Here is a 224,770-nt window from a genome sequence, read left to right on the forward strand (position 1 = left end):
ATAGCTCTCCCTCTCGTGAGGGGCGCAGAGGTAAGGCGGAGCCTTACGATAGGCCGGTTCGGCTTTGCATTGCTCAAAAGCCGTTCCGTCATCGACCAACTGCAATCTGTACATGCCGCTGCCCAATTTCATCTGCGCTGTAGATAAGCCGGTAAAACTGCTGTAGGCTGTTCTGGTTTTCCACATCAGGCCGGGAATGTAATTCTGCGTATTCGTTCTGCTCCAGCTTCCGCTAGGACCGTGGAAAATGCGCAGTCCATTGCTCGCAGCTATTTAATAGCTGTCGCGATCTTCAGTCTTTTCGTAAACATTCTATATCTGGCGTCCCCGATCTATATGCTTCAGGTATATGATCGCGTCGTACCCAGTCGCAGCACGAGTACCCTGCTGTTCCTGACGCTGATGGTTGTTGTTGCGCTGGCGGCGCTTTCTTCGCTCGATCTGGTTCGCGCGCAGATAATGTCCAGGCTTTCCGGACGTCTTGACCAGGTTCTGTCGAGTGCTGTCCTGGCGCTTTCCTTCCAGAGGGCGGACGATGCTGCAAAGCCGACGCTATTGCGCGATCTGGACGCGCTTCGGCAGTTCATCGCCAGCCCGCCACTTCTGGCGCTGTTCGATCTGCCGTTCGTTCCGATCTACTTGCTCGTCGCTTTCCTGCTTCATCCATGGCTTGGCTTTTTTACCCTGGGCTGCTGCCTGTTGCTGGCGCTTCTGGCGCTGGTCAACGAGTTGAGGCTTGCGCAGCCGCTTCGTGATTCGCGTGCCGCCGCCGTTCGCAGTCAAGCGTTCGCCGACATGGCAACCCGCAATGTCGAGGCCGTCATAGCGATGGGCATGCTCGACGGCGTGCTGCGTCGATGGTCCGAGGATCGTCTTGTCCATCGCGTTACACAGTCGACGGCCAGTGAGCGCTTGCTGGGGGCGGCAGGGCTTGCCAAATATCTGAGGCTGGTCATGCAATCCCTGGTGCTCGGCCTGGGCGCCTATCTGGCGGTGATGCAGCAGGTCAACGCGGGTGCCATTTTCGCGGGCAGCTTCCTTCTCGGCAGGGCGTTGCAGCCGCTCGAACAGCTTATCGGCGGCTGGCGCAACGCGATCGTCGCGCGTGCGTCCTATCTTAAATTGGTCAAGGCGTTGAACGCCGCCGACTCGGGCTCCAAAAAACTTGGCCTGCCTCGGCTGGAAGGAAATCTGGGGGTCGAAAACCTCCATGTTACGGTTCCCGGCGGTACGAAATTTCTTTTGAGAGCGGTTAGCTTCAAGCTGAAGGCGGGGGAGGTTCTTGGTGTCGTCGGCCCCTCCGGCGCTGGCAAGTCGTCGCTGGCCAAGGCGTTGGTGGGTGTATCGATGCCCGCCGCCGGTCTGGTGCGGCTGGATGGTGCCGATCTTCAAGCCCTGCCGCGTCATGAACGCGGGGCCGTTCTCGGCTACCTTCCGCAAGACGTGGAACTCTTTGCCGATACGGTGGCCGCCAATATTTCCAGGTTCCGTACGGGCGTGGACGAGGAGGTGGTCCTGGCGGCTCAACTGGCCGGCGTCCATGAGATGATCCTGCGCCTTCCCCAGGGTTACAACACGCAGATCGGTGAAGGAGGCGCGGTGCTTTCGGGTGGATACCGTCAACGGATCGCCTTGGCGCGTGCGGTGTTCGGTAATCCGAGCTTCGTTGTGCTGGATGAGCCGAGCTCCAATCTGGATGGTGATGGCGATATCGCGCTGGCGCGCTGTCTGGCTCAACTGCGCCAGCGCAGATGTACGGTCGTGTTGGTGTCGCACCGCCCGACGACCCTGTCCTCTGCAGATCACATTCTGCTCCTGAGGGAGGGAAAGGTGGAGGCTTTCGGTCCGAGGGACGAAATAGCTGCCAAGTTGATCGAACACAGGGAGCGCTCTCCCCGTATGATCGGTGATGCCAATGGCTGATACGATGCCGGCTGTTGGTGGGGGAAGGACCATAACGGTTGCCGAGGAGCCGATATCGCCGCGCGGCCCGATTACTGCCGGCATTCTGATTGTTGTCCTGTTCTTTGGGCTGTTCGGCGGCTGGGCGGTCTTCGCCCCCCTTAATGGCGCCATCATCGGAGACGGTACGGTTACCGTGGAAGGGAACCGGCGAAAGGTCGATCACTACGAGGGCGGTGTGGTTGAGCAGGTTAAGGTGCGCGACGGATCTTTCGTCACGGCGGGCCAGGTTCTTATCGCACTTGATGACACCAAGCTGCTGGCACAAACCGAAATCTACGGCCAGCAGCTTGCGGTTGCCCGCGCAACCGAAGCCCGCTTGATCGCCGAGGCGACCGGTGCGGCGGCAATCGAGTTCCCGGCTGTGCTGCGCGACGGGCTTCTCCCTTACGCTGCGGAAGCCATTGCCAGCCAACGCGAGGAGTTCAACGTCCGCCGCGAGGCCCTGGAAGGAGAACGAGGGGTTCTGCGCTCGCAGATCGAGGATTTGGAAAAGCAGATGGCGGGGCGCGAGCTCCAGATTACGTTGCTGCGGCTCCAGATCGAGTCGTTTGCAAGTGAGCTCGAAGGGTTGGACCAGCTTCTGTCGCAGGGACTGGCTACCCGCGAGCGGACACTGGCGCTGCAGCGAAACAAGACCGCTCTCGAAGCCCAGATCGCCGGCCATGAGGCGGACATGGCGTCTCTCAATACAAAGATAGCCCAGTCTCGCCAGAGGGTTTCACAAATTTCGCTGGATCGCCGCAGCGAGGTCACGCGGGAACTGGCCGATGTTCGACAGAAAATCCTGGACATCGTTCCCGTGCTTGATGTCGCCAAGCAGGGGTTGGCGCGGTCGTTAATCGTTGCCCCGATTGAAGGCCGAATCGTCAATCTCGCCACGTTCTCGCCGGGAGAAGTCATCGCCCCCGGCGAAACGGTTCTCGAAATTGTCCCGGATCAGGCTCCGTTGGTCGTCTCCGCCAAATTCAAGCTGGAGGATATTTCCGAACTGGAAGTCGGCAGCGCGGCTGAAGTGCGCTTCTCAACGCTGACGGAACTCTATGCTCCATCTGTCAAAGGCAGAATAACCACTGTATCTGCCGATCAGGTCGTCGATGATCGAAGCGGCTCGCGATATTATATCGCCCAGGTCGCCGTAAATTCGGAAGATATCTCCAGGGTTGGAAAAATTGAGATGTATCCGGGGATGCCGGCTACGGTTCTCGTTACAACGAGAAATAGAACGGCTCTGGAGTATTTGCTATCACCGCTCTTGTCGACGCTGGATATGTCCTTCAGGCAGGGTTAGTATTATTTTTGAATTTCCCTGTTTATTTTGAAGTTTAATTCTCGATGTTGGTTGTTATGCCTTGGATTTTCAAGTGAGAATGAAAATCTTGCCGAGAATTTTCTTGAATTTCTAAAATACTCCTGTTCTGTATGTCTGACTGTCAGGATGGTGAAGCTGTCATTGTGGCTTGATCGTGAATAGCCGAAGTTGACCTCGTCCGGACACACTTGATTTTTGTTTGGGCGCCCCGGCTCTTGGGGTGTTGGGAGGGATGACATGGCGACACTCGATATCTTTCAAGGCAAGCCCGACCACGATCTCCTGGCTTTGTTCGCTGCCGCTCTTGAATTCGGGAGCTTGAGCGGCGACGGCAGCTCGATGACCCTTACCGATGGCGATATTACCGTAACCCTGACAGGCATGGGGCTGGCGGGCGCTGGACGGACTATATCTGGCGGGCAGATTGGCAAGATACTAATCAGCCAGGCTGGTGTTCAGGTCGCCGAGTTGGATTATCAGAGCCTTGTGGGCACGGCCGCCCTCCAAAATGCGATGGACGTCTTCGAGAGTTCTTCTGACCTTGAGGCGCGGGAAACGGCATTGGATGGCATAACCGATGTTGTCACGCTGGTGCGGGGGTCGGACGAGATCGACGAAATTTATGGCTCCAGCCAATATTTCACGGAGATCAATGGTGGCGGCGGCGATGACCTGATCCATGGCGGGGCCATGGGTAACCGGATCAACGGCGGAGCCGGCAATGACACGATCGCAGGCGGCTCTGGTAGTGACACGATCGATGGCGGAGCCGGAACAGATATCCTGACCTACCATGATGTCGGAAGCGTGGGCGGCATCACCGTTACGATGAACACAGTAGCTGCCAGTGGAAAAGTGACTGGTGGCGGTGTTGGTACGGATACTTTCACCAATGTCGAAATCGTGCAGGGCAGCCAGTGGAACGACACGTTCAACGGCAATGCGGGGAGCGACCGCTTCGTCGGCATGGAAGGTGACGACATCTTCCGCGGTGCGGCCGGCACCGACACGATCGACTACTCTTACGAAGAGGGCAACTACAGTGTCTGGATTAATCTAGGGTCGACGCGGTTCGAAGGGCTGGAGGCTAATACGGGGCTCGACAGCTACAATAGCCTCGACGTCTTCAACCAGATCGAAAACATTGTCGGGACCGATCTGGACGACATTGTCATGGGCAGTGCGGGCAACAATTTGCTCGATGGCCGTGGAGGGTACGACGTCCTTTTCGGCGGTGCCGGTGCCGACACGCTTTTGGGTGGCGAGGACAATGACTTCCTGGTGGGCGGCGCTGGCAACGATATTCTCGATGGAGGCGCGGGGGACAGCGATGCCGTAGGTTACCTGGAGGAGACCGGCACCCGTGGCGCTGTTGTTAATCTGAACACAGGCAAGGCCACGGACACCTTCGGCAATGCCGACACATTGCGCGGCATCGAAGAGGCGGAAGGGTCCGCCCGCGGGGATACGTTCACCGGCAAGGCGGATGGCTATTCGGGGTTCCGCGGCTTCGGCGGCGCGGATACGTTCAATGGCGGTAGCGATACGTGGCTTTACTACGGCCAGGACGCGAGCGTGGGTGGTGCCCAACGCGTGGTCATCAATCTGTCCGGCAGCGCTGTCGTGAATGCCGGGAGCGATAATGGCGCTAGCGTGGGAACGCTCGCTGCGGGGCGTGCCAAGGATGGCTTTGGCGCCATCGATATCCTCAACAACATACATCAGATCCGGGGCACTGCGGGGGACGATTGGGTCAGGGGCAGTTCGGGCGACGACCGTTTTCAGATGCAGGACGGCAATGATTACATCGACGGCGGTGCAGGACGGGACCGGGTCGACTACTCCCATGATCGCGATGAGGTTAATGGCGATCCACTCAATGGCGTTATCGTAAATCTGTCCGGCGACGACCTGAACGCCGTTGACATCGACCTGGGTTCTGGTCTCGCAACGTATTCTGTCGCGGCGGGTACGGCACGGGACAGTTTTGGCGCTATCGACACGCTGCGCGATATCGAGCAGGTGCGTGGCACCGACGACAACGACTATATGGTGGGCAATGACGGGGATAACGAATTCGACGCGCGCGGCGGCGACGATTTCGTTTATGCCGGTGGCGGCGATTTCGATCACATTCTCGGCGGCTCGGGCAAGGACTTTATCGACGGCCAGGCCGGCTTCGACATGCTGGTTTTCGCCGGCACCAATCCCGACGACATCTTGACGGCAACGCTTTCAGGCGCTCAGGAGGGGGCAGGCGTCGTGACGGGCTCCAGGGACGGAGGCGTGATCGAGACCGAGTTTCACAATCTTGAATCCTTGAAGGGGACCGGCAACAACGACACGATCACGGCGCAGGCAGATTTTGTGAACACGGAGGATGCTTGGGGTTTCAATGGCGTCCGGGGTTTCGAGGTTATCGGTCTGGGCGGTGCCGATACATTCACGGACCTGACCGATCCCGCAGAGGGCTACGGGTCGCTTCTCCTGAATTACGACGAGGAGAAATACGATCACGACGGCTTCGACGGCAACTGGAATGGGAATAACGGCGAGCGCGGCGTCAAGATCAATCTGTCGAATACCACGCAGGAAGGGGTAGCGACCAACCGCGCAATCGATACTTTTGGTGATACCGACACCATCGACGGCGTCCGGCAGTTCTTCATGACCGATACGGATGACAAGTTCTGGGGGCGCGAAGACGGCAGCAATGTCTTCGTCGATGGGCGGGCCGGAAACGATGCGATCACGGCTTCCGGCGGTAACGACGTCCTCTGGGGTGGGGAAGGTAACGATACCATCGATGCCGGCGATGGAGACGACGAGATCGATGGCTGGGACGGTAATGACACAATAAATGCCGGTGCCGGCAACGACTGGATCGGTGCGGGCTTCGGCGTCGATACGATCAATGGCGGAGCCGGATTCGACGAACTCGGCTACAATGGCAGTTCCCTGACGAATACATATCAGGGCCTCGTGGTTGCGTTGAACGGTGCAGATGGCAGCGGCACGATTAGTGGCGCGGTGACATTCCTTGGCAACAACGGCGAGATCCACGCCGGCAGCGTCAACGGAACGACCTTCCAGAGCCTCGAGATGATATCCGGCAGCAACGCCAACGACCGGTTCACCGTCGATACGGCGTTCACCAACACTGCCGACGCCGCGCCCGTCTTTTTCGATTACGCCGGTGGGGATCGGGGTGCGGGCGGCGCATTCGTCGTCGTTGGCAATAAAGGCGCTGACGTCTTCACCGACAATTCCGACGCCACGCCTTCGGGTGAAAGCGGTGGCACGCTCCTCGTCAGCTATCGAGGCGAGCAATATGGCAGGGATCGCGACGGCTATTGGGGCAACGGCGACGACGAACACGGTGTTATCGTCAACCTTTCCAGTATAGCGCAGGCGACAACGGGGTTCGATTTCCGTGGGATGGCGGGCGCCCCGGCCTCTATTGCCGCGCACACGGCCCTCGATACGCACGGGGATATCGATACGCTGAACAAGATCCAGATGGTCGATCTGTCCAATGCCGACGACTGGCTTTTCGCGGACGATAGTCGCGGCACTTTCGCCAACGGCTTCGATGGTGATGACCGGTTGCTCGGTGGGGGCGGTGACGACGTGTTCACCGGAGGCCAGGGCAATGACGTCATGTCGGGCGGGGCGGGGTATGATGCGCTGGTCTACGCCTATGAAGACGGTTGGGATGGAGCGGACGCCGCCGGTGTCTATGTCAATTTGTCCAGCGCGGGCCGGACTTTTTCCACCGGGGGCGGAGACGTCACCGTAAACTCCGGCCAGGCTCGGGATCTGTTCGGTGATACCGATACGATCTCAGGCTTCGAGCTGGTCGCCGGTACCAGCGGGGCCGATTTTATCGTTGCAGACGATTCCGGCATGCATCTCGCCGGGCTGGGGGGGCGCCGACCATCTCGAAGGTGGTGCTGGCGAGGACGTGCTGCAGGGCGGCAGCGGAGATGACGTTATCGACGGAAAGGGCGGTAACGACTGGGTCGACTACGGCCGGGAATACGACACGACCATGTCTGAAGATGCCGGTGCTGCGAGGACGGGCATCGTCGTGGATCTGCAGGCCGGAACCGCCACCGATACCTACGGCGATACCGATCAACTCTCCAATATCGAGAACGTCTACGGTACGAGCGCTAACGACATCATCCGCGGCGATGCCGCAGACAATATCCTGGTCTCCGGCGGTGGCGAGGATACACTCACCGGACGTGGCGGCAATGACACATTCGGCTACACGACCGGTGCGGTTACGGTCACCGATTTTACGGCGGGTGGCGATATCGCGCACCTCGGAAACGCACCGACGGCTGTCACCGATCTGCAAGTGCTGTTGGGATATGTCGATGAGGGTAATACGACGGATGCCGTTTTTGACTTTGGAAACGGCAATGTCCTGACCCTTAAAGGCGTGGACTGGAATACACTGACGGCAGACGATTTCGTGTTTAACGAAGGTCCCGCCATCGACACGCCCACGACGTTCGTTACGGCCGAAGGCGTGACCTCAGGGGTTGCCGACATCGATGCAACCGATCCCGACGGCGACACCGTCCGCTATTCGATCAGCGGCGCGGATGCGGGATTGTTCCGTATTGACGAGGAAACTGGTGTCATCGACTTCATCACTGCACCGGACTTTGAAAAGCCCAGCGATGCGGACGGCGATAATTCTTATGAGATCGTCGTCTCCGCCTCCGACGATATCGGCGACGCCACCACGCAGAATGTAACGATCATCGTCTCCAACGTGACGGGGATCACCTATAACGGAACCGCCGCAGCCAATACGATAAGCGGGACGACGACTCCTGCCGCGACGGGTGAGGAAGACATTCTCAACGGAAATGGCGGCAACGACATTCTGTCCGGGCTTGGCGGCAACGATACTCTCGATGGCGGTGCCGGCATCGACACGCTTATTGGCGGCACGGGAGACGATATCTATATCGTCGACAATGCGAGCGATGTCGTGACGGAAGCGGCCAACCAGGGCACCGATACCATTCGCACGGGTCTGGCGACCTACTCCCTCGCCGGCGCGGCGGGCCGTCTTCACGTTGAAAACCTCAGTTTCACCAGTACCGCAGCCCATACGGGCACCGGCAACGATCGGGACAACGTCATCACCGGCAATATCGGCAACGATGTGCTGAACGGGGGAGTGGGCAACGACACCCTTATTGGGGATGCAGGCAACGACACGTTGATAGGCGGCATCGGAAACGACGTGCTCGTCGGCGGCCAGGGCAACGACATCTATGTCGTGGACGCCGGGGATACAATTGTCGAAGCTGCCGATGAAGGCATCGATACCGTCCAGTCGGCGGCGACATTCTCGCTGGAATTGATTGCCAATGTCGAAAATCTGACCCTCACGGGGAGTGCGGCGCATGCGACGGGGAACGCCCTCGACAACGTGCTCGTCGGCAACGGGGCGGCGAACACGCTGACCGGCCTAGGAGGCAACGACACGCTCAATGGCGGCGCTGGCGCTGACACGCTTGTCGGCGGCACGGGTGACGATATCTATATCGTCGACAATACGGGCGATGTCGTCACGGAACTGACCGATGAGGGGAACGACACGATTCAGACATCGCTCGCGGTCTATTCGCTGAACGTTGCCGGTCGCGAGAATGTGGAGAACCTGACTCTGACGGCGGCCGCAGCCACCATGTCGGGCACCGGCAATGCGCTGAACAACATCCTGACTGCGCTGGGCAACGGGAACGAGAGGTGGCTCGGTTTGTCTGAACAGCTTCGGGCGTTTCGCTAAGTGGATTTCCGCCTCGATTATGCCGCCACCATCATTGGTGTCAGCGCGTTGAAGTAGGCCTGATCCGGCGTCCGCCGGTCAAGGGATGAATGTGGGCGTCTGGTGTTGTAGAAGTTCAGATATCGGCCGATGCCAGCGCGTGCCTCGGACACAGTCTTGTAGGCATGGAGGTAGACTTCCTCGTATTTGATCGAACGCCAGAGCCGCTCGACGAAGACATTGTCTCGCCACGCACCCTTGCCATCCATCGAGATGGCGATCTGTGACCTCTTCAGCACGGCGGTGAAGTCGATGGAGGTGAACTGCGATCCCTGGTCGGTATTGAAGATTTCCGGCCTGCCATGACGGGCAAGTGCCTCCTCCACCGCCTCGATGCAGAAGGCTGCTTCCATCGTGATCGACAACCGCCATGACAAGACCTTCCGGCTGAACCAGTCCACGACGGCGCACAGATAGACAAATCCCCGCGCCATGGGGATGTAGGTCAGGTCCATTGCCCAGACCTGATTGGGCCGGGTGACTGCCAGCTTTCGTAGGAGGTAGGGATAAATTTTGTGCCCTGGCGCTGGTTTCGAGGTGTTCGGGCGGCGGTAGATCGCCTCGATGCCCATCTTCTTCATCAGCGTGGCGACGTGTCGCCGCCCGGTCTCCAGACCTTCTCCTCTCAAGAGCCCTTGCAACATCCGACTTCCGGCAAAGGGGTAGTCGAGATGCAATTCGTCAATCCGGCGCATAAGGGCCAGATCGCCGTCAGACACCGGACGAGGCAGATAGTAGACGCTGCCACGGCTGAAGCCGAGAAGCTTCGCCTGGCGCACGACGGATAGCTTGTGCTCGCGGTCGATCATTTCTTTCCGCCCAGCAATCCCGCCTTGCCGAGCGCACCGGATAAAAAATCGTTCTCCAGTGTCAGTTCGCCGATTTTCGCGTGCAGCGTTTTGACATCGATGGTCGGACCCGACGGCTCCGCTTTCGTTTCATCGCCGAACACACCTGTCGCCCCCTCAAGGAGCTGGTCTTTCCATTGCTTGATCTGGTTGGCGTGCACATCGAACTGCTGGGACAACTCCACCAGCGTCTGCTCACCTCGGATGGCGGCAAGTGCCACCTTCGCCTTGAAAGCCGGGCTATGGTTTCGGCGCGGTCGTCTCGTCATGGTCTCTCCTGTTCCCGGCATCTAAGCCGAAGTCAGGCAGAAACTCCACTTATCCCCGCTGTGCAGATTTCCCGAGCCAGCTCTGTATCGAGAACGTCACTCTCCTGGCGGGCGCCGGTGCGGCCAATGTTACGGGCAATGCCCGGACCAACGTCATTCTGGGTAATGCCAGCGACAACGTGATCGATGGTGGCGTCGGCGGCGATATCATGCGCGGGGGCCAGGGCAATGATACCTATCATGTGGATGATCTGAACGACATCGTCGATGAAACCGGCAATGCCGGTGGCGGTGTGGACAAGGTTATCTCCATGGTAAGCTTCAGTCTCGCCAACACTGCTCGCGCCATCGGCACGATCGAGAATCTGGAGCTGGGCGGCGTTGCAGATATCGATGCGACCGGTAATGCCGTTGCCAATGAACTGATCGGCAATGATGGCAAGAATGTTCTCGATGGTGGTGCCGGCGGTGACACCATGCGCGGGCGCGGCGGCGATGACACGTATGTCGTCGACAACCTGCTCGACAGGGTGGACGAAACTGGTGCCGATGGTGTCGACACCGTGCGTTCCAGCGTGTCTTTCGATCTGCAAGGCGTCCAGGTCGTAGGTGGGGATATCGAAAACATCACCTTGGCAGGGGCGGCCGCGATCAATGCCTCCGGCAATGGATTGGTCAACACGCTGATCGGCAATGCCGGTGCCAATACGCTCGATGGCCGGCAGGGTGCGGATACCATGATCGGCGGCGACGGAGCGGACACCTACTATGTCGATGACGCTGGCGACATGGTGGTGGAAAGCAATGCCGCGGCCGCTGGCGGTGTGGACACGGTCCGCTCCTCCACCCTGACCTATACCCTTACGGCAAATGTCGAGAACCTGATCCTGGTGAGTGGTTCTGCGGCTGTAACCGGCATAGGCAATGCCGGCAATAACACCCTTACCGGTAACGGGCTGGCAAACGTCCTCGATGGCGCGGGCGGCAACGACAGGATGACCGGCCTTGGCGGAAATGACACCTATATCGTCGACTCGGCGCTGGATGTCGTGGTCGAAGCCGCGAATGAGGGCATCGACACGGTTCGCGCTTCCGCCAATTATACGCTCAGCGCCAATGTCGAAAATCTGACGATCGTCTCGACGGCCGGTGCCATCAATGGCACAGGCAACGAACTGGGCAATGTTCTGACGGGCAACGCCCTGACGAACACCCTGCGCGGCATGGCGGGCAACGACCGTCTGGATGGCGGCGGCGGTGCCGACGTCCTTATCGGTGGCGCGGGTAATGACACCTATGTCGTGAACAATGCCGGCGTGACCATCAACGAGGTGGCTGACGGCGGGTCGGGCATCGACACCGTTCTGTCGTCCACCACGTTCGACCTTAATACCTCGGCAAACGTGATCGGCGCCGTCGAAAACATTGTCCTGACCGGTTCTGGCAGCATCAATGGTTTCGGTAACGGTCTCGATAACGTCATTACCGGCAATTCGGGTGACAATATTCTGGTGGGCGGTGCCGGTCACGACACGCTGAATGGCAGTGGTGGCTCCGACAGGATCAGCGGGGGCGTGGGCCACGACATGCTGTTCGGTGGTGCCGGGGCAGATACATTCGCGTTCAGTGCGATGGATTTCCAGGGAGCCATGGGCGACCATACCGACGACATCTTCGACTATAGCGGTTTTGGCGGAGATGGTGATGTGATCGACATTGACAGTCTGGTTGGCGATCTGGTCGCGATCCCTTCCGACACCGGCAACGTGTTGCTCGCTATCCGTTCGGGGGCAGACATTCTGATCCAGGTCAACGAGGCAGCCCTCGATACCGGAAATGCCGACGCTTCGCCGGATTGGTCGGACGCCTTCTACATTCACGACGTTGCAATGGGCCAGGAGGATACCATTCGTTTCACCATGAATGGCGATGAATGGACTTTGGACACTGCGACGCTCGCCTTCGAGCTGGCGCCGTAGTGATTGCCGGGGCGCAAGACGTATTGGGCTAGGTAAACCGGTGCTGCTGGATACAAAAGACGTGTGCGCTGCGGAGGAGGTTGTAATTCCGCGGCGCATCCGCATGTGAAACGGTTGAGTAGTCTTGCCGCACCACGACGTTTGCCGTGGCCGATATGCAACGTGGCTGGCTCTCTCCTGCGCCCTTGCCCGGCTCTTTCCGCACGCCTCTCTTCAAAACCGGGGCCCGCTCGGTTAAGCAAAGGCGAGCGGTGTGTGTCTGACGCCGGCGATAACGGAAGGCGGAGGGAAGCGGGACATGACGAACCGAGAGGTGCCGCGCGTATTGCTTCGCGTGATCGTCGCCGGGGTGCTGGTGCTTGCAGGTTGCGCCGGCCGGCCGGAAGGCGTGATGGTGCCCAGCGGTGAGGCGCCGCCCGGCGTTTCGCTCGTCAATCTTCTGGTGGCCACCACCCGCGCGCCCTCGGACCAGCCCGGCGTGCTCTTCTCCGGCGAGCGCGGCACGCAGCTCGAACTGCGCGACATCGCCATCTCCATTCCGCCGGACGCCAATCGCACGATCGGGCAGGTGCAATGGCCGGAAAAGCTGCCGGCCGATCCGATGAAGCATTTCTCGACCGTCAGCGTGAAGCCCGTCGAGAACGCCAAGGCCGGCCGGGTCTGGCTCCGGCACAATCTTCCGAAGAGCAGGCGCGTGCTCGTCTTCGTGCACGGCTTCAACAATCGCTATGAGGATGCGGTCTATCGCTTCGCGCAGATCGTCCACGATTCGAAGACCGACGCCGCGCCGGTCATCTTCACCTGGCCCTCGCGCGCCAGCATCTTCGGCTATTCCTACGACAAGGAAAGCGCCAACTACTCGCGCGATGCGCTGGAGGAACTGCTGCGGGCGGCGGTCAACACGCCGGAAGTCGGCGAAATCACCATCATGGCTCACTCCATGGGGACCTGGCTTGCGGTGGAGACGCTGCGCCAGATGGCGATCCGCGACGGGCGCGTGCCGAAGAAGATCCAGCAGGTCATCCTCGCTTCGCCCGACCTCGATGTCGACGTCTTCGGCCAGCAGCTTCTCGCCACCGGCAAGGATGCGAAGGACCGGCCGCAATTCACGCTCTTCGTCTCGCGCGACGACCGGGCGCTGACGCTGTCGCGCCGCATCTCCGGCAATGTCGACCGGCTCGGCCAGATCAATCCGGCCGAAGAGCCCTATCGCAGCATGCTGGAAAAGCAGGGCATCACCGTCCTCGACCTGACGGCCCTGAAATCCGGCGACCGCCTCAACCACGGCAAATTCGCCGAAAGCCCGGAAGTCGTCCGCCTCATCGGCAATCGCCTGATCGACGGGCAGGCGGTGACGGATTCGCAGATCGGCCTCGGCGACCGGCTCGGGGCCGTCGCCCTCGGCACGGCGCAGACGGTGGGCAGCGCGGCAAGCATCGCCGTCTCCACGCCGATTGCCGTCTTCGATCCCGTCACGCGCCGGAATTACGACGACCAGTGGCGACACCTCGGCAATTCCGTCGAGAGCACGACGGAAACGGCCGTCGGGCAATGAAATCGGAAAAAGGCGGCCGTCATCGGCCGTCTTTCTCGTTTCCGGGCCGGCATCAGCGGACCCAGATGACCTCGCGGCTGTCGCGATCCACGAGGACCGGGCGCTGGTCGACATAGATGTAGCCGTAGCTCGGGCTATCCGGCACCTCGATGATCCGGACCGTCTGCGGGACGACCACGCCGGCCTCGACCGGCCCTTCCAGCACGACAGGCTCCAGCGGATGGCGCTCGACATAGGTGATCGTCGCCTCGGGAATGTCCGCGGAGATGCTGGCGGTCGTCTGGATATCCGGCGCATAGATGACCTGGCGGCTGTCTGTGCGCACGATGACCGGGCGGTCGCCGACATAGAGATAGGCGAGATCCGGGTGATCGGGGATCGGCGTCAGCACCACGGTGTCGTCGAATCGCGTGTCACCCGTCACCTGTCCTTCCAGGATGACCGGCGGCGTCGGATTCTCCATCACATAGATGCGGGCATCCTCGGGAACCGCGGCTTCCGCGCCGATGGCGAAGCCGGCAACCCCGCCGACGACGGTGCCGACCGGCCCGCCGATCACGGCGCCGGCCGCAGCGCCTGCGGCTCCGCCGGCCGCGCCGCCGAGAGCTTCCTTGTCGCGGTCATCCGCATGGGCGGCCGCGACGCCGATGAGGGCCAGGGCGGCGCCGGCCATGAGAATCTTGCGCATGTTCTTCTCCTTCGAAAGTTGGTTTCCCACCCCTTCGGCAGAGACAACGCGGCATTGCCGTGCCGGTTCCCGCGGAATTTCGGCCCGCGCATCCCGGTCCGGGACGTTCGGCGCCCGGTCCCGTCAGGCGGTATCGGAATCGCGCCGTGCGATTTCGTAGTCCTCGTTGTGTACCTGCAGGCCCTCGTCCGTCACCACGACGATGCCGTAGGCGCCCGGCTCATCCACCGAAAGCGAGGCGTTCGGCGCGTCGAAGGGCATCGGCTGCTGATGCACGGGGCTTTTGAAGATCGAGAAGGGGATGCCGCGATGCGAGCCGCCGATCGTCCGGTGAACGTGGCCGGCGAAGATGTGGCGGACATTGCCGTGTTTCAGCACCAGATCGTAGAAGGCGTCCTCGTTGCCGAGGCGGATGGCGTCCATGCCGGTAAAGCCGGTCTTGTGCGGCGGGTGGTGCATGAAGAGAAGGACCGGCAGGCGGCCGGCCGTCGCCAGCGCCCGGTCGAGCCAGGCGAGGCGCTTCTCGCACAGATAGCCGGCATGGCTGAGCGGATAGTCGTAGGGCGGGGCGAAGAGCGTATCGAGCAACACGACCCGGCAATCGGCAAAATCCACGACCTGCTGCACGAAGCCGTCCTCGTCCGGCGTGACATGGGTGAAGGTTTCGAGAAAACGGTGGCGATAATCGTGGTTGCCGATGGTGATGGCCACCGGCGGCGCGATCAGCGACAGAAGCTCGCGCAGCCGCTCATAGGACTGCGTGTCGGCGCGGTGCGTGAGGTCGCCGGTGATGATCACCCGGTCGGCATCGGCGTGATAGCGGTTGACGTGCTCGATGCCGGCGAGCAGCCTCTGGTACGGGTCGAGGCCGATGATCGTCGCGCCCTCGGGCACCATATGCAGATCGGTGAAGACGATGAGTTTGGTCATGAAAGGGTCTCGTAAGGGAAAGAGGATGGAATACGGTCCGGTCTCTTTTCGTAGCGCGCGAACCTGTCGCATGAAAAGCAGTTGGAACGCATGGCAATCTGATATATCAGGATGAAAGAGCAGCCGGACGGCCGGCGAGAACGGAGCATATCGACATGAGATGGAAGCGCACGATCCAGTTGCTGGACGTTCATTGCGAGGGTGAGATCGGCAAGGTGGCCATCGGCGGCGTGCCGAAGATCCCCGGCAACACGATCGCCGAACAGCTCAACCACATCAACACGGTCGACGACAGCCTGCGCCGCTTCCTGTGCCTGGAGCCGCGCGCGGCCGCGACCGGCTCGGTCAACCTGCTGGTGCCGGCCAAGCGCCCGGAGGCCGATGCCGGCTTCATCATCCTCCAGGCCGACCAGGCGCATGCCTCGTCCGGCTCCAACTCGATCTGCGTCACCACGGCGCTGCTCGAATCGGGCATCGTCGAGATGAAGGAGCCGGAGACGGTCGTCGTGCTCGACACGGCCGCCGGGCTCGTCAAGGCGACGGCGACCTGCCGCGACGGGCGCTGCGAGAAGGTCAAGCTCACCATGGTGCCCTCCTTCGCGCAGGAGCTGGACGTCGAGATCGACACGCCGCACTGGGGCCGCGTGCGCTTCGACATTTCCTATGGCGGCATCTTCTATGCGCTGGTCGATGTCGACCAGATCGGCACGAAGATCGAGAAGGGCAATGCCCGCAAGCTGGTCGATGCCGGCATGGCGCTGAAGGACCTTATCAACAAGTCGATGAAGGTCGTGCATCCGGAAATCCCGGAAATCAACGGCGTCGCCTATGTCATGTTCCGCGACCGCGATCCGGACGGGCTGGTTCGCACCGCCACGACCATGTGGCCGGGCCGCGTCGACCGCTCGCCCTGCGGCACCGGCAACTCCGCCAACCTCGCGACGCTTCATGCCCGCGGTCTCGCCAAGGTCGGCGATACGTTCCGCTCGCGCTCCATCATCGGCTCGGAGTTCGAGGTCGGCCTTCAGGCCGAGACCGAGGTTGCCGGCCGCAAGGCCATCATCCCCACCATCACCGGCCGCGGCTGGACCTTCGGCCTGCACCAGATCGCGCTCGACCCGACCGATCCGCTGGCGAACGGTTTCGCCATGACGGACACTTGGGGGCCGCAGGCCGGCGAGATCGTCTGAGCGACAGGATGACGGGCGCGGGGTTTCCCGCGCCCGCCGCCATCCCTGTTTCCGTGGGAACAGAGGGATGGCCGGGAGCGGCGCATAAGGGATACAGCCGCCGGCTTCCGCCGCATTGACGCGCCGGCCCCTATCGGTTCAATTCCTCCTGCGGGGCGTTCCCGCGAAAAGGTGCGCGATGTCGATGTCCAAGGCTTTCCATCCGATCTCTCTCAGCCGCCGGCTCTTTCTGGCGGGCGGCGCGCTCGCGCTGACGGGTATCGGCGTGCGCGCCACCCAGGCCAACACCGTCATCGGCAGGGCCGTGGCGGTTTCCGGCGAGGTCAACCGCCGGCAGGAGAACCTGCTGGAGGGCCTCAAGGCCGGCGCGAACCTGATGGACCGCGATTTCGTCACCACCGGCCGGGAGAGCTTCGCCGAACTGGCGCTGGGCGAGGATACGAGTCTGCATCTCGGCAGCGAGACGGAACTCCTGATCGACAGTTTCATCGCCGGGCAGGGCGGCGTCATCGAGCTTGGCACGGGCCAGATGGTCTTCGACCGGCCGGAGGGCCTTGCCAAGATCGACCTCACCATGCGCACCGCCTTCGGCATGATCGGCGTGCGCGGCACGAAATTCTTCGCCGGCCCCAATCGCGGCGTCTTCGCCGTCTTCGTCGAGCATGGCCGTGTGGAGGTTACCGGCGGCGGCATCACGAAGGCGGTGAGCCGCGGCGAGGGCGTCGAAATCAAGGCCCCGGGCGAAGCGCCCGGCGAGGTCAAGCAATGGGGCGAGGCCCGCATCCGCGAGGCCTATGCGAGCGCCGGCATTCGCTGAGGCGCTTTCGACTGTGTCGGTTGCCGACGTGTTTGCGACCCGGTAAGACGCCCCCCGACTTGGCGGAAACGAAAAGCAAGACGACGTGTTTACGATCAGAACCTCCCGGCCGGATGACGGCGAGCGTGCAGTCGAAATCTGGCGGCGTGCGGTTGATGCCACGCATGACTTCCTGTCGCAGCAGGATCGCATCGCTATCGAAGAGATGGTGCGCAGCTTTCTGCCCCAGGCCACGCTCTGGCTTGCTGCGGACGCGAACGACTACCCGCTGGCCTTCATGCTCATCGATAACGGACACATGGAGGCACTGTTCGTCGATCCCGCCTGCCGCGGAACGGGCATTGGTGCCGCGCTCGTGCGCCACGGTCTTTCTCTTCATCCGAGAATGACGACCGACGTCAATGAGCAGAACGGCCAGGCGGTTGGCTTCTATGAAAAGATGGGCTTCCGGCACATGGGCCGTTCGCCGGTCGACGGGCAGGGAATGCCTTATCCCCTCATCCACCTGGAATATATGGGCCAAGGGTTCGGTCGCCGGCCAATCAGCTTCTAGTCCAGCGTGAAAAGCTCCATCGTGCCGAAGCCGCGGATTTCGTGGCTGCCGATGGCGCGCAGCGTGCGGCTCGTCTCGCCCGCTGCCTTTGGGCCGACGCAGATCTGCGTGCCGAGGAACTTGTTGGCGTCCTGCAGGCGCGCGGCGAGGTTCACGGCGTCGCCGTGGGCCGTGTAGTCGAGCTTGCCGCCCGCGCCCACTTCCCCCAGCACCGCCATGCCCGTCTCCACGCCGATGCGTGTGCGGCCGAATTCCTTGTCGAGGAAGGTGGGGCGGCGGCGCATCTCTTCGGTCAGCGCGCGGATTTCGTCGGCGCAGGCGAGCGCCTTGTCGACATGGCGGTCGAGATCGTCCGGCGCGTTGAAGAGTGCATGCACGGCGTCGCCCACCACCTTGTCCACCATGCCGCCGTGCCGGGCGACGAGGGCGTTCACCTCGGAGAAGTAGACGTCGAGCAACTTGACGAGGTCATGCGGGCCGATCTTCTGGGCGAGGGCGGAAAAGCCCTCGATATCGGTGAAGAGCGCCGTCACCTGCCGCTCCTCGCCGGCCACGCGGCCGAGATCGGGATTGTCGATATAGCGCGAGACGACCGATTGCGGCAGGTATTGCGCAAAGCGCTGGCGGGCCGTCGCCTCGGCGCGGCGCACGTGGGCATATTGCAGCAGCCCCGTGACGAGCGCCGCCGTCGCGACGATGAGGGAGACGCCGACGGCATCCGACAGGAGCGCCGTGCGGGCATAGAGCAGGATCGACCCACCGAAGGCGAGGCCGACAAGACCGATGCCGGCCAGGGCCGCGCCGAGCGGGCGCAGCCGCGCCGCCGCGAAGGCCGCCGCCGCGCCGGCGAGGAAGGCGAAGCCCGCCTCCGCGGGCAGGAGGCCGAGGTCGCGCGTCGGGATATGGTCCGTCAGGATGGCGTTGGCCACATCCGCATGGATCTGCACGGAGGGTTCGAGCGGCAGGGAGGCGCTCGTTCGCAGGCCGCCGAGATTGGGCAGGCTGCTGCCGACCAGCACGACCTTGCCGGCAAAGGTTTCCGCCGGCACCCGGCCCGCCGCCACGTCTCCCGCCGAGACGGTGCGCGCCGCGATCGTGGCAGGGCCGCTTGCCACGAAGCGCAGGCTGCCGTCCTCGTCGAGCCGCAGAATGCGCGAATCGTGGCGCAGCCAGACGGGATCGCCGCCGAGCACCGGCGTGCGCGCGCCGGCCGCCAGCCGCGCCGCCTCCACGCCGAGCGCCGGATAGGCCGCGTTGCCCACGATGGCATAGGCCTGCACGCGGCGCACCACCGCATCCTCGTCGCCGACGAGGAAGGATGCCGCCGCTGCCGTGGACCTGTCCTGCAGGAAGGGGCAGGAGCTTTCCGTGCCCTCGATGAACCAGAGGTCCGGCACGCTGACCGGCCGCTGCAGGGCGAGCTTGGGAACGGGATGGGGCGCGCCGTCCGGCGCTTCGCCGATCAGGAAGCCGAGAACGGTCGGCACGGCGCCGATGGCCCCGGCCAGCGCCGCATTGGCCGGCTCGTCCGCCGCACAATCCGTGCTGAAGACGAAATCGAAGGCGATGGCGGCGGGTTTCGCGGCGGCAAGGCGCTGGACCAGATCGGCCGTCTGGGCGCGCGTCCACTCCTTGTCCGGCGCGCCCTGGAAGGCCTTGCGGTCGATGTCGACGACGGCGATCTTCTCGCTGAGCGGGATGGGCACCGCCTGCGTCAGCGCGTCGAAATAGAACTCGCGCTGCTGCTCCAGTGCCGTCTCGCCGAGGCAGAAGAGCGCCAGCGCGCCGGCAAGGCTTGCGACGAGGCCGGCGGCAAGGGGCCTGTATTTCTTGGCGATCATGCGGCTGGCGGCCTATTCGTCATCCGGCTCGGCAATGCCGTAGAGCCGGCCGATATGGCAATGGATGATGCCGTCGCTGCGGCGGATGGCGCCGGCCTCTTCCAGCGTCAGGATGGAGCGGTTGATCTTCGGCCGGCTCGCGCCGAGGATGCCGGCGATTTCCGTCTGGCTCAGCGAAAGCTGGAGATTGGCGCTGTCGGGCAGTTCCTCGCCGTGGATGGTGCGCAGCGTGGCGAGGAAGAAGCGCGCGACGCGGGCGTCGAGGTCGTAGAGCGCGATGGTTTCAAGCTGCTCCGTCGTCTCGCGCAGCTTGCCGCAGAGATAATGGATGATCGCCTGCGCGGCCGTGGGGTGGCGGGTGAGAAGATCGAGGAAATCGCGCTTGGAGATGACATAGCCTTCTGTCGCCACGGCTGCGGTGGCGTCGGCCGAGCGCGGCTGGCCGTCGAGGATCGCCATTTCGCCGAGCACCGAGCCGGGTTCGAGCTGGCGCAGCGACAGTTCCTTGCCCTGCGGCGTGATGAGCGAGAGCTTGATGCGGCCGGAAACGAGCACGATGAGATAGGTGCCCTCGTCGCCGCGCTGGAAGATCACGGTGCCGGCCGGCCATTTGCGATAGGTCGCGATTGCCGCGATCTCGCCGATCGTTTCCTTGCCGAACCCTTCGAAAATCGGAAAAGAACGCCAGAACGCGGCACTCTTGTTGATCTCGTTCATATCCGGTTTCCCCCGGCCGCCGGTACAAGGGGCCGCTCGCGGGAAATCTTCGCCCAGCCGCCGGGCGCTTGCAACAGAAAAGAACGGGGTTGCCTACTGGCAGATGCGCACCCGCTTGACGACCGTCCGCCCATAGGCGTCCGTGGTGCGGATGCGCTTGGTGATGCAGTTCTGCTGGTAGTGGCCGTAATAGCCCTGCCCATAGCCGTTGCCCGCATAGCCGGCGGTGGCAAAGGCGAAGGAGGAGGCCGCAAGGGCGAGGGCGAGAAGGGTAAGGCGCATGTCGTCTCCGGGAGGGCAGGGTGGGCGTCCCGTTTCTCGCATGGCCGGCCGGGCGGGTCTGTTTCGCGGGGAACAGGGTGTCGTTCACAAAAAGAGAACGATCTGTCGCCTGATCCGCTGGCTGGCTGGAAGAAAGAAAGCTGCTATCTCCCTTGCCAACGCAAACGCCAAAGCCTCAGGAGCTTTCCATGCAGCATATCCTCGTCCTCGCCGGACGTATCCTCCTCGCCCTCATGTTCATCACGGCCGGTTATCCCAAGCTCCTGGATCCGTCGGGCACCGCCGGCATGATCTCCGGCGCCGGCCTGCCGGCCGCCACGCTGCTCGCCTATCTCGCCGGTCTCTTCGAGCTGGTCGCCGGCCTCTTCATCCTCGTCGGCTTCCGCACGAAGATCACCGCGCTGCTGCTGGCCGCCTTCTGCGTCTTCACCGCGCTCGTCTTCCACAGCGGCTCGATCAACATCCCGGACTTCCCGGAAGGCGCGAACGGCCTGCTCACCGTCTTCAACGGCCTGATGATGTGGAAGAACATCACGATTGCCGGCGGCTTCCTCGTGCTTGCCGCCTTCGGCCCGGGCGCCCTCTCGATCGACGGCCGCCGCGCCGCCGCCTGATCGCGACCGAAAGCCTGCCCGTTCAGAAACCCTCTCCGGCCTCCGGGGAGGGTTTTTCGTTGTCCGGGCGCTGGAAAACCGGCGTCCTTGCTGCTATGCGCAGGCAAAGACAGTCATGCGGGAGATGCCGATGTTTTCCAATTCCTTTCCGGACCGAGACGTGATGGCCGAGCTGATGGCTCGCATGCTCTGGGAGATCAAGGCGGTGCATTTCCGCCCGGAGCAGCCCTATACCTTCGCTTCCGGCATGGCCGCCCCGGTCTACATGGATTGCCGCAAGCTGCTGTCCTATCCGCGCATCCGCTCGGCCATCATGGATTTCGCCGCCGCGACCATCACCCGCAACGCCGGCTTCGAGTGCTTCGACGTCATCGCCGGCGGTGAGACGGCGGGCATTCCCTTCGCCGCGCTGCTCGCGGACCGTCTTGGCCTGCCGATGATCTATGTGCGCAAGAAGCCGAAGGGCCATGGCCGTGGCGCGCAGATCGAGGGCGTGATGGCGGAAGGCGCGCGCGTGCTCGTCATTGAGGACCTCGTGACGGTCGGCGGTTCCATGTTCACCTTCATCGACGCCATCCGCGCGGCCGGCGGCGTGGTCGAGCATGGCATGTCGCTCTTCTACTACGGCATCTTCAAGGAGGCCGAGGCCCGCTATGCCAATGGCGGCGTCAAGCTGCACCACATCGCCTCCTGGCGCGACGTTCTGGCCGTCGCCCGGAAGGAGAAGTTCTTCGACGATGCGACGCTCGCCTCCGTCGAGGCCTTCTTCGACGCCCCGCTCGCCTGGTCGGCCAGGCACGGCGGCGTGTCGGAACTGCCGACGTCGTAAAAGCCTCTGGCGCTTTTGGCCATGATCGTTTAAATCGATTGAAAATCGGTTGGAGGAACGTTGATGATCCTGTGTTGTGGTGAAGCGCTGATCGACATGCTGCCGCGGACGACCACCCTCGGCGAGGACGCCTATGCGCCCTATGCCGGCGGGGCGATCTTCAACACGGCGATCGCGCTCGGCCGCCTCGGCGTGCCGACGGGTTTCTTCACTGGCCTTTCCGACGACATGATGGGCGACATCCTGCGCAAGACGCTGGGCGAGAGCGGCGTGGACTACAGCTATTGCGCCACGCTCTCGCGCCCCACCACCGTCGCCTTCGTCAAGCTGGTCGACGGCCACGCGACCTACGCCTTCTACGACGAGGGCACCGCCGGCCGCATGATCACCGAGGCCGAGCTTCCGGCGCTGGGCGAGGATTGCGAAGCGATCCATTTCGGCGCGATCAGCCTCATTCCCGAGCCGTGCGGCTCCACCTACGAGGCGCTGCTCAAGCGCGAGCATGACAAGCGCGTCATCTCGCTTGACCCGAACATCCGCCCCGGCTTCATCAAGGACAAGGACGCGCATATGGGCCGCATCCGCCGCATGGCGGCGATGGCCGATATCGTCAAGTTCTCCGACGAGGACCTTGCCTGGTTCGGCCTGGAGGGCGATGAGGATGCGCTTGCCCGCCACTGGCTGCACCATGGCGCAAAGCTCGTCGTCGTCACGCGCGGGGCGGAAGGCGCGGTCGGCTATACGGCAAGCCACAAGGTCACGGTGCCGAGCGAGCGTGTGACGGTGGTCGACACGGTCGGCGCGGGCGATACGTTCGATGCGGGCGTGCTCGCCTCGCTGAAGATGCAGAATCTCCTGACCAAGCAGCAGGTGGCCAGGCTCTCGGAAGACCAGATCGCCAAGGTCCTCGCCCTCGGCGCGAAAGCCGCCGCCGTCACCGTCTCCCGCGCCGGGGCGAACCCGCCCTGGGCGAAGGAAATCGGCCTCGGCTGAGCGAGATCGCTTCCTTTCTCGCGGAAGGAACGCGGCGTTCCCTCACCCTTCCTTCTCCCCAAGGGGAGAAGGGAAGAGGCCGGAGTCATGCCTTGGATTTGTGCCGCCGCATGCAGGCGAGGGGCCATTGGCCCCTCTTTTCGTTTTATCTGGCCGCCTTCAGCAGCGCTGCGACCAGCCCGGCCGTCGAGGAATCGTGCCCGGCGGCGCTCTCCTTGCCTTCCACCACCGGCAGCAGGCCCGTCGCCAGTTCCTTGCCGAGTTCCACGCCCCACTGGTCGAAGGAATTGATGTTGAACAGCGCGCCTTCCACGAAGACGCGGTGCTCGTAGAGCGCGATCAGCCGGCCGAGCGCAAAGGGCGTCAGGCTGTCATGCACCATGGTGATCGACGGGCGGTTGCCGGTGAAGACGCGGTGCGGCGCGATCCGGTCGGCCTGCGCCTCGTCCATGCCCTTCGAGGTGAGCTGCGCCTTGGCCTCGGCCAGCGAGCGGCCCTTCATCAGCGCTTCCGACTGCGCAAGGCAATTGGCGATGAGGAGCTGGTGCTGGTGGCGCAGGGTCTTCTCGTGGCCGTTCGCCGCGATCATGAACTCGGTCGGTATGACCGAGGTGCCCTGGTGGATGAGCTGGTAGAAGGCGTGCTGGCCGTTGGTGCCCGGCTCGCCCCAGACGACCGGCCCGGTCTTGCAGGTGACGGGTGTCGAATCCACCGTCACCGACTTGCCGTTCGATTCCATGTCGAGCTGCTGCAGATAGGCCGGGAAGCGCGACAGGCGCTGGTCGTAGGGCAGGATGGCGCGCGAGGGGTAGTTCAGCACGTTGCGATGGTAGAAGCCGATGAGACCGAGCAGCATCGGAATATTCTCGCGGATCGGCGCCTCGCGGAAATGCGTGTCGATGGCATGGCCGCCGGCGAGGAACTGCGCGAAGTCGTCCTTCCCGATGGCGATCATCAGCGGCAGGCCGATGGCCGACCAGATCGAATAGCGCCCGCCGACCCAGTCCCAGAAGCCGAACACGCGGGCCGCGTCGATGCCGAAGGCCGCGACCTTGTCGAGCGCCGTCGAGACGGCGCAGAAATGGTGGCCGACCGCCGCTTCGCCCAGCTTGTCCGCGATGAAGCCGCGGGCCGTGGCGGCATTGGTCATCGTCTCGATGGTGGTGAAGGTCTTGGAGGCGACGATGAAGAGCGTCGTCTCGGCCTCCAGCAGCTTCAGCGTGTCGGCGATATGCGCGCCGTCGATATTGGAGACGAAGTGCAGGCGCGGGCCGTCATGGTAGGGGGCGAGCGCCAGCGTCGCCATGACCGGGCCGAGGTCCGAGCCGCCGATGCCGATATTGACGACGTCGGTGATCTTCCTGCCCGTCGCGCCCTTCAGCGCGCCGGAGCGGATGCCCTCGGCAAAGGCGCCCATCGCCTCGAGCACGGCATTGACGTCCGGCATGACGTCCTTGCCCTCGACGAGGACGGGCGTGTTGGCGCGGTTGCGCAGCGCCGTGTGCAGCACCGCCCGCTCTTCCGTGATGTTGATGATCTCGCCGGCGAACATGGCGTCGCGCTTCCTCTCGACGCCGGCCTCCCTGGCCAGGGCCTCCAGCGTGTCGAGAACGGCGTCGTTCACCGCGCATTTGGAATAGTCGAAGAGAAAGTTGCCGAGCGTGGTGCTGTAGCGGGAGAACCGCTCGGGGTCGGCCGCGAAGGCTGCCCTGATGTCTGTGGCGTTGGTATCGCGGACGATGGATTTCAGCTTTTCGACAAGCGCGTTCATCGGCGTCTTCCCTGGCTTTGGACGATGCCGCTAGCTAGTCGCTTTGGCGTGTCCAAATCAAGACCGCAAACGCCCCCGGGGCGAAAAAATTAAATCGGTTTAACCGGGGCTGTCTTCAGCCCCGGAGATCCTTGCGCAGGATCTTGCCGACATTGGATTTCGGCAGTTCGGCGCGGAACTCCACGAATTTCGGCCGCTTGTAATTGGTGAGGTTGGCCGCGCAATGGGCCTTTACGTCGGCCTCCGTCAGCGCGGGGTCCTTCTTCACCACGAACAGCTTCACCGCCTCGCCGGAATGCTCGTCCGGCACGCCGATGGCCGCGCATTCGAGGATGCCGGGATGCGACATGGCCACTTCCTCCACCTCGTTGGGGAAGACGTTGAAGCCGGAGACGAGGATCATGTCCTTCTTGCGGTCGACGATCTTGGTGAAACCTTCCGCCGTCATGAAGCCGATGTCGCCGGAGCGGAAGAAGCCGTCCGGGGTCATCACCTTGGCCGTCTCGTCCGGGCGCTGCCAGTAGCCGGCCATGACCTGCGGGCCACGGATGCAGATCTCGCCGACTTCGCCGACCGGCAGGGTGCGGCCCTCGTCGTCGCGGATCTCGATATCGGTGGAGGGCAGGGGAAGGCCGATCGTGCCGGTGAATTCCGGCTTGTCGAAGCGGTTGGCGGTGGCCACCGGCGACGTCTCGGAAAGGCCGTAGCCTTCGGTAATGGAGCAGCCCGTCATCTTCTGCCAGCGTTCGGCGACCGGGCGCTGCACCGCCATGCCGCCGCCGAGCGTCAGCACGAGCTCGGAGAAATCGAGCTTGGAGAAGTCCGGATTGTTCATCAGCGCGTTGAACAGCGTGTTGAGGCCCGGGAAGACGTGGGGATGGTACTTGCCCAGTTCCTTGACGAAGGCGGGAATGTCGCGCGGATTGGCGATCAGCACGTTATGGCCGCCGAGCGCGATGCCCGCCAGCCCGTTCACCGTCAGCGCGAAGATGTGGTAGAGCGGCAGGGCGCAGATGAAGGTGAGCTGCTGCGGCCGCTTCTTGATGCGGAAGACCGGCTCGATCCACAGCTTGATCTGCTCCATGTTGGAAAGCAGGTTCGCATGGGTCAGCGTCGCGCCCTTGGAAACGCCCGTCGTGCCGCCGGTATATTGCAGGAAGGCCGTGTCGCCCGGCACGATGCTGACCGGCTTCACCGCGCTGCGCGCGCCCTCCGCCATGACCTGCTTGAAGGGGATATGGCCCGGCAGCGACCATTCCGGCACGAGCTTCTTGACCTTACGCACGACGAGATTGACGATGAGGCCCTTGAGGCCGAGCATGTCGCCCATCGTGGTGACGACCACGTGCCTGACGGCCGTGCGCGAGACGACCTGCGCAACGGTGGTCGCGAAATTCTCCAGCACGAACAGCGCCTTGGCGCCCGCATCCTTCAACTGGTGCTCCAGTTCGCGCGGCGTATAGAGCGGATTGACGTTCACCACGACGAGGCCGGCCCGCAGGATGCCGAAGATGATGACGGGGTTTTGCAGGATGTTCGGCATCATCACGGCGACGCGGTCGCCCTTTTCAAGCCCGCGCGCCTGCAGCCAGGCGGCGATATTGCGCGAGGCGGCGTCGAAATCCCGGAAGGTCAGCGTCTTGCCCATGCTGGTGAAGGCCGGGCGCTCGCCATATTGAGCGCAGCAGCTTTCCACGAGCGCGCCGATGGAGCTGTGCCCGAGCGGCGCGATCTCGCCGGCAATGCCCTCCGGATAGGAGGCGAGCCAGAAGCGGCCGGACGGCTGCGTGGAAGGGTGCGTCTCAGTGGCCGGCATGGGTTCCTCCTCGTTCGTGGGGCGCAGGCATCGTCCGTTCCGCCGCAGCGGCAGGTCCTCCAACCGTCCGATGCAGACAAGATGATGCTTTTGGCGGGCGCCATCAAGAGTCATCGCTATATTACATTGACGTAAACGTCAATAATCGGAGCGGGCGCATTTCGATAGCTTTTTCGTGAGGCGGGCGATTTGTCGCCGCCCTGCGGCGAACGGACCGCGCCATTGCCCAAAAAACCGCGTATATGTTTAACATTCCTCGGGTAAAACGGAGTGAGGCGGTCCGGTCCGGACGCCGGATCACGGGAGTTGTGTCAGTTGCTGCATTCGGAACGTAGAAGTGAGCCGCGGTTTCTCGGCGCCCCCCGCCAGACCGGCGCGGCGCTCATATCCCCGATCTCGGTCGCGCGGTGGCTTCTCGTTCTCGTCGTGCTCGCCGGCATCTATTTCTTCCACGGCTTCGTCGTTCCCGTGCTGGCGGCGCTGGTCATCGCCTTTGCGAGCTGGCCGCTCTATTCCCGCCTGCTGGCGCGGGTGAACGGCAACCGCACGCTTGCAGCCTCCATCGCCATTCTTCTCATCCTCGGCTTCATCGTCGGCCCGGTCATGTTCGCCGCCACTTACGCCATTCATGAGGTGCGCGACTGGATCGGCTGGGCGGTGGAGACGAACCGCACCGGCGCGCCGACGCCGGACTGGATCCGTGTGCTGCCGGTCGTCGGCGGCTGGCTGGACATGCAGTGGACCCGCTTCCTCGATCATCCGGGCGCGATCGGCGAACTCACGCAGGTCGTCAGCGGCGCCAATATCGGCAATATCTACCGTGTGGCGCTGGCGGCCGGCGGCAAGGCTTTCAGCCTGCTGCTCGCCATGCTCTTCATGCTCATCGCGCTGTTCTTCATCTATCGCGACGGCCAGTCCTTCGCCGCGCAGGTGGACCGCCTCGGCGAGCGCATCCTGCCGACGCGCTGGGAGCGTTTCTCGCGCATCGTCCCGGCGACGATCAGCTCCACCGTCACGGGCATGACGCTGATCGCCATCGGTGAGGGCATCGTGCTCGGCGTTGCCTACTGGATCGCCGGCGTGCCGTCCGCCGTCACGCTCGGCGTGCTCACCGGCGTCATGGCACTCTTCCCCGGCGGCGCGCCGCTCTCCTTCACGCTGGTCTCGATCTATCTCGTCTCCAGCGGTTCGCCCGTGGCGGGCCTCGCCCTCTTCGCCTGGGGCGCCATCGAACTCTTCATCGTCGACAAGACGCTGCGCCCCCGCCTCGTCGGCGGCCCGATCAAGCTGCCTTTCCTGCCCACCTTCTTCGGCCTTATCGGCGGCGTGAAGACCATGGGCTTCCTCGGTCTCTTCATCGGCCCCGTCCTGATGGCCCTGCTCGTCGCCATCTGGCGCGAATGGATCCGCGACATCGAGGCGACCGAACCGGTCACCGCGATCATCCTCGATCCCCACGCGGACACGTCGCCGCGACCGGAGCAGGAGCGCAACGTCGGATAGGCGGGTCTTCGATCAGAAGCGGAAGCGGATCGACGTTCCGAGATTGACGCGCCACACGTCGTCGATCTTGTACGGGTTGATCGGCGTCACGCCGAGATTGCCGTTTCGCGTCGTCCCCGTTTCAAAGCTGCCGCTATAGCTGACCGACGTGCTGAGGCCCCAGGTGATGCTGTCCGTCAATTTGTGCTGAATGCCCGCGCCGACCTGCGCAGCCGGGCTTACCTTGGTCTTTTCGGCAAGATCGGCGAGAAACAGGCCCGTGCCCGCATCCGCTTCCACCACGCTGGACAAGGTGTTGAACGACAGCCCCAGCCCCGCTGTGGTTCTGAGCGAAGTCGCGTCGGAAAGGGCGAAATCATAGGCGAGGTTGCCCATCAGGACGTGGCTGACGGCCGTGCCCTCGAAATTCGAGGCGATGCCGAAGAGCGGATAGCGCGCATCCCAGCTCACGTCGCCCCGGACGTATTGATAGCTGACGAATGCGGACAGTGGGGAATCGAACCTGTAGCCCGCATGCCCGCCAATGCCTGCGGCCTTCCCGAGCTTCACATTCTCGACCACTCCGCCACCGGCAAAGGCCGCCCCGCCATCCGTGGTGTCGGACGATCCGAAGGCAATCCCGCCGGCTGCATCGAGGCCGGCGAAAAAGCCCGCTTCATCCGCGAATGCCGATACCGGAGCAAGCAGCAGGGTGGCTGCGGCCGAAACCAATGCCCTGTACGTCATGCGCGCCCCCGTGCCTGCCCATATCCGCGTATTCGTAAGCCCGTTATGGTTAACGGACGATCAACGGTGCCGTGCAGGGCACTTGGAAAAGTGCTGGGAAAGGAAGTGGTGCCGCTTAGGGGCATTGAATGCTTGTGCAGTGAGGTATATTTTTGCGTATTATTGCGATATATGTACTGATTTCTATGCGGATTCTTGTGATTTTGCGTCCATTGTAGTACGCCTTTGTTCACCTAAAGCGAAAAGCGAAAGGGGGATCAAAAGGGGGATCAAAATGGCGAGGGCATTGAACAAGCTTTCAGCGCTGGCTGTAAAGAATGCCGCTCCCGGAAAATTCTCGGATGGCGGAGGACTCTGGCTCTATAAGCGGGAGGACGGGCCGGGGCAGTGGGTGCTGCGTTATACGTTACACAGTCGGCGACGAGAAATGGGGCTGGGTTCTGTTCAAGACGTATCCTTGAAAGATGCCCGTGCAGTTGCTGATAAATGGCGAGCCGTAGTGGCGAAGGGACTTGATCCGATCAGCGAACGAGACCGCGAAAGACGGCAGGCGGAAAAGCGTCTCCATTTGCTGGAAGAGGTGGCGAAAGATGCTTTTGAAAGCCGGAAGGCGGAGCTAAAGAACGATGGCAAGTCCGGCCGCTGGTTCAGCCCACTGGAAATCCATGTCCTGCCGAAGCTTGGCAAGAGGCCTGTGGGTGACATCGATCAAATCGGAATTCGCGACACGCTCTCTCCCATTTGGCATTCGAAGGCGGAGACTGCACGAAAGGCTCTGAACCGGCTTGCCATCTGTATGCGCCACGCAGCCGCGTTAGGCCATGAGGTGGACCTGCAAGCGACCGAGAAGGCGAGGGCGCTTTTGGGGCAACAGAGGCACAAGGCTGAAAACATACCTGCGCTTCCATGGGCCGAAGTGCCGGCCTTTTATGCTTCTCTCTCTGACGGCACGACGACGCACCTCGCGCTACGGCTTTTGATCCTTACGGGCGTGCGCTCAACCCCATTACGGTTCCTACGCCTAGAGCAAATCGAAGGTGACGTGTGGACGATCCCCGGTGAACAGCAGAAGGGGCGCAAGGATAAGACGCCTGATTTCCGTGTTCCGCTCGTGCCTGAAGCACTGGCGCTCATTGAGCAGGCAAAAGCGTTTACGCGCGGTGGCTATCTCTTCGCCAACGTGAAAAAGGGTGTGATTTCGGATGCTACGATGTCCCGGTTGATGGAACGGCGCGGGATGGAGGCTCGTCCGCACGGCTTTCGTTCGAGCCTGCGTGACTGGATCGCGGAGACGACGAACACGTCGTATGAGGTCGCAGAGACAACCTTGGGGCATATTGTCGGCGGCAAGGTGGAGCGAGCATACCGGCGCACTGATTTCCTTGAACAGCGCCGTGCTCTCTTGGAATTGTGGGCATATTACGTGACCAAGTAAGCGAAGGAGGCGGCAGAATGCGGTCGACGCAATCTATACCGGGTCGCTTCGTTTCCTGGAATAAAGCTTGTCGCTGGTAGGAGCCCTAGACTACGCTATCGTCGTTGGCATGCCAGTGGAGGATACCTTGGGAACATCTGAAGGCAATGATGCTGTGGGCGGTTTTCCTGCCCATATGTGGGACAAGATTGGCTTCTATGTTTACCGACTGGTTGATCCCCGAAATCAACAAACCTTCTATGTAGGAAAGGGCTATGGGAATCGTGTATTCCAACATGCCCATGGCGTGGTGCCTGATGCGGATCAACCGGATTTGGGCCAAAAGCTGGACTGCATTCGTTCCATCAAAGCGGATGGGAAGTGTGTTGATTATATCGTCCATCGTCACGGTCTCACAGAAGGCGAAGCCTTTCACGTCGAAGCTGCTTTGATTGACGCTTATGAGGGGCTGACCAATTTGCAATCTGGCCATGGTATTGATGAGCACGGCCTCATGCCTGCCAGAGATATTGTGCGGCTGTATGGATTGCCGCCTTTTCCTTCCCCGCCTGCTCACAAGTTGGTGCTTATAAAAGTTCCCAAGCTCCCCCGACGGGCCACTGAGGATGAAATTTTTCGGTTGGTGCGCTTTTGCTGGCGCATCAACAAAGTACGCGCGGAAGCTTCCGACTATGTTGTCGCGGTACATCTTGGCCGGACTGTTGGCGCATTCAAGGCCACCCAATGGTTGTCGGCGACCGCCGAGAACTTCCGCGAAGATATCACAATTGCAGGAACAGTGAACAAAGGCATTCCTTACGCTGATGGTTCCGAGGCTCAACGATACGGCTTCCGAGGGTATAGAGCACCACCTGAAATCTGGGACAGGTATGTTGGAGAACACGGAATGCGGCTGGAGAATGAACGATTCCTCAAAGCCCAAAACCCAATTGGCTATCTGTCACCCTAGGCATGTCTGATGGTAGAGCAATCAGTAGATAAGAGAAGATTCTTTTCCGGGCCATCAATACCAGTCGCCATGTCGAAGAACTCGAAGTTAAGAGTTTCCTCAGTTCCGCCACGCAACGTCTTTCCAGCCCTACCCGTCGAGAATACATCCTGCTTAATCAGGTTCACATTAGACGGCTTTGACGTAGTTCGCACACTCGTCAGGTGTGAACTGGTAAAGAACGGCTGCGAGCGCATCCCATAGGGAATTGATGGTTCGGTCCGCTTTGGCGTGCAAGAGGTATTTCAGTTGCGAGAAGGCGTTTCGGAGCGGGCTTGACCTGCTACATACGGGTTCCATCATTTGGTGGATGCGCCGATGGTGAAACTACGTTCTATTCATACAAGTCACGCCGTATGGAAGGACCATAAATGAAGGCCAACATCTTTGCCGCTCGCGTTGTTCTCGCGCTCGCGCTCTCCCATAGTCCGCTGGCGGCAGAACCGGCATACGACATGGGTATTCTCCGCGCTATGGTCAATGATCTTGATCACCACGACCCTTACATGCGGCTTAACGGTGCAGTCGCTGCTTGTCTTGCCGGTGAAGGGGACCAGTATTTGACGACTTCATGGTTTGAAGACCATGGTTGGAAGCCGCGTGTCGATGCCGACATGGGCATTGTCGAGATGAGGAAACCCGGCGCGGATAACATGTTTGCTTGGGTGGCGGAGGATGGCAGCAGTTGCCGTGTCTGGTCCGAAGAGATCGGCACTGCGGCCGTCAAAACTCTTCTGAAAGACCTAATGCTGGCCGCGCGTATCCGCGCTGAGAAGTCGACCGGAGAGAACGGCTGCTCGGGTTTGACTCTCGTTGCCGGAAATGTCGGCTATTCCGTCGAGATAACCTCGTCAGGCAATGACCCGGTTTGTAATGCGGCGGACAATAGTGCCGTTCACTTCATCCGCGCGGAGGGATAGGCGGGAGAGCCGCTCTGAGAGTTTGGTTGCCTTACGCGATCTGACTGCTTTGTATAACGGGAGCCGTAAACTGCCGGGCGAGCGCGACGAGTTCCGCTTGGCGTGCGGCTCCCGTTTTTTCGAAGATGCGCAGCAGGTGCGTCCTGACCGTGCTGACGGCAACATCAAGCTTGGTCGCGGCTTCTTGAACCGTCTGGCCGTCGGCAATTTTCTCGAAAACACGCCGTTCCGCCTCTGTCAGGCCGAACAGCGCTGTTATCGCTTTCCCTGCACTTTCCGACGATAGGGCGAGCGGCGCAAAGAGGAGGGCGAAGCATTCACCCCCATCAGGCCCAAGCTTCTCCCTCTTCAATGGCAGGATATGCAGGCTCCGCAGAGCCTCGCCGCTCGCACCGAGAGGAATACCGAACGGGTCGCCGGCTGGGATGGCGCCGGATTTCTGCGCCGAGTGCAAGGCAAACTCCAAGGCGCGCTGTGTGAAGCTCGACGTGAAGGCTATTTTCCCCGCCTGAACAGTAAAAGCGGTTTGCGACTGCTTGAGCATGGTCGCTGCATCGTTCGCATGAAGGACACGCAGGTCCGTTGCGTATTCCGATGAAGCCGGCCATTGATTCCGAAACGAAGCCGGCCACCTGTTCCGATTTCATTCCGGCCAGCATTCCGATTTGAAGCCGGCCAGTCGATGGTCCCTTGGGTCGTTGGTTTGATGGCTCCTGATTGCCGCGCGGTCAAGCGTCTGCTGGTGTCTGACGCTGCTTTCGCAAGCTCTCACCGGACAGTTCGATACGGTAGGCATTATGGACGAGGCGGTCGAGGATGGCATCGGCGAGCGTCGGATTGCCGATCATGTCGTACCAGTGATCGACAGGCACTTGGCTGGTGACGATGGTGGATCGCTTCTCGTAGCGGTCCTCGATGATTTCCAGGAGGTCTCGACGCTGCTCGTCGTTGAGCTTCTCCGGACCCCAGTCGTCGAGGATGAGGAGGTCGGTTCGGGCGAGCGCCTTGAGAACTTTGGGATAACGGCCGTCGCCGCGCGCGAGCGCAAGGGTGGCGAACAGCCTGGGCAGGCGATGATAGGCGACGGAGAAGTCCTCGCGGCATGCCTTGTGTCCGAGCGCGCAGGCCAGCCAGCTCTTGCCGACGCCGGCGGGCCCGATCAGCAGGAGACTGTGATGTTGCCTGATCCAATCACAGCCGGCGAGCTTCAGGAACAGGTTGCGATCGAGGCCGCGGGCGGCGCGGAAGTCGATGTTCTCGATCTGGGCGTCATGGCGGAGCTTCGCGGCACGGGCCCTTGCCTCGAAACGCTTCTGACGGCGCGTGGTCGTTTCCCGTTCGAGCAAGATCGTGAGCCATTCACCGTGCTCGAGTTGTCTCGCCTCCGGTTGCGCCTCGAGTTCGTGATACGCGCTCGCCATGCCGGAGAGGCCGAGCTCGCGCAGCATGTCGATGGTGGGGTTGGTCAGCATTGTGAGTTGTCTCCTCAATGAAAGTAGCCGGGGCCACGCAGATTGGCGTGTTCCATGACGGCGGTAGGTTCGGTGGAATGCCTTGCGCCCTTGTGGGTGGCGATGAGCGAGGCAATGGTCTTGCAGGTCAGGCCGCCGATCTCGACGGCGCGCGACGAAACGGCCTCGGCGCGCTCATGGCCGATGTCGCGATAAAGGCGCAGGATGCCGAGGCATGTTCTGAAACCTTGTTCCGGATGCGGCCGGCTGGCGAGGATGGCGATGATCAGCCCTTCGGTCTGCGGACCGATGGACGCGCCCCAGCGCCGGAAGCGCTCCGGCGTCCATTCGGCGTAGCGGCGGTGAGAGCTCGGCATGTGAGCGGGGTCTGTTCCATAGCGCGGCCCGCCATAGCGGCGCTGATGCACAGCAACGCGTTTGCCGCGATGGAATATCTCGATCATCCGGGCGGTTGCCCGGATATCGACCTGCTGGCGGATGAGGGCATGCGGGACGGAATAGAAGAAGCTCTTGCACTCGACGTGGTAATCCGTCGAGACCCGCGCCAAGCGCCATTCGGCGAATTCGTAGTCTTCGATGGGCAGGCTTGCGAGTGCCGGGCGTTCGACCGTCTCGAAGAGGTGCCGGCGGCTGACGCCAAGCCGGCGCATGACATGATCGTTGATGCGCGCGAGCACCTCGGCGATCGCGGCATTGGCCTCGGCGAGCGAGAAGAAGGTCTGCTTGCGCAGGCGTCCGAGAATGCAGCTCTGGGCAAAGCGCACGGCGTTCTCGACCTTCGCCTTGTCCTTCGGGCGGCGTGGCCGGGCCGGTAGGACGCCGACGCCGTAGTGGGACGCCATCATGCCGTAGCTGCGGTTGATCTCGGGATCATGGAAGCTGGCGCGGTTGACGCCAGACTTCAGGTTGTCCGGCACGATCAGCCGGGGCACGCCACCGAAGAAGGCGAACATGCGCACGTGCGAGCCGATCCAATCCGGGAGCGTCTGGGTCCAGGTCGCCTCGGCGAACGTATAGCTCGACGCGCCGAGCACGCCGACGAACAGTTCCGCCTCGCGAACCTCGCCGGTCTTGCGATCGATGATCGGCACCCTCTTGCCGGAATAGTCCACGAAGGCCTTGTCGCCAGCGGCATGCTCCTGGCGCATCGTCGGCGACAGGCGCTGCTCGAAGCCGCGGAACAGTTCGCAGAAGCGGCTATAGCCGTATCCGTCGGGATGGACGCTGCGATATTCCTCCCAGAGGATCAGCAGCGTGACGCCCGGCTTCTTCAGCTCGATGGAGAGCTCAGCCCAATCAGGCTCCTGGCGTCGCCGTTGGCCCTGCTTGACCCCGGCGCGGGCGAAAAGCCGATGCTCCAGCGCATCGTCGGTCAGTTCTCCGGGCAATGGCCAGGTCAGCCCCGCCATGGCTGCTCGCTTCAGATTATCCTGCACGGTGCTGCGTGCAACGCCGAGCATCACCGCGATCTCGCGGCTACTTGTTCCACTTCCGGCAAGCCGGAGCATCTGTCGTAATTGTCTCATGGTCAGCCTTCTCTTCGCCGGCATCAAAATCTCCTCGTGTACCGGGAGGCTTGATGCCAAAGTTGCTGACCCAGAGGGGATCGTTAGTGCCGAAATCCGGCCGGTAATTGATTGGAATCGTGGCCGGCTTCAAATCGGAACGGTGGCCGGATATTGATCGGAATGCCGGCCGGCTTCACGTCGGAATCCGCAGGTCCGTCGTTACCAGCATGATCGGAACATTCAAGCTTTTCAACACGGAGCGGAAATCGGCGGCAGCGCTCATATGGCCGTCGATAACCCGCGTGATCGTGGCCGCGCGCTGCAAATGTGGAAGCAGGAGGCGCATGACCTCTATCTCACGCTTGCCGATCAGCCCGAAGTCACGATGGCGGTTGAAGCCGATGGACCCGATGGACGCCCCGTCGCGTGTCAGGCCAACGGCAATCGCATCGACGATGCCTTGCGGTTGATGGAAGGAGACGTGAAAAGGGTGAGCCGTCTCGTCGGCGATGGCAGAGGGGTTTACGTCTGAAAGCACCGCCGGTTCATCGAGCGGTAAGTTGCGGATGATTGGCTCACCACCCCAAATGTCGAGCAGCTCCTGAGAATAGAAGAATACCTTCTCAAGCCAAGGCTGCTCGAAGCCCGTGGCTGCCGCCAGCACGGGTTGCCCGTCTTCGAGCGAAATGACGCTGATGACACCCGTGCTTAGATCGAGTTCCCGGCAAATGGCCCTCATTGCCTCCGGCCAATGTGCAGGCTTGAGCGTGCATGCGTAGATGTCACCGATCAATGCGGACAATTTTGCTGGAGAAATCATTCCTCACCTTTCAAGCCGATACTACTCCGCCGCAGTGCCTGCCTCGATTCAGGCTGGCATGTGCGAAGCCTCCACCAAATGGTGGAAGCCAGATTGCCCCGAGCATGGCACCTTCCGGGAAACTCTTGAAGTTCAATCTAAAAATCACTTTGGGAAATCAACATGAAACGAGTGACCGCCGCCGCGCTTGCAATGATCGTCGCTTCCGGCTTGCTTGCCGAAACGAAAGCCTCTACCGACTTGCCCGTCGCTCTCGATTTTTTCAAGATTGCCACGCCGGAAGCGAACTCGCCCCGCATCGTCGATTATGACGAGACGTGGTTCATCACCGGCCCCGTTTCCGACGCCATAAACAAAGCGACGCAAGGTGACAATTGGGAGCTGGTGGAAGGCAAGCTCGTCTATGCCTACTATCGTTTCCAGCCCGGTGTAAGCGCCCTGCAGATCCAGCGTGAATACGAGGCCAGCCTGAAGGAGGCCGGTTATGAGATCGGCTTTTCCTGCGTGACCGATAAGGGGACTTGTTTCCTCGATGCCAAGCCTGTGTCTGGTGTGTATCTTGGTCTTCTGCTTGATACCCCGCGCGACATGCCGGCCCTTGACAAACACACGATGTCCTATGTGCGCAATTACTTCAACACGTCCAGCGCCCGGTACATCTATGCAACAAAAGGCAGCGGCGAGAACATAACTCATGTGGCCGTTTCGCTTGCCGATTCACCCGCCAAGGGCGTTGTGGCGATAACGAAGAGCATCATGACGGGCGCGTCCGCTTCGATCACGGCGGCATCCTCGCTGCGGGATGAGTTGAAACAAAACCAGACTGTGTCGCTCGATAATCTGCTTTTCGACGTTGGCAGCGATATTCTCCTGCCTCTCTCGCGGGACCAGCTTCATGAAATTGCGATGATGATGCGTGAGGACCCTTCGATGAAGCTGCAAATCGTTGGGCACACCGATTCCGATGGTGGGCGCGACTATAATCTCGACCTGTCCAAGCGGCGCGCTGCCTCCGTTGTTCGGGCGCTTGCGGAAGGGTTCGACATAGAGAGCGACCGCTTGTCTTCAGCAGGCAAAGGCCTTAGCGAACCTGTCGCCCCGAATAGCAGCGAGAGCGGAAAGGCGAAAAATCGACGGGTAGCGTCCGCGCACGTGGTGTAATTTCGGAGGCGCATTGAGGTGGAAACGGCGGTGGAGAATGAGCTGCCGAATTCGTTGAGCGCAAGGTGGGCACCGGGCCTGTCGGAGAAGGTGGAGTTGCAAAGCTTCAACCAGCCGAAAGGAACCCCGATGACCGACGACAGATTAGCTCTTTCCGAGCTTGCCGCGAAGAGTGGCGATAGCGATTTTCTGCGCACGATTGCCGAAAGCGTGCTGCAACTGATCATGGAAGCCGATGTTGATGGCCTGATCGGCGCTGGGCGCTATGAACGTGGCGACAGCCGCCAGACATGGCGCAACGGCTACCGCGACCGCTCGCTCGACACCCGGCTCGGCACGCTGAACCTGAAGATACCGAAGATGCGACAGGGAGCCTACTTTCCCGGCTTTCTGGAGCCGAGGAAGATGGTGGAGAAGGCGCTGGTGGCCGTGATCCAGGAGGCGTGGATCAACGGCGTCTCGACGCGCAAGGTCGATGAGCTGGTGCAGGCCATGGGCATGACCGGCATCTCCAAATCCTCCGTCTCCAAGCTGTGCAAGGATATCGACGAGCGGGTGAACGCCTTCCTCAAGCGCCCCCTTTCCGGTGACTGGCCATACCTCTGGCTCGACGCCACCTATCTGAAGGTGCGTGAGGGCGGTCGCATCGTGTCGGTGGCGGCGATAATCGCGGTGGCGGTCAACACGGACGGGAAGAGGGAGATTGTCGGCCTGCACATCGGCCCCTCCGAAGCCGAGCCGTTCTGGACGAGCTTCCTGCGTGATCTGGTCCGCCGAGGCCTCACCGGCGTCAAGCTGGTCATCTCCGATGCCCATGAAGGGCTGAAAGCGGCCATTACCCGTATCCTCAGCGCGACATGGCAGCGCTGCCGTGTTCATGCGACACGCAATGCGCTGGCCTACGTTCCCAAGGGCCAGCACACCATGGTCGCCGCCGCGATCCGTCAGGCTTTCATCCAGCCCGACCATGACAATGCCGTGCAGACCTGGCGGCATGTCGCCGACCAGCTCCGCGCCAGATGGCCCAAGCTCGGTACCTTCATGGACAATGCCGAAGCCGACGTGCTGGCCTACATGGCCTTCCCCGCCCAGCACCGCACGAAATTACATTCAACGAATCCACTCGAACGCCTCAACAAGGAGGTCAAGCGCCGTGCCGATGTCGTCGGCATCTTCCCCAACGAGGACAGCATCGTTCGCCTCATCGGCGCGGTTCTGCTCGAAGCCAACGACGAATGGCAGCTCCTGAGCCGATACATGCAGGTCGAGGCAATGGCCGAGCTAAACCCACCAACAATCGAAGAGGAAACTACACTTCAGATTACACCCAGAGCCGCCTGATCATGACGGCCCGGTCCTACACCCGAAATTACACCAACTTGACGGACGCTATCAATCGACGTGTTGAACTCAAGCTTCAATAATGCAAAGCCACGGCGTATGACCATCACGACGCCCGTCACAATGAGGTATGCCCTCACGTGACGGTTTCGGCGTTACGCTCGCCGCTGTCACATCTGGGTCGACGTCGGCTATTTGTGACAGGGCAGCCTTAGGCCTAAAGGTCGAGGTTACACATGCCGGCGCTCACATGGCCGCTTTGGGGCCGAGAGGGGACTGTCCGGTGACTGTATGCCGAACGGCGAAGCGGACATCCACGCATGCGATTACCCGGTCCGCGTTCGGCCCTAATCCGTCTTTGAAGGTCTATCTGTTTGGGCCCGACATTTGAAAATTCATTGTTCAGGCGGGAACTGACGGATGAGCTATGGAGATAAAGCATCAAGACGCGTACTTGTTAATCTCATCGAAATAAAGCCGTTCACTGTCGTCTTTGAAGGAGGATTTACTCTCAGAGAGCGATGATAGCTTCTGAAAAATGTGAGTGTATACGATCCTATGAACTTCGTTATGCAGATTGCTCTCGTCAGGGACATCCATTTGGACTTCCGCATCGAGAAATAAATCCAGTAGTGAAAGCAGTCCATCTTTGTCAATTTCGTCTATTTTGCGCCACTCGACCGACGTATCCACTTGAAAATATCCGCATCCATCTTCAATCTTTAAGATCTTCATAAGTCGCACTCCGTTCTTCGTAAGTTTTCATCCCGGCCTCCAGATTTCCGAGAAGTATGTCTCGGGTCGGCAGTTCGGACCCATCTGTAGAGACAAGTCTCTTGCTCGTTGGTGGGCCGGAAAAAACTCGCCACTGGATCTCCGCGCCATCTACTTTTTTCTGAGTATATAGGAGGTAATCAGGGCGAATTGAAACGCCTACAGTGTTATTGTGCGTGACTACGACGACGGGCATCTTCCTAGACATTTCTTTTATAATTTCATTGACTTCAGACTTCAGAAAATGGTTGTCAAATGACGATTCTGGCTCATCTATGAGCAGGACATCTGCGGAATTCGCCCCCTCTATCTGGTCCAGCAAGAAAAATTCCGATCGTTCTCCTCCAGATGCAACAAGTCCATCTCTGTTCAGAATTTTATACTCAACCTTGACTAGGTATCTGCTGAAGTCAGCAGCTTCAACTGGTGAGCCGATATTTCGCAGCTCTTGTAGGAATTCATAGGGCTTATCATATTTTTTGAAGGCGGCACTGAAGCCTTTTTGCGATCTGGAAAGGTCTTTTAGTTCACCACTCCCATTAAATGGGCCAACCTGCGCAACAATCTCAAAACTACCTTTCTTCTTGCGAAGCGGCATCTTCGGTTTGCGAGCAGCTTTCACCAGTTCTTCGAATTTGGCTACAGCCCTCTTGTTAGTTGCAACTCTCAGAAGATCAACGTTCGTAACACTTGTCGTAGATGACTTCCTCTGAAGCTTCGCTTTGATGTCTTGAATAGCACTGTTAACCCAGTCCCTTTTTAGGTTCGCCTGAGTCTGGGCTCCGTGAGCAATCATCAGTTCGACGTACAGCGCTCGGAGTGCGTCCACCGGGATGTGCTTATCAATTATTGATCTATACTCAACGTTGCTGACGAGGCGCTTTGTGGACTGTATTAGCGTTTCCAGGCCAGTTAGGTTTTTCTGTTGAAATGGTTCCTCGTTGTAAATGGTAGCTTTTGAGAATGCGTCGTGCCGACTTGTGTCCCGTGCATAAGTCAACAAGGAGGACACGTACTTTTCCACGGAGTCCAAGTCCGACTTTAAGTCGATTTCGAGCATGTGGCCAACCGCATCTTGCAGGTCTGCCAGATATTCCCTAGAGAAAAGGCTTGTTTTCGCACTAAGAAAATCTTTGAATTTTCTTTCATCTTCGACTTCATCGCGAGCAACAAGGTCGAACTGGCGTATATATCTAGTGTTCTCCGGTCCAAACCACTCGCAAATTTTTTGAAGTGTATAAGACTTTCCGGAAGAGCGATCCCCCAGCACCACATTCAGTCCAGTTGAAAGTTTCTGTCCGTCGGGAAATATCTGGAAGTGACTGTTCCCGCCACTGCTCGACAAAGATACCTTATCTCTGTCCTTTAAGACTTGCCGAAGGGTGCCGAACGTTATTTCCTCACAATCAACATATGTCTGTTTGGTAGGGAGATTGGAAAGACCGTCACTAATTCGGCAGTCGCTGAAAAACACTGGGACGAGCATTTCGGGGTCTTTGTGGCAAGCCATGAATTTTTTAGGGCTACTGACTTCGCCGCAATGAATATGACCTTCGAACTTCTCCAATGTTTCAGGACTTATACCCGGGTCCTTCAGATAATGTGGAATAATGATATATTGTCGGAGGTCGCCCAGAATAGACTTGAAGTCTTCATATCGCTGCGGCGATCCGGTCTCTTTCCATCTTTGCTCGACCAAATCGCATGCATGAGCGAATGCATCTAAATTCCGTCCGTCGCCCAAGACCAAGATATGACATTTTTCAACATCAATTTCTATTCCTGGAAGAACCAGAATATCCAGAATAGACGTGATTTTCTCGAATTGCGCCCTGTCGAATAGATTGTGGTTTGTGATCGCAATGCAGTCTATTTCAGCATCGCGCACATAGCGCTTGAGATTGTCTTCGCTGAAAACAAAATCTTTATCCTGAGAGCTAGTCTTTGTGTGGATGTGTAAATCTATTTTTTTCAAGCTAACACCCCTCCATCCCGCAACAATCTAATATCGGACTCGGAAGGAGGAAACCATACGAGTTAGTTGCACTTTTTTCTGCGAGGCAACCTAGTGCTCCGCTATTACGAATATCCATTTCTGTCCGTCGGTAACCTAGAACCTGTCGGTGACGAGAGGGTCCTAATTGGGCAGGACCTGTCGTAGAGTGAATGTCCGTTCGTTGCGCACACGCGCCATGACGACGCTTCATAGGTATGGCCGCTTTTGAGCATCTCACCAGCTTGCCTTTACGTCCTACTTTAAGGCGCTTTGCGGTCACGTCCGCTGACCTCGCCCCCAGTTTTGCCCAGCTTACGGTTCCCTCCACGTCGATTGGTGGGGCCTTTCCCGGAGCGTGCGGGCCGCGAGCGACCTGGAGGTGTCAGGAGGAGGCCAAATATGCCATATCAGTCATGAATTGGCAGCTCTTTGGCTGGAAACTCAAAGCTGGTTTCATCGAGTCTCGGCCCCATAACCCGCGTCGGTAAATTCCGTGCAGGTTCATGACCTCGATGATGCCCTTTGACGAGGGCGACTTTGCCACTGCGATAGTGCCTTTCATGCTCGGACACCCAGTGACGTGCGGGTCCATTCCGTGTGTCGATCACCTGTCGCTGGAATTCAAGTCGAGCGGTCCTCTCTGCCATGTGCGCAGCAGCCTGCGGGCCGATCCGGATCGTCAGATGAGACTTTTGGGCGCCAAGGATCCACGGCTTGCCGAACTTCCGGGCGGTCTTGATGTCCTTCTGGGTGAACGTCGTGGTCTCCGTTGGAATGATTCCGCCCAGATCCGGGGACACTAGCATGGCAAATAGGGCGTAAGGAATGAACAGATCGGAACCCGTTTCAACCACTTGCACGGTGCGCATCCCGGTGATCTTTTCCGGCGATGCACCCGTTCGCATGTAAAACTCGACCATGGATTGGCTCAGGTCGACTTCGATGTTGTCATAGTCCAGAGTGCCAGACGCGCTCCGCCTGACTATCAGGGCACATAGAGGATCGACGATTCCTTTCTCCAAGCGCTTGTGAAACATAGTCACGCGCACACAATCCGTATTTCGGCCGTCAAGCAGGTAACCACGTAGCCCTTTGCCTATGGGGTTGTCATCAAACCTCGCGAAAGCCGAACCGCGCTCAAAACGGGCTATACTTAGGGCCCGATCATCGAACTCCACCCAGACAACTGGAGACGGGAGCTTGACCTCCCCGAGGATGGCGAGAGCGGGTGGGTTCCCTTCGCCTGCGTTCTCGGTGACAGCCTCATGAAGCGTATCCGCATAGGCGGCAGCCAAATGATCGAGAAGGTACACCTTTGCCTGACATAACGCATCGACCGCGTACTCCCGAAAATGCTTAAGATTTTCAGACGGTGCAAAGCGCCAGACCACGTCCTCTACAGGTATTGATTTTCCCGCAATCGATGAACCGTATATGGAAATCAGTGACTTATAGAGCATTGCTTTACACCTTTAACTGTTCCGCGCTGATCGGCCCGCCACTGAGGAAACGGGTCCTGGCCAATACGCTTCGTAGCGTGTGCCGAGTGTGAAAGCGGACGTACCTTATCTGCTCCACGATCAGTACCGCCGCGGCATCCACAAGGATCGATGCCATACACGCCAGGAACCTCAATGCACGAAAACATAAATGTCCACAGCAACAATATACCGACATGGGATGCAGTGGCCCCGTCGGTAACTGCTCATTGAACCGCCCCGGCTTTACCGGAGACCGTTTGGCTTAAGTTATGCGGCCATGGCTGGTGCGTCCAGCATGGCGTAGTATCGTTCTTCGGCCTCGGCTGGCGGTATGTTGCCGATGGGCTCCAGAAGGCGGCGGTTGTTGAACCAATCGACCCATTCGAGCGTGGCGAACTCCACGGCTTCGAAGTTGCGCCATGGTCCTCGCCGATGGATGACCTCGGCCTTGTAAAGACCGTTGATCGTTTCGGCGAGAGCATTGTCGTAACTATCACCAACGCTTCCGACAGACGGCTCGATGCCTGCCTCCGCCAGCCGTTCGGAATAGCGAATGGATACGTATTGCGAGCCGCGGTCGGAATGATGAACCAGCCCACTGCGTTTGACGGGCCGCCGATCATGAAGCGCCTGGTCGAGGGCATCAAGCAAAAAGCCCGCATGGGCCGCCCGGCTTGCCCGCCAACCCACGATACGGCGAGCGAAGGCATCAATGACGAAGGCCACGTAAACGAAGCCCTGCCAAGTCGCGACATAGGTGAAATCGGATAACCACAGCATGTTCGGCGCGGGAGCGAAGAACTGTCGGTTCACCCGGTCTAGCGGGCATGGAGCGGACTTGTCCGACACGGTGGTTTTGACTGGCTTGCCGCGAATGACGCCTTGAAGCCCCATCATTCTCATAAGCCGAGCGACGGTGCAGCGGGCAACGTCGTAACCTTCTCGCTGCAACTGCCGCCAGACTTTGCGCACGCCATAGACCTGGAAGTTCTCGTTGAACACCCGGCGTATCTCGATCTTCAGGGCCATGTCGCGTCGGGTGCGGGCCGATAGGCGGTCCACGTCCGTGCGTTTGGCAACGACCTCATAGTAGGTGGACGGGGCAATCGGCAGCAGCCTGCAGATCGGCTCGACCCCGAGCACCGAGCGGTGTGCATCGATGAAGGAAATCATCGCTTCAGTGGGCGGTCGAGCTCCGCCTGGGCAAAATACGCAGAGGCCTTGCGTAAAATCTCATTCGCCTGACGAAGCTCCCGGTTCTCCCGCTCCAAAGCCTTTATCTTCTCCGCCACGTCACTCGGCAAACCTGCACGCTTGCCGCTGTCGACCTCGGCCTTCTTCACCCATTCATTGAGCGTATGCGCCGAGCAACCGATCTTGGCCGCTATGGAAGATACAGCCGCCCACCGGGAAGGATGTTCGGCTTCATGATCGGCCACCATTCGAACGGCGCGGGCGCGGACTTCAGAAGAAAATTTGTTCGTCGTCTTGCTTGTCATAGACCCTACTTCTCACGAGTTGGGGTCTCCGGCAAAGCCGGGGCGGTTCAGCAGGCAAGCCTTCCCTGTTCAAGTGAGGGGGCTCACCTGCTGCAATGTTTGTGTTTTCGATAACTGGTCAGGGCTGGGTGGTAAGGTGTGTACTACACACTCACTTGCCCGCCGAGGTAGGCTTCTTAGCGGGTTTCGGTTTTTCGAGTTTTAGGAGGCCGAAGCTCTTGAGAGCTTTCCTACCAAGGCCAGCTATTTCGAACACTGTCTTCTGCCCCGATTGAACGGTAATCTTCAGTTCCGCCTTCACATAATGCTCTCCTTCCTTCGCGAGCAATGGTTTGGAGAACCGGCTGGGCGTCAACTTGACGGTCTGTGTCGAGTTTTCACGACGCTTGTCTCTAGCCGCTGCTGCTTTGGTGTGCTTGTCTTCCTGTATACCCTTAACGTGCTCGTCGACTTTCGCCGAAACGAGCCGTTCGCTCCAGGCGCCGAGCAGCAAACCGTTAAACGTGCGGACCCAGCTTCCGCTCGCATTCGGCCCAAAGCCGACGGCGAATTTGATCGCAAACCTTAGTGGGGGGTCCCCTTTGTGCTTCCCGGGCTGCGGCTTTCGCTTTTCGCTCGCCCACTCTGGGTGTTCGCAAAACGTCTGCCATTCATCGATGTCGGATGAAAGGCGCGATACGATGCGATAGATTTTTACTGCGTACTTACGGGATTGGGGTGCCTCCAATGTGCCCACCGTGGCAAGTTTCGCCCTGATTTTGAGTAGCTTGGCGACGCAGGATCTTTCGGAACGCTGCTTCAGTGTCGATTTAGACGTCATGACCTGCCTCCGTTTCGAGGCGACGGATGAGGGCTACTATGTCTTGCTCACGCCACACCGTCGTCCTCGGCCCGAGCTTCACGGGGCGCGGGTATTCACCCGTGCCGACTTTTTTGAGCCAGCTAGAACGGCTGATTGGGATTGGGCCTTTGGGGGCGATAATTTCCTTGAGCCGCAACAAGCGGTTGATCTTATTCTCCATTTTGACCTCCGTTGAGTTTCTCTGATTGGAGGTCTCTATAAATACACTTCGCCGCCTATCGTGCCACAAGCGCCTAATTCCGTTTTAGGTGTCAAAATCGCCTTTTGATGTGAGTTTTTTTCGCCAGCGAACGGCATGCTTAAGGGCAGTATGAACCATGCTGTTTGTGATGTCTTTTTCTAATGATTTCAGTATAAACCCGACCATATAAGATTCATTTGTGCTCATTTCATTGTTATTTGAGCCTATTGTTTTTGGAAATTTAATATCAAGAAAATTTTCTATTAAAACAATACAGAATTCTGCTGCGCAATTTACTGCGAAGTTTGATCGCCTTCCACGTGGTTTTTTAATAATCATCTCGAGATGTGCTATAAATTGAAGTATCTCCATTTTCCCCTTATCCGAGAGGAAATGGTCGTCTGGGGTCTTTCGGCAATAGCTTTCGAAATGGTATATATGGTCTTCTTGTATATTAAGAGATGCCTCAAGTATAATTGACCTGCCACTGAAGTTTCATCCGGCTGCGATTAGAGCCTCGGCGGTTTTTGATACGCCACATGGCGCGGTGGTAGCAACCGGCGGAAATGCGAAGCTTCCATATTGCGTAGCGTTGGAGCCGGTTGTGGCGATGATCCCTGCATAGTCCGCTGGGGTCTGGTAGCCGAGCGATGAGTGCGGCCGGAAATTGTTGTAGTCGTCGGCCCATTCCGCAATGGCGCTACGGGCATGATCAAGACCGAAGAACAGGCTCTCGTTGAGCAACTCATCGCGCATGCGGCCGTTGAAGCTCTCGACATAGCCGTTTTGCATTGGCTTTCCCGGTGCGATGTAGTGCCACTCGACCTTGTGATCCTTCGACCAGGCGAGGATGGCATTCGAGGTCAGTTCTGTCCCGTTGTCTGAGACAATCATGCCCGGCTTGCCTCGTCGCTCGATAAGCGTCGTCAGTTCTCGCGCGACGCGGCGACCGGAGATCGATGTATCCGGGATCGCTGCCAGGCATTCGCGCGTGACGTCGTCAACCACATTGAGGATGCGGAAGCGCCTGCCGCAAGCGAATTGATCGTGGACGAAATCCAGAGACCAGCGGGCATTGGCCTTTGCTACGACGAGGATCGGCGCACGCGTGCCAACAGCACGACGCCTGGCTTTCCGCTTGCGCACGGAAAGACCTTCCTCGCGGTAGAGCCGGTAGATGCGATTGACACCGGACGGCTCTCCGTCTCGTCGAAGCAAGATGAACAATCGACGATAGCCGAACCGGCGACGCTCCTTGGCCAGATCGCGCAACTTCGCTCGCAGCTCGATCTCCGGCGGTCGTGTGGATCGATAGCGGATCGTCTTTCGGTCGGCAGATATGATCTGGCAGGCCCGCCGTTCCGAAAGCCCCATTGTGACCTTCAGATGCGCGACGGCTTCACGCTTGGCGGCAGGCCCTACCATTTTTTTCCGAGAAGCTCACGAAGAGCGGCAACATCCAACATCTGCTCGGCCAGCAGTTTCTTGAGCTTGGCATTCTCGTCCTCAAGCGCCTTCAAACGTTTGGCCTCCGACACCTCCATGCCGCCGTATTTGGCCTTCCAGTTGTAAAAGGTAGCCTCGGAAATCCCGTGCTTGCGGCAAAGATCAGCGGCCTTAACGCCCGCCTCCTGCTCCTTCAGCACCCCAATAATCTGCTCTTCCGTAAATCTCTGCTTCTTCATAAGTCCGTCCTCAATGGGCCGAACTCTAATCCATTCTGGAGGAAATTCTCAGTGGCAGGTCATAATATAAAGATTTTCTATTGTGTTCTCAAATTCCTCGTGTTCTTTTGAGCTGTTGTATTTTATCTCTTCAATTATTCCAGTCGAATATATCTCCATTACGGACCCTAAGTCCGAATAAAGTTTGTCTTTCTTCTTTTTGCTAATACGAATTATTCCGGATTTTTCTGGAAATGTACTTTTGAATTCTGAAATTATTGAATTGATAATATTGTCTGATATGGAATTTATTTCATAGGCGCCAATATTTTGCCAATTCAAGGTATTTGGGCTTTTTTGTGCAGAGAATATGGGCATTGAACACCGGTCTCCTGTAAAAATACGTGTAATTATATCTTGGCATAAGCAATTAACATTTTCAATGTATTGGGTTATGGGAATAAGGTTCGTCTATATGTGTTTGCATTTTTGGTAATTTACATGGATTTCCTTTTATTCTGTTTTCTTGGAGGGTTTGCACATTGTTGATAGGCGCTTGAAAGCGCTACGCCATGTACGCCGCATTGAAAGGGGGATGGAATGGGGGATTGCGCGAGCAGGATCTGCGCTAGGTAGTTGGTTTTACAGTGAAAATTGTAGGAAAATGGTGCCGCTTAGGTGACTCGAACACCTGACCCCATCATTACGAATGATGTGCTCTACCGACTGAGCTAAAGCGGCCCTTTTGGGCGGCCCCGAAGCGTGTCGGGGCCGGAATGGGTGCGCTGATAACCGTAATGGACGGAGATTTCAAGCGGGGAGTTCAAACTTCCGCATTTTTCCCGTGCGGTGCAGCGAATTGGGCCGGTTCAGGCGGTGATGCGGGCCTTGGCGGCGATGTATTCGCGCTCCATGCGGGCGACGAGGTCCTCCACCGGGCCGATGGATTTTACCGCGCCGATGCCCTGGCCGCAGCCCCAGATGTCCTTCCAGGCCTTGGCGCCGGTCGCGGCCTGCTCGAAATCCATCTTCGTCGGGTCGGCTTCCGGCAGGTGCTCGGGGTCCATGCCGGCGGCGGTGATGGAGGGTTTCAGATAGTTGCCGTGAATGCCGGTGAAATAGTTGGAATAGACGATGTCGGCGGCGGCGCTGTCGACGATCATCTGCTTGTAGGCCTCGCTCGCCCGCGCCTCGCTGGTGGCGATGAAGGGCGAGCCGATATAGGCCATGTCGGCACCCATCGCCTGGGCGGCGAGGATCGCTCCGCCGGTCGCGATGGCGCCGGAGAGGAGAAGGGGACCGTCGAACCATTCGCGGATCTCCTGGATCAGCGCGAAGGGCGAGAGTGTGCCGGCATGGCCGCCGGCGCCGGCGGCGACCGCGATCAGCCCGTCCGCGCCCTTGCGGATCGCCGAGCTGGCATGGCGGTTGTTGATGACGTCGTGCAGCACGATGCCGCCGTAGGAATGGATCGCGGCGTTGACTTCCGGCACGGCGCCGAGCGAGGAGATGACGACCGGCACCTTGTATTTCACGCACATCATCAGGTCGTGTTCCAGCCGCTTGTTGGAGCGATGGACGATCTGGTTGACGGCGAAGGGCGCGGCCGGGCGGTCGGGGTTCTTCGCGTCGTGCGCGGCAAGGCCCTCGGTGATTTCCGCCAGCCATTCGTCGAGCTGGCTTTCCGGGCGCGCGTTCAGCGCCGGAAAGGCCCCGATGACGCCGGCCTTGCATTGTGCGAGGGTCAGCGCGGGATGGGAGACGATGAAGAGCGGCGCGCCGACGACGGGCAGACGCAGGTTGTCCTTGAGGATCGCGGGCAGGGCCATGGCGGAAAGTCCAGTCTTTTGACGTTTACGGAAACGTCAAAACTATAGCAGCGGGATTCCCGTCTGAAAAGGGGTGCAAGGGCAGGGAATGCAGATGGCGGACGGTCTCGCTCCGGCGGTTCCTTGCCGCGCGCTCCGTGGGCGGCGGGCCACGGGTTTGCCGGCGGGCGGCTTATCCCCGGCCAAGCGCGGCCACTTTCGGCCGGAAGGCTTGCGCAAATTCCCGTCAAACGTTACGCAAAAACTAACAAAAGCCGGAAAGTAAGGCTCTTTCCACAGATGTATCTTGGCCGCGGCGTTGGGCGGCTCCCGCAGAAGGGTCGGATGTGAGCGGACTGGAAACGGCAATCAGGAACGCGCTGGCGCGCTCGGAACGCGCCAATGCCGAAGTTCGCGCGCGCATCTACCAGTCGGCGCGCAATGCGCTGGAGGCGGGCCTGCGCAAGCAGGAAATCCACGACCGCGCGACGATTATCGCGCAGCGCCAACGGCTGGAAGCCGCCATTCACCAGATCGAGGCCGAGGAGCGGGCGCAGCTTGCCGCCGCCGACCGCGCGGTTCGCGTGGAGCCGGCCGTGGATGTGCGGCCGGAGCCGGTGCTGCGCGCCGAGCGTGATGCACGCCCTGAGCCGACGCTCGATGTGGAGCCGCGCATGGAGGCCGCCCGGCCTGCCGAGGCCGGGGATATCGGCGCCATCCGGCCGGAGCGGGAGGATGGCTTTGCCGCCGGCGCTTCGACGGCATCGGCGGCGGAAAAGCCGGCTGCGGCCGAAAAGGCCGCCGATTTCCGTCCCGAACGTGTCGCCAAGGCCCGCAAGCGCCGTGGCCGCCTGTTCTCCTTCCTTCTTGTCGTTGCGACCCTGATTGCCGCTTTCGGTGCGCTCGCCTGGTGGGTGCAGACGAGCGGGCTGTTGCAGGAATTGCAGAATGCCGACGATTCGACGCCGCCCGCCCGCGTTTCCGGCGAGGATTTTTCGGGCGAGGATCCGCTGAAGAAGGCGCTGGATACCCAGAGCCGCTTTTCCGCCGACTGGCGCAAGGTCTTTTCTCCCGGCGAAACGGACAAGCTCTCTGCCGGCGCGGCGGGCCGCTTCGAATCCATCAGCACAAGCGATGGCCCGGCCGTCCGCCTGACCTCGACCAATCCGGATCGCGACGGCGCGGTGCGCATCGAGGTTTCGCCGGACATCCTCGGCGAGATGGGCGGCAAGACCTCGACGATCGCGCTCACCGTGCAGTCGGCGGGCGACAAGCCGGTGCAGGTCGCCGTGGAATGCGACTTCTCCACCATGGGCGGCTGCGGGCGTCACCGCTTCACGGTGTCGGAGCGCACCGACATCCTGTTCCAGGTGGAATTCGACCGCTCGCTCTCGCCGAGCGAGGCCGGCCACCTGCTGCTCAACAGCGATATTACCGGCGGAAACGGCGGCGTGAACCTCTTCGACGTCCGCGTCCTGCCCGGCGAGTGAGCCGCCCGCTCCCTATTTGAGGAAGCCCGGCCCCGAGCCGACGATCTTGTCGTCGACGGCGCCGATGGCCTGTTTGTCCTTGCCCTCGTAGTCGAGCGTCGTGAGGATATGGCGGATGAGGTTGATGCGTGCTCGCCGCTTGTCGTTGGCGCGGATCACCGTCCAGGGCGCGGTGTCCGTATGGGTTTCCTTGAGCATGCGGTCGCGTTTGTCGGAATAATCGCCCCATTTGTTGAGCGCCGCGATATCCATCGGCGAAAGCTTCCAGACCTTGAGCGGGTCGTGCCGGCGGTCATGGAAGCGCTTGAGCTGCATCTCGCGGCCGATATCGAGCCAGAACTTGAAGAAGTGGATGTTTTCCGAGGCGATCATCTTCTCGAAGCGCGGCGTCTCCTTCAGGAATTTCTCGTATTCCTCCGGCGTGCAGAAGCCCATGACGGGTTCCACGCCCGCGCGGTTGTACCAGGAGCGGTCGAACAGCACGAATTCGCCGGCCGTAGGGAAGGTCGCGACATAGCGCTGGAAATACCATTGGCCGCGCTCGGTCTCGGTCGGCTTGGTCAGCGCGACGATGCGGGCGGAGCGCGGGTTCATATAGGCCATGGTGGCGTGGATCGCGCCGCCCTTGCCGGCGGCGTCGCGACCCTCGAACACGGCCATGATGCGCTTGCCGGTCTTCTGCTGCCAGAACTGCACCTTCACCAGCTCGATCTGCAACTGCGTCAGGGTTTTTTCGTATTCGTCGTTGTCGAGCTTCTTGCCGTAGGGGTAGTCGCCGGATTCGAAGGCCTTCTCGTCGATCCAGTCGGGCAGGACGGGATCATCGACATCGAACACCCGCTTCTTGCCACGGATATCCAGTTCAACCGCCCGGCTTTCAGCCTTTTCCGCCATCGTCCACTCCTTGAAAACGGGCAGCGGCGTGCGCCGCCCCGGCGGAAGGTGGCCACAACCGGATTGCGAATTCAAGCGGGCCATGAAAAACATGTCACGAAACCGCGCTATCCATCCCGAATCGATGGAGGTCGCGGAGGGTAGGATGCTGGCAAGGGAATGGGTGGCGGTGGCGGATCAGCGCACGGGCTTCGGCTGGCTGGCGGCGCAACTGTGGGGCGAACGGGTTCTCATCGCGGCTGCCGTCTTCGTCGGTTTCATGATGTGGCTCGCCGGCCTGCATCTCGGCTGGGTGTCCTTCGCCGTCCTGCTTCTGGTCATCGCCGGGCTGATGCGCATGGAGCGGCGAACGGCAGGCTCCGTGCGAACCATGGCTGTCCCGGCCGCGCCGGTCCCTGAGCCCGCGCCGCCCGCTGACGATCTGGCGGCGGTTTCCGCCGTGCTCGGCGCGCTCGATGCGCCCGCGCTGCTGCTTTCGGCCCGCCAGACCGTGAAGCTGCAGAACCGTGCGGCGGAAGCGGTCTTCGGCCCGATCCCGCAGGGCAGCGATCTGGCCGGCCGGATTCGCGCGCCCGGCATTCTCGACATGGTGCGCGAGGCGATCGGTTCCGGCCAGCCGCGCGAGACCGAGCATGCCGAGCGGCTTCCTTCCGAGACGGTCTATGTCGTGCGCATCGCCCCGCTCGCCGGCCCCGCCACCGAACCGCTGTGGCTGCTGACCTTCCGCGACGTCTCGCAGGCCCATCGCATAGATCGCATGCGCTCCGACTTCATCGCCAATGCCAGCCACGAGCTGCGCACGCCGCTCGCGTCCCTGCGCGGCTTCATCGAGACGCTGCAGGGGCCGGCGCGGAACGATCCCAAGGCCCATGAGCGCTTCCTCGGCATCATGCACGAGCAGGCGACGCGCATGAGCCGCCTTGTGGACGACCTGCTCTCGCTCTCCCGCCTCGAGCTGCGCTCCAACCTCGCCCCCGACCAGAGCGTCGACCTCGTGCCGCTGCTCGGCCATGTGCGCGACAGCCTCCAGCCGCTTGCAGGCGATCTCGGCGTCGATATCGTCCTCGACCTGCCGCAGCATCCCGTCACCGTGCCCGGCGATCGTGACGAACTGGTCGAGGTCTGCGAGAACCTGATCGAGAATGCCTGCAAATACGGGCAGGAGGGCAGGCGGGTGGATGTCGTGCTGACGGGCGGCGGCGAGGCGCCGGTCGAGCTGTCCGTCACCGATTACGGTCCCGGCATCCCGCCCGAGCATGTGCCGCGCATCACCGAGCGCTTCTACCGGGTCAATGTGGAAGCGAGCCGGTCCAAGAAGGGCACGGGCCTCGGCCTTGCCATCGTCAAGCACATCCTCACCCGCCACAAGGCGCGCCTCGTGGTGAAGTCCGAGCTGGGCAAGGGGACGGTCTTTACCGTGAAATTCTGACACAAAAGCTGCCGGCTTTGTCGTGTCGTTTGAAATAGATTAGCGATTTCATGGACTTGGCGTGTCACAAATGTTTCGTCAAACCGACATAAAAGGAATGGCGATCGGGGTTTAGAGAAGGGCCGCCGGTCAACGGCAGAGAGCGCGAAAGCAGCGCTTCCCACAACGTCCTCTTCGGGAGAACCCAGATGAAATCTCTTAAGCTCACCGTCGCGGCGCTCGTTGCCTCCGCCGCATTCGCAGGCGTTGCCGTTGCGCGCGACCAGGTCCAGATCGCCGGCTCCTCCACCGTTCTTCCCTACGCCAAGATCGTCGCCGAGACGTTCGGCGAGACCTTCCCCGACTTCAAGACCCCGATCGTCGAATCCGGCGGTTCCTCCGGCGGCCTGAAGGAATTCTGCAAGGGCGTCGGCCCGAACACCATCGACATCGCCAATTCCTCGCGCCCGATCAAGGACAGCGAGATCGAGGCCTGCAAGGCCGCCGGCGTGACCGAAATCCAGGAAATCAAGATCGGCTATGACGGCATCGTCTTCGCCACCGACACCGGCAATGCCGACCTGAAGCTGGAGCCGAAGGACCTCTACCAGGCGCTGGCCGCCGAAGTCGTCGTCGATGGCAAGCTCGTCGCCAACCCCTACAAGAAGTGGTCGGAAATCAACAAGGACCTGCCGGACGCCGAGATCGCCGCCTATATCCCGGGCGAAAAGCACGGCACGCGCGAAGTCTTCGAGGAAAAGATCCTCGCCAAGGGCTGCAAGGACGTCGGCGCTCTGGATGTCATCAAGGCTGCCGTTGCCGATGAGAAGGAACAGCACGCCAAGTGCGTCGCCGTTCGCAAGGATGGCCTCGCCGTCGATATCGACGGTGACTATACCGAAACGCTGTCCCGCATCGCCGCCAACAAGTCCGGCATCGGCGTGTTCGGCCTGTCCTTCTATGAAAACAACGCCGACAAGCTGAAGGTCGCCACCGTCAGCGGCGTCGTTCCGTCGACCGAGACGATCGCTTCCGGCGAATATCCGGTTTCCCGCCCGCTGTTCTTCTACGTCAAGAAGGCGCATCTCGGCGTCATCCCGGGCCTGAAGGAATATGTCGAGTTCTTCACGGGCGACGACATGATCGGCCCGGACTCCCCGCTCGCCGAATACGGCCTCGTCGCGGCTCCCGATGCCGAGCGCGAGGAAATCCGTCAGTCCTTCGTGGACGGCAAGATCATGTAATCGGCTCGGGCCGGCGCGAAAACCGCGCCGGCCCCTTCCTTTCGGGCAGCCTTGCCTGGTCGCAAAGAATGACACCGCGGATGATCTCGCCGGGAGAATTTCCTAAATGAGTATTTCCCTTCTTCTGCTCATCGTCGCCGGGATCGGCGCGGCGGGCTACCTGCTCGGAAGCTGGCGCGCGAACGCGCTTGCCGGCGGCAAGCTGTCCAGCCTGCATTCCCGCCCGGGCTATTACGGCGCCTTCGTCGCGGTTTGGTCCATCCTCCCCGCCGCCCTGCTGCTGCTGGTCTGGGCCGTCGCAAGCCCGGCCTATATCGGCTCCGCCGTTCGCGCCGGCTTCCCTGAAGAGGTGAAGGCGACCTCGCAGGCCGAGCAGAACCTCAGCTACAACATGATCGGCGCGATTTCCCGCGGCCTTCCGACCCTGTCGCCGGAGGAGCGGGAGACCCTGTTGCGGGACGCTTCCGCCGCCCGCGGAATTCTCGGTGCCAAGGGCGTGCCGCTGGCCGCCGATCCCGCGCCCTACATGCTGAAGGCCGCCGAAGACCTCGACCGGATGACCGCGACAAGCGGCGCCGTGCTGACGATCCTTGTCGTGGCCGTCGCGCTTGCCGGCGCCTTCCTCTCCTACCGGGCCATCGCGCCGAAGTTCCGCGCCCGCAATCGCGTCGAGGGCGTGATGCTGGCCGGCCTGATCGGCGCGTCCTCCATCGCCATCCTGACGACGGTGGGCATCGTCGCCTCCATGGCGACGGAAGCCGTCCACTTCTTCAACATGGTCCCGGCCTGGGAGTTCTTCTTCGGCACGACCTGGGACCCACGCTTCGCGGCCGCCGGCGCGACGGACTCCTCCGGCCAGTTCGGCCTGATCCCGCTGCTCGCCGGCACGCTCTATATCGGCTTCGTCGCCATGCTGGTCGCCGTGCCGGTCGGCCTCTTCGCCGCCATCTACATGTCGGAATATGCCTCGCGCACCGTGCGCTCGATCGCAAAGCCCCTGCTCGAAGTGCTCGCCGGCATTCCGACCATCGTCTACGGCTTCTTCGCCCTCATCACGGTCGGCCCGTTCCTGCGCGATATCTCTGCGCAGCTCAACGGCCTCGTTACCGGCAACTATTCGAACTTCATCCAGGCGCAGAGCGTGCTGACGGCCGGTTTCGTCATGGGCATCATGCTGATCCCCTATGTCTCCTCGCTGTCGGACGACATCATCACCGCCGTGCCGAGGGCGCTGCGTGACGGCTCGCTCGGCCTCGGCGCCACCCGTTCGGAAACGATCAAGCGCGTCATCCTGCCGGCGGCCCTGCCAGGCATTGTCGGCGCGCTGCTGATGACCGCCTCGCGCGCCATCGGCGAGACCATGATCGTGGTGCTGGCCGCCGGCGTCGCCGCCCGCATGCAGCTCAATCCGTTCGAGCCGATGACCACCGTGACCGTCAAGATCGTCAACCAGCTCACGGGCGACCTCGAATTCACCTCGCCTCAGACGCTGGTGGCCTTCGCGCTCGGCATCACGCTCTTCGTCATCACGCTTTGCCTCAACATCTACGCCCTCTATATCGTGCGCAAATACCGGGAGCAGTACGAATGAGCCAGGTCTCCACCAGCCCCGCCCTCGGCATCGCCACGAAGCCCGAACGCCGCGATATCGGCCTTGGCCGCCGCTACGCCGCCGAACGCCGCTTCCGCCTCTATGGCATGGCCGCCATCGGCTTCGGTCTCCTCTTCCTGTTCCTCTTGCTGTTCTCGGTGGTCTCCAAGGGCTACACCGCCTTCCAGCAGACGATGATCACGATCCCGGTCGAGTTTTCCGAGCAGATCATCGACAAGAACAACGAGCGCGCCACGAACCCGCAGAAACTGGTCTCGGCCAACTATCCGGTCGTCGCCCGCAATGCGCTCGCCAAGGTTCTCGGCGTCGATGAAAAGGATCGCGCCGGCCTCAAGGCCGTGAACGGCATGATCTCGGACAGCGTGCGCGTCCAGTTCCGCAACCTCGTCACCGCCGATCCCGCGATCATCGGCACGACGCAGACCGTAACTTTCCTCGCCAACGGCGATCTCGACTCGGCCTTCAAGGGCCAGATCGATCTCTCCGTGCCGGAAACCAACCGTAAGGTCTCCGACAAGCAGGTCGGCTGGATGAACACGCTTGCCGAAAGCGGCGCACTCTCCAAGCACTTCAACACCGGCCTCTTCACGAACGGCGCATCGAGCCGCCCGGAAGCCGCCGGCGTCGGCGTCGCCCTCGTCGGCTCGCTCTACATGATGCTGATCGTGCTCGTGCTGTCGCTGCCCATCGGCGTCGCCGCCTCGATCTATCTGGAAGAGTTCGCCCCGAAGAACCGTTTCACGGACCTCATCGAGGTGAACATCAACAACCTCGCCGCCGTGCCGTCCATCGTCTACGGTCTGCTTGGCCTGGCCGTCTTCATCAACTTCGCCGGTTTTCCGCGCTCGGCGGCTCTCGTCGGCGGCCTGGTGCTGACGCTGATGACGCTGCCGACCATCATCATCGCGACCCGCGCGGCGCTGAAGGCCGTGCCGCCGTCGATCCGTTCGGCGGCCCTCGGCCTCGGTGCCTCGAAGATGCAGACCGTGTTCCACCACGTCCTGCCGCTCGCCATGCCCGGCATCCTCACCGGCACGATCATCGGCCTTGCCCATGCACTGGGCGAAACCGCGCCGCTGCTCCTCATCGGCATGGTCGCCTTCGTCGCCGACGTTCCGGCAACGCCGATGGACCCGGCGACGGCTCTTCCGGTGCAGATCTACATGTGGGCGAACGAGGCCGAGCGCGCCTTCGTGGAGCGCACCTCGGGAGCCATCATCGTGCTCCTCATCTTCCTCATCCTCATGAATGTTGGCGCCATCCTGTTGCGCCGCCGTTTCGAACGGCGCTGGTAGAAGGACCGATCCTATGAACATCATGTCAGAAGCAGCAGTCGAGAAAGTGCTGGACAGACAAATGAACGACATTTCCTACAAGATGATCGGCAAGGACGTTTCGGTCTATTACGGCGAGAAGCGCGCGCTCTACGACGTCAATCTCAACGTCCGCGAAAACACCGTGACCGCGCTCATCGGCCCCTCGGGCTGCGGCAAGTCCACGTTCCTGCGCACGCTGAACCGCATGAACGACACCATCGACGGCTGCCGCGTCACCGGCCGCATCACGCTCGACGGCGACGATATCTACGATCCCTCCATCGACGTGGTGGAACTGCGCGCCCGCGTCGGCATGGTCTTCCAGAAGCCGAACCCGTTCCCCAAGTCGATCTACGAGAACGTCGCCTACGGCCCGCGCATCCACGGCCTTGCGAAAGCCAAGGCTGACATGGACGCCATCGTCGAGCAGAGCCTGCAGAAGGCCGGCCTCTGGAACGAGGTGAAGGATCGCCTGCATGAAGGCGGCACGGGCCTTTCCGGCGGCCAGCAGCAGCGCCTGTGCATCGCCAGAGCCGTCGCCGTCAGCCCGGAAGTCATCCTGATGGACGAGCCCTGCTCGGCGCTCGACCCCATCGCGACCGCCAAGGTCGAGGAACTGATCCACGAGCTGCGCGCCAACTTCACCATCGTCATCGTCACGCACTCCATGCAGCAGGCGGCGCGCGTGTCGCAGCGCACCGCCATGTTCCACCTCGGCAACCTCGTCGAGGAGAACGACACCGACAAGATGTTCACCAACCCGGACGATCAGCGCACGCAGGACTACATCATGGGCCGCTTCGGCTGACGCGATCGTCGCCAGACCCTCGACCCTATCAAGGATAAAGCCATGTCATCGACCCATATCGTCTCGATCTATGACGAAGAACTGAAGTACCTCTCCCGCCGTATCTCCGAGATGGGCGGCACCGCCGAGCAGATGGTGGCCGATTCCGTCCGCGCCCTCGTCTCCACCGACGTGGCGCTGGCCCAGAAGGTCATTTCCGAGGACGTCATCCTCGACAATGCCGAGCGCCAGATCAACGAGAAGGCCATCGTCACCATCGCCAAGCGCCAGCCGATGGCGGCGGACCTGCGCGAGATCATGGGCACGATCCGCATCGCGGCCGAACTGGAGCGCGTCGGCGACCTCGGCAAGAACACCGCCAAGCGCGTCATCGCCGTGCAGAGCTCGGGCATGCCCCGCAAGCTCGCCCGCGGTCTGGAGCACCTGGCCGAACTCGCGCTGATGCAGCTGAAGGAAGTGCTCGACGTTTTCGCCACCCGCTCGGTGGACAAGGCCAAGGCGATCCGCGAGCGCGACGACGAGATCGACGCGATCTATACCTCGCTGTTCCGCGAACTCCTGACCTACATGATGGAAGACCCGCGCAACATCACGCCCTGCACCCATCTCCTGTTCTGCGCCAAGAACATCGAGCGCATCGGCGACCACGCGACCAACATCGCGGAAACCATCTACTACATGGCGACCGGCTCGCAGCCGGAAGGCGAGCGTCCGAAGGACGATACCTCGACCTCCGTCGTCGCCGCCGACGTCACCGAGTAAGGGTTCGATCCATGGTGCCCAGAATTGCCGTCGTGGAAGACGAGGAGGCGCTGAGCGTCCTCCTGCGCTACAATCTCGAGGCCGAAGGCTTCGAGGTGGACACGATCCTCTCCGGTGACGAGGCCGAGATGCGCCTTCAGGAGCGCATGCCGGACCTTCTCATCCTCGACTGGATGCTGCCCGGCGTCTCCGGCATCGAGCTTTGCCGGCGCCTGCGCCAGCGGCCGGAAACCGAGCGCCTGCCGATCATCATGCTGACGGCGCGCGGCGAGGAGAGCGAGCGCGTGCGCGGTCTTGCCACCGGCGCGGACGATTATGTGGTCAAGCCTTTCTCGACGCCGGAGCTGGTGGCGCGCGTGCGCGCCATGCTGCGCCGCGCCAAGCCGGAAGTCGTCTCGACGCTCCTGCGCTGCGGCGATATCGAACTCGACCGCGAGACGCACCGCGTCCACCGCCGCACCCGCGAAGTGCGCCTCGGCCCGACGGAATTCCGCCTGCTGGAATTCCTGATGACCTCGCCGGGCCGCGTTTTTTCGCGCTCGCAGCTTCTAGATGGTGTCTGGGGCCACGATATCTATGTCGACGAGCGCACCGTCGACGTCCATGTCGGCCGCCTGCGCAAGGCGCTCAACTTCGCCAACATGCAGGACGTCATCCGCACGGTCCGTGGCGCAGGCTACTCGCTGGAATCCTGACCGGCCGAAATTCCTCCCAAGGACGGAAATGGGCCCTTCGGGGCCTGTTTGCGTTTTGGGCACTCCAAACGAAAACGGGTCCCGAAGGACCCGCATCTCATTTCTGATTGACTGCCGCTCAGCGCATCCGGCGACGCTCGGCCGACGGCTGGTAGGCGAGGCGCTGGTGGTAGGTGCAATAGGGCGAGTTGTCCGGGGACTCGTTGCCGCAGAAGTGGAAGTCGTCGTTCAGCGGGTCGCCGATCGGCCACTTGCAGGTGCGCTCGGTAAGCTGCGTCAGCTCCAGCTTGCGCGACATCGGCACGACCACATTGTTGCCGTTGGCCGGAACCGGGAGCTGTTCGCTCTGCATGTCGAAATCGACGTCCAGCTCTTCCTTGGGCAGCGTGTTGCCGGCCGGGCGGGGCGCCGGGCGGGCGGCAGCGGCCGGACGGGCCGTGAAGTTCGACGGGCGCGGGGCGGCGGCGACGGCCGGGCGCTTGGGGCGCGAGGCGGTCTGTGTTCCGCCGGCCTTGGCGCGGCCCGGAAGGTTCAGGCGATGCACCTTGCCGATGACCGCGTTGCGGCTGACGCCGCCAAGCTGGGCGGCGATCTGGCTGGCGCTCAGGCCCTCGCTCCAGAGCTTCTTGAGTTTTTCGACCCGCTCGTCTGTCCAGTTCATGTGTTCGTCTCCGCTCGGCGCTCGTTGCGGGAATCCCTCGTCGCGCCCCGGATCGATCTGGAGCCTGAACGCCTTGACTCTTGTGGTGACTAGTTCCGCCGCATGCAGTCTAGTAATTGGTCTTTAACCTAGAGACCGGGGGACTCCGTGACAAGAGTCGCGGGAATCGGTGCGAATCGATTTCAGAGTTTTCCCCAACTTGCTGGTCGGGTGTGGTGCGATGACGACACCTTCCGCATGCGTCGTGAATCCTCACCTTGCGGCAGGTTCAGCCGCATTTCGGCCTCGCGATTTGTTGACAGGCCGGCGTGAAATGCCGATAGTGCCGCATGCCGCCGAAAGGCGGCTTTTGATTTTTCTGGCGACCGGAAAAGTCAAGCACGAGACCTGTTTTTCCGCATCTCTTTTCGGAGGATCCGCGCCATGGCCGATGCCGCGCCGCTCTATGAAACCTATATGCGTGCGCCTCTCCGGTTCACGCGAGGGGAGGGCGTGTGGCTCATCGCCGAAGATGGCGAGCGATATCTCGATTTCGCCGCGGGCGTCGCCGTCAATTCGCTGGGCCATGCCCACCCGCATCTCGTCGCCGCGCTGAAGGATCAGGCGGACAAGGTCTGGCACCTGTCGAACCTCTATGAGATTCCCGGGCAGGAGAGCCTCGGCCGCCGGCTGACGGATGCGACCTTCGCCGACAAGGTGTTCTTCACCAATTCGGGTGCCGAGGCGCTGGAATGCGCGATCAAGACCGCGCGCCGCTATCACTTCGCCAAGGGCCATCCCGGCAAGTACCATATCATCACCTTCGAGGGCGCCTTCCACGGCCGCACCATCGCCACCATCGCGGCCGGCGGTCAGGAAAAGTATATCGAGGGCTTCGGCCCCAAGGCCCCGGGCTTCCTCAAGCTTCCCTTCGGCGATATCGCCGCCGTCAAGGATGCGATCACCGAGGAGACGGCGGGCATCCTGATCGAGCCGGTGCAGGGCGAGGGCGGCATCCGCCCGGTGCCGAAGGAATTCATGCAGGAGCTGCGCCAGCTCTGCGACGAATACGGCCTGCTGCTCATCCTCGACGAGGTGCAGTCGGGCGTCGGCCGGACGGGCCGTCTCTTCGCCCATGAATGGTCGGGCGTCACGCCCGATATCATGGCGGTCGCCAAGGGCATCGGCGGCGGCTTCCCGCTCGGCGCGTGCCTTGCCACCAGCGAGGCCGCCTCCGGCATGGTCGCCGGCACGCATGGCTCCACCTATGGCGGCAATCCGCTCGCCATGGCGGTCGGCAACGCCGTGCTCGACGTCGTTCTGGAGGATGGGTTCCTCCAGCATGTGCGCGACGTCGCACTCGTCTTCCGCCAGGGCCTCGCGGCGCTGAAGGATCGTTTCCCCGATATCATCGAGGATGTGCGCGGCGAGGGCCTGATGCTCGGCATCAAGGCGAAGATTCCGGTCGCCGAATTGCTGGCCGCCGTGCGCGCGGAAAAGCTGCTCGGCGTGCCGGCCGGCGACAACGTGCTGCGCCTTCTGCCGCCGCTGACCGTCACGGCGGAGGAAGCGCGCGAGGGGCTGGCCCGCATCGAGCGGGCGGCGGAAAAGCTGACGGCGGCCGTCAAGGCCGCTTAAGGGACTGGGACAGACAGGACACATCATGGCCAAGCATTTTCTCGATCTTTCCGCCGTTTCGGAAAGCGATCTCCGCGTCATCATGGACGACGCGCACAGCCGCAAGGCCGCCAACAAGGCCGGCACGGAGAAGAAGCCGCTCGCCGGCAAGATGCTGGCGATGATCTTCGAGAAGCCCTCCACCCGCACCCGCGTCTCCTTCGACGTCGGCATGCGCCAACTCGGCGGCGAGACGCTGTTCCTGTCGGGCACGGAAATGCAGCTCGGCCGTGCCGAGACCATCGGCGATACGGCCAAGGTCCTGTCGCGCTATGTCGACGCCATCATGATCCGCACGACCGACCATTCTCGCCTGCTGGAGCTTGCCGAGCATGCCACCGTGCCGGTCATCAACGCGCTGACGGACCTCACCCATCCCTGCCAGATCATGGCCGACGTCATGACCTTCGAGGAGCATCGCGGTTCCGCCAAGGGCAAGACCTTCTCCTGGATGGGCGACGGCAACAACGTGCTGCATTCCTTCGTCGAGGGTTCTGCCCGCTTCGGCTACACGATGAAGATGGCCGTGCCGATGGGCTCCGAACCGGACGACAAGATCCTCAACTGGGCGCGCGATAATGGCGGCGACATCCTGCTCGGCCACGATCCGGACGCGATCGCCGACGGTTCCGACCTCATCGTTACCGATTGCTGGGTCTCGATGAACCAGGAGCATCGCGCCCGCGGCCACAACATCTTCCAGCCCTACCAGGTCAACAAGCAGCTCATGGCGCGCGCCGACAAGGATGCGCTCTTCATGCACTGCCTGCCCGCCCATCGCGGCGAGGAAGTGACCGACGAGGTAATCGACGGCCCGCAGTCCGTGGTCTTCGACGAGGCGGAGAACCGCCTGCACGCCCAGAAGTCGATCCTCGCCTGGTGCTTCGGCGTCGTCTGACGCGGCCTTGAAATATGTGGGTGTCGGCACGATCTAGGGGCCGACACCCGGCGCCGCAAGGCGTCGTCTCTGGCGCTTGCCCGCCCGGTATGGAATGATCGGGCGGCAGGAGCGCGAAATCACGATAGACGCTGTCGGACGTGGCGGGGCGCAAGGCCCGCGGCGGCAATGGCGTGCAAGGAGCGAACCATGATGGCTGAAAACGCCCTGAAACTCGGTGAACCAGGCTTTGCCGGCGACGACCATGTCCTGCCGTTCCAGGTGGAGGGCCTCGATGTGCGCGGCCGGGCTGTGCAGCTCGGCCCGATGCTCGACGGCATTCTCGGCCGGCACGATTACCCCGCGCCCGTCGCCCGGCTGCTCGCCGAGGCGATCACGCTGACCGTGCTGCTCGGCACCTCGCTGAAGTTCGAGGGCAAGCTGATCGTCCAGACCAAGGGCGACGGCCCCGTCGACCTGCTCGTCGCCGATTTCGCCGCGCCGGAAAACGTGCGCGCCTATGCCCGCTTCGACCAGCAGGCGCTGGACGCTGCCGTCGCTGCGGGCGCGACCGAGCCGCACGAGCTGCTCGGCAAGGGCATCCTCGCCTTCACCATCGATCAGGGCGCGCATACGCAGCGCTATCAGGGCATCGTTCCGCTCGACGGCCATACGCTGGAAGAGATCGCCGGCGTCTATTTCCGCCAGTCGGAGCAGATCCCGACCAAGGTGCGCCTCGGCGTCGCCGAACTCTACGACCGCGACGAGGCCGGCAAGGCCCGCCATCGCTGGCGTGCGGGCGGCATGGTCGCGCAGTTCCTGCCGCAGTCGCCCGAGCGCATGCGTCAGGCCGATCTTCCCGGCGGCGACGGCGATGAAGCCGGCCACAAGATCGACGACGACGACAACTGGGCGGAAGCCAAGACCATGGTCGAGACGATCGACGCCGACGAGCTGACCGACCCCAATGTCGGCACCGAGCGGCTGCTCTATCGCCTCTTCCACGAACGGGGCGTGCGCGTTTACCAGCCGCAGCAGGTCTTCGACCGCTGCTCCTGCTCGCGCGAGAAGCTGAAGGGCGTTCTGGCCGGCCTCAGCGCCGAGGAGATCGCCCATACGGCGGACGACAAGGGCGAGATCGCGGTCACCTGCGAATTCTGCTCGACGACCTACCGCTTCGAGGCGGCGGAAGTCCTGCCGCAGTAAGGGGAGGGGCGTCTGCCCCTCATCCCGCTGCCGCGACCTTCTCCCCGCAGGCGGGGGGAAGGGAAGGATGCAAGGTCTCGCCTTCTCTGGCGCTATCGATTTGGGGAAATCTGTCCAACTCGTCCCTTCGCCCCGCTTGCGGGGAGAAGGTGGCCGGCAGGCCGGATGAGGGGCGATCGCCACCCATCAATTCAGCGTGCGCACCTGTCCCGGCGTATCCAGCGAGAAGGCCGGAATCGCGACGTCGAAGGCCTCGCCCGTCTCCGCTTCCATGCGATACCGCCCGAACATGATGCCGGACGGCGTTTCCAGCGGGCAGCCGGAGGAATATTCGTAGGTGTCGCCTGGCCGCAGCACGGGCTGCTCGCCGATGACGCCCGGCCCGTTCACCTCGTCCACCTGTCCGTTCTGGTCGGTAATGTGCCAGTAGCGCGTCATCAGCCGCACGGCGACGTCGGAATGGTTGGAAATGACGACGCGGTATCCCCAGACATAGCGGCTGTCGTCGGGATCGGACTGATCGGCCAGATAATATGGCTCTACGGTCACTTCGATGTCGCGGGTCAGCGCACGATACATGGGAATGCCTTGGGCTTTGCTAATGCAGCTATTCTACAGGAATGTGGCTGCGTCAAGAACATGCAAAGAAGGCACCGGCCGCCTTGGCCGGTGCCTTCCCGTCATTTCTGAGGATGGCGCGAGTTACGCGCCGACCTTGGCAAGCGCCCGCGCGAAATCCTCGAGCAGGTCTTCGCTGTCCTCGATGCCGGCGGAGAAGCGCACGGTGCCGGCCGAGATGCCGAGTTCGGCGCGGGCCTCGTCCGTCAGGTTCTTGTGCGTGGTCGTCGCGGGATGCGTGATGAGGCTCTTGGCGTCGCCGAGATTGTTGGAAATCTTCACGACGTCGAGCGCATCCTGCAGCGCGAAGGCCGCTTCCTTGCCGCCCTTCAGCTCGAAGCAGACGAGCGTCGAGCCGCCCGACATCTGCTTGGCGATGATATCTGCCTGCGGGTGGTCCTTGCGGCCCGGATAGATCACGCGGGCGACCTGTTTCTGGTCGGCGAGGAGGTCCGCGACGCGGCTCGCATTCTCCGTCTGCTGCCTGACGCGCAGCGGCAGCGTCTCGATGCCCTTCAGCAGCGTCCAGGCGTTGAACGGCGACATGGCCGGGCCGGTATGGCGGAAATAATCCTGCAGGTGCTCGGCGATCCATTCTTTGTCGGAGAGCACGACGCCGCCGAGGCAGCGGCCCTGGCCGTCGATATGCTTGGTGGCCGAATAGACGACGATATGTGCGCCAAGCTCCAGCGGCTTCTGGAAGAGGGGGGTCGCAAACACGTTGTCGACGACGACCTTCGCGCCGATCTGGTTGGCGAGCTTCGCCACGCCGGCGATGTCGATCACTTCCAGCGTCGGGTTGGTCGGGCTTTCGAGGAAGAGCAGCCTGGTGTTCTTCTGGATCGCCTTTTCCCAGTTGGCGAGGTCGCGGCCGTCGACCAGCGTGCACTCGATGCCGTATTTCGGCGCAAGCGTCTCGACCACCCAGCGGCACGAGCCGAAGAGCGCGCGGGCGGCCACGATATGGTCGCCGGCCTTGAGCTGGCAGAGGATCGCGGCGGAAACGGCGGCCATGCCCGATGCGGTGGCGCGGGCGTCTTCCGCGCCTTCCAAGAGGCACATGCGCTTTTCGAACATGTCATTGGTGGGGCTCGCGTAGCGGGCGTAGATGAAGCCGTCCGTCTCGCCCTTGAAGCGGGCTTCGGCGGCTGCGGACGTGTCGTAGACGAAGCCTTGCGTCAGGAAGATCGCCTCGGCGGTTTCGCCGTGCTGGGAGCGGGTGGTCCCGCCGTGAACGAGTTGGGTGGCCGGGCGCCAGGACTTGCTCATGTGGTCGTGCCTTCAAACAAAAAAACCGGCCGCGTAAGCAGGCCGGTTTGTCACCCGGCCTTTTTAGCTACTTGTTTTACGTGGCTGCAAGCCGGCCGGCCAAATCACCACGGGATAATCTGCTAATACTGCGGCTCCGTGCTTGCGTCAATTGCCGCCATTTGGTTTTGTGCCAGCCCTCTGATAGGGCGGTATTGTCATGACTTCTGCGCTGCGCAGCACGGGCATTCTGGCGGACAGCGCCATTCGCGGCTTGTTCGAAAGCGGGCGGCTGAAAAGCGAGGCCGCACTCGACGCGGACCAGATTCAGCCGGCAAGTCTGGACCTGCGCCTGGGCGCGAAGGCGTTTCGCGTGCGCGCCAGCTTCCTGCCCGGTCCGGCCCACCTCGTCGCCGACAAGCTCGACAGGTTGCAACTGCACGTCATCGACCTTTCCCACGGTGCGGTGCTGGAAACCGGCTGCGTCTACATCGTCCCGCTGATGGAAAGCCTCGACCTGCCGGCGGACCTCGCCGCCTCGGCCAATCCGAAAAGCTCCACCGGCCGCCTCGACATCTTCACCCGCGTCATCACCGACCGCGCGCAGGAATTCGACAAGATCCCCGCCGGCTATTCCGGCCCGCTCTATCTCGAAATCTCGCCGCGCACCTTCCCCATCGTCGTGCGGCGCGGCTCGCGCCTGTCGCAGATCCGCTTCCGCAAGGGCAATGCCCTATTGAGCGAAGGCGAGCTGCTGGCGCTGCACGAGACGGACACGCTCGTCGCCAGCGAAACGCCCAACGTTTCCGGCGGCGGCATCGCGCTCTCCATCGATCTCAAGGGCACCGGCCCGGATGGTCTCATCGGCTATCGCGGCAAACACCATACCTCCGTCGTCGATGTCGACCGCAAGAACCAGCACGACATCTTCGATTTCTGGGAGCCGCTGTTCAGCCGCGGCCGCAATGAACTGATCCTCGACCCGGACGAATTCTACATCCTCGTCTCGCGTGAGGCCGTGCATGTTCCCCCGCTCTATGCGGCCGAGATGACGCCCTTCGACCCGCTTGTCGGCGAATTCCGCGTTCATTATGCCGGCTTCTTCGATCCGGGTTTTGGCCATGCTCCCGCCGGCGGCTCCGGCAGCCGCGCCGTCTTGGAAGTGCGCAGCCACGAGGTCCCCTTCATCCTCGAGCACGGACAGATCGTCGGTCGCCTGATCTACGAGCATATGCTGGATGCGCCCGAAGGCCTCTACGGTTCCGGCCTCGGCTCCAACTATCAGGCGCAGGGCCTCAAGCTCTCCAAGCATTTTCGCGCGAACTGACGCAGGGTTTCGCTCTTTACAATAAAATTAAACGTTTTTATCGTGCGGTAGACGTTTGATGGCCTTCGCGCGGGATCGCGCGGGAAAGACGGACAAGCAAAACGCGATGCCAAGACCGACGATCAAGACCATCGCGCAGGAAACGGGCCTTTCGATCGCCACGGTGTCGAAGGCGCTGAACGACAGCCCGCAGGTGCGCCCGGAAACGCGCGCCATCGTCGTGGCCGCCGCCGAGCGCATCGGCTACCAGCTCAACATGCATGGCGTGCAGCTTCGCACCGGCAAGACCTATCAGGTCGCCGCCATCATGACCGCGCCCGGCCCCAAGCAGAACGAGTGGGAGGGCGTCGAATACGCCCAGCTCCTCAGCGGCATCTCCTGGGCGCTGGAGGACAGTCCCTATCGCGTCTCGCTCTATGCCGTGCGCAATTTCGAGGAGAGCCTGGCGACCATCCGCCAGATCGTGTCCCTGAAGACGGCCGACGGCATCATCGTGTCCGGCACGCGGGCGGACGATCCGCGCGTGCGCATCATGCAGGAGGCGGATTTCCCCTTCGTCACCTACGGCGTCACGCTCCACAATGCCCCGCACGCCTTCGTCGATGCCGACAACGAACAGATGATCCGCCACTCGGTCGCCCGCCTTGCCGAGCGCGGCCATCGCCGCATCGCGCTCATCAATCCGATGGCCGAACTCAGCTACGCCATCGTCCGCCTGGAAGCCTACCGCCGCGCCCTCGATACCGCCGGCCTCTCCTTCGATCCCGCCCTCGTCGCCCACGGCCACCTGACCCCGGCCTTCGGCCGCGAGAACGTGCTTGCCATGTCCACTCTGGCGAACCCGCCCACCGCCTATATCTGCGCCAACGAGGCCTCGGCGCTGGGCGCCTTTTCCGGCTTCCACGAGCGCGGCCTCGTGCACGGCCACGACGCGGTGATCAACGCGACCGACGACCTCAATGTCAGCCAGTACTTCGCCCCGCCGATCACCACCTACTACCTGCCGATCCACGAGCCGAGCGAACTGCTCGGCCGCTACATCCTGCGCCGCATGGAGGGCGAGCCGCCCGAGGCGCTGCAGGCGCTCATCATGCCGAGGCTGATCGAACGCTCGGACGACCGGCTGGCTTGACACATCCCGCGAACTGTTGAATGACTGCGGCCTCGGCGCTGCCCTGCGGGTATGATGTAATGGTAGCCTGTCAGCTTCCCAAGGCTGCCCGCTATGGTTGAAAAATCTTACTGAAATCACAATTTTACAAATATATTCAGGGATTTAGAAGGCTTCCTAAGCGTTGTCTTCCTTGGATTTTTAGCTCTTAAATATCCCATAAGTTGCACCAGTTTTTGGCGGGAATGAGCCTCTTTGTAAGCCGTGATTTACGCAATGTATTGAAGTCATTCTTACGCGAACTGCGTCGTACCGCAGCGGCACCAGTAATCGCCCACTGTCAACGGCGGAGTAAAAACCGGCCACGGGGCGGAGCAAAAGTCGGCCACTGTGGCGCCGGCCTGAGACGGCCGGGAGGGCGTAGCCCGAGCGGGGGTCTCAGGCCGGCGCGGCGATTTTTTGAGAGTAGTTTTAGCCGGCCTTTCGGGCTCGACTTTGAGCGAGGCGATAGCTGTCGCCGTTCATCTCGAGGATGTTGACGTGGTGGGTAACGCGATCGAGCAGAGCGCCGGTCAATCGTTCGGACCCCAGGGTTTCCGTCCATTCGTCAAATGGAAGATTGCTGGTGATCAGGGTGGCCCCGCGCTCGTAGCGTTGCGAGATCAGCTCGAACAGCAATTCCGCGCCGGTCTTTGACAGCGGCACAAAGCCCAGCTCGTCGATGATGAGCAGCTTGTAGCCGGCCATCTGTTTCTGGAACCGAAGAAGACGCCGTTCGTCGCGGGCCTCCATCATCTCGCTGACCAGGGCGGCCGCTGTCGTGAACCCGACGGACAGGCCTTTCTGGCACGCGGCCAGGCCGAGACCGAGCGCGACATGCGTCTTACCCGTGCCGCTCGGGCCCAGCGCAATGACGTTCTCCCGGCGCTCGATCCATTCACAGCGGGCCAGTTCCAGCACCTGCATCTTGTTCAGCTTGGGGATGGCTGTGAAGTCGAAGCTGTCGAGGCTTTTGACGATCGGGAATTTAGCCGCCTTGATCCGACGTTCGACCTTGCGGCGGTCCCGTTCGATCATCTCCCGTTCGGCAAGCCGGAACAGGTATCCGACATGATCGACGCCTTCGGTGGCGCATAACCGGGCCAGCTTCTGGTGCTCGCGCTGGAAGGTCGGCAGCTTCAGGGTCTTGAGATAGTGGGCGAGCAGGATGTCGGGTGCTTCGGTGCTCATGCCGCCTCTCCCGCATCAGACGACAGGAGGCGCATATACGCTTTCGCTGAGGTCTTCTCGACCGTCGCCCGCGGCAGGTAGGGATAGATCGACAGATCCAACCGCGGTGGCCGGCGCTCGACCCGGCACAGGATCAGATGCTTGACCGCATCGAAGCCGATCGCACCGAGCTGTATCGCCTGCTTCACGGCCGCATGCAGGTCCGCAAGGTCGAAGCTCTCCAGCAGGCGCAGAACCTGCACGTATTCCCGTCGGCCATGCTTTGCCATGCGGCCTTCCATCAGGCGGCGCAGCGTCGCGAACTCGTCCGGCAGGTTCCAGCCCTGGAGTGGAGCCGCCTGATCCAGCGCATTGATCTTCTGCTCGATCAGCGGCAGATAATGAACGGGATCGAAGACGACGTCTTCCCGTTCCCAGCATCGCGGATGACGGGCAATGATCTCGCCGCGGCAGCCGATCACCACCTCATTGACATAGCCCCGGACCCAGACGTCCTGATGGCCATAGGCGACCGGTACGGAATAGTCGTTGGTCTTGTAGCGCACCAGCGACTGGGCTGTCACCCTGGCGCTGGCCTGGTCGCAGGCATCGAAGGGAGACGCCGGTAACGGACGCATGGCCGCCAGATCACGCTGTAGCCGCTCCCCGATTGTCTCACTCTCACCGCGCAGCTTGTCGCGCTGGCGTTTGCGGCACTGCTCTTCCAGAAAGGCGTTGAACGCATCCCATGTCGCAAACTGCGGGATCGGCACCATAAAATTACGTCGGGCATAACCGACGAGTCCCTCGACATTCCCTTTATCGTTGCCCTTTCCCGGACGGCCATAGCGATCCCGGATCAGGTAGTGGGACAGGAAGCCGCTGAACAACGCCGCCCGCTTGCGTGTGCCGTCGGGCAGGATCTTGGCCACCAGGCAACGGTCATTGTCATAGACGATCGACTGCGGCACGGCCCCGAAGAAGGCGAATGCATGGATGTGGCCGTCGACCCAGGCCTCGGCCACCGCCGCAGGATAGGCCCGCACGTAGCAGCCGTCGCTATGCGGCAGATCCAGCACGAAGAAACGCGCCTTTTGCTCGACGCCGCCGATCACCACCGTCGCCTCGCCAAAGTCGGCCTGCGCATGGCCGGGCGGATGCGACAACGGCACGAACACCTCCTGCCGACGCTGATCCCGCTCGCGTATGTAGTCCTTGATGATCGTGTAGCCGCCGGTGAAACCGCACTCATCACGCAGGCGGTCGAACACACGCTTGGCAGTATGGCGTTGCTTTAGCGGCATCTTCAGATCTTCGTCGAGCCAATGCTCGATCGTCGAAACAAACGCATCCAGCTTCGGACGCCGGATCGGTGATCGACGCTGATAGCCGGGTGGTGTCGAATAGGCCAACATCTTGGCCACGGTCTCTCGCGAGATGTTGAAATGCTTCGCGGCCTGACGCTGCTTCATCCCTTCCGAAACAGCCAGGCGAACCCTCAAATAAAGTTCCACGGTGTAGATCCCCTGTCCCTCCTGCGATCATTGCAGAAAGGAAATAGGTGGCCGGATTTTACTCCGCCCGCGGCTGGATTATTCCGCCGCTACCGTGGCCGACTTTTCCACCGCCGCTCTCAAACGGTCTGACAGTCTTTGCCAATAAGGCGGGGGAGAGGCGGGGGTATTCGGCAATTGCCATCCGCAAAGCCTTCCGGCGCGCCGGTCTTGATGACTGCACCATTCACACGCTTCGGCATACGCACGCCACACGCCTTGTTCAAAACGGACTATCGATCCAAGAGGTCAAGGCCGTGCTTGGTCACACCGATATACGAACGACAATGCGATATGCCCATCTTGAGCAGGCTGTCGTCACCCGTAAGGCACGCGACATCGTGAACGTCCTCAATGCCGTGAATTTCTCTGCTGAAGGTAGAGCGTAAGCATCTCAAGCTTATTGCCTAGCGTGAGATACATTGGGAAACCTTCCTGTAAGGCGCCGGCATCGTTGCCGCTGGGACAGTTTCCTTTGCATTTAACGGTTACGAACATCTTCCAGATACTCATGCCTTTCACGGCGGACTTAACAAAATGATGTGTTTTTTATCTGGTTCGATTTTCGGGTCAGCTCTGCGAGAGGCGTTCGGAAAGCTGAAACTCATGGAAAGCTCCTCGCGGTGGGTGGCTGCCTCTTCGACACAAAAGCCACCATGGCTCCGGAAATATTCTCTCCAGCGTTCTTTGAAAAAATAGATTTCAGATTTTCATATAAAAACCTGATGAAGGCTGTATAAAATTTGGATCAGCAAAAGAAAAAAACGAAGTTCATGATTGTATTTTCTCATCGCCGACTCATGATTTAACGCGTTTTTCGGCTGAATTTATCATATCATAAAAATTGAAATGCTACGGATTTTATTTTCGCTCGGAAAGCCTTGCAGAATATAGAAGAAGAATTCAAAATTTTATTTGCTTTCTGCGCGTTGAGGTGCACACTGAAGCTGTCCGGATTGCCATTGGCTCCAGGTCCGAGCGCGGGCCCTTATCGATCCCGATAATCATCGATTATAGGGAGTAAAGTCATGTCATTCAGTCTGAACATTGAAAAAGCAAAACCCTACATGGTGGGTTTCGTTCTTGGCCTCGTGGCTGCGCCGATCATCGCCTTCAATGCGGGATGGGTGTCGACCACCAGCGCGCGTACCGAGGCGGTCAAGACCGCCCGGGTAGAGACTCTTGCTGGCATATGTTCTGCCACGGCCGGTCGCATCGCCACCGCCAGCAGCACCGATCTGGCAACCTATAAGGGATACGAAAACCGCACGAAGCGGGACGAACTCGTCGCTGCCGCAATGGCCGATATCCAGGTGCCAGCGGATCTTCTCAGCAAGGTCACCTTCGATTGTGGGCGCACCTTGTCCTGACAAGCACTGAATTCACAAGATGCGAAGCCGGAGGCCTTTTCGCCTTCGGCTTTCGGTTTGACAAAATTCTGAGTATTCAAGCCGGCAGCCGCTCCTGTCGAGCATCTACGACCAGCATGCCTCCGATTACTAGTTTCGCTTCGGCAATGGCGCAGGACTGGCCATCTCTTTAATCAGGCGGAGCGCGCGCAACTTCTCGGTCTTCTTCTCGCGCGCTGTCGTCTCCTGGTCGATGATCCTCCAGGCGACCAAGTTGGTCTCCGACGCCTTTTTGTCCGCAGTGGTCTTTGTCGGCTTGAAAAACCGTTCGCTATTCGCTGTCATCCGTCAACTCCTTCACCCGCAACGACTGATCGTCATCCAGGCGTCCGCTTATCTGTCACGACTGTGATGCGACCACGAAGTCGATGGCGTCCCGAACCGTCAGGAATTCCTCGGCCGGCTCGTCAGGAATGGCGATGCCAAACTCGTCTTCAATGAGCATCACGATTTGGACCACCTCCAAGGAATCAGCGCCCAGGTCATCGACAATTGAAGCGTCATCGACGACCTTCGATTTCTCGACGGCCAACTGTCCGATGATGATGTCTTTCACACGCTCGGCAATATCGGCTCTTCCGTCTTCCATGGCGATGTGTCCTGATGAAGAATAATTACTGGGACGCTGCCGGCTGACGCGACTGGGAGGGATGAAGGCGATCATAGCGGCTCTGGTCCGGACGGTAGGACCAAACAAAACCAACCGCCAAAACCAAGACGACAAGAATCGCCGTCAGACGATTGGGCATCGTGGCCACGCGGCGGTGGAACCGCCCTCGTTTTCCCAAACCTCGACGCCGGCGCGCTGTTCTTGCGCGCGCGCTTTGCGGGATAGAGGATAGTTTCCGGCATCGATCGTCGCCGACTTGATCAATCGTGAGCGCGACGAACACCCCACCTTTCCTTTTGCGATCGCGGCCGCGAGAACAGCTCCTTCACCGATAGGAGCGGAACGGGATGGTCGAAGATCGCGCTGATGCCATGCTTGAAGCCATGGATGAAGGCATGCATGAAGCCAGGCATGAGGGAAAGTATCGTCGGATCGAGGTGATCACGGGTCGACGCCAGCGGCGGAATTGGACCGACGAGGAGAAGGCGCGGATCCTTGCCGAAAGTGCAGAACCTGACGTGAACATCTCGGCGATCGCCCGGCGCTGGGGCGTCAATCGCGGTCTGCTGAACGTCTGGCGGCGCGAAGCCGGGCTGACCTCTCGACGATCCGCGCAAGCCGGCGCACAGCAGGCCATGTTCGTGCCGGTGACGGTGGTTGGCGATAGAACGTCTTGCGAGAACTCGCCGTCGGATGTCGCCCATGACGCCGCGGGGCGTATTGAGATCGAGATTGCTGGCGCGCGTATGACCGTGATCGGCTCGGTGGCGCCCGAATTGGCGCAGGCGATCGTGGCAACGTTGCGAGCACGCCGGTGATTGGACTTTCGCCTGGTGGAGTGAAGATCATGGTGGCGACGCAGCCGGTCGACTTCCGGCGCGGCATGAATGGGCTTGTTGCGCTGGTGGCGTCAGCGCTTGCAGCTGATCCCTACTGTGGTGACGTGTTCGTGTTCCGCGCCAAGCGTCTCGATCGCCTGCGCTGCATTTATTGGGACGGATCAGGCATGATCCTGGCGACGAAATGGCTGGAGGCTGGCACGTTCGTTTGGCCACCGATCCGTGATGGCGCGATGCAGATGAGTAGCCAGGAGTTCTCCCTTTTGCTGGCCGGTATCGACTGGACGCGGGTCAGGCGAAACACCGTAAAGCGGCCAACGAAAGCAGGCTGATCCTATTGGATTTGCTTGAAGATTCAGGGTCATGTGCTAGGGTCTGCCATGCCGCTTCGACCCGACCCTTTACCTCAGGATGCCGCGCAATTGAGCCGAATCATTCTCTCGCTCGATGCAGAGAATGCCGACCTCAAGGCGCGCGTTGCCTTCCTGGAGCGGCAGCTCTTTGGGCCGAAATCGGAGAAGATGACGGCGATCGACCCGAAGCAGGCGACGCTTGAGCTTGGCGATCTCAGCGACATTCCCGCGGCGGCCAATGACGATGTTGCACCCGTGGCTGACGGCCGAAAGCAGGAGCGGCGATCGCCGGCGCGCAACATCGGCCGGTTACCCAGGCATCTCCCACGGTATGAAGAGCTCATCGAGCCGGAGAGCAAGATTTGCCCGTGCTGCTCGTTCGAGCTGCATTGCATCGGCACGGACGTCAGTGAGGCGCTCGACATCGTGCCGGCGGTTGTCCGGGTGAAGCGGACGATCCGGCCGCGCTACGCATGCCGGGCCTGCGAGAGTGCCATTGTGCAAGCGCCAGCGCCGGCGCGTGTGATGGACGGCGGCATGGTGACCACGGCGTTTGCCGCCCATGTCGCCGTTTCGAAGTTCGCCTGGCATTTGCCGCTTCATCGCCAGGCGCAGATGCTTGCCTCCTGCGGCGTGATCATCGATCGCGGCACGCTCGGGGCCTGGGTGACGCGGGTCGCCTGGTGGCTTGAGCTTCTCTATGACGCGCTGCTTGCCTTCATCCGCTCCCAGCCAAGGGTGTTCTGTGATGAGACGCCGCTCCCGCGGCTTGATCCGGGGCGTAAGCGAACCAAGGTCTGCCAACTTTGGGCGCAGGCGGTCGACGATCGGCCATGGAATGGTCCGGCGCCGCCGGCGGTGGCCTATACTTTTGCCGAAAGCCGCAGCGCGCGCGAGGTCGAGGGGCAATTGTCGTCGTTTGCCGGCGTGCTCCAGGTCGATGGGTACCAAGCCTATAAAACCTTGGCCAAGCGCCGGGGGAGGAGCAATGTCGCTCCCATGCGGCTGGCCTTCTGCCTTGCCCATGCCCGACGCAAGTTCGTCGAAATCGTCAAGATGACCGGGTCTGCTGAGGCCCTGTCGATCCTTGCCAGGATTGCCGAGCTCTATCGGATCGAAGCGAAACTGCGCGGCGAAAATGCCGATACCCGGCTCACGGTGCGGCGTCGCGAGGCAGCGCCCATCATGAGCGAACTGAAGGCCCAGCTCACCGAACTGAGCGACGAGGTGTCGTCGAAATCGGCGCTTGGCAAGGCCGTCACCTACACGCTCAACCACTGGAACGGACTGGCAGCCTTCCTGGAGGATGGCCGGATCGAAGTGGACTCCAATGTGGTCGAGCGTTCGATGAAATCGGTGGCTCTGACGAGGAAGAACTCGTTGTTCGTGGGCAGCGAACGCGGTGGCAAGACGTTCGCGGTCCTCGCATCGCTCGTCAACACGGCAAAGCTCAATAGTGTAGACCCCGAAGCTTGGCTTGCCGACGTGCTCGAGCGCATCATCTCCGGCAAGGTGACCGCGAACCAGATGGATACGCTCTTTCCATGGACCTGGAAGGCCAACCGCGAGAGCATTGCAGATCAGGAGCGACGGGCGGCATGACACAGAACAGCCAAGGGGCTACGGCACGACCGAAGCTCGATGACGAGGCGTTCGAGGCGTTTATCAGGGCACGCCGTCCAGTCTCGCCGATCTGGTCGATGAGCGGCCTCGACGGCTATCTCACGGCTCTCATCATCGGCCCGAGGTTTATCGACCCGCGTCAGTGGATCCCGGAGCTGACTGGCCCGGATGCCCTGAACCTGCCAATGGAAACAACCGAGCATCGAGCCGTCCAGACCATCGTTGCGGAATACAACCGGATATCGGCAAGCCTCGCCGAAACGCCGAAAGATCATCGGCCCAGGTTCACCAAGATCGATGATCAAACCTTTGATCCCTTCGCTTGGGACCTCTGCTTTCTATTGGGAACAAGGTACGCGCCCAAGCTTTGGCAGCCCGTCCTTGGAGGTCATGCCGTCACTGGGGATATCGTCGCGCCCATCCGCAAGCTCGGCGAGGCAAAACGGAACGCGACCCGTCAGGATGCCGTTGCCGTCGCCGAAGCGCTCGTCAAGATCCGAGCCTATTTTATGCCGAAGCGGGCAAAGCAAAAGTTCTGACCGACAGCCGGAAGCCTATTCAGTCAATCACGGAAGCCGTGGGCTCTTCGTTGCGCTCACGCAGCGTCTACTATCTGCCTCGTCCGGTGTCTGACGGCGATCTGGCCCTTATGCGCCGGATTGACGAATTGCATCTCGACTACCCCTTTGCCGGAAGTCGGATGTTGCAAGGGCTCTTGAGAGGAGAAGGTCTGGAGACCGGGCGGCGACACGTCGCCACGCTGATGAAGAAGATGGGCATCGAGGCGATCTACCGCCGCCCGAACACCTCGAAACCAGCGCCAGGGCACAAAATTTATCCCTACCTCCTACGAAAGCTGGCAGTCACCCGGCCCAATCAGGTCTGGGCAATGGACCTGACCTACATCCCCATGGCGCGGGGATTTGTCTATCTGTGCGCCGTCGTGGACTGGTTCAGCCGGAAGGTCTTGTCATGGCGGTTGTCGATCACGATGGAAGCAGCCTTCTGCATCGAGGCGGTGGAGGAGGCACTTGCCCGTCATGGCAGGCCGGAAATCTTCAATACCGACCAGGGATCGCAGTTCACCTCCATCGACTTCACCGCCGTGCTGAAGAGGTCACAGATCGCCATCTCGATGGATGGCAAGGGTGCGTGGCGAGACAATGTCTTCGTCGAGCGGCTCTGGCGTTCGATCAAATACGAGGAAGTCTACCTCCATGCCTACAAGACTGTGTCCGAGGCACGCGCTGGCATCGGCCGATATCTGAACTTCTACAACACCAGACGCCCACATTCATCCCTTGACCGGCGGACGCCGGATCAGGCCTACTTCAACGCGCTGACACCAATGATGGTGGCGGCATAATCGAGGCGGAAATCCACTTAGCGAAACGCCCGAAGCTGTTCAGACAAACCGAGCCACCTCTCGTCGAGATGACGGCGAGCTGCTCGAAACGATTTGAACAACTCACCGCTGGTAGCCGTTTCGATATCTTGGTCGCTGGCATTTGAGAGGAAGCCATCGGTTGTCACGCTGAAAACATCTACATGTTCGGCAAAGCCGTTGAGAATTTCGCCGAGGACCGCCCTTGTATATGACGTGATGAACGATGCGAAATATGGCTGTGTGATCTTGCTCGGCGGAAGCGCTTCCATTCCATCGTCTTGTAGGTTGTATACCCGCTTTTCGCGAAGGCCCTGTGCCGTCTTTCCGTAAGTGCTGTTTCCCACCTCTTTCCAGAACAGGTTGTCAAAAGTCCCCTTCGGATGCGCCATGCGCTTTTCGATGCTGGTTTTGATGAAGTCCCTGAAAGCCGGATGATGGCAATTGGTTGGGACGTGTACACCCTTACGGAATGTCAATCGTGCGCCGAGCTTCTTGGCCAGGTACAGCTCCGGCGCAGCGCATTTCGAGTTTCCTTTGCGAGGAAAGATAATCCCATTGGCCGTACGAACAGGCAGTGTCGGAAAGCGTACAGACTGCGGGAATTCAAAATCCACCGAGAAGAAGCTGAGATCGTGCGGCCCAACGTCGTCAAGGTCTATCAGATTGGTGATGTTATCCCAGTCAGGCATGCCGATTAATGACATTGCCGTCGTGTATGCCGAACTGAGGTCGTGATCCCGCCACTCACCTTCATCTGCAATGCCGAAAATGAACTGTTCGTTCCGGCCGCCGTGATAGGTCTCCGTGATGAACGCCTCGTTGAAATATGCCTCCTCCTTCAGCGGCGTCACGATCTTGGTTTTGAAATAGCCGTCCTTCTTGCTGAAGATTTTCTCTTTGACGGTCTCGCGCCCCAGGATTTGGTTGCCGTCCAAACCTTTTTGTTGCCATCCCTGAAGCAGGAGTTTTGTCCCAAAGGAGGTTAAGGTTGCCGGCATTTTGAACGATGTGAAAAGCGTCTGACTCTGCTGAATGATACGCTCGGCAAAGCGGACGCACACTTGAGCATCACGGATTGCATACTCGCGGAATTCGCTCCATCGCTCCCTACGAAAGCGCGCCATGTTCTCCTTGATTTCCTTGTCTTCCTGCGGGGTTTTGCCGAGTTGAATCTTTGGGAAGCCAAGAAGATCACCAATACCTGCCAGGGATTTCGCGTTGCTCGGTGCAAGCAGAATGGTATCGCGGACAACGACGTTGAACTCTGCAATCGCTGTATCAGCCTCGCCAAACTTTACGGAAATTGCGCTGTCGATGCTGACGAATGTGCTTCTGACGTTGGAAGTCAGCCGCGCATTGTCCTTGAAGTCGCTGAATGCGGGAAAGTCAGCCCGGATAAAATGGCCGAGAAGGTAGATGGAATTCGGCAACTTCAGATCGGGGAATTTCTCGATCAGTGAGCCGATAGCAAAGCCCACAAATTCGCTGAAGGTTAAGCGTTGATCCTCATCGGGAATAATAATCCCGTCAGCTTCAGGTGTTTCAGCCTGTGCGTCTTTGGTGATCAGCTTGATTGAAAACTGGTAGGAAAGAAGCTCGTTTTTTGCACCCGCTTCAATGGTGCTCTCCAGTTCGTTGTCAGCTACCGACTGATATTCGGTGTCGAAACCGATGAGGAGATGAGCGTTTGGCTCTTTCTTTCGCCGCTGTTTTTTGCCGGCGACAGGAGGCTCAGAAATATTCTGGCTTTGAATGGTGACGGTCTTCTTCTTGCCGCCGTGATCGTCAGGCTCGATCTTGAAGGTGAATTCTTTCGCAAGCGTGGACTTATGCATCTACTCCCTTTCTAGAGTTGACCACATCGAGGTGTGGGGAGCGACGATATAATCCTAAAGGCGTCCTCATGCAAGTTCGCGTTGTGGCGTTGAGCAATGCCCTGTGTCGGCGGGACAATCCCGTTGTTGCGAAAAGGGAGCCTATGTCACTTGTAAAGCGTGGAAATTCCAAATTCTGGTATGTGCAGTTCCAGATTGATCGTCAAACGATAGTCCGTTCGACAAAGACGACCGACCGCAAGGTTGCCGAACAGGTCGCGGCGAAGATTCGCGCTGATGTCCACGCTGAACTGCTGCTCGGCAAAAAGGAGCTTATCACGCTAGAGACGGCGCTTCGTCGGTTTGCGAACACGAAGGCTGGAACCGCGAACTACCGCAATCTGAAAAGCCAGATCAGGATCATTCTGAGAACTATCGACTGCTCGATTCCGCTGCCGAAGGTCAATTCCGACACGCTGGAACAGTTTCGGCAAAAGCGTTTGTCCCAGGGATGCGGGTCGCAGACGATCAAGCACGGAATGAACTGTTTGATGGGAGCGATCCGACTTGCTCGAAAAGACGGCTATCAATGTCCGTCAGTCGACGCCCCCTTGATTAGAACAGCAAATTCCAGAGTGCGGTATCTGAGCGTTGAGGAGGAACGACGCCTCCTGCGTGAGTTGGATCCGACGCGCGTGGCCAATGGTCTATCTGCTGAACCTGCCCGTCGAGCTGATCGCCAGAAATGGATGCAGGACAATTATGATCTGGTGATCATGCTGATCGACACCGGCGCGCGCTATAGCGAAATCGCCAATATCGCTTGGAAGGATATCGATCTGAATGGCGGTGAAATACGTCTATGGCGCTCCAAGGTTCAAAACGAAAGCGTGATCTATATGACGGACCGGGTGGAAATAATCCTTCGCCGCCGCAGAAGGGAGAGCAACGGTCTGACCGTCTTTGCCAACAAGGCGGGGGAGAGGCGGGGATACTCGGCGATTGCCATCCGCAAGGCGTTCCGTCGCGCGGGCCTTGATGATTGTACGATCCACACGCTTCGCCATACGCACGCAACGCGCCTTGTTCAAAACGGGCTGTCAATCCAAGAGGTCAAGGCCGTGCTCGGTCACACCGATATCCGAACGACAATGCGATATGCCCATCTTGAGCAGACCGTTGTTACCCGCAAAGCGCGTGACATCGTGAATGCCCTCAACGCTGCCAATTTCTCTGCTGAAGGTAGAGCGTAAGCCTCTCAAGCTTATGGCCCAGCGTAAGAAGCCCCGGGAATTTGGGTGGTTCATTGTGCGGCCAAAAGCTCTGGTACGACTTCCTGAGTTTCCCATCGTCTGGATGATAGGTATTCGCGCTTGGCATGCTTCTGTTGACGGTTTTTGCTTGAGACGTGAGGGCTTCGGTCATGATGGATACCGATGATTTCGACTGCCACTTTCGCCGTGCCGTTTCTCATGATGTGGAGCAGCTTGACCGAATTCTCCACAAGGCCGTGTTGGAGATATACGGAGGATTTGAAACTGGCCGTCCTTTTGTCGCGCAGCCTCTCTTTTCGGAAATCGCCATCGTGGGATCGGAGATAATCGGAGTTGCTGCGTTTTCGGACGAGGTGCTGACCTGTCTCTATGTCGTTGACCGTTTCAGAAATTCAGGCGTTGGAACATGCCTTTTACATAACGCGATGCTCTCTGGTGTAAGGGCTACAACGATCCCGCTTTCAAACGTGTGGGGGCAGGCGTTCTTTGAGCATAGAGGTTGGTCTACTAGAGGAGAGATCGAGGCCAAAATCTTTGGTGCAAAAACGCGGGTCGTTGCGCTGTCCTTTGGATAAGAAAATTCGTTCTGAATTGAGATTTTTAGCCGGTAGATGATGCTGGATTCCTAAATATCCAACATAGGTTCGAACTATTTACCTTACGGCTATCCTCTGCGTTTTTACTCGACTCGCTTCCAACCTCTATTCTACTTTCCGGTGGAGTTATATTCCTATGTCAAAAATAAAATATGATATAAAAATCAAACAATAATTATAGAAATGGTTATAAAATACATGAATTCCAAAGAATATAATAATTCCATCATTGATTGGATCAGTGGTATTATAAAAGAAAAGTACGTACTAAGAAAATCAGAATACGAAACGTTTGAAGCGTTTTTAACGTTAAATGCTTACTTCATCACGTTTGAGTTCGATCAAAATACGATAAATCAAAAGTACGTCCAAAGCGAAGATCGTGCACCCATAGGCTCCATCGAGATGAAGCAATTCAGCAATATATACAATATGATGTGCAGGGAGAATTTTGGAAGAAACTACAATAAGATTCCCGATGAAGCCAAGCCTTTAGCAGTAGCCTGCATCGATGCAAATGGCTCTCGTTATTGGAGGGAGCTGGGTGATGTCGAAAATGTACACATTCATTCAATATGGATAATGGATGTAGATGGAGTTGCCCCATAAAAACCGGCCAGGATCAGATTTCTGTTTGACGGTTTAAGAACTCACGCGGGGATCGATATCCCAAAGCCTTGTGCGGGTGAAGGGTGTTATAGTGCTCGAACCACAATGGCAGTTGGGCGATGACGGTTTCTGCGTCGGGAATGGGATTGACCGAGACGTAGTCGCGCTTGAATGTTTTGACAAAGGCTTCGGCCATTCCGTTGGACTGAGGGCTGCGAACCGGCGTCGTGCAAGGCTCCATTCCGATGTCCATCAGCAGCGATTTAGTGTCCTTTGCAATGAAGCACGAGCCGTTGTCGGTGAGCCATTCAATCGGCTTGGGAAGGGTGTTGATGCGACCGAAGCGGTTCTCGACTGCTGTGATGACAAGGTCCTGAACGTCTTCGCTCTTGATGCCTTGGGTGGTTGCGACATGGGCGATGGCTTCACGATCACAGCAGTCGAGAGCAAAGGCAACGCGGACCTTCTCTCTGTTGTCGCAGCCAATTTCGAAGCCGTCGGAACACCAACGCAGGTTCGAGTGCTCCACGGCAACACGGCCGTCATGGCGACGGCTATCAATGGCACCTGTGTGGCGTTGGAGAAGCATGCCGTGCACCTTCATCACCCGATAGACGCGTTTAGCGTTCGGCCATGGGCGGCTTTCGCTGCGGGCTCTACGACGTAAGATCGCGTGAACCCGGCGATATCCGTAGGTCGGCATCTCGGAGATGATCGCTTTGATTTCATCAACGAGATCATCATCCGCGAGCGGCGGCCGACCACGGGCTTTGGAAGGACGCTGTTTCACTCGCTCAGCCATGTTTGACCGGGCAACACCAAAAGTCTCGCACACAGCAGTCATCGGGAACTTCCCTTCGGCAACGACAGCGAGCGCAACAGGTGTTTTTTTGGGCCTGTGGCGATCTCAAGCGCCTCTTTGAGAATCTCGCCTTCCATCGTCTTCTTACCAAGCAGACGCTGCAACTCTTTCACCTGGTTTTGAAGGGCACGATATTCGGACGCCGGGACAACATCCTCCTCCGCAGCCGTGGCCGTCAGAGCGCCTTGAGTAGCGAGCTTACGCCAGGTGAACAACTGGTTCGGCTGAATGCCATAGCGGCGAGCAACAATGCTCACCGTAGCATCCGGCTCATATGTCTCCTGAATGATGGCAAGCTTCTCTGCCGTCGACCAGCGACGGCGGCGCTCAGGACCGGACAGGACTTCCATCTTCGGATTGTGACTAGTCATAATGGGCACATTACCTCGCACACTTACTAAGTGGGAGATCCTGTCCAGATATTTATGGGGCCATTACAGTAGAGGAAAAATCCTGTTTCGATATTTTTGTATCAAAGGCGAGAGAGAAGAGTTCTTTTGATATCAAATATGTAGATATACAGAAGTATACGGGTGACGTCGAAAAAGTAATATCTTATACATTTAAGTTCGATAAATTCGCCCGTGGAAGCGTAGATATCGGGTCCACATTCAGCATTTTTCCGAAGCGGAAATGATGTTGTATTCTTCCATATAACTCTAATTTAGATGTTTGGCTGATTTTGGTTCAGCCGCTCGTTTTCTTTCGTCCGGGTTTCAGCGGGCGTGGTTTGGCTTCAATATCAAGAGGCTGAACAAATAATTCAGAAATGTGCACTTCGAGTGCGTTGGCTAGTCGGGCGAGGATTGCAACAGTTGGGTTGCGTTTCCCTCTCTCCAGATACCCAACATATGCCCGTTCGACCTCGGCGATCAAAGCCAAATCGTCCTGAGAAATTTTGCGCTCAACACGCAATCTCCTGAGATTCCAGCCGACGAGCTCTTGCACTTCCATGTGCAACAGCAATCACTTGCGCTTGAATAAAACCACGTAATATAGGACCATAAATTGAAGGCGAGATTGCAGCTCGCTATAACGTGGAGAACGCAATGCAAGAGACCCCATCGGTGGCGACGATCGAATGCCCGTACTGCTCGGAAGTGATCAATGCGAAGTCGAGGAAGTGCCGTCACTGCGGTGAAATTCTCGACCCTCAAATGCGGGAGCTTGAGCTTCTGAAATCGCAACGGAACAGCCCGAACGTGTTTATGAATGCCGGGGGTGCAGCGGCGGCGGCATCGTCCGCATCGTCTTCCGGCGGTGAGGGGAGCCTGTTGCGCCGTTTTCCGCATTGGATTCACATCCTCATTGCCATCGTGACGGGCGGGCTTTGGTTCCCGGTATACCTGTTGATGTACCTGTTCAGGAACAAACGGTATTACTATTGAGGGTCGATATCACCCGTTGAATGGATCGCTTGCGTCGTGGATGCCGTAGTCCATGGTTCTACAAAATGGATTGCAAGAGAGCGTCAAACTTTCCCCATTACCCGATCTGATTGAGCATATTGCCGGTGAGTTTGCTCCAGCTGTCATGGCGATTTGGGGGAGGTTTGATGTTGGCGAATATGTGATGGCAACATCAACTCAACGTCACGTTTGGCATGCGGCTCTTGCTGCGGGCGACGATTTTCTGCTGACGAGTAAATGGTTGACCCGAAACAGGCTGAAGGTGATCCTCAAACGAGCTTACGGGAACTATCCATCAGGCATGGTTCGTTTGCTTTCAAGGCTCGGACCTCGTGCGGAAACGAGGGAATTCTATCGTGCCGCACATGTGGCGCTTAGTCGTGGGGATATGCTGACGAGGATTTTGCAGCATTCAAAAACGATTGATCCTCACGTTGTTTTTGCGATTGCTGAATTGCCAACTGATTTGATCAGCGTTCGGATGGCCAGCTATGCTCTGAGGCGAGGCGTTTCCTCTGATGAAATTGCTGAAATGTCATGGTTGGTAAGGCGAATTGTCGAAGTATCTGCGTCAACGGCCGTTCTGAATTTGCTGGCCAGTTCCAAAAATCCGGTGCTCACGGTGCGCAAGGCAATTACCCAACTTCCGTTTCCCGCTGCGCCATGGAAGGCGGAGGGATTGATCCCAGTACAATCGGCGGAGGAGCTTTGAACCGCCCCGGCTTTACCGGAGACCGTTTGGCTTAAGTTATGCGGCCATGGCTGGTGCGTCCAGCATGGCGTAGTATCGTTCTTCGGCCTCGGCTGGCGGTATGTTGCCGATGGGCTCCAGAAGGCGGCGGTTGTTGAACCAATCGACCCATTCGAGCGTGGCGAACTCCACGGCTTCGAAGTTGCGCCATGGTCCTCGCCGATGGATGACCTCGGCCTTGTAAAGACCGTTGATCGTTTCGGCGAGAGCATTGTCGTAACTATCACCAACGCTTCCGACAGACGGCTCGATGCCTGCCTCCGCCAGCCGTTCGGAATAGCGAATGGATACGTATTGCGAGCCGCGGTCGGAATGATGAACCAGCCCACTGCGTTTGACGGGCCGCCGATCATGAAGCGCCTGGTCGAGGGCATCAAGCAAAAAGCCCGCATGGGCCGCCCGGCTTGCCCGCCAACCCACGATACGGCGAGCGAAGGCATCAATGACGAAGGCCACGTAAACGAAGCCCTGCCAAGTCGCGACATAGGTGAAATCGGATAACCACAGCATGTTCGGCGCGGGAGCGAAGAACTGTCGGTTCACCCGGTCTAGCGGGCATGGAGCGGACTTGTCCGACACGGTGGTTTTGACTGGCTTGCCGCGAATGACGCCTTGAAGCCCCATCATTCTCATAAGCCGAGCGACGGTGCAGCGGGCAACGTCGTAACCTTCTCGCTGCAACTGCCGCCAGACTTTGCGCACGCCATAGACCTGGAAGTTCTCGTTGAACACCCGGCGTATCTCGATCTTCAGGGCCATGTCGCGTCGGGTGCGGGCCGATAGGCGGTCCACGTCCGTGCGTTTGGCAACGACCTCATAGTAGGTGGACGGGGCAATCGGCAGCAGCCTGCAGATCGGCTCGACCCCGAGCACCGAGCGGTGTGCATCGATGAAGGAAATCATCGCTTCAGTGGGCGGTCGAGCTCCGCCTGGGCAAAATACGCAGAGGCCTTGCGTAAAATCTCATTCGCCTGACGAAGCTCCCGGTTCTCCCGCTCCAAAGCCTTTATCTTCTCCGCCACGTCACTCGGCAAACCTGCACGCTTGCCGCTGTCGACCTCGGCCTTCTTCACCCATTCATTGAGCGTATGCGCCGAGCAACCGATCTTGGCCGCTATGGAAGATACAGCCGCCCACCGGGAAGGATGTTCGGCTTCATGATCGGCCACCATTCGAACGGCGCGGGCGCGGACTTCAGAAGAAAATTTGTTCGTCGTCTTGCTTGTCATAGACCCTACTTCTCACGAGTTGGGGTCTCCGGCAAAGCCGGGGCGGTTCACTTTCCCAAATGGCTCGTCGTTTAAGGAACTGCTTGAGCGACCACGATATTTTCTACTCGTCTTGTCTCGATGTTCAGGCCGGAATTGCATTCTATTTCGTTACAGCGGGATCGAAGCCGTTGCTGCTGAAGTTCACCAAGTTTGGGGGGCTTGGTTGGTATCTTGATGAATGTCGTGGGGAAGGGAACCGTCATCCGATAGCGGAAGAACTTGAGCACATCGCCGATATTCATTCGGATATCGAGGGCGTGTGGTGCCGAAGGCTGAGCTATGAAATGCGGTAAGGGAATTCGGATTCCTAGCGGGAACCTCAAAGACCGTGACAACAAGGGAAGGATATGAGGTGTTCAAGATAGCCGCCAACCTGAACCGCTGGACCCTTACTATATTAATGGCCGCAATCCCTGTTGCCGCCACGGCGTCCGATCGGGTGCCTATTGATGACGGAGCATATCTGGATAGGAAGGATTGCGATCTGGCCGAGCGCGGTGAACTCGATTTGGTGTCATTCACGATTGGAAAGGCCGGGCGGGAAGTTTCATTTGAAGAAGCTGGATGTCTCGTCGCCAACGTGAAACCCGTCCGTGCAAATCGATATGACATTGAACTGGATTGCCGGGAGTTTGAGGATGTGTACCGGCACCGGATGTTCCTTGACGTTATAGCCAAAGACCATATCCGGGTTGATGGTGACGACCGTTATCTCTGCAAAAAGGGGTTCCTCGCTGACGGGCCTTCCGCCTCCGACCCTGCTGCTTCGGTGAATGCTCTCATCGAGAAATGGGAAGGGCTAAACGAGAATTGCCGTGGTGGAAGCGGTGATGATCCCAGTACAATAAAAGAATGTAATCAAAGGACCGGAGTTTCCGAGCGCTTGGAAGCTCTCGGATATTGCTATGGCGGCGAAGCTACTGTCACATCGGAATGGAGGAGGTGTGAATAACGCGGATCATCGAGCTCACCAAATCGCAGCGGTAGGCTGATGCCGCCTCGCGTTTTCAGTTCTGCCCCCACACTTTTGTTGCCTCGATCACCTTTCGGTAGGCAGGCCAAGGCCTGCATGAGTGACCGGACGCGATCAGTTGAACAACTGGCCGCAAATCGCTTGCTTCATGTCCCCGCTTCACGCTTCATTTTGTTCTTGAGCGATGGTCTAGGCTGGCATATCGCCGGCCTCACTTCATCCGGCAAAATGCCGGATAGACCGGCACTATGCGGCTTTCTGTCGGCATATTGTCGGCAGGCAATCGGGGGCCTCGAATTGCCGATGAACGGGTGATCCGCGAGGCGAATTGCCCGAGCTGGCGGGCGCTCATCATGCCGAGGCCGGTCGAGTGCCCGGAGGACCGGCTCGGTTGACCGTATCCCGTCGGGAATCTTCCACGGCTCCAGCTTCGGTCGTATGGGTAGTAATTGATGCCAGGATGCCGGAATCTGGTGGTGCTTTTATAAAGCTCATCGAAAAATCGCCCGTCTTCTAAAATTAATACCCAATATTATTTCTCGCTAGCCCGCTGTTTCCTTGAGAAAAAACAGGATTTTCCCTGCTGGGTTGTGCGATGGAATCCGTTATTTTTCTTGCAAAATACGTGGATTTCACTATATTGCTGCTATCGAACTTTGCTTGTGACCTTTGTCTTCGCCCTAGCGGCCCGGTCGGATCTCCTCTCATCGTCGATTTATATGGGCTGCCAACCGGGCAGCCTCACCAACGGTTGAAAGGAAATCGTTATGAATTCAGGCACTGTAAAGTGGTTCAACAGCACCAAGGGCTTCGGTTTCATCGCTCCCGATGACGGCGCGACGGACGTGTTCGTCCATATTTCGGCGGTTGAGCGCGCCGGCCTTCGTTCCCTCGCCGAGGGCCAGAAGGTAAGCTTCGACATCGTGCAGGACCGCAAGTCCGGCAAGAGCTCCGCAGACAACCTGCGCGCTGCATAAGGAATTGTCGTCCCTCTTCGCTGACCACGGATGTACTGGCAGCGTCGATGGCGAGCGACGGGAAGAGGTCGGGTCAATCCCGGCCTTTTTGTTTTCAGACAAGATGCGATGTGCGGAAGGGACTGGCCATGAGCCGGGTAATCTACGCTGTCGGCGATACCGTCAGGCTTAAGCCTGACCTGTTCCGCCGGGCAGAAGGTGGCGGAATTTGCCGGATCGCGGGAATTCTGCCTTCCGATCACGGAGAGGTGCAGTATCGCGTGCGTCTCGGCAACGAAACGTTCGAGCGCCGCATCCTGGCGAGCGATATCGACGCGCCGGAGGCAATGGCGGCGCGCTCCGCTGCGGGATTGCATCCATCGGCGGGTGGCAAGGAGCCTTGGTTCAAGCCATCCACCATTCGGACCAGAAAGTAATCGAGTGATGTAGCGGCAAGGCCGCTCGGAAAGGACATGACTTGCAGGTTCTCGTACGGGACAACAATGTCGATCAGGCCCTCCGGGTCCTGAAGAAGAAAATGCAGCGCGAAGGGCTTTTTCGCGAGATGAAGGCGCGGAGCGCCTTTGAGAAGCCTTCCGAGAAGAGGGTGCGCGAGAAGGCCGAGGCCGTCAGGCGTGCCCGCAAGCTCGCCCGCAAGAAAGCACAGCGGGAGGGGCTGCTGCCGGCTCCGAAGAAGAAGCCCGTGAGCGCGCGTCGCGCCTGACGGTAGCGCGCTACGGAACAAGGGAGTGAACGAATGACGGCGACCAAGCAGCAGTTTTTCAAGCCGACGAAGGTAAGCGCGGAGGCAAAATCTGCGCAGACCAATTCCATCGCAAGAGGGATCGTTGAGCAGGAGGCGGCAGCGCGGGAAAAGAAGACTGAAAAACTTCGTGCCCTGCGCATGGCCAGGGAGGCTGCCACTCCCGCTCCCCTGCCGGTGCTGAAACGGAAATAGAAATCGGTGTCCTGGAGGGGGCCTTCTTCTATTGGCGGGGCCGTCCATGTCGGCCCGCCAAGCGGTGATCCGTTAGCTCTGTGGTTGACATGTCGGTCTTGGCAAGCCGTGGTCAATCATCGGGCGATTTCTGGGTAAGGCGGCGAGCCGCCCGAAGCGCTGCAGGCGCTCATCATGCCGAGACTGATCGAACGCTCGGACGACCGGCTGGCTTGACACATCTCGCGAACTGTTGAATGACTGCGGCCTCGGCGCTGCCCTGCGGGTATGATGTAATGGTAGCCTGTCAGCTTCCCAAGCTGAACGCGCGGGTTCGATTCCCGCTACCCGCTCCAGCCGCCTCTCTTTCCATCCATGTCTGGAATTGCTGCCTGCCGGAGACCGGCGGCGCGCTTTCCCTTGTGCATTGCGCAAAATAAAAACGTTTATATTTCGTCTTGAAAACGTTTATATTCCTTGTTACCATCGTTTCAGGATGGAGGAGGATGCTCTGTCCGTGGGATTTGTCGAGCACCTGCCGCAAGGGCGGGGCCGACGGTTGAGGAGGAAGAGATGAGGAAATTCGTTGCAACGCTTGCGCTTGCCGCTCTGGTGGCCGGTAGCGCCCATGCGGCCGATCTTGGTGGCAAGCTCCTGAAGGTCGGGTCGGACACGACCTCGCCGCCGATGGAGAGCGTCGACCCGGCGACGGGCCAGATCGTCGGCTTCGACGTCGACGTGGTCAACGCCGTCTGCGCCAAGATCAATTGCCAGGCCGAATTCGTCACGACCGGCTGGGACGGCATCTTCGCCGCGCTCGACCAGGGCAGCTTCGATCTCGTCGCCTCGGGCGTGTCGATCACCGACGAGCGCAAGAAGGCGATGGACTTCTCCGATCCCTATATCATCAACAGCCAGGCCGTGCTGACGCGCGCCGAGGACCAGGGCATCACGCTCGACAAGTTCAAGGCCGAGGGTCGCAAGCTCTCCGCCCAGGCCAACACGACGGACGCGCAGGTCGCCGAAGGCGTGGTCGGCAAGGAAAACGTCGCCGCCTATGACAGCTTCAGCGCCGCCATCATCGCGCTCAAGAACAAGGACGTCGACGGCGTCGTGATCAACGGCGCGAACGCCGCCGCCTATGAGCGCGAATTTGCCGGCGAACTGGTCGCCTCCATCAAGGATCTGGAATCCGATCCGCTCGGCCTCGTCTTCCGCAAGGGCGACGAGAATGTCGCCGCCTTCAACGAGGGCCTGAAGGCGATCAAGGACGACGGCACGCTCGACAAGCTCGTCGCCAAGTACTGGGGCCTCAAGTAAGGCTCTTGCGGGAGCGCCATGGAGCGCTCCCGTTCCCTTCCCGTTTGCGCCGCGGAGGCCGGAATGTCGTTTGTCAGAAGCGTGAGGCCCAGCAATCTGGTGATCCTCGCCGCGCTGCCCTTCATCGTCTATCTCTTTGCCTCCTCGGGCGACTACCAGCGCGCGCTGCGCGCCATCCTCGGCATCGAGCCGGGTTCGGGCGCCTATGTGCCGGGCTTCCTGCTGCTGACCCTTGCCTTTTCCGCCGGCCTCGGCGTGCTCGTTCTTTCGCGGGCGAAGGCCGCGCGGCCGCGCCTGACGATCGTTGCGGGTCTCGTCGCCTTCGTCGCGACGGCCGCTATTCTTGCCGGCGACCTCGTCCACCCCTTCATCGCCTCCGTGGTGGCGAACGGCGTCGATCCGTTCAAGTCCGATCTCGTGGTCAAGGGCGTGACGCCCCGTCAGTTGACGGAGGCCGCCGACCTCATGGTGCGCGGCGTCGAGGGCTGGCTGTGGCCGGCCTATGCGGTGCTGCTGCTTGCCGGCCTCGGTCTTCTCTTTACCGGCAGCCGTGCGGCCGTTCCGGCGGAAAGCCCGGCCTATCGGGCAGGCTCGTGGATCACCGGCCTCGTCAATGGCGCGGGCCTCGCCTTCGTGCTGCTCTTTGCCTATCTCGCCTTCGCCTCGGGCCTTGCCACGACCATCCGCGCCGCCATCGCCGCCTATATCCTGGCGGCTATCCTCGGTCTCGTCTGGGTCGGGCTTCTCAAGCTGCGCTATACGCGCCGCAACCTCGTCACCTTCGCAGTGCTGACGGCCGTCTTCGCCGCGCTCTCCGCCTGGTTCCTGCTGCAGCCGAAGGACGGCTATGTGCTGGCCGGTACGCTGGAGGGCAAGGTCGGCATCGTCACCAACACGCCGTCCGGTCTCATCAGCGCCGTGCGCTTCGGCCAGTATGAGGGCGGCCCGACGAGCGAGACGGCGGTGCGCACCTTCGTCACGCCGCAGCAGGCCATCGAGGCCATCGGCAAGAAGGAGGACGTCAGCGGCGCGCTGCTGCCGGCCGCCACCGTGCCCGCCGACTGGCCGCGTCTGTGGCAGGTGGAGGCGCTGAACGACCGCGACCGCGCCACCGGCATCACGCTCGCCGTCATCGCCATCATTATCGGCCTGCTCACCTTTGGCGGCTTCCTGCATCGCCGCCACCCGCTGTCCATCGGCTCGGAATTCGTCGTCGATACGATCCGCGGCATCCCCATGCTCGTCATCGTGCTCTATGTCGGCCTGCCGCTGTCGGGTGCGCTGAAGGATGCGACGGCCGGTGTCTTCGACCCGCCGAACCTGATGCGCGGCATCGTCGCCATGGCGCTCGCCTATTCCGCCTATCTCGCGGAAATCTTCCGCTCCGGCATCAACGCCATTCCGGCCGGCCAGATCGAGGCGGCGGGCAGCCTCGGGCTGAACCGCTGGCAGACCGCGCGGCTCGTCATCCTGCCGCAGGCCTTCCGCATCGTCATCCCGCCGCTCGGCAACGAGCTGATCGCCATCCTCAAGGACACCTCGCTGCTCTCGATCCTGTCGATCCGCGATATCACGCAGCGCATGCGCGAGTTCCAGTCGGCGAGCTTCCTGCCGTTCGCGCCCTACAATTCGGCGGCGATCCTCTACATCCTGCTGACGCTTGCGGCTGCAAGCCTCATCAGCCTCGTCGAGAAGAAATATGACGTCAAGCACCGCTGACCGGGGCACGGTCCTCGTCACCGGCGCCTCGCGCGGCCTCGGCCGGGCGCTCGCCGATCTCTATGCGACGGCCGGCTTTCGCGTCATCGCCTGCATGCGGCAGGCGGTGCCCGGGGCGCAGGCGCTCGATGTCGCGGATGCCGGCTCGATTGCCGCGCTCGGCGAACGGCTGAAGGGCCAGCCGATCGATATCGTCGTCAACAATGCGGCGGTTCGGGGCGATACCGGCGGTCTCGATACGCTGGAGACGGAGGATTTCCTTCAGGTCATGCGCATCAATGCGCTCGCCCCGCTGCTCCTTGCCCGCGCGCTCCGGCCCAATCTTCTCGCCGGCGGGCGCAAGGTGCTCGTCAATATCGGCAGCCGCGCCGGTTCGCTGGCCGAAGGCACGATAGACGACGAGGACGGCGACTATGCCTATCGCTGCTCCAAGGCGGCGCTCAACATGGCGACGGTCAAGCTCGCGCAGGATTTCCGCCGCGACGGCATCGCCGTGATCTCGCTGCATCCCGGCTGGGTGCGCACGGATATGGGCGGCGCGGAAGCGGCCGTGGATGTGGCGGAAAGCGCGGCGGGCCTCAAGGCCCTGATCGACGCGACGACGCTGGGCGAGACCGGAAGTTTCCGGGCCTACGACGGCCGAACGATCGCCTGGTGAGGCTATCGGATCGTAATGATGACGGTGCCGGCAACCCCGGCGTCGGGAATGACAAGGACAAGAACGTGCATAATCCTCTCCCCCACCGGAACCGCTTCGACGCCGGCAGCAAGGCCCCCGGCATGCTGGAGCTCGGCGTCTGCTACTATCCGGAACAGTGGCCGCGCGAAAAATGGGAAGAGGACGCCCGCCGCATGGTGGAGCTTGGGCTTGCCTGGGTGCGCATCGGCGAATTTGCCTGGTCGCATATCGAGCCGCAATCCGGTGTCTTCCAGTGGGAATGGATGGACGAGGCGATCGAGGTGCTCGGCCGCGCCGGCCTCAAGGTCATCCTCGGCACGCCCACGGCCGCGCCGCCGAAATGGCTGGTGGACCGCTACCCGGATATCCTGCCGGTCGATGCGCGCGGCGTCGTGCGCAAGTTCGGCGCGCGCCGGCACTATTGTTTCTCCAGCCGCCGCTACCGCGCGGAGGCCGCGCGCATCACCGAGGCCATGGCGCGCCGCTACGGCGACAATCCCTTCGTACACGCCTGGCAGACGGACAATGAATACGGCGACCACGATACGATCCATAGCTATTCCGACGAGGCGAAGCGCGCCTTCCGCGAATGGCTGGCCGCCCGTTACGACACGGTCGAGGCGATGAACGCGGCCTGGGGCACGCAGTTCTGGAGCATGCATTACAACGGCTTCGAGGAGGTAGACCTGCCGAACAACCTCGTCGAGGAGCCGACCCCGACCCATCTCGGCGATTACTACCGTTTCTCCTCGGATCAGGTGAAGAGCTTCAACAAGGCGCAGGTGGATATCCTGCGCCGGCATTCGCCCGGTCGCCCGGTCACGCATAACTTCATGAACCAGAATACCGACTTCGACCACTACAAGGTCGGGGAGGATATCGATATCGCCTCCTGGGACGTCTATCCGATGGGCGGTCTCATCAATGGCCGGCTCAGCGACGCCGACAAGGCGCGCTACCTGCGTGTCGGCGATCCGGACCAGACGGCCTTCAACCACGATCTCTACCGCGCCGTCGGGCGTGGCCGCGTCTGGGTAATGGAGCAGCAGCCGGGGCCGGTGAACTGGGCGGCCCATAACCAGTCGCCCGCCGACGGCATGGTGCGCCTGTGGACCTGGCTTGCCTATGCGCATGGCGTCGACATGGTCGCCTATTTCCGCTGGCGGCAGGCGCCCTTCGCGCAGGAGCAGTTCCATGCGGGGCTGCTGCTGCCCAACAGCGAGGCAGATCAAGGATATCTCGAAGTCGCCGAGGTCGTGAAGGAAATGGCGTGCCTGCCGGAAGGCGAGGTCCGCGAAAAGGCCGCGGTCGCCTTCGTGCTCGATTACGAGTCGCGCTTTGCCACGCGGGCATTGCCGCAGGGCCGGGGCTATGCCGCCTCCGCCGTCGCGCTCGACTGGTATTCGGCCGTCTCGCGCCTTGGCGTGGACGTCGATATCATCGGCCAGCATTCGGACCTTTCCGGCTACAGGCTGGTGATCGCGCCCGACCTCGTCATCCCGGATGCGGATTTCGTCGCCCGGCTCAAGGCCTCGGGCGCCAAGGCGCTGTTCGGCCCGCGCAGCGGCAGCAAGACGCGCGACATGCATATTCCCGCCGACCTGCCGCCCGGCCCGCTCGCCGATCTTCTCGATTTCCGCGTGACGCGGGTGGAATCCCTGCCGGACTATCACGAGGAGCCGGTGCTCTACGGCAATGCCAGCCACCCGGTCACCGGATGGCGCGAGCTGATCCGCACCAGCGAGAACGTGCTTGCGAGTTTCGAGGGCGCGCACCGCACCGGCTCTCCGGCGGTGATCGGCAACGAGCAGGCGCGTTATGTCGGCACGCTGCCGCAGGGCGAGTTCCTGATGCGGCTGATGGGCGATGCGCTCGGCTGGGCGGGTGTCGCGGGCATGCCCGATCTCGGCGACCTGCGGCTTGCCCGCCGCGGCCGGCTGCACTTTGCCTTTAACTACGGCAGTACCGTCGCCACCGTGCCGGCTTCCGCTGCTGCTACCTTCCTCGTCGGTGGAAGGCAGCTTGCCCCGGTGGACGTCGCGATCTGGACGGAAGACGGCCGCTGATCCGGCCCTTGTGGATGACGGACGCTATCCGGCGTCCGTCGCCGCTTCGTGCTGCACCCTGGCCTGCGCCGGGCGATGGGCGGTCTTGTTCCAGAAAAACGGATTGCTGTGCAATTCGCGCACCGCGCGCCAGGCTGCCAGCGAGATGAGCATCCAGTAGAAGGGCGTCAGCAGCCAGCGCGGTCCCACGGCAAGGCGTTCGCGGAACGTCATGCCGATGCGCCCCAGCAGGATGAAGGCGAGATAGCTCCCGGCTATGCTCATGAAATCGAGCGCGAACAGCGCCAGATCGAACACGCCGATGGTGGACTGCTGCGCGACGAGACGCCAGAGGATGACGCCGACATAGGCGAGAAGAAGCGGGTGCGCCAGCGAGGAGAGGATGAGGCCGCCCACCAGGAGCTGGAAAACGAGGCTCGGCCCGAGGCCCATGTCCCGGACCAGCCGGGAAGGCTCGCGCATCAGCACCAGCCAGGTCTGTAGCCAGCCCTTGAACCAGCGGGTGCGCTGGCCGAGCCAGGCCCGAAGCTCCGTCGGAGCCTCCTCATAGGTCGGCGTACTCAGGACGCCGCAGCGATAGCCGCGCCGGAAGAGCCGGAGGCCGAGATCGGCATCCTCGGTGACATTGTAGGGATCCCAGCCGCCCACGGCCTGCAGGACCCGCGTGCGAAAATGGTTGGACGTGCCGCCGAGCGGCATCGGCATGCGTACGCCGGCAAGGAACGGCAGCAGGGCGCGGAAAAGCCCGGCATATTCGACGGCGAAGAGGGCGCTCAGCCAGCTCTCGCGCGCATTGGTGACGATCAGCGGCGCCTGCAGGCAGGCGATGTCGGGCGGCCCGGCCTCGAAGGTTCGCCAGGCCTCCTCCAGTTGCAGGGGATCGATACGGTCCTCCGCATCGTAGATCACCAGATAATCGCCGCGGGCGGCGCCGAGCGCATAGGTCAGCGCCTTGGGTTTGGTGCGCGGCTGGGCGGGCGGTACCTTGACCACCTCATATTGCGGACCGAGCGAGGCCGCGGCCAGCGCATCGAGGGTTTCCCGGTCGTCGGCCTCGCAGATCAGCTTGATGTCGAGACAGGCGGCGGGCCATTCGAGACGGTTCAGCGTGGCGACGAGCTGCGGCACCACCGCTGCCTCGCGGTAAAGCGCCACGAAGACCGAATAGACTGGCCGCCGTCCGGCCGACGGTCTTGCACGGGGCCGCCGCTTCTCCCGCCATTTTGCCAGCAGCGCGTAGAAACGCACCATTACCGTCGCAAAGAAGAACAGGCCGAGGGTGACGTGCAGGACGCGCAGGATCGTCCCCGGCACCGTCACGAGCAGCATGAGGACGAGCGTGAGGGCTGCGCCGAGATAGAAGCCCTGCCGTCCCCAGAGGGTGATGCGGGCGCTCGCTTCCGGTGCGGTGCTGAAAAGCTGGTCGACCGCCGCGCGAAGCCGCCGGTCATGGCCCGCCTGCCAGAGCGCCGCACGCATGGCCGTTGGTGTGGTCGCGACCATCGTGGCGCCGAGCGGCGGGGCGAGACGCAGGCGCTCGCCGATCTCCTCGATACGATCCGCGCTCGGCACGATGGCCGCCAGCGGCGGGCGGCCGCGCGGCCGAAGCCGGATGGCGGTCGGCTGGGCGAGCTGTGTGTCGATCCCCGGAAGGTCTTCCACCTCCGCCGGATCGAGTTCTGCGACGAAGGGCAGGCCGAGTAGTTCCGCGAGCGCCTCGTAATAAATATCCGGCGAGACCGCGCCGCTGGCGAGCAGCTCCGTTTCCAGCGATGTGCCGTGCCGGCCAGCGCGTACCAGCATTTCGGAAATGAGCGGCTTGGACAGGCCGAGCTTGCGGCAGAGTTGCGCTTCGCGCATCAGCCGTTCCGGAACCTGACGCGCTTGCGCGGAAACGGGAGGCTGCGCCCGTGCAATGCCGATTGCAGTGGCGAAAGCGATGTCGTCGGGATATTCTGCCAATCGCATGCAGTCCCGCCGCCGTGTCAACGGCGACGCCCCCAGAAAGCCCCGACTTGATGATAATGCGGCATAACAGAATTGCATCCCTTAAATTCCGCGGGCTTCTTGCGCTTCTTCTGTTCATGGCCGGGGTAACCCCGCTGGCCGCCGTGGCGCAGGATCGCAAGGCGGTCGACCTGCCCATTCTCTTCGATACGCGCGAGCGCATCGCCAAGCCCGACCTTGCCGGCATCGTGCGCCTGCGCTTCCTGACGACGGTGGATTTCCCGCCGTTCAATTTCATCGACCAGACGGGCAAGCTCGCAGGCTTCCATGTCGATCTCGTGCGCGAGATCTGCCGGGAGCTGGCGCTGACGGAAAAGTGCCAGATCCAGGCCGTCACCTTCCCCGAGCTGGAAAAAGCGCTCATCGACGGCAATGGCGAGGCGGTCGCCGCCGGCATCGCGGTAACGACGGAACTGCGCCAGCGCTTCGCCTTCTCGCGCCCCTTCATGCGCCTTCCGGCCCGCTTCGCCGTGGCGAAGAAGGCCGCGCCCGCCGGCGAGACGGCGGCGGCGCTCGACGGCAAGACGGTGGGTGTCGTGGGGGCAAGCGCCCATGAGGCGATGCTGAAGGCCTTCTTCCCGCGTATACGGGCGCATGCCTTCGCGGATCGGGCGGCGCTGCTTGCGGCGCTGAAGGACGGCAAGGTGGAGGCGATCTTCGGTGACGGCATGCAGCTCGCCTTCTGGACGAGCGGGTCGGAATCGGCCGGCTGTTGCCGCCTGTTCGACGGCCCCTATCTTTCGGAACGGTTCCTTGGCGAAGGGATGACGATCATGCTGCGCAAGGAGGACGCCGCGCTTGCCGGCGCCATCGACCATGCGCTCCTGGCGCTTTCGCGCAACGGCCGCCTGCAGGAGATTTACCTGCGTTACTTCCCGGTCAATCTTTACGGCGGCTGACTTAGGTAAGTAATCGCTTACTGGCTTGCCCAGATGATGCGGGCGATCCAGTCTATCTCGTCGATATCGAAATTGCGGTTGGGGTGCTCGGGATTGAGCGAGACGAGCTCGATGGCGCGCGGCCGCTGGCGATGCAGCACCTTGGCCATGACCTCGCCCTCCCGCGTCTTGACGACGACACGGTCGCCGCGGCGCACCGGCGCGCCCGGCTCGACGATCAGCACATCGCCGTCGCGGTAGAGTGGCAGCATGCTGTCGCCCTGTACTTCGAGCGCGTAGACGCCGGCCCTGCGGTCGGGCGGGGCGGGAAACTCCACCACGTCCCAGCCCTGGCCGGCGGGAAAGCCGCCGTCGTCGAAGAAGCCGCCTGCGCCCGCCTGGGCGAAGCCGAGCAGGGGGATGGTGCCCGCCTGCGGTGGAAAGGCGCCCTGCGGCAGGCCGGCATCGCGGGTGGCGTCCGACAGGGTGAAGAACTCGTCGATGGATGCGCCGGTCGCGTCGAGCACCTTGGCGATGGATTCCGTCGAGGGCCAGCGCTGGCGGCCGTCGACGCCCTGCCGCTTGGATTTGTTGAAGGACGTGGGGTCGAGACCGGCGCGGCGGGCAAGGCCGGACGGAGAAAGCCGGTGGCGCTCGGCGAGGGCGTCGATCGCCGCCCATATCCGGTCGTGGGAGAACATGCTGAAAAACCCTGCCCAGGCCAACGGACTGGCCGGTGCCGGTCCGATTGGCGGGAGCATATCCAAGGACGATTTCCGAGTAAAGGAAAAAGGATTATATTCCTGCGTCGTTTTCCGTCTTTCCCGCTCGCGGACCCGACTTTCGTGACTTTTCGCGCGCTGGCGGCCGTCATTTCATGCCGGGGGCGGGAGAATTTTCCTCCCCGCGATTTCCTGGCACTTTCGCCGGATCGGGGCGCGCGCTATCAAGGGGATGCGCCGGGTTTCCCCGCGCTTCGAGGTTTCTCCGTGCAAAAGACCGTTTCTTCCGGCATCCTGCTGACGTCCTTCGCCTATTTCCTGTTCTCGTTGCAGGATGCGTCGGTCAAATGGCTCGTCGTGGCTCTGCCGGTCTGGCAGATCCTGTTCATACGCTCCGTGACGATCTTCGCCCTGTGCCTTGCCTTCGGCGGGCGTCCGCTCGTGCGCGCCGCGCGCCATTCGCCGGTGCTGAAGCCGCTCTTCCTGCGCAACATCCTGCTGCTGGCCGCCTGGCTCTGCTACTACAACGCCGCGCGCGACCTTGGCCTTGCGGAACTGACGACGCTCTACTACGCCTCGCCCGTCGTCATGACGATCCTGTCCGTGCCGATCCTCGGCGAGAAGGTGCCGGGCTATCGCTGGCTGGCCGTCGCCGTGGGCTTCCTGGGCGTGGTCGTCGCCTGCGGCATCGCGGCCAAGGGGCTCACGCTGTCGCTGCCCGTCTATCTCGCCCTGCAGGCCGCCGTCTTCTGGGCCGTCGCCACGGTGCTGCTGCGCAAGACCGCGCTGCACGAGCGCACGCAGGTGCAGATGGCGATTTCCAGCGGCTTCTTCCTGCTGTTCACCGCCTTCGCCATGCCCTTCGTCTGGCAGCCGGTCTCCGCCTTCGACCTCGCGCTCATGGCGGGCACGGGCGTCTTCGCCGGCATCGGCCAGTTCGCCATGTTCGAGGGCATGCGCCGCGCGCCCGTCTCCGTGCTCGCGCCCTTCGAATATACCTCGCTCGTCTGGGCCTTCGCGCTCGGCTATCTCATCTGGAGCGACGTTCCAGGGCCGAACGTTTTCGCCGGGGCGGCGCTGATCTTCTCCGCGGGCATGATCATCATCGCCAGCGAGCGGCTCGGCGGTCGTTTCCGCCTGCGGGCGTGACGCACCAAAAATCGTAAGGTAACCGAAAGAATTCCCGCTCCAGCGGGCACTGGTCGGTTGCAAGTGGGCGGCAGAACGATATTGTCGCGGTCCAGACGTAACGTTAGCCGGGAGGCGGAATGCCCATATCGAACGCCGCCTTCGTGCGCTCGACCGTCATCCTGCTGATCGCGGGCATGCTCTCGTTGCTCGGCATTGTCGGCACGTCGCTCTGGCTCGTCCATAAGGTGCAGGATTATTTCACCGGCTTCATCGAGGTGCGCGAGGTGCGCAGCGCCGCCGCCGACCTTCTGTCGACCCTCAAGGACGCGGAAACCGGCCAGCGCGGCTTCGTCATCACCGGCGAGGCGGCGTTCCGCCAGCCCTATGACGACGCGCTGAAGGCCGTGGCGGAGCGCCAGGCGGCGCTGGGCGAGAAGGCGGCGCGCTTCCACCGCTACGGCGAGCGGATCGCGGGCATAAACGATCTCGTCGCGCGCAAACTGGTGGAGCTTGCCCAGACGGTCGAGGCCGTGGAGCAGGGCAGGCAGGCCGATGCGATCGAGCAGGTCAAGACCGACCGTGGCCGCCTGCTCATGGACGAGCTTCGCCAGCGGCTCGGCGGCATCATGGCGGATGCCGACAGGGAGCTGGAGGAAGGCGTCGCCGATACGCTCTGGTCGGCCGGCGCGCTGCAATGGACGACGGTGATCGGCGCCGTCGCCATCATCGGCGTGCTCGGCGGCGCGGTCGTCGTGATCGCGCAATATACCCGCGACATCGTCGCCGCCCGCCGCGAGGTCGAGACGCTGAACGCCACGCTGGAAAAGCGTGTGGACGAGCGCACCGAGGAGCTGATCCGTGCCAATCAGGAGGTGCAGCGCTTCGCCTATATCGTGACGCACGACCTGCGCGCGCCACTGGTCAACATCATGGGCTTCACCAGCGAATTGCAGGCCTCGCTCTCCTCCATCCAGGCCTATGTGCTGGCCGACGGCAAGGCGCCGAGCGAGGCGGATATCCTGGAAGCCCGCCGTGCCGCTTCCGAGGACCTGCCCGAGGCGATCGGCTTCATCCGCTCCTCCACCAAGAAGATGGACGGCCTCATCAATGCCATCCTGAAGATTTCGCGCGACGGACGGCGGGAGCTCAAGATCGAGCGGGTGGACCTCAAGGCGCTCGCCGAGACGGGCGCGGCGGCCGTGGGCCATCAGGTCAGCGAGTCCGAGGGAGAGGTCGCCATCGGCGATACCTTGCCGACGGTCGTTTCCGACCGGCTGTCGCTGGAGCAGGTGTTCGGCAACCTCTTCGACAATGCGATCAAGTACCAGTATCCGGGCAGGCCCCTTCGCATTTCCGTGATCGCCCGCAGCGGCGGCCGGGCGGGCCATGTCATCGAATTCACCGACAATGGCCGCGGCATCGCCCCCGAGGACCACGAGCGCGTCTTCGAGCTTTTCCGCCGTTCCGGCGCGCAGGACAAGCCCGGCGAGGGCATCGGCCTTGCGCATGTGCGTTCACTGATGCGCAATCTCGGCGGTGATATCGTCGTTCGATCCGAACTCGGGCAAGGGACGACCTTCGTGCTTCGCCTCCCGCCCGACCTCAGCAAAGTTGTCAGGAGTATGCAGGCATGAACGGACTGGGCAAGGAAGTCACCATCGTCATGATCGAGGATGACGAGGGCCATGCGCGCCTCATCGAGAAGAACATCCGCCGCGCCGGCGTGCATAACGAGGTCGTGCCTTTCACCAATGGCACGGATGCGCTCGATTTCGTGCTCGGCAAGGACCGTTCGGGTCTCGCCAGCGCCGGCCGCTTCCTGCTGATCCTGCTCGACCTCAACCTGCCGGACATGTCGGGCATCGATATCCTGCAGAAGATCAAGACCAACGTTCACACCAAGCGCCTGCCGGTCGTCATCCTCACCACGACGGACGACGAGCGCGAGATCCAGCGCTGCTACGATCTCGGCGCGAACGTCTACATCACCAAGCCGGTGGAATATGAGAGCTTCGCCCATGCGATCCGCCAGCTCGGCCTGTTCTTCTCCGTGATCCAGATCCCCGAGACGCAGTAAATGAACGAAGGCCTCGTCCGCGTCCTCTATATCGACGACGACCCGATCCTCGCGCGTCTCGCCGAGCGTGTGCTCGGGCGGCTCGGCTATGCGGTGCAGCATGCCGAGGATGTGGAGCGCGGCCGCGAGCGCTTCGCGGAGGGCGGCTTCGATGCGGTGGTGCTCGATCACTTTCTGCAATCGGGCACCGGGCTTTCGCTGCTGAAGGAACTCGTCGATGCGCCCGGCGCGGTGCCGGTCGTCTATGTGACCGGCTCGAACGACGCGCAGGTCGCCGTCGAGGCGCTGAAGGCGGGGGCGGCCGACTATGTCATCAAGTCCGTCGGCGACGACTTCATGTCGCTGCTTGCCAATGCGGTCGGCCAGGCGCTGGAAAACGCCGAGCTGAAGCGCGCCAAGCTGAGGGCGGAGATGGAAATCCGCCTTGCCAAGGAGCGCGCCGAAATCCTGCTGGCCGAGGTGAACCATCGCGTCGGCAATTCGCTGGCGCTTGCCGCCGCCCTCATCCGCCTGCAAATGTCGAGCGCGGCCGACGAGGCCGTGAAGGAGGCCCTGTCCGAGACGCAGGCCCGCATCACCGCCATCGCCGGCATCCATCGCCGCCTCTATACGTCCGAGGATGTGCGCCATGTCGATATGGGCGCCTATCTCGGGACGCTGCTTTCCGAGCTTGACGCCGCCATGCAGGGGCAGGGCCGCAACGTGCGCCTCAGCCGCATGCTGGAGCCGCTCAACGTGCCGACCGACCGCGCCGTCTCGCTCGGCGTGATCGTCACGGAACTCGTCACCAACGCCTTCAAATATGCCTATGGCGAGGCGGGCGGCGAGGTGCGCGTCGGCTTCACCCGGCTCGATCCGGAAAATGCCGTGCTCTTCGTGGAGGACGACGGTATCGGCTGGAGCGGGGAAGGCCCGGTGCGCGGCACCGGCCTCGGCACCAAGATCATCGGCGCCATGGCCATCAGCCTCGGCACGAAGCTCGACTATGCCGTCCGTGTGCTGGGCACGCGCGCCGAACTGACGGTGCGCATGGCCGACGTGCCGCGCCCGCTCTAATCGCAGGCTCCGGAAAAATCGCTTGCCTTTTGCCGCGGCCCTGCCATGTAGCTGCGCCAGTTTTCCGCTGCAAAAGACACCCATGACGAACCCGCATTTCTCCTCCGGCGACCTCATCGCCGACCGTCGCGCCGACTATGCCCGCATGTTCGCGGAATCGGGGGAGTTCGCGGAGGCGGCGGAGCTTATGGAACAGGCGCTGGAGCAGGTGCCCTCATGGGCTGCCGGCTGGTTCCGGCTTGCCGAATATGCGGAAAAGGCGGGCCGGAAAGAGGCGGCGGCGGCCGCGCTCGAAAAGGTTGTCGCGCTCGATCCTTCCGATATTTTCGGCGCGGGGCTGAAGCTGGCGGTGCTCGGCGTTGCCGATACGCCCGCCGCGCCGCCGACGTCCTATGTGGAACGCCTCTTCGACGACTATGCGGACCGTTTCGACACGGCGCTTGTCGGAAAGCTGGACTATACCGTTCCCCGGACGCTCGCCCGGCTGGTGCACCGGCATGCGGGCGAGGATGCGCATTTCGGCCTCGTCGCCGATATCGGCTGCGGCACCGGCCTTTTCGGCGTCGAGTTCCGCGCCAATGCCGGGCGGCTGGAGGGCTTCGACCTTTCGGCTGGTATGCTGGCAAAGGCGGAGGAGAAGGCGGTCTACGACCGTCTCGCCCAGGCCGATCTCTCGTTGCCCGCTGAACAAAGCGGCCTTTTCGCCGATGGCCCCGAGGCGCGCGCCGATCTCGTCAGCGCGGCGGACGTGCTGATGTATCTCGGAGGCCTCGCGGAAGTCTTCCCGAGCGCCGCGCGGCTGGTCAAACCCGGCGGCCTCTTCGCCTTTTCCGTCGAGGACGGCGGGGAGGGGGATGCGCCCCTGCTGCGCCCTTCGCTGCGTTATGCCCATCCGGAAAACTTCATCCGTCGGCGGCTGGCGGAAAGCGGCTTCGACCTCGTCACCGTGGAAAAGAGCGTGATCCGCCAGGATGCCGGCCAGCCGGTGCATGGCCTGCTCTTCCTCGCCCGCCGGCAGGGATAGGCTTGCGCAGCGCATCGCACCCGCTACAACAACGAAAACCACTGGAGATCGGCCATGGACGGCGACAAGCGGCGTTACGGCTTCTGGAACCCCACACCCACCCGCCATACGCCGCTGGAAGATGCGCAGGGCCTCTTCGCCAGCAGCATGATCGCCGCGCTCGGCCTTGCCCTGATGAGCAGCGCCGGGCTGGTGGCGAGCGGCACGGCCGGCGTCGCCTTCATCCTGCATTACCTGACGGGCGTCAGCTTCGGTCTCTATTATACCGTCGTGAACATCCCCTTCTATATCCTCGCTCTCAAGCGGCTCGGCTGGGCCTTCACGATCAAGACGGTCATCGCCGTCTCGCTCACCTCGCTCATCACCGAGTTCCAGCCGCATTTCGTGCGCATCGAGAGCATCGACCCGATGTGGACGGCGGTGCTGGCGGGCATTCTGCTCGGCTTCGGCCTGCTCGGCCTCTACCGCCACCGCGCAAGCCTCGGCGGCGTCGGTGTGCTGGCGGTCTACCTGCAGGAGCGTTTCGGCATCCGCGCTGGCCTCGTGCAACTCGCCTTCGACCTCTTCGTGCTGGCGGCGGCCTTCTTCGTCGCAGCGCCCTTCATCGTGCTCTGCTCGGTGGTCGGCGCCGTGGTGCTCAACCTCTTCCTCACCATCAACCACCGCGCCGACCGCTATATCGCGATGTGAATTTTCGGCGGGCCGCTTCACATTCGGTCCGCCGTCACTAGCTTAGGCGCGTGAGCATCATCGATTCTGCCGCCGGCCTCTCCCTCCTGCCCAAATCCTTTGCCGACTGGTTCGCGGCCAAGGGCTGGCAGCCGCGCGCGCACCAGATGGAGCTTCTGGCGCGCGCTGCGGGCGGCGAGAGCCTGCTGCTCATCGCGCCCACCGGCGCGGGCAAGACGCTGGCCGGTTTCCTGCCGGCGCTGACGGACCTTGCACAACGCGGGAAAATCCCGCCCGGCTCCGCCTTCACCGGCATCCATACGCTCTATATCTCGCCGCTGAAGGCGCTTGCCGTCGATATCGAGCGCAACCTGATGAAGCCCGTGTCCGAAATGGGCCTGCCCATCACCGTCGAGACGCGCACCGGCGATACGCCACAGGCAAAGCGCCAGCGCCAGCGCCTCAACCCGCCCGATATCCTGCTGGCGACACCGGAACAGGTCGCTCTCCTCATCGCCAACGGCGAAGCACCGCGCTTTTTCAAGGACCTGAAATACGTCATCTTCGACGAACTGCATTCGCTCGTCACCTCCAAGCGCGGTCATCTGCTGTCGCTTGGCCTTGCGCGACTGCGCCGGCTTGCGCCGGGGCTGCGCACCATCGGCCTTTCGGCCACCGTCGCCGAGCCGATGGACCTGCGCCGCTGGCTGGTGGAGCAGGGGACGGATACGGAGAACCATGCCGGCCTCGTTACCGCGCCGGGCGGGGCGAAGCCGATCATCACCATCCTGAAGAGCGAGGAGCGGGTGCCGTGGTCCGGGCATTCGGCGAAATATGCGATGCCGGAGGTCTATGCGGCGATCCGCGACCACAGGACGTCGCTGCTCTTCGTCAACACGCGCAGCCAGGCGGAAATCCTCTTCCAGGAACTCTGGAACATCAACGAGGACACGCTGCCGATCGCGCTGCATCACGGCTCGCTCGATGTCGGCCAGCGGCGCAAGGTGGAGCAGGCCATGGCGGAAAACCGTCTGCGCGCCGTCGTCGCCACGTCCACGCTCGATCTCGGCATCGACTGGGGCGATGTCGATCTCGTCATCCATGTCGGCGCGCCGAAGGGGGCTTCGCGGCTCGCTCAGCGCATCGGCCGCGCCAATCACCGTATGGATGAGCCGAGCCGCGCCATCCTCGTGCCGGCCAACCGCTTCGAGGTGATGGAATGTCAGGCGGCGCTCGACGCCAATTATCTCGGCGCACAGGATACGCCGCCGGTGGGGGAGGGCGCGCTGGACGTGCTCGCCCAGCACGTGCTCGGCATGGCCTGCGCCGCGCCCTTCGACGAGGATGTGCTCTTTGCCGAAGTCACCTCCGCCTCGCCCTATGCCGGGCTTTCGCGGGAAAAATTCGGGCGCATCGTGCAATTCGTCGCCACGGGCGGCTATGCGCTGAAGACCTATGAGCGCTACGCGCGCATCCGCAAGACCGTCGACGGCCTGTGGCGCGTCTCCAACCCGCAGGTCGCGCAGCAATATCGCCTCAACCTCGGCACCATCGTCGAGATGCCGATGCTGAATGTGCGCATGGTCAAGCGCGGCGCGAAGGGGGCGGTCGGGCGCGGCGGGGCCTCGCTCGGCAAGGTGGAGGAATATTTCCTGGAAATGCTCTCGCCCGGCGACACCTTCCTCTTTTCCGGCAAGGTGCTGCGCTTCGAGGGCATCCGCGAGAACGAGTGCCTCGTCTCCCAGGCCTTTTCGCTTGATCCGAAAGTGCCGGCTTACGCAGGCGGCAAGTTTCCGCTCTCCACCTATCTCGCCGATCAGGTGCGCGGCATGCTGGACGATCCGCACCGCTGGGGCGCATTGCCCGAGCAGGTGCGCGACTGGCTTGCCCTGCAGCGCGACGTTTCCAGCCTGCCGAAGCGCGACGAACTGCTCATAGAGACCTTCCCGCGCGGGAGCCGGCACTACATGGTCGCCTATCCCTTCGAGGGGCGGCTGGCGCACCAGACGCTCGGCATGCTGCTGACACGGCGGCTGGAGCGCGCCGGGCGGCGGCCGCTCGGCTTCGTGGCGACGGATTATTCGCTGGCCGTCTGGGCGCTGGACGACCTCGGCTACAGCTTCGCCGTCGAGCGCCCCTCGCTCGAAAACCTCTTCGACGAGGACATGCTGGGTGACGATCTGGAGGCATGGCTGGACGAGAGCTTCATGCTGAAGCGCACCTTCCGCAATTGCGCCGTGATTGCCGGCCTTATCGAACAGCGCCATCCGGGCAAGGAAAAGACCGGGCGGCAGGTCACGGTCTCGGCCGACCTCATCTACGACGTGCTGCGCAGCCACGAGCCGGACCATATCCTGCTGGAAGCGACACGCAACGATGCGGCGGCGGGGCTTTTGGATATTCAGCGATTGGGCGATATGCTGGCTCGAATCAAGGGCCATATCACCCATCGCCGGCTCGACCGCATCTCGCCGCTCGCCGTGCCGATCATGCTGGAAATCGGCAAGGAGCCGGTGGCGGGCGAGGCGCAGGATTCGCTGCTGGCGGAAGCCGCCGAGGACCTGATCGTCGAGGCGATGGGCGAGGTGGCGATTTAAGGAACCGAAGGCGCATGCACAGACTGGCGCTGGCATCGATGGACATTCAGGATTTCGGCGCGGTATCGGCCCGCACCGTCGTCGCCGGCGTCGAGGCCGTGTGCGATCCGCTCGGCGCGCTCTATCTGCCGGAAGCGCGCCTGCTCGTCGTCTCGGATCTGCATCTGGAGAAAGGCGCGGCCTTCGCCCGCCGCGGCATGATGCTGCCGCCCTATGACACGCTGGCGACCCTGAAGGTGCTGGAGGCCGTCATCGCCCGGCATGATCCGGCCATCGTCGTCAGCCTCGGCGACAATTTCCACGACCGTATTGGCTCGGCCCATCTGCCTGACATTTTCCGCACAAAGATTACAGAACTGGCGCGTGGGCGCGAATGGATATGGATCAACGGCAACCACGATCCCGACGGCACCGTCGACCTGCCGGGGCAGTCGGCCGACGAACTCCACCATGCGGGCCTCGTCTTCCGCCACGAACCGTCGCTCCTTGCCCCTGCCGGCGAGATCGCCGGGCACCTGCATCCCGCCGCCACCGTCATCCGCCGGGAGAAGGCGGTGCGCCGGCCGTGTTTTGCGACCGATGGCAAGCGCCTGCTGATGCCGGCCTTCGGCATCATGACCGGCGGCCTCGACCTGCGCCACAAGGCGATGGCCGGCCTCTTCGACCGGCAAAGCCTCGTCGCCCACATGCTCGGCCGCGACCGCATCTATTCGGTGCGCTTCGCCAATCTGCGGGGCTGAGCCTCCGGTTGATGAACGGTGCAACTGCTTTTACGATGCAAGCAGTTTGGAGGCACCGATGAAAGACGCCCGCCGTTCCGGCTGCCCGATCAACCTGACGCTGGAAATCCTCGGAGACCGCTGGAGCCTGATCGTGCTGCGCGACATGATGTTCGGCAACCGCCGTCATTTCCGCGAGCTGCTGACGAAATCGGAGGAGGGCATCGCCTCGAACATCCTGGCCGACCGGCTTCGCCGGCTCGTCGAGGAGGGGCTGATCAGCAGGGCGGATGATCCGAGCCACAAGCAGAAGGCACTCTACAGCCTCACGGAAATGGGCATAGCGCTGGTTCCCGTCTTCGCCATGATGGGCGCCTGGGGGCGGCGCTTCCTGCCGGTGACGGAGACGCTTTCCATCCGCGCCGAACTGCTGGAGGAGGGGGGAGCGGAGATGTGGGCGGCGTTCATGGAGGAGCTGCGCGCCATCCATCTCGGCGCGCCGCGGCCTTCCCGCTCGGTTTTCGGAGAGCTGCAGGCGGCCTACGAGGCGACCGTCGCGAAACGGGCCGCAGCAATCGCTTGACGAAGGCGCGGCGGTTGATTTCCATCAACGCCGCAGGCGCAGCGACGTCTAGGGTATTTCAGCAAGGGTGCGGGCGGTTTCGCGATTCGAAGAAAAGCGAGAGCGCTCTATATCGATGAAAAAGGGAGGCTGAAGCATGTACAGGCATATCCTCGTTCCCACGGATGGATCGGATCTCTCCTCCGCCGCCCTCGACCACGCATTGCAGCTCGCCCGGACGCTGGGCGCGCGGGTAACGGCGCTCACGGTGGCCGAGCCGCTGCATTTCCTGCCCATCACGCCCGGCGCGACCATCAACCTGCGCGCGGAATACGAAGCGCATCTGAAGGAGAGCGGCGTGCGCATCCTCGGCGCGGTGGAGGCCAAGGCGGCGGCGGCCGGCGTGCCGGTGGAAACGCTGCAGGTGGCGGCGGGCGATGCCTGGCAGGCGATTATCGACACGGCGAAGGAACGTGGTTGCGATCTCATCGCCATGGCCTCGCACGGCCGGCGTGGCGTCAGCGCCTTCCTGATGGGCAGCGTCACGACCAAGGTGCTCGGCCATGCGAACGTGCCGGTGCTGGTCTACCGATCCTGACGGTCAGTCCTTGCGGAAGACCACGCTTGCCAGCCATCCGGTGAGCAGGGCGAGCAGCACCGAAAGCCCGCCATAGGCGAGCGCATTGTTATGCGCGGCGCTTGAGATCATCTGTTCGAGGCCGGTCTTCATCACGCGCAGCGGCAGGGCTTTTTCAGCGATGAAGACGCCATCGCGGAAAAGATGGGCGCGCACGACATGGGTGCCGTTCGGCACGTTCGCCGGCAGGCGGACCGTCGCCTTGAACAGGCTCGCGCTGATGAACTGCACGCCGCCCGGATCGCGCTGGTAGAAGCCGCCGCTTTCCTTCAGTCGGCGGAACGCCTCGCGGAATTCGCCGATCGTGCTGCCGTCGCCGACATAGCCGATGGGCGAGAGGCGGATATGCTGGATGCCGACGCCGACGCCGTTGAGCATGGCCGGCTCGGCAATCGTCTCGAGGTCGCGCGTGCTCGACAGCGAATAGGACTCCGGCACAAGCTCGAAGGTCATCGAGCGGCGGTTGACCCAGATGCCGAAGACGCGTTCCTTGACGCGCACCGTGTTGTTGTCCTTCGGCCCTTCCAGCGCCACCACGATATCGTATTTGCCCTGGGCGAGAAGATCGGGGTCATAGCCCTCGATCGCGCCGAAGATCGTCAGGTCCGCGCCGCGGAAATCCGAGGAGATGGCGATCTCGTCGGTGGAGATGCCGATTTCGAGCCGTTCGGGAAAATCGACGGGCCGGTCTTCCAGCACCTGCGCGCCGGCGGGGAGGGCGAGGCCGAAGGCGAGCAGCAGGGCGGCGGCGATCCTTCTCATCGATAGACCCCCTCGCTGACGATGGAATAGATATCGTCGGGCGCGATGACAAGATCGACGGCGAGGCGGGCGCCGACGGCAAGGACGAGGAGCGCGAGCAGCGCGCGCAACTGCTCGCCGCGGAGCTTCTGGCCGACGCGCACGCCGTATTGCGCGCCGATCACGCCCGCGACCATGAGGATGAAGGCGAGCACGATGTCGACGGAATAGTTGGTCGTTGCCTGCACGATGGTCGTGTAGGCGGTGACGAAGATGATCTGGAACAGCGAGGTGCCGACGACCACGTTCGTCGGGATGCGCAAGAGATAGATCATTGCCGGCACCATGATGAAGCCGCCGCCGACACCCATGACCGAGGTGAGGATGCCGATGCCGAAGCCGAGGCCGACCACCGGAATGACCGAGAGATAGATCTTCGACTTCTTGAAGCGCATCTTCAGCGGCAGGCGGTGTATCCAGCTATGCTGGCCGGGGCGGCGCAGGGAGACGGGCTGGTTCTTGGCCGAGCGTCGCATGGCGCGGATGCTCTCCAGCATCATCAGCGTGCCGACGGTGCCGAGCAGCACGACATAGAGCAGCGAGATGACGAGGTCGAGCTGGCCGACGCTGCGCAGCATCGCGAAGATCCATATGCCGACCGTGGCGCCCGCAAGACCGCCGACGAGCAGCACCGTGCCGAGCTTGACGTCCAGCGTGCCGCGCCGGAAATGCGAGAGCGCGCCGGAAACCGAGGAGGCGACGACCTGGTTCGCACCCGTTGCGACCGCGACGACCGGGGGAATGTTGTAGAAGATGAGGAGCGGCGTGATGAGGAAGCCGCCGCCGACACCGAACATGCCGGAAAGGAAGCCGACGGCCGCGCCCATGCCGAGAATGATGAAGATATTCACCGAAAGCTCTGCGATGGGCAGATAGACAGTCACAACGATACCCCGATCGGCAATTCCTCCGCCGCTGCGGAGACTTCAGCACTTAGGCAGCCGCGTTCACCCCTCTTGCCCGCCGCGGCTCCTCTTCGGCAGGCAGAAAATAAAGGAGGCGTCCCGCCGCGGGAGGAAGCCCCCTCCACCGGCCGGTCGCGCCCTGCTTTCCGCAAGGATCGGTCATGGGGCGCGGCCACAGGCGCGCGCCCTGGCGCCCTCACGGATGATGACGTTTGTCGTCGGCGTTATCATCTTGGAGGGACATGAATTTTCTATTGCATACTTCCCAAATCGGGGCCGATTTAAGGATGAGATCATGCAAGGGATCAAAATGCCCCGGCGCCTGTCGCACATCGTGATCGGCGTGCGGCGTCGTGGTGAGCGTCATGCCCTCGGGGTCTGCACAAGTCAACCGGAGAAGCCGCGTCAGTGGCCCCTCCGGTATCTGCCGGTCAGCCCGGCTGCTTGTTGCGCTTCAGGAGTTCGGTGACGAGCGCGTCGTCGATCTCGCCGGTCTCCTTCTGGCCCACCGATTTCTGGAAGGCCTTGATGGCGGTGACGGTCTTCTTGCCCATCTCGCCGTCCGGCGTGCCGGCGTTGAAGCCGTTGTTGTTGAGGATGGCCTGGATGTTGCGGATGGCCTTCTTCATGTCGACGCTGGCGGTCTTCGTCGCGTTGCCGACCCATTCGTCGGGCAGGTCCGCCGAATTGGCCTTCTCGTCGAGCGGCTGCGGCTTCCAGAGCTCCATCTTCGCCTTGGCGCTTGCGAGCTGCTCTGGCTTCATGGCGTTGGCCACCTCGTCGCGCTTCTGCGCGGCATCCTGGTCGCCGTCGCGGGCGGCGATGGCGAACCACTTGTAGGATTCCTCGATGTCCGGCTTCACGCCGTTGCCGCGCGCATAGAGAATGGCGAGGTTGAACTGGCTGTCGCGAACGCCGAGTTCCGAGGCCTTCTGGAACCACTTTGCCGCCGCGTCGAAATCCGGGCCCTCCGAGCCGAGGCCGGTCGCCAGCAGGACCGCGAGATTGTGCATGGCGCTGGCATTGCCCTTGGCGGCGGCGGTTTCATAGAGCTTGCGGGCGCGGTCGATGTCGGGCGCGACGCCCTGGCCCTTCTCGTAGAGATTGGCGAGGCGGTATTCGGCCGGCGCAAAACCGCGGGCGGCGGCAAGCTCGTACCAGCGGGCGGCTTCCTTGAGGTCGGCGGCAACGCCGCGGCCTTCGGTGTAGCGCGCACCGATCTCGAACAGCGCCAGCGGATCGCCCTCGCCGGCCGCCTTGGCAAGCGAGGCGGGGGTGATGGCATCCGGCACCACGATGGCTGCCGTCTGGACCTGATCGACCGGCGCGGTCGCGGCGGAAGCCTTGGCGTCCTTGCCGGCCAACGGCTCGGCGGCGTCCGGCGTCGTCACCGGCTCGAAGCCCGCGGTGGCGTTGCCGTCCGTGAGGGCAGGGGTCGCAAGCATATCCGCGCCGCCGGCGGAGGTCTGCCGGGGCGTCTCTATGGCCGCGCCCTTGTCGGTTCCTGCAAGGCCGCGTTCCGCTCCGGCGGGCTTGGTGACGGCCTTCTTTTCGATGACCGGGGTTTCGGCCGTCTTCGCCGTCGCCGTTCCGGCGGGCCTGGCGTCCGCACGGGTCTCGGCCGTCTGCTCGACGATGACAGGCGCGTCGTCGCCGCGGATCAGCGTGTTGACCAGCGGGTAGGACATGATGGCGAGCAGCACCGCCCCGACGGCGAGCAGGATCGGCCGGCGGTGGCGCGACAGCGCGGAAGCGGGCTTTTCGCCCCTGGCCGGCTTTTCGGATTTCTTCGCGGGGGCGACGCGGGAGATCGTGTCGGCTTCCTCGGCGGCGAGCTTGGCGGCGCGGCGGGCGGCGGCGATGAAATCGGCCTTCTCGCCTTCGCTGCCGGCGCGGTTGCCGGATGCCTGGCCGGCGCGCACGCGCTCCAGGATGCGGCGGACGTCCGGCACGCCGGAACCCGGCTCCAGAAGCTGGTTGGCCTCTTCCGGCGCCAGTTCGTCGGCGGCGTCGATGGACGGCGTCGGATCGATCTGCTGGCGCTCCGTCTTGACGGCGACGGCCTTGCCGGCCGGCTTGAAGCGGCGCTTCAGGCCGGCGAGGAGGCCGCCCTTCGGCTGTTCCTGCGTCTCGCCGGCGAAGGCGACGGACTCGTCCAGCGGCTCGGGCCGCGCGGGAACGTCGATATGCTCCACTTCGATCTCGGCGAAGCGGCTGTCTTCCTGCGGTTCCTCCGCCTCGGCCGTGTACGGGGCCGCGCCGAAACCGTCGTCCTCGAACGGGTAGTCGTTGCCGGCAAGGCTCGAAGCCGTGGCGGCGTCACGGCCGAAATCCATGGCCGGCATTTCTGCGCGGGGCATGGCGGCCTCGCGGCGGCCGAAGGTTTCGCGCGGGGCGTCGAGCTGTTCGAGGCGGCCGGCGATCTGCACCAGCGTGTCGTGCAGGGCGTCGAAGGTGCGCGCCGTGCGGTCCTCGCTGGAGCGGGTCAGTTCCTCCAGGGCGCGCAGGTCGCCAGCAAGGCCGGCAATCGCGGCCATGTCGGTGTTGGCGGCGGCCGCGGGGGCGGCATGGCGATAGGCTTCCATCACGGCTTCCGCCGCCTGGCGCGCGGCCTCGACGATATAGTCGTCGTTGGTCGCCATATAGTCCTCGATGGTCGCAAGACGGTTCTCGACATCCGGCGGCACCGCCGCGAAGGAGGAGGGGGCCGGCGCGCTGATCAGCGTGGACAGGTGGGCGATCTGTGCCTCCAGGCCGCGCAGCGCCTCGTGGTCGCCGGCCGGTGCGGTGCTGGTGGCGTCGAGCCGGTCGGCAATCGCCGAAAGGCGGCCTTCGAGATGCGAGAAACGCTCTTCCTGGAAGGGGCTTCCGACGGGCGTGTCGAGATTGTCGATGCGGCGGGCGAGCGCGTCGAGCCGGTCGGCCAGATCGTTGTTGACGCTGCCCTGGTCGAGCGCGTCGATCTTGCGGGAAATGTCGGAGAGGTAATAGGCAAGCTCGTCGCCGCCGAGAAGGGCGGTGGGCGCGGCCTGCTGGCCCTGTTCCAGCATCTGCGAAAGCTGCTCGATGCGCTCTTCGAGGCGCAGCGTCGCGCGTTCGTTCGAAAGATCCTCGATCCGGCTCGCCAGCGCCTCGATGCGCATGCCGAGGCCGTGGTCCTCCGGTGCGGGGCGATGCGCCATGATGTCGAGCTGGTCGGCAAGGTCGGCGATGCGGCCTTCGAGGCGCTGCATCATGGCGTGGTCGGCGGACGGCGACTGCTGCATGCGGCCGGCGGCGGCAATCGCCCGGCTGATCTCGTCGAGGCGCGTGTCGAGGCCGGCGAACTGCGAGGCGACGGCGGTCACGAAGCGGCCGCTGTCCGGCTCGTGCTGCCGGCCGAGCATGTCGACGGCGTGGACGACGGATTCGATCTTGTCTTCCAGCGCGCGGATCGCGGGCGTCGCGCTCATCGTGTTGATCTGGGCCTTCAGCTCGTCGAGCCGGTAGGCGAGCGCCACCAGTTCGTCGTCGCGCGACTGGTCGAAGACGGAAAGCTTCTGCTCGACGCCGCTCCAGCGGTCCTCCATGCGACGCACGGAATCCTCGCGGGCAAGGCCGTCCAGCACGGAGCGCAGCTCGTCGAATTCGACGCGCAGGCCGTCCGTCTGGCCAGAAGCCTGCCCAGCCTGGCGGCCGAGCTGGCTGATGCCGGTGGAAAGGCGCGCCAGTTCCGCGCGCACGTCGTCATTGCCGCCACGGCCCTCGGCCATCTGGCGGATGCCGCGGATTTCCGAGCGCAGCGACTGCATCTCGCGCTCCAGCCCGTCGGCGATATCGCGCTTGAGGTCCTGCCGCAGGGAGACGAGCGCCTTGGCGATATCCTCGACCGAGCCTTCCGCGCGGGCGGGCGCGTGGCCATAGGCGGTGTGCGCCTGCTGGGCGGCGGCATGGTGATCGGTGGAAGGGGCGCGGCGTTCGCTACGCTGGCCGATGCGCTCGCGGTCGCCCTCGATGGCGCGCTGGCGCTGCATGATCTCGGAAATGGGGTCCTCTCGCCGCGGAACGTTGCGCGGCGGCTGCTCGTAGCGGGCCTGTTCGGCGCGACCCTGCTCGGCACGGGGGGCAAAACGCTCCTCGCTGCGTCCGCGTGCATCCCGGCCGTTCGCCATCAGGCCCTCGATGCGCGCTTCCAGCCCCTCGATGGTGCGGTTGAGCGCGTCGAGCGAAGACCGTTCGCCATGACGTTGCGGGTTTCGCGATCCGTTCATCTTCGCCTCGCTTTGGCGGCCGTCGGCCTGCCGGGAGATACCCTTGGAAGCGCTGCCCGCCCGGCGGCGCTCTTTCTGCGTTTTGGCGGAAATCCGTGTCGTCCTGCTTCTGCCCGGACCGTTCGTCCGGGCCTGACAGGGGAAGCCGAAATGATTCCCGATCCCACGCCCTCAAGCGCACAATTCCCGAAACGTGGTAAACAAGGGGTTAACTCGCCCGTAAATTTTTTAACGATTTGCTCATAGACTGCGCCGGAGCGGGGAAGATGGGCGATTGCGGGACAGCGTGAGGCCCATTGCCGGGTGGCTTCCGCCGGGCAGGCCACGCCCGCTGAGCGAAAAATTCGTCGCCGCTTGCGTTTTGACGTTTACGCAAACGTCAAAGTTTTATACACTCCCTCCCCAAGGACCGGACGTTTGTCCGTGGCATAGGTGAGGAACGCGAGAAATGCCGATCTACAAGGCCCCCGTGAATGACACGCTTTTCATCCTGAACGACGTCCTGTCGCTGGAGCGCTACAACAACCTGCCCGGCTTCGCCGACGCGACGGGCGACATGCTGGAAGCGATTGCCGGCGAGGCGGCCAAGCTTGCCGAGGAAGTGCTGTTCCCCGTCAACCTCTCCGGCGACCAGGAGGGCTGCAAGCGTAACGACGACGCCACGGTGGTAACGCCGAAGGGCTACAAGCAGGCCTTCGACCTCTATCGCCAGGGCGGCTGGATGGGGCTTGCCGTGCCGGAGGAATTCGGCGGCCAGGGTCTTCCCTATGTGCTGCACACCGCCGTCGGCGAATACATGTCCTCGGCCAACATGGCGCTCACCATGTATCCGGGCCTGACGCAGGGCGCGATCGCCGCGATCCTCGTCCACGGCTCCGACGAGCAGAAGGCCGCCTACCTGCCGAAGATGGTGGAAGGCACCTGGACCGGCACGATGAACCTGACGGAGCCCCATTGCGGCACCGACCTCGGTCTCCTGCGCTCCAAGGCCGTGCCGCAGGCCGACGGCTCCTACAAGATTTCCGGCCAGAAGATCTTCATCTCCGCCGGCGAGCACGACATGTCGGAGAACATCGTCCACCTCGTTCTCGCCCGCATCGAGGGCGCGCCGGAAGGCGTCAAGGGCATCTCGCTCTTCATCGTTCCGAAATACGTCCTCAAGGACGACGGCACGCCGGGGACACGCAACACGGTTTCCTGCGGCGCCATCGAGCACAAGATGGGCATCCACGGCAACTCGACCTGCGTCATGAATTATGACGAAGCCAAGGGCTTCCTCATCGGCACCGAGAACAAGGGCCTCAACGCCATGTTCGTGATGATGAACGAAGCGCGCCTCGGCGTCGGCCTGCAGGGCCTGTCGATTGCCGAAGTCGCCTACCAGAACGCCGCCAACTATGCCCGCGAGCGCCTGCAGGGCCGCTCGCTCTCGGGCGTCAAGAACCCGGACGGCAAGGCCGATCCGCTGATCGTGCATCCCGATATCCGCCGTGCGCTGATGACCATCAAGGCCTGGACGGAGGGCGGCCGCGCCTTCACGCTCTGGACGGCGCTGAAATCCGATATCGCGCATCGTTCGGCCGACGAGAAGGAACGCCAGTCCGCCGACGATATCCTCGGTCTGATGACGCCGATCCTCAAGGGCGTGCTGACGGACAAGGGCTTCGACCATGCCGTCATGGCCCAGCAGGTCTTCGGCGGCCACGGCTATATCGAAGAGCACGGCATGAGCCAGTATGTGCGTGACGCGCGCATCGCCATGATCTACGAGGGCGCCAACGGCATCCAGGCGCTCGACCTCGTCGGCCGCAAGCTCGGCATGAATGGCGGTCGCGCCGTCATGGCCCTCTTCAAGGAAATCGGCGATTTCTGCGAAGAGAACCGCAATGACGAGAAGCTCGCCACCTTCACCAAGGCCCTCAAGAAGGGCCTGAACGACCTGCAGGCCGGAACCATGTGGTTCATGCAGAACGCCATGGCCAAGCCCGACAATGCCGGCGCCGGCTCGACCGACTACATGCACCTCTTCGGCCTCGTCGTCATCGGCTATATGTGGGCGAAGATCGCCAAGGCCGCCGAGGAAGGCCTTGCGAACGGCGCGGGCGAGCGCGAAGACTTCCTGAAGAACAAGCTGATCACGGCGAAGTTCTTCATGGAACGCCTGATGCCGGAAACGGGCCTGCGCAAGACCCGCATCGAGGCCGGCGCGGACACGACGATGGAACTCGCCGCCGAGGCGTTCTGACGCTTTCCACCCCTCTCCCCGAATGCGGGGCGAGGGGCTACAGTCGCAAGCCGCGAGCCATGAATTCTAGGGCGCGATGCGCCGCCAGGGAGAAGAGACCAATGACCGACGTCTTCATCTACGATCACGTGCGCACCCCGCGCGGGCGCGGCAAGAAGGACGGCTCGCTGCACGAAGTGCCGTCCGTCCGCCTCGCCGCCAAGGTGCTGGAAGCGGTGCGCGACCGCAACGGGCTGGACACCGACAAGGTCGACGACATCGTCATGGGCTGCGTCGATCCGGTCATGGATGCCGGCGCCGTCATCCCCAAGGCCGCCGCCTTCGAGGCCGGCTATTCGACCCGCGCGCCGGGCGTGCAGCTTTCCCGCTTCTGCGCCTCCGGCCTCGACGCCGTGAACCTCGGCGCGGCGAAGATCGCCCAGGGCGCGGACGACATCGTCATCGCCGGCGGCGTCGAGAGCATGTCCCGCGTCGGCCTCGGCATGTCGGGCGGCGCCTGGTTCATGGACCCCTCGGTCAACTTCCCGGCTTATTTCATGCCGCAGGGCGTTTCGGCCGACCTGATCGCCACCAAATACGGTTTTTCCCGCGACGACGTCGACGCCTATGCCGTCGAGAGCCAGAAGCGTGCCGCCCATGCCTGGCAGAACGGCTACTTCAAGAATTCCGTCGTGCCGGTGAAGGATATCAACGGCCTGACGATCCTCGCCCATGACGAGCACATGCGCCCGGGCACCGACATGCAGGCGCTCGCCCAGCTCCAGCCCTCCTTCCAGATGCCCGGCGAGATGGGCGGCTTCGAAGCCGTCGCCATCCAGGCGCATCCGGAAATCGAAGGCATCAACTACGTGCACCATGCCGGCAATTCCTCGGGCATCGTCGATGGCGCAGCCGCCGTGCTGCTCGGTTCCAAGGAAGGCGGCAACATTCTCGGCAAGAAGCCGCGCGGCCGCATCAAGGCCTTCGCCAATATCGGCTCCGACCCGGCGCTGATGCTGACCGGCCCGGTCGACGTCACGGAAAAGCTGCTCGCCCGCACCGGCATGAAGCTCTCCGATATCGACCTCTTCGAGCTGAACGAAGCCTTCGCCGCCGTGGTGCTGCGCCACATGCAGGCCTTCGACATTCCGCACGACAAGATGAACGTCAACGGCGGCGCCATCGCCATGGGCCATCCGCTCGGCGCGACCGGCGCGATGATCCTCGGCACGGTGCTCGACGAGCTGGAACGCCGCGATCTCAACGTCGCCCTCGTCACGCTCTGCATCGGCGCGGGCATGGGCACGGCGACGATCGTCGAACGGGTTTGAGATGGGCGACGGGAGGCCGGACAGGGATCTCTACGAGCGTGAGCGACCTGGGGTGCAGCAAGAGCTGGCTCACCACTATCGCGACAAGGACATGAAGGACGACTACCTGGCCTCTACCAAGGTCAAGACCAAGGAGGAGGCCCGCGCATCGCGCGTCCAGCTCCGCGGCGATTTGCTCTTCTTCGTTCTGCTCATCGGCATATCCGGCCTCGCAATCGCCTACCTCTGGTAGGAACACTTTCTGGGAAGAGGAACCCATCGTGACCGACAAGAACTTCATCACCGAAAGGGTCTGACCATGACGAGCCCGACGACACGCCGCAGCTTCCTCACCCTCATCGGGGCAGGCCTCATCGCCTCCTCCGCCGAGGCGGGCGATAGCTTCGTGCTGTCGGGCACCGTCACCAATGTGACGAGCGGTCCCGTTCCGGTCGGCCGGCTGACGATCCGGCTGGAGGAGCAGGGCATCATGGATGCGCCGGCAAGGCTCATCGCCAGGACCACCGCCATCAGCAAGGGCGACCGGCATTCCATCCGCTTTTCGATGCGGGTGAAGCGCTCGGCGCTTAGCAGGGCGGTCGATCCGGGCTTCACCGTCCGGCTCGAACGGCACGGCCGTCTCATCGCCACCAACACGACGAAACAGGGATATAGCGGCCGGGGCAAAGCCTCGCTGCAGATCGAACCCATTCTCTACTGAGCCCATTCTCTACTGAGGGGGAGAAACCATGAGCGCATACAAGAACTTTTCCATCGAGACCGACGCCGACGGCATTGCGCTGGTCACCTGGGACATGCCTGAAAAGTCGATGAACGTCTTCACCGTCGAGGTGATGGACGAACTCGACGCGATCATCGACCAGATCGTCGCCGACGCCGCCGTCAAGGGCGTGGTCATCACGTCCGGTAAGTCCTCCTTCTCGGGCGGCGCGGACCTCTCGATGATCAAGGCGAGCTTCGATCTCCTGAAGGACGCCGAGGCGACCGATCCGGCGACCGCCGTGCAGAAGCTGTTCGACGCCACGGGCCGCATGACTTGGCTGTTCCGGAAGCTCGAAACCTGCGGCAAGCCGTGGGTCTCGGCCATCAACGGCACCTGCATGGGCGGCGCTTTCGAAATGTCGCTGGCCTGCCATGGCCGCGTCGCTTCCAACGCCAAGTCGGTCAAGATCGCGCTGCCTGAAGTCAAGGTCGGCATCTTCCCCGGCGCCGGCGGCACCCAGCGCGTGCCGCGCCTTGCCAACGCGCAGGACGCCCTGCAGATGATGACGACGGGCTCCTCGCTGACGGGCGCGCGCGCCAAGGCGATGAACCTCGTGCATCAGGTCGTCGAGCCCGACCAGCTCATCCCCGCCGCAAAGCAGATGATCAAGGACGGCCTCAAGCCCGTACAGCCCTGGGACGAGAAGGGCTTCAAGGCTCCCGGCGGCGGCATCTGGACGCCGGCTTCCGCCCAGCTCTGGCCGGCCGCTCCTGCGATCCTGCGCCGCGAGACCGCGGGCAACTATCCGGGCGCGCTTGCCATTCTGAAGTGCGTCTATGAAGGCCTGCAGGTTCCCTTCGAAACGGGCCTGAAGATCGAGCAGCGCTACTTCACCTACATCCTCCAGACGACCGAAGCCTTCTCGATGATCCGGTCGCTGTTCATCTCCATGCAGGAACTCGGCAAGGGCGCGCGCCGCCCGGCCGGCGTGCCGAAGGCGGAGTTCAAGAAGGTCGCCGTCGTTGGCGCCGGCTTCATGGGTGCTTCCATCGCCTATGTCACCGCTGCCGCCGGCATTCCGGTCGTGCTGATCGACCGCGACCAGGAGGCTGCCGACAAGGGCAAGGCGCATTCCGAAGGCCTCGTCACCGGCGCCATCGGCAAGGGCCGCATGTCGAAGGAAGACGGCGAGAAGCTGCTTTCCCTCATCACCCCGACGCCGGACTATGCGAACCTCGCCGATGCCGACCTCGTCATCGAGGCCGTCTTCGAGGACCGCAACGTCAAGAAGGAAGTCACCGAAAAGATCGAGGCCGTGCTGCGCGAAGACGCTATCTTCGCCTCCAACACCTCGACCCTGCCGATCACCGGCCTTGCCAAGAATTCCAAGCGCCCGAACCAGTTCATCGGCATCCACTTCTTCTCGCCGGTCGACAAGATGATGCTGGTGGAAGTGATCCTCGGTAAGGAGACGGGCGACAAGGCGCTCGCCACCGCGCTCGATTACGTTGCGGCCATCAAGAAGACGCCGATCGTCGTCAACGACACGCGCGGCTTCTACGTCAACCGCTGCGTCTTCCGTTACATGGCCGAAGCCTATGACATGCTGATCGAAGGCGTGCCGGCGGCGATGATCGAGAATGCCGCCAAGATGGCCGGCATGCCGGTCGGCCCGCTGTCGCTGAACGATGAAGTCGCCGTCGATCTGTCCTACAAGATCTTCAAGGCCTCCATCGCCGATCTCGGCGCCGAATCCGTCGATCCGCGCCACATGGAGCTGGTCACGAAGCTGGTGGAAGGCGAAGGCCGTCTCGGCCGCAAGGCCGGCAAGGGCTTCTACGACTATCCGCCGAAGCCGGCGAAGAAGAAGCTGTGGCCGGGCCTGAAGGACCTCTATCCGCAGCAGAAGCCCGACGACGTCGATATCAAGGTGATCAAGGAGCGCCTGCTCGTCACCATCGCGCTGGAAGCGGCCCGCACCATGGAAGAGGGCATCGTTACCGATCCGCGCGAGGCCGATGTCGGCTCCATCCTCGGCTTCGGTTTTGCGCCCTATACCGGCGGCACGCTCTCCTACATCGACGGCATGGGCGTGAAGAATTTCGTCGCGCTCTGCGAGAAGCTCGCCGCCAGCTACGGCAGCCACTTCCAGCCGACGCTGCTGCTGAAGGACATGGCCGCCAAGGGCGAAACCTTCTACGGCCGCTTCGCGCCGGACGCCAAGAAGGCGGCCTGAGCCGCCCCCCCAACGCCCCGGTTCAGGCCCGCCGCCTGAGCCGGGGCGTTTTTCTTAAGAAGCCTCTCCTTCCGCTATCTTTGCCCTTCGCCCCATTTCCGCCCTTCCCGCGCGCTTCTTGCCGCGGGGGCGGGGACGGCTTATCTGGGAGGGCATGAACTTTTGGAGAATCAGCCCATGTCGAACGGCGTGAACGGCTTCCTCGGCGACACACCGCTGCGCGTGCTCATCAAGCTCCTGATCCTGTCGGTGGCTGTGGGCTTCCTGATGTCGATCTTCGGACTTTACCCGGATGACATCCTCTTCGCCGTGCGCGATTTCGTCATCGACCTGTGGAACAAGGGCTTCAAGACGCTGGGCAAGCTTGGCGACTATCTGCTGCTCGGCGCGGTCATCGTCGTTCCGGTCTTTGTCCTCATCCGTCTCCTGAGCTACCGCCGCTGATGACCTCTTCCCGCCGCGCCTTTCTCACCGCCTCCGCGGCGGCCCTCGCCGCGCTTGCCGCCGGCTGCTCCACCACGCGCCCGCCGGCCCCTTCGGCAGGAACCGGCAGCGACCAGACGGCCGCTTCGCTTGGCCTCGTCAACAAGCTGAGGGCCGGGCGCGGGCTGCCGGCGCTCTCGATCGACCCGGCCGCGCAACACGCGGCGATGGATCAGGCAAGCCGCATGGCGGCGGCCGGCAAGATGGAGCACAATATCGGCCTCGGCGCGAATTTCGGCAAACGCATGAAGGGCATGGATGTCGTCCTGCCGGCGGCGGAGAATATCGCGGCCGGACAGGACAGCGCGGCGGAAGCCTTCGACGCCTGGTATCGTTCGCCCAAGCACCTCGCCAACATGCTGGGCAACTATCGCGGTCTCGGCGTTGCGGTCGTCTCCAACCCGGCCTCGGGCGGCCGGCGTTACTGGGCGATGGTGCTTTCGGGCTGATGGAGACGGATATGGGGCGAAGCCGGCAGATCGTCAGGATTGCGGAGCTGGAGATCGACCCCGCCCAATTGGACAGCTACAGGTCTCTGCTGGCCGAGGAGATCGAAGCTTCCGTCCGTCTCGAACCCGGCGTCCTCATGCTGCATGCTGTTTCTCTCGACGAAGCGCCGGAAAAAATCCGGCTGCTCGAACTGTATGCCGACGAGGCGGCCTATCAGGCGCATCTCGCCACGCCGCATTTTCAGAAGTACAAGACGCTGACGGCCTCCATGGTTCGCTCGCTTCGCCTTCTCCCGGTGACGCCGATCCTGCTGGCAGCGAAGTAGGAACGGCATATGAGCGCAGCGGCGATACCTGAAAACGATGGATCCGGCGCCTTCGAGGTGACGCACCGGCTGGTGCTGTCCATCGCCATCCCCATGACGCTCGGCTTCCTGACGACGCCGCTGCTGGGCCTGACCGACACGGCGGTGGCCGGGCGGCTCGGCTCGGCCAATGCGCTGGCCGGGCTTGCCGTGGGCGCGGTGCTCTTCGATCTGCTGCTCGGCAGTTTCAATTTCCTGCGCGCCTCCACCACCGGCCTCGTGGCACAGGCTTACGGGCGCGGCGACCGGAGCGAGGAGCAGGCGGTCTACTGGCGCTCGCTCACGATCGCGCTTTGCGTGGGACTGGTGATTTCGCTGCTCTCGCCGCTGCTACTTTCCGCCGGGCTTTTCCTGATGGCCCCGTCGCCGGAGGTGGCGGAGGTCACCTCGACCTATTTCACGATCCGCGTGCTGTCCGCCCCCATGGCGCTCGCCAACTACACCCTGCTCGGCTTCGTGCTCGGGCGGGGACAGGGCATGACGGGGCTGCTGCTGCCGGCCATCATCAACGGCATCAACATCGCGCTGTCGATCGGTCTCGGCCTCGGGCTGGGCTGGGGCGTCGCCGGCATCGCCTGGGGCACCTTCGCCGGCGAGACGGTCGGCACGCTGGCCGGCCTCCTCATCGTCGTCTCGCGCTTCGAGCGCGCCCACCGGCCGGCGCGCGCGGAAATCTTCGCGCGCGAACGCATGCGGGCGCTGTTCTCGCTGAACCGCGACATCATGATCCGCACCTTCGTGCTGATCGGTTCCTTCGCCATCATGACGCGCATCGGCTCCTCGATGGGGCCGCTGGTGCTGGCGGCCAATGCGGTGCTGATGAACATCTTCCTCGTCGCCGGCTATTATCTCGACGGCCTCGCCAACGCCGCCGAACAGCTCGTCGGCCGGGCCCTGGGCGCCAATTTCCGCCCAGCCTTCGACCGAGCGGTGAAGCTGACCGTGATCTGGTCCTTCGGCCTCGGTGCGGCAACGACGATGCTCCTGCTCCTTTTCGGAACGGATGTGATCGCCCTGCTGACGACGACGGAGAGCGTGCGGGTCGAGGCGGCGAAATACCTGCCCTGGGCGGCGCTGACGGCGATCAGCGGGGCGCTCGCCTTCCAGATGGACGGCGTGTTCATCGGCGCGACCTGGTCTTCGGCCATGCGCAACATGATGATGGCGGCCTTCGTGGGCTATATCGCGGCACTTGCCCTCTTCGTGCCGCTCCTCGGCAATCACGGGCTTTGGCTCTCGCTGAATCTGTTCCTGGCGTTCCGGGGGATATTCTTCGCGCTGCGCCTGCCGGCGCTGGCGGGCCGGCAGTTTTCCGGGGCGGGCCGGAGCTGATCTCCGGCCCTTCGCGGCCGATGCAAGTCAGGCCGGCTGGGCGCGACGCAGAGGCCTGAGACCGAGAAGATCGAGTGGGCCTGTCTCCGGCCGCTCCGGCCTTTCACCATCCTCCGCGTCGATTTCGGCCCTCGCGCGCAGCCAGTGCGAATATTCGCGGCCTTCCGGACGGCCTTCCTCTTCCCAGATTTCGTGGGCCCTTTTGCGGATTTTCTCGTTGCGATCGTCCATCGTATCGTCCCTTCCTGGCCTTTTCGGCCGTTCGGGCGGGATCGGTGCAGGCTACCGTCGATGCGAATCGGCTTCTGCCGAGCACTCCACCCGCAAGGGGGTAACCCTGGCGGGCGCGTTTGGTTCCCGTGTGGCGCTCAGAGGGTCCGGTCCGCCCAATGGGCGGTGCGGGTGCCGCGCAGCGCGGAAATCGAGGGGATCTGCTCGCGATCGCAAAGCCGCGAGAGGCCGTTGACGATCTCGCCCGGCAGCGTCGGGCCGGCATAGACCATGCAGGAATAGAGCTGCACGAGGTTGGCCCCGGCGCGGATTTTCTCCGCCGCCGTCTCCGCCGAGGAAACGCCGCCGACGCCGATGATCGGCAGGTCGTCGCCGACGCGCCGGCGCATCTTGGCAAGCACGGCGGTCGATTTTTCGAAGAGCGGCTTGCCGGAGAGGCCGCCCGCTTCACCAGCATGGCGGGTGTCGCGCAGGCCCTCGCGCGAAAGCGTCGTGTTGGAGACGATGAGGCCGTCGAGCGGATGTGCGAGGGCCACTTCGGCGATATCGTCGAGGCCCTCTTCGGTGAGATCGGGCGCGATCTTCAGGAAGACGGGCACCGGCCGGCCGCTGCGGGCCTGTTCCTCGGTGCGGGCGGCGAGCACGGCGGTGAGCAGCGCGTGCAGGCTTTCCTTGGCCTGCAGGTCGCGCAGGCCCGGCGTGTTGGGCGAGGAGATATTGGCGGTGAAGTAGCGCGCGACATCGTAGAAGGTGCGGATGCCCGCCACATAGTCGGCGATGCGATCCTCACTGTCCTTGTTGGCGCCGATATTGACGCCGATCAGCGCATCGCGCCGGCAGGCCCTCAGGCGCTCCAGCGCAGCCGCATGGCCGGCATTGTTGAAGCCGAGGCGGTTGATGACGGCATCGTCTTCCGTCAGGCGGAAGATGCGCGGCTTGGGATTGCCGTCCTGCGGGCGCGGGGTGACGGTGCCGATCTCCGTGAAGCCGAAGCCGAGGCGCAGCAGCGCTTCAGGCACCTCGGCATTCTTGTCGTAGCCGGCGGCCATGCCGAGCGGATTGGGAAAGGCGATGCCGGCGACCGTCTGGGCAAGGCGCGGATCGGCCTTGGCCGGGCAGGCGGGCACGACGCCGGCCTTCAGCGCGGCGATGGAAAGGCCGTGGGCGGTTTCCGGATCGAAGAGGAAGAGGCCCTTGCGGCCAAGGCTCGAAAGAAACGACATCAGAGGGACATCTCCGGAAACTGGTGGGCGCCGTCGACGCCGAGCGGCAGGGGCTTTTCCCAAAGCACGGCGGAAAGCGGCAGGTCGGCATAAAGATGCGGGAAGAGATCGCCGCCGCGCGAGGGCTCGAAGAGAAGCTTTTCGCCGAGCGCATCGCCGTCAACGGCGACGAGAAGAAGGTCGCTCTGGCCGGCGAAATGGCGGGCGGCGGTCTCCTTCGCCTGGGCCGCGGTGGAAAAATGGATGTAGCCGTCTGCAAGATCGATGGCCGCACCCTTGAAAATCCCGGCGTCCTTCGCATTTTGCCACAGACTTGCCGGAACGATCTTGTAGATTGTTTTGGCCATCTCGCCCGTTTCTCCATCGGCTGCCGCGTCTATCGGTAGCGCTTGCCGCAAAGAACGGCGAATGTCCACCGGCGACAGGCCCGGAAACCGGCTCTTGGAGGATTTTGCATGCGAATCTCTGTTCTGCCCCTGACCTTCGCCGCCGCGCTGCTCGCAGGTTCCGCCCATGCCGAGGGCGAGGGGCGCTACCGCATGGAGAAGACGGAGACCGGCTTCATCCGGCTCGACACCGCCTCGGGCGAGGTTTCGCTGTGCCGCGAGCAGGACGGGCAGATCGTCTGCCGCATGGCGGCGGACGAGCGCGCGGCCTTCGAGAAGGAGCTGGATCTTCTCACCAAGCGCGTCGAGGCGCTCGAAAAGGGCGGTGCAACCGGCCTGACGGACGCAAAACCCTCTCTACCGTCGGATGAAGAGATTGACCGGACGCTGAGCATCATGGAAAAGATGATGCAAAGGTTCATGGGCATCGTGAAGAACCTCGAGGACGGCGAGGAGGAAGCCGTCCCCGGGAAAACGGCGCCGCAGAAGACCTGACGGGCTTTCCTGCGCCGGCCGGGCCGTGCTGCGTCCGTCACGGGGTCTACTCTTGGGAGGGAGCGCATGGCATCGGCACTCACCATCATCATCGCGGATGATCACCCGCTCTTTCGCGGTGCGCTGAAACAGGCGCTGACCGGAATGGCGGGCAATCCCGATATCGTCGAGGCGGGCGATTTCGAGGCGGCGCGCAAGGCCGCCACGGATCATCCCAATGCCGATCTCCTGCTGCTCGACCTCGCCATGCCGGGTGTCAGCGGCCTTTCCGGCCTGATCTCGCTGCGTGCCGAATTCCAGAGCCTTCCCGTCGTCATCGTCTCGGCCAGCGACGACCCGGCCACCATCCGCCGCGCGCTCGACCTCGGCGCCTCCGGCTTCATCTCCAAATCTGCTTCCATCGAGGATATCCGCGAGGGCATCGGCTCGGTGCTGGAGGGCAATATCTATACGCCCGGCGGTTATGTGCGCGGGCCGGAGCAGGACAGCGAAGTGGCGGACCTCATCGCCCGGCTGCGCACGCTCACCCCGCAGCAATCGCGCGTGCTCGCCATGCTGGCCGAGGGCCTGCTGAACAAGCAGATCGCCTACGAACTCGGCGTCTCCGAGGCGACCATCAAGGCCCATGTCTCGGCGATCCTCCTCAAGCTCAATGTCGACAGCCGCACCCAGGCGGTCATCCAGCTCGGCAAGATCGGCGCGGCGCAGGCGGCGGCGTAAGCGCGCGTAGCCCGCGACGACAATCAGAACGGAACCCTATTCCGCCGCTTCCCGCTGCAACGCTGAAAACTGCGTCAGCCATGCCCGCATCGAGGCGGGGCGCACAGGCTTGTTCTGCACGAGGATATTGTCCCGCTCCGCCTCGGCGCGCACATCCGGTGTGCGGTCGGCGGTGACGAGGAGGGCGGGGACCTCGCGGCCGAGGGCGGCGCGGAGTTTGCCGATGGCGGAAATGCCGGTGCCGTCGTCGAGGTGGTAGTCGGCGATGACGGCGTCGATGGCGGGGGGATCGGCTAAGACCAGTGCCTCGACGGCGGCGACCGATTCCGCGAGCGTCACCGTGCAGCCCCAGCCGGATAGCAGCAGCCGCATGCCGTCGAGAATCTTCGGCTCGTTGTCGATGCAGAGCACCCGCAAGCCCTTCAGCGGCTCGTCGCTGGCCGGCACCACGGCGGGCTTGTCGGCGACGTGGCGGCTGGCGGCGATATCGACCGGCACGCGCACCTTGAAGCTGGTGCCGCGCCCCGGCGTCGATTGCAGCTCGACGGGATGGGAGAGAACGCGCGAGATGCGGTCGACGATGGAAAGGCCGAGCCCGAGGCCGGGCGCGGTGCGCGCGCCCTCGTCGAGCCGGGCGAATTCCTTGAAGACGGTACGGAATTTCGAGGCGGGGATGCCGATGCCGGAATCGAGCACCTCTATGGTCGCTTGCCCGCCCCGGCGGCGCACCCCCACCAGCACCCTGCCGGAATTCGTATATTTGATTGCGTTCGACACGAGGTTCTGCACGACGCGGCGCAGGAGGTTCGGGTCGGTGCGGATGGCGAGCGAGGAGGGGAGCACGGTGAATTTCAGGTTCTTCGCCCGTGCCATCGGCGCAAAATCGGTCTCGATGCGCTTCAGGAGGTCCTTCAGCGGCACGGTCTGCACGCGCGGCTTCATCGCGCCCGTATCGAGACGGGAGATATCCAGCACCGCGCCGAGGATGGCTTCCACCGATTCCAGCGAGGAATCGATATTGTGGATCATCTCGCGGTTCTCCGTTTCGCCCAGCCGCTCGACCAGTGAGGAGGAATAGAGCCGTGCGGCATTGAGCGGCTGGAGGATATCGTGGCCGGCGGCGGCGAAGAAGCGCGTCTTGCCGATATTGGCCTCTTCGGCGGCCGCGCGCGCCTCGGCAAGCTCGGTATTGACGCGGGTCAGTTCCACGGTGCGTTCGGCGACGCGCTGTTCCAGCGTCTCGTTCACCTGCTTGAGGGCGCGGTCGGAGGCGACTCGGTCGGTAATGTCCGTATAGGTGGAGACGAAGCCCTTTTCCGGCATGGCGTTGGTGCGGATTTCGACGATGCGCTCGCCGCCGGAAAGCACCAGCGCGAAAGGTTCGTCATAGGTCATGGTACGGGTGACGGCCGTGGCGCGATCCTCTTCCCGTATGTCGCCGCGCTCGACGAGGATATCCACGATATCGGCCAGTGGAAAACCGACCTGGCCGACATATTCCGGCAGGTCGAGAAGCTGGCGGAAGCGGCGGTTCCAGACGGTGAGGTTGCCCTCGCTGTCGAAGACGGCGATGCCCTGGTCCATCTGGCCGAGCGCGGTCTGCAGCATGTCCTGATTGTATTGCAGGGCTTCGCTGGCCTGGTCGAGCAGCCAGTCCGTATCCGTCGGCGTGTCGTCGATGCGCTGGAGCACGAGGGAAAGCACGAGGCGGGCGGAGGAGGAGCCGATGGCGCTGCCGAGGAGCTGTTCGGAGAAATGCACGATGGCGGCGTCGGCCGGTGCATTGTCCTCCAGCCAGCGGCCTGCCTGCCGCTCATAGGTGTGGAAGGAGCGCTGCATGCGCTCCTCGCCGAGATATTTGGCGATGGTGGACTTGAGGTCCTTGACGGTCACCTTGGTGCGCCGGCCGCGGAAGGCCCGCTCGAGGCGCGGCCGGGAACGGATGAAGGTGCCGGCCTGCAGGCGCTCCAGCGAGGTCGGGTTGCGGGTGAGCGAGCCGATCACATAGGCGCCGACATTGACCATCATGGCGATGAGCGTCGCGTTGACCAGCGGATCGGCCGTTTCGCCGGTGAAGATGGTGGAGCCGGGGAAGAGGAAGCCGAGCACGGTTTCGGCGACGAAGGCGTTGTCCGCCACGCCGATGCTCGGCAGGAAGAGCAGATAGGCCCAGACGACGAGGCCGGAAATCATGCCGGCCATCGCGCCGCGCGCATTGGCGCTGCGCCAGAAGAGGCCGCCGAGCAGGGCGGGCGCGACCTGCGCGGCCGCCGCGAAGGCGAGCAGGCCCATGGAGGCGAGGCCCGCATTGGCGGTCGCGGCGCGATAATAGGCATAGCCGAGCAGCAGCACGAAGAAGATCGCGAGCCGCCGGATGCGCAGCAGCATGCGCGACAGATCCTCCTGCTGCTCGACGCCGCCGATGAGGTTTCGCCTGAGCACGACCGGGATGACGATATCGTTCGACACCATGATGGACAGCGCTACCGAGGCGACGATGACCATGGCGGTGGCGGCCGAGAACCCACCGATGAAGGCGACGAGCGTGAGGACCGGCTGGTCGAGCGCGAAGGGCAGGGTCAGCACGTAGAGGTCGCCGTCGCCCTGGCCGTTGAAGGTCATCACGCCGCCGATGGCGACGGGCAGCACGAAAAGGTTGATGGCGATGAGATAGAGCGGGAAGAGGAAGCCCGCCGTGCGCAGCTCGCCGGCCGTGCGGTTCTCCACGACCGTGACGTGGAACTGGCGCGGCAGCATGACGATGGCGAAGGCGGAGAGCACGATGAGCAGGATCCAGCGCGCGACCGGCGTCTCGTAGCTCAGCGACTGCATGACGCGCTCGTTCTCCGCCGCGCGCCGCCAGAGATCGCCCGGACCGTCGAACATGAAGAAGACGACATAGAGGCCGACCGAGGCGATGGCGACCAGCTTGACCAGCGATTCCATCGAGATGGCGAGGATCAGGCCGTCCTGGTGCTCGGTCGCATCCGTGTGGCGCGTGCCGAAGACCGTGGCGAAACAGGCGAGGAACAGCGTCACGACCAGCGGCAGGTCGACGAGGCCGCCTGAGGCGGCGATGCCGAAGCCGGTGGTGTCCACCATGGCGGCGACGGAGCTGGAGACGGCTTTCAGTTGTAGCGCGATATAGGGAATATAGCCGATCAGCGAAATGAGCGCGACGACGGCGGCGATGCCCGGATTCTTGCCATAGCGGGCGGCGACGAAGTCGGCGATGGAGGTGAGGCGTTCGGATTTCGCCAGCGTCACGATGCGGCGGATGAGCGGCATGCCGAGCGTGAACATCAGGATCGGGCCGATATAGATGCCGATGAATTCCAGCCCGTGGGTGGTGGCAAGGCCGACGCCGCCGAAATAGGTCCAGGAGGTGCAGTAGATGGCAAGGCTCAGCGCGTAGACGAGCGGCCGGCCCTTCGACGTGTGGCCGGAGCGCCGCGCCTTGCGGTCGCCGTAGCTTGCGACCGCGAAGAGCAGCAGCAGATAGGCGAGCGCCAGGGCGAATATCAGCGAGCCCGGCATGCATCCTCCCGCAATCCTTCGGCCTTCGGGCAAGAGAATAGGCCAAAGCGGGGGCGAAGGAAATTGCGCCGAAGGTCTGAGGCTGGCGCCTGTCGTGGAAACGATTAAATATTGATGGATCGCAGTTTCCCGGGCACGCAAACTGCACTAGTTTGCTTTTGCGTCGCAGCAACAGGAGACCCATATGCTCAACGAGTTCAAGGCGTTTATCGCCCGCGGCAATGTCATGGACCTTGCCGTCGGCGTCATCATCGGTGCAGCCTTCAACAGGATCGTCGAATCCGTCGTCAACGACCTCGTCATGCCCATCATCGGCGCCCTGACCGGCGGTGGCTTCGATTTTTCCAACTATTTCATCGCGCTGTCGGGCAATGTGACGGCCAGCTCGCTTGCCGCCGCCCGCGAACAGGGCGCCGTCTTCGCCTATGGCAGCTTCATCACCGCCCTCATCAACTTCCTCATCCTCGCCTGGATCATCTTCCTGATGGTCAAGGGCGTGAACCGCATGCGCCTGTCGCTGGAGAAGGAAAAGGCCGAGGCCGCCGCCGCGCCGGCGCCGCCGGCGGAAGACGTGCAGCTCCTCACGGAAATCCGCGACCTGCTCAAGAGCCGCCCGGCGGTCTGAGATTTGCGGCATCGCTTTCAATGAAAAGGCCCGGGAAACCGGGCCTTTTGCTATGCATCATGCCGTCGCGCCGGCCGTCTTCGTCTGGTGGATTTCGACGAGGCTCGGGCCGCGGCGCTCTCCCGCCCGCTCCAGCGCCGCCGGCAGGTCCTTCACGTCCGCGAGGCGTTCGGAAGGCACGCCATAGGCGGTGCCGATGGCGATGAAATCGGGGGCGGAGGGCTTGACGCCCTCGGGCGTGATGCCGGCATCTACCATGTAGTTCTCGATCTCCTGGTAGCCGTCATTGTTCCAGACGAGGAAGATCACGCGGGCATCGGCATCCACCGCCGAGCCGATTTCCGACAGCGAGAACTGCAGGCCGCCGTCGCCGACGAGGCAGACGATGGGCGCATCGGGTTCGGCGAGCGCCGCGCCGACGGCGGCGGGCGGGGCGAAGCCGAGCGCGCCGTAGCCGGTGGCGGCATTGAACCAGCTTCGCGCGCGCGGCGCGTCGCAATAGTAGTTGCCGGCATAGACGGCCTGCGTCGAGTCGCCGACGATGATCGCCTTGGGCAGGGTGCGCCAGATCGCATCGATGACGCCGACTTCCGCCTGCATCTTCGCCGTCAGCTCACCCCATGCGCCCTTGCGCGCCGCTTCGGCGCGCGGTGCGCCGTTGCCGATCGCCTTGTGGCCTTCGAGGAAGCCGAGCATGCCGGCGGCGGCCGTCTTGGCGCTGGAGAAGATGGAAAGACCCGTCTGCGGCGTGCGGGCGAGCTGCGCGGCGTCGATATCCACGCGGATCAGCGATTTCAGCCGGGGAAAGCCGCCGTCGACATTGATGTCGTAGTCCGTCGGGCCGAATTCCGTGCCGAAGGCGATGACGAGGTCGGCATCGGCAAGAAGCCGGCGCACGGCCTTGAGGCTGGGGCTGGCGGGCACGCGCAGCGGATGGCCGGCGAGCATGCCGCGGGCATTGACGGTGGTGACGACCGGCGCACCGATGCGCTCGGCAAGGTCGCGGATTTCCTCTTCCGCCGTCACCGCGCCGCCGCCGGCAAGGATGACGGGGCGGGAGGCATTGGTGCAGAGGATGGCGGCGCGCTGGAGGGTTTCCGCATCGGCGCGCGGGCGCGTGGCGACGGCGGCCGGGAACGTGCCGGTCTCGATGGGTGTCGCCATCACGTCGGTCGGGATTTCGATATGGACCGGGCCGGGGCGGCCGGAAAGCAGCACGGCGAAGGCGCGTTCGACCACCTGCGGCAGGTCGGCGGGGTTCAGAAGCGTGTGCGAATAGAGCGCCAGCGTCTTCATCATGCCCTGCTGATCCGGCAGCTCATGCAGCATGCCTCGGCCGTGGCCGAGCGAATCGCGCCGGTTGACGCCTGATATCACCAGCATCGGCACGGAATCCTGCCGCGCCTGCGCCATCGCCGTGATCGTGTTGGTGAGGCCCGGGCCGGTGATGACGAGCGCGACGCCCGGCTTGCCGGAAACGCGCGCATAGCCGTCCGCCATGAAGCCGGCGCCCTGTTCGTGGCGCGGCGTGATGTGGCGGATCTTCGAGGCGGCAAGGCCCCGGTAAAGCTCGACCGTGTGCACGCCCGGAATGCCGAACACGACCTCGACGCCATTGGCCTCCAGCAGATCGACGAGGACTTCGCCTACGGTCTTCATGGTCATGCGCGGCGCTCCTTCGGCATGGTGGCGCGGGCGGCGAGCGCGGCGATGCGCCGGCAGGCCTCGTCGATATGGGCATCGGGCACGGTGAGGCTGAGGCGGATGAAGCCGGCCGCTCCCTCGCCGAAGGACGAGCCGGGCATGACGGCGACGAGTTCCTCGTTCAGGAGCGCCCAGGCGAAGTCCTCGCCGCTCATGCCGGTATCGGACACGTCGACGACGATGAACATGCCGGCTTCCGGCGGCAGCGGCACGAGGCCCGGCGCGCGGGAGAGGGCGTCGGCAAAGCGTGCGGCGCGCGCCTTGTAGCTCTGGCGCATGGTGGCGGCGGTCGCAATCGGGTTGTCGAGCGCATAGGCCGTCATGTCGGCGATGAAGGGCTGGACGCCGAAAAGCATGGTTTCGGAGACCGACAGCAGGCGTGCGCAGAATTCCGCCGGGCCGATCGCCCAGCCGCTGCGGAAGCCCGGCGCGGCGTGGGATTTCGAGATGGAGGAGACGACGATGGTGCGCTCGGCAAGGTCCGCATTGTCGAAGGGCGAGGCGAAGGTCGCGCCGAAGACGAGCTGTTCGTAGACCTCGTCGCAGACGATCCAGAGATCGTGCTTGCGGCAGACCGCGCCGATCTCGGCGATTTCCTCTGCGGTGAGCACCGCGCCGGTGGGGTTGTGCGGCGTGTTGAGCAGCAGCACGCGGCATTGCGGCGTAATGGCGGCCTCGAGGTCGGCGGCCTTCATGTGGAAGCCGTTTTCCGGGCGCAGCGGCACGGCGACCTGCTCCGCGCCGGTTGCGCGGATGACGCCCTCATAGGTCGCATAGAGCGGATCGCCGACGAGCACGGCGTCGCCCGCCTCGACAAGGCCGAGCATGACGGAGAAGAGCGCGGTCTGGGTGCCGGGGAAGCAGAGCACGTTTTCGGCCGTCACGTCGCTGCGGCGCTTCTGGTACTTGCGCACCAGCGCGGCGACGACGGCCGGCTCGCCCCGGCCGTTGGAATAGCGGTAGCGGCCGGCATGCATGGCGCGCGTGGCCTCGGCCAGCAGCGCCGGGTCCGGCGGCACGTCCGGCTCGCCGATGGTCAGTTCGATGACGGGCTTGCCTTCCGTCTTCATGCGCCGGGCGGCGGCATGGACGGCCCATTTCTCCGAGCCGAGATTTTGAAGCCGGTCTGTGATGGATGCGTAGCGCATGCCGTCCTCCGTATGAATATGCAGTCGTCTAGTCCCCGGCGGGCTTCAGGGGCAGTCCGAGGAGCGTTTCGATGGTGGTGAGCGCGATCTCGACGAGTTCGCTGTCACCGAAGAGTTCGCCGGCAAGGCAGCCTTCCAGCCACAGGCCGTCGAGCAGGCCGTTGATGGCGATGGCAAGCCGGCGGCAGCGCTCCGGCGAGGCATCCGCGCCGTGCTCGGCGAGGAAGTCCGCCAGCAGGCCCTCCAGCGCGTTGCGGAAACCGAGATAGCCTTCGCGGTGGATGGCGGCAAGCTCGGGGTCGACGCTGACGCGGCTGATGAACGAGGCCCAGAGCGAGAGGCTGCGGCTGTTGGCGACCGGTTCCGTCAGGTTGATGACGATGAAGTCGCGCAGCCGCGTCTGCGGATCGCCCGCAACCCGCTCGGCCTTTTCGGTAAGCCTTGCGATGACGATGCGGTAGGCTTCCTGAAGGATATGCTCCTTCGACTGGAAATAATGCCGGATGAGGCCCGCCGTGACGCCCGCCTTGATGGCGATCTGCCGGACCGTCGCGCCTTCGAGGCCATATTCCGCGATGCAGTCGAGCGTCGCCTCGATCAGATCGTGGCGGCGTTCGGCTTCGGGAGCGCGATGGAAGGTCCGGCGGGCCATGATGCCTCCTCTACGCCGCCCGGCGCAGCACCGGCCGCGTCAGGCAGGTCGGGCCGCCCTCGCAGGCGATGCAGAGCGCGTCGGCCTCGAAGGTCTCCACCTTGCAGCCGGCGGCTTCCATGGCCGCCTTGGTCGCCGGGAAGCCTTCCACCATGATGACCTCGTGCGGACGGGTCGGCAGCACGTTGAGCGACAGGCCGTTGCTGGCGTGGAATTCGTCGGCCGGAGCCTCGATCAGGCGTATGCCGCGCTTCTTCAGCATCTGGTAGAAGGCGGCCGGTAGCAGCGGGGCGAAGACGAGCGCGAGATCGTCGGCAAGCGGGCTCATCACGCTCATCAGGTGAAGGCAGGCTTCCTCGCCGTGCCAGAGCGGCAGGTCATAGGCGAGAACCGTGACGCCATGCGGCGCGAGGATCTGCGTGATCTGGTCGATGCCTTCCTGGTTGGTGCGCACGCCGCGGCCGATGACCAGCGTCTTCGCGTCAAGCCAGATGCAGTCGCCGCCCTCGACCGTGCCTTCGCCCGTGATGCGGCCGAGGATGGGGATCTGCCGCTCGGCATAGGCCTTCTCGTGCAGCGCCGTCTCCGCGACGCGCAGCGGCTTGCCCATGCGCAGCAGGATCGCGCCGTGGTCCGACATCAGCGACGGGTCGTGGGTGAACATGGCGTCGGCAAGCCCGTCGCCGTCATCCTCCAGCCAGATGATCTCGGTGCCGGATTTTTCGACCAGTTCGGCGAAGGCCTTGTACTGGTGGACCGCGCGGGCGCCGTCGAAGGTCGGGCCATAATGCCACTTGGCGGGATCGGCCGCCGCAAGGCTGCTGCCTGGGCGGCGCATCAGGACGCGCTTCAGGGGGGCCGACATTTCCTGCGAACCGTAGGCGGTCATTCAATGCTCCTCAAGAAAATGGATCGTGGACGGGCGCTGCCGGAAAAGTCAGCGATGCAGCTATTATACGCTTGAACAATTTCTTAACAAGTGCCACGATGGTTTCAACAAGAGGAAACGACGGGCCGAAGATGCCCGCGGGAACGCTGGAAAACAGGGAATTTGGCATGAGTCATGCATCGATTTTCCGTGCGCTGGAGACCGCTCCACGATGACGGAACGCGCCGAGGCAATCGCGGTCACGGACCTGCACAAGCGCTTCGGGCCGCTGGAGGTTCTCAAGGGCGTATCGCTCACCGCGCATGAGGGCGACGTCATCGCCATCATCGGCGGTTCGGGTTCCGGCAAGTCCACCTTCCTTCGCTGTATCAACATGCTGGAGCTGCCGAGCGCCGGCACGGTGACGATCCACGGTGAGACCATCGCCATGAAGAAGGACGGCCATGGCGGCCTGATGCCTTCGGATCGCAGGCAGGTTCAGCGCATCCGCTCCCGCCTCGGCATGGTGTTCCAGAGCTTCAATCTCTGGCAGCATATGACCATTCTCGAAAACGTCATCGAGGCGCCCGTCCATGTGCTGGGCGTAAAGAAGGACGAGGCCGTCGACCGGGCCGAGACGCTTCTGCGCCGCGTCGGCCTCTACGAGAAGCGCGATGCCTATCCGGCGTTCCTCTCGGGCGGCCAGCAGCAGCGCGCGGCCATTGCCCGGGCGCTCGCCATCCAGCCCCATGTCATGCTCTTCGACGAACCCACCTCCGCGCTCGACCCGGAACTGGTGGGCGAGGTGCTCTCCGTCATCGGCGACCTTGCCAAGGAGAAGCGCACGATGATCCTCGTCACCCACGAAATGAAGTTCGCCCGCAACGTGGCGAGCCATGTCGTGTTCCTGGCCGGCGGCGTCATCGAGGAACAGGGACCGCCCGACGAGATTTTCGGCGCGCCGAAATCGGAACGCCTCAAGAAGTTCATCAGCTCCATCCACTGAAAATCATAAGACCAGCAGAGGGAAGATCATGAAGAGTGCCTTGAAGACCATCGCCCTTGCCGCCGCCATCGGCCTTGCGGCCATTTCCGGCGCGGCTGCCCAGCAGGTTCGCGTCGGCTTTGCCGCCGAACCCTACCCGCCCTTCACCTCGCCGGACGCCTCGGGCAACTGGGAAGGCTGGGAGGTGGACTTCATGAAGGCGATCTGTGCCGAAGCCAAGCTCGACTGCGTCGTGACGCCCGTCGCCTGGGACGGCATCATTCCGGCGCTGACCACCAGCAAGATCGACATGATCATCGGTTCCATGTCGATCACGCCGGAGCGCCAGCAGACCATCGATTTCTCCGACAAGTATTATAATTCGCTGCCGGGCATCATCGGCCCGAAGGACCAGAAATTCGAGCCGACGCCGGAAGGCCTCGCCGGCAAGACGCTGGGCGTGCAGGTGGCGACCATCCATCAGGTCTATGCCAACAAGTACTTCGCCCCGGCCGGCGTGACGGTCAAGGAATACCAGACGCAGGACGAGGCCAACAACGACCTCGCCGCCGGCCGCATCGATGCGGTGCAGGCCGACTCCGTCGCCATGCTGGAATTCCTCAAGACCGAGCAGGGCAGCGCCTGCTGCGACATGAAGGGCATGGTGAAAGACGATCCGGAAGTCCTCGGCCTCGGCGTCGGCGTCGGCCTGCGCAAGGGTGAGACGGAGCTGAAGGACAAGATCAACGCCGCGATCAAGGCGATCCGCGAGAACGGCAAATACGAAGAGTTCTCGAAGAAGTACTTCGATTTCGACATCTACGGCGGTTGATTTCGTCTGCCGGGCCTTTGCCCCTCACCCTAGCCCTCTCCCCGCAAACGGGGAGAGGGGACGTGCCCCACGCATAGTCATTGGCTGGGGAGAACGGCGCGGCATATCTCCTTCTCCCCGCTTGCGGGGAGAAGGTGGCCGGCAGGCCGGATGAGGGGCAAGCCTCTCCCCGAAGAAGAAACGCCGCGAGATTGACCTGAAGGAACAGAAGACCCCATGGCCGATGCCGGATCGCTGATCAACTGGAGCCTGCTTGCCCTCGAACCGCCCGGCTGGGGCGGGGTTCTCCTGGCGGGACTGTGGAATTCCATCCAGATCGCCATCGGCGGCTACGGGCTGGGCCTGATCCTCGGCACCGGCGGGGCCATGGGCAAGCTCTATGGCGGCCCGGTCACCAAGGATCTGCTGGAAGTCTACACGACGCTCGTGCGCGCGGTGCCCGAACTCGTGCTGATCCTCATTCTTTATTATGCCGGCACGGATGTGCTGAACCAGATTTCCGCTGCCCTCGGCTGGGGGGCGGTCGATATCAGCGGCCTTGCGGCGGGCATCTTCGTCATCGGCGTCGTGCAGGGCGCCTATTCGACGGAGGTGCTGCGCGGGGCGATCAAGGCGGTGCCGGCGGGCGAGATCGAGGCGGCGCGGGCCTATGGCATGTCGCCGGTGCAGATCATGCGCCGCGTCACCCTGCCGGCCATGCTGCCGCATGCCATTCCCGGCCTTTCCAATCTCTGGCTGATCGCCACCAAGGATACGGCGCTGCTGGCCGTGGTCGGCTTCAGCGAACTGACGCTGGTTACGCGGCAGGCGGCGGGCAGCACCAAGGCCTATCTTCTCTTCTTCTGCGCGGCGGGCGCGCTCTACCTGATGATCACGCTGGTTTCCAACGTGCTGATCGGCTTCATCGAGCGCCATTACCGGCGCGGCATGGTGAGGCCGGCCTGATGAGCGAACAAACCGTCTCCGCCATGGCGCTCACCGAGCTGCCCTCAAAGCAGAGCTTCTTCAAGCCGCACCGCATCGTGCTGATGGCGATTGCCGCCATCCTCGTCTTCTGCATCGTCTGGTTCATGCGCTGGGACTGGGTGCCGAAATATTCCGGCAAGCTCGCCCACGGTGTCGGGGTGACGCTGCTGATGCTGTTCAGCACCGCGTTTCTCGGCTTCCTGCTCGCCGTACCCATCGGCCTCGTGCAGGTGACGGGACCGTGGCCGTTGAAGGCGCTGGCGAAGGGGTTCTGCACCGTCATTCGCGGCACGCCGCTGCTTCTGCAGCTCTGGCTGCTCTATTACGGCCTCGGTTCGCTGTTCCCGCAATTCCCGGGCATCCGCAATTCCTTCCTCTGGCCCTATCTGCGTGAGGCCTGGCCCTATGGCGTCGCGGCGCTGACGCTTTCCTTCGCCGCCTATGAAGGCGAGGTGATGCGCGGGGCCTTCGCCGGCGTGCCGCGGGGCGAGCTGGAAGCCGCCCGTGCCTATGGCATGAGCCCGTTCACGGCCTTCCGCCGCATCTGGCTGCCGCGCGCCGTGCATCGCGCCCTGCCGACGCTGAACGGCGAGACGGTGCTGCAGCTCAAGTCGACGCCGCTGGTCGCGACGATCACCGTCATCGACGTCTATGCCGTCATCTCCAAGGTGCGGCAGGAAACCTACATTACCTACGAGCCGCTGCTGCTGCTGGCGCTCATCTACCTTTGCCTGACCGCCATCCTGGTGGTCGCCTTCCGCTATTTCGAAAGCAAGATTCCGACCCGTGGTGCATAGATGACAATTCATACGACCCTCCTCAATTCCATGCCTGAAATGGTGGCGATCCGCCGGGACCTGCACGAGCACCCAGAACTCGGCCTGGAGGAGGTGCGCACCTCCGATGTCATTGCCCGGCATCTGGAAGGCTACGGCTACAAGGTGACGCGCGGCCTTGCGAAGACCGGCCTTGTCGCAACGCTGACCAACGGCACGAGCCGCAAGTCCATCGGCATCCGCGCCGATATCGACGCGCTGCCTATCTTCGAGGAGACGGGCCTTGCCTATGCCAGCAAGACGCCCGGCAAGATGCATGCCTGCGGCCATGACGGGCACACGGCCATGTTGCTGGGCGCGGCGAAGGCGATTGCCGAGCGGCGCAATTTCGACGGCACGGTGCATCTGATCTTCCAGCCGGCCGAGGAGAATTTCGGCGGGGCGAAGATCATGGTGGAGGAGGGGCTGTTCGACAAATTCCCCTGCGACGCCGTTTTCGCGCTCCATAACGAGCCGAACCTGCCCTTCGGCCAGTTCGCCCTGCGCGACGGCCCGATCATGGCGGCGGTGGACGAGGCGCGCATCACGGTCAACGGTGTCGGCGGCCACGGCGCGGAGCCGCAGGAGACGGCGGATCCCATTGTCTGCGGCGCATCCATCGTCATGGCGCTTCAGACCATCGTCTCGCGCAACATCCATCCGCTCGACCCGACGGTGGTGACGGTCGGCTCGTTCCATGCCGGTTCGGCCAGCAACATCATCCCGAGCCGCGCGGAGATCGTCGTCGGCATCCGCTCCTTCGATCCCGCTGTGCGCGACGAGCTGGAGCGCCGCATCCGCCTGATCGCCGAGCGGCAGGCCGAAAGCTACGGCATGAGCGCGACGGTGAACTACCAGCGCTTCTACGACGCGACCGTCAATCACAAGGCCGAGACGGATCTGGTGCGCGACCTTGCCGTCCGCTTCGCCGGCGCCGGCAAGGTCGTGGACCTCAAGCGCCCCTTCATGGGCAGCGAGGATTTCGCCTATATGCTGAAGGCGCGGCCGGGCACCTATTTCTTCCTCGGCGGCCGCAGCGGCGAGAACGACAAGTCGCTTCACCATCCCGGCTACAATTTCAACGACGACCTGCTGCCGGTCGGGGCCGCCTTCTGGACCGAACTGGCGGAACATTATCTGCGGGCGGCCTGAGTCGCCCTCAAGGAGGCTGTCGCGAGGCCCGCGAGGGATTCGCCGATGCCTTTGCGGGCCTCCGGCACCTGTGATTTGTCACATTTCGGTCACAATTCAATCGGCCCCGGATGGTCTTCCGGGGCCGTTTTTTTGACCGTCACACATTCGTGAAACTCTTGAAATCGCCGTTTCGGGTTTTACCGCCGCATTTGTTAACGATGCGCGCCAGCGCTGCATTTTTTGCGTGCGTTCTGGCCTTGGCTTTTGCCGGGTTCAAAAATTATCGTTTTTTATCAATCGGATAAATAATTGATAGTCAGGCCAGGTAAACCGTCCATCCAGACGGATTGCTTGCTTTTCCGCAGATTCGGTTGTGGTCGGAAACGGTGGTTTTCACTGTTCGAAAAACGTTGACGGTTGTTTCCAAAATCAGACCCTTGCGTCCCACAAATTGAGGGACCATCTTTAATTCACGAAAGCGGCACACCCACTTTCGGAAAGACAACCAAGGGAAAGACGATGTCGGAACTGTTGAAGCAAAGAGAGCTGTGAGCGCCCCGAAAATGGCCCGCCCCGGTGATCGAGCAAGACCACACCGCCGCTTCCACTGACCTATCTAAGAAGGATTACGACAATGACCAAGACCCTCACCAAGACTTTCGCCGCCGCACTCGTTGCAGCCTCCGCCTTCGGCGCTTCCGCAGCCTTCGCCGGTGGCGACTACTATGTCGGCGGTTCCCCGGACGCCGTGCCGACCCAGTCCCAGAGCCAGCACCTCGACCGCTTCCAGACGAACAGCATCGGCAACAAGCACGTCGTCATTCGTCACCAGGGCGCCGACGTCCAGCAGCCTTACGACCGCGGCGACTATCGTCCGGCCGGCGTCAACAACTGATCGCCGTCAGCAGCAATCGACCTCCCAAGACTTGAACCGCAAGATTGAACCAAGGAATACGACAATGACCAAGACCTTCACCAACACCGTCGCCGCCGCTCTCGTCGCAGCCTCCGCCTTCGGCGCTTCCGCAGCTTTCGCTGGCGGTGACTACTATGTCGGCGGCGCACCGGCTCCGGCTCAGAACCAGAGCATCGACCGTTCGCAGACGAACAGCATCGGCGCCAAGCACGTCGTCAAGGGCGAAGGCGCTGCCGTGCAGCAGCCCTATGACCGCGGCGACTACCGTCCGGCCGGCATCAACAACTGATCGCCGTCAGCAGCATCCTCCCAAGATTGAACGCAAGATTACATCAAGGAATACGACAATGACCAAGACTTTCACCAACACCGTCGCCGCCGCTCTCGTTGCAGCCTCCGCCTTCGGCGCCTCCGCAGCCTTCGCCGGCGGTGACTATTATGTCGGCGGCGCACCGGCTCCGGCTCAGAACCAGAGCATCGACCGTTCGCAGACGAACAGCATCGGCGCCAAGCACGCCGTCAAGGGCGAAGGCGCTGCCGTGCAGCAGCCCTATGACCGCGGGGACTATCGCCCGGCCGGTATCAACAACTGATCGGCGCCCACAGCGTCATCCCGGACTTTGAATCAAGGAATACGACTATGAAGACCCTCACCAACACCGTCGCCGCCGCTCTCGTTGCAGCTTCCGCCTTCGGCGCCTCCGCAGCCTTCGCTGGCGGTGACTACTATGTCGGCGGCGCACCGTCGGCCCAGTCGCAGAGCATCGACACGGTCCGCACGCACAGCACCGGTGAGCGCGTTGCCGTTCGCGACACGACCGTCGAATACAAGAACAGCGATCGCGGCGATTATCGCCCGATGGTTCCGGCTGCCAACGCCAACTGATCCACGGCGCGATCAGGTGATTTTCGAAGCTCCCGGCGGCCCCGCCGGGAGCTTCACCCGTTGTGAATGCAACGCCTCAGCAACGTCTCTTAACGCTACGTAACGGGTTCCAGCCTCGCGCCAGCTTGTGTGCCTAGGGTTCTCCTCGGCCAGCATGCAGGCCCGCAGGCGAAAGACAGGACCGCACCCTCCTTTTGCCCAACCCCCGGGCCTGCATGTGGCCTCGAACACGGTCCCGCTCCTTGCGACACCTGAACGCCTTTCCCCCAAAACGATCCTCTGCTATCCGGGTGCCCATGAAGGAGACCGGAATGGCGAAGACTGCGGCAGAGTGCACCACGATGATGGATATCCGGGAGAATATCGACCGGGTGGACAGCGCGCTGATGGCGCTCTTTGCCGAGCGCTGGAGCTTCATTGGCCGCGCGGCGGAAATCAAGGCGGGCCTCGGCATCCCCGCCGACGTGCCGGAGCGCGTCCGGCAGGTGCGGGACAATGCCCACCGCAATGCCGAGGCGCTCGGTCTCGACGGCGCGTTCTACGAAGAAATCTGGGCGCAACTCATCCAGCGCGCCATCGCCTATGAAAAGGCGCAGCTCGGCGAGGCCTGAGCCTCGCCGCAAGGCGTTCGATCCTAACGCTGGTTGCGCTTGCCCAGATGATCCTCCCAGTCGAGCGCGGTGCGCACGATGAAGGCGAGGTCGGCATGCTGCGGCGTCCAGCCCAGCTCCTGCATCGCCACCGAGGGATTGGCGACGATAAGCACCGCATCGCCCGGCCGGCGGCCGGCGAAATGCACCGGGAACGCCACGCCCGAAACGGCCTTCACCTGTTCCAGCACCTCCAGAACCGAGAAGCCGCGGCCATAGCCGCAATTGGCGACGATGGAGCCGCCGCCCGCCCGCATGCGCTGCAGCGCCTTCAGATGCGCATTGGCAAGGTCGCTGACATGGATGTAGTCGCGGACACAGGTGCCGTCGGGCGTCGGATAGTCGGTGCCGTAGACATCCATGCCGCCGCGCTTGCCGAGCGCGGCCTCGCAGGCGACCTTGATGAGATGCGTCGCGCCTTTGGTGGACTGGCCGGTGCGGCCGCGCGGGTCGGCGCCCGCCACGTTGAAATAGCGCAGCGCCGTATAGGTGAAGTCGTGCGCGGCGGCCGTGTCGCGCAGCATGATCTCGGTCATCAGCTTGGAGGAGCCGTAGGGCGATTCCGGCCGGAGCGCTGCGGTTTCCAGCACCGGCTCGATACCGTCCGGCGTGCCGTAGACGGCGGCGGTCGAGGAGAAGACGAAATGGGGCACTTTCGCCGCCACGGCCGCCGCGATCAGCGCCCGTGACTTGACCGTGTTGTTCTCGTAGTAGGAGAGGGGATCGGCAACCGATTCCGGCACGACGATCGAGCCGGCGAAATGGATGATCGCGTCGATCGCGTTCTCGGAGAAAATCGTCGCCAGCAGCGCCGTATCGGCGATGTCGCCCTCATAGAAGCGCGCCTCCGGCGCCACGGCCCAGCGGAAGCCGGTGGAAAGCCGGTCGAGCACGACGACTTCCTCGCCGGCATCGACGAGCGCCCACACCATATGGCTGCCGATATAGCCCGCGCCACCCGTAACCAGAACCGCCATGTCATTCTCCGAATCGTGCAAATCGAAAGGCATATCAGCCCGCATGCCGACGGGGCGCAACCGCAATCGCACCCGATATCGTTCAATCCATGAAAGGCAAGACCATGTCCGACCGTTTCATCGTGCTTTCCGGTTGCTCCGGCGGTGGCAAGTCGACGCTGCTCGAAGAATTGCGTCGCCGTGGCCATGCGGTCGTGGAGGAGCCCGGACGCCGTATCGTGCAGGAGGAACTGGCATCGGGCGGCAGCGCCCTGCCATGGCGCGACCTCGCCGCCTTCGCCCGCCGCGCGGTTGCGATGGCGCGTGCCGACCGCGAGCGGATGTGCGATCACCCCGGCCTCGTCTTCTTCGACCGGGGCCTCATCGATGCCGCCTCGGCGCTGGAGGCCGCCGGCGGAGATCCGATCCTGGCGGGGCTTGCCGCGGAACATCGCTATAACAAGCAGGTCTTCCTCACGCCGCCCTGGCCGGAGATTTATGCCGGAGACCCAGAGCGCCGGCACGGCTTCGATGCGGCGCTCGGCGAGTACGAGCGCCTCGAGAAGACCTATCCCGCCTTGGGCTATGAGGTGGTCATCCTGCCGAAAGCGCCGGTGGGCGAGCGCGCCGATTTCGTGCTCGCCCGGCTGGCGGGCTGATCAGCGTGCGGCGATATAGCGGGCAAGCCGGTCGGCCGCCTCCGCGACATGCGCGGGGTCCCGGAGGAAGCAGGCACGCATGAAGAGTTCACCGCCCGGGCCGAAGGCCGTGCCGGGCGCAAGGCCGACATTGGTGCGGTCGACGATATCGAGCGCGGCAAGGCGCGAATCCGTCACGCCGTCGATCTTCAGGAAGGCGTAGAGCGCGCCATCGGGCTTCAGCGTCTCCACCCGGTTGGTGGCGATCAGCGCGTCGCAGAAGACGTCGCGATTGCGTGCCGCCTTGTCGATATTCGCCTGCACGAAGGCATAGCCCTCGTCGAGCGCCGCGATCGCGCCCTGCTGCAGGAACTGCGGCACGCCGGAGGTGGAATACTGGATAAGGTTTTCCAGCACCTGCCCGATTTCCGGCGGCGCGACGATCCAGCCGACACGCCAGCCCGTCATGGACCAGTTCTTCGAGAAGGAATTGACGAAGACGATCCGGTCGCCCTCTTCCATCACATCGAGGAAGGAGGGCGCGCGACCGATGGCATAGTGGTAGAGCGCATAGATCTCGTCGGCCATGATCCAGAGATCGTGGCGGCGGGCGATGGCGAGAAGGTTTGCGAGGTCTTCGCGCGTCGCGGTCCAGCCGGTCGGGTTCGACGGCGTGTTGACGAAGAGCACGCGCGTCTGCGGCGTGATCGCCGCCTCGACGCGATCAAGATCGAGCTGCCAGCGCCCGCCGGTAAAATCGAGCTGGACGGCGATCGGGTTGGCGCCGGAAAGCTCGGCCGCCGCGGCGAAATTCGGCCAGGCCGGCGTCAGATACACCATGTCGTCGCCCGGCGAGACCAGCGCCTCGATGGCAAGCTTGATCGCCTGCATGCCCGAGCCGACCACATAGAAATGTTCGTCCGGCAGCTTTACCCCGAAGCGGCGCGCATAGTAGCGCGAAAGCGCCGAGCGCAACTCCGGTATGCCGCGCTGCCACGTATAGAAGGTCTCGCCGCGCAGAAGCGCATCGGAGGCCGCCCGCGCAATGAAATCCGGTGTCGGCAGGTCGCCTTCACCCACCCATAGCGGGATCAGCCCCTCACGCCCGCGCGCATAGTTGACGACTTCAACGATCCCGCTTTCCGGCGCCCGGCGCGCGCGGGGGCTGAGGCTTTCGACGATGTTCATGGATGTTCACTCCGGCAAACCGCGATCCCGTTCCGCCTGCATGGGCGAAGCGGCAAAGGTCTACCCGGTTTTCCGCGATCCTTCACGCGACTTTCGCTGACGGATGCATCGAATTCGGTGATGGGAGAGGCTCAGGCATTGACGAGGCGCGCAGCCTGATTGCGTCCTTTCAGGGCAGGAATTACCCCGGTTTGGCACGAAGGTTTATGCTCGAAAAATTGAAAGTCTTATTCGCTTTGAAAACAGACGGTAAAATACGGCAGGCAGGATTGTGTACTAACTGGCAGATTTTGTTAACAATTCGCGTTGAGGCCAGAAATACGTCGCCAGGTTGTGGCTTGTGCATGAAATTCCTGCCGGATTGACAGGTCGGGCCGCTTGGCAGTCTTTCTACTCCGGGTTCAAACGTCTCAGGAGGAGAACGCGATGACGATACCGCCCGGTGCATCACCACAACTATACAACGAGGACCTGGCGCCCGCGACGGAGCGTAATTGGGGGGCCTTCTCCATCTTCAACGTCTGGACATCGGACGTGCACAGCCTGTGGGGCTACTATCTCGCCGCCAGCCTGTTCCTCTTCTGCGGCAGCTTCACGAACTTCCTCCTCGCCATCGGTGTCGGCTCGTTCATCATCTTCTTCCTGATGCATATGGTCGGTGTCGCCGGGGTGCGCACCGGCGTGCCTTTCCCGGTTCTCGCCCGCGCCTCCTTCGGTATCTGGGGGGCCAACTTCCCCGCCATCGTGCGCGCCATCGTCGCCTGCTTCTGGTACGGCGCGCAGACGGCGGCAGCCTCCGGCGCCATCGTCGCGCTGCTCATCCGCAACGAAAGCCTGCTGCAATTCCACCAGTCGAGCCACATGCTCGGTCACTCGACGCTGGAACTGATCTGCTACGTGGTCGTCTGGGGCCTGCAACTGCTCATCATCCAGAACGGCATGGAAACGGTGCGCAGGTTCCAGGACTGGGCCGGCCCCGCCGTCTGGGTCATGATGCTGCTTCTGGCCGTCTACCTCGTCATCAAGGCCGGCGGCTTCTCCCTCAGCCACACGATCCCGATGGATGTGCTGCTGGAAAAGACCAAGGACGCGGGCGTGCCCGGCGTTCCCGGTTCGCTTGCCGCCCTTGGCGCGGTGGCGGCCATCTGGGTGACCTATTTCTCGGCGCTCTACCTCAATTTCTGTGACTTCTCGCGCTACTTGTTGATTGCCACTGAGAACTGACCCGGCGTTTCCACCGAGAATTGACCCGCTTATTAGGTATGTTTCGGCTCTGCGGTCGTGGTCAAGTTCCTCGTTTTCTCCTTTGTCGTTTTGGTGTCGTGCGCGGAGCTGTTCTTGAAGCGGAAGCTGTCGTTGCCGGTCTCGAGGATGTGGCAATGATGGGTGAGCCGGTCGAGCAGCGCGGTTGTCATCTTGGCATCGCCGAAGACACTGGCCCATTCGCTGAAGCTCAGGTTGGTGGTGATGATGACGCTCGTGTGCTCATAGAGCTTGCTCAGCAGATGGAACAGCATCGCACCGCCTGAAGCACTGAACGGCAGATAACCGAGCTCGTCGAGGATGACGAGATCGGAGTGTGCCAGGCGGTTGGCGATCTGGCCTGAGCGACCTTGGGACTTCTCCTGCTCGAGCGCGTTGACCAGTTCCACGGTCGAGAAGAACCGAACCCGCTTGTGATGATGTTCGATGGCCTGGACACCGATGGCCGTGGCGATATGCGTCTTGCCCGTGCCGGGACCGCCGACCAGGACAATGTTGTTGGCGTCGTCCAGGAAGTCGCAGCGATGAAGCTGACGGGCCAGCGCCTCGTTGATCTCACTGCTGGTGAAGTCGAAGCCGTTCAGGTCACGATAGGCTGGAAAGCGTGCCGTCTTGAGCTGGTAGGCCGTCGATCGAACTTCACGTTCCGCGGTCTCCGCCTTGAGGAGCTGCGACAGGATCGGGATTGCCGCCTCGAATGCCGGCGATCCCTGCTCGGTGAGTTCGCCGACGGCCTGGGCCATGCCGTGCATCTTCAGTTGCCGCAGCATGATGACGACAGCGCCGCTTGCTGGATTATGACGCATGGCGGGCCTCCGTCTTTCTCAGCGCATCGTATCGTTCGACATTGGCCTTGGGCTCGTTGACGAGCGTCAGGGCCTGAGGTGCATCGATGGTGGGCGGTGTGAAGGATTTGCCGTCGACGAGGCGATGCAGCAGGTTCAGCACGTGGGTCTTCGTGGGGACGCCGGACTTCAGCGCCATGTCGACCGCCGATAGCACGGCCTGTTCGTCGTGCTGGAGAACAAGGGCCAGGATATCGACCATCTCGCGGTCGCCACCCGGCTTCTTCAGGAGGTATTGCTGCAAGGTCCGGAACGCGTCCGGTAGCTCGGCAAAGGGTGCACCGTTGCGAAGCGCGCCTGGCTTGCGTTGCACGACCGCCAGATAGTGCCGCCAGTCGTAGATCGTCTGTCCCGGTCGGTCGTGAGAGCGATCGATGACGCGACGATGCTCGCAGACGATCTGGCCTTCCGCAGCAACCACGACACGATCCGGATAGACCCGCAGGCTCACCGGTCGATTGGCGAAGGATGCCGGCACGCTGTAGCGATTGCGCTCCAGATGGACGAGGCAGGTTGGCGTGACCCGCTTCGTATACTCCACGAAGCCGTCGAACGGACGGGTAACAGGCATCAATGCCAAAGCTTCCTCAGCCCAGATGTCGGCAATGGTGCCGCGCATCTGTCCGTGTGGGGTCTTTGCCCAGAATTCCTTGCACCGAAGCTCCAGCCAGTCGTTCAGGGCATCCAATGATGGAAAGCGCGGAACAGGTTGGAAGAAGCGATGACGCGCATCCTGAACATTCTTCTCGACCTGCCCTTTCTCCCAACCAGACGCGGGATTGCAGAACTCCGGCTCGAATACGTAGTGACTGGCCATCGCCAGGAAACGGACATTGACGTCGCGCTCTTTCCCGCGGCCGACCTTGTCGATCGCCGTGCGCATGTTGTCGTAGATTCCGCGGCCGGGGATGCCGCCGAAGACCCGGAATGCATGATTATGGGCATCGAACAGCATCTCATGCGTCTGCAGGAGATAGGCCCGAACGATGAAGGCGCGGCTGTAGCTCAGCTTCGTGTGCGCCACCTGCAGTTTGGTGCGCTCATTGCCGATGATGGCCCAATCTTCCGACCAATCGAACTGGAAGGCTTCGCCGGGGTCAAACGCCAGGGGCACATATGTCCCGCGGCCCGTCGTCTGCAATTCTCTCTGCCGATCATCACGCCATTCCCGAGCAAATGCCGCAACCCGATTGTAGGAGCCCTCGTAGCCAAGGCTCATCAGATCGGCATGCAACTGCTTCATCGTCCGCTTCTGCTTGCGGTTCTTCTTGGATTCGCTCTTCAGCCAGGCAGACAACCGATCAGCAAAAGGATCAAGCTTGCTTGGCCGCTCCGGGACTTTGAACTTCGGCTCCACGCCGTCCAGGCGCAGGTATTTGCGGATGGTATTCCGGGACAGGCCAGTCCTGCGGCAAATCTCCCGGATCGATAGTTCTTCTCGAAAATGCCAGCGTCGGATCACGCTCAATAACGCCATGTCGATCACTCCATAGCCCCCGCTGAAAACATGCGAGGGAAGGTTGGAACATGGGTCAATTCTCAATGGAAATATCAGGCCACGCCGGGTCAGTTCTCAGTGGCAATCAACAAACAGCAGACTGGAGGGAAGGGCGACAGTGTCGCCGTTGCGCTCACGCATCAGTTCGGCCGCCTGATCGTGTTCTCCGTGCCGGTGTTCGTCTATCTCTGGACCATGAGAGCCGTCATGCGGTTCTTTATGCGTTCCATGCTGCTCATGGACGACGCACGCCAGCGGCAGACGATGCTGGAGACGTACTTCATGCTGACCGGCAGTGGCCGCGCAGATGAACGGGACCGCCCTCTAATCCTATGGGCACTGTTCCGACAGACACCCGGCCACGGTTCGGACGGCGTCGAACCGCCGGACTTCACCGAGGTCATCAATGCCGGCATGAAGCGCGGGAGTGGGGGCGAGTAGGCTCATGCCACCTCGCTTTCCGCTGAGTCGGCCATGTCGTCCACCAAGCTTTCCACCGGCATGTTTGACGCAATATTTTGCGACTGACGCAGGAGCCGCCTTCCATGCGGTACTGTGATTATGGGTTAGAACGCCTTAGGCAACCCTGCCTGCTTCAGTGTCTCGTTGGCTGTGTGGCGTGATTTAACGCCGTGGTCGACAGTGAAGTGGCGGCTGCTGACCGGGCTGAACCATATCTCATGGTCGCCCTTACCGGGCCTCACATAGTAGCACCCGGCCTTCGTCAGCAAATCTTTCAGTTCGCGTAGATATCCCGCCATGGGCGATCAGAAGCAGGGATTCGGGACCTTTGCCAAGTGCTCGGCCATGATATGCACCGGAATCTCCGGCAAATCGGAATCGACGCCGTTCAACTCAAGAAGGTCCGAGATTGCTGCAAGCGCCTTCTTTTCCAGCACTTCAAGCGTTTCGGCCTCGACGGCGAGTCCGTCGATATCGCTGCTGGTCGCAATCCATACACCAGCCTCGTCGTCCCATGAGGCGCGGACGATAATGGAAACATGCCTCATTGCGCTATGGCTCCCGAGTTCATGCGATGCGCAAATGCGCTACGCAAGTGCGAACCGCATTTGCGGCCCGCTGTTGTTCCTGTCGCACATCATATGGCGCTTTGAAAGTGAATTTTCAGTGGCTGACAGGTCGGAAGAGTGGTGTAATGTCGCCGATGCGCTGACTTCGCCTACCTGCTGCTTCAGCCAAACTCGATCTGCAGAAGGTTCGGATTACGCATCTTGAAGCGGCCAAACTGCAAAGGTTCGCCGTGCTCGCAGGTGCCGAAGATCACTTCGGCGTCGTCCGGGAGAGCGGCTATTGCGTCGCGAATATCCTTCACGGTTAGATAGCCGTCAGGGCTTCCGGAGATCATGGTTCCGCTTGCCTTGTGGAGATGGTTGTAGTTCGTCTTGGTCATGCGTCAGTTCCTCCAGCCTTGCTTGAACTCGTCATCGAACCACATTTCAGCATGGTAGTCCGCGCCACCTGTTGCCCTGAAATCCCAATAACGACTGTATCCCTGGGTGCTCGCCCAGTTCTTGAATTCATAGTAGCTCGGATGGGCGCCAGGCGAACGGGTATCGAATCCTTGCTCCCTCGCCCACAGGTTACACATCTGGCGGATCGCCTGCTCGCATTCTGCCTTTTTCATGATGTGGCTCCACGAATCCTAGGTGCCGATAAGTAATAGCTTATCGGTAGTCAGGATTGGGGGTGCAAATTTGCACGCCCGGATTCCATCTGAGTTCTGATAAGTCAGAGGTTATCGGCACCTAAGAACTTCTTGATCGCGGAAAGCTCTTCGGCGCTCGCGGCCCGCTCGAAAGGGTTGGGTGCGCAGCCGAGACACAGCATTGTATCCTTTGGGCCGGGTCGTCCCCGGTAAACATGGGGTCCAAACTGGAACTCGATGCCACAGCGGTCACAGGTGTAGAACATCTTGCCGTCCCGGTTCTCTTTGAATGGCATTGTTCGAATCCTTCACTCGGCGGCATCTAAGGAGTTCCGAAGGCGGATTCCCGGACCATTTCCATCGTCCGCAAGGAAAACGATACCCGCGGCTTCTAGTGCGGTCTGCATCGCCTCGACCGTCCGTTCTTTGAGTTCCTCACCCGCTTCGAAGCGAGACACGGTTGCGGGCGCAACTTTGGCCAAAGCGGCGAGTTCACGCACTCCTAGTCCAAGGGCAACGCGTGCCATTTTGCACTGAACCGGCAACATTTTTAGAGCACTGCTCCAATTTTGTGTTGGTGACATAACTGCGCTCTGATATTAGAGCGTGGTTATCAATTTATAGCCGAATGATACCGGCTTTAAGCGACGAATTCAAGGATTCGGCGAACGGGAAAGCCATGTCAACATTGGGCGGAGTCCTGAATTCCTTTCTCCGCTCGCAACCGAGCCAAATTCAAGGATTCGATAGACGGCAAAGCCATACCCAATGCCGGCGGGGTCTTTCTTTTTGCACGGCACAACTCAGGAGAATTTGCATGTCGGGTCTTTCTTTCGCAATGGACGGGAATCTCGCAGCGGACACATCGCGTCGTGCTGTGCTTGTTGGGCTGGCCGCCGGCAGCGTAACTGCGGGCGTCCCGATGTTTGCCAACGTTTCCTCCTTCAATGTTGCCGACCCTCTTCTTGATGCCATCCAGGCGCTGTACGACGGCGAGGTGGCATTCGAGGCTATCCATTCGAACGATTGGGATTCGCATGGCGGAGAAGAGGCCGTTGTCGCGAAAACCTACCTGCCCCCACATGAGGCCCTTGAAAGATGGGATCAGCCTGCCGCCACCAGGCGAGGGGCGGTGGAGGCTATTCGGCTCGCTCTCCGGGAAGAGCAAACCTTTAGTGTCAACGGCGGAGTAAAAACCGGCCACGGGGCGGAGCAAAAGTCGGCCACTGCGGCGCCGGTCTGAGACCGCCGGGAGGGCTTAAGCCCGAGCGGGGGTCTCAGGCCGGCGTGGTGATTTTTCGGGAGGTTTTCAGCCTGCCTTTCGGGCTCGGCTTTGTGCGAGACGATAGCTTTCGCCGTTCATCTCGAGGATGTTGACATGGTGGGTGATGCGATCGAGCAGGGCGCCAGTTAGACGCTCGGACCCCAGGGTTTCCGTCCATTCATCGAAAGGCAGATTGCTGGTGATCAGAGTAGCGCCGCGCTCGTAGCGTTGCGAGATCAGCTCGAACAGCAACTCCGCACCGGTCTTCGACAGCGGCACAAAGCCCAGCTCGTCGATGATGAGCAGCTTATAGGCTGCCATCTGCTTCTGGAACCGAAGCAGACGCCGCTCATCACGCGCCTCCATCATCTCGCTGACCAGGGCGGCCGCTGTCGTGAACCCGACGGACAGGCCTTTCTGGCACGCGGCCAGGCCGAGACCGAGCGCGACATGCGTCTTACCCGTGCCGCTCGGGCCCAGCGCAATGACGTTCTCCCGGCGCTCGATCCATTCACAGCGGGCCAGTTCCAGCACCTGCATCTTGTTCAGCTTGGGGATGGCTGTGAAGTCGAAGCTGTCGAGGCTTTTGACGATCGGGAATTTAGCCGCCTTGATCCGACGTTCGACCTTGCGGCGGTCCCGTTCGATCATCTCCCGTTCGGCAAGCCGGAACAGGTATCCGACATGATCGACGCCTTCGGTGGCGCATAACCGGGCCAGCTTCTGGTGCTCGCGCTGGAAGGTCGGCAGCTTCAGGGTCTTGAGATAGTGGGCGAGCAGGATGTCGGGTGCTTCGGTGCTCATGCCGCCTCTCCCGCATCAGACGACAGGAGGCGCATATACGCTTTCGCTGAGGTCTTCTCGACCGTCGCCCGCGGCAGGTAGGGATAGATCGACAGATCCAACCGCGGTGGCCGGCGCTCGACCCGGCACAGGATCAGATGCTTGACCGCATCGAAGCCGATCGCACCGAGCTGTATCGCCTGCTTCACGGCCGCATGCAGGTCCGCAAGGTCGAAGCTCTCCAGCAGGCGCAGAACCTGCACGTATTCCCGTCGGCCATGCTTTGCCATGCGGCCTTCCATCAGGCGGCGCAGCGTCGCGAACTCGTCCGGCAGGTTCCAGCCCTGGAGTGGAGCCGCCTGATCCAGCGCATTGATCTTCTGCTCGATCAGCGGCAGATAATGAACGGGATCGAAGACGACGTCTTCCCGTTCCCAGCATCGCGGATGACGGGCAATGATCTCGCCGCGGCAGCCGATCACCACCTCATTGACATAGCCCCGGACCCAGACGTCCTGATGGCCATAGGCGACCGGTACGGAATAGTCGTTGGTCTTGTAGCGCACCAGCGACTGGGCTGTCACCCTGGCGCTGGCCTGGTCGCAGGCATCGAAGGGAGACGCCGGTAACGGACGCATGGCCGCCAGATCACGCTGTAGCCGCTCCCCGATTGTCTCACTCTCACCGCGCAGCTTGTCGCGCTGGCGTTTGCGGCACTGCTCTTCCAGAAAGGCGTTGAACGCATCCCATGTCGCAAACTGCGGGATCGGCACCATAAAATTACGTCGGGCATAACCGACGAGTCCCTCGACATTCCCTTTATCGTTGCCCTTTCCCGGACGGCCATAGCGATCCCGGATCAGGTAGTGGGACAGGAAGCCGCTGAACAACGCCGCCCGCTTGCGTGTGCCGTCGGGCAGGATCTTGGCCACCAGGCAACGGTCATTGTCATAGACGATCGACTGCGGCACGGCCCCGAAGAAGGCGAATGCATGGATGTGGCCGTCGACCCAGGCCTCGGCCACCGCCGCAGGATAGGCCCGCACGTAGCAGCCGTCGCTATGCGGCAGATCCAGCACGAAGAAACGCGCCTTTTGCTCGACGCCGCCGATCACCACCGTCGCCTCGCCAAAGTCGGCCTGCGCATGGCCGGGCGGATGCGACAACGGCACGAACACCTCCTGCCGACGCTGATCCCGCTCGCGTATGTAGTCCTTGATGATCGTGTAGCCGCCGGTGAAACCGCACTCATCACGCAGGCGGTCGAACACACGCTTGGCAGTATGGCGTTGCTTTAGCGGCATCTTCAGATCTTCGTCGAGCCAATGCTCGATCGTCGAAACAAACGCATCCAGCTTCGGACGCCGGATCGGTGATCGACGCTGATAGCCGGGTGGTGTCGAATAGGCCAACATCTTGGCCACGGTCTCTCGCGAGATGTTGAAATGCTTCGCGGCCTGACGCTGCTTCATCCCTTCCGAAACAGCCAGGCGAACCCTCAAATAAAGTTCCACGGTGTAGATCCCCTGTCCCTCCTGCGATCATTGCAGAAAGGAAATAGGTGGCCGGATTTTACTCCGCCCGCGGCTGGATTATTCCGCCGCTACCGTGGCCGACTTTTCCACCGCCGCTCTCAGTGTAATCGATTTGCGTCCGTTCGTTGCCAAAAGTTATAGTAGAAAGCCATGAAGAGCGTCATCAGGATCGAAAGACCCAGCACGATGTGACCAGGTGTTTGAGCGCCAGTCGCATACAGCGCTACTGTGAAAGTATACAGCGCTCCGCAAATCCAAATAAGAGGTGTTAGTACACTTCCCGTGGTGCTTGCTCTTTGAACTAGGTTCAACATCGACATCAACCCTAAGTGATTGCAAAGCATTCACTTAAAGAACCTTTATTTGCAACCACGTAATGCGCCGCTCCACAACCAAGTTGAGCGATCCGGGCCTGCCGGGGAGGAGGATTCGAAGTATGACGATAGAGATCACGCACTGGCATCCGGCATGGTATCGTGGAGGCGGCATCAGCATGCCATTCACCCAGCTAATGCAACGGAACGGCCGTCGAATGGGCGAGCCGGGAGGAACGCGGGCGGGCGGCGAACCAGACAACGCCGGCTTGAAGCGGGTGCTTGCGGCATGATCAGGATCAGCAATCTACACCCGGCGCGCGGTCGGGTCGTCGCGACCTTCACGGCGACCGTCGCCGACCTGGCGCTGCCTGGCTGCGCCCTGATCCGGCGCGGTGACGGGTATGTGCTGTCGTTGCCGCGGATCGGCTCGCCTTCCCGTCCGGCGCCGTTGAGTGTGGTGGAATTGGTGGAGCTGGAGAGGGTGGCGGTGGAGATGGTGGGATAGGCTCTTGAGAACGCGGAACGCCGGATGCTATATCCGGCAAGTTGTAATTATGCGATTCGATCCATGGCAAGAGCACCATGGGAGGGTGACTTCCCAGACGTTTTCGTAAACTGTAAATGGAAGTCGCCAGATGCGAAAATCATCTGTCTTGCGGATCATGGTCTGTATGATGCTGCCAAGGGCCAGCGCGATATGGACGCTGCACTTGGCCTACTTGATGACATCGTCCTAGAGAAGACAGTTTCTAAGCTCCGAGGGCTTGAACGCCAGTATGGCGTCAAACCAAAGCTTATCGCTCCGGCGGCTCAGGTAAGCGAATCCAACAATGCACTAGCGATTGGCTATGCAAACTGGCTGGGTCATGAACTTGGTTGGCCTGTGGACGAGAACATCTTCCAAATGAAAGATTTCTCGAAGGACAAGCTGAACGGCTGGGTACGCATTGCGCATCGCTCGACGTTCTATGGCGAAATTGACAAGAAGACCCCATATGTCATAGTGGATGACGTCATCACCCTGGGTGGAACATTGGCCGACCTACGGTCGTTCATTCTCGGGAAAGGTGGGCGTGTTATTGGTATGAGCACAATCGCCTCGAGAGATGGTAATGATGTTCGGATCCGACTCGACACTGATACCCAAGCAAAGCTGGAGAAATCATATGGGAGCGATCTTGCAAAATTTTGCCACGAGCTTCTCGGCTTTGATCATAGGGGCTTCACCGACCCCGAAGCAGACCGGGTACTCAGTTGTTCGGGTTATGTCGACCTCAGAAAGAAAATCGTGCGAGGCCGTAACGAGGGCGATGCATCGCGAAGCAAGAAACAAGCTGCGCGATAGGCCGAAAAAATTTGGATAGTCGACGATACAAATCAAAAGGACAAGGCGCCATTCTGGCGCCTTTTTATTTGATGTCCTAGTAGGTATTCAAACATGGCCGTCCATCTCGATGCCCTTGTCTAAGGACGTGCCGACAATACGGGTGATGTCGGATCCGAGTTCGCGCCCGCGCTGCGCCGCTCTTTCGCCCATGTCACGCGAAAACCGCCCGCCCCGTTGTTAGGGCGAGCGGTTTTGCGCCTTCTGCGGCGGCTTTCTATTGTGATGCGCCACTAGGCAACATCCCTTTTTTCTCCAGGTCATCGGCTATCAGCTTCTCAATGTACGAAGCAACAGATCGCCTATCCGCCTTTGCGGCGGCATCGATTGCTTCTTTCATCTTCGGTTCGATTCTGATGCCGATGGCAGCGGTCTTAGCCATCGGGTCTCCTCTACATGGTAGTGCCGGTCGGTGGGCGGCGTTTGCATGATACTAACATTTTTCGCGAAACGCTAGTTGACGGCTTGTTTGCGTTATGAAATACATATACTAACAAATGCAAACACACCGGAGCGACCCATGCCGAAGCAGAACACAGTTATCGAAGTCCTAACGGCGAGAGCCGACGCCTTCATGGATATGGAAGACGACCTCAATGTCGCCTTCCGCCAGTCGCGGCTCGCCATGATCACCTTGGAACACGCCCTGGGCGAGGTTCGTGCGCTTCATGGGACTGCAAAGCGCCTCGGCGACGCATGCATGGAATACCACCTTCGGCAGATCACCCGCAGCCTCTCCGCGGTGTTCGACGCGGTCATGGAAGCGGACGCCGCATCCGGCCGTCTGGAGCACCGCTATTATCTGGGAGAAGCGGCATGAACTGGCGCGACCTATACCCCGAAGGCTCGACCGTCTTCATCGGCCGTGAAGGCTATGTCGTCAGCCACAATGAGCACGCGCTCGGCCTGGATCTTTTCGACAAGGATGACCAACTCGTCATGACAATCGCGCCGGAATTCGTTCCGAAGATTGTGGACGGTATCAGGTATCCGGAGGTGACGGAATGACCTGGCGAGACTTGCGCTTCTTCCTGTCATGCTACTTCGTCGGCTTTGTCGTGGTGCATCTGGCCCTGATGCTCGCCTCCTGATCCCACGGCCCGCTGGCGCAACTGGATAGCGCACCGGCTTTCTATCCTGGAGGATCCCGGTTCGAGTCCGGGGCGGGCCACCATTTCGTCGCGAGGGGTCGCGACCTTGCCGGCTGGCGCTGTATAGCCGCCGCCGGCCTTTTATTCCAACACCAGAAGGCCAGCGGGGCATATCCGCCGCACCACCCGGATAACAACGCCTAGACATGCGTTGCCCGCTGGCCGTTTTTAATGCCCATTGCGGCCGATCGCCCAAGCCGCTCGCTTCATACCACGGGGCGGGCGGTTATTTCTTCTGCCTTATGCCCGTCGGCACATATTGCGGCGGCGGCCAGGAGCGGAATTCAACGCCGGTTTCGGTGAAGTTGATCCCGGCGGATGCCAATTCATTCATGATGACGAAAAGCGAAGCCTCGTGCGGTTCCCGCTTGTCACCCTCCAGGTCGGCAATGGTCGACCTGCTGACGCACGCGCCGTCAGCAAGGTATCCTTGTGACCATCCCAACAAGGCGCGCGCAGCACGCACCTGAGCGGCGAGAAGCGAGCGGTCAGACATACGGACTCATTTCCGACATTTTGCTTGACTTTTTTGTAAAAATCCTACAAAATGACGGATACTAGACATTCATCAGGGTGTCTAGCCCTACCACAATGAAGAGGAGAGAACATGAACAACCTGTCTATCAAGCTAGACGGCCACAACAACATCAACCCTGCAACGCTCATGGCGGAAATTGACGCTTTCTACAACGCTCTTCCAGAGGAAACGAAGCGAGAAATTGCCATTGAAGGCTTGGAAACCCGGATAACGGAAGCCCTGTTGCGCGACCTGCGGAACAAGGTAGCAGAGCCTGTCGGCGACATGACTGAAGAGGACAGGAAAAAGCACTTCTCCATTATCAGCAACATGGCCCTCAGTTTGAACACCAGTCGAGACGTCTGCTTTTCATCGGACCTCTAATGCGCCCCGTCCCCGCCAATGACAATTCCCCCCTGCGGCTTCTCACGAAGTCGCAGGCAGCCGCCTATTGCGGCATCAGTACCCAGACCTTCGGTTCCGTCTGCCCGGTGCGCGCAATCGCACTGGGCGTTGGCGTTCGCATGGAGCGCTATGACATCCGCGCAATTGATGCTTGGATTGACCAACTGGCCGGCGCGGGCGAGTCGCTGCGCACTGCTGACCAACTCTTGGATGCGTTATGACAGGCACCGTTGTCCGCATTAAAGGACTCAAGCGTTACTTCGAGCCGAAGAGCGGGAAGTGGTACGCCTACCACCGAAAGTCTGGGCGCCGAATTTCGGCTGAGTTCGGCACGCCTGAATTCTTCGCGGAGTTCAACGCAATAGAGGCAGAGACCAAGGGCAAGGAGGCAAAGCCAGGAACCCTTGCCGCCTTGATAGAGTCCTACCGGCGGTCAACGGGCTTTCAGGTTTTGAAGATCCGCACCAAGTCGGACTATCAGAAAGTGCTTGAATATCTCAAGCCTCTCGGCCCGTCGCCCCTGTCAGAACTGACGCAAGGATGGGTCGCCCGCCTGCGGGACAAGACCTATGACAAGAAGAAGCGGAAGTTCACCAACTACACGCTGACCGTCCTAAGCATCCTCTTTGAGCACGCGATTGAGCAGGAGCTTATGTCCGTCAATCCGGTGGCGAAGGTGAAGCGCGTGCGCAAGCCGACCGATGCGCCAGAAGCAAACCGCCCGTGGATGGATGCTGAGCGCGAGGCGGTCACGGCCGTCCTGCCGCCACACATGCGGTTGCCCATCATGCTCATGATGTACTGCGGCCTAGACCCGCAGGACGCGCTCACGCTGCCCCGCACGGCGGTTTCTGGCGGCAAGCTGGACACGCGCCGCGGCAAGACCGGCGTGCCTGTTTGGGTGCCCCTGCCGAAGCCTGTCATTGAAGCCGTCGCGGCGGAGCCGCAGCATTCCGCCATCACCCTTTGCGCCAACAGCTACGGCAAGCCGTGGACCTACAATGGCTTCTCCACCAACTGGGCGAAGATCAAGACAAAGCTAGAGGAGGCGGGCGCGGTTCAACCGGGCCTTACCCTCAAGGGGCTCCGGCATACCGTGGCAACCATCCTGCGGGAGATGGGCAAGGACTACAGCGCCATTGCCGAAATGCTCGGCCAGAAGACCGAAGCCATGGCCAAGCACTATGCGCGCCGGGCCGACATGTCCAAGAAGATGGCCGAGACCATTGGCGACTTTGACGCCGAAGTGAACAGAAGGAAAACAGGAAACGTCTAGAACGGCAGAAAATCCTGTCTAGACGCGACAAGGAGGCATCCAAATCAATGAGCTAAAATTTGAGCAAAACCAAGCCATTAGGAGTGGTGCCCGGAGGCGGATTTGAACCACCGACACGCGGATTTTCAATCCGCTGCTCTACCAACTGAGCTATCCGGGCATCCGGCTTGGATTTCCTTGGAAATCCGTGGGGCGTTTGGTTCCGCCCCGGAAGCGAGCGGGGTTATAGCATCTTGCAAAAATGTGTCCAGCCCTATCGGCGGTTTTTTGCGGGAAAAATGGTGGGCTTTTCAAGTTGTGGAAAAGATTGCGTTTTCGGCATGTGACGGCGCGGTCACATATCGTCTTCGTTGGCCTTTGCCTCGTCGTCGGCGACGGGAATGGCGTAGGAGCCGGAGAGCCAGCGGTTGAGATCGACGTCGCGGCAGCGGTTCGAGCAGAAGGGATAGTGTTCGCGGGCCGAGGGGCGCTTGCAGATCGGGCAGGGCACGGCCTTGCGCAGCGGGGCCACGGTGGCGGAGGGCTTTTCGGTCTCGTCCGCCATGTCAGGCGTCCGCCCAGCCGTCATGTACGTCGAAGCCTTCGCCGGAAAGAAGGGCGAGGGTTTCGTAGAGGGGCAGACCCACCACATTGGTGTAGGAGCCGACCAGCTTGACGACGAAGCTGCCGGCAATACCCTGGATGGCGTAGCCGCCCGCCTTGCCGCGCCATTGGCCGGAGGCGAGGTAATGCTCGATGTCGGTGGTCGACAGGCGCTTGAAGCGCACCTTCGTGTCGATGACCTTCTGGCGCACCGTGCGGCCCGGCGTGATGAGGCAGACGCCGGTGAAGACGCGGTGGCTGCGGCCGGAGAGCAGATGCAGGGCACTCGACGCCTCGTCGATCATCTCCGTCTTCGGCAGGATGCGCCGGCCGACGGAAACGACGGTATCGGCGGCAAGGATGTAGCTGCCGGCAAAGGCGGGGTCGCCCTTGATGGCGGCGAGCGCCGCCTGCGCCTTGCCGGTCGACAGGCGCCGCGCGAGCGAGCGGGGATGCTCGGAACGCTTCGGCGTCTCGTCGATATCCATCGGCATCAGGCGCGCGGGCTCGATGCCGGCCTGCGCGAGCAGTTCGACGCGGCGCGGCGAGCCGGAGGCGAGGATGAGCTTGTCGGTCTGCGCCATGGGGGCTCCGGAAAAGTCCGGGACGCGCCGTCGTGCATGCCGCCGTTGAAGGGGCGGGGCGAGGGCGCGGTTCCTGGGCTTACTTGAAACGGTAGGTGATACGGCCCTTGGTCAGGTCGTAGGGGGTCATCTCGACCAGAACCTTGTCGCCGGCCAGAACGCGGATGCGGTTCTTGCGCATGCGGCCCGCGGTGTGGGCGATGATCTCGTGCTCGTTTTCGAGCTTGACGCGGAAGGTTGCGTTCGGGAGCAGTTCCGTCACGACGCCGGGGAATTCGAGGACTTCTTCTTTTGCCATCTTGTGATGATATTCCTGTAGGGTGGATGAGGGCGAGCCGGATGCCCGCCTCGAAAAATTTGCCGGAAACTACACAATCGCCAAGGCTTTGTGAACACCGAAGCGCCGGCTTTCTGCATTTGCCGTTTTTCAGGCCGTTTCCGGCTCAGCCGGAACCCTTCAGCCGCTTCTCGATCAGCTGCTTCAGGTGCTCGCGCACCTCGCGGTAGGAATGCATGATCTGGTCGCGCGTGCCGGTGGCGGCGGCCGGGTCCGGCGTCGGCCAGTACATGACGTCGACGGCCATGGAGCGGGTGAGTTCGAGCGCTGCGTGATGCGCTTCCGGCGCGAGCGTGACGATGAGGTCGAAATAATCGTCCTCCAGCTCGTCCAGCGAATGGGGGGCGTGGCGGCCGAGCGAAAGGCCGACTTCGCCGAGCACGGCATCGACGAAGGGATCGCGCTCGCCGGGGCGGATGCCGGCGGAGGCGACATAGGTGCCGGCGGGAAGCAGGCTGCGGGCCAGCGTTTCGGCCATCGGCGAGCGCACGGCATTCATGCGGCACATGAAAAGAACCGAACGGGGCGTTCGCGACCGGGCTTTTTCGGGTGCCGGGGAAACGCCCTCCATCCGCTCACCCGCGCCAGTAGAGAACGCAGACCAGCGTGAACAGCCGCCGGGCGGTGTCGAAATCGAACTTGATCTTGCCCGAGAGCCTGTCCATCAGCGTCTGCGAGCCTTCGTTGTGGATGCCGCGCCGGCCCATGTCGATCGCCTCGATCTGGCTGGGCGTGGAAGAGCGGATCGCCTGATAGTAGCTTTCGCAGATCAGGAAATAATCCTTCACGATACGGCGGAAGGGCGTCAGCGAGAGGATGTGGGTGGCCACATCCTCGCCGCCTTCCGTGCGGATGGCGAAGACCAGTTTGGAATCGAGCAGCGAGATGTTCAGGCGATAGGGGCCGCCGGGGTGGCCGATCGGCTCGAAGGTGTTTTCCTCGATGAGATCGAAGATGGCAACCGCGCGCTCATGCTCCACGTCCGGCGTGGCCCGGCCGATCGTATCGTCCAGCACCACATCGCAGAGACGGAAGTTGCCCTTCGTGCCCATGCCTCACGTCTCCATGTTGAGCCGGATGGCGACGGAACGGGCGTGGGCGCCGAGCCCCTCGGCTTCGGCGAGCGTCACGGCGGCGGGGCCGAGGGCGCGAAGCTGGTCGGGACCAAGGCGCAGGATCGACGTGCGCTTCATGTAGTCGAGCACCGAAAGGCCGGAGGAGAAGCGGGCGGAACGGGCGGTCGGCAGGACGTGGTTCGAGCCGCCGACATAGTCGCCGATGACCTCGGGTGTGTGACGGCCGACGAAAATGGCGCCGGCATTGCGGATTTCCGGCAGCAGCGCGTCGGGATCGGCGGTGGCGATTTCCAGATGCTCGGCCGCGATGCGGTTTGCCAGCGGCACGGCCTTCTTCAGGTCCGGCACGAGGATGGTCGCGCCGAAATCGCGCCAGCTTGCAGCGGCCGTTTCCGAGCGTGCCAGCGTCTTGAGCTGGCGCTCGACGGCGGCCTCGACGGCATCGGCAAGGGCAGGGCTGTCGGTGACGAGGATCGACTGGGCGCCGACATCGTGCTCGGCCTGGGCAAGCAGGTCCGCGGCGAGCCAGTCCGGATCGTTGTCGCTGTCTGCGATGATGAGGACTTCGGAGGGGCCGGCGATCATGTCGATGCCGACCGTGCCGAAGACCTGGCGCTTGGCGGCGGCGACGAAGGCATTGCCCGGGCCGGTGATCTTGGCGACGGGCGCGATGGTTTCCGTGCCATAGGCGAGCGCGGCGACGGCCTGCGCGCCGCCGATGCGGTAGATCTCGTCGACGCCGGCGATGCGCGCGGCGGCGAGCACGGCCGGATTGATCTCGCCTTCCTTGGCCGGTACGACCATGACGAGGCGCGGCACGCCGGCGACCTTGGCCGGCACGGCGTTCATCAGGACCGAACTGGGATAGCTCGCGGTGCCGCCCGGAACATAGAGGCCGACGGCATCGATGGCCGTCCAGCGCGAGCCGAGGCCGACGCCGATAGCGTCCTCGTAGATGTCGTCCTTCGGCTTCTGGCGGGCGTGGTGTTTCTCGATGCGCTGGGCGGCAAGCTCGAGCGCGGCGATGATCTTCGGATCGACGGCGTCATAGGCCGCGTCGATTTCCTCCAGCGACACGCGCATGGGGGTGGTGGCGAAATCGAGGCCGTCGAACTTCTTCGTATAGTCGGCGAGCGCCTTGTCACCGCGGGCGCGCACATCGTCGATAATGGCGCGCACGATGGCGTTGACGTCCTCGGAGACCTCGCGCTTGGTGGTCAGGAAGGCGGCGAAACGGGTTTCGAAATCGCCGCTCTGGTAGTCAAGTCTGATCGCCAAGTCACAAGTTCCTGTCGTCTCCCGGCAAAAGGCCGGACCAATACCCTCAAACCGCCGGATGGCGGGGCTTCAAGCTGGTTTCCCATGCTCCGCCGGTATCTGCAAGCTGAACTTCGACGCATTCCACATCGAGGGCGACGGAAGCATTGCCGGAGAGCACGAGTTCGACGGTTCCCTCGGGGCCTTCGTCCTTCTGGGCGAAGTTCACGGCGAGCAGGGAAAAGACGCTTTCCTTGTCCTTGCGGTCGATGCCGAGCGAGCGCACGGCGCTGACGCGCTTGAAGGCGACGACGGCGCGGCGGCGCTCGAAGTTTTTGCCACGCGCGCCCGCCTTTTCCCAGACGAAGCGGTTGACGGCGAGCGAAAAGACCTGGTGACGGGCGTCATAGGCAAGGCCGTCGGTCTTGAAGACCGCGTCCTGCAGGTGGGCCGAGACGACGGAGAGGTCTTCCGCGTCGAGGGCGAGCAGTTTCAGGCTGTCCATTATGCGTCCTTCCCGCGAATGCGGCATCTCGAAATGTCCATCACGAGATAGGACGGCGCGCGGCGGACTGCAACTCCGCCGCGCGCAGAAGGTTAGTCGCTGACGCGCTCGACGACCGCGCCGCAGCGCGTGAGCTTTTCTTCCAGCCGCTCGAAGCCGCGGTCGAGATGGTAGACGCGCGAGACCGTCGTTTCGCCTTCGGCGGCAAGGCCGGCGATGACGAGCGAGACGGAGGCGCGCAGATCCGTCGCCATGACGGGCGCGCCGCGCAGCCGCTCGACACCCTCGATCTTGGCCGTCTGGCCGGAGAGCGAGATCTTCGCGCCGAGGCGGGCCAGTTCCTGCACATGCATGAAGCGGTTTTCGAAGATCGTCTCGGTAATGTGCGAAATGCCGTTCGACTTGGTCATCAGGCCCATGAACTGCGCCTGGAGGTCCGTCGGGAAGCCCGGGAAGGGATCGGTCACGACATCGACCGGCTTGATGCCGCCGCCGTTGCGCACGACGCGGATGCCACTTTCCGTCGAGGTGATCTCAGCGCCGGAACGGCGGATCGCTTCCAGCGCCGTGTCGAGCAGGGCCGCATCCGTGCCCTCGAGCACGACGTCGCCGCCCGTCATGGCAACGGCCATGGCATAGGTGCCGGTTTCGATGCGGTCAGGCAGCACGCGATGGCGCGCGCCGGAAAGCTGGTCGACGCCCTCGATGGTGACGGTGGATGTGCCGGCGCCGGAAATCTTCGCGCCCATGGCGTTGAGGCACTTGGCAAGGTCCTGCACTTCCGGCTCGCGGGCGGCATTGCCGATCACGGTCGTGCCGCGGGCAAGCGTCGCCGCCATCATCATGACATGCGTCGCGCCGACCGAAACCTTGGGGAAGGTGTAGCGCGCGCCGATCAGGCCGCCCTCGGGCGCTGTTGCCTCGACATAGCCGCCGTCGATCTCGATCTTCGCGCCGAGCGCGGCCAGCGCCTCGATGAAGAGGTCGACCGGGCGCGTGCCGATGGCGCAGCCGCCGGGCAGCGAGACGCGGGCCTTGCCTTCACGGGCGAGCAGCGGGCCGATGACCCAGAAGCTGGCGCGCATCTTGGAGACCAGCTCGTAAGGCGCGGTCGTGTCGACGATGTTGCGCGAGGTGAAATGCACGGTGCGCGAATAGCCTTCGCCCTGGCGCTCGCGGCGGCCGTTGACGGAGATGTCGGCGCCGTGGTTGCCGAGGATGCGGATGAGCTGTTCGACGTCGGCAAGATGCGGCACGTTTTCCAGCGTCAGCGTGTCGTCGGTGAGGAGCGAGGCGATCATCAGCGGCAATGCGGCATTCTTGGCGCCGGAGATCGGGATGATGCCCCGAAGCTCATTGCCGCCTACAATCCTGATACGATCCATGTGTGACTACGGGCCGGGCCCGCCTTTCCTGAGAAGAATATCGGCTTTCGGAGATGGCGGCTTCTTAGAGCATCGCGATCGAAAAATGAAGACCGTGCCGGCCGCATGGTTATTTGCGCCCGGTTCCGGAAACCGTCCCCCGTAGCCTTCATGGTGAAGACGCTTCCGACTAACCGTCCGATTCGTCTTTTTTTGCGGCAGGAAGCCCCACCGTCTCGTCCGCATCGCCCGCGCGCCGCGCACGCGCCTGCTGCTTGCGCCGTTGCAGGTTGTCCCGCAGCGTCTTCGCCAGCCGCTCGGCCCGAAGCTCCGCTTCCGTCCTGATCTTCCGGCTTTCCGTCTCGTCCTTGCCGCTCATGCCCTTCTCATAATCAAATCCGCGCCCCGAAAAAAGCGCCGCCCGCATGAGATTTGTTGCGATAATCGCAAATTGGCCGCTTGCGCTGCCCGATCACCTGTGGCAATAGGCCCTCGCTCACGCGGAACAGCCCTGTTTCGCCGGATGCTGCTATAGCTCAGGGGTAGAGCACTCCCTTGGTAAGGGAGAGGCCGAGAGTTCAAATCTCTCTAGCAGCACCATTCTTTTCCCAAGAATTCCTATTTATCAGATACTTGCTAGCGAAAGCCCGGTTCCAATCCACCTCTGTGCGCTTGCTACAATCTCCTCGCCGTTCCGCGGTCTATGCCGATCGTGGATCGCAGGCTTGCCGTCCCAACTCCTAGCGCATGGATTGCTGTATGCGGCCGGCACAATACGGCGATAAGAATGGCAGTCAAAAGTCAAACGTAAGGAGATGACCAGTTGCGGAAGATCATCGTCATTACCTGCGCCCTCATCGCCGGCCTGACCCTGACGAACTGCGCCGGTCGCCAGTGCAGCGACTGGCCGGGGACGTGCATAATCCAGTGATGGGCGGGCGCGCTGGCTCAAGCGTCAGGTCGCGACCTTTCCAGTCTCTCCGGCACCCGTAGCCGCCTTCTTGCGCGTCATTCCCGGTGGCTCTCCGACGATGCGCTTGAAGGCGCGGGCGAAGGCGGCCTGGGAGCCGAAGCCGAGACGGCGGGCGGCGGTGTCGATGGCGAGCTTGTCGCGGCGGAACCATTGTTCGGCGAGGCGCATGCGCAGGGCGAGCACGTAGCGCTGCGGGGTGACGCCCGTTACCTCAACGAAGCGCTTGGCGAAGACGGAGCGGGAGCTGCCCATTTCGCGCGCCATGTCGGCAAGTGTCCAGTTGCGGCCGGGCTCGCGGTGGAGGGCGGCGATGACGCGGCCGAGGCGCGGGTCGCGCAGGGCCTCGAGCCAGCCCGTGGCGTCGCCGCAGCCGCATTCCACCCAGCCGCGCACGATGGAGGCGGCGATGACATCGGCAAGGCGGGCGAGGATGCCGGCGGAGCCGACGCGTTCTTCCGCCATTTCCCGCTCCATCGCGTCGAGCAGCGGCATCAACTCCGGCTGGCGGCCGATCAGCGCGCCGACGGACATGACCTGCGGCATGAGGCCGACCAGCGGGTGCAGCGTGTCGAGTTCGAATTCCATGCGGCCGGTGAAGATGAGCGCGTCCTTTTCGCGGTTCGTCTCCTTGACGCAGGCTTCCACAGCAGCGACATCGGCGCAGAGCGGCTTTCGCGTGTAGCTCTCGTAGTCGCGGATCGTGACATGCGCGGCGGTGACGATTTCGTGCATCTCGCCGCGCGGCAGGAGCACGGCATCGCCGCAGCCGAGTTCCCGCTGCGCCTGCCCCGGTGCGCGCAGCAGGACCTTGCCGCGGGCGATGAAGTGGAAGCGGGCTTCGGGCCCCGCCGGAAAGCGGATGCCGAAGGGCGGGGTGAGCTGGAGTCGGCCGTAGCTGGCGCCGCGCAGGCGCATGCCCATCAGCAGCTCGCTGACGGGGTCATGCGCATTTTTTGCAAGGTCGGACGATCGATCAAACATTGCGGATAAAATGGCATTGTGCGTCTTGCGTTTCAACCCACTTCTGGAGCACGCACTGCAACAGGAAAGGGATGACAGATGACGGATGCAACAATCGTGGCGGCGGAGAGCGAAGCGGATGCGCGCCCCGCCTGGGGGGCGGTCCTCGCAATGACGCTCGGCGTGTTCGGGCTGGTGGGGGCGGAATTCCTGCCGGCAAGCCTGCTGACGCCGATGGCGGCGGACCTGCGCATTTCCGAAGGCATGGCGGGGCAGGCGGTGACGGCCACGGCTGCCGTCGCGCTGGTGACGAGCCTTCTCATTACCGTGGTGACGCGCAAGCTCGACCGGCGGCTCGTGCTGGTCGGGCTTTCGGTCCTGCTGATCTTCTCGAACCTGCTGGTGGCGATGGCATCGAACCTTCCCATGCTGCTCGTCGGCCGCGTGCTGCTCGGCATGGCGCTGGGCGGCTTCTGGACGCTGTCGGCGGCGACCATGATGCGGCTGGTGCCGGAGGCGGTGGTGCCGAAGGCCCTGTCGGTGATGTTCCTCGGCGTGTCGGCGGCCACGGTCTTCGCCGCGCCCGTCGGCAGCTATGTCGGCGATATCGTCGGCTGGCGGAATGTCTTCCTCGGGGCGGCCGTGCTCGGTGCGATCGCGCTCGTGGTGCAGCTTGCGACGCTGCCCTCGCTGCCGCCGCGCGGGCATTCGCGCTTCGGCACGCTGGTCGAGGTGCTGGCGCGGCCGGGCGTGGGCTTTGCCATGTTCGCGATCCTGCTCGTCTTCACCGGCCATTTCGCCTTCTTCACCTATATCAGGCCGTTCCTTGAAACGGTGACGGGTGTCGGCGTCGAGGGTGTTTCGGTCGTGCTGCTCGGCTTCGGCATCGCCACCTTCTTCGGCAACTATCTCGGTGCGGTGCTGCTCGAGCGGTCCATGCGCTTCACACTGTCGATCATGCCGGTCGTCATGGGCGTACTGGCGCTCTTGCTCTCGAGCTTCGGCGGCAGCCTTGCCACCGATGCGGCCATGGTTGCGCTCTGGGGCCTTGCCTTCGGTGCCGTGCCGGTCGCCTGGACGACCTGGATCACCCGCGCCGTGCCGGACGAGGCGGAAAGCGCCGGCGGCCTCTTCGTTGCCGCGATCAACTTCGCCATCGCGACGGGCGCGGCGGCAGGGGGTGCGATCTTCGACGCCAGCGGCGTGACGAGTGTCTTCGTCGTGAGCGGCGTCGTGTTGTTCCTGGCAGCGCTCACCATCGTCTCGGCTGTGCGCACCCGTCCGGCATGACGACAGGCGGCGGCTCCGAGGGGGCCGCCGTCCCTTCTCGCTGGCGCGAAAACCCGTTATTGCGGAGGTGTCGCGTCATCGGGGATCGCTCATGGATTTCATGCGCCTGCTACAGTCGCTGGAGGAACTGCTCTACGAGCTGGCATCCTGGCTCGTCTTCTATCCGGTGACGCTCTGGCGCACGCTCACCCGCCCGCGCGAGATGATGCGCTACGCCGACAGCGAGCTCGGCGATACGCTCGAAAAGCGCTACACGGATACGCTGAGCCCGCCACTCTTCCTGCTGCTCACGCTTCTTTTCGCGCATGGGCTGGAGCTCGCGCTGATCGCGCACCGGGATGACGACCTGCTGCCCGCCATCATGCGGGACGATGCGAACCTGCTCATCTTCCGCGCTTTCCTCTTCAGCATCTTTCCGCTGCTCATGGCGGTGCGGCTCTTGAGACGGGCCGGTCTGCCGCTGGATCGCGAGACGCTGAAGGCGCCGTTCTACAGCCAGTGTTATGTCGCCGCGCCCTTTGCCTTCGGCCTCAGTGCCGGCATGAACCTCATGCGGGCGGGGCGGCACGAGATGATGGTGGCGGGAGGTGCGGTCGCCCTGCTTTCGCTGCTCTGGTATGTCGTGGTGGAGGTCCGCTGGTTCCAGCATGATCTTGGGGTAAGGCGGTCCATGGCGATCTGGCTGGTGGTGCGCACGGTGCTGGAGGCGGTGGTGCTGGTCGTTCTGGCGAGCGTGGCTCTCTCCTTCGGGCTGGCAAGCGGTCCGCGCTGATTACGCTGTTGCCCTCCGGTCGTTTCGGTCTAGAACTCACGGTAGAGGATTCCGGAGGAACGACGCGTGGTGATGACGGCGGGCGATTTTTCGCGAGGGACTTTTGTCGGCAGGATCTGGCGGCCGGATGTGCAGGGTCCGGCGGTCGTCGTTCTGCGGGACGGCAAGCTTTGCGACATCACCTCCCGGGACATCCCGACCATGCGCGATCTTCTGGAAAAGGACGATCCGGCAGCGGTGGCCCGCGCGGCATCTTGCGAATCGCTGACGACGCTCGATGCGGTGCTGGAGGCCTCCGTCGAAGGCACCGGCAATTTTTCCCGGCTGCACCTGCTTGCGCCCTGCGACCTGCAGGCGGTGAAGGCCTGCGGCGTCACCTTCGCCCGCTCGATGATCGAACGGGTGATCGAGGAGAAAGCGGCGGGCGATCCGACGCGCGCGGAGAAGGTGCGCGGGCGCGTCACCGCCATCATCGGCGATAGCCTGCGCGACCTGAAAGCCGGATCGGAGGCGGCGGCGAAGGTCAAGGCGGCGCTGATTGAGGAGGGTATCTGGTCGCAGTATCTCGAAGTCGGCATCGGGCCGGATGCGGAGGTCTTCACGAAGGCGCCGGTGCTTGCCGCTGTCGGCTGGGGGGCATCGGTCGGGCTGCATCCGATCTCCAAATGGAACAATCCGGAGCCGGAAATCGTGCTCGCGGTCGACAGCGCCGGGCGCGTCAAGGGCGCGACGCTCGGCAATGACGTGAACCTGCGAGACGTGGAGGGCCGCTCGGCGCTGCTGCTCGGCAAGGCGAAGGACAACAACGCCTCCGCCGCCATCGGCCCCTTCATCCGCCTTTTCGACGAGACCTATTCCATCGACGATGTACGCAGGGCCGACCTCGATTTGCGGATCGAAGGCGAGGACGGGTTCGTGCTCAAGGGACGCAGCACGATGCGCGAGATCAGCCGCGATCCGCTCGACCTCGTCGCCCAGACCATCGGCCGGCATCATCAATACCCCGATGGCTTCATGCTGTTCATGGGCACGCTGTTCGCGCCCGTCGAGGATCGCGATGCGTCGGGGCAAGGCTTTACCCACAAGACGGGCGACAGGGTGACCATCTCGAATGCGGAACTGGGCGCGCTCGTCAACACGGTGCGCCTCTCCACTGAATGCCCGCCCTGGACCTTCGGCATGGCCGCGCTGATGCGCAATCTCTCCTCCCGTGGGCTTCTCTGACATGGGGGAAGGTGTGCTGGACGAGACGAGCCGCAAGATCCTGCGGCTCCTGCAAACGGAACCGGACCTGACGGTCGCGGAGATCGGCGAACGCGTTGGTCTCAGCCATACGCCGTGTTGGCGGCGCATCAAGGAGATGGAGCGGCTCGGCATCATCCGTGGCCGCATCGTCGCCATCGACCCGAAGCTCGTCGGCTTCGAGGTCTCGGTCTTCTGCTTCGTGCGGCTGAAGCAGCATGACGAGGAGACATTGCTGGAGTTCGAACGGGCGGTGAAGAACATGCCCGAGGTCGTGCAGTGTTATTCCATGACTGGCGATCATGACTATGTGCTGCGTGTGCTGACCAGCAGCGTGCGCCAGTACGAGGAGATATTGAAGAAGGCGCTGCTGAAGCTGCCGGGCGTCGGCTTCGTCAATTCCAGCTTCGCGCTCGACGAATTGAAGAACACGCATCGCGTGCCGCTTTGAGCGCAATAGGATGCCATTGCGCAAGGAGGCGTCCTTTGCGGATGCCATCCTCAAGATGTGAATTTCATCGGCGAAAATAGGGACGCGCTCCTCCCAATCTCTGCGTAAGCTCCTACATCAGGAGGATGGCTTTCGTGGAGGAGGGCCATCGAGGAGGAAGTCATGCTGAAGCAGAGCTTTTCTCTCGAGGACAAGTATACGGCGGAGGAGGGAAGGATCTTCCTTTCCGGCATCCAGGCGCTCGTGCGCCTGCCGATCGTTCAGATGCGGCGCGACCATGCCGCGGGGCTGAACACCGCCGCATTCATCTCGGGTTATCGCGGATCGCCGCTCGGCGGCTACGACCAGCAGCTCGCCAAGGCCGGCAAGCATCTGGCGGCGAACGGCATCGTGTTCCGGCCGGGCGTCAACGAGGACCTGGCGGCGACCGCCGTCTGGGGCACCCAGCAACTGCACCTGTCACCGGGCGCGCGTTACGACGGCGTCGCCGGCTACTGGTACGGCAAGGGGCCGGGCGTCGACCGCTGCGGCGACGTGCTGAAGCACGCCAACGCCGCCGGCACCTCGAAACATGGCGGCGTGCTCTGTCTGGCCGGTGACGACCATTCGGCCAAGTCGTCCTCCATTCCGCACCAGTCCGACCATGCTTTCATGTCGGCGCTGATCCCGGTGCTCTATCCCTCGTCCATCCATGAATTCGTCGAATACGGCCTGCTCGGCACGGCCATGTCGCGCTAATCCGGCTGCTGGGTGGGCATGAAGTTCATCGCCGACACGGTGGAGACGACGGCCTCCGTCGACCTTGCGGGCGAGCGCCGCCAGTTCGTCATCCCGGAGAATTTCGAACTGCCGCCGGGCGGCCTCAATCTGCGCTGGCCCGATCCGCCGCTGCCGCAGGACGAGCGGCTTCAGACCTACAAGGGCTATGCCGCCATCGCCTTTGCCCGCGCCAACCGGGTGGACGAGGTGACCCATGACGCGCTCCGCGCCCGCTTCGGCATCATCGCCTCGGGCAAGGCCTATGAGGATGTGCTGCAGGCGCTGAAGGAACTGTCGCTCGGGCCGGCCGAAATGGCCGAGATCGGCATGCGGGTTTACAAGGTCCGCATGCCCTGGCCGCTGGAGCCGGAGGGCGTGCGCGAATTCTCGCAAGGGCTGGAGGAGGTTCTGGTCGTCGAGGAGCGGCGCGAGATCATCGAGAACCAGATCAAGCAGCAGCTCTTCAACTGGCATCCGGGCGAGCGGCCGCGCATCATCGGCAAGTTCGACCATCAGGACCATCCGTTCCTGCCGCTCTCGCAGGCGCTGACGGTCGGCATGGTGGCGCGGGCCATCGCCTCGCGGCTCCTGCATTTCGAGTTCGATGCCGGCTTGAAGAAGGTGATTTCCGACGAGCTCGCCTATCTTCTGGAGCGGGAGAAAATCCGCAAGACGCATACCGCGCCGGTCGAGCGCGTGCCCTATTTCTGCTCGGGCTGTCCGCACAACACATCCACCAAGGTGCCGGAAGGCAGCCGCGCAGCGGCGGGCATCGGCTGTCACTACATGGTGCAGTGGATGGACCGCGACACGACGACCTTCACCCATATGGGGGCCGAGGGCGTGCCATGGTCGGGCATCGCGCCCTTCACCGACGAAAAGCACATGTTCGTCAATCTCGGCGACGGCACCTACTACCATTCCGGCATTCTGGCGGTGCGCCAGTCCGTCGCCGCCGGCGTCAACATCACCTACAAGCTGCTCTACAACGACGCCGTGGCGATGACCGGCGGGCAGGCCGTCGACGGGCCGATCAGCCCCGAGGCGGTGACGCGCCAGCTTTACGACGAAGGCGTCGAGCCGATCTATCTCGTCTCCGATCACCCGGAAGCCTATTCGCCCTCCACGCTCGCCCCCGGCGTCATCGTGCGCCACCGTGACGAGATGGACCGGGTGATGCGCGATATCCGTGAAGCGCCCGGCTGCTCGGCCATCGTCTATGTGCAGACCTGCGCGGCGGAAAAGCGCCGCCGCCGCTCGCGCGGCCTTCTGGAGAATCCGCCGGTCCGGCTGATGATCAATCCGGCGGTCTGCGAGGGCTGCGGCGACTGTTCCACCCAGTCGAACTGCGTTTCCGTCGAGCCGCTGGACACGGCCTTCGGTCGCAAGCGCAAGATCAACCAGTCGACCTGCAACAAGGACTATTCCTGCCTCAAGGGCTTCTGCCCGTCCTTCGTGACGGTGGAAGGCGGGCGGCTGCGCAAGGCGGCACGCTCCAACCCGGATATGTCGGGCGTTCCTGACCCCGATATCGTTCGGATCGGCGACCGTTCCTACAATATCGCCATCGCCGGCATCGGCGGCACGGGCATCCTCACGATCAGCGCCATCCTCGGCATGGCCGCCCATCTCGACGGCAAGTCGCCGATGATCCTCGATATGGCCGGCCTTGCGCAGAAGGGCGGGGCCGTGATGAGCCACCTGCGCATCGGCCTGCACGATCAGGACGTCTCCTCGCCGCGCATCATCACCGGCGGCGCGGACCTGCTGATCGCCGCCGACGACGTGGTTGCCGCTTCCAAGGATGCGGCGACGCTGTGCGACCCGCACCGCACGACGGGCGTGGTCAACACCAAGCTGACGCCGGTCGCCGATTTCGTGCGCAAGCGCGACTTCGATTTTCGCCGCAGCGACGTCGAGGGCACGGTGCGCGCCGCACTGCGCGAGGCCTCGTATCTTCTCGACTTCACGACGGTCGCGGAAAAGGTCGCCGGCAATGCCATGGCGACGAACATTCTGATGACGGGTTATGCCTGGCAGAAGGGGTTGATCCCGCTCACCCGCCAGTCGATCGAGCAGGCGATCGCGCTCAACGGCGTTGCCGTCGATGCCACGCTCTCGGCCTTCGGCTGGGGCCGGCTGATCGCCGCCGATCTGGCCCGCGCCGAACGCCTGCTGCATCCCGGCAAGCCGGTGCCGACGCTGGAGACCATGGCGACGGAAGAGCTGATCGCCCACCGCATGAAGCACCTGACGGCCTATCAGAACGCTGCACTGGCGAACCGCTACAAGGCGCTGGTGGACCGGGTGCAGGCGGCGGAAAGGGCGCTGGGGCCGGACGACCGGCTGACGCGCACCGTCGCCCATGTCCATGCGCAGCTCCTTGCCTACAAGGACGAATACGAGGTGGCGCGGCTCTTCTCCGATCCAGCTTTCAAAGCCGGGCTGGCCGAGCAGTTCGAGGGCAAATACAGCATCGCCTTCAACCTCGCGCCGCCCTTCCTCAAGGGTGAGGATGCCAACGGCCGGCCGCGCAAGCGCCGCTTCGGCCGGTGGATGCTACCGGCCTTCGGCCTTCTCGCCAGCCTCAAGGGTCTGCGCGGCACCGCCTTCAACCCGTTCGGCCGCACGGCCGAGCGTCGCATGGAGCGCCGGTTGATCGCTGACTACGAGGCGCTGGTGGATCATGTGCTGCAAAACCTTCGCCACGAGAACCTCGACGCCGCCGTTGCGCTTCTTTCGCTTTACGGCGAGATTCGCGGCTACGGTCCCGTCAAGGAGGAGGCGGCCAAACGGGTGGCGGCGCGCGAGGCCGGCATGCGCAAGGCTTTCGAGACGGCAGGACAGGAAAAGGCGGTCGCTTGAGAACCGCGAGGGGAGGACGGACATGTATGACGCGGGCATGAGCTTCGGGCTTGGCGAGGAAATCGAGGCGCTGCGCGAGAGCGTGCGGCGCTTTGCGATGGACCGGATCGCTCCGCAGGCGGCGGAGATCGACCGCAGCAACAATTTCCCGATGCCGCTCTGGCGGGAAATGGGCGATCTCGGCCTGCTCGGCATCACCGTGCCGGAAAGCCTCGGCGGGACGGGCATGGGCTACCTCGCCCATTGCGTGGCGATGGAGGAGATCAGCCGCGCCTCGGCCTCCGTGGCCCTCAGCTACGGCGCGCATTCCAACCTCTGCATCAACCAGATCGTCCGCAACGCCTCGCCGGCGCAGCGGGAGAAGTACCTGCCGAAGCTGATTTCCGGCGAGCATGTCGGCGCGCTCGCCATGTCCGAGCCGGGCGCGGGGTCCGACGTCGTCTCCATGAAGCTGCGCGCGGAAAAACGTGGCGACCGCTATGTGCTGAACGGCAACAAGATGTGGATCACCAACGGGCCGGATGCGGATGTGCTGGTGGTCTATGCCAAGACCGATCCCGAGGCCGGCTCGCGCGGCATCACCGCCTTCTTCATCGAGAAGGGTTTCAAGGGGTTTTCGACCGCGCAGAAGCTCGACAAGCTCGGCATGCGCGGCTCCAACACCTGCGAACTCGTCTTCACCGATTGCGAGGTGCCGGAGGAGAACGTGATGGGCACGGTGGGGCGCGGCGTCAACGTGCTGATGTCCGGTCTCGATTACGAGCGCGTCGTGCTGTCCGGCGGTCCGCTCGGCATCATGGCCGCCTGCCTCGACGTGGTGGTGCCCTATATCCATGAGCGAAAGCAGTTCGACCGGCCCATCGGCGAATTCCAGCTCATGCAGGGCAAGGTGGCCGACATGTATGTCACGCTCAACGCCTGCCGCGCCTATGTCTATGCCGTGGCGAGCGCCTGCGACCGGGGCGAGACGACCCGCAAGGACGCCGCCGGCTGCATCCTCTATTCCGCCGAGATGGCGACCAAGCTGGCGCTCGAGGCCATCCAGTCGCTCGGCGGCAACGGCTATATCAACGACTACCCGACGGGCCGCCTGCTGCGCGACGCCAAGCTCTACGAGATCGGCGCCGGCACCTCCGAAATCCGCCGCATGCTGATCGGCCGCGAAATCTTTCAGGAGACCCTGTGATGCCGGTTCTTCCCTCGGCCGTGAACACGCGCAGCGAAACCTTCGCGGCAAACCGCAAGGCGATGCTCGACGCGCTGGCGCTGGTGGAAGAGGCGGCGAACCTCGCCATGGACGGCGGCGGATCGAAGGCGCGCGAGCGCCATGTCGCCCGCGGCAAGCTGCTGCCGCGCGAGCGGGTGGCGCAGCTCCTCGACCCCGGCTCGCCCTTCCTCGAAATCGGCCTCACCGCCGGCCACGGCCTCTATGACGGCGCATCACCCTCCGGCGGCATGATCGCGGGCATCGGCCGCGTCTCGGGCCGCGAATGCATGCTCGTCTGCAACGATGCGACGGTGAAGGGCGGCACCTACTATCCCATCACCGTGAAGAAGCATCTGCGTGCGCAGGAGATTGCCGCGGAAAACCGGCTGCCCTGCATCTATCTCGTCGATTCCGGCGGGGCGAACCTGCCGAACCAGGACGAGGTCTTCCCCGACCGCGACCATTTCGGCCGCATCTTCTATAATCAGGCGCAGATGTCCGCCGCCGGCATTCCGCAGGTCGCCGTCGTCATGGGAAGCTGTACGGCGGGCGGGGCCTATGTGCCGGCGATGAGCGACGAGACTGTCATCGTCGAGAACCAGGGCACGATTTTCCTCGCCGGCCCGCCGCTGGTGAAGGCCGCGACGGGCGAGGTGGTGACGGCCGAAGATCTCGGCGGCGGTGACGTGCATACCCGCCTTTCGGGCGTCGCCGATCACCTCGCGCGCGACGATCGCCATGCGCTCACCATCGCCCGCCAGATCGCCGCCAATCTCAATATGCGTAAGCCGGAGGCTACTAAATCAGGGGGTGGCGACGCCCCGCTCTACGACCCCGAAGAGCTGCTCGGCATCGTGCCGGCCGATACGCGCACGCCCTATGACGTGCGCGAGGTGACCGCCCGCGTGGTCGACGGCTCGCGCTTCGACGAGTTCAAGGCGCGCTTTGGCACCACGCTCGTCTGCGGCTTCGCGGCGCTGCATGGCCTTCCCGTCGGCATCATCGCCAACAATGGCGTGCTCTTTTCAGAGGCAGCGCTGAAGGGCGCGCATTTCATCGAGCTTTGCGCCCAGCGCGGCATTCCGCTCCTCTTCCTGCAGAACATCACCGGCTTCATGGTCGGCCGCAAATACGAGGCGGAGGGCATCGCCAAGCACGGGGCTAAGCTCGTCACCGCCGTCGCCACGGCCAAGGTGCCGAAGCTCACCGTATTGATCGGCGGCTCCTACGGCGCGGGCAATTACGGCATGTGCGGACGGGCCTATTCGCCGCGCTTTCTCTGGACCTGGCCGAACAGCCGCATCTCCGTCATGGGCGGCGAGCAGGCGGCCGGCGTGCTCGCCACCGTCAGGCGCGAGGGCATCGAGCGGGTGGGCGGAAGCTGGAGCATGGAGGAGGAGGCCGCCTTCAAGCAGCCGACCATCGACATGTTCGCCCGCCAGAGCCATCCGCTCTATGCCTCGGCAAGGCTCTGGGACGACGGCATCGTCGATCCGCGCAAGACGCGCGACGTGCTGGCGCTCTCGCTTTCGGCGGCGCTCAACGCGCCCGTCGATCCCACCCGCTTCGGCGTCTTCAGGATGTAGAGGAGGCAAGTCATGAAACGTGAATCGATCAATGCCAAAAACGCGCCCGCCCCGCGCGGCGGCTACTCGCAGGCCGTGAAGATCGAGGATTTCAAGACGCTGGTCTTCATCAGCGGCCAGATCCCCGTTGCCGATGACGACAAGGTGCCGGAGAGTTTTGAGGATCAGGCGCGGCTCGTCTGGCGCAATATCGACGCGCAGTTGAAGGCGGCCGGTATGACGAAGGCCGATCTCGTCAAGGTCACGACCTTCCTTTCCGACCGGTATCACGCCACCGCCAACCGCGAGATCCGCAGCGAATATCTCGGCAGTATCGCCCCGGCGATGAGCGTCGTCATCGCTTCGATCTTCGATGGGAAATGGCTGCTCGAAGTCGAGGCCATCGCAGCGCAATGAGAACCGGAGCCGGGATGTTCAGAAAGATCCTCATCGCCAACCGCGGCGAAATCGCCTGCCGGGTCATCCGCACCGCAAGGCGTCTGGGCGTCGCGACGGTCGCCGTCTATTCCGATGCCGACCGCAATGCGCTGCATGTCGAGATGGCCGACGAGGCCATCCGCCTCGGCCCGGCCGAAGCGGCGGAAAGCTACCTAAACATCGCCGCGATCATCGAAGCGGCCAAAGCGAGCGGCGCGGAGGCGGTGCATCCCGGCTACGGCTTCCTGTCGGAAAATCCCGATTTCGTCGAGGCGGTGAAGGCCGCCGGTCTCGTCTTCATCGGCCCCTCGGCAAGTGCCATCCGTGCGATGGGCCTGAAGGATGCCGCCAAGGCGCTGATGGAAAAGGCGGGCGTGCCCGTCGTGCCCGGCTATCACGGCGAGCGGCAGGACGCCGCCTTCCTTGCCGGCGAGGCGACGGCCATCGGCTATCCCGTGTTGATCAAGGCGCGCGCCGGCGGCGGCGGCAAGGGCATGCGGCGGGTGGAGGACCCCGCCGATTTTTCCGCCGCGCTGGAAAGCGCCCGCCGCGAGGGCGAAAGCGCCTTCGGCGACGGCCGTGTGCTGGTCGAGAAATACATGGCCAAGCCCCGCCATATCGAAGTGCAGGTTTTCGGCGACGGGCACGGCTATGTCGTGCATCTCTTCGAGCGCGACTGCTCGCTCCAGCGCCGCCACCAGAAGGTCATCGAGGAAGCGCCGGCCCCCGGCATGACGGCGCAGATGCGTGAGGCGATGGGCGCGGCGGCTGTGCGTGCGGCGGCGGCCATCGGCTATAGCGGCGCGGGCACGGTCGAGTTCATCGCCGACGTTTCGGATGGCCTCCGGCAGGATCGTTTCTATTTCATGGAGATGAACACGCGCCTGCAGGTGGAGCATCCGGTGACGGAGGCGATCACCGGCCTCGACCTCGTCGAATGGCAGCTCCGCGTGGCCGCCGGCGAGCCTCTGCCGAAGCGGCAGGAGGAGCTTGCCATCACCGGCTGGGCCTTCGAGGCGCGGCTTTATGCGGAAAACCCGGCGCGCGAATTCCTGCCCGCGACCGGCCGCCTTGCCGTCTTCGACCTGCCAGATAGCGCGCGTATCGATTCCGGCGTGCGCGCCGGCGATATCGTCACGCCCTATTACGACCCGATGATCGCCAAGGTCATCACCCACGGGCAGACCCGTGCGGAGGCGCTGGCGCGATTGGAGGCGGCGCTGGAAAAATGCCGCGTCGGCGGGGTGACGACGAATGCCGGTTTCCTCGTCCGGCTCTGCCGCCTGCCGGCCTTTGCCGCCGGCGATGTCGATACCGGCCTGATCGGCCGGGCCGGCGAGGGGCTGCTGGTCGAACCGGAGGCCTCTGAAGAGGCCTTCGCGCTTGCTGCCCTCTCGGCGCTCGGCCTTCTCGAAATGCCGGACGATCCGGATCCCTGGGCACATATCCGCGGCTTCCGCCTCTGGGGCGAGGCGGCGCGGACGGTGTTCCTCGACCATGGCGGGGCGGAACATGCGCTGCGTATCGTCATGCCCGGCGGCAGGCGCTTCCGCCTCGATCATAACGGCCTCTCGACGGAAGTCGGCCTCCTCTCGGTGAATGGCGATGCCATTCGGCTGGATTGTGACGGCCATGTGTTTTCCGCCACCGTGCACCGCGATGCGGCCAGCATCGTGGTCTTCTTCGGCGGGCATGCCCATGCCTTTGCGATTGCGGAGGAAGCCGGTCATCACGGCGAGGCGGCGGCGGGCGGGGACCGGCTTTCGGCTCCGATGCCGGGTCTCGTGCGCATTGTCTCGGCGGCGCCAGGCGCACGGGTCGCCAGGGGCGATGCGCTGGTCACCATGGAGGCAATGAAGATGGAGCTGGTGCTGGCCGCGCCCCGCGACGGGGTCGTGGCGGCGGTGCCGGTGGCGGTGGGCGATCAGGTGGCGGAAGGCGCGCTCCTCCTGTCGCTGGAGCCCGAGGAGGCGGCATGAGCCGGCGCGTCGAAATCGTTGAGATGGCGGCCCGCGACGGGTTGCAGAACGAGAAGAAGATCATTCCTTCCGCCGACAAGATCGCGCTGATCGATCGTCTCTCCGATTGCGGTTTCGAGCGTATCGAGGCGACGAGTTTCGTCAGCCCCAAATGGGTGCCGCAACTGGCTGACGGTGCCGCCGTGATGGCCGGTATCGCGCGCCGCCCGGGTGTCTCCTATGCGGCGCTGGTGCCGAACATGAAGGGCTACGAGGCGGCGAAGGCCACCGGCGTCAACGAGGTCGCCGTCTTCCTTTCGGCGTCCGAGGGGTTTTCCCGCGCCAATCTCAATTGCTCGATTGCCGAAAGCGTCGAGCGTGTCCGCCCGGTCGCGGAGGCGGCGAAGGCGGATGGGCTGTTGCTGCGCGGCTATGTGAGCTGCGTCGTGCAATGCCCCTATGACGGGCCGGTCGAACCCTGCGCGGTGGCGCGGGTGACGAGCCAGCTCCTGCGCCTCGGCTGCCATGAGGTGAGCCTTGGCGACACGATCGGCCGGGCGCGGCCCGCCGAGGTCGCCGCCATGCTGGATGTCGTGCTCGCCGTCGCCTTCCCGGAAAATCTCGCCGGCCATTTCCACGATACGAACGGGCTGGCGCTCGACAATATCCGCGTGGCGCTGGATCATGGCCTCACCGTCTTCGACGCCTCGGTCGGCGGGCTCGGCGGTTGCCCCTATGCGCCGGGCGCGCGGGGCAATGTCGATACGCTGGCCGTCGCCGACATGCTGGCGGCGGAAGGCTACGAGACGGGGCTGGACCGGCAGAAGCTGGCGGCGGCGGCCGCCTTCGCACGGCGGATCACCGGCAAGGACGATACAAGGAAGAGCGCGTAGCGGGCCGCAAGCGCAGGAGAGGCAGGCATGACGTACGAGACCCTTTCGGTTGCCGTCGACCGGCTCGGTGTGGCGACCCTCACGCTGCGCCGTCCCGCCCAGCACAATGCGCTGTCCGGCCCGATGATCCGCGAGCTGACCGCCGCGGCGGGAAAACTGGGAGAGGATAAGGCGGTGCGCCTCGTCGTGCTGACGGGCGAGGGCGAGAGTTTTTGCGCGGGCGGCGATCTCAACTGGATGAAGGCGCAGATCGCGGCGACACGCGGAGAGCGCATCACGGAAGCCCGCCACCTCGCCTTGATGCTGAAGGCGCTGCGCGACTTGCCGAAGCCGCTCATCGCCCGCGTCAACGGCCCGGCCTATGGCGGCGGCGTCGGGCTGATCAGCGTCTGCGATGCCGCGATTGCCGTGGAGGGCGCGCGTTTCGGCCTGACGGAAACCCGCCTCGGCCTCATCCCGGCGACGATCAGCCCCTATGTCGCCGCCCGCATCGGCCCGGCCGCCTTCCTGCGCTTTTCCACGTCTGCGCGGCTCTTCGATACCGGGACCGCGCAGGGGATCGGCCTTCTGAGCGGCGTCGTCGCGCCGGAGGCGCTGGATGCGGCGGTGGAGGCGGAGATCGTCCCCTATTTCTCGGCCTCGCCCGAAGCCGTTGCGGCGTCGAAGGCGCTGGCGCACGCGCTGGCCCCGCCAATTGACGGCAGGCTTATCGAGATGACGCTGACGCGGCTCGCCGACACTTGGGAGACGCCCGAGGCGGCGGAGGGGATCGCGGCCTTTCTGGAAAAGCGCAAGGCGAAGTGGGTGATTGACGCGAAAGGGTGATTTGCAGGGTTGCCCCTCACCCTAACCCTCTCCCCGCAAGCGGGGAGAGGGGACTTGCCCCACGAACCGTTATGGTTTGGGGAACCCGGCGCAACATATTCCTTCTCCCCGCACCCAAGGAGAAGGTGCCGGCAGGCGGATAAGAGGCAATTACCTCAAGCTATTCGATAAACACCCGCACGCTCGCCGCCCGCCCGGCGGCATCGATCACCGTCAGCGTCGAGAAGCCCGCGCCTTCCGGCATCCATTGTGTCGTGCGCCGGCGAGAAGTGTCGGGCAGCACCTTACCGTTGGCGAGCCAGCGGAAGGGCGCGCGGCCGCCCTGGAGCTTCAGGATGAGGGGCGATATTTCCGCGCCGGTCGTCGCGCCGAGTTCCACATGCGCGCCTTCCGGCGGATAGACGATTTCCGGGGCAGGTTCGCGCGCGACGGTCGCGACGAGGCCGCTTGCCGTCGTCGAGAAGCGGCGCAGGCTTGCCGGAAGTTCCGACTGGGCGATGCGCACCGCTCCAGCCGGCGCGCGGGGGAGCGCGGTGATGGCGACGCCGGAGCGGGCGAAGGCTTCGAAGAGGATGGGCGCGGCGGCGCCGTAGCCGGTCAGGCCGGGCACCGCGCCGTTATCGGCGCGGCCGACCCAGACGCCGAGCACATGCCGGCCGTCGTAGCCCACGGACCAGGCGTCGCGGTAGCCGTAGCTCGTGCCGGTCTTGTAGGCGATGCCGAGGCGGCGGCTGCCGGCCGGCGGGGTAACGCCCGAAAGCACGTCCGAAACCTGCCAGACGGCGACGGGGTCGAGCAGCGGATCGCCGCCGATCACCTTGGCGTCCCCTGTGATGCCGTCGCCGAGCTGCACCGGCATGCCCCGATTGGCGAGCGCCGCATAAAGCTGGGTGAGGTCGCGCAGCGTGATGCCGAGGCCACCGAGGCCGATGGCAAGGCCCGGCGTTTCGCCCGGCGGCAGCTCGGGGCGCACCTCGGCGCGGCGGAAACGCACCATCATGCGCGTCGGCCCGACGGCTTCGAGCAGGCGCACGGCGGGCACGTTCAGGGAAAGCTGCAGGGCTTTGCGCACGCTGACATCGCCCTGATAGGTCATGTCGAAATTGCGCGGGCGATAACCGGAAAAGTCGGAGGGGCGGTCCTCGACGATGGTTTCCTGCGCGACAAGGCCCTCCTCGAAGGCAAGGCCATAGATGAAAGGTTTCAGCGCCGAGCCGGGCGAGCGGCGGATGCGCGTCATGTCGATCCAGCCGGCGCGGCTGCCGTCGAAATAGTCCGCCGAGCCGACCTCGCCGAGGATTTCGCCGGTGCGGGCGTCGGCCATGACCATGGCGATGGAGATTTTCGGGCCGAGCCGTTCGGCCGCCTCGCGGGCGACAGCTTCGAGGCCGTCCTGCACGGTGCGGTCGAGGGATGTCCTGTGCTCGGTCGCCTTCGGGTCCTTGCGCAGCGCCAGTTCGGAAAGATGCGCGGCATAGGAAGGAAGCTGTCGGCGGCGGTCGGGCACGGCTTCGGCGCTGGCGCGTTCGGCCTCGCCCTCGCCGATGACCTCGGAGACGGCCATGCGGGTCAGGACGCGCTCGCGGGCCTTTTCGGCAACGTTGCGGTGCCGGTCGGGGCGGCGCTTTTCGGGAAGCTGCGGCAGGGCGACGAGCAGGGCGGCCTCGGCGACGGAAAGGCGTTTCGGCTCCTTGCCGAACCAGGCGAGGCTCGCCGCGCGCACACCCTCCAGATTGCCGCCATAGGGGGCAAGCGTCAGGTAGAGATCGAGGATCTCCGCCTTTGAAAGGCGCCGTTCGAGCTGGATGGCGCGGGCCATCTGGCGCAGCTTCGCCAGCATCGAGCGGTTCTCGCGCGGCTCGATCAGCCGGGCGACCTGCATGGAGAGCGTGGACGCGCCGGAAACGATACGGCCATTGGTGACGAACTGGCCGGCGGCGCGCAGCAGCGCCAGCGGGTCGATGCCGGCATGTTCCTCAAAACGCCGGTCCTCATAGGCGACGAGCATGCGCAGGAACTGCGGGTCGACATCGGCGGCCGTGGTCTTCAGTCGCCAATGGCCCTCGGGCGTGGCGAAGGCGCGCAACAGGCGGCCGTCGCGGTCGAGCACTTCCTTCGAGACGGTCTCCGCCACCGCGATGGGTGGCGGATAGGCGCGGTCCGCATAGTCCAGCCCGAAGGCGAGGGCGGCGATGGTCGCCGCCCCGCTTGCCAAACCGATGAGGAGCTTGCGCCAGAGCGCCATTGCCGTTTCCCCTTACTCGGCCTTGACGACCTGCATGCGGCCGGTCGCGGTGCGGGCGGAGAACTGCGGACGATACATGTCCTCCACCTGCGCGGCCGGCAGGTCATAGGTGCCGGGGGTGACGGCGCGCACGACATAGGCGAGCGTCACATCGCGGTTGTCGCCCTCGCTGCGGTTGAAGGCGGCGACGAAGCGGTCGTAGCGGAACTCCGTATGCGCCGCTTCCGTCTCGCCCAGCCAGTCGAAGTTGGAAAGCTTCGCGCTGTCGACGAGGCTCGGATTGTCGATCTCGAAGCCGGCGGGCAGCAGGTCGGTGATGATGATGCGCGAGGCCCAGTTATTGTGCTCCGTCGCCTTCAGCACCACGACGTAGCGCTCGTTCTGCGTCGCCTCGGTGATGTTCGCCTCCTCGCCGTCGAGCGTGTAGTAGGTGCGCTCGATGGAGAAGCCGTCGCCGCCGGCCGGCATCGGATTGGCGGGGGCTGCCACCGTCGTCAGCACGGCGGAGACGGGCTCGTCCGTGCGGTTGGCGACGGTCAGCGGGTTTTCCAGCAGCGACTTGCCCGTCATCCGCGCAGCATAGCCGCCGGCACGCGGCGCACCGTTGATTTCAAGCTTCAGGTCCTTGTCGGCATCCTTCACGGAGCGCGCGGCCAGCAGCATCCAGGTCTGTTCCTGCGTGCTGGTCCAGGGCTTGTCCTCCCACTGCTTGGCGACCTGCTTGGAGAGATCCGGAATGATGGTCGGGACCGGCCGGGCTTCCGCCGCAAGCGCCAGGATGGCGGCGCCGTCGCGCAGCGACGAGCCGTAGTCGGTGCGCGAGAGGCTGGCGTTCACGGCGGTTTCGCGGGCAAGGCCGAGCGCATCGGAGAAGATCGCCATCGAGCGCTGGGCATCGCCGTAGAGGCCGAGTGCGCCGGCGATCTGTGCGCGCGACAGCGGCGAGGAGAACTCCGAGAGCTTCGTGTCGGCGTAGTAACGCAGGTCGCTGATGGCGGCCTTGCGGTTACGGGCGAGCACATAGAGCGCATAGGCGATCTCGTGGCCCTGGGTGGAGACGTTCACATCGTAGGAGATGGCATTCTGCAGGTTGGAAAGCGCCTGCAGCATGGCCTGTTCCGGCACGTCGAACTTCTGTTCGCGGGCGCGGGTCAGGAAGTCCGTGACGAAGGCGTCGAGCCAGAGGTCGCCGTAGCCGGGAGACCAGAGGCCGAAGCTGCCGGAGGAGGACTGGTTGGCGAGGACGCGGTAGATGGCGTCCTGCACCCGCTTCTGCGTTTCCGGGTCTTCCGGCAGGCCGGACTGCTTGGAAAGCTCGCTGAGATAGAGCAGCGGCAGGGCGCGGCTCGTCGTCTGTTCCGTGCAGCCATAGGGATAGCGGTCGAGCGCCATCAGGAGGGCCGGGATGTCGAAGGCCGCGGCGCGCGAGACGCTGAGGCTGACGGACGCATCGGCAAGCTGGCTGTCGGCCAGAAGCTGGTCGTCGATGGTGAGGCTCCCGTTGGCGGCGATCTCGATCGGCCGGCGGGTGGTGATCGGCATGGCGGCCGGGCGGACCGGCACGTTGAGCGCCTGTTCCAGCGACATGCCCGAACCGTTCGAAAGCTTGACCGTCACGAGGCCGTCGCCCACCTCGCCGCCGATGAGCGACAGGGTGAGGGCGGTCTTGCTGCCGGGCGTGAGCTGGATCGTCTGGCCCGCGCCGGTCTGCTCGACCATCACGGAGGCGTTGTGGGTGATCTCGACCGTGTAGTCGCCGGCCGGAGCATCCGTATTGGCGATATCGAGGCGCAGATCGGATCGGTCCCCGGGGGCGAGGAACTTCGGCAGGCTCGCCGTCACGACGACCGGATCGCGGATCACGACGTCCTTCGAGGCGCTGCCGATGCCGGTCTTCGTCCAGGCGACGGCCATCAGGCGGGCGGTGCCGTTGAACTGCGGGATGTCGAAGCTGACCTTGGCATTGCCGTCGGCATCGAGCTTCACGGGGCCGGCGAAGAAGGCGACGAGCTTTTCCTTCGGCGGGTTGCCCTGAAGCGCGCCTTCGCCGCCGTCGCCGCCGGTGCGCAGCCGCCCGGTGGCGCCGAGCGAACCGTCGATCAGGCGACCGTAGAGGTCGCGGATTTCCATGCCGAGGCGGCGCTGGCCGAAGTACCAGCCGGCCGGATCGGGCGCTTCATAGCGGGTGAGGTTGAGGATGCCGACATCGACGGCGGCGACCGTGATGTAGGCCTCCTCGTTCGCGCCCGCACCGGCGACCTTCAGCGAAATGTCGAGCGGTTGGCGCGGCAGGGTCTTTTCCGGCGCGTCGAGCGCGACATTGAGCTTGCGGTCGGCGGGGTCGACCTTCAGCCAGGTGATGCCGATGGCGCGCATCGGCATGCGGCTTTCCTGATCCGAGCCGGGGCGGAAGAGCGTCGCCGTGACATAGGAGCCGGAGCCCCACGCCTCGGTGACGGGGATTTCCACCTCGCCGCCTTCCGCGCCGATGCTGGCCGTCTGGGTGGAGACGAGGCTTTCGGCGCCGACGGTGATGAGAAGCTGGCCGGCATGGCGCGGCGAGACTTTCAGCCTCGCGGTGTCGCCGATGGCATAGCTTTCCTTGTCGAGCGAGATTTCCAGCGCGTCGGGCGTTTCCGTGGAGGAGGCGGCGACATACCAGCCGGCGTCGAATTCCACGCTGGTCGCAGGGCCGTCCGGCTCGGCGCTTTCGACTTCGAGGCGATAGCGGCCCCAGGTGACGGGCGCGGAAATGCGGCCGCCGTCTGCGGTGACGTCGAGCGTGCCGTTGGCGATCTGCTTCGTCGTCATCACCGGCTCGTAGCGCCAGGAGCTGCCTTCGCGATACCATTGGTAATTGCGCTCGATCTCGAGAAGCTTCCACGGCATGCCCTGCATCGCCGCGCGCTTGCCATCGGGATCGACGGCGATGACCTGGAAGTTGGCGATGCTGTTTTCCGTAAGGTCGCCGGCAAATTCCGGCTTCACGCCGATCATCGTGCCGGCCGGCTTGACCGGCAGGGTGAGGTTGCGTTCGACGGCGCGGCCGCCGGCCTCCATCATGCGCAGGGTGACGAGCGCTTCGAGGCGCTGGGTCGTGGAGGGCAGGTCGTTGACGGTGACGTCGAAGGTCGTCTTGCCCTCGTCGTCCAGCACGTCGAGGCCGTCGAGCGGAATGCGGCTCTCCTCGATGGCTTCCTCGTCGGCAAGGCCGAAGACATAGCCGGGATAGGCGGCGTCCTGATGCGTCGGCTTCAGCGCGACGTCGCCCTCGATCTCGAGGCCCGCGCCCGGCGCGCCGTAGAGATAGCGGCCTTCGACGGAAACGGGAGCGGGAACGCCGGTCTCGACGGCCTTCGCCTCGCTCGTCATGTCGAATTCGATGCGGTCGGGCACGAAATCGTCGACGAGGAAGGTCTTTTCGGCAATCGCCGTGCCCTTCGGGTCGGTATAGACCTGCATGGTCCAGGTGCCGCGCATGCTGTTTTCCATGAGCGGCAGGTCGATGGCATAGCCGCCGAGCGTGGCTTCGGCCACCATGCGGCGGTCTTCCACGCCGTCGGGACGGTTGAAGATGAAGGTGAGCGGCAGTTTCTCGACGGCGTTGGATTCGATGTCGCGGGCGAGCGCCGAGGCATGCACCGTCTCGCCGGCGCGGTAGATGCCGCGCTCGGTCCAGGTCAGCACGTCGATGGCGCCCGGCGCGGGGCGGCCGGTGACGCCGCGGTCGGACAGGTCGAAGCCGGCGCGGGTCATGTCGAGGAAGACGAAGTCGCCTTCGCCCTTGCGGGCGAGAATGACGGCGGGCGTGTTGGCGGCGGTGCCGCGCATCAGGCCGGCGGTGAAGGTCGCGCGGCCCTCCGCATCGGTCGTCGCCGTGCCGAGCACTTCGTTGTTCTTGGCGATGAGCTGGAGTTCGACGCCTTCCAGCGGGTCGGCGCTGTCGAGTGAGCGGGCGAAGACGTTGAGGCCGTCCGTGCCGGCATAGGTCGTGAGGCCGACATCCGAGACGACGAACCATTGCGTCGCCTTGCTGTCCCATTCGTTGCTGCGGCCGTTCGTGGCGGCGGCGGTCAGCACATAGACGCCGGGCTTGCGCTCCGGCAGGGCCTCGTCGACCGGGAAGCTGGTGACGACGTCCTTGTTCAGCTCCGGCGAGATCTCGATCTTGCCCTGCCAGACCAGTTCGCCATTCTGGTTCTCGATATTGCTGGCGGAATAGCCGTCGAGCTGGGTGAGGAAGCGGCTTTCGGCGAGCAGGCCCGCGATGGCGCGGTCGCCGACGCGGTAGAGCTTCAGGTCGGCGCTGTCGGTGTTGACCGAGACGATCGGGATGCCGCGGCGAACGCTGCCCGGCAGCACGAAGCCGTCGCCGGTGAAGCGCACCGTGGCTGCACGGTCCTGCACATAGATGTCGAGATCGACCGGCGCGGCCAGCGGCTCGTCGACGGCCGACGGCAGGCCGGTGCGGAAGGCGATCTTGTAGCGCTGGCCGTGGGCGAGGCCCTCGACGCAGATCTGCCGGTCCTTCGCCTCCACCGCCTTGGGCGCCGCGCCGTCGAGCGTGACGAAGGAGGCGTAGTCCGCGCCCGACTTGACGAGCGGTTCGGAGAACTCGACGCAGGCGCGCGGATTGGCGCTGTCGGAATCGATCGTGTGATTTACGACGCGGAAGCCCTGGCGCGTGCGCAGGCTCACATAGGCCGAGCGTACGGCCACGTCCTCCTCCTGCTCAAGGCTCGCCTTGTAGGCGTTGATGCCGGCGCGGTAGTTGCCCGAAACGTCGAGCGTATCGCCGAGAACGGCGAGCGCGCGGGCGCGCGTCTCCGTCGTGCGCGAAAGCTGGTAGGCGTTGATCGCCGCAAGTGCGCCCTGACCGGCCAGATAGCTGTTGTTGGTGGCGCGGGCCATGGATTCGGCGGTCTCGAGCCAGAGGTAATAATCGTCCGGGGCGATCGAGAGTGCGCCCTTGTAGGCGGCAAGCGCCTCGTCGAAGCGGCCGGAGGCCGTTTCGATGCGGCCGAGCGAGGCGAGGCTTTCCGAGCCTTGGTCTTCCTGGCCGGCGGGCATCGAGAGATTGTCGCGAAGGGCGCGCGCGTCGTTCGTCATATATTCGGTGATGAAGGCGAGCGCCGGGGCCGCGCCGATATCGGCGGCATTGTCGGCCTTGACGATCTTGCCGGCGACCGCACCCTGGAAATGGTTGAGCTGGTTGAAATCGCTCTTCAGGAAGCACCACTTCACCTTGGGATTATAGGTGAAGGCGCGGCAGGACATGTCGTCGATGCAATCGGTCTTGCACTGGTCGAGCGTCACATCCTGCACCGTGCGCAGGTCGAAGCCGAAATAGTCGCCGTTGTCCGTCGTCACGACGGTGCGTGTCTCTTCGGCATGGGCGATATGGGGTGGAGAGGCGACGGCAGAAAGAAGAAGTGCCGAGAAACCGAAGATTGCGCGCATAGACATGAAGTCCTCCTACCGCTGCCCGTCTCGTTGTCGCCGCCACTGTTCCGACCTCGGCCCCGGCTTGTCAATCGAAAGACGAAGCGCTTCGGGGTGCCGGAAAGGGATGGCGCATGGAACCAGGGGGAAGACGTTTGGGTTCGCCGGTTCAATCGCTGGAAATGCGAAAAATTTTCACGGATCGCCGCGTTAACCTTTTGTTAACCATATCGGCGCAGACTCCGGATCATCGACGGGCGCTTCTCTGTCATACCGCTGTTACAGGCGGCCGGTAGAAACCTCGTCAGAAACGAAAGTCGTGTTTCGAAAACGCAGTGACCACGGATGTACTGGCACCGCGCGAAACACTTCCCCGGCAAGGCCGGGATGAGGAAGCGGGGGTATAACCCTCGCTTTTTTCATGTCTTCTTTCCGCCCGCGACGGCTGGACCCTGTCTCCCGATTATCCTACCCATGGTGCCCTCCTTCCTCGTTTCCGGACGGTTGCATGTCTGACGTCGCCCTCAATGTCCTTCCCATCTTCGCGCTCATCCTGATCGGCTGGCTGCTGGTGCGCACCGGCTATCTCCGGGAGGCGCTGGGGGAGGGGCTGGGCGAGTTCGTCTTCCGCGTCGCCGTGCCCGTGCTGCTCTTCCGCACCATCGCGGAGGCGGATTTCGCGGGCGAAGCGCCCTGGCGCATCTGGGTCGGCTATTTCGCGGGGGTCGCCGTGACGTGGACGGTGGCGCATCTGGTGGCGACGCTGGGCTTTTCGCGCGACCGGCGCATCGGCGTGCTGGCCGGCGTTTCCTCGGCCTTCGCCAACAATGTCTTCATCGGCCTGCCGCTCGTTTCGCGCGTCGTCGGCGACGAGGGGCTTGTTGCGCTCTCGGTGCTGCTCTCGGTGCATCTGCCGGTGATGATGATCGCCGGGACGATCCTGATGGAGCGCGCCGAGCGCAAGGAAGGCACCCGCGAGCCGCAGAGCTTCGCCGCTCTTCTTGCCGGAATAGGCAACAGCCTTGTGCGCAATCCGCTGGTGATCGGCCTTCTCGCCGGCGCGCTGTTCCATGTCGCCGGCATGCCGCTCGGTGGGCCGGTGAAGGTGGTGGTCGACCAGATCGCCGCGACGGCCGCACCCGCCGCGCTCGTCTCTATCGGCATGGCGCTCAACAAGTACAAGCTCGGCGGCAATGCCGGCATCGCGCTGGCCATGACCGGCCTCAAGCTCCTGCTCCTGCCGGGGTCGGTCTATGTCGCCTGCCGGCTGCTCGGCCTCAGCCCGGAATGGACCGCCGCGATGGTGCTGACATCCTCCGTGCCGACAGGCGTCAATGCCTGGCTGCTCGCCAACCATTTCGGCGTCGGCCATGCGCTGGCCTCTTCCACCATCACCATGACCACGGCTCTCGGGGTCTTCACGGTTTCCTTCTGGGCCTGGCTTCTGGGCTGAGGCCGCAAAGCCTTCATTCCCGCATAACAAAAAACCCGGCGTGAGGCCGGGTTTTCGTTTGTCGCTATGGCGGGCGCGCTTACTGGGCGGCCGGCTGTTCCGTCGTGGTGCCCTGCGTTGCGCCTTCGGCTGGAGCTGCACCCTCGGTCGTCGTTGCAGCAGCGCCACCTTCAGCCGGAGCGGCGCCCTCGGTCGTGGTCGCCGCAGCGCCGCCCTCAGCCGGAGCCGCACCTTCGGTCGTCGTGGCGGCAGCGCCGCCTTCGGTTGCCGTCGCGCCTTCCGCGGGAGCCGCAGCTTCCGTTGCGGCTGCGCCGCCGGCATCCGCGCCTTCGCTCGAAGCGGTCGGCAGGGCCGCCGGGCTGTCGGAGAGGCTGCGCAGGTAGGCGATCAGGTTGGCGCGCTCGTCTTCCTTCTTGAGGCCGGCGAAGCCCATGGCGGTGCCCGGGACGTGCTTCTTCGGCGCTTCGAGGAAGAAGTTCAGGTGATCGAAGTCCCAGACGACCTTGTGGCCTTCGGAGAAGGTGGTCATGCCGGCGGAATAGCTGAAGCCCTCATGCGAGGCGATCGGGCGGTTCACGACGTCCCAGAGATTGGGGCCGACCTTGTTCGGTCCGCCCTTCTCCGAGGTGTGACAGCTCGCACACTTCTTGAAGACGGTTTCGCCGGCTGCCGCATCGGCGCTGGCGAGCAGGGTCGCGATCGGCGTGCCCTTGGCCTCTTCACCGCCGCCGGCCGCTTCACCGCCAGCCGCTTCCTCGGCGACGATCGTGAAACCTTCCTTCTCGGGGGCTTCCGAATGGAAAATGCCTTCAGAAGCGATCGACACGGACATCAGCACGAAGACGGTGCCCAGAAGGGCACCTACGCCCATGTTCACATAAGAGTTCATCCAAACGCTCCCCTAGCAACCGGCGGACAGACTACCGGCCAGTCTTGAAATCGCGCGGAACCTATGTCTTTTGCTGCTTCGTTGCAACAGTGATTGTAGCCCCCGCACTGAGACCTTTTGACACTTTTCCCGGGGGTTTTGAAGGGCCTGCGATGATTCCCGGCAATTTTGACAAGACCCTCGTGCTCATTCCCGCGCGCATGGCCTCGACACGCCTTCCCGGCAAGCCGCTCGCCGACATTGCCGGCCTGCCGATGATCGTCCAGGTTGCGCGCCGGGCCGCCGCCGCCGATGTCGGCCGGATCGTCGTCGCGGTCGATCACCAGGACATTTTCGATGCGGTCGTGGCGGCAGGCTTTACGGCCGTGATGACGCGGGTCGATCACCAGTCCGGCTCCGACCGCATCCACGAGGCGCTGATGAAAAGCGACCCGGAAGGCCGGGCCGAGATCGTCATCAACGTGCAGGGCGACCTGCCGACCATCGACCCCGGGACGATCCGCGCGGCCCTTCGCCCGCTGGAGAACGCTGCGACCGATATTGCGACCCTCACGACGGAAATCCGCGACGAGCACGAGAAAACCAATCCCAATGTGGTGAAGGTCGTCGGCTCGCCGCTGAGCGAAAGCCGCCTGCGCGCGCTTTATTTTACACGCGCGACCGCGCCGCACGGCGAGGGGCCGCTCTATCACCATATCGGCCTCTACGCCTATCGCCGCAAGGCGCTGGAAACCTTCGTCACGCTCAAGCCCTCGACGCTGGAAAGGCGGGAATCGCTGGAGCAGCTCCGGGCGCTGGAAGCCGGCATGCGCATCGATGCGGAGATCGTTGACACGGTTCCGCTCGGTGTCGATACTCCCGCCGACCTTGAAAAGGCCCGGGCCATGCTCGCCGCCCACCCCATTTGATACGGATATTCCCATGATCAAGAAGACCAACAAGATCGCCTTCCAGGGCGAATTCGGCGCGAATTCCGACATGGCGAGCCGCGACATGTTCCCCAACATGGAGCCGCTGCCCTGCCAGACCTTCGAGGACGCCTTCCTCGCCGTCGAGAACGGCGACGCCGATCTCGGCATGATCCCGATCGAGAACACGATTGCCGGCCGCGTCGCCGATATCCATCATCTCCTGCCGGAATCGCGCCTGCATATCGTCGGCGAATATTTCATGCCGATCCGTTTCCAGCTCATGGTGCTGCCGGGTGTGACGAAAGATGAGGTGCGCACGGTCCACAGCCATATCCATGCGCTAGGCCAGTGCCGCAAGATCGTCCGCCTCAACGGCTGGAAGCCGGTCATCGCCGGCGATACGGCCGGCGCTGCCAAGCTCGTCTCGGAGACCGGCGACCGCTCCATGGCGGCGCTCGCCCCGCGCCTTGCGGCCGATCTCTACGGCCTGTCGATCATCGCGGAGAATGTCGAGGACACGGAAAGCAACGTCACGCGCTTCGTCGTGCTTTCGCGCGATCCCGCGCCGATCGAGCGCGACGGCGACGAGACCATCGTCACTACCTTCGTCTTCAATGTCCGCAACATTCCGGCCGCGCTCTACAAGGCGATGGGCGGCTTTGCGACCAACGGCATCAACATGACGAAGCTGGAAAGCTACCAGATCGGCGGCAAGTTCTACGCCACGCAGTTCTATGCCGATATCGAGGGCCACCCGGACGATCTGCCGGTGCGCCGTGCGCTCGAGGAACTTCGCTTCTTCTCGGAAAAGGTCCGCATCCTCGGCACCTACCGGGCGCACCCGATGCGCAGCGCCTTCTAACTTTTCCAATCCAGCCAGTCGCGCATCAGGCGATGCGCGATGGCCCCCTTGGGCGGGGTCGCCATGCCGGGCGCGGCACCGGACGTCGCGCTGTGCTCGATCATCGCCGCCGTCTCCTCGCGGGTGAACCAGCGGCAATCCTCCAGTTCCGTCTCGTCGCGGCGGATATCGAAGGAGATCGCCTCGCCATAGCAGCCGATCATCAGCGAATGCGGCATCGGCCAGGGCTGCGAGGCGTGGTAGCGCACGCGCCCGACTCTGATGCCGGATTCTTCCAGCGTTTCACGGCGCACGGTATGCTCTATGGTCTCGCCCGGCTCCAGGAAGCCGGCGAGGCAGGAGTAGACGCCGGGCTGGAAATGCGGCGAGCGGCCGAGCAGGCACAGATCCCGCTCGATATCGATGACCAGCATGATCGCAACCGGATCGGTGCGCGGGAAGACGGTATGGTTGCACGCCTCGCAGACGCGGCGGTAGCCGCCGATTTCCGAGCGCGTCGGCGCGCCGCACTTGCCGCAGAAGCGGTTGTTGCCGTTCCAGGTCATCAGGCTGGAGGCCTGCGCGAACTGGCCGAGCAGATCGTCGTCGAGCATCTGCTGGCGGTAGAGTGTGCGCCCGTCGGCGGCCTTCAGCGGCTCCTGCAGGGTGTCGGGATCGGCGCTCACCGGGATGGCGAGGCGCGGCTCGCCGTTCTTCAGGTAGCCGAGCAGGATGGATTCGTCCGGCATCGGGCCGAGTTCGGCCAGTTCATAGGGCGCGAAGAGCGGGTCGATGATCTTCTCGTCGTGCTTGACGACGAGCTTGCCGCCGGCCAGCGCGAAGGCATGCACGTTCTCGGCCTTGAAGGCCTGCTCCAGGCAGTCCGGCGCGCGGTGCTCCGACTGGCGGTCGAGGCTGTTTTCCGCAAAGGCCACCATGGTGCTGGGTTCCGGATGCGGGCGGTATTGATCGAAAAGCGATGGCTTCATGGAGTGAGCGCGTCCAGCAGTTTGGCGGAAAAGGCCTTGGTTTCCTCAGCCGAGCGCGGCTCGGCGGCGCCGAAGCCCCAGACGGGGCCGGGCCAGTTCGGATCGCCCTCGTTGCGCGCGATGACATGCACATGAAGCTGGCGGACGATATTGCCGAGCGCGCCGATATTGATCTTGGCCGCGCCCGTCACCTTCTTCAGCGCTTCCGCCACCAGCGTCGTCTCGAAGGTCAGCATGGTCTGGTCGAGTGGCGTCAGGTCGAAGACCTCGCTGGCGCCGGGGCGCTGCGGCACGAGCACCAGCCAGGGCCAGCGCGCGTCCTTCATCAGCCGAAGCTCGCACAGGCCGATCCTCGTGACGAGATCGCTGTCGCGGACCAGCCGTTCGTCGGGTCGAAAATCGCTCAAGGGGCCCTCCCGAAATGCTTTTGCCTGATTCATGACACGCACCCGATCTTGCTCCAACAGTTTTTTATCGGCTCGGCTTGCATTCGGATGGAATATTGCCGATATGGGGGACGGGAGGTTGGTGGTGGACGAGCCACTCGCCAACCGGGTCAGGTCCGGAAGGAAGCAGCCCTAACGAGCCCCGGCACGGGTCATCGTGCCAGCCTCCCACCTTTCCGTCCTGATCCTGGCCGTCCTGTCGGGACTCTTGAGTTCGATTAGCGGCAGGGTCGATGAACGACGCAATCTCGAATCCGTCCAGCGAAAAACCGGCCGCCTATCGCGTCCTTGCGCGAAAATACCGGCCCAAGGACTTCTCCGACCTCATGGTCGGTCAGGAGCCGATGGTCCGCACGCTGACCAATGCGTTCGAGACCGGCCGCATCGCCCAGGCCTATATGCTGACCGGCGTGCGCGGCGTCGGCAAGACGACCACCGCCCGCATCCTCGCCCGCGCGCTGAACTACAAGACGCCCGAGATCGACCGGCCGACCATCGACCTTCGCGTTCCCGGCGAACATTGCCAGGCGATCATGGAAGGCCGCCATGTCGACGTCATCGAGATGGACGCCGCCTCCCATACCGGCATCGACGATATCCGCGAGATCATCGAGCAGGTGCGTTACCGCCCGGTCTCGGCGCGTTATAAAGTCTATATCATCGACGAAGTGCACATGCTCTCGACGCAGGCCTTCAACGGCCTGCTGAAGACGCTGGAAGAGCCGCCGGAGCATGTGAAATTCATCTTCGCGACGACGGAAATCCGTAAAGTACCGATCACCGTCCTGTCGCGCTGCCAGCGCTTCGACCTGCGCCGCATCGGCGCGTCCGACCTCGTCGGCCTCTTCACCACCATTCTCGGCAAGGAGGGCGTCGCGTTCGAGCCGGATGCGCTCGCCATGGTCGCCCGCGCCGCCGAAGGCTCGGCGCGCGATGGCCTCTCGCTGCTCGACCAGGCGATCGCCCATGGCGCGGGCCGTGTCGAGGTCGAGGCCGTGCGCTCCATGCTCGGCCTTGCCGACCGCGCCCGCATCGTCGATCTCTTCGAGCATATCGTGAAGGGCGACGCGGCGGCGGCGCTTGCCGAATTCGGCGCGCAATACGAGGCCGGCGCAAGCCCCTCCGTCGTGCTGACCGACCTTGCCGATTTCACCCATCTCGTCACCCGCATGAAATATGTGCCGGACGCCGCCGGCGACCAGTCGCTGAGCGAGATCGAGCGCACGCGCGGCGTCGAATTCGCCAATTCCATTGCCGTCACCGCGCTTTCGCGCATGTGGCAGATGCTGCTGAAGGGCATCCCGGAAACCGAAGCCTCCAGCCGTCCGGCGGGCGCGGCCGAGATGGTCATCATCCGCCTTGCCCACGCCGCCAACCTTCCCTCGCCGGAAGAGGCCGCGCGCCGTCTTGCCGAGCTTTCGAGCGGCGAGGGCGGCGGCAATGGCGGCCGCGCGCCGCAATCCGGCGGCTATTCGGGCCAGCCTTCGGCGCAGGCCTCCGTCGCTGCCGTCGCACGGCAACCGGATGCGCCGGTGCGCGCGCAGGCGGGCGGCGCGACCATGCTGCGCGCGGTGCCGCAGGCCGAGCCTGCCCCGCAGCCCATGGGCCGCATCGAAGCCGCGCCGGCCGAACAGCCGGCGGCTGCGCCGAAAGTGCCGGTCAACTCGATCTCCGACATTGCCGATCTCTGCACGAAGAATCGCGACATCCGTCTGCGCGCGCTCGTGCGCGCCTTTGTTCGCCCGGTGAGCGTGGAGGCCGGCAAGCTGGAAATCGGCCTTGCCAACGATGCTCCCAAGTCGCTCATCGCCGACCTGCAGAACCGGCTGCTGGAATGGACCGGCATCCGCTGGCTGGTGATCCTTTCGCGGGAGGCCGGCGGGCCGACCCTGTCGGAAGCCGAGACCATGGCGCAGGAAGCGCGCGTCGCCGATGCGCGCCAGGACCCGGACGTCGCCGCCATCCTGCAGCGCTTCCCCGGCGCCAAGATCACCGACGTGCGCATCAAGGTGCAGGAAACGGAAGACGAGGCCGAGACCGTCGAGGTCGTGGCCGCCGCCGAATCCGCCGAGGGCGACATCCTGCCCGGCGACGATATCGAACACTAGCAATCCCGGCAGAAGTGCGAAGCGGTTTTGCGTCCGGGATTGCGAAAACAAAGACTTTAACAGCACAAGACGAAGAGGAGAGGCCGATGCGCGACATCATGGGCATGATGGGCAAGGTCAAGGAAATGCAGGCCAAGATGGAGAAGATGCAGGAGGAGATCGCCGCGCTCGAAGTGAGCGGCACCTCCGGCGGCGGCCTCGTTTCCGTCACGCTCGACGGCAAGGGCAATCTCAAGGGCCTGAAGATCGATCCCTCGCTCTTCAAGGAAGACGATGTGGAAATCCTCGAGGACCTGATCGTCGCCGCTCACAAGGACGCCAAGGACAAGGCCGAGGCCGAGACCGTCGAAAAGACCAAGGCGCTGACCGCCGGCCTGCCGATCCCGCCCGGCTTCAAACTGCCGTTCTGATCCTGTAGGCTTGCAGGCTCGCGAGGAGGACTTCCCATGAGCCTGACGACCCTGCTGATCTTTGCCGGTGCGCTGATGATGGCGGCCGGCTCTCCCGGCCCGAGCATCGCCGCGCTTGTCGCCCGCGTGCTCTCGCGCGGGCCGAAGGATGTGCTGCCCTTCCTCGCCGCCATGTGGATCGGCGAGGGCGTCTGGCTCACCTGCGCCGTGCTCGGCCTTGCCGCCATCGCGGAAACCTTCCACGCCGCCTTCGTCGCCATCAAATGGCTCGGCGTCGCCTACCTGCTCTATCTCGCCTGGAAGATGTGGTTCGCCCCGACCGATACGGGGAGCGAGGCGCTGCCCGAGGCGCGTTCCGGCCCGAAACTGTTCTTCGCCGGGCTGACGGTGACGCTCGGCAATCCCAAGATCATGATGTTCTACGTGGCGTTGCTGCCGGCGATCATCGATCTTGGCGCGGTGACGCTGGTCGGCTGGGCGGAGCTGGTGGCGACCATGTTCGTCGTGCTCGTCGCCATCGACCTTGCCTGGGTGTTCCTCGCCTCGCGCGCCCGGCTCTTCCTGAAAAGTCCGCGCGCCGTGCGCATCGCCAACCGCCTCAGCGCCGGCACCATGGCCGGCGCGGCTGCGGCGATTGCCGCGCGCTAGCCGGTCAGGGCCGCGCGCAGCTTGTCGTTGATGGGCGCGGCGAGGTAGCGGATGCGGTCGTCTTCGGAGAGATTCTTGCCGTAGGTGCGCAGCAGCTCCGGCATGGTGACGGGGCCGCCGTCGAAGGGCGTGTAGGTCACGGCATCTCCGGTCTGGATGACGCCGTCACGCAGCACGCGGCAGTAGAAGCCCGGTCGTCCGGCCTGCATGAAGCGCCGTGCGAAGGCGGGGTCGCCCATGCGGGCGGTCAGCGTGTTGCAGGGAATGCGCGTCGAGGTCACCTCCAGCAGCACGCTTTCCATCTCGAAGCGGTCGCCGACGGAAACGCTGCGGCTGTCGACGCCTTCGATGACGAGGTTTTCACCGAAGGTGCCGGGCGCAACGGTGCGGCCGAGTTCCTTCGACCACCAGTCGAGATCGATGGAGCCGAAGCCGTAGACCGCCTGTTCCGGCCCGCCGTGATGTTTCCGGTTGCAGATGGCGTCGCCGAGCAGGCCCTCGCGGTCGACGACCACAGCGGCATCGGTCGGCGTCTTGAAAATGCCGGTCTTGTAGCTTTTGCCGGGAACCGGTCGGGCAAGGCCTGTGCATATGGCGAGAATTCTGATCAAGCGCTGCCTCCCGCGAGGTGGATTCCGTTTCCCCTGGATATGGGCTAGATAGCGGCAATGGCAAAACGAGTCACCGGCCCCGAAATCGAAAAACTCATCCAGCTTCTGGCGAAGGTGCCGGGCCTCGGGCCGCGCTCGGCGCGCCGCGCGGCGCTGCACCTCGTCAAGAAGAAGGACCAGTTGCTCGGCCCGCTGGCCGAGGCGATGGGCGAGGCGCATCGCAAGGTGCGCATCTGCTCCTGCTGCGGCAATGTCGATACCAGCGATCCCTGCACGGTCTGCACGGATGTGCGGCGCGACCAGTCGGTCATCATCGTCGTGGAGGATGTCTCCGACCTCTGGGCGCTGGAGCGCGCCGGGGCGATGAACGCGGCCTATCACGTCCTCGGCGGCACGCTCTCGCCGCTCGACGGCGTCGGGCCGGACGATCTCAATATCCGCGGCCTCGTCGACCGCGTGGCCAAGGGCGAGGTGCGCGAGCTGATCATCGCGGTCAACGCGACCGTCGAAGGCCAGACCACCGCCCATTACATCACCGACCAGCTTTCCGGCCTAGACGTGAAGATCACGCGGCTCGCCCATGGCGTGCCGGTGGGCGGCGAGCTGGACTATCTCGACGAAGGCACCCTGACGGCGGCGCTCCGGGCGCGTACGGCGATCTGAGGAGACCCATGCAGATCATTCGCACTTTTCTGAAGGCCTCGGCAGCGCTGGCGTTGCTCGGTCTCGCCCTTCCCGCCCATGCCGCCTCTAAGGCGGAGGTGGAAACGATGTTCCGCGCCTGGATCGACAACGACCTCTGGCCGGAGGCGCAGAAGACCGGCGTCAGCGAAAAGACGTTTCGCGCGGCGATGGAGGGCGTGAGCCTCAACTGGGAACTGCCCGATCTCGTGCCGCCCGGTTCCAAGCCGAAGAAGGAGCAGGCGCAGAGCCAGGCGGAATTTTCCTCGCCGGGCGCCTATTTCTCCGAAAAGCGCCTGCAGGGATTGGCGGGCAAGGGCGGCAGCCTTGCAAAGACCCATGCGGGAACGCTGCGCAAGATCGAGCAGCGCTTCGGCGTGCCCGGTGAGATCGTCGTCGCCATATGGGGGCGCGAGTCGGGCTTCGGCAGCGCGAAAATCCCCTATTCGGCGGTGGAGGTGCTCGCCACCAAGGCCTTCATGTCGACGCGCAAGGACATGTTCCGAAGCGAACTGATTGCGGCGCTGCACATTGTCGATGGCGGCGACCGGACCGTGGAGCAACTGAAAGGCTCCTGGGCCGGTGCGCTTGGCCAGCCGCAGTTCATGCCCACCAGCTACCTGCAATATGCCGTCGATTTCGACGGCGACGGCGTGCGCGATATCTGGAATTCGGTGCCGGACAGCCTTGCCTCCATCGCCAACTACCTCGCGCAGAAGGGCTGGCAGGCGGGGCGTGGCTGGGGCTATGAGGTGACGATCCCCGATGGCGTTTCCTGCGCGCAGGAAGGGCCGGACCTTGCCAAGCCGATCTCCGCCTGGGCGTCGAGCGGCATCGCGCGCATATCCGGCAAGGCCTTTTCCTCCGGTGAGGGCAAGGCTTCGGGCATGATGCTGGTGCCGGCGGGAACCCATGGGCCGGAATTCATCGTCACGCCGAATTTCTACGTGATCAAGGAATACAACAACTCCGACCTCTACGCCCTCTATATCGGCAATCTCGCCGATCGCATCGCTTATGGCAGCGGCCCGTTCCGGGGTGCGTGGGGCGACGTCGGCAAGATGCTGCGCTCCGATGTGCTTGCCATGCAGAAGGCGCTCGTCGCCAAGGGCTATGATGTGGGCAAGGTCGATGGCCTGCCGGGCTACAAGACCCGCCGCTCGCTCGGCGACTGGCAGGCCAAGAGCGGCCTTGCGCCGACCTGCTATCCCGACGCCTCGTTGAAGACGAAACTCCGTTAGTGGATTTCCACCTGCCGCTTGAAGCGTTCGTATTCATGCGGAACGATGGTCTGGCGCTCGATCATGCGGTGGACGCGGGGATCCTCCGCGCCGCGGTGGAGTTGGCGTAGCTTCTCGCCATTGGCGGCGTCGGCATGGGTACGGCGCTGGTTGTGGCGCACATATTCCACCCAGGTCGGCACATGGTAGGTCTCGGTCCAGACGGTCGGATTTTCCAGGTCGCGCATCAGTGCCCATTGGCCCGCGCCGTCGCGGATGCGGATGCGCCGCCGCTCGGTCATCGTCTCCAGGAATTCGGGAATGTCGTCCTCGGCGATCTCGTAGTCGATGAGGACGACGATGGGGCCGCTGCGGGGTTTCAGGTCGAGTGGCAGGTCCGGCTCGCTGAAGCGGCCCAGCGGATCGACGTTGAGGCTCTCGAGTTCCGGTAATCCGTAGCGCAGGCCGAGCGCCGCGCCGGCAAGCATCGCGCCGGCGGAGGCGAGCAGTGCCGCTTCCGCGCCGTGCGTGTCCGCCGTCGTACCCCAGATCCAGCTTCCGGCCGCGATGCCGCCGAAGGTGGTGGTCTGGTAGAGCGAGAGCGCGCGGGCGACGACCCAGCGCGGGGTGGAAAGCTGCACCGTCGTGTTGAAGAGCGAGAGCGCCAGGACCCAGGACGCACCGGCGATCAGTAATACCGCGCCGGTGAGCAACGCCGAGGCGCTGACGGCGGAAACGCATGCGCTGACGGCAAAGCCGGCGAAGGCGAAGCGGGCGATGGTTTCGCTGGTGAATTTCTCGCGCACCCGCGCGTTCATCAGCGCGCCGCCGATGGCACCAAGGCCGAAACAGCCGAGCAGGATGCCGTAGGTCAGCGGTCCGCCCTTGATGAGGTCGCGCGCGATCAGCGGCAGCAGCGAGAGGATGGAACTGGTGGCAAGGCCGAAGGCGAAGCCCCGCAGCAGCACCTTGCCGATATTCGGCGACATGGAGACGTAGCGCAGGCCCGCCGAGATGGCGCGGGCGAAATCCTCGCGCGGCAGGGCGTTCGGCGAAACGTTCGGCTTCCAGCGGAAGAGGGCGTAGAGCAGGGCGAAGTAGCTGAGCGCATTAGCGGCGAAGGCCGCTGCCGCACCCGCCGCCGCGACGATGGCGCCGCCGATGGCCGGGCCGACGGAGCGGGTGAGGTTGAAGCCCATGCTATTGAGCGAGACGGCGGCGGGCAGATCCTCGCGCGGCACCATGTCGCCGACGGAGGCCTGCCATGCCGGGTTGTTGAGCGCCGTGCCGCAGCCGATGAGGAAGGTGAAGGTCAGCAGCAGCCAGGGCGTGATGACGCCGTACCACGTACAGAGCGTGAGGCCGACGGCGACCGCCAGCATGAAACACTGGGCCGTCAGCATCAGCCTGCGCCGGTCGAAATTATCGGCAAGCGCCCCGGCGGCGACGGAGAAGAGCATGATGGGCAGCGATGTGGAGGCCTGTACCAGCGCCACCATATTGGCGGAAGGGGAGATGGAGGCCATCATCCACGCCGCGCCGACGGACTGGATGAGCCCGCCGAAATTGGAAATCAGGCTTGCCGCCCAGATCACCCGAAAGGTTTCGTTTCGGAAAGGGGCGAGGGTGGATTTCCGGTCCGGCACGATGGGGCACTCATTCTCGACGCAGCGTTGGTGACAATCTAGTCCAAAGGACGAAAGCGGCAACCCGGTGGCGGCAAGGAAGGTGGAATTTGGCCGCCCACAGGCGCGTTCAGCGGCCGAACTTGCAATTCCGGCAAACTGCGTCTATATCAGCCTCAAATTCTTGATCGTCAGATGAAGAGTGGGCCCGCGAGGACCCGCTCTTTTTTATTGCCCCGATCAAGCGCATGATAACGACACTCCCGGGGAGGGCATGTCATGACCGACACGACCCAGACACAAATTGCCGTCGAACCGCGGCTGATCGTCGAGACCGGCCTCGACCGCCGCGTCGCCGACATCATCGAGCCGACCATCGAGCAGATCGGTTACCAGCTCGTGCGCGTGCGCCTTTCGGCGCAGAACGGCGCGACGCTGCAGATCATGTGCGAACGCCCGGACGGCACCATGACCGTCGAGGACTGCGAGCAGGTCTCCATGGCCGTCTCGCCGGTGCTCGACGTTGAGGATCCGATCGACAAGGCGTATCATCTCGAAGTGTCGTCGCCCGGCATCGACCGGCCGATGGTGCGCAAGTCGGATTTTTCGCGCTGGCTCGGCCATCTCCTGAAGTGCGAGACGTCGGTGCTCGTGGAAAGCCGCAAGCGCTTCCGCGGCAAGATCGTCGCCGCCGACGAGAACGGCTTCACGCTGGAACGCGACCAGCCCGCCGCCGGCGAGGAGCCGACGGTCGTCATTCCCTTCACGGCGCTTGCCGAGGGTCGGCTGATCCTGACGGACGAGCTGATCCGCGACGCGCTGGCCGCCGACAAGAAGGCGAAGGCCGCGCAGGCCGCGAACCAGAACGACGAAGACGGCGGCGACGAAGAATAAGTTGTGAGTGCGCTTCGCCCATGGCGGCGGAGCGGAGAGGACGGAACCGGAGCGGCGCGCCGCTCCAGAGATTGCCGGCGGCGATGCCCCGGCCCGAGACCATGGAGACCTGAAAATGGCAGTCAGTGCGAACCGGCTTGAGCTTCTGCAGATCGCGGATGCCGTGGCCCGCGAAAAGGTCATCGACCGCGAGATCGTGCTTGCCGCGATGGCCGACGCCATCCAGAAGGCGGCCCGCTCGCGTTACGGCACGGAATCGAACATCCGCGCCGACATCAATTCCAAGACCGGCGAAATCCGCCTCCAGCGCCTGCTGGAAGTCGTCGAGCACGCTGAGGACTATTCCACCCAGATTCCGCTGGAACTGGCGCGCGACCGCAACCCGGACGCCAAGCTCGGCGACTTCATCGCCGACCCGCTGCCGCCGATGGATTTCGGCCGCATCGCCGCCCAGTCGGCCAAGCAGGTCATCGTGCAGAAGGTGCGCGAAGCCGAGCGTGACCGCCAGTACGACGAATACAAGGACCGCATCGGCGAGATCGTCAACGGCACGGTCAAGCGCGTCGAATACGGCAACGTCATCGTCGACCTCGGCCGCGGCGAAGGCATCATCCGCCGCGACGAGATGATCCCGCGCGAGAACATGCGCTACGGCGACCGCGTGCGCGCCTTCGTCTACGACGTGCGCCGCGAGCAGCGTGGCCCGCAGATCTTCCTGTCGCGTACCCATCCGCAGTTCATGGTGAAGCTCTTCACCATGGAAGTGCCGGAAATCTACGACGGCATCATCCAGATCAAGTCGGTGGCGCGTGACCCCGGCTCGCGTGCAAAAATCGCCGTCATCTCGAACGACTCGTCGATCGATCCGGTCGGCGCCTGCGTCGGTATGCGCGGTTCGCGTGTCCAGGCCGTCGTCGGCGAGCTTCAGGGCGAGAAGATCGACATCATTCCGTGGAGCCAGGACCCGGCCTCCTTCATCGTCAACGCCCTGCAGCCGGCGGAAGTCGCCAAGGTCGTTCTGGATGAGGATGCCGAGCGCATCGAAGTCGTCGTTCCGGACGAGCAGCTCTCGCTCGCCATCGGCCGCCGCGGCCAGAACGTGCGCCTTGCCTCGCAGCTCACCGGCTGGGATATCGACATCCTGACGGAAGCCGAAGAGTCCGAGCGCCGCCAGAAGGAATTCAACGAGCGCACCAACCTCTTCATGGATTCGCTCGACGTCGATGAGATGGTCGGTCAGGTTCTGGCTTCGGAAGGCTTTGCCGCCGTCGAAGAGCTTGCCTATGTCGATCTCGACGAAATCGCCTCCATCGACGGCTTCGACGAAGACACGGCCCAGGAAATCCAGACCCGCGCCCGCGAATATCTCGACCGCATCGAGGCCGAGATGGACGCCAAGCGCAAGGAACTTGGCGTTTCCGACGACCTGCGCCAGATCGACGGCATGACGGCCCAGATGCTCGTCGCGCTCGGCGAAGACGGCATCAAGACGATGGAAGACTTCGCAGGCTGCGCCGCCGACGACCTCGTCGGCTGGTCGGAGCGCAAGGACGGCGAGACGAAGAAGTTCGAGGGCCTGTTCTCGAAGTTCGAGGTTTCCCGCGCCGAGGCCGAAGCCATGGTCGTGCAGGCCCGTCTTGCAGCCGGCTGGATCACGGAAGAGGACCTTGCTGTCGCGGAAGAGCCGGCCGTCGAGGGCGGTGAAGAGGACGCCTGATCGGGCGTTCTCCGACAAGAATAGCAAGTCGGGGCGCTTTCAGGCTGAAGGCGCTCCGGAGTTTGACATGCCGTCGGCCTGTTGTGCTGCGGTTTGCGTCGGCAACAACGGAAACCTATATGAGCAAGAAGGACGATGGCGTGAACGACCGCATGTGCATCGTGACGCGCGAAAGCGGCGATGCGGATGATCTCATCCGTTTCGTCGCGGGACCGGACGGCAACGTCGTGCCGGACCTCAAGCGTCAGCTTCCCGGACGCGGCTGCTGGGTGAAGGCGGAAAGGGCGATCGTCGAGAAGGCGGTGGCCAAGAAGCTGTTTGCGCGTGCGCTGAAAGCGGATGCGAAGGCAGGCCCGGAACTGGGCGCGGAACTGGACCGGCTTCTGGCGGCCCAGCTCGGCGGCATGATGAACATGGCGCGCAAGGCCGGCCAGTTCATCACGGGCTCTGCGAAAGTGGACCTCGCGGTGCGCTCTCTGGCGGCCCTTGCGGTCTTCCACGCGACGGACGCAGCAGCGGACGGGGTGCGAAAGATAGATCAGGCGAGGAAGGCTGCGAGCTTCCTCACCGAGGACGAAACGGAAATACCCTCCTTCAAGCTCTTTTCGGAGAGCGAATTGGAGGGCCTTTTGGGCCAGAATGCTTTTATCCATGCCGCAGCGCTTGCAGGGCAGGCGGGTGAGGGTGTAGTGAAGCGCGCAATCATGCTCGAAAAATACCGGGGCGACGCCCGGTTGGGGGCACATGGCGGCGCTGGCCAGCCAAACCAATGACCCGGGTTACCGGCTTTCAGCCGGCCCAGATGTATTGGATGTACACATTTGAACGACAGGGTCCGATCCGCATCCGGCCCTGATCTTAGGAACGGAACGGAATGACCGACAACGAAGACGACAAGACGATCAGTGTGGCTGGCAAGAAGACCCTGAGCCTGAAGCCCTCGGGGGTTCACCAGGGAACCGTGCGCCAGGACATGGGTCGTGGCCGCACCAAGGCCGTCGTGGTCGAGACCCGCACGAAGCGCCACTTCAGCCGTCCCGGCGAAGAGCGCCAGGCGGCAGCACCCGTCACCCCGGTCCAGCGCCAGCCGGAACCGCCGCAGCAGAAGCGCCCCGCGCCGCAGCCCTCCCGTCCTGCCCCGCAGGCCGAGCAGAGCCGCCCGCGCGTCGGTGTCGTGCTGAACCAGCTTTCGCCCGATGAGGTCGAGGCCCGCCGTCGCGCGCTTGCAGAAGCGCAGATCCGCGACGCCGAGGAAGCGCGCCAGCGCGCCGAGGACGAGGCCCGCCGCAAGGTGGAAGAAGAAGCCCGCCGCAAGGCCGAGGAAGAAGCCCGTATCGTCCGCGAGAAGGAAGAAGCCGAGCGTCGCGCCGCCGAGGCCGCCGCACCGGCTCCGGCCGTCGTCGAGGAACAGGCCGCTCCGCAGCCGGTGGCAAAGCCCGCCGCCGCGGAAGCCCGTCCGCAGCCGACCCGCACGCCTGCGCCCGCTCCGGCATCCACGCCGGTCGCCGGTCGTGGCCGCCGCGAAGCCGAAGAGGACGACGACAAGCGCCCGCGTGGCGGTGCGCCCGTCAACCGCGGCGCCGTCAAGCGTCCGGAACCGGCAAAGGCTCCCGCCCGTCCGAAGGCCGACGACGGCCGTCGCCAGGGCAAGCTGACGCTGACCACCGCGTCGAGCGACGAGGACGGCGCACAGCGCGGTCGCTCCCTCTCGGCCATGCGTCGCCGTCAGGAGAAGTTCAAGCGCTCCATGATGCAGGAAACGCGCGAAAAGATTTCGCGCGAAGTCGTCCTGCCGGAAACCATCACCATTCAGGAACTGTCGCAGCGCATGTCCGAACGCGCCGTCGACGTCATCAAGTACCTGATGAAGGAAGGCCAGATGATGAAGCCCGGCGATCTGATCGACGCCGACTTGGCTGAACTCATTGCCGGCGAATTCGGCCACACCGTCAAGCGCGTCTCCGAATCCGACGTCGAAGAAGGCATCTTCAACGTCGCCGACGACGAAGGCGATCAGGAATCCCGTCCGCCGATCGTGACCATCATGGGCCACGTCGACCACGGCAAGACCTCGCTGCTCGACGCCATCCGTCATGCAAACGTGGTCGCTGGCGAAGCCGGCGGCATCACGCAGCATATCGGCGCGTATCAGGTCGAGCAGAACGGCCACAAGATCACCTTCATCGACACCCCCGGCCACGCTGCGTTCACCGCCATGCGTGCCCGCGGTGCGCAGGCGACGGACATCGCGATCCTCGTGGTCGCCGCCGACGACAGCGTGATGCCGCAGACGATCGAGTCCATCAACCACGCCAAGGCGGCGGGTGTTCCGATCATCGTGGCGATCAACAAGATCGACAAGCCGACGGCAGACGCCCAGCGCGTCCGCACGCAGCTTCTCCAGCACGAAGTCTTCGTCGAATCCATGGGCGGTGAAACGCTCGACGTGGAAGTGTCCGCCAAGAACGGCACGAACCTCGACAAGCTTCTGGAAGCCATCCTGCTGCAGGCCGAAATCCTCGACCTGAAGGCGAACCCGAACCGCACGGCAGAGGGCGTCGTCGTCGAAGCCCAGCTCGACCGCGGCCGCGGCGCCGTCGCGACGGTTCTCGTGCAGACGGGTACGCTGAAGCCCGGCCAGATTCTGGTCGCCGGCGATCAGTGGGGCCGTGTGCGCGCGCTCGTCAACGACAAGGGTGAGCACGTCAAGGAAGCCGGCCCGTCCATGCCGGTCGAGGTCCTCGGCCTTTCCGGCACCCCGGCGGCCGGCGACAAGTTCGCCGTCGTCGAGAACGAGGGCCGCGCCCGCGAAATCTCCGAATACCGCCAGCGCCTCGCCCGCGAAAAGCAGGTTGCGCGCCAGACGGGTTCGCGCGGTTCGCTCGAGCAGATGATGAACCAGCTCCAGACCTCCGGTCTCAAGGAGTTCCCGCTGCTCATCAAGGGCGACGTGCAGGGCTCGATCGAAGCCATTGCCGGCGCGCTCGAAAAGCTCGGTACGGACGAAGTGCGGGTGCGCATCGTGCATTCCGGCGCGGGCGCCATCACCGAGTCGGATATTTCGCTCGCCGAAGCGTCCAACGCCGCCATCATCGGCTTCAACGTCCGTGCGAACGCACAGGCCCGCACGCTTTCCGAGCGCCAGGGCATCGAAATCCGCTACTACAACATCATCTACGATCTGGTGGATGACGTTAAGGCGGCGATGTCCGGCCTGCTCTCGCCGGAGCGTCGCGAAACCTTCCTCGGCTACGCCGAGATCCTCGAGGTGTTCAACATCACGAAGATCGGCAAGGTCGCAGGTTGCCGCGTCACCGAAGGCAAGGTCGAGCGTGGCGTCGGCGTCCGTCTGGTTCGCGACAACGTCGTCATCCACGAAGGCAAGCTCAAGACGCTCAAGCGCTTCAAGGACGAAGTCTCGGAAGTCGTCGTCGGTCAGGAATGCGGCATGGCCTTCGAGAACTACGAAGACATCCGCGCCGGCGACCAGATCGAATGCTTCCGCGTGGAGCACGTCACGCGCACGCTGTAAGCGTCTGGCGAATAGAGTATCGTGCGAGCGCCGGACCTTTTCGGCGCTCGCATTTTTTTGAAGGTGACGACCATGACCAGAGCAACATCCTCGGCGCCGTCGCAACGCATGCTGCGCGTGGGCGAGCAGGTGCGCGCGGCGATCACCCAGGTTCTCCAGCGCGGCGAAGTGCGCGACCCGCTTCTCGAAAAGACGGTGATTTCCATCTCGGAAGTGCGCATGTCCCCCGACCTGAAGCATGCCACGGCCTATGTGACGCCGCTCGGCGTCAAGGACCATGAGGCGGTGATCGAGGCGCTGAACCGCAATTCGAAGTTCATCCGCGGCCGTCTCGGCCCGCAGCTTCGCCAGATGAAATACATGCCGGACCTGCGCTTCCGCGACGACACCAGCTTCGACAACTACAAGAAGATCGACGACCTCCTGCGCTCGCCGGAAGTCGCCCGCGATCTCGACGCCGAAGACGGCGACGAATAATTCCAGGTAAGATATGTCCAGACCCCGCAAACCCAAGGGCCGGCCGGTTTCCGGCTGGCTGATCCTCGACAAGCCCTTCGATTTCGGCTCGACCGAAGCCGTCTCCAAGATCAAGTGGCTGTTCAAGGCGCAGAAGGCCGGCCATGCCGGCACGCTCGACCCGCTGGCCTCCGGCATGCTGCCGATCGCGCTGGGCGACGCCACCAAGACCGTTCCCTATGTCATGGATGGCCGCAAGATCTACGAATTCACCGTGACCTGGGGCGAGGAGCGCACGACGGACGACCTCGAAGGCGAGGTGACGCGAAGCTCCGACAAGCGCCCGACCGCGGACGAAATCAAGGCGATCCTCGGCGAATATACCGGCGTGATCCAGCAGATCCCGCCGCAGTTCTCCGCAATCAAGATCGACGGCGAACGCGCCTATGACCTTGCCCGCGAGGGCGAGACGGTCGAAATCCCCTCGCGCGAGGTGGAAATCCACCGCCTGACGCTGATCGGCTCGGACGAGAACACGGCGGCCTTCGAGGTCGAGTGCGGCAAGGGCACCTATGTGCGCGCGCTCGCCCGCGACTTCGGCCGCCAGCTCGGTTGCTATGGCCATATCTCGGCGCTGCGCCGCACCTTCGTCGCGCCCTTCGGCGAGGACGACCTGGTGCCGCTCGCCGACCTGACGGCGCTGGAGAAGATCGAGGACGAGGCGGAACGCCTCGCCGCCCTCGACGCCTTCCTCATCGACACCGGCGAAGCGCTGTCCAGCCTGCCGCAGATCGTCATCAACGACGATCAGGCGCACCGCCTGCGCATGGGCAATCCCATCATCCTGCGCGGCCGCGACGCGCCGGTTTCGGCGGATGAGGCCTATGCCACGGCGCGTGGCAAGCTGGTTGCGATCGGCGAGATCGGCGGCGGCGAGTTCCGCCCGAAGCGGGTTTTCGCCGGCTGAGGCAATTCCAGCGAAAGCGCTAAATTTCGCGGGGCGGAGCCCTCCGCCTCCGACTTGATTTCACCACAAGCTGCAGGCTTTATTGACCGGCGCGGTTCGCCCCAGGGCGGGCCGGGCGGCGTTCGGCCGCCTTGCGCGAAGGGTGAGGGGCTGGCTGTTGACGATGGCGCCGACTGACAGGACGGTGCCCGCGGAGGAGGCGGGCAAGGGCGCTGCCGCCGGCCGCGTCCGCCGGCGCATGCACCATCCCGTCGCCTTCTATCTCGTCTGCCTCATCTTCGTCGTCGTCATCCCGGCCTTCCTCTTTTCCCTCGTCGTGCTGAAGCGCACCAACGAGGCGCAGGACCGCATCTTCGAATCGCTGCTGCGCACCTCCACCGGCGCCGTGAACCGCGCCGTCGAGCGTGAAATCTCCGGCATGTTCTCCACCCTGAACTTCCTGTCGACCTCCGATAGCCTGCAGAAGGGCGACTATGCGCTGCTGCACGCCCAGGCGACGAAGGCGCTGGAAGGCACGGATATCTACTTCCTCGTCATCGACCAGACGATGCGCCAGCTCCTCAACACGCGCGTGCCCTACGGCACGCCGCTGAACCCGGCCTCCGAGCCGGTCTCCGCCGGGCTGGCGCTGGTGCGCGGCGAGCGCATGGTTTCGGATATCTTCTTCGGCAAGACGGCGCAGCAATGGGTCTTCAACGTCTACCAGCCGATGCGCCTTCCCAGCGGCGGGCATGTACTGCTGACGCTGACGAAGAATGCCGAAGCGCTGCGGCGCGCGGTCAACCCGGATATCCTCTCCCCCGGCTGGAATGCGGCGGTGCTCGATACGCAGGGCCGGGTGATCGTCTCGACGGATGAGACCCAGAAGACGGGCGCCCCCTTCTTCCTGCGCGTGGTGCCGTCGCTGCGCCTCGGCGTCAGCACCATGGAGCAGGACGGCACCAGCTACCAGCTCGTCACGGAATTCTCCTCGCTCGCCGGCTGGCGCATGATCGCCTGGGCGAAATCCTCAGACGTGCAGGCCCCCGCCGTCTCCTCCTTCCTGTGGCTGACGATCGGCGGTTCGGTCTTCGCGGTGCTTGCCGCCGTAGGCGCAGCCGGCATCGCCCGCGTGCTGTCGCGCGACGTGCGCCTTCTGGCGCAGGACGCGCACCGGCTTGGCGAGGGCGAGCGCGTGGCTCCGCGCCCCTACGCCATTTCCGAGCTGGAGACCGTCTCGCATGCGCTGGCCGAGGCGGCCGACGCGCGGGTGAAGGCGGAAAACGACGTGCGCTTCCTGATGCGAGAGGTGGCACACCGTTCCAAGAACCAGCTCACGGTCATCCAGGCCATGCTGAACCAGTCGGCGGCCGGCGCGGAAAGCGCGGGCGACTTCGCCGAGGCCTTCCGCCGGCGCGTCGCGGGCCTTGCCCGCTCGACGGACCTGATGATCGCCAATGCGACACAAGGGGTGAACCTTGCGGAACTGGCGCGCAACCAGTTGAAGCCCTTCACGCCGGACGATGCCGCGCGCGTGCGCATCGCCGGCCCCGCCGTCCGGCTCGGCCCGCAGGCCTCGCAGACGCTCGGCATGGCGCTGCATGAGCTTGCGACCAACGCCACCAAATACGGCGCGCTCGCCAACGAGGCGGGCATCGTCTCACTGGGCTGGATCCTGTCGGGCGAGGACCTGAGCCTCGTCTGGCGCGAGAGCCGCGCGGTAATCGACCGGGAGGCCATCGCCGCCAGCCGCAAGGGTTTCGGCAGCGTGGTGCTGGAGCGCATGCTGGGCATGGCGCTCGATGCCCGGCTCGATTTCCTCGTGCATGACGATGGCATCGAATGGCGGGTGACGCTGCCGCTGGCAAGGTTGCGTGACGAGGGCGTCGGTCGGCCGGAGGAGGGGCAATGACGATATCTTTCCTGCGGGTGTGCCTGATGGCGGTCGCCCTTGCCGCCTCGTCGGCGCTCGCGTCCGGCGGATGCCTCGTCGACGACCCGACCGGAACGCCGCTCAACGTGCGCGCCGCGCCGAACGGCCCGATCCTGACGACCCTGCGGAACGGCACGCGCGTTACGGTGCTGGAGGAAATGAAACGCGGCGGCAAGCGCTGGCTCCTCGTGTCGCGGCAGGGTGAACGGCTCGGCTGGATCTTCGGCGCTTATGTTGTCTGCCCCAAGGACGGGTATATGCGCGGAGCGCCGCCTGCCCAGCCGGCCGATGGGCGCTGACCTGCCGAATCGGCGGTTGATGACGGCCCCTTCCATTTCGCCCGCTAATGGTTTATAGGCACCGCCAGCAATGCGGGCCTGCCCGCTTGCCTTCACGGCCATTGCTGGACGACATCCCGGCTTTTGGCGACTTTGGTTCTCCATTCATGAAAGGACATCTCGATGTCGATCACTGCTGAGCGCAAGGCTGCGCTGATCAAGGAATACGCCACCAAGGAAGGCGACACCGGTTCTCCGGAAGTACAGGTCGCGATCCTGACCGAGCGTATCAACAACCTGACCGGCCACTTCAAGGACCACAAGAAGGACAACCACTCCCGTCGTGGCCTTCTGACGCTGGTTTCCAGCCGCCGCTCGCTTCTTGACTACCTCAAGAAGAAGGACGAACCCCGTTACAGCAAGCTGATTGCTGCTCTCGGCATTCGCCGCTAAGCCTTTCGGCGGGCGTTCCCCAGTGAACGCCCGCCGCTTTCTTTTGCGGAAGAAAATTCCGCCGTACCGTTCTGTCAGTGCCGGCTGCGGCCGCCTCGCGGAACGGGATTTTCCAGCAGGCCGGATGGGCCGGTCCTGCGGAACCAACCGATGGCCTGTCATGGGGCAGGATTGCAGGATGCTTCGGGCGCATGACGCCATTACGGAAGCCTCCCGTTGTCTTGCCCATGGCGCGTCACGAATGCGGATAGACCACCTGCGCCTTTCCGGGCGGCGGTGCGCGTATCCCCCAAGAAGGACAAGACATGTTCGATACCCATACGGTTGAAATCGAGTGGGCGGGCCGTCCGCTCAAGCTGGAAACCGGCAAGATCGCCCGTCAGGCTGACGGCGCGGTTCTGGCGACCTACGGCGAAACCGTCGTTCTCGCTACCGTCGTTTCCGCCAAGGCGCCGAAGCCGGGCCAGGATTTCTTCCCGCTGACCGTCAACTACCAGGAAAAGACCTACGCCGCCGGCAAGATCCCGGGCGGCTACTTCAAGCGTGAAGGCCGTCCGTCGGAAAAGGAAACGCTGGTTTCCCGCCTGATCGACCGCCCGATCCGCCCGCTCTTCCCGGAAGGCTACAAGAACGACACGCAGGTCGTCGTCACGGTCGTCCAGCATGACCTCGAGAACGATCCCGACGTCCTGTCGATGGTTGCCGCTTCCGCCGCGCTGACGATCTCCGGCGTTCCCTTCATGGGCCCGGTCGGCGCCGCTCGCGTTGGTTACATCAACGGCGAATACGTCCTGAACCCGCATCTCGACGAGATGGACGAGTCGGTTCTCGACCTCGTCGTCGCCGGCACGCAGGACGCCGTCCTGATGGTCGAATCCGAAGCCAAGGAACTGAACGAAGACGTCATGCTCGGCGCCGTCATGTTCGGCCACAAGGGCTTCCAGCCGGTCATCGACGCGATCATCAAGCTTGCTGAAGTCGCCGCCAAGGAACCGCGCGACTTCCAGCCGGAAGACTATTCCGCTCTCGAAGCCGAAATGCTCGGCCTTGCCGAAACGGAACTGCGCGCCGCCTACAAGATCACCCAGAAGGCTGATCGCTACGCCGCCGTCGACGCCGTGAAGGCCAAGGTCAAGGCGCACTTCCTGCCGGAAGAAGGCGAAGCGAAGTACACAGCCGAAGTCATCGGCGCCGTCTTCAAGCACCTGCAGGCCAAGATCGTTCGCTGGAACATCCTCGACACCAAGAGCCGCATCGACGGCCGCGACCTCGAAACCGTTCGCGCCATCGTTTCGGAAGTCGGTATCCTGCCGCGCACGCACGGCTCGGCTCTCTTCACCCGCGGTGAAACCCAGGCCGTGGTCGTCGCCACGCTCGGCACCGGCGAAGACGAGCAGTATGTCGACAGCCTGACCGGCATGTACAAGGAACGCTTCCTGCTGCACTACAACTTCCCGCCCTACTCGGTCGGTGAAACGGGCCGCATGGGCTCCCCGGGCCGCCGCGAAATCGGCCACGGCAAGCTCGCCTGGCGCGCAATCCGCCCGATGCTGCCGACGGCGGAACAGTTCCCCTACACGCTGCGCGTCGTCTCCGAGATCACCGAGTCGAACGGCTCGTCCTCGATGGCCACCGTCTGCGGCACCTCGCTCGCTCTCATGGACGCCGGCGTTCCGCTGGCAAAGCCGGTTGCCGGTATCGCCATGGGCCTCATCCTTGAAGGCGATCGCTTCGCGGTTCTCTCCGACATCCTCGGTGACGAAGACCACCTCGGCGACATGGACTTCAAGGTCGCCGGCACCGCCGACGGCATCACCTCGCTGCAGATGGACATCAAGATCGCCGGTATCACCGAAGAGATCATGAAGGTCGCGCTCAGCCAGGCGCAGGGCGGCCGCAAGCACATCCTCGGCGAAATGGCCCATGCCATCTCCGAAGGCCGCAGCCAGCTCGGTGAATTCGCACCGCGCATCGAAGTCATGAACATCCCGGTCGACAAGATCCGTGAAGTCATCGGCACCGGCGGCAAGGTCATCCGCGAAATCGTCGAAAAGACCGGCGCGAAGATCAACATCGAAGACGACGGCACGATCAAGATCGCGTCCTCGTCCGGCAAGGAGATCGAAGCGGCCCGCAAGTGGATCCATTCCATCGTCGCGGAACCGGAAGTCGGCATGATCTACGAAGGCACGGTCGTGAAGACCGCCGACTTCGGCGCCTTCGTCAACTTCTTCGGCCCGCGCGACGGCCTCGTCCACATCTCGCAGCTCGCTCAGGAGCGCGTTGCCAAGACCTCGGACGTCGTCAAGGAAGGCGACAAGGTCTGGGTCAAGCTGATGGGCTTCGACGAGCGCGGCAAGGTTCGCCTCTCCATGAAGGTCGTCGATCAGGCGACCGGCAAGGAAATCGCCGCCGACAAGAAGGGCGACGGCGAAGCTGCTGAATAAGTAATCGCTTACTGACTGAAGGGGCGCGGAGCGGCACGTTCCGCGCCCCTTTTCTTTTCTTGAGACCAATCACCCGCCGAAAGCCGACCATGACCCGCGATGCCCTGAAAACCCTGTTCCATCCCTTTGCCTCCGGCACGCTCGGCCTGCCGGGTGAGGGGGAGCGCTATCTCTTCCTCGGCGCGGAAGCCGGCCAGCGCCCGCCGGAAGGTTTTGCCGCGTCGCTGGAAGCCGTGCAGCCGCTGCGCTCGCTTTATCGCGGGCTGGAGGCCGTGCGGGCCGATGTGAAGCCCGTTATCGAGGGCGAGGATTTCGACGGCGCGCTCATCCTGATGACCAAGCACAAGGGCGAGAACGAGAACCGCATCGCCGAAGCCCTGCGCCGCGTGCGCACGGGCGGCCTGATCGTGGTTGCCGGCGGCAAGGAAGACGGCGTGCAGTCCATGCGCAAGCGCCTCGACCAGCTCGGCCTGACGGGTGATTCCATGCCGAAATATCACGGCCTCGCCATCTGGTTCGCTCGCCCGGAAGACCCGGCGGAGGCGATCTCCAAGCTTGCGGCCAAGCCGGTGCGCATCGTCGGCCGCTTCACCGCCGCGCCGGGCATGTTCTCGCATGATCGCATCGACGAAGGCTCCGAGCTGCTCGCCACCCGTATTCCGGAAGATTTCAACGGCCACGCCGCCGATTTCGGCGCGGGCTGGGGTTATCTCTCGGTCATGTTCGGCGGCCGCGCGCCGCAGGTGAAGGGCATCGACGTTTTCGAGGCGCATTACGAAGCGCTGGAAGCCGCCAAGGAAAACATGGCGGAGAACTGCCCGAATATCCCGACGCGTTACTTCTGGTTCGACCTGACGACCGAGACGCCGCGCGACCACTACGACCTTATCGTCATGAACCCGCCCTTTCACGAAGGTCATGCCGCCGACCATTCGCTCGGCGCGGGCATGATCCGCATGGCGGCGAAGTCGCTGAAGATCGGCGGCCGCCTGCTGATGGTCGCCAATCGCGGCCTGCCCTACGAGCCGGTGCTGAAGGAAGCCTTCAAGGAAAGCGGCGAGCTTTGCCGCAATGCCCGCTTCAAGGTGCTGTGGGGCAAGCGCTGAGCCTTACAAAGGCAGCGCGAAGCTCTGCTTGACCGTCTCGCTCGGCACATCCGTCTTGACGGTCTGGATGCCGTTCCTGCGGGTGAGATGCGTCGACTGGAAACGACGATAATCCTCAAGGTCCGGGACGACGACGCGCAGCAGCGCGTCGCTCTCGCCGAGCATGATGTAGCACTCCACCACCTCCGGCAGCCGCTTCATGGCGGTGATGAAGTGCTCGATGGTCTCGGCATCCTGCGCCGTCAGCGAGATGCGGGCGAACATGGACAGTTTCAGGCCGACCTTGGCCTGATCCACGACCGCGACATAGCGGCTGATGATACCGGCTTCTTCCAGCAGCTTCACCCGGCGCAGGCACGGAGAAGGGGAGAGGCCGACCCGCCTTGCAAGCTCGACATTCTGCAGGCGGCCATCCTGTTGCAGTTCGCGCAGGATACGGCGGTCGATATCGTCGAGCTGCATTGAAATCCTCACAGGCGTTCAAGCCGACCAGCGGCATGGAATGCCAAATCCTCCTCCATTGCTGGCATCTTCGCAATCCCGTTGCGCATGGGTTGGCATAGGCTGCCGCCAGTTGGATGAGGAGAGCGGAATGGACTTGGCCTGGACACTGGCGGCATCGGGCTTCGCCTTCGCCATGGCGGGCACGCCGGGGCCGAACAATACGATGGTGACGGCCTCGGGCGCGAACTACGGGTTCCGTCGCACGCTTCCGGTCGCAATGGGCATGGCTATCGGCGTGGCGGTCATCATTTTCACTGTGGCGGCGGCGGGCGGCGCGGTCGTCGCGGACCCGCGCGTGCATCTGGCGCTGAAATGGATCGGCATCGTCTACCTGCTCTGGCTCGCCTGGCGCATTGCCACGGCGCCGGTCGGTCTCTCAGCCGAAAGCAGCCGGCAGCGGCCGTTCACCTTCGTCGAAGGCGCGTTGCTGCAACTCGTCAATCCCAAGCTCTGGGTGATGGTCGCGGGCGCTGTGGTGGCCTATGGCGGTGGTGTCGCGGGCGACCTCTCGATCCCCTCGGCCTTCGCCGTCATCTTCGGCGGCGCGACGCTGGTGAGCACGCTCGCATGGGCCGGCATCGGTGTTGGCGCGGGGCGCTTCATGACGGAGGAGCGCAGCTTGAAACTGTTCAACCGGGCGATGGCGCTGCTGCTCGTGCTGTCGCTTGTGCCTGTCGTCTTCGACTGAGCACAAAGGAAAACGGCGCGAAGGAGGCCTTCGCGCCGTGTGTGTCTTACTCGCTGTCCGCTTTCGCCAGCCGCTCCAGCGTCGGCATGGAGGTGATGTTGTAGCCGGCGTCCACGTAATGGATTTCGCCGGTGACGCCGCTCGACAGGTCCGAGAGCAGGTAGAGCGCCGAATTGCCGACATCCTCGATGGTGACGGTGCGGCGAAGCGGGGCGTTCTTCTGCTGCCAGGAGAGCATGGCGCGGGCGTCGGAGATGCCGGCGCCGGCCAGCGTGCGGATCGGGCCGGCCGAAATCGCGTTGACGCGGATGCCCTGCGGGCCGTAGTCGCCGGCAAGGTAGCGCACGGAGGCTTCCAGCGCGGCCTTGGCGACGCCCATGACGTTGTAGTTCGGCATGATGCGAACCGAGCCGCCATAGGTCAGCGTCAGCATCGCGCCGCCGTCCGTCATCAGGTCCGCCGCGCGCTTGGCGATCTCCGTGAAGGAGAAGCAGGAGATGACCATGGTGCGCGAGAAGTTGTCGCGCGAGGTGTCGGCGTAGAGGCCCTTCAGCTCGTTCTTGTCGGAAAAGCCGATGGCGTGGACGACGAAGTCGAGCTTGCCCCACTTTTCCTTGATCGCGTCGATCGTCGCATCCACCGAGGCGATGTCCTCGACGTCGCAGGGAATGACGAAATCCGAGCCGAGTTCGGCGGCGAGCGGCTTCACGCGCTTGCCGAGCGCTTCGCCCTGATAGGTGAAGGCCAGTTCCGCGCCCGCGCCCGCGAGCTTCTGCGCGATGCCCCAGGCGATGGAGTGGTTGTTCGCGACCCCCATGATGAGGCCGCGCTTGCCGTGCATGATCCCGGTCATCGGCGTCATCCGTTGTGGCGCTGGAAGACCAGCGTGGCGTTCGTGCCGCCGAAGCCGAAGGAGTTCGAAAGAACCGTGTCGATCTTGGCATTGTCGATGCGCTTGCGCACGATCGGAACGCCGTCGAATTCGGGATCAAGCTCGGTGATATGCGCGCTTTCTCCGATGAAGCCGGCCTGCATCATCAGGAGGCCGTAGATCGATTCCTGCACGCCGGCAGCGCCGAGCGAATGGCCGGTCAGCGACTTGGTCGACTGGATGTGCGGGATCTTGTCGCCGAAGACTTCGCGGATCGCGCCGATTTCCTTCGAGTCGCCGACGGGCGTCGAGGTGCCGTGCGTGTTGATGTAGTCGACATCGCCCTTCACCGTGGCGAGCGCCTGGCGCATGCAGCGCATCGCGCCTTCGCCCGAGGGAGCGACCATGTCGTAGCCGTCGGAGGTCGCGCCGTAGCCGACGATCTCGGCATAGATTTTCGCGCCGCGGGCCTTGGCGTGTTCCAGTTCCTCGAGGACGAGGACGCCCGCGCCGCCGGCGATGACGAAGCCGTCGCGGCTGACGTCATAGGCGCGCGAGGCGGTGGACGGCGTGTCGTTGTACTTGGAGGACATGGCGCCCATGGCGTCGAAGAGGTTCGACATGGTCCAGTCGAGGTCTTCGTGGCCGCCGGCGAACATGATGTCCTGCTTGCCCCACTGGATCATTTCCGCGGCATTGCCGATGCAGTGCGCCGAGGTCGAGCAGGCCGACGAGATGGAATAGTTGACGCCGTGGATCTTGAACCAGGTGGCGAGCGTCGCCGAAGCCGTCGAGGACATCGCCTTCGGCACGGCGAACGGGCCGATGCGCTTGGGCGAGTTGTTCTTGATGGTGATGTCGGCCGCCTCGATCAGCGTGCGGGTGGACGGACCGCCCGAACCCATGATGATGCCGGCGCGCGGATTGGCCGAGTATTCGGATTCCTCGAGGCCGGAATCGGCGATCGCCTGCTTCATGGCGACGTGGTTCCAAGCGCCGCCCTGCGAAAGGAAGCGGGCCGCGCGGCGGTCGACGAGGTCGGTCGTGTCGATGTTCGGCGAACCCCAGACCTGGCACTTGAAGCCGTGGTCAGCGAAGTCCTGGCTGAAGCTGATGCCCGAGCGTGCATCGCGCAGCGATGCCGTCACTTCGTCAGCATTGTTCCCGATGGAGGATACGATCCCCAGACCCGTGACAACTACCCGTCTCATATTCCTGACCTTTTCTTGAACGTCTCGTGGTGGGGACGGCGCGCCGCCCCCCAAAAGGCTTTCCGCCTCAGGCTTCCTTGTCCTTCGACAGGCCGACGCGCAGGTCGGTCGCCTGATAGATGGTCTCGCCATCGGCCTTCAGCCAGCCGTCCGCCGTGCCGAGCACGAGGCGGCCGCGCATGACGCGCTTGAAGTCGATGCCGTATTCCAGAAGCTTGGTGTCCGGACGAACCATGCCCTTGAACTTCACTTCGCCGGTGGAAAGCGCCATGCCGCGGCCCGGCTCGCCGAGCCAGCCGAGGAAGAAGCCCGTGAGCTGCCACATGCCGTCGAGGCCGAGGCACCCCGGCATGATCGGGTTGCCCTGGAAGTGACAGGGGAAGTACCAGTCGTCCGGCTTCACGTCGTATGCGGCGCGGATATAGCCCTTGTCGAAGGCGCCGCCCGTTTCGGAAATGTCGGTGATGCGGTGGACCATCAGCATGGGCGGCAGGGGAAGCTGCGCGTTGCCGGGGCCGAAAAGCTCGCCGCGGCCGCAGGACAGGATTTCCTCATAGTTGTAGCTGGATTGCCTGGTCGTCATCGAATGTCTCATCCCCGGTCTATGCAACGCCTTTCCGGCGTCCGATCTGGTGGAGGCGCGGGGTGAAGGAAAGCACCCGCATCTCCGTTCTTTTCTCGTCGCGCCCGGTCCGGGCAAGACGTTATTTCAGCAGTCCGCATACATGATGCTCGCCTTCTCAGCCAGCGTAAATTGCCGTGACAGGGGCAAAGGCCCCGGTTTTTCCGCATGTTGCGTGGCTTTCGGCCGCCGCAATCCTATTGAATCCCGGCGGCGCTAAAGTTATATCGAAAGCTCAAGATTGTTGTTCAAGGCCTGACAAACGGATCCGTGCCCATGACGCATGCACACGAGACGCCCATCGAAGAGCGCCTGCGCCATAGCGGCCTGCGCCCCACGCGCCAGCGCGTGGCTCTGGGCGACCTGCTGTTCGCCAAGGGCGACCGCCACCTGACGGTGGAAGAACTGCACGAAGAGGCCGTCACGGCCGGCGTGCCGGTGTCGCTGGCGACCGTCTACAACACGCTGCACCAGTTCACCGAGGCTGGCCTGATCCGCGTTCTGGCGGTCGAGGGCTCGAAGACCTATTTCGACACCAACATTTCCGACCACCACCATTTCTTCGTGGAAGGCGAGAACCATGTTCTCGACATTCCCGTGAGCAATCTCGAGATCGGCAACCTGCCGGAGCCGCCGGAAGGCATGGAGATCGCGCATGTAGACGTGGTCATCCGCCTGCGCCCGCGCAAGGCCTGAACGGGTCCTTCACATCACATCGTCGGGATGCCGGCCCGGCCGCGGCCGGTAGACCGGAAAGCGCCAGCCGAAGCGGAGCGCGCCGCCGCGCACGAGGAAGGCTGCGCCGATGCCGATCACCGATGCCAGCCAGAGCGGCGCGCCGGCCACCGTCGCCGCCGTGAAGGCCGCCGCGCCGATCATCGCCGCCGTGACGTAGATTTCCGGCCTCAGCAGCACGGACGGCTCGTTGGCGAGCAGATCGCGGATGATGCCGCCGAAGCTTGCCGTCAGCACGCCGGTGGTGATGGCGACGGTCGGCGAACCCGTCGCCGCAAAGCCCTTGGCCGCGCCCATGACGCAATAGGCCGAAACGCCCATGGCATCCAGCCAGAGCAGGAGGCGATAGCGCGACTCGATGCGGTGGGCGAGCACGAAGACGAGAAGCGCGACCGCGACGCAGACGATGAGATAGGTCGGGTTCACCACCCAGAAGACGGGCGTCGCGCCGAGGATCACGTCGCGGAACGTGCCGCCGCCGATGCCCGTCGCGGCGGCGAGGAACAGGAAGCCGATGATGTCGAGCTGCTTGCGCGAGGCCGAGAGCGCGCCCGTCGCGGCGAAGACGGCAACTCCCGTATAGTCCAGAAATTCCAGGATCGGCACGGCTTCCCCCTCGCGACCTAAGCCTCGCGACAGCTTTGCTGCATTACAATGCGCGCGCCGGCAGAATCATGCCGCGCGGCGCTCCGGCCGCATAATGACCGAATCGCCCGCCATGGAAAGGTTTGAGATATGGCCATCCGCATGCGTTTTCTTGCGTTCCTCTCCGCCGTGCTCGTTCTGGCCGCAGCGCCGGTGCGGGCGGCCGAGATCGTGCCGGATGCGCTGGCCGCCGTTCAGGCCGAGGTTGCCGGGCGTTGCAAGACGGCGGTCTATGGCGAGGATTTCGCCGATACCGTCGATTTCAACAACGACCGTCTGCCCGATGCGATCTTCAATCTCGGCGCGGTGAACTGCGACGGCGTGCCCGGGGGGCTTTGCGGCGAGGTCGGCTGCCCGCACGAATTCTACATTCAGGTGGCGGAGGGCGGCTATTTCCTCGCCGCCAATGCGGATCTCTACGGCTATGACATGAAGAAGCGTTTCGGCAACATGGTGCTGGAGCTGAAGGCAAACGCCGCGAGCTGCGGGCGTGACGACGACGAATATTGCACCATGACCATCCGCGTGCGTAACGCCCGCTTCGAGACGATCTCCAAGAAATAAGGTCTATTGCGGCAGGAAGGCGTCTGTCCGGCCCGCCAGACGATAGAAGGCAAGGCCCGTCCATTCGCGCAGCGCCGTCGTTATCAGTTGCGCGTTGATCGAGGGCTGGGTGACGTCCAGCCCCAGGCGTGCCGTTCCGGTCGTGCGGTAGTCCGTCGGCCAGGGCAGAACCGTAAGTCCCAGCTTGCGGAAAAGGCCGACCGAGCGCGGCATATGGAAGGCCGACGTCACAAGCAGACAGTTTTCGAGGCCGTTCTCTTTCAGGAGGTCCTGCGTGTTGCCGGCATTCTCGAACGTATCGCGCGATTGCGTCTCCCGGATCACCCGCGTCGCCGGCACGCCGAATGCTTCGAGGAAGCGCGGCCCGACGATGGCGTCTCCGTCATAGGCCCCGCTCAGCGAGCCGTCGCCGCCGGAGATCAGGATGCGCGCCTGTGGAAATTCCAGCGCGAGCCGCAGCGTCTCCACGAAGCGGTCGCCGGCCTGGGTCATTTCGAAGCCTCCGCGCGCCGTGACGACTTCCGATTCGAAGCCGCCGCCGAGTGTGATGATGCAGGCCGGCCCGCCGGCGGGCAGTTCCGCACGGGCAATGCGGTCCTCCAGCTTTTGCAGCAGGACGGCGCCGGCCGAGGTGAAGAGCGTGACGAACAGCAGGAGCGCCGCCGCCACGCTCGCGAGGGTGCGCATGCGGTTCCACTTCAGGAAACCGGCAACCAGCCCGGCGAGGATGAGGAACAGGGCGAGGGAAAGCGGCTGGGCGAGAAGCCAGAAGATCTTGGAAATATAGAACGTCACGTCTCGCCCATCCTGCTTTTGCCGCTATGCCGGCGCGGCGGTCGTGGCCGCGCCCTTGCCGCGCCGCAGATAGAGGATGCCCGCCGCCAGCGCAATGCCGGCGGCCAGGACCGCGATGGCGATGAGCGGGCGATAGGCGATCCAGGCGATGGCGATGACGGCCGGGCCGAGCAGCAGCGTGAAGATGAGCGCGATGGCCGTGGTGCCGAAGCGCACGATGGAGCCGACGAAGGGCACCACATCGGCGATCACGCCGAGAATGGAGAGGATGAACGAGAAGCCGATGAAGAGACCGATGAGGCCGCCAACCCGCACCAGCCAGGTTATGGTGGTGTTCTCGCTCTGCGCGGCATCGAACATGACGGCGGCGTCGGCGATGCCGACCCGGCTGAGGAAGAGGTTGCGTCCGTTCGTGGTCCTGTAGGGGGCGAGGCTGTTGCCGCGCTGCGCGCCGACGAAGCTCGCCTCGGCAATGTCGGATCGCTCGAAGCGGATGCGGATATCGCCGATCTGCGGGTTCTGCGGATCGAAGGAGAAGACCGCCTGGCCGGAAATGGTCGAGAGCGGTCTGCCGATCGTCACCGCCTCGCCAAGTCGGCCCGCCTCGACGGCCGTGAGCGGTACGGGGCGATCGTCGCCGAGGCCCGCGAGCGTACGGCCCTCCAGGCTGAAGGCGCCGATCGTTGCCGTGGGCACGGCGAAGCTCGCGCCGTCGATGGGCATTTGCGGATTGTCGTGGCCGGGCTGGCGGAAGCTGCTGGAGCTGATCTCCCGCTGGTTCCATTCCTTGCGATAGGTGTAGGTGGTGACGGTCTCCTCGCCGCCGCCGAGCTGCTTGCGCGTCTCGGATTGCGAGCTTTCCACCCACTGATACATCTCGACGATGCGCCGCAGCCCCACGGCCCCGTCTGCGGAAACGCCGAGCATGTCGTCCTCAGGCACGCCGACGGGTTTCACCGGCCCGGAAATATGCACCAGCTTGCCCTCGTTGGCCGGATCGACGCTGCCGTTATCAACCGAAACGACAAGACCGGCGCCCTCGACGAGCGCCTTGTAGGTCTTCACGGAGCGGCCCTCGTTCCAGAAGAGAAGCCACACGCAGGCGAACAGCAGGAGGAAGCCGACCAGAATCCTGATCAGCGCCCCTTTCAGCCTGGCGAACCAGGACGTGGTCGTCGTTTCCGTAAAGCTCATCGTATCCCCCGCAAAGCGCGCGCTCCCGCCTGGAACGCCTGAAAGACCATGCTTATTCGCGGTTCCTGAACCGCGCAAGCGGGGAACCTTCCCGGCCTCCCGCTCGTTTATCGCGATTGCATGGAAGGGAGCACGCCCATGGCACAGGACCGCGAAGACCGCATCCGCAAACGCGCCTATCAACTCTGGCAGCAGGAGGGTTCGCCGCAAGGCCGCCCGGACGACCACTGGCTTCAGGCCGAACGGGAAATCGACCACGGCAACGGCGAAATCGAGGGCGACGACCAGCCGAACCTCGCAGCCCTGCGCGAAGCCGCCCGCCAGCACACCGACACCTTCCTCGTGAAAACCGATCTGGAAGACGCGGATCAGCGCGAGGCGACACCGGGGATGCGCGAGCAGCCGTGATGGCTTGTTATCGATCGGGTATTTGGTTCAGGGAAGATTTGGTGGAGCTAAGCGGGGCCTCCACGACCGCTCATCAACCTATTGAAGCCATTGAAACTACCTGATAATCAACGGGCAGAATTGGTCTGAATGATTGGTCTGAAATGGCAAAAAGCTCTCGCCGATACCTCGTGATGCGAGGCCTTAAATACTGGTTCAAGCGCGACATTCCCGCAGCGATCCGTCCCCATTTCGGCGGCAAGAGTGCCTACCTAGTCAACCTTGAGACGGGCGATATTCGAGCGGCAATGGAACGCCGTGACGAGATCAAGCGCGAGACCGACCGCCTCTACCGGGATGCACGGGAAGGCCGGTCGATCGCGCCAGCCTCCGACACAATCCAACAGAAGGCCGAAATGTGGGCCAAGGAAATTGCCGAGGCGAAGGGCGATCCGCATAGCTGGACGGCCAAGATCACCGGACGCAAGAGCGAAGAAGTTCGGGATGAGGAGGTGGCCGACCCGCGTGAACTCGTAGAGCGTGAGGCGGAACGGATCGAGCAGAGCCACGGCAAAGAGGGCCGCGAACGATTCCTAAACTTGGTGCAAGGCAACGTCGATGTTGAGCACCATATGGAGACCTATCTTAAAGAGGCCCGGCTTGCCCCGAAGACCACTGATGAGCGCCGAAACCTGATTAAACGGTTTGCCGCATGGGCCAAGATAAAGGGCTTGTCGCTTCGCCAGATCGACAGGTCCAAGGCCGGGGCCTATTTCTCCGAAGCTATCGCGCCGCTGAACGAGCGGACAGCACGGAAACATTACGGTGCGGTGAAGCTCTATTGGGATTACCTCGTCGCTCGCGGTCATGTCCGAGGCGAGAACCCGTGGGCCGGTCAACGGATGCCGGACAGGGGGCGGAGGGTGGAGCGTGGGGGCAAGGCTGATGAACGCCCCTTCACGGGAGAAGAGATCAAAACCCTTCTCTACTCTGCCTTCCCCCGTGGCATGAAGAAGGACTTCGAGTCGCAGATAGCGGATGCGATGCGGATTGCGGCCTTGTCAGGGATGAGACTTGCGGAACTCGTAACACTATGGGTGGAGGAGTGCCCGCTGGATGAAGAAGGAAATGGCTACTTCGACATTCGACAGGGCAAGACGGCAGCGGCAGCACGGCGAGTGCCGATGCATCCCGACCTAGTGGAGATCGTGAAGCGCCGGATGGAAGGCAAAGGCCCTCAGGACTGGCTCTTTCATGAACTAGCTGAGGAGAAGAATGCCAGCGACGTATTTGGGAAGCGCTTTGCCAACTACCGGGCAAAACTCACCGTTGACGACAAACGTCCCGGACAACGTAGAAGCCTAGTCAATTTTCACTCCTTCCGCCGCTGGTTCGTCACTCAAGCTGAGCAAGCGGGCGTTCCGGAAAGCACCATTTCATCGGTCGTCGGCCATGAGGAGGGCCGGAAGTCGATCACGCTTGGGGTGTATTCCGGTGGACCGGCGTGGCAGCAGATGCGGGCTTGCGTGAACGCGGTGCGGCTCCCTGAATAGAGATAAGAACCGACCGAGAACAAAACTTAACACCGCCTAAAATCGCCATAGAAGGCCACTGGCGGGCGATGACATTTTCCGCAGCA

The 224,770-nt window shown here is 63.1% G+C and carries 214 protein-coding genes, 5 tRNA genes, 1 other RNA gene, 3 pseudogenes, 1 riboswitch and 2 other annotated features; of the genes and pseudogenes, 136 read left to right on the forward strand and 87 right to left on the reverse strand.

The window, feature by feature from the left end:
- Nucleotides 1-240 precede the first annotated feature (240 nt).
- From K8M09_RS00555 to K8M09_RS23705, 4 genes are all read left to right on the forward strand, one after another.
- Complete coding sequence (locus K8M09_RS00555) at nucleotides 241-1,923, forward strand: type I secretion system permease/ATPase (protein WP_229342048.1); 1,683 nt, start codon at nucleotides 241-243, stop codon at nucleotides 1,921-1,923.
- Nucleotides 1,916-3,253: an HlyD family type I secretion periplasmic adaptor subunit gene (locus K8M09_RS00560; RefSeq protein ID WP_160787934.1), complete on the forward strand. Its 1,338-nt coding sequence runs from the start codon at nucleotides 1,916-1,918 to the stop codon at nucleotides 3,251-3,253. The genes K8M09_RS00555 and K8M09_RS00560 overlap by 8 nt, the downstream gene beginning before the upstream one ends.
- A gap of 258 nt (nucleotides 3,254-3,511) precedes the next feature.
- A complete protein-coding gene (locus K8M09_RS00565) occupies nucleotides 3,512-7,264 on the forward strand; it encodes a calcium-binding protein (protein ID WP_160787933.1) in 3,753 nt (1,250 codons plus the stop codon).
- Nucleotides 7,164-9,092 carry a calcium-binding protein gene (locus K8M09_RS23705; protein WP_324256105.1) on the forward strand — a complete coding sequence of 643 codons (1,929 nt, stop codon included), beginning with the start codon at nucleotides 7,164-7,166 and terminating at the stop codon, nucleotides 9,090-9,092. Before K8M09_RS00565 ends, K8M09_RS23705 begins: the two co-directional genes overlap by 101 nt.
- A gap of 17 nt (nucleotides 9,093-9,109) precedes the next feature.
- Here the strand turns inward: K8M09_RS23705 and K8M09_RS00585 are convergent.
- Nucleotides 9,110-10,248, reverse strand: a protein-coding gene (locus K8M09_RS00585; RefSeq protein WP_229342049.1) for an IS3 family transposase whose coding sequence is annotated in 2 segments (ribosomal slippage) — nucleotides 9,110-9,990 and nucleotides 9,990-10,248 — 1,140 coding nt in all. Because the reading frame shifts where the segments join, the coding sequence is not laid out codon by codon here.
- A gap of 179 nt (nucleotides 10,249-10,427) precedes the next feature.
- On the opposite strand from K8M09_RS00585, the gene K8M09_RS00590 reads away from it, so the two are divergent.
- Both K8M09_RS00590 and K8M09_RS00595 read left to right on the forward strand, forming a co-directional pair.
- Nucleotides 10,428-12,227: a calcium-binding protein gene (locus K8M09_RS00590; RefSeq protein WP_229342052.1), complete on the forward strand. Its 1,800-nt coding sequence runs from the start codon at nucleotides 10,428-10,430 to the stop codon at nucleotides 12,225-12,227.
- 298 nt (nucleotides 12,228-12,525) lie between these two features.
- Complete coding sequence (locus tag K8M09_RS00595; protein ID WP_160788084.1) at nucleotides 12,526-13,782, forward strand: alpha/beta hydrolase; 1,257 nt, start codon at nucleotides 12,526-12,528, stop codon at nucleotides 13,780-13,782.
- A 52-nt stretch (nucleotides 13,783-13,834) separates the two neighbouring features.
- Here K8M09_RS00595 and K8M09_RS00600 read toward each other — a convergent pair whose 3' ends face one another.
- Together K8M09_RS00600 and spdA are read right to left on the reverse strand one after the other, a co-directional pair.
- The gene (locus K8M09_RS00600) at nucleotides 13,835-14,470 is read right to left on the reverse strand and encodes a DUF1236 domain-containing protein (RefSeq protein WP_160788083.1); all 636 of its coding nucleotides are present in this window, start codon (nucleotides 14,468-14,470) and stop codon (nucleotides 13,835-13,837) included.
- Between the two features lie 123 nt (nucleotides 14,471-14,593).
- Nucleotides 14,594-15,400 (reverse strand): 2', 3'cyclic nucleotide phosphodiesterase SpdA, encoded by an 807-nt coding sequence (gene spdA, locus K8M09_RS00605; RefSeq protein WP_160788082.1) that lies wholly within the window; start codon nucleotides 15,398-15,400, stop codon nucleotides 14,594-14,596.
- 155 nt (nucleotides 15,401-15,555) lie between these two features.
- Here spdA and K8M09_RS00610 point away from each other — a divergent pair, with 155 nt between their 5' ends.
- The 3 genes from K8M09_RS00610 to K8M09_RS00620 all read left to right on the forward strand — a co-directional run bounded on the left by K8M09_RS00610 (nucleotide 15,556) and on the right by K8M09_RS00620 (nucleotide 17,960).
- Nucleotides 15,556-16,590: a proline racemase family protein gene (locus tag K8M09_RS00610; protein WP_160788081.1), complete on the forward strand. Its 1,035-nt coding sequence runs from the start codon at nucleotides 15,556-15,558 to the stop codon at nucleotides 16,588-16,590.
- A gap of 184 nt (nucleotides 16,591-16,774) precedes the next feature.
- Nucleotides 16,775-17,407: a FecR family protein gene (locus tag K8M09_RS00615; RefSeq protein ID WP_160788080.1), complete on the forward strand. Its 633-nt coding sequence runs from the start codon at nucleotides 16,775-16,777 to the stop codon at nucleotides 17,405-17,407.
- Between the two features lie 85 nt (nucleotides 17,408-17,492).
- Nucleotides 17,493-17,960, forward strand: a complete 468-nt coding sequence (locus tag K8M09_RS00620; RefSeq protein WP_160788079.1) for an acetyltransferase — start codon at nucleotides 17,493-17,495, stop codon at nucleotides 17,958-17,960.
- Here K8M09_RS00620 and K8M09_RS00625 read toward each other — a convergent pair.
- The 3 genes from K8M09_RS00625 to K8M09_RS00635 form a co-directional block, all read right to left on the reverse strand.
- On the reverse strand, nucleotides 17,957-19,798 hold the full coding sequence (locus K8M09_RS00625) for a CHASE2 domain-containing protein (RefSeq protein WP_380735862.1): 1,842 nt from the start codon (nucleotides 19,796-19,798) through the stop codon (nucleotides 17,957-17,959). The genes K8M09_RS00620 and K8M09_RS00625 overlap by 4 nt on opposite strands.
- A gap of 15 nt (nucleotides 19,799-19,813) precedes the next feature.
- The gene (locus K8M09_RS00630; protein WP_160788077.1) at nucleotides 19,814-20,518 is read right to left on the reverse strand and encodes a Crp/Fnr family transcriptional regulator; all 705 of its coding nucleotides are present in this window, start codon (nucleotides 20,516-20,518) and stop codon (nucleotides 19,814-19,816) included.
- Between the two features lie 93 nt (nucleotides 20,519-20,611).
- Nucleotides 20,612-20,800, reverse strand: coding sequence for a hypothetical protein (locus tag K8M09_RS00635; RefSeq protein ID WP_160788076.1), 189 nt, complete (start codon nucleotides 20,798-20,800; stop codon nucleotides 20,612-20,614).
- Between the two features lie 188 nt (nucleotides 20,801-20,988).
- On the opposite strand from K8M09_RS00635, the gene K8M09_RS00640 reads away from it, so the two are divergent.
- The 3 genes from K8M09_RS00640 to K8M09_RS00650 all read left to right on the forward strand — a co-directional run bounded on the left by K8M09_RS00640 (nucleotide 20,989) and on the right by K8M09_RS00650 (nucleotide 23,236).
- Nucleotides 20,989-21,414 (forward strand): DoxX family protein, encoded by a 426-nt coding sequence (locus tag K8M09_RS00640; protein WP_160788075.1) that lies wholly within the window; start codon nucleotides 20,989-20,991, stop codon nucleotides 21,412-21,414.
- A 130-nt stretch (nucleotides 21,415-21,544) separates the two neighbouring features.
- Nucleotides 21,545-22,243 carry an orotate phosphoribosyltransferase gene (locus K8M09_RS00645; RefSeq protein WP_160788074.1) on the forward strand — a complete coding sequence of 233 codons (699 nt, stop codon included), beginning with the start codon at nucleotides 21,545-21,547 and terminating at the stop codon, nucleotides 22,241-22,243.
- Nucleotides 22,244-22,306: 63 nt separating this feature from the next.
- Nucleotides 22,307-23,236 (forward strand): carbohydrate kinase family protein, encoded by a 930-nt coding sequence (locus K8M09_RS00650; protein WP_160788073.1) that lies wholly within the window; start codon nucleotides 22,307-22,309, stop codon nucleotides 23,234-23,236.
- Between the two features lie 145 nt (nucleotides 23,237-23,381).
- Here K8M09_RS00650 and pgi read toward each other — a convergent pair whose 3' ends face one another.
- Both pgi and K8M09_RS00660 read right to left on the reverse strand, forming a co-directional pair.
- Nucleotides 23,382-25,007: a glucose-6-phosphate isomerase gene (pgi, locus tag K8M09_RS00655; RefSeq protein ID WP_160788072.1), complete on the reverse strand. Its 1,626-nt coding sequence runs from the start codon at nucleotides 25,005-25,007 to the stop codon at nucleotides 23,382-23,384.
- Between the two features lie 115 nt (nucleotides 25,008-25,122).
- Nucleotides 25,123-26,823, reverse strand: coding sequence for a long-chain fatty acid--CoA ligase (locus K8M09_RS00660; protein ID WP_160788071.1), 1,701 nt, complete (start codon nucleotides 26,821-26,823; stop codon nucleotides 25,123-25,125).
- A gap of 318 nt (nucleotides 26,824-27,141) precedes the next feature.
- Between K8M09_RS00660 and K8M09_RS00665 the strand changes: the two genes are divergently transcribed.
- Nucleotides 27,142-28,326, forward strand: coding sequence for an AI-2E family transporter (locus K8M09_RS00665; protein ID WP_380735860.1), 1,185 nt, complete (start codon nucleotides 27,142-27,144; stop codon nucleotides 28,324-28,326).
- Between the two features lie 12 nt (nucleotides 28,327-28,338).
- Here K8M09_RS00665 and K8M09_RS00670 read toward each other — a convergent pair whose 3' ends face one another.
- A complete protein-coding gene (locus K8M09_RS00670) occupies nucleotides 28,339-29,052 on the reverse strand; it encodes an outer membrane beta-barrel protein (protein WP_160788070.1) in 714 nt (237 codons plus the stop codon).
- A gap of 274 nt (nucleotides 29,053-29,326) precedes the next feature.
- On the opposite strand from K8M09_RS00670, the gene K8M09_RS00675 reads away from it, so the two are divergent.
- From K8M09_RS00675 to K8M09_RS00690, 3 genes are all read left to right on the forward strand, one after another.
- Entirely contained in the window at nucleotides 29,327-30,487 is a 1,161-nt protein-coding gene (locus tag K8M09_RS00675) for a tyrosine-type recombinase/integrase (RefSeq protein WP_160788069.1), read from the forward strand.
- A 67-nt stretch (nucleotides 30,488-30,554) separates the two neighbouring features.
- The gene (locus tag K8M09_RS00680) at nucleotides 30,555-31,436 is read left to right on the forward strand and encodes an LEM-3-like GIY-YIG domain-containing protein (protein ID WP_206366722.1); all 882 of its coding nucleotides are present in this window, start codon (nucleotides 30,555-30,557) and stop codon (nucleotides 31,434-31,436) included.
- A gap of 410 nt (nucleotides 31,437-31,846) precedes the next feature.
- On the forward strand, nucleotides 31,847-32,395 hold the full coding sequence (locus K8M09_RS00690) for a hypothetical protein (RefSeq protein ID WP_160788068.1): 549 nt from the start codon (nucleotides 31,847-31,849) through the stop codon (nucleotides 32,393-32,395).
- A gap of 31 nt (nucleotides 32,396-32,426) precedes the next feature.
- Here the strand turns inward: K8M09_RS00690 and K8M09_RS00695 are convergent, their stop codons facing one another.
- The 4 genes from K8M09_RS00695 to K8M09_RS00710 form a co-directional block, all read right to left on the reverse strand.
- Nucleotides 32,427-32,939, reverse strand: a complete 513-nt coding sequence (locus tag K8M09_RS00695) for a helix-turn-helix transcriptional regulator (RefSeq protein ID WP_160788067.1) — start codon at nucleotides 32,937-32,939, stop codon at nucleotides 32,427-32,429.
- 184 nt (nucleotides 32,940-33,123) lie between these two features.
- Nucleotides 33,124-33,867: an IS21-like element helper ATPase IstB gene (istB, locus tag K8M09_RS00700; RefSeq protein WP_064334874.1), complete on the reverse strand. Its 744-nt coding sequence runs from the start codon at nucleotides 33,865-33,867 to the stop codon at nucleotides 33,124-33,126.
- A 14-nt stretch (nucleotides 33,868-33,881) separates the two neighbouring features.
- The gene (istA, locus tag K8M09_RS00705; RefSeq protein ID WP_137901995.1) at nucleotides 33,882-35,393 is read right to left on the reverse strand and encodes an IS21 family transposase; all 1,512 of its coding nucleotides are present in this window, start codon (nucleotides 35,391-35,393) and stop codon (nucleotides 33,882-33,884) included.
- A 175-nt stretch (nucleotides 35,394-35,568) separates the two neighbouring features.
- Nucleotides 35,569-36,195 carry a hypothetical protein gene (locus tag K8M09_RS00710; RefSeq protein ID WP_229342059.1) on the reverse strand — a complete coding sequence of 209 codons (627 nt, stop codon included), beginning with the start codon at nucleotides 36,193-36,195 and terminating at the stop codon, nucleotides 35,569-35,571.
- 162 nt (nucleotides 36,196-36,357) lie between these two features.
- Between K8M09_RS00710 and K8M09_RS00715 the strand changes: the two genes are divergently transcribed.
- Nucleotides 36,358-37,356 carry an OmpA family protein gene (locus K8M09_RS00715; RefSeq protein WP_229342061.1) on the forward strand — a complete coding sequence of 333 codons (999 nt, stop codon included), beginning with the start codon at nucleotides 36,358-36,360 and terminating at the stop codon, nucleotides 37,354-37,356.
- A 129-nt stretch (nucleotides 37,357-37,485) separates the two neighbouring features.
- Complete coding sequence (locus tag K8M09_RS00720; RefSeq protein ID WP_160788268.1) at nucleotides 37,486-38,697, forward strand: IS256 family transposase; 1,212 nt, start codon at nucleotides 37,486-37,488, stop codon at nucleotides 38,695-38,697.
- A gap of 715 nt (nucleotides 38,698-39,412) precedes the next feature.
- Here K8M09_RS00720 and K8M09_RS00725 read toward each other — a convergent pair.
- The 10 genes from K8M09_RS00725 to K8M09_RS00770 all read right to left on the reverse strand — a co-directional run bounded on the left by K8M09_RS00725 (nucleotide 39,413) and on the right by K8M09_RS00770 (nucleotide 48,983).
- The gene (locus tag K8M09_RS00725) at nucleotides 39,413-41,446 is read right to left on the reverse strand and encodes a PHP domain-containing protein (RefSeq protein WP_160788216.1); all 2,034 of its coding nucleotides are present in this window, start codon (nucleotides 41,444-41,446) and stop codon (nucleotides 39,413-39,415) included.
- 428 nt (nucleotides 41,447-41,874) lie between these two features.
- Nucleotides 41,875-42,927 (reverse strand): hypothetical protein, encoded by a 1,053-nt coding sequence (locus K8M09_RS00730; RefSeq protein ID WP_160788215.1) that lies wholly within the window; start codon nucleotides 42,925-42,927, stop codon nucleotides 41,875-41,877.
- A 288-nt stretch (nucleotides 42,928-43,215) separates the two neighbouring features.
- Nucleotides 43,216-44,447 (reverse strand): IS3 family transposase gene (locus tag K8M09_RS00735; protein WP_160788269.1). Its coding sequence is split into 2 segments (ribosomal slippage): nucleotides 43,216-44,156 and nucleotides 44,156-44,447, totalling 1,233 coding nucleotides; the frame shifts between segments, so codons are not numbered across the junction.
- Nucleotides 44,047-44,163 (reverse strand) — a sequence feature (AL1L pseudoknot). Its footprint overlaps the gene before it by 117 nt.
- Before the next feature lie 151 nt (nucleotides 44,448-44,598).
- Nucleotides 44,599-45,267 (reverse strand): hypothetical protein, encoded by a 669-nt coding sequence (locus K8M09_RS00740; RefSeq protein ID WP_160788266.1) that lies wholly within the window; start codon nucleotides 45,265-45,267, stop codon nucleotides 44,599-44,601.
- On the reverse strand, nucleotides 45,257-45,469 hold the full coding sequence (locus K8M09_RS00745; RefSeq protein WP_160788265.1) for a helix-turn-helix transcriptional regulator: 213 nt from the start codon (nucleotides 45,467-45,469) through the stop codon (nucleotides 45,257-45,259). The genes K8M09_RS00740 and K8M09_RS00745 overlap by 11 nt, the downstream gene beginning before the upstream one ends.
- Nucleotides 45,470-45,553: 84 nt before the next feature.
- Nucleotides 45,554-45,862, reverse strand: coding sequence for a hypothetical protein (locus K8M09_RS00750; RefSeq protein ID WP_160788264.1), 309 nt, complete (start codon nucleotides 45,860-45,862; stop codon nucleotides 45,554-45,556).
- A 123-nt stretch (nucleotides 45,863-45,985) separates the two neighbouring features.
- A protein-coding gene (locus tag K8M09_RS00755; protein ID WP_160788271.1) for an IS3 family transposase occupies nucleotides 45,986-47,175 on the reverse strand; the annotation gives its coding sequence in 2 pieces (ribosomal slippage) (nucleotides 45,986-46,923 and nucleotides 46,923-47,175; 1,191 coding nt in all).
- 48 nt (nucleotides 47,176-47,223) lie between these two features.
- Nucleotides 47,224-47,532, reverse strand: a complete 309-nt coding sequence (locus K8M09_RS00760; protein ID WP_229342063.1) for a hypothetical protein — start codon at nucleotides 47,530-47,532, stop codon at nucleotides 47,224-47,226.
- Nucleotides 47,533-47,819: 287 nt separating this feature from the next.
- A tRNA-Thr gene (locus K8M09_RS00765) sits at nucleotides 47,820-47,895 on the reverse strand.
- A 128-nt stretch (nucleotides 47,896-48,023) separates the two neighbouring features.
- Nucleotides 48,024-48,983: an NAD(P)H-dependent flavin oxidoreductase gene (locus K8M09_RS00770; protein ID WP_160788095.1), complete on the reverse strand. Its 960-nt coding sequence runs from the start codon at nucleotides 48,981-48,983 to the stop codon at nucleotides 48,024-48,026.
- Nucleotides 48,984-49,309: 326 nt separating this feature from the next.
- On the opposite strand from K8M09_RS00770, the gene K8M09_RS00775 reads away from it, so the two are divergent.
- Nucleotides 49,310-50,452, forward strand: a complete 1,143-nt coding sequence (locus K8M09_RS00775) for a biotin transporter BioY (RefSeq protein WP_160788096.1) — start codon at nucleotides 49,310-49,312, stop codon at nucleotides 50,450-50,452.
- Nucleotides 50,453-50,464: 12 nt separating this feature from the next.
- On the opposite strand, the gene ppk2 is transcribed toward K8M09_RS00775, so the two are convergent.
- Nucleotides 50,465-51,346 (reverse strand): polyphosphate kinase 2, encoded by an 882-nt coding sequence (gene ppk2 / locus K8M09_RS00780; protein WP_160788097.1) that lies wholly within the window; start codon nucleotides 51,344-51,346, stop codon nucleotides 50,465-50,467.
- 148 nt (nucleotides 51,347-51,494) lie between these two features.
- On the opposite strand from ppk2, the gene phoR reads away from it, so the two are divergent.
- The 7 genes from phoR (at nucleotide 51,495) to phoB (ending at nucleotide 59,191) form a co-directional block, all read left to right on the forward strand.
- Nucleotides 51,495-52,775 carry a phosphate regulon sensor histidine kinase PhoR gene (phoR, locus tag K8M09_RS00785; RefSeq protein ID WP_380735883.1) on the forward strand — a complete coding sequence of 427 codons (1,281 nt, stop codon included), beginning with the start codon at nucleotides 51,495-51,497 and terminating at the stop codon, nucleotides 52,773-52,775.
- 188 nt (nucleotides 52,776-52,963) lie between these two features.
- Nucleotides 52,964-53,998, forward strand: coding sequence for a substrate-binding domain-containing protein (locus tag K8M09_RS00790; RefSeq protein ID WP_160788099.1), 1,035 nt, complete (start codon nucleotides 52,964-52,966; stop codon nucleotides 53,996-53,998).
- Between the two features lie 106 nt (nucleotides 53,999-54,104).
- Nucleotides 54,105-55,589 (forward strand): phosphate ABC transporter permease subunit PstC, encoded by a 1,485-nt coding sequence (gene pstC, locus K8M09_RS00795; protein WP_160788100.1) that lies wholly within the window; start codon nucleotides 54,105-54,107, stop codon nucleotides 55,587-55,589.
- On the forward strand, nucleotides 55,586-56,905 hold the full coding sequence (gene pstA / locus K8M09_RS00800; RefSeq protein ID WP_160788101.1) for a phosphate ABC transporter permease PstA: 1,320 nt from the start codon (nucleotides 55,586-55,588) through the stop codon (nucleotides 56,903-56,905). The genes pstC and pstA overlap by 4 nt, the downstream gene beginning before the upstream one ends.
- 13 nt (nucleotides 56,906-56,918) lie before the next feature.
- The gene (pstB, locus tag K8M09_RS00805; protein ID WP_160788102.1) at nucleotides 56,919-57,734 is read left to right on the forward strand and encodes a phosphate ABC transporter ATP-binding protein PstB; all 816 of its coding nucleotides are present in this window, start codon (nucleotides 56,919-56,921) and stop codon (nucleotides 57,732-57,734) included.
- A gap of 42 nt (nucleotides 57,735-57,776) precedes the next feature.
- Nucleotides 57,777-58,496 carry a phosphate signaling complex protein PhoU gene (gene phoU / locus K8M09_RS00810; RefSeq protein WP_160788103.1) on the forward strand — a complete coding sequence of 240 codons (720 nt, stop codon included), beginning with the start codon at nucleotides 57,777-57,779 and terminating at the stop codon, nucleotides 58,494-58,496.
- Nucleotides 58,497-58,507: 11 nt separating this feature from the next.
- The gene (gene phoB, locus K8M09_RS00815) at nucleotides 58,508-59,191 is read left to right on the forward strand and encodes a phosphate regulon transcriptional regulator PhoB (RefSeq protein ID WP_160788104.1); all 684 of its coding nucleotides are present in this window, start codon (nucleotides 58,508-58,510) and stop codon (nucleotides 59,189-59,191) included.
- 118 nt (nucleotides 59,192-59,309) lie between these two features.
- Here the strand turns inward: phoB and K8M09_RS00820 are convergent, their stop codons facing one another.
- The gene (locus tag K8M09_RS00820) at nucleotides 59,310-59,852 is read right to left on the reverse strand and encodes a GcrA family cell cycle regulator (protein WP_160788105.1); all 543 of its coding nucleotides are present in this window, start codon (nucleotides 59,850-59,852) and stop codon (nucleotides 59,310-59,312) included.
- A gap of 423 nt (nucleotides 59,853-60,275) precedes the next feature.
- On the opposite strand from K8M09_RS00820, the gene K8M09_RS00825 reads away from it, so the two are divergent.
- The 3 genes from K8M09_RS00825 to K8M09_RS00835 all read left to right on the forward strand — a co-directional run bounded on the left by K8M09_RS00825 (nucleotide 60,276) and on the right by K8M09_RS00835 (nucleotide 63,591).
- Nucleotides 60,276-61,469 carry an aspartate aminotransferase family protein gene (locus tag K8M09_RS00825; protein ID WP_160788106.1) on the forward strand — a complete coding sequence of 398 codons (1,194 nt, stop codon included), beginning with the start codon at nucleotides 60,276-60,278 and terminating at the stop codon, nucleotides 61,467-61,469.
- Nucleotides 61,470-61,494: 25 nt separating this feature from the next.
- The gene (argF, locus tag K8M09_RS00830) at nucleotides 61,495-62,406 is read left to right on the forward strand and encodes an ornithine carbamoyltransferase (RefSeq protein ID WP_160788107.1); all 912 of its coding nucleotides are present in this window, start codon (nucleotides 61,495-61,497) and stop codon (nucleotides 62,404-62,406) included.
- A 192-nt stretch (nucleotides 62,407-62,598) separates the two neighbouring features.
- Entirely contained in the window at nucleotides 62,599-63,591 is a 993-nt protein-coding gene (locus K8M09_RS00835) for an Hsp33 family molecular chaperone (protein WP_160788112.1), read from the forward strand.
- A 186-nt stretch (nucleotides 63,592-63,777) separates the two neighbouring features.
- On the opposite strand, the gene apaG is transcribed toward K8M09_RS00835, so the two are convergent.
- Both apaG and K8M09_RS00845 read right to left on the reverse strand, forming a co-directional pair.
- Nucleotides 63,778-64,170 carry a Co2+/Mg2+ efflux protein ApaG gene (apaG, locus tag K8M09_RS00840; protein WP_160788108.1) on the reverse strand — a complete coding sequence of 131 codons (393 nt, stop codon included), beginning with the start codon at nucleotides 64,168-64,170 and terminating at the stop codon, nucleotides 63,778-63,780.
- A 123-nt stretch (nucleotides 64,171-64,293) separates the two neighbouring features.
- Entirely contained in the window at nucleotides 64,294-65,478 is a 1,185-nt protein-coding gene (locus tag K8M09_RS00845) for an O-succinylhomoserine sulfhydrylase (protein WP_160788109.1), read from the reverse strand.
- Between the two features lie 42 nt (nucleotides 65,479-65,520).
- Nucleotides 65,521-65,599, reverse strand: a riboswitch (SAM riboswitch).
- A 78-nt stretch (nucleotides 65,600-65,677) separates the two neighbouring features.
- Between K8M09_RS00845 and K8M09_RS00850 the strand changes: the two genes are divergently transcribed.
- Entirely contained in the window at nucleotides 65,678-66,784 is a 1,107-nt protein-coding gene (locus tag K8M09_RS00850) for a 2'-deoxycytidine 5'-triphosphate deaminase (RefSeq protein WP_160788110.1), read from the forward strand.
- A gap of 106 nt (nucleotides 66,785-66,890) precedes the next feature.
- Nucleotides 66,891-67,916 carry a LacI family DNA-binding transcriptional regulator gene (locus K8M09_RS00855; protein WP_160788111.1) on the forward strand — a complete coding sequence of 342 codons (1,026 nt, stop codon included), beginning with the start codon at nucleotides 66,891-66,893 and terminating at the stop codon, nucleotides 67,914-67,916.
- 450 nt (nucleotides 67,917-68,366) lie between these two features.
- Here the strand turns inward: K8M09_RS00855 and istB (K8M09_RS00860) are convergent, their stop codons facing one another.
- Nucleotides 68,367-69,125 carry an IS21-like element helper ATPase IstB gene (istB, locus tag K8M09_RS00860; RefSeq protein ID WP_229341919.1) on the reverse strand — a complete coding sequence of 253 codons (759 nt, stop codon included), beginning with the start codon at nucleotides 69,123-69,125 and terminating at the stop codon, nucleotides 68,367-68,369.
- The gene (gene istA, locus K8M09_RS00865; RefSeq protein ID WP_382379779.1) at nucleotides 69,122-70,618 is read right to left on the reverse strand and encodes an IS21 family transposase; all 1,497 of its coding nucleotides are present in this window, start codon (nucleotides 70,616-70,618) and stop codon (nucleotides 69,122-69,124) included. The genes istB (K8M09_RS00860) and istA (K8M09_RS00865) overlap by 4 nt, the downstream gene beginning before the upstream one ends.
- 47 nt (nucleotides 70,619-70,665) lie before the next feature.
- Between istA (K8M09_RS00865) and K8M09_RS00870 the strand changes: the two genes are divergently transcribed.
- Together K8M09_RS00870 and K8M09_RS00875 are read left to right on the forward strand one after the other, a co-directional pair.
- Complete coding sequence (locus K8M09_RS00870; RefSeq protein ID WP_229342065.1) at nucleotides 70,666-71,046, forward strand: tyrosine-type recombinase/integrase; 381 nt, start codon at nucleotides 70,666-70,668, stop codon at nucleotides 71,044-71,046.
- 639 nt (nucleotides 71,047-71,685) lie between these two features.
- A complete protein-coding gene (locus tag K8M09_RS00875) occupies nucleotides 71,686-72,027 on the forward strand; it encodes a hypothetical protein (protein ID WP_160788257.1) in 342 nt (113 codons plus the stop codon).
- Between the two features lie 129 nt (nucleotides 72,028-72,156).
- On the opposite strand, the gene K8M09_RS00880 is transcribed toward K8M09_RS00875, so the two are convergent.
- Together K8M09_RS00880 and K8M09_RS00885 are read right to left on the reverse strand one after the other, a co-directional pair.
- Nucleotides 72,157-72,351 carry a hypothetical protein gene (locus tag K8M09_RS00880; protein WP_160788258.1) on the reverse strand — a complete coding sequence of 65 codons (195 nt, stop codon included), beginning with the start codon at nucleotides 72,349-72,351 and terminating at the stop codon, nucleotides 72,157-72,159.
- Nucleotides 72,352-72,406: 55 nt separating this feature from the next.
- A complete protein-coding gene (locus K8M09_RS00885; protein ID WP_160788259.1) occupies nucleotides 72,407-72,655 on the reverse strand; it encodes an acyl carrier protein in 249 nt (82 codons plus the stop codon).
- A gap of 368 nt (nucleotides 72,656-73,023) precedes the next feature.
- On the opposite strand from K8M09_RS00885, the gene tnpA reads away from it, so the two are divergent.
- The 5 genes and pseudogenes from tnpA to K8M09_RS00910 form a co-directional block, all read left to right on the forward strand.
- A complete protein-coding gene (tnpA, locus tag K8M09_RS00890) occupies nucleotides 73,024-73,494 on the forward strand; it encodes an IS66-like element accessory protein TnpA (RefSeq protein WP_160788234.1) in 471 nt (156 codons plus the stop codon).
- A complete protein-coding gene (gene tnpB, locus K8M09_RS00895) occupies nucleotides 73,491-73,847 on the forward strand; it encodes an IS66 family insertion sequence element accessory protein TnpB (RefSeq protein WP_160788235.1) in 357 nt (118 codons plus the stop codon). The genes tnpA and tnpB overlap by 4 nt, the downstream gene beginning before the upstream one ends.
- A gap of 48 nt (nucleotides 73,848-73,895) precedes the next feature.
- Entirely contained in the window at nucleotides 73,896-75,470 is a 1,575-nt protein-coding gene (tnpC, locus tag K8M09_RS00900; RefSeq protein WP_160788236.1) for an IS66 family transposase, read from the forward strand.
- Nucleotides 75,467-76,030, forward strand: a complete 564-nt coding sequence (locus K8M09_RS00905; RefSeq protein ID WP_064334525.1) for a YecA/YgfB family protein — start codon at nucleotides 75,467-75,469, stop codon at nucleotides 76,028-76,030. Before tnpC ends, K8M09_RS00905 begins: the two co-directional genes overlap by 4 nt.
- 59 nt (nucleotides 76,031-76,089) lie before the next feature.
- Nucleotides 76,090-76,857: pseudogene (locus K8M09_RS00910) on the forward strand (IS3 family transposase); the annotation flags it as partial.
- A gap of 17 nt (nucleotides 76,858-76,874) precedes the next feature.
- Here the strand turns inward: K8M09_RS00910 and K8M09_RS00915 are convergent.
- Nucleotides 76,875-78,713, reverse strand: coding sequence for a DNA polymerase (locus K8M09_RS00915; RefSeq protein ID WP_229342067.1), 1,839 nt, complete (start codon nucleotides 78,711-78,713; stop codon nucleotides 76,875-76,877).
- A gap of 143 nt (nucleotides 78,714-78,856) precedes the next feature.
- Here K8M09_RS00915 and K8M09_RS00920 point away from each other — a divergent pair, with 143 nt between their 5' ends.
- From K8M09_RS00920 to K8M09_RS00930, 3 genes are all read left to right on the forward strand, one after another.
- Nucleotides 78,857-79,945 carry a tyrosine-type recombinase/integrase gene (locus K8M09_RS00920; RefSeq protein WP_229342069.1) on the forward strand — a complete coding sequence of 363 codons (1,089 nt, stop codon included), beginning with the start codon at nucleotides 78,857-78,859 and terminating at the stop codon, nucleotides 79,943-79,945.
- A gap of 170 nt (nucleotides 79,946-80,115) precedes the next feature.
- Entirely contained in the window at nucleotides 80,116-80,541 is a 426-nt protein-coding gene (locus K8M09_RS00925; protein WP_160788218.1) for a GNAT family N-acetyltransferase, read from the forward strand.
- A gap of 219 nt (nucleotides 80,542-80,760) precedes the next feature.
- On the forward strand, nucleotides 80,761-81,171 hold the full coding sequence (locus K8M09_RS00930; RefSeq protein WP_229342071.1) for a hypothetical protein: 411 nt from the start codon (nucleotides 80,761-80,763) through the stop codon (nucleotides 81,169-81,171).
- Between the two features lie 13 nt (nucleotides 81,172-81,184).
- Here the strand turns inward: K8M09_RS00930 and K8M09_RS00935 are convergent.
- Nucleotides 81,185-82,404 (reverse strand): IS3 family transposase gene (locus tag K8M09_RS00935; RefSeq protein ID WP_160788270.1). Its coding sequence is split into 2 segments (ribosomal slippage): nucleotides 81,185-82,062 and nucleotides 82,062-82,404, totalling 1,221 coding nucleotides; the frame shifts between segments, so codons are not numbered across the junction.
- A 316-nt stretch (nucleotides 82,405-82,720) separates the two neighbouring features.
- Nucleotides 82,721-82,987 (reverse strand): helix-turn-helix domain-containing protein, encoded by a 267-nt coding sequence (locus K8M09_RS00940; RefSeq protein ID WP_160788263.1) that lies wholly within the window; start codon nucleotides 82,985-82,987, stop codon nucleotides 82,721-82,723.
- A 95-nt stretch (nucleotides 82,988-83,082) separates the two neighbouring features.
- On the opposite strand from K8M09_RS00940, the gene K8M09_RS00945 reads away from it, so the two are divergent.
- A complete protein-coding gene (locus K8M09_RS00945) occupies nucleotides 83,083-83,421 on the forward strand; it encodes a hypothetical protein (RefSeq protein ID WP_160788262.1) in 339 nt (112 codons plus the stop codon).
- Nucleotides 83,422-83,473: 52 nt separating this feature from the next.
- Entirely contained in the window at nucleotides 83,474-84,154 is a 681-nt protein-coding gene (locus tag K8M09_RS00950; RefSeq protein WP_160788261.1) for a hypothetical protein, read from the forward strand.
- A 36-nt stretch (nucleotides 84,155-84,190) separates the two neighbouring features.
- Here the strand turns inward: K8M09_RS00950 and K8M09_RS00955 are convergent.
- A protein-coding gene (locus K8M09_RS00955; RefSeq protein ID WP_160788269.1) for an IS3 family transposase occupies nucleotides 84,191-85,422 on the reverse strand; the annotation gives its coding sequence in 2 pieces (ribosomal slippage) (nucleotides 84,191-85,131 and nucleotides 85,131-85,422; 1,233 coding nt in all).
- Nucleotides 85,022-85,138: a sequence feature (AL1L pseudoknot), on the reverse strand. It overlaps the preceding gene by 117 nt.
- Nucleotides 85,423-85,505: 83 nt before the next feature.
- Between K8M09_RS00955 and K8M09_RS00960 the strand changes: the two genes are divergently transcribed.
- The 11 genes from K8M09_RS00960 (at nucleotide 85,506) to K8M09_RS01010 (ending at nucleotide 94,114) form a co-directional block, all read left to right on the forward strand.
- On the forward strand, nucleotides 85,506-85,757 hold the full coding sequence (locus tag K8M09_RS00960; protein WP_160787740.1) for a hypothetical protein: 252 nt from the start codon (nucleotides 85,506-85,508) through the stop codon (nucleotides 85,755-85,757).
- Nucleotides 85,758-85,816: 59 nt separating this feature from the next.
- A complete protein-coding gene (locus K8M09_RS00965; RefSeq protein WP_160787741.1) occupies nucleotides 85,817-86,416 on the forward strand; it encodes a hypothetical protein in 600 nt (199 codons plus the stop codon).
- A gap of 788 nt (nucleotides 86,417-87,204) precedes the next feature.
- Complete coding sequence (locus tag K8M09_RS00970) at nucleotides 87,205-87,414, forward strand: cold-shock protein (RefSeq protein WP_160787742.1); 210 nt, start codon at nucleotides 87,205-87,207, stop codon at nucleotides 87,412-87,414.
- A 128-nt stretch (nucleotides 87,415-87,542) separates the two neighbouring features.
- Nucleotides 87,543-87,830, forward strand: a complete 288-nt coding sequence (locus tag K8M09_RS00975; RefSeq protein WP_160787743.1) for a cold-shock protein — start codon at nucleotides 87,543-87,545, stop codon at nucleotides 87,828-87,830.
- 41 nt (nucleotides 87,831-87,871) lie between these two features.
- Nucleotides 87,872-88,117 (forward strand): 30S ribosomal protein S21, encoded by a 246-nt coding sequence (rpsU, locus tag K8M09_RS00980; protein ID WP_160787744.1) that lies wholly within the window; start codon nucleotides 87,872-87,874, stop codon nucleotides 88,115-88,117.
- A 33-nt stretch (nucleotides 88,118-88,150) separates the two neighbouring features.
- Nucleotides 88,151-88,351, forward strand: a complete 201-nt coding sequence (locus K8M09_RS00985; RefSeq protein ID WP_160787745.1) for a hypothetical protein — start codon at nucleotides 88,151-88,153, stop codon at nucleotides 88,349-88,351.
- 261 nt (nucleotides 88,352-88,612) lie between these two features.
- A tRNA-Gly gene (locus tag K8M09_RS00990) sits at nucleotides 88,613-88,686 on the forward strand.
- Between the two features lie 217 nt (nucleotides 88,687-88,903).
- The gene (locus K8M09_RS00995) at nucleotides 88,904-89,650 is read left to right on the forward strand and encodes a transporter substrate-binding domain-containing protein (RefSeq protein ID WP_160787746.1); all 747 of its coding nucleotides are present in this window, start codon (nucleotides 88,904-88,906) and stop codon (nucleotides 89,648-89,650) included.
- A gap of 63 nt (nucleotides 89,651-89,713) precedes the next feature.
- Nucleotides 89,714-91,369: an amino acid ABC transporter permease gene (locus tag K8M09_RS01000; RefSeq protein ID WP_160787747.1), complete on the forward strand. Its 1,656-nt coding sequence runs from the start codon at nucleotides 89,714-89,716 to the stop codon at nucleotides 91,367-91,369.
- Nucleotides 91,350-92,027, forward strand: a complete 678-nt coding sequence (locus tag K8M09_RS01005) for an SDR family oxidoreductase (protein ID WP_160787748.1) — start codon at nucleotides 91,350-91,352, stop codon at nucleotides 92,025-92,027. Before K8M09_RS01000 ends, K8M09_RS01005 begins: the two co-directional genes overlap by 20 nt.
- Before the next feature lie 65 nt (nucleotides 92,028-92,092).
- Complete coding sequence (locus K8M09_RS01010) at nucleotides 92,093-94,114, forward strand: beta-galactosidase (protein ID WP_160787749.1); 2,022 nt, start codon at nucleotides 92,093-92,095, stop codon at nucleotides 94,112-94,114.
- Between the two features lie 24 nt (nucleotides 94,115-94,138).
- On the opposite strand, the gene K8M09_RS01015 is transcribed toward K8M09_RS01010, so the two are convergent.
- Complete coding sequence (locus K8M09_RS01015) at nucleotides 94,139-95,974, reverse strand: glycosyltransferase family 2 protein (protein ID WP_229342073.1); 1,836 nt, start codon at nucleotides 95,972-95,974, stop codon at nucleotides 94,139-94,141.
- A gap of 164 nt (nucleotides 95,975-96,138) precedes the next feature.
- Between K8M09_RS01015 and K8M09_RS01020 the strand changes: the two genes are divergently transcribed.
- On the forward strand, nucleotides 96,139-97,020 hold the full coding sequence (locus K8M09_RS01020; protein ID WP_160787751.1) for a transporter substrate-binding domain-containing protein: 882 nt from the start codon (nucleotides 96,139-96,141) through the stop codon (nucleotides 97,018-97,020).
- A gap of 17 nt (nucleotides 97,021-97,037) precedes the next feature.
- On the opposite strand, the gene K8M09_RS01025 is transcribed toward K8M09_RS01020, so the two are convergent.
- Entirely contained in the window at nucleotides 97,038-97,700 is a 663-nt protein-coding gene (locus K8M09_RS01025; RefSeq protein ID WP_160787752.1) for a S24 family peptidase, read from the reverse strand.
- A gap of 288 nt (nucleotides 97,701-97,988) precedes the next feature.
- On the opposite strand from K8M09_RS01025, the gene K8M09_RS01030 reads away from it, so the two are divergent.
- From K8M09_RS01030 to K8M09_RS01075, 10 genes are all read left to right on the forward strand, one after another.
- The gene (locus K8M09_RS01030) at nucleotides 97,989-98,870 is read left to right on the forward strand and encodes a DMT family transporter (RefSeq protein ID WP_160787753.1); all 882 of its coding nucleotides are present in this window, start codon (nucleotides 97,989-97,991) and stop codon (nucleotides 98,868-98,870) included.
- Nucleotides 98,871-98,989: 119 nt separating this feature from the next.
- On the forward strand, nucleotides 98,990-100,486 hold the full coding sequence (locus K8M09_RS01035) for a sensor histidine kinase (RefSeq protein WP_160787754.1): 1,497 nt from the start codon (nucleotides 98,990-98,992) through the stop codon (nucleotides 100,484-100,486).
- Complete coding sequence (locus K8M09_RS01040; RefSeq protein WP_160787755.1) at nucleotides 100,483-100,929, forward strand: response regulator; 447 nt, start codon at nucleotides 100,483-100,485, stop codon at nucleotides 100,927-100,929. The genes K8M09_RS01035 and K8M09_RS01040 overlap by 4 nt, the downstream gene beginning before the upstream one ends.
- Entirely contained in the window at nucleotides 100,930-101,985 is a 1,056-nt protein-coding gene (locus tag K8M09_RS01045) for a sensor histidine kinase (RefSeq protein ID WP_160787756.1), read from the forward strand.
- Between the two features lie 82 nt (nucleotides 101,986-102,067).
- The gene (locus K8M09_RS01050) at nucleotides 102,068-103,009 is read left to right on the forward strand and encodes a methyltransferase domain-containing protein (RefSeq protein WP_160787757.1); all 942 of its coding nucleotides are present in this window, start codon (nucleotides 102,068-102,070) and stop codon (nucleotides 103,007-103,009) included.
- A 54-nt stretch (nucleotides 103,010-103,063) separates the two neighbouring features.
- On the forward strand, nucleotides 103,064-103,699 hold the full coding sequence (locus tag K8M09_RS01055) for a YitT family protein (protein ID WP_160787758.1): 636 nt from the start codon (nucleotides 103,064-103,066) through the stop codon (nucleotides 103,697-103,699).
- A 50-nt stretch (nucleotides 103,700-103,749) separates the two neighbouring features.
- On the forward strand, nucleotides 103,750-106,275 hold the full coding sequence (locus K8M09_RS01060) for a ligase-associated DNA damage response DEXH box helicase (RefSeq protein ID WP_160787759.1): 2,526 nt from the start codon (nucleotides 103,750-103,752) through the stop codon (nucleotides 106,273-106,275).
- Nucleotides 106,276-106,289: 14 nt separating this feature from the next.
- A complete protein-coding gene (gene pdeM / locus K8M09_RS01065; RefSeq protein ID WP_160787760.1) occupies nucleotides 106,290-107,015 on the forward strand; it encodes a ligase-associated DNA damage response endonuclease PdeM in 726 nt (241 codons plus the stop codon).
- 58 nt (nucleotides 107,016-107,073) lie between these two features.
- Nucleotides 107,074-107,577, forward strand: coding sequence for a winged helix-turn-helix transcriptional regulator (locus K8M09_RS01070; protein ID WP_160787761.1), 504 nt, complete (start codon nucleotides 107,074-107,076; stop codon nucleotides 107,575-107,577).
- A gap of 136 nt (nucleotides 107,578-107,713) precedes the next feature.
- Nucleotides 107,714-108,154 (forward strand): universal stress protein, encoded by a 441-nt coding sequence (locus K8M09_RS01075; protein WP_160787762.1) that lies wholly within the window; start codon nucleotides 107,714-107,716, stop codon nucleotides 108,152-108,154.
- A 3-nt stretch (nucleotides 108,155-108,157) separates the two neighbouring features.
- Here the strand turns inward: K8M09_RS01075 and K8M09_RS01080 are convergent, their stop codons facing one another.
- The 4 genes from K8M09_RS01080 to K8M09_RS01095 all read right to left on the reverse strand — a co-directional run bounded on the left by K8M09_RS01080 (nucleotide 108,158) and on the right by K8M09_RS01095 (nucleotide 114,149).
- Nucleotides 108,158-108,955 (reverse strand): TIGR02186 family protein, encoded by a 798-nt coding sequence (locus K8M09_RS01080; RefSeq protein WP_160787763.1) that lies wholly within the window; start codon nucleotides 108,953-108,955, stop codon nucleotides 108,158-108,160.
- Nucleotides 108,952-109,878, reverse strand: coding sequence for a sulfite exporter TauE/SafE family protein (locus K8M09_RS01085; RefSeq protein WP_160787764.1), 927 nt, complete (start codon nucleotides 109,876-109,878; stop codon nucleotides 108,952-108,954). Before K8M09_RS01085 ends, K8M09_RS01080 begins: the two co-directional genes overlap by 4 nt.
- A 217-nt stretch (nucleotides 109,879-110,095) precedes the next feature.
- Nucleotides 110,096-110,266 (reverse strand): hypothetical protein, encoded by a 171-nt coding sequence (locus K8M09_RS01090; RefSeq protein ID WP_160787765.1) that lies wholly within the window; start codon nucleotides 110,264-110,266, stop codon nucleotides 110,096-110,098.
- 64 nt (nucleotides 110,267-110,330) lie between these two features.
- Nucleotides 110,331-114,149 carry a peptidoglycan-binding protein gene (locus tag K8M09_RS01095; RefSeq protein ID WP_160787766.1) on the reverse strand — a complete coding sequence of 1,273 codons (3,819 nt, stop codon included), beginning with the start codon at nucleotides 114,147-114,149 and terminating at the stop codon, nucleotides 110,331-110,333.
- A 448-nt stretch (nucleotides 114,150-114,597) separates the two neighbouring features.
- On the opposite strand from K8M09_RS01095, the gene K8M09_RS01100 reads away from it, so the two are divergent.
- The 9 genes from K8M09_RS01100 (at nucleotide 114,598) to K8M09_RS01140 (ending at nucleotide 123,272) form a co-directional block, all read left to right on the forward strand.
- Nucleotides 114,598-116,394 (forward strand): acyl-CoA dehydrogenase C-terminal domain-containing protein, encoded by a 1,797-nt coding sequence (locus K8M09_RS01100; protein ID WP_160787767.1) that lies wholly within the window; start codon nucleotides 114,598-114,600, stop codon nucleotides 116,392-116,394.
- 101 nt (nucleotides 116,395-116,495) lie between these two features.
- Entirely contained in the window at nucleotides 116,496-117,704 is a 1,209-nt protein-coding gene (locus K8M09_RS01105; RefSeq protein ID WP_160787768.1) for an acetyl-CoA C-acetyltransferase, read from the forward strand.
- A gap of 52 nt (nucleotides 117,705-117,756) precedes the next feature.
- Nucleotides 117,757-117,936: a hypothetical protein gene (locus K8M09_RS01110; protein WP_229342076.1), complete on the forward strand. Its 180-nt coding sequence runs from the start codon at nucleotides 117,757-117,759 to the stop codon at nucleotides 117,934-117,936.
- 66 nt (nucleotides 117,937-118,002) lie between these two features.
- A complete protein-coding gene (locus K8M09_RS01115; protein WP_160787770.1) occupies nucleotides 118,003-118,404 on the forward strand; it encodes a YbaY family lipoprotein in 402 nt (133 codons plus the stop codon).
- A 28-nt stretch (nucleotides 118,405-118,432) separates the two neighbouring features.
- Nucleotides 118,433-120,643, forward strand: a complete 2,211-nt coding sequence (locus K8M09_RS01120; RefSeq protein WP_160787771.1) for an FAD-dependent oxidoreductase — start codon at nucleotides 118,433-118,435, stop codon at nucleotides 120,641-120,643.
- A gap of 177 nt (nucleotides 120,644-120,820) precedes the next feature.
- Entirely contained in the window at nucleotides 120,821-121,087 is a 267-nt protein-coding gene (locus K8M09_RS01125; protein ID WP_160787772.1) for a DUF6460 domain-containing protein, read from the forward strand.
- On the forward strand, nucleotides 121,087-121,575 hold the full coding sequence (locus K8M09_RS01130) for a CAP domain-containing protein (protein ID WP_160787773.1): 489 nt from the start codon (nucleotides 121,087-121,089) through the stop codon (nucleotides 121,573-121,575). The genes K8M09_RS01125 and K8M09_RS01130 overlap by 1 nt, the downstream gene beginning before the upstream one ends.
- A gap of 11 nt (nucleotides 121,576-121,586) precedes the next feature.
- Nucleotides 121,587-121,901 (forward strand): putative quinol monooxygenase, encoded by a 315-nt coding sequence (locus tag K8M09_RS01135; RefSeq protein WP_206366700.1) that lies wholly within the window; start codon nucleotides 121,587-121,589, stop codon nucleotides 121,899-121,901.
- A gap of 9 nt (nucleotides 121,902-121,910) precedes the next feature.
- Entirely contained in the window at nucleotides 121,911-123,272 is a 1,362-nt protein-coding gene (locus tag K8M09_RS01140; protein ID WP_160787775.1) for an MATE family efflux transporter, read from the forward strand.
- A 27-nt stretch (nucleotides 123,273-123,299) separates the two neighbouring features.
- On the opposite strand, the gene K8M09_RS01145 is transcribed toward K8M09_RS01140, so the two are convergent.
- The 3 genes from K8M09_RS01145 to K8M09_RS01155 all read right to left on the reverse strand — a co-directional run bounded on the left by K8M09_RS01145 (nucleotide 123,300) and on the right by K8M09_RS01155 (nucleotide 125,142).
- Nucleotides 123,300-123,503, reverse strand: a complete 204-nt coding sequence (locus K8M09_RS01145; RefSeq protein ID WP_160787776.1) for a DUF2934 domain-containing protein — start codon at nucleotides 123,501-123,503, stop codon at nucleotides 123,300-123,302.
- 137 nt (nucleotides 123,504-123,640) lie between these two features.
- The gene (locus K8M09_RS01150) at nucleotides 123,641-124,726 is read right to left on the reverse strand and encodes a quinone-dependent dihydroorotate dehydrogenase (RefSeq protein ID WP_160787777.1); all 1,086 of its coding nucleotides are present in this window, start codon (nucleotides 124,724-124,726) and stop codon (nucleotides 123,641-123,643) included.
- Nucleotides 124,726-125,142, reverse strand: coding sequence for a DUF952 domain-containing protein (locus K8M09_RS01155; protein WP_380735674.1), 417 nt, complete (start codon nucleotides 125,140-125,142; stop codon nucleotides 124,726-124,728). Before K8M09_RS01155 ends, K8M09_RS01150 begins: the two co-directional genes overlap by 1 nt.
- Nucleotides 125,143-125,181: 39 nt before the next feature.
- On the opposite strand from K8M09_RS01155, the gene K8M09_RS01160 reads away from it, so the two are divergent.
- Both K8M09_RS01160 and K8M09_RS01165 read left to right on the forward strand, forming a co-directional pair.
- On the forward strand, nucleotides 125,182-125,607 hold the full coding sequence (locus tag K8M09_RS01160; protein ID WP_160787779.1) for a hypothetical protein: 426 nt from the start codon (nucleotides 125,182-125,184) through the stop codon (nucleotides 125,605-125,607).
- Between the two features lie 66 nt (nucleotides 125,608-125,673).
- Nucleotides 125,674-126,327, forward strand: a complete 654-nt coding sequence (locus K8M09_RS01165; protein WP_160787780.1) for a response regulator — start codon at nucleotides 125,674-125,676, stop codon at nucleotides 126,325-126,327.
- 36 nt (nucleotides 126,328-126,363) lie between these two features.
- Here the strand turns inward: K8M09_RS01165 and K8M09_RS01170 are convergent, their stop codons facing one another.
- Nucleotides 126,364-129,864 (reverse strand): PAS domain-containing hybrid sensor histidine kinase/response regulator, encoded by a 3,501-nt coding sequence (locus K8M09_RS01170; protein ID WP_160787781.1) that lies wholly within the window; start codon nucleotides 129,862-129,864, stop codon nucleotides 126,364-126,366.
- A 184-nt stretch (nucleotides 129,865-130,048) separates the two neighbouring features.
- Here K8M09_RS01170 and mscL point away from each other — a divergent pair, with 184 nt between their 5' ends.
- Nucleotides 130,049-130,489 (forward strand): large conductance mechanosensitive channel protein MscL, encoded by a 441-nt coding sequence (mscL, locus tag K8M09_RS01175; protein ID WP_160787782.1) that lies wholly within the window; start codon nucleotides 130,049-130,051, stop codon nucleotides 130,487-130,489.
- Between the two features lie 57 nt (nucleotides 130,490-130,546).
- On the opposite strand, the gene K8M09_RS01180 is transcribed toward mscL, so the two are convergent.
- Genes K8M09_RS01180 through K8M09_RS01195 form a run of 4 tightly spaced genes read right to left on the reverse strand, consistent with a single transcriptional unit; the run spans nucleotide 130,547 to nucleotide 134,882 of the window.
- Nucleotides 130,547-132,154 carry a 5-guanidino-2-oxopentanoate decarboxylase gene (locus K8M09_RS01180; RefSeq protein WP_160787783.1) on the reverse strand — a complete coding sequence of 536 codons (1,608 nt, stop codon included), beginning with the start codon at nucleotides 132,152-132,154 and terminating at the stop codon, nucleotides 130,547-130,549.
- Nucleotides 132,151-133,341 carry a pyridoxal phosphate-dependent aminotransferase gene (locus tag K8M09_RS01185; protein WP_160787784.1) on the reverse strand — a complete coding sequence of 397 codons (1,191 nt, stop codon included), beginning with the start codon at nucleotides 133,339-133,341 and terminating at the stop codon, nucleotides 132,151-132,153. The genes K8M09_RS01180 and K8M09_RS01185 overlap by 4 nt, the downstream gene beginning before the upstream one ends.
- Before the next feature lie 28 nt (nucleotides 133,342-133,369).
- Nucleotides 133,370-133,993, reverse strand: coding sequence for a TetR family transcriptional regulator C-terminal domain-containing protein (locus K8M09_RS01190; RefSeq protein ID WP_160787785.1), 624 nt, complete (start codon nucleotides 133,991-133,993; stop codon nucleotides 133,370-133,372).
- Between the two features lie 10 nt (nucleotides 133,994-134,003).
- Complete coding sequence (locus K8M09_RS01195) at nucleotides 134,004-134,882, reverse strand: dimethylarginine dimethylaminohydrolase family protein (protein ID WP_160787786.1); 879 nt, start codon at nucleotides 134,880-134,882, stop codon at nucleotides 134,004-134,006.
- Nucleotides 134,883-135,093: 211 nt separating this feature from the next.
- On the opposite strand from K8M09_RS01195, the gene K8M09_RS01200 reads away from it, so the two are divergent.
- From K8M09_RS01200 to K8M09_RS01245, 10 genes are all read left to right on the forward strand, one after another.
- Nucleotides 135,094-135,867, forward strand: a complete 774-nt coding sequence (locus K8M09_RS01200) for an ABC transporter ATP-binding protein (RefSeq protein ID WP_160787787.1) — start codon at nucleotides 135,094-135,096, stop codon at nucleotides 135,865-135,867.
- A 28-nt stretch (nucleotides 135,868-135,895) separates the two neighbouring features.
- Entirely contained in the window at nucleotides 135,896-136,678 is a 783-nt protein-coding gene (locus tag K8M09_RS01205; protein WP_160787788.1) for a transporter substrate-binding domain-containing protein, read from the forward strand.
- A 216-nt stretch (nucleotides 136,679-136,894) separates the two neighbouring features.
- The gene (locus K8M09_RS01210) at nucleotides 136,895-137,623 is read left to right on the forward strand and encodes an ABC transporter permease (RefSeq protein ID WP_160787789.1); all 729 of its coding nucleotides are present in this window, start codon (nucleotides 136,895-136,897) and stop codon (nucleotides 137,621-137,623) included.
- Nucleotides 137,623-138,441, forward strand: a complete 819-nt coding sequence (locus K8M09_RS01215) for an ABC transporter permease (protein WP_160787790.1) — start codon at nucleotides 137,623-137,625, stop codon at nucleotides 138,439-138,441. The genes K8M09_RS01210 and K8M09_RS01215 overlap by 1 nt, the downstream gene beginning before the upstream one ends.
- Nucleotides 138,442-139,611 carry a M20 aminoacylase family protein gene (locus K8M09_RS01220; protein ID WP_160787791.1) on the forward strand — a complete coding sequence of 390 codons (1,170 nt, stop codon included), beginning with the start codon at nucleotides 138,442-138,444 and terminating at the stop codon, nucleotides 139,609-139,611.
- A 616-nt stretch (nucleotides 139,612-140,227) separates the two neighbouring features.
- Complete coding sequence (locus tag K8M09_RS01225; RefSeq protein WP_160787792.1) at nucleotides 140,228-140,488, forward strand: hypothetical protein; 261 nt, start codon at nucleotides 140,228-140,230, stop codon at nucleotides 140,486-140,488.
- A 64-nt stretch (nucleotides 140,489-140,552) separates the two neighbouring features.
- Nucleotides 140,553-140,798: a hypothetical protein gene (locus tag K8M09_RS01230; RefSeq protein ID WP_160787793.1), complete on the forward strand. Its 246-nt coding sequence runs from the start codon at nucleotides 140,553-140,555 to the stop codon at nucleotides 140,796-140,798.
- Between the two features lie 58 nt (nucleotides 140,799-140,856).
- Nucleotides 140,857-141,102, forward strand: a complete 246-nt coding sequence (locus tag K8M09_RS01235; protein ID WP_160787794.1) for a hypothetical protein — start codon at nucleotides 140,857-140,859, stop codon at nucleotides 141,100-141,102.
- A 47-nt stretch (nucleotides 141,103-141,149) separates the two neighbouring features.
- Nucleotides 141,150-141,395, forward strand: coding sequence for a hypothetical protein (locus K8M09_RS01240; protein WP_160787795.1), 246 nt, complete (start codon nucleotides 141,150-141,152; stop codon nucleotides 141,393-141,395).
- Between the two features lie 311 nt (nucleotides 141,396-141,706).
- Nucleotides 141,707-142,006, forward strand: a complete 300-nt coding sequence (locus tag K8M09_RS01245) for a chorismate mutase family protein (RefSeq protein WP_160787796.1) — start codon at nucleotides 141,707-141,709, stop codon at nucleotides 142,004-142,006.
- 23 nt (nucleotides 142,007-142,029) lie between these two features.
- Here K8M09_RS01245 and galE read toward each other — a convergent pair whose 3' ends face one another.
- Nucleotides 142,030-143,022, reverse strand: coding sequence for a UDP-glucose 4-epimerase GalE (galE, locus tag K8M09_RS01250; protein ID WP_160787797.1), 993 nt, complete (start codon nucleotides 143,020-143,022; stop codon nucleotides 142,030-142,032).
- 104 nt (nucleotides 143,023-143,126) lie between these two features.
- Here galE and K8M09_RS01255 point away from each other — a divergent pair, with 104 nt between their 5' ends.
- Nucleotides 143,127-143,660 (forward strand): AAA family ATPase, encoded by a 534-nt coding sequence (locus tag K8M09_RS01255; protein ID WP_160787798.1) that lies wholly within the window; start codon nucleotides 143,127-143,129, stop codon nucleotides 143,658-143,660.
- Here K8M09_RS01255 and K8M09_RS01260 read toward each other — a convergent pair whose 3' ends face one another.
- Nucleotides 143,661-144,827: a pyridoxal phosphate-dependent aminotransferase gene (locus K8M09_RS01260; RefSeq protein WP_160787799.1), complete on the reverse strand. Its 1,167-nt coding sequence runs from the start codon at nucleotides 144,825-144,827 to the stop codon at nucleotides 143,661-143,663.
- Between the two features lie 426 nt (nucleotides 144,828-145,253).
- Between K8M09_RS01260 and K8M09_RS01265 the strand changes: the two are divergent.
- Nucleotides 145,254-146,027, forward strand: a pseudogene (locus K8M09_RS01265) (cytosine permease); the annotation flags it as partial.
- Nucleotides 146,028-146,083: 56 nt separating this feature from the next.
- Here the strand turns inward: K8M09_RS01265 and istB (K8M09_RS01270) are convergent.
- Complete coding sequence (gene istB / locus K8M09_RS01270) at nucleotides 146,084-146,896, reverse strand: IS21-like element helper ATPase IstB (RefSeq protein WP_160788246.1); 813 nt, start codon at nucleotides 146,894-146,896, stop codon at nucleotides 146,084-146,086.
- Nucleotides 146,886-148,412 (reverse strand): IS21 family transposase, encoded by a 1,527-nt coding sequence (gene istA, locus K8M09_RS01275; RefSeq protein WP_160788247.1) that lies wholly within the window; start codon nucleotides 148,410-148,412, stop codon nucleotides 146,886-146,888. The genes istB (K8M09_RS01270) and istA (K8M09_RS01275) overlap by 11 nt, the downstream gene beginning before the upstream one ends.
- 30 nt (nucleotides 148,413-148,442) lie before the next feature.
- On the opposite strand from istA (K8M09_RS01275), the gene K8M09_RS01280 reads away from it, so the two are divergent.
- Nucleotides 148,443-148,874: a hypothetical protein gene (locus K8M09_RS01280; RefSeq protein ID WP_229342078.1), complete on the forward strand. Its 432-nt coding sequence runs from the start codon at nucleotides 148,443-148,445 to the stop codon at nucleotides 148,872-148,874.
- Nucleotides 148,875-148,999: 125 nt separating this feature from the next.
- Here K8M09_RS01280 and K8M09_RS01285 read toward each other — a convergent pair whose 3' ends face one another.
- From K8M09_RS01285 to K8M09_RS01305, 5 genes are all read right to left on the reverse strand, one after another.
- A complete protein-coding gene (locus K8M09_RS01285) occupies nucleotides 149,000-149,194 on the reverse strand; it encodes a type II toxin-antitoxin system HicA family toxin (protein WP_160788241.1) in 195 nt (64 codons plus the stop codon).
- A gap of 6 nt (nucleotides 149,195-149,200) precedes the next feature.
- A complete protein-coding gene (locus tag K8M09_RS01290; protein WP_160788242.1) occupies nucleotides 149,201-149,443 on the reverse strand; it encodes a DUF1902 domain-containing protein in 243 nt (80 codons plus the stop codon).
- 182 nt (nucleotides 149,444-149,625) lie between these two features.
- Nucleotides 149,626-149,844: a hypothetical protein gene (locus K8M09_RS01295; RefSeq protein WP_160788243.1), complete on the reverse strand. Its 219-nt coding sequence runs from the start codon at nucleotides 149,842-149,844 to the stop codon at nucleotides 149,626-149,628.
- A 3-nt stretch (nucleotides 149,845-149,847) separates the two neighbouring features.
- On the reverse strand, nucleotides 149,848-150,078 hold the full coding sequence (locus K8M09_RS01300) for a hypothetical protein (protein WP_160788244.1): 231 nt from the start codon (nucleotides 150,076-150,078) through the stop codon (nucleotides 149,848-149,850).
- A gap of 329 nt (nucleotides 150,079-150,407) precedes the next feature.
- Nucleotides 150,408-150,647 (reverse strand): helix-turn-helix domain-containing protein, encoded by a 240-nt coding sequence (locus K8M09_RS01305; RefSeq protein ID WP_206366730.1) that lies wholly within the window; start codon nucleotides 150,645-150,647, stop codon nucleotides 150,408-150,410.
- 269 nt (nucleotides 150,648-150,916) lie between these two features.
- Here K8M09_RS01305 and K8M09_RS01310 point away from each other — a divergent pair, with 269 nt between their 5' ends.
- Entirely contained in the window at nucleotides 150,917-151,342 is a 426-nt protein-coding gene (locus tag K8M09_RS01310; RefSeq protein WP_229342080.1) for a hypothetical protein, read from the forward strand.
- Between the two features lie 66 nt (nucleotides 151,343-151,408).
- Here the strand turns inward: K8M09_RS01310 and istB (K8M09_RS01315) are convergent, their stop codons facing one another.
- Nucleotides 151,409-152,167 (reverse strand): IS21-like element helper ATPase IstB, encoded by a 759-nt coding sequence (gene istB / locus K8M09_RS01315; protein WP_229341825.1) that lies wholly within the window; start codon nucleotides 152,165-152,167, stop codon nucleotides 151,409-151,411.
- Entirely contained in the window at nucleotides 152,164-153,660 is a 1,497-nt protein-coding gene (gene istA / locus K8M09_RS01320; RefSeq protein ID WP_382379779.1) for an IS21 family transposase, read from the reverse strand. Before istA (K8M09_RS01320) ends, istB (K8M09_RS01315) begins: the two co-directional genes overlap by 4 nt.
- A 624-nt stretch (nucleotides 153,661-154,284) precedes the next feature.
- On the opposite strand from istA (K8M09_RS01320), the gene K8M09_RS01325 reads away from it, so the two are divergent.
- Both K8M09_RS01325 and K8M09_RS01330 read left to right on the forward strand, forming a co-directional pair.
- Entirely contained in the window at nucleotides 154,285-154,503 is a 219-nt protein-coding gene (locus K8M09_RS01325) for a hypothetical protein (protein ID WP_160787625.1), read from the forward strand.
- 63 nt (nucleotides 154,504-154,566) lie between these two features.
- The gene (locus K8M09_RS01330) at nucleotides 154,567-155,343 is read left to right on the forward strand and encodes a phosphoribosyltransferase (protein WP_160787624.1); all 777 of its coding nucleotides are present in this window, start codon (nucleotides 154,567-154,569) and stop codon (nucleotides 155,341-155,343) included.
- 256 nt (nucleotides 155,344-155,599) lie between these two features.
- Here K8M09_RS01330 and K8M09_RS01335 read toward each other — a convergent pair whose 3' ends face one another.
- Nucleotides 155,600-155,764, reverse strand: a complete 165-nt coding sequence (locus tag K8M09_RS01335; RefSeq protein ID WP_170299580.1) for a hypothetical protein — start codon at nucleotides 155,762-155,764, stop codon at nucleotides 155,600-155,602.
- A gap of 138 nt (nucleotides 155,765-155,902) precedes the next feature.
- Here K8M09_RS01335 and K8M09_RS01340 point away from each other — a divergent pair, with 138 nt between their 5' ends.
- The 3 genes from K8M09_RS01340 (at nucleotide 155,903) to K8M09_RS01350 (ending at nucleotide 156,556) form a co-directional block, all read left to right on the forward strand.
- Nucleotides 155,903-156,202 (forward strand): hypothetical protein, encoded by a 300-nt coding sequence (locus K8M09_RS01340; RefSeq protein WP_160787623.1) that lies wholly within the window; start codon nucleotides 155,903-155,905, stop codon nucleotides 156,200-156,202.
- Nucleotides 156,199-156,390 (forward strand): hypothetical protein, encoded by a 192-nt coding sequence (locus K8M09_RS01345; protein WP_160787622.1) that lies wholly within the window; start codon nucleotides 156,199-156,201, stop codon nucleotides 156,388-156,390. The genes K8M09_RS01340 and K8M09_RS01345 overlap by 4 nt, the downstream gene beginning before the upstream one ends.
- 89 nt (nucleotides 156,391-156,479) lie before the next feature.
- A tRNA-Arg gene (locus K8M09_RS01350) sits at nucleotides 156,480-156,556 on the forward strand.
- A 203-nt stretch (nucleotides 156,557-156,759) separates the two neighbouring features.
- Here K8M09_RS01350 and K8M09_RS01355 read toward each other — a convergent pair.
- Nucleotides 156,760-157,029 (reverse strand): helix-turn-helix domain-containing protein, encoded by a 270-nt coding sequence (locus K8M09_RS01355; protein WP_160787621.1) that lies wholly within the window; start codon nucleotides 157,027-157,029, stop codon nucleotides 156,760-156,762.
- A 111-nt stretch (nucleotides 157,030-157,140) separates the two neighbouring features.
- Here K8M09_RS01355 and K8M09_RS01360 point away from each other — a divergent pair, with 111 nt between their 5' ends.
- The 3 genes from K8M09_RS01360 to K8M09_RS01370 are packed head-to-tail and all read left to right on the forward strand — an operon-like array spanning nucleotide 157,141 to nucleotide 158,731.
- Nucleotides 157,141-157,434, forward strand: a complete 294-nt coding sequence (locus K8M09_RS01360; protein WP_160787620.1) for a hypothetical protein — start codon at nucleotides 157,141-157,143, stop codon at nucleotides 157,432-157,434.
- Entirely contained in the window at nucleotides 157,434-157,676 is a 243-nt protein-coding gene (locus K8M09_RS01365) for a helix-turn-helix transcriptional regulator (protein WP_160787619.1), read from the forward strand. Before K8M09_RS01360 ends, K8M09_RS01365 begins: the two co-directional genes overlap by 1 nt.
- Nucleotides 157,673-158,731, forward strand: a complete 1,059-nt coding sequence (locus K8M09_RS01370) for a tyrosine-type recombinase/integrase (protein ID WP_160787618.1) — start codon at nucleotides 157,673-157,675, stop codon at nucleotides 158,729-158,731. The genes K8M09_RS01365 and K8M09_RS01370 overlap by 4 nt, the downstream gene beginning before the upstream one ends.
- A gap of 84 nt (nucleotides 158,732-158,815) precedes the next feature.
- On the opposite strand, the gene K8M09_RS01375 is transcribed toward K8M09_RS01370, so the two are convergent.
- From K8M09_RS01375 to K8M09_RS01420, 10 genes are all read right to left on the reverse strand, one after another.
- Nucleotides 158,816-158,891: transfer RNA gene (locus K8M09_RS01375), tRNA-Phe, on the reverse strand.
- A gap of 174 nt (nucleotides 158,892-159,065) precedes the next feature.
- Nucleotides 159,066-159,275, reverse strand: a complete 210-nt coding sequence (gene yacG, locus K8M09_RS01380; RefSeq protein WP_160787617.1) for a DNA gyrase inhibitor YacG — start codon at nucleotides 159,273-159,275, stop codon at nucleotides 159,066-159,068.
- Nucleotide 159,276: 1 nt separating this feature from the next.
- The gene (locus K8M09_RS01385; RefSeq protein ID WP_160787616.1) at nucleotides 159,277-159,897 is read right to left on the reverse strand and encodes a Maf-like protein; all 621 of its coding nucleotides are present in this window, start codon (nucleotides 159,895-159,897) and stop codon (nucleotides 159,277-159,279) included.
- A gap of 79 nt (nucleotides 159,898-159,976) precedes the next feature.
- Complete coding sequence (gene infA, locus K8M09_RS01390) at nucleotides 159,977-160,195, reverse strand: translation initiation factor IF-1 (protein ID WP_004435948.1); 219 nt, start codon at nucleotides 160,193-160,195, stop codon at nucleotides 159,977-159,979.
- 145 nt (nucleotides 160,196-160,340) lie between these two features.
- The gene (locus K8M09_RS01395; RefSeq protein WP_160787615.1) at nucleotides 160,341-160,805 is read right to left on the reverse strand and encodes an arsenate-mycothiol transferase ArsC; all 465 of its coding nucleotides are present in this window, start codon (nucleotides 160,803-160,805) and stop codon (nucleotides 160,341-160,343) included.
- A 4-nt stretch (nucleotides 160,806-160,809) separates the two neighbouring features.
- Nucleotides 160,810-161,286, reverse strand: a complete 477-nt coding sequence (locus K8M09_RS01400) for a UPF0262 family protein (RefSeq protein ID WP_160787614.1) — start codon at nucleotides 161,284-161,286, stop codon at nucleotides 160,810-160,812.
- A gap of 3 nt (nucleotides 161,287-161,289) precedes the next feature.
- Nucleotides 161,290-162,588, reverse strand: a complete 1,299-nt coding sequence (gene hisD / locus K8M09_RS01405; protein WP_160787613.1) for a histidinol dehydrogenase — start codon at nucleotides 162,586-162,588, stop codon at nucleotides 161,290-161,292.
- A 46-nt stretch (nucleotides 162,589-162,634) separates the two neighbouring features.
- Entirely contained in the window at nucleotides 162,635-163,072 is a 438-nt protein-coding gene (locus K8M09_RS01410) for a DUF2948 family protein (protein ID WP_160787612.1), read from the reverse strand.
- Nucleotides 163,073-163,164: 92 nt separating this feature from the next.
- Nucleotides 163,165-164,457, reverse strand: a complete 1,293-nt coding sequence (murA, locus tag K8M09_RS01415) for a UDP-N-acetylglucosamine 1-carboxyvinyltransferase (protein ID WP_160787611.1) — start codon at nucleotides 164,455-164,457, stop codon at nucleotides 163,165-163,167.
- A 169-nt stretch (nucleotides 164,458-164,626) separates the two neighbouring features.
- Nucleotides 164,627-164,815: a hypothetical protein gene (locus K8M09_RS01420; RefSeq protein WP_160787610.1), complete on the reverse strand. Its 189-nt coding sequence runs from the start codon at nucleotides 164,813-164,815 to the stop codon at nucleotides 164,627-164,629.
- Nucleotides 164,816-164,961: 146 nt separating this feature from the next.
- Here K8M09_RS01420 and K8M09_RS01425 point away from each other — a divergent pair.
- Nucleotides 164,962-165,036 (forward strand) — tRNA-Thr (locus K8M09_RS01425).
- 355 nt (nucleotides 165,037-165,391) lie between these two features.
- On the opposite strand, the gene K8M09_RS01430 is transcribed toward K8M09_RS01425, so the two are convergent.
- A complete protein-coding gene (locus K8M09_RS01430; protein WP_229342083.1) occupies nucleotides 165,392-166,330 on the reverse strand; it encodes an AraC family transcriptional regulator in 939 nt (312 codons plus the stop codon).
- A gap of 138 nt (nucleotides 166,331-166,468) precedes the next feature.
- Between K8M09_RS01430 and K8M09_RS01435 the strand changes: the two genes are divergently transcribed.
- The 11 genes and pseudogenes from K8M09_RS01435 to K8M09_RS01485 all read left to right on the forward strand — a co-directional run bounded on the left by K8M09_RS01435 (nucleotide 166,469) and on the right by K8M09_RS01485 (nucleotide 180,634).
- Complete coding sequence (locus K8M09_RS01435; RefSeq protein ID WP_160787608.1) at nucleotides 166,469-167,659, forward strand: MFS transporter; 1,191 nt, start codon at nucleotides 166,469-166,471, stop codon at nucleotides 167,657-167,659.
- Nucleotides 167,660-167,750: 91 nt separating this feature from the next.
- Nucleotides 167,751-168,431, forward strand: a complete 681-nt coding sequence (locus tag K8M09_RS01440; RefSeq protein WP_160787607.1) for a permease — start codon at nucleotides 167,751-167,753, stop codon at nucleotides 168,429-168,431.
- A gap of 72 nt (nucleotides 168,432-168,503) precedes the next feature.
- A complete protein-coding gene (locus tag K8M09_RS01445; RefSeq protein WP_170299583.1) occupies nucleotides 168,504-169,655 on the forward strand; it encodes a fumarylacetoacetate hydrolase family protein in 1,152 nt (383 codons plus the stop codon).
- Between the two features lies 1 nt (nucleotide 169,656).
- Entirely contained in the window at nucleotides 169,657-170,124 is a 468-nt protein-coding gene (locus tag K8M09_RS01450; protein WP_160787606.1) for an Lrp/AsnC family transcriptional regulator, read from the forward strand.
- Nucleotides 170,125-170,286: 162 nt separating this feature from the next.
- A pseudogene (locus K8M09_RS01455) lies at nucleotides 170,287-173,748 on the forward strand (indolepyruvate ferredoxin oxidoreductase family protein).
- A 37-nt stretch (nucleotides 173,749-173,785) separates the two neighbouring features.
- The gene (locus K8M09_RS01460) at nucleotides 173,786-174,934 is read left to right on the forward strand and encodes an isovaleryl-CoA dehydrogenase (protein ID WP_206366696.1); all 1,149 of its coding nucleotides are present in this window, start codon (nucleotides 173,786-173,788) and stop codon (nucleotides 174,932-174,934) included.
- Nucleotides 174,934-176,541, forward strand: a complete 1,608-nt coding sequence (locus K8M09_RS01465) for a carboxyl transferase domain-containing protein (RefSeq protein WP_160787604.1) — start codon at nucleotides 174,934-174,936, stop codon at nucleotides 176,539-176,541. Before K8M09_RS01460 ends, K8M09_RS01465 begins: the two co-directional genes overlap by 1 nt.
- Nucleotides 176,542-176,553: 12 nt before the next feature.
- On the forward strand, nucleotides 176,554-176,937 hold the full coding sequence (locus K8M09_RS01470) for a RidA family protein (protein WP_160787603.1): 384 nt from the start codon (nucleotides 176,554-176,556) through the stop codon (nucleotides 176,935-176,937).
- Between the two features lie 14 nt (nucleotides 176,938-176,951).
- A complete protein-coding gene (locus K8M09_RS01475) occupies nucleotides 176,952-178,937 on the forward strand; it encodes an acetyl-CoA carboxylase biotin carboxylase subunit (protein ID WP_160787602.1) in 1,986 nt (661 codons plus the stop codon).
- Nucleotides 178,934-179,809, forward strand: coding sequence for a hydroxymethylglutaryl-CoA lyase (locus K8M09_RS01480; protein ID WP_160787601.1), 876 nt, complete (start codon nucleotides 178,934-178,936; stop codon nucleotides 179,807-179,809). Before K8M09_RS01475 ends, K8M09_RS01480 begins: the two co-directional genes overlap by 4 nt.
- 27 nt (nucleotides 179,810-179,836) lie before the next feature.
- The gene (locus K8M09_RS01485) at nucleotides 179,837-180,634 is read left to right on the forward strand and encodes a crotonase/enoyl-CoA hydratase family protein (protein WP_160787600.1); all 798 of its coding nucleotides are present in this window, start codon (nucleotides 179,837-179,839) and stop codon (nucleotides 180,632-180,634) included.
- A gap of 160 nt (nucleotides 180,635-180,794) precedes the next feature.
- Here K8M09_RS01485 and pbpC read toward each other — a convergent pair whose 3' ends face one another.
- Together pbpC and K8M09_RS01495 are read right to left on the reverse strand one after the other, a co-directional pair.
- A complete protein-coding gene (gene pbpC, locus K8M09_RS01490) occupies nucleotides 180,795-182,879 on the reverse strand; it encodes a penicillin-binding protein 1C (RefSeq protein ID WP_160787599.1) in 2,085 nt (694 codons plus the stop codon).
- A gap of 12 nt (nucleotides 182,880-182,891) precedes the next feature.
- Nucleotides 182,892-188,345: an alpha-2-macroglobulin family protein gene (locus K8M09_RS01495; RefSeq protein ID WP_170299579.1), complete on the reverse strand. Its 5,454-nt coding sequence runs from the start codon at nucleotides 188,343-188,345 to the stop codon at nucleotides 182,892-182,894.
- Between the two features lie 484 nt (nucleotides 188,346-188,829).
- On the opposite strand from K8M09_RS01495, the gene K8M09_RS01500 reads away from it, so the two are divergent.
- The gene (locus tag K8M09_RS01500; protein ID WP_160787598.1) at nucleotides 188,830-189,774 is read left to right on the forward strand and encodes an AEC family transporter; all 945 of its coding nucleotides are present in this window, start codon (nucleotides 188,830-188,832) and stop codon (nucleotides 189,772-189,774) included.
- 79 nt (nucleotides 189,775-189,853) lie between these two features.
- Here the strand turns inward: K8M09_RS01500 and K8M09_RS01505 are convergent, their stop codons facing one another.
- Nucleotides 189,854-190,663, reverse strand: coding sequence for a c-type cytochrome (locus K8M09_RS01505; protein WP_160787597.1), 810 nt, complete (start codon nucleotides 190,661-190,663; stop codon nucleotides 189,854-189,856).
- Nucleotides 190,664-190,815: 152 nt separating this feature from the next.
- Between K8M09_RS01505 and K8M09_RS01510 the strand changes: the two genes are divergently transcribed.
- The gene (locus K8M09_RS01510) at nucleotides 190,816-191,571 is read left to right on the forward strand and encodes a 3-deoxy-manno-octulosonate cytidylyltransferase (protein WP_160787596.1); all 756 of its coding nucleotides are present in this window, start codon (nucleotides 190,816-190,818) and stop codon (nucleotides 191,569-191,571) included.
- 13 nt (nucleotides 191,572-191,584) lie between these two features.
- Complete coding sequence (locus tag K8M09_RS01515; RefSeq protein WP_160787595.1) at nucleotides 191,585-192,436, forward strand: prephenate dehydratase; 852 nt, start codon at nucleotides 191,585-191,587, stop codon at nucleotides 192,434-192,436.
- On the opposite strand, the gene nudC is transcribed toward K8M09_RS01515, so the two are convergent.
- Together nudC and K8M09_RS01525 are read right to left on the reverse strand one after the other, a co-directional pair.
- Nucleotides 192,433-193,404 carry an NAD(+) diphosphatase gene (nudC, locus tag K8M09_RS01520; RefSeq protein WP_160787594.1) on the reverse strand — a complete coding sequence of 324 codons (972 nt, stop codon included), beginning with the start codon at nucleotides 193,402-193,404 and terminating at the stop codon, nucleotides 192,433-192,435. The genes K8M09_RS01515 and nudC overlap by 4 nt on opposite strands.
- Nucleotides 193,401-193,844 carry an HIT domain-containing protein gene (locus K8M09_RS01525; protein ID WP_160787593.1) on the reverse strand — a complete coding sequence of 148 codons (444 nt, stop codon included), beginning with the start codon at nucleotides 193,842-193,844 and terminating at the stop codon, nucleotides 193,401-193,403. The genes nudC and K8M09_RS01525 overlap by 4 nt, the downstream gene beginning before the upstream one ends.
- Before the next feature lie 80 nt (nucleotides 193,845-193,924).
- On the opposite strand from K8M09_RS01525, the gene ffs reads away from it, so the two are divergent.
- From ffs to K8M09_RS01545, 4 genes are all read left to right on the forward strand, one after another.
- Nucleotides 193,925-194,022: signal recognition particle sRNA small type (gene ffs / locus K8M09_RS01530), an RNA gene on the forward strand.
- Between the two features lie 61 nt (nucleotides 194,023-194,083).
- Complete coding sequence (locus K8M09_RS01535; protein WP_160787592.1) at nucleotides 194,084-195,958, forward strand: DNA polymerase III subunit gamma/tau; 1,875 nt, start codon at nucleotides 194,084-194,086, stop codon at nucleotides 195,956-195,958.
- An 86-nt stretch (nucleotides 195,959-196,044) separates the two neighbouring features.
- A complete protein-coding gene (locus K8M09_RS01540) occupies nucleotides 196,045-196,368 on the forward strand; it encodes a YbaB/EbfC family nucleoid-associated protein (protein ID WP_160787591.1) in 324 nt (107 codons plus the stop codon).
- 36 nt (nucleotides 196,369-196,404) lie between these two features.
- The gene (locus K8M09_RS01545; RefSeq protein WP_160787590.1) at nucleotides 196,405-197,016 is read left to right on the forward strand and encodes a LysE family translocator; all 612 of its coding nucleotides are present in this window, start codon (nucleotides 196,405-196,407) and stop codon (nucleotides 197,014-197,016) included.
- Here the strand turns inward: K8M09_RS01545 and K8M09_RS01550 are convergent.
- Nucleotides 197,013-197,624 (reverse strand): MOSC domain-containing protein, encoded by a 612-nt coding sequence (locus K8M09_RS01550; RefSeq protein ID WP_160787627.1) that lies wholly within the window; start codon nucleotides 197,622-197,624, stop codon nucleotides 197,013-197,015. The two genes, K8M09_RS01545 and K8M09_RS01550, sit on opposite strands and share 4 nt — an antisense overlap.
- A 60-nt stretch (nucleotides 197,625-197,684) precedes the next feature.
- Between K8M09_RS01550 and recR the strand changes: the two genes are divergently transcribed.
- Both recR and K8M09_RS01560 read left to right on the forward strand, forming a co-directional pair.
- Nucleotides 197,685-198,290: a recombination mediator RecR gene (recR, locus tag K8M09_RS01555; RefSeq protein ID WP_160787589.1), complete on the forward strand. Its 606-nt coding sequence runs from the start codon at nucleotides 197,685-197,687 to the stop codon at nucleotides 198,288-198,290.
- Between the two features lie 8 nt (nucleotides 198,291-198,298).
- On the forward strand, nucleotides 198,299-199,549 hold the full coding sequence (locus tag K8M09_RS01560; protein ID WP_160787588.1) for a lytic murein transglycosylase: 1,251 nt from the start codon (nucleotides 198,299-198,301) through the stop codon (nucleotides 199,547-199,549).
- Here K8M09_RS01560 and K8M09_RS01565 read toward each other — a convergent pair.
- Nucleotides 199,546-201,174, reverse strand: a complete 1,629-nt coding sequence (locus tag K8M09_RS01565) for an MFS transporter (protein WP_160787587.1) — start codon at nucleotides 201,172-201,174, stop codon at nucleotides 199,546-199,548. The genes K8M09_RS01560 and K8M09_RS01565 overlap by 4 nt on opposite strands.
- A gap of 258 nt (nucleotides 201,175-201,432) precedes the next feature.
- Between K8M09_RS01565 and rimP the strand changes: the two genes are divergently transcribed.
- The 11 genes from rimP to K8M09_RS01620 all read left to right on the forward strand — a co-directional run bounded on the left by rimP (nucleotide 201,433) and on the right by K8M09_RS01620 (nucleotide 214,915).
- Nucleotides 201,433-202,047, forward strand: coding sequence for a ribosome maturation factor RimP (rimP, locus tag K8M09_RS01570; protein WP_160787586.1), 615 nt, complete (start codon nucleotides 201,433-201,435; stop codon nucleotides 202,045-202,047).
- 115 nt (nucleotides 202,048-202,162) lie between these two features.
- Nucleotides 202,163-203,764 (forward strand): transcription termination factor NusA, encoded by a 1,602-nt coding sequence (gene nusA, locus K8M09_RS01575; protein WP_160787585.1) that lies wholly within the window; start codon nucleotides 202,163-202,165, stop codon nucleotides 203,762-203,764.
- A 119-nt stretch (nucleotides 203,765-203,883) separates the two neighbouring features.
- Entirely contained in the window at nucleotides 203,884-204,537 is a 654-nt protein-coding gene (locus K8M09_RS01580; RefSeq protein WP_160787584.1) for an RNA-binding protein, read from the forward strand.
- Nucleotides 204,538-204,638: 101 nt separating this feature from the next.
- Nucleotides 204,639-207,296, forward strand: a complete 2,658-nt coding sequence (gene infB, locus K8M09_RS01585) for a translation initiation factor IF-2 (protein WP_160787583.1) — start codon at nucleotides 204,639-204,641, stop codon at nucleotides 207,294-207,296.
- Between the two features lie 72 nt (nucleotides 207,297-207,368).
- Entirely contained in the window at nucleotides 207,369-207,773 is a 405-nt protein-coding gene (rbfA, locus tag K8M09_RS01590; RefSeq protein ID WP_160787582.1) for a 30S ribosome-binding factor RbfA, read from the forward strand.
- A 13-nt stretch (nucleotides 207,774-207,786) separates the two neighbouring features.
- Nucleotides 207,787-208,719 (forward strand): tRNA pseudouridine(55) synthase TruB, encoded by a 933-nt coding sequence (truB, locus tag K8M09_RS01595; RefSeq protein ID WP_160787581.1) that lies wholly within the window; start codon nucleotides 207,787-207,789, stop codon nucleotides 208,717-208,719.
- 163 nt (nucleotides 208,720-208,882) lie between these two features.
- Complete coding sequence (locus K8M09_RS01600; RefSeq protein WP_160787626.1) at nucleotides 208,883-210,610, forward strand: sensor histidine kinase; 1,728 nt, start codon at nucleotides 208,883-208,885, stop codon at nucleotides 210,608-210,610.
- Complete coding sequence (locus K8M09_RS01605; RefSeq protein WP_160787580.1) at nucleotides 210,607-210,930, forward strand: SH3 domain-containing protein; 324 nt, start codon at nucleotides 210,607-210,609, stop codon at nucleotides 210,928-210,930. The genes K8M09_RS01600 and K8M09_RS01605 overlap by 4 nt, the downstream gene beginning before the upstream one ends.
- A gap of 162 nt (nucleotides 210,931-211,092) precedes the next feature.
- On the forward strand, nucleotides 211,093-211,362 hold the full coding sequence (gene rpsO / locus K8M09_RS01610; RefSeq protein WP_160787579.1) for a 30S ribosomal protein S15: 270 nt from the start codon (nucleotides 211,093-211,095) through the stop codon (nucleotides 211,360-211,362).
- Between the two features lie 305 nt (nucleotides 211,363-211,667).
- The gene (gene pnp / locus K8M09_RS01615; protein WP_160787578.1) at nucleotides 211,668-213,809 is read left to right on the forward strand and encodes a polyribonucleotide nucleotidyltransferase; all 2,142 of its coding nucleotides are present in this window, start codon (nucleotides 211,668-211,670) and stop codon (nucleotides 213,807-213,809) included.
- An 89-nt stretch (nucleotides 213,810-213,898) separates the two neighbouring features.
- Nucleotides 213,899-214,915, forward strand: a complete 1,017-nt coding sequence (locus tag K8M09_RS01620; protein WP_160787577.1) for a class I SAM-dependent methyltransferase — start codon at nucleotides 213,899-213,901, stop codon at nucleotides 214,913-214,915.
- Between the two features lie 3 nt (nucleotides 214,916-214,918).
- Here the strand turns inward: K8M09_RS01620 and K8M09_RS01625 are convergent, their stop codons facing one another.
- Nucleotides 214,919-215,377, reverse strand: coding sequence for an Lrp/AsnC family transcriptional regulator (locus K8M09_RS01625; RefSeq protein ID WP_160787576.1), 459 nt, complete (start codon nucleotides 215,375-215,377; stop codon nucleotides 214,919-214,921).
- Between the two features lie 130 nt (nucleotides 215,378-215,507).
- Between K8M09_RS01625 and K8M09_RS01630 the strand changes: the two genes are divergently transcribed.
- Entirely contained in the window at nucleotides 215,508-216,107 is a 600-nt protein-coding gene (locus K8M09_RS01630; protein WP_160787575.1) for a LysE family translocator, read from the forward strand.
- A gap of 46 nt (nucleotides 216,108-216,153) precedes the next feature.
- On the opposite strand, the gene fabI is transcribed toward K8M09_RS01630, so the two are convergent.
- From fabI to fabA, 3 genes are all read right to left on the reverse strand, one after another.
- The gene (gene fabI, locus K8M09_RS01635) at nucleotides 216,154-216,960 is read right to left on the reverse strand and encodes an enoyl-ACP reductase FabI (protein ID WP_160787574.1); all 807 of its coding nucleotides are present in this window, start codon (nucleotides 216,958-216,960) and stop codon (nucleotides 216,154-216,156) included.
- Between the two features lie 5 nt (nucleotides 216,961-216,965).
- The gene (gene fabB / locus K8M09_RS01640) at nucleotides 216,966-218,189 is read right to left on the reverse strand and encodes a beta-ketoacyl-ACP synthase I (protein WP_160787573.1); all 1,224 of its coding nucleotides are present in this window, start codon (nucleotides 218,187-218,189) and stop codon (nucleotides 216,966-216,968) included.
- A gap of 67 nt (nucleotides 218,190-218,256) precedes the next feature.
- Nucleotides 218,257-218,772, reverse strand: coding sequence for a 3-hydroxyacyl-[acyl-carrier-protein] dehydratase FabA (gene fabA, locus K8M09_RS01645; RefSeq protein WP_160787572.1), 516 nt, complete (start codon nucleotides 218,770-218,772; stop codon nucleotides 218,257-218,259).
- A gap of 315 nt (nucleotides 218,773-219,087) precedes the next feature.
- Between fabA and irrA the strand changes: the two genes are divergently transcribed.
- Complete coding sequence (gene irrA, locus K8M09_RS01650; protein ID WP_160787571.1) at nucleotides 219,088-219,507, forward strand: iron response transcriptional regulator IrrA; 420 nt, start codon at nucleotides 219,088-219,090, stop codon at nucleotides 219,505-219,507.
- A gap of 9 nt (nucleotides 219,508-219,516) precedes the next feature.
- On the opposite strand, the gene K8M09_RS01655 is transcribed toward irrA, so the two are convergent.
- Nucleotides 219,517-220,152, reverse strand: a complete 636-nt coding sequence (locus tag K8M09_RS01655; RefSeq protein ID WP_160787570.1) for a trimeric intracellular cation channel family protein — start codon at nucleotides 220,150-220,152, stop codon at nucleotides 219,517-219,519.
- Nucleotides 220,153-220,293: 141 nt separating this feature from the next.
- Between K8M09_RS01655 and K8M09_RS01660 the strand changes: the two genes are divergently transcribed.
- Entirely contained in the window at nucleotides 220,294-220,755 is a 462-nt protein-coding gene (locus K8M09_RS01660) for a hypothetical protein (RefSeq protein WP_160787569.1), read from the forward strand.
- Nucleotides 220,756-220,758: 3 nt separating this feature from the next.
- Here K8M09_RS01660 and K8M09_RS01665 read toward each other — a convergent pair whose 3' ends face one another.
- Both K8M09_RS01665 and K8M09_RS01670 read right to left on the reverse strand, forming a co-directional pair.
- The gene (locus K8M09_RS01665; protein ID WP_160787568.1) at nucleotides 220,759-221,550 is read right to left on the reverse strand and encodes a YdcF family protein; all 792 of its coding nucleotides are present in this window, start codon (nucleotides 221,548-221,550) and stop codon (nucleotides 220,759-220,761) included.
- 24 nt (nucleotides 221,551-221,574) lie between these two features.
- On the reverse strand, nucleotides 221,575-222,744 hold the full coding sequence (locus K8M09_RS01670) for a TMEM43 family protein (protein WP_160787567.1): 1,170 nt from the start codon (nucleotides 222,742-222,744) through the stop codon (nucleotides 221,575-221,577).
- Nucleotides 222,745-222,882: 138 nt separating this feature from the next.
- Between K8M09_RS01670 and K8M09_RS01675 the strand changes: the two genes are divergently transcribed.
- Both K8M09_RS01675 and K8M09_RS01680 read left to right on the forward strand, forming a co-directional pair.
- Complete coding sequence (locus tag K8M09_RS01675) at nucleotides 222,883-223,152, forward strand: DUF2934 domain-containing protein (RefSeq protein ID WP_380735544.1); 270 nt, start codon at nucleotides 222,883-222,885, stop codon at nucleotides 223,150-223,152.
- A 173-nt stretch (nucleotides 223,153-223,325) separates the two neighbouring features.
- The gene (locus K8M09_RS01680) at nucleotides 223,326-224,684 is read left to right on the forward strand and encodes a tyrosine-type recombinase/integrase (protein WP_160787565.1); all 1,359 of its coding nucleotides are present in this window, start codon (nucleotides 223,326-223,328) and stop codon (nucleotides 224,682-224,684) included.
- The last annotated feature ends 86 nt before the right edge of the window (nucleotides 224,685-224,770 follow it).

Origin of the sequence: Shinella zoogloeoides (genome assembly GCF_020883495.1) — a bacterium.
GTDB classification, from domain to species: Bacteria; Pseudomonadota; Alphaproteobacteria; order Rhizobiales; family Rhizobiaceae; genus Shinella; species Shinella zoogloeoides.

Coding starts and splice junctions, on each gene's coding strand:
- K8M09_RS01185 (WP_160787784.1), bottom strand. CDS start 133,341: ATGCGCTACGCATCCATCACAGACCGGCTTCAAAATCTCGGCTCGGAG.
- K8M09_RS01140 (WP_160787775.1), top strand. CDS start 121,911: ATGAGCGCAGCGGCGATACCTGAAAACGATGGATCCGGCGCCTTCGAG.
- K8M09_RS00825 (WP_160788106.1), top strand. CDS start 60,276: ATGGCCGATGCCGCGCCGCTCTATGAAACCTATATGCGTGCGCCTCTC.
- K8M09_RS01080 (WP_160787763.1), bottom strand. CDS start 108,955: ATGAGAAGGATCGCCGCCGCCCTGCTGCTCGCCTTCGGCCTCGCCCTC.
- K8M09_RS00640 (WP_160788075.1), top strand. CDS start 20,989: ATGCAGCATATCCTCGTCCTCGCCGGACGTATCCTCCTCGCCCTCATG.
- K8M09_RS01505 (WP_160787597.1), bottom strand. CDS start 190,663: ATGAACTCTTATGTGAACATGGGCGTAGGTGCCCTTCTGGGCACCGTC.
- K8M09_RS01385 (WP_160787616.1), bottom strand. CDS start 159,897: ATGGCGCAGACCGACAAGCTCATCCTCGCCTCCGGCTCGCCGCGCCGC.
- K8M09_RS01475 (WP_160787602.1), top strand. CDS start 176,952: ATGTTCAGAAAGATCCTCATCGCCAACCGCGGCGAAATCGCCTGCCGG.
- K8M09_RS00715 (WP_229342061.1), top strand. CDS start 36,358: ATGAAACGAGTGACCGCCGCCGCGCTTGCAATGATCGTCGCTTCCGGC.
- K8M09_RS00565 (WP_160787933.1), top strand. CDS start 3,512: ATGGCGACACTCGATATCTTTCAAGGCAAGCCCGACCACGATCTCCTG.
- K8M09_RS01105 (WP_160787768.1), top strand. CDS start 116,496: ATGACCGACGTCTTCATCTACGATCACGTGCGCACCCCGCGCGGGCGC.
- infA (WP_004435948.1), bottom strand. CDS start 160,195: ATGGCAAAAGAAGAAGTCCTCGAATTCCCCGGCGTCGTGACGGAACTG.
- K8M09_RS01100 (WP_160787767.1), top strand. CDS start 114,598: ATGCCGATCTACAAGGCCCCCGTGAATGACACGCTTTTCATCCTGAAC.
- K8M09_RS01330 (WP_160787624.1), top strand. CDS start 154,567: ATGGCAAGAGCACCATGGGAGGGTGACTTCCCAGACGTTTTCGTAAAC.
- K8M09_RS01345 (WP_160787622.1), top strand. CDS start 156,199: ATGAACTGGCGCGACCTATACCCCGAAGGCTCGACCGTCTTCATCGGC.
- rimP (WP_160787586.1), top strand. CDS start 201,433: ATGACCGACACGACCCAGACACAAATTGCCGTCGAACCGCGGCTGATC.
- K8M09_RS01120 (WP_160787771.1), top strand. CDS start 118,433: ATGAGCGCATACAAGAACTTTTCCATCGAGACCGACGCCGACGGCATT.
- K8M09_RS01605 (WP_160787580.1), top strand. CDS start 210,607: ATGACGATATCTTTCCTGCGGGTGTGCCTGATGGCGGTCGCCCTTGCC.
- K8M09_RS01460 (WP_206366696.1), top strand. CDS start 173,786: ATGAGCTTCGGGCTTGGCGAGGAAATCGAGGCGCTGCGCGAGAGCGTG.
- K8M09_RS00885 (WP_160788259.1), bottom strand. CDS start 72,655: ATGGAAGACGGAAGAGCCGATATTGCCGAGCGTGTGAAAGACATCATC.
- nusA (WP_160787585.1), top strand. CDS start 202,163: ATGGCAGTCAGTGCGAACCGGCTTGAGCTTCTGCAGATCGCGGATGCC.
- K8M09_RS01045 (WP_160787756.1), top strand. CDS start 100,930: ATGAACGAAGGCCTCGTCCGCGTCCTCTATATCGACGACGACCCGATC.
- K8M09_RS00690 (WP_160788068.1), top strand. CDS start 31,847: ATGAAGGCCAACATCTTTGCCGCTCGCGTTGTTCTCGCGCTCGCGCTC.
- K8M09_RS01360 (WP_160787620.1), top strand. CDS start 157,141: ATGAACAACCTGTCTATCAAGCTAGACGGCCACAACAACATCAACCCT.
- ppk2 (WP_160788097.1), bottom strand. CDS start 51,346: ATGGCGGAAAAGGCTGAAAGCCGGGCGGTTGAACTGGATATCCGTGGC.
- K8M09_RS01300 (WP_160788244.1), bottom strand. CDS start 150,078: ATGAAAAAGGCAGAATGCGAGCAGGCGATCCGCCAGATGTGTAACCTG.
- K8M09_RS01255 (WP_160787798.1), top strand. CDS start 143,127: ATGTCCGACCGTTTCATCGTGCTTTCCGGTTGCTCCGGCGGTGGCAAG.
- spdA (WP_160788082.1), bottom strand. CDS start 15,400: ATGACCAAACTCATCGTCTTCACCGATCTGCATATGGTGCCCGAGGGC.
- K8M09_RS00615 (WP_160788080.1), top strand. CDS start 16,775: ATGTCCAAGGCTTTCCATCCGATCTCTCTCAGCCGCCGGCTCTTTCTG.
- K8M09_RS01235 (WP_160787794.1), top strand. CDS start 140,857: ATGACCAAGACTTTCACCAACACCGTCGCCGCCGCTCTCGTTGCAGCC.
- istA (WP_137901995.1), bottom strand. CDS start 35,393: ATGAGACAATTACGACAGATGCTCCGGCTTGCCGGAAGTGGAACAAGT.
- K8M09_RS01580 (WP_160787584.1), top strand. CDS start 203,884: ATGAGCAAGAAGGACGATGGCGTGAACGACCGCATGTGCATCGTGACG.
- K8M09_RS00820 (WP_160788105.1), bottom strand. CDS start 59,852: ATGAACTGGACAGACGAGCGGGTCGAAAAACTCAAGAAGCTCTGGAGC.
- K8M09_RS00970 (WP_160787742.1), top strand. CDS start 87,205: ATGAATTCAGGCACTGTAAAGTGGTTCAACAGCACCAAGGGCTTCGGT.
- rpsO (WP_160787579.1), top strand. CDS start 211,093: ATGTCGATCACTGCTGAGCGCAAGGCTGCGCTGATCAAGGAATACGCC.
- K8M09_RS00610 (WP_160788081.1), top strand. CDS start 15,556: ATGAGATGGAAGCGCACGATCCAGTTGCTGGACGTTCATTGCGAGGGT.
- K8M09_RS01000 (WP_160787747.1), top strand. CDS start 89,714: ATGTCGTTTGTCAGAAGCGTGAGGCCCAGCAATCTGGTGATCCTCGCC.
- K8M09_RS01245 (WP_160787796.1), top strand. CDS start 141,707: ATGGCGAAGACTGCGGCAGAGTGCACCACGATGATGGATATCCGGGAG.
- K8M09_RS00855 (WP_160788111.1), top strand. CDS start 66,891: ATGCCAAGACCGACGATCAAGACCATCGCGCAGGAAACGGGCCTTTCG.
- K8M09_RS01040 (WP_160787755.1), top strand. CDS start 100,483: ATGAACGGACTGGGCAAGGAAGTCACCATCGTCATGATCGAGGATGAC.
- K8M09_RS01095 (WP_160787766.1), bottom strand. CDS start 114,149: ATGAACGGATCGCGAAACCCGCAACGTCATGGCGAACGGTCTTCGCTC.
- K8M09_RS00750 (WP_160788264.1), bottom strand. CDS start 45,862: ATGGAGATACTTCAATTTATAGCACATCTCGAGATGATTATTAAAAAA.
- K8M09_RS01435 (WP_160787608.1), top strand. CDS start 166,469: ATGACGGATGCAACAATCGTGGCGGCGGAGAGCGAAGCGGATGCGCGC.
- fabB (WP_160787573.1), bottom strand. CDS start 218,189: ATGAGACGGGTAGTTGTCACGGGTCTGGGGATCGTATCCTCCATCGGG.
- K8M09_RS01545 (WP_160787590.1), top strand. CDS start 196,405: ATGAGCCTGACGACCCTGCTGATCTTTGCCGGTGCGCTGATGATGGCG.
- K8M09_RS01295 (WP_160788243.1), bottom strand. CDS start 149,844: ATGACCAAGACGAACTACAACCATCTCCACAAGGCAAGCGGAACCATG.
- recR (WP_160787589.1), top strand. CDS start 197,685: ATGGCAAAACGAGTCACCGGCCCCGAAATCGAAAAACTCATCCAGCTT.
- K8M09_RS01075 (WP_160787762.1), top strand. CDS start 107,714: ATGTACAGGCATATCCTCGTTCCCACGGATGGATCGGATCTCTCCTCC.
- apaG (WP_160788108.1), bottom strand. CDS start 64,170: ATGTATCGTGCGCTGACCCGCGACATCGAAGTGACCGTAGAGCCATAT.
- K8M09_RS01420 (WP_160787610.1), bottom strand. CDS start 164,815: ATGAGCGGCAAGGACGAGACGGAAAGCCGGAAGATCAGGACGGAAGCG.
- K8M09_RS01500 (WP_160787598.1), top strand. CDS start 188,830: ATGTCTGACGTCGCCCTCAATGTCCTTCCCATCTTCGCGCTCATCCTG.
- K8M09_RS00630 (WP_160788077.1), bottom strand. CDS start 20,518: ATGAACGAGATCAACAAGAGTGCCGCGTTCTGGCGTTCTTTTCCGATT.
- K8M09_RS01035 (WP_160787754.1), top strand. CDS start 98,990: ATGCCCATATCGAACGCCGCCTTCGTGCGCTCGACCGTCATCCTGCTG.
- istB (WP_229341825.1), bottom strand. CDS start 152,167: ATGAGCACCGAAGCACCCGACATCCTGCTCGCCCACTATCTCAAGACC.
- K8M09_RS00930 (WP_229342071.1), top strand. CDS start 80,761: ATGAATTCCAAAGAATATAATAATTCCATCATTGATTGGATCAGTGGT.
- K8M09_RS01020 (WP_160787751.1), top strand. CDS start 96,139: ATGCGGCATAACAGAATTGCATCCCTTAAATTCCGCGGGCTTCTTGCG.
- K8M09_RS01215 (WP_160787790.1), top strand. CDS start 137,623: ATGAGCGAACAAACCGTCTCCGCCATGGCGCTCACCGAGCTGCCCTCA.
- K8M09_RS01200 (WP_160787787.1), top strand. CDS start 135,094: ATGACGGAACGCGCCGAGGCAATCGCGGTCACGGACCTGCACAAGCGC.
- K8M09_RS01430 (WP_229342083.1), bottom strand. CDS start 166,330: ATGGGCATGCGCCTGCGCGGCGCCAGCTACGGCCGACTCCAGCTCACC.
- K8M09_RS01340 (WP_160787623.1), top strand. CDS start 155,903: ATGCCGAAGCAGAACACAGTTATCGAAGTCCTAACGGCGAGAGCCGAC.
- K8M09_RS00875 (WP_160788257.1), top strand. CDS start 71,686: ATGTCATTCAGTCTGAACATTGAAAAAGCAAAACCCTACATGGTGGGT.
- pnp (WP_160787578.1), top strand. CDS start 211,668: ATGTTCGATACCCATACGGTTGAAATCGAGTGGGCGGGCCGTCCGCTC.
- K8M09_RS01355 (WP_160787621.1), bottom strand. CDS start 157,029: ATGTCTGACCGCTCGCTTCTCGCCGCTCAGGTGCGTGCTGCGCGCGCC.
- mscL (WP_160787782.1), top strand. CDS start 130,049: ATGCTCAACGAGTTCAAGGCGTTTATCGCCCGCGGCAATGTCATGGAC.
- K8M09_RS01450 (WP_160787606.1), top strand. CDS start 169,657: ATGGGGGAAGGTGTGCTGGACGAGACGAGCCGCAAGATCCTGCGGCTC.
- tnpC (WP_160788236.1), top strand. CDS start 73,896: ATGCCGCTTCGACCCGACCCTTTACCTCAGGATGCCGCGCAATTGAGC.
- K8M09_RS00660 (WP_160788071.1), bottom strand. CDS start 26,823: ATGCCGGCCACTGAGACGCACCCTTCCACGCAGCCGTCCGGCCGCTTC.
- fabI (WP_160787574.1), bottom strand. CDS start 216,960: ATGACCGGGATCATGCACGGCAAGCGCGGCCTCATCATGGGGGTCGCG.
- K8M09_RS00740 (WP_160788266.1), bottom strand. CDS start 45,267: ATGACGTCTAAATCGACACTGAAGCAGCGTTCCGAAAGATCCTGCGTC.
- K8M09_RS00975 (WP_160787743.1), top strand. CDS start 87,543: ATGAGCCGGGTAATCTACGCTGTCGGCGATACCGTCAGGCTTAAGCCT.
- K8M09_RS01675 (WP_380735544.1), top strand. CDS start 222,883: ATGGCACAGGACCGCGAAGACCGCATCCGCAAACGCGCCTATCAACTC.
- truB (WP_160787581.1), top strand. CDS start 207,787: ATGTCCAGACCCCGCAAACCCAAGGGCCGGCCGGTTTCCGGCTGGCTG.
- K8M09_RS01145 (WP_160787776.1), bottom strand. CDS start 123,503: ATGGACGATCGCAACGAGAAAATCCGCAAAAGGGCCCACGAAATCTGG.
- K8M09_RS00675 (WP_160788069.1), top strand. CDS start 29,327: ATGGCGAGGGCATTGAACAAGCTTTCAGCGCTGGCTGTAAAGAATGCC.
- K8M09_RS00880 (WP_160788258.1), bottom strand. CDS start 72,351: ATGACAGCGAATAGCGAACGGTTTTTCAAGCCGACAAAGACCACTGCG.
- K8M09_RS00845 (WP_160788109.1), bottom strand. CDS start 65,478: ATGAGCAAGTCCTGGCGCCCGGCCACCCAACTCGTTCACGGCGGGACC.
- rbfA (WP_160787582.1), top strand. CDS start 207,369: ATGACCAGAGCAACATCCTCGGCGCCGTCGCAACGCATGCTGCGCGTG.
- K8M09_RS00635 (WP_160788076.1), bottom strand. CDS start 20,800: ATGCGCCTTACCCTTCTCGCCCTCGCCCTTGCGGCCTCCTCCTTCGCC.
- K8M09_RS01600 (WP_160787626.1), top strand. CDS start 208,883: ATGGCGCCGACTGACAGGACGGTGCCCGCGGAGGAGGCGGGCAAGGGC.
- K8M09_RS01280 (WP_229342078.1), top strand. CDS start 148,443: ATGCGAGGGAAGGTTGGAACATGGGTCAATTCTCAATGGAAATATCAG.
- irrA (WP_160787571.1), top strand. CDS start 219,088: ATGACGCATGCACACGAGACGCCCATCGAAGAGCGCCTGCGCCATAGC.
- K8M09_RS01410 (WP_160787612.1), bottom strand. CDS start 163,072: ATGGACAGCCTGAAACTGCTCGCCCTCGACGCGGAAGACCTCTCCGTC.
- K8M09_RS01225 (WP_160787792.1), top strand. CDS start 140,228: ATGACCAAGACCCTCACCAAGACTTTCGCCGCCGCACTCGTTGCAGCC.
- pdeM (WP_160787760.1), top strand. CDS start 106,290: ATGCACAGACTGGCGCTGGCATCGATGGACATTCAGGATTTCGGCGCG.
- K8M09_RS01480 (WP_160787601.1), top strand. CDS start 178,934: ATGAGCCGGCGCGTCGAAATCGTTGAGATGGCGGCCCGCGACGGGTTG.
- K8M09_RS00945 (WP_160788262.1), top strand. CDS start 83,083: ATGCAAGAGACCCCATCGGTGGCGACGATCGAATGCCCGTACTGCTCG.
- K8M09_RS01025 (WP_160787752.1), bottom strand. CDS start 97,700: ATGTTCTCCCACGACCGGATATGGGCGGCGATCGACGCCCTCGCCGAG.
- K8M09_RS01260 (WP_160787799.1), bottom strand. CDS start 144,827: ATGAACATCGTCGAAAGCCTCAGCCCCCGCGCGCGCCGGGCGCCGGAA.
- K8M09_RS01310 (WP_229342080.1), top strand. CDS start 150,917: ATGTCGGGTCTTTCTTTCGCAATGGACGGGAATCTCGCAGCGGACACA.
- istA (WP_160788247.1), bottom strand. CDS start 148,412: ATGGCGTTATTGAGCGTGATCCGACGCTGGCATTTTCGAGAAGAACTA.
- K8M09_RS01055 (WP_160787758.1), top strand. CDS start 103,064: ATGGACGGCGACAAGCGGCGTTACGGCTTCTGGAACCCCACACCCACC.
- K8M09_RS00950 (WP_160788261.1), top strand. CDS start 83,474: ATGGTTCTACAAAATGGATTGCAAGAGAGCGTCAAACTTTCCCCATTA.
- istB (WP_160788246.1), bottom strand. CDS start 146,896: ATGCGTCATAATCCAGCAAGCGGCGCTGTCGTCATCATGCTGCGGCAA.
- K8M09_RS01205 (WP_160787788.1), top strand. CDS start 135,896: ATGAAGAGTGCCTTGAAGACCATCGCCCTTGCCGCCGCCATCGGCCTT.
- K8M09_RS01170 (WP_160787781.1), bottom strand. CDS start 129,864: ATGCCGGGCTCGCTGATATTCGCCCTGGCGCTCGCCTATCTGCTGCTG.
- K8M09_RS00915 (WP_229342067.1), bottom strand. CDS start 78,713: ATGCATAAGTCCACGCTTGCGAAAGAATTCACCTTCAAGATCGAGCCT.
- pbpC (WP_160787599.1), bottom strand. CDS start 182,879: ATGGCGCTCTGGCGCAAGCTCCTCATCGGTTTGGCAAGCGGGGCGGCG.
- K8M09_RS01240 (WP_160787795.1), top strand. CDS start 141,150: ATGAAGACCCTCACCAACACCGTCGCCGCCGCTCTCGTTGCAGCTTCC.
- K8M09_RS00595 (WP_160788084.1), top strand. CDS start 12,526: ATGACGAACCGAGAGGTGCCGCGCGTATTGCTTCGCGTGATCGTCGCC.
- K8M09_RS00985 (WP_160787745.1), top strand. CDS start 88,151: ATGACGGCGACCAAGCAGCAGTTTTTCAAGCCGACGAAGGTAAGCGCG.
- K8M09_RS01395 (WP_160787615.1), bottom strand. CDS start 160,805: ATGGAGGGCGTTTCCCCGGCACCCGAAAAAGCCCGGTCGCGAACGCCC.
- K8M09_RS01680 (WP_160787565.1), top strand. CDS start 223,326: ATGCGAGGCCTTAAATACTGGTTCAAGCGCGACATTCCCGCAGCGATC.
- K8M09_RS00670 (WP_160788070.1), bottom strand. CDS start 29,052: ATGACGTACAGGGCATTGGTTTCGGCCGCAGCCACCCTGCTGCTTGCT.
- K8M09_RS01180 (WP_160787783.1), bottom strand. CDS start 132,154: ATGACCATGAAGACCGTAGGCGAAGTCCTCGTCGATCTGCTGGAGGCC.
- K8M09_RS00730 (WP_160788215.1), bottom strand. CDS start 42,927: ATGCTCTATAAGTCACTGATTTCCATATACGGTTCATCGATTGCGGGA.
- K8M09_RS01495 (WP_170299579.1), bottom strand. CDS start 188,345: ATGTCTATGCGCGCAATCTTCGGTTTCTCGGCACTTCTTCTTTCTGCC.
- galE (WP_160787797.1), bottom strand. CDS start 143,022: ATGGCGGTTCTGGTTACGGGTGGCGCGGGCTATATCGGCAGCCATATG.
- K8M09_RS01670 (WP_160787567.1), bottom strand. CDS start 222,744: ATGAGCTTTACGGAAACGACGACCACGTCCTGGTTCGCCAGGCTGAAA.
- K8M09_RS01440 (WP_160787607.1), top strand. CDS start 167,751: ATGGATTTCATGCGCCTGCTACAGTCGCTGGAGGAACTGCTCTACGAG.
- K8M09_RS01305 (WP_206366730.1), bottom strand. CDS start 150,647: ATGTTGCCGGTTCAGTGCAAAATGGCACGCGTTGCCCTTGGACTAGGA.
- K8M09_RS00770 (WP_160788095.1), bottom strand. CDS start 48,983: ATGGCCCTGCCCGCGATCCTCAAGGACAACCTGCGTCTGCCCGTCGTC.
- pstC (WP_160788100.1), top strand. CDS start 54,105: ATGAGTATTTCCCTTCTTCTGCTCATCGTCGCCGGGATCGGCGCGGCG.
- murA (WP_160787611.1), bottom strand. CDS start 164,457: ATGGATCGTATCAGGATTGTAGGCGGCAATGAGCTTCGGGGCATCATC.
- K8M09_RS01625 (WP_160787576.1), bottom strand. CDS start 215,377: ATGCAGCTCGACGATATCGACCGCCGTATCCTGCGCGAACTGCAACAG.
- K8M09_RS01165 (WP_160787780.1), top strand. CDS start 125,674: ATGGCATCGGCACTCACCATCATCATCGCGGATGATCACCCGCTCTTT.
- K8M09_RS01220 (WP_160787791.1), top strand. CDS start 138,442: ATGACAATTCATACGACCCTCCTCAATTCCATGCCTGAAATGGTGGCG.
- K8M09_RS01090 (WP_160787765.1), bottom strand. CDS start 110,266: ATGACGCTCACCACGACGCCGCACGCCGATCACGATGTGCGACAGGCG.
- K8M09_RS01510 (WP_160787596.1), top strand. CDS start 190,816: ATGATTCCCGGCAATTTTGACAAGACCCTCGTGCTCATTCCCGCGCGC.
- K8M09_RS01370 (WP_160787618.1), top strand. CDS start 157,673: ATGACAGGCACCGTTGTCCGCATTAAAGGACTCAAGCGTTACTTCGAG.
- K8M09_RS01130 (WP_160787773.1), top strand. CDS start 121,087: ATGACCTCTTCCCGCCGCGCCTTTCTCACCGCCTCCGCGGCGGCCCTC.
- K8M09_RS00760 (WP_229342063.1), bottom strand. CDS start 47,532: ATGCCCATATTCTCTGCACAAAAAAGCCCAAATACCTTGAATTGGCAA.
- K8M09_RS01195 (WP_160787786.1), bottom strand. CDS start 134,882: ATGACCGCCTACGGTTCGCAGGAAATGTCGGCCCCCCTGAAGCGCGTC.
- K8M09_RS01285 (WP_160788241.1), bottom strand. CDS start 149,194: ATGGCGGGATATCTACGCGAACTGAAAGATTTGCTGACGAAGGCCGGG.
- phoU (WP_160788103.1), top strand. CDS start 57,777: ATGTCATCGACCCATATCGTCTCGATCTATGACGAAGAACTGAAGTAC.
- phoB (WP_160788104.1), top strand. CDS start 58,508: ATGGTGCCCAGAATTGCCGTCGTGGAAGACGAGGAGGCGCTGAGCGTC.
- yacG (WP_160787617.1), bottom strand. CDS start 159,275: ATGGCGGACGAGACCGAAAAGCCCTCCGCCACCGTGGCCCCGCTGCGC.
- K8M09_RS01560 (WP_160787588.1), top strand. CDS start 198,299: ATGCAGATCATTCGCACTTTTCTGAAGGCCTCGGCAGCGCTGGCGTTG.
- K8M09_RS00940 (WP_160788263.1), bottom strand. CDS start 82,987: ATGGAAGTGCAAGAGCTCGTCGGCTGGAATCTCAGGAGATTGCGTGTT.
- K8M09_RS01485 (WP_160787600.1), top strand. CDS start 179,837: ATGACGTACGAGACCCTTTCGGTTGCCGTCGACCGGCTCGGTGTGGCG.
- tnpA (WP_160788234.1), top strand. CDS start 73,024: ATGGTCGAAGATCGCGCTGATGCCATGCTTGAAGCCATGGATGAAGGC.
- K8M09_RS01210 (WP_160787789.1), top strand. CDS start 136,895: ATGGCCGATGCCGGATCGCTGATCAACTGGAGCCTGCTTGCCCTCGAA.
- K8M09_RS01325 (WP_160787625.1), top strand. CDS start 154,285: ATGATCAGGATCAGCAATCTACACCCGGCGCGCGGTCGGGTCGTCGCG.
- K8M09_RS01005 (WP_160787748.1), top strand. CDS start 91,350: ATGACGTCAAGCACCGCTGACCGGGGCACGGTCCTCGTCACCGGCGCC.
- K8M09_RS01365 (WP_160787619.1), top strand. CDS start 157,434: ATGCGCCCCGTCCCCGCCAATGACAATTCCCCCCTGCGGCTTCTCACG.
- K8M09_RS01230 (WP_160787793.1), top strand. CDS start 140,553: ATGACCAAGACCTTCACCAACACCGTCGCCGCCGCTCTCGTCGCAGCC.
- K8M09_RS01525 (WP_160787593.1), bottom strand. CDS start 193,844: ATGAATCAGGCAAAAGCATTTCGGGAGGGCCCCTTGAGCGATTTTCGA.
- K8M09_RS00995 (WP_160787746.1), top strand. CDS start 88,904: ATGAGGAAATTCGTTGCAACGCTTGCGCTTGCCGCTCTGGTGGCCGGT.
- K8M09_RS01660 (WP_160787569.1), top strand. CDS start 220,294: ATGCGTTTTCTTGCGTTCCTCTCCGCCGTGCTCGTTCTGGCCGCAGCG.
- K8M09_RS01070 (WP_160787761.1), top strand. CDS start 107,074: ATGAAAGACGCCCGCCGTTCCGGCTGCCCGATCAACCTGACGCTGGAA.
- K8M09_RS01620 (WP_160787577.1), top strand. CDS start 213,899: ATGACCCGCGATGCCCTGAAAACCCTGTTCCATCCCTTTGCCTCCGGC.
- K8M09_RS00720 (WP_160788268.1), top strand. CDS start 37,486: ATGACCGACGACAGATTAGCTCTTTCCGAGCTTGCCGCGAAGAGTGGC.
- K8M09_RS00745 (WP_160788265.1), bottom strand. CDS start 45,469: ATGGAGAATAAGATCAACCGCTTGTTGCGGCTCAAGGAAATTATCGCC.
- K8M09_RS01050 (WP_160787757.1), top strand. CDS start 102,068: ATGACGAACCCGCATTTCTCCTCCGGCGACCTCATCGCCGACCGTCGC.
- K8M09_RS01465 (WP_160787604.1), top strand. CDS start 174,934: ATGCCGGTTCTTCCCTCGGCCGTGAACACGCGCAGCGAAACCTTCGCG.
- istB (WP_229341919.1), bottom strand. CDS start 69,125: ATGAGCACCGAAGCACCCGACATCCTGCTCGCCCACTATCTCAAGACC.
- K8M09_RS00695 (WP_160788067.1), bottom strand. CDS start 32,939: ATGCTCAAGCAGTCGCAAACCGCTTTTACTGTTCAGGCGGGGAAAATA.
- nudC (WP_160787594.1), bottom strand. CDS start 193,404: ATGAAGCCATCGCTTTTCGATCAATACCGCCCGCATCCGGAACCCAGC.
- pstB (WP_160788102.1), top strand. CDS start 56,919: ATGAACATCATGTCAGAAGCAGCAGTCGAGAAAGTGCTGGACAGACAA.
- K8M09_RS01535 (WP_160787592.1), top strand. CDS start 194,084: ATGAACGACGCAATCTCGAATCCGTCCAGCGAAAAACCGGCCGCCTAT.
- K8M09_RS00560 (WP_160787934.1), top strand. CDS start 1,916: ATGGCTGATACGATGCCGGCTGTTGGTGGGGGAAGGACCATAACGGTT.
- K8M09_RS00790 (WP_160788099.1), top strand. CDS start 52,964: ATGAAATCTCTTAAGCTCACCGTCGCGGCGCTCGTTGCCTCCGCCGCA.
- K8M09_RS01630 (WP_160787575.1), top strand. CDS start 215,508: ATGGACTTGGCCTGGACACTGGCGGCATCGGGCTTCGCCTTCGCCATG.
- K8M09_RS00650 (WP_160788073.1), top strand. CDS start 22,307: ATGATCCTGTGTTGTGGTGAAGCGCTGATCGACATGCTGCCGCGGACG.
- K8M09_RS00920 (WP_229342069.1), top strand. CDS start 78,857: ATGTCACTTGTAAAGCGTGGAAATTCCAAATTCTGGTATGTGCAGTTC.
- pgi (WP_160788072.1), bottom strand. CDS start 25,007: ATGAACGCGCTTGTCGAAAAGCTGAAATCCATCGTCCGCGATACCAAC.
- istB (WP_064334874.1), bottom strand. CDS start 33,867: ATGCTGACCAACCCCACCATCGACATGCTGCGCGAGCTCGGCCTCTCC.
- fabA (WP_160787572.1), bottom strand. CDS start 218,772: ATGACGACCAGGCAATCCAGCTACAACTATGAGGAAATCCTGTCCTGC.
- K8M09_RS01015 (WP_229342073.1), bottom strand. CDS start 95,974: ATGCGCGAAGCGCAACTCTGCCGCAAGCTCGGCCTGTCCAAGCCGCTC.
- K8M09_RS01135 (WP_206366700.1), top strand. CDS start 121,587: ATGGGGCGAAGCCGGCAGATCGTCAGGATTGCGGAGCTGGAGATCGAC.
- K8M09_RS01125 (WP_160787772.1), top strand. CDS start 120,821: ATGTCGAACGGCGTGAACGGCTTCCTCGGCGACACACCGCTGCGCGTG.
- K8M09_RS00905 (WP_064334525.1), top strand. CDS start 75,467: ATGACACAGAACAGCCAAGGGGCTACGGCACGACCGAAGCTCGATGAC.
- argF (WP_160788107.1), top strand. CDS start 61,495: ATGGCCAAGCATTTTCTCGATCTTTCCGCCGTTTCGGAAAGCGATCTC.
- K8M09_RS00925 (WP_160788218.1), top strand. CDS start 80,116: ATGATGGATACCGATGATTTCGACTGCCACTTTCGCCGTGCCGTTTCT.
- K8M09_RS00600 (WP_160788083.1), bottom strand. CDS start 14,470: ATGCGCAAGATTCTCATGGCCGGCGCCGCCCTGGCCCTCATCGGCGTC.
- K8M09_RS01335 (WP_170299580.1), bottom strand. CDS start 155,764: ATGGCTAAGACCGCTGCCATCGGCATCAGAATCGAACCGAAGATGAAA.
- K8M09_RS01470 (WP_160787603.1), top strand. CDS start 176,554: ATGAAACGTGAATCGATCAATGCCAAAAACGCGCCCGCCCCGCGCGGC.
- K8M09_RS01115 (WP_160787770.1), top strand. CDS start 118,003: ATGACGAGCCCGACGACACGCCGCAGCTTCCTCACCCTCATCGGGGCA.
- K8M09_RS01540 (WP_160787591.1), top strand. CDS start 196,045: ATGCGCGACATCATGGGCATGATGGGCAAGGTCAAGGAAATGCAGGCC.
- K8M09_RS01400 (WP_160787614.1), bottom strand. CDS start 161,286: ATGGGCACGAAGGGCAACTTCCGTCTCTGCGATGTGGTGCTGGACGAT.
- K8M09_RS00835 (WP_160788112.1), top strand. CDS start 62,599: ATGGCTGAAAACGCCCTGAAACTCGGTGAACCAGGCTTTGCCGGCGAC.
- infB (WP_160787583.1), top strand. CDS start 204,639: ATGACCGACAACGAAGACGACAAGACGATCAGTGTGGCTGGCAAGAAG.
- K8M09_RS01290 (WP_160788242.1), bottom strand. CDS start 149,443: ATGAGGCATGTTTCCATTATCGTCCGCGCCTCATGGGACGACGAGGCT.
- K8M09_RS00710 (WP_229342059.1), bottom strand. CDS start 36,195: ATGATTTCTCCAGCAAAATTGTCCGCATTGATCGGTGACATCTACGCA.
- K8M09_RS00850 (WP_160788110.1), top strand. CDS start 65,678: ATGACTTCTGCGCTGCGCAGCACGGGCATTCTGGCGGACAGCGCCATT.
- pstA (WP_160788101.1), top strand. CDS start 55,586: ATGAGCCAGGTCTCCACCAGCCCCGCCCTCGGCATCGCCACGAAGCCC.
- K8M09_RS01445 (WP_170299583.1), top strand. CDS start 168,504: ATGACGGCGGGCGATTTTTCGCGAGGGACTTTTGTCGGCAGGATCTGG.
- K8M09_RS01190 (WP_160787785.1), bottom strand. CDS start 133,993: ATGGCCCGCCGGACCTTCCATCGCGCTCCCGAAGCCGAACGCCGCCAC.
- K8M09_RS01160 (WP_160787779.1), top strand. CDS start 125,182: ATGCGAATCTCTGTTCTGCCCCTGACCTTCGCCGCCGCGCTGCTCGCA.
- K8M09_RS01515 (WP_160787595.1), top strand. CDS start 191,585: ATGATCAAGAAGACCAACAAGATCGCCTTCCAGGGCGAATTCGGCGCG.
- K8M09_RS00645 (WP_160788074.1), top strand. CDS start 21,545: ATGTTTTCCAATTCCTTTCCGGACCGAGACGTGATGGCCGAGCTGATG.
- K8M09_RS01150 (WP_160787777.1), bottom strand. CDS start 124,726: ATGTCGTTTCTTTCGAGCCTTGGCCGCAAGGGCCTCTTCCTCTTCGAT.